This is a genomic window from Streptomyces sp. RPA4-2, assembly GCF_012273515.2.
GTDB classification, from domain to species: domain Bacteria; phylum Actinomycetota; class Actinomycetes; order Streptomycetales; family Streptomycetaceae; genus Streptomyces; species Streptomyces kaempferi.
Genome location: NZ_CP050975.2, coordinates 3,499,316 through 3,729,214, shown reverse-complemented (window position 1 = coordinate 3,729,214; position 229,899 = coordinate 3,499,316). Strand labels below are relative to the sequence as shown.

The following is a 229,899-nucleotide window of genomic DNA, read 5'->3' as shown; positions in this document are numbered from 1 at the left end:
CGGGAACTCCAGCACCATCGCCCGCATCATCGGCACCCCCTCGGCGTGCGCGGCGCGGGCGGCCTCGTACAGATAGGGCATGAGGCGGAGCTTCAGCCGGGTGAACAGCCGCAGCACGTCCACGGCCTCCTCGTCGAACAGCCACGGCACCCGGTAGGAGGACGAGCCGTGCAGCCGGCTGTGGGAGGAGAGGAGACCGAAGGCGATCCACCGCTTGAAGAGGGCCGGTGGAGGCGTTCCCTCGAAGCCGCCGATGTCGTGGCTCCAGAAACCGAACCCCGACATGCCGAGGCTCAGCCCACCGCGCAGCGACTCGGCCATCGACGCGTACGTCGCCTCGCAGTCGCCGCCCCAGTGCACCGGGAACTGCTGGCTCCCGGCCGTCGCCGAGCGGGCGAAGACGACGGCCTCCGCCTCGCCCCGGTGCTTGCGCAGCACCTCGAAGACGGTGCGGTTGTAGAGGTAGGTGTAGTAGTTGTGCATGCGTTCCGGGTCGGCGCCGTCGGCGTACGCCACGTCGACCGGGACCCGCTCGCCGAAGTCGGTCTTGAAGCAGTCGACGCCCTGGTCGAGCAGCGCCTCCAGTTTGGCGGCGTACCAGTCACGGGCGGCGGGGCTGGTGAAGTCGACCAGCGCCATGCCCGGCTGCCACAGGTCCCACTGCCACACACTGCCGTCGGGCCTCTTGAGCAGATGCCCCAGGGCCTTGCCCTCCGCGAAGAGCGGGGAGCGCTGCGCGATGTACGGGTTGATCCATACGCAGATGTGCAGGCCCTTGTCCTTCAGCCGGGTCAGCATGGCCGCCGGGTCGGGGAACACGCGCGGGTCCCACTCGAAGTCGCACCAGTTGAACTCGCGCATCCAGAAGCAGTCGAAGTGGAAGACGGAGAGGGGGAGTTCACGTTCCCGCATGCCGTCGATGAAGGAGGTGACGGTGGCCTCGTCGTAGGAGGTGGTGAAGGACGTCGACAGCCACAGGCCGAAGGACCAGGCGGGCGGGAGGGCCGGACGGCCGGTGAGCCGCGTGTACTTGCGCAGGATGTCCTTCGGACTCGGCCCGTGGATCACGTAGTACGTCAACTGCTGTGTCTCGGCGCTGAACTGGACCCTCGACACCGCCTCCGAGCCGACCTCGAAGGAGACCCGGCCCGGGTGGTCGACGAAGACGCCGTAGCCCGCGTCCGTCAGATAGAACGGCACGTTCTTGTAGGCCTGTTCGGTGGCGGTGCCGCCGTCGGCGTTCCACATGTCCACCACCTGGCCGTTCTTGACGAGCGGGCCGAAGCGCTCGCCGAGGCCGTAGACCTGGGTGCCGACCCCGAGGTTCAGCTGCTCGCGCAGATAGTGGGCGCCGGCCGCGTCCCGCATGATGCCCATGCCCTTGGGGCCGCTGGTGGTGAGGACGCGGCCGTCGGCGAGGAAGTCGACGTGCCAGGGGGCGGTGCGGGCGACCCGGACGGACAGGGCGCCCGCGGTGAGCGTCGCGTGCTCGTCGTCCTGTTCCACGACGGGGGAGAAACCGCTCCGGTGGAGTTCGAAGCGGGGACCGCGCGGTTCCTCGCCCTGGAAGTGCGTGAACGTGACGCCGATGACGTCCGGCATCGGCGCGTGCGCGCTGATCGTCACGACCGGTCCCTTCAGCAGGTCGCCGCGGTGGCGGATGGGCTGGGTCGGCGCGTGGATCTCCAGGGTCTGGTCGGACACGCTCACGTCGAGGACCTCGACCGGGTGGGCCGCGGTGACGCCTTCGCGCAGCAGCCAGTAGCCGTCGGTGAACTTCACGCCCACACCCCTTACTTGACCGCGCCCACGGCGATGCCGCGGGTCAGCGTGCGCTGGAAGACGAGGAAGAAGACGATCGCGGGGAGCACGCCGAGGAGGGCCGCCGCGTTGGTCATGGTCGCGTCCATCAGGCGCTGGCCCTGGAGGACACCGAGCGCCACCGACACCGTCTGGTTGTCGTTGGAGATCAGCATGACCAGCGGCAGCAGGAACTCGTTCCAGGTCCAGATGAAGAAGAAGACCAGGAGGACGCCGATGGTGGGGCGGCTGACGGGGACCACGATCCGCCACAGCACCTGCCACCTGTTCGCCCCGTCGATCCGGGCGGCCTCGATGATCTCGCGCGGGAACTGCCCGAGGACGGAGGACAGGAGATACGTGCCGAAGGCCGCCTGGACGACGGTGAACACGATGATCACGCTGAGCCGGGTGTCGTAGAGGCCCGCCTGCTTGCTCAGGTAGTAGACCGGGTAGACCAGCGCCTCCTGCGGCAGCATGTTCGCCAGCACGAAGAAGGCGAGGACCCAGGTGCGGCCCCTGATGCGGCCGATGCCGATCGCGTACGCGTTCAGGACGGACAGCACGGCGGCGCCGATCGCCACCGAGCCCGAGATCAGGACCGAGTTGACCAGCTTCTGGCCGTAGTCGACGCGCTGCCAGAAGTCCTTGAGGCCGTCGAGGTAGAGGCCGTGGGGCAGGCTGAGGGGTCCGTTCGACGAGTACTCGGTGGGGGACTTGACCGCGTTGACCGCGACGATGCCGAACGGCAGCACCATGAAGAGGGCCGCGATGATCAGGGCCACGAGGACGGGATAGCGGCGTAGGGCGGTCATGCGCGAAGTCCTTCCTCGGCGTCCTCGGCGCGGGTCTGGAGCTTCAGACCGATCAGGGCGAGTACGAGGATGATCACGGTCAGCACGGTGGAGATCGCGGCGCCGTAACCGACCTGGGTCTTCTCGAAGAACGTGGTGAAGGAGAAGTAGGACGGCACGTCGGTCGCGCCGCCGGGGCCGCCCTTGGTGAGGACGTACACCGCGCCGAACACCTTCAGCGCGGCGATCGTGCACCAGAGGAGGACGACGTAGATCTCCGGGCGGATCTGCGGCAGCGTGATGTGCCCGAAACGGCGCCACCAGCCCGCGCCGTCGAGCTCCGCCGCCTCGTACAGCTGCGGGTCGACGCGTTGCAGTCCCGCCATGAAGACGACCAGCGGGAAGCCGATCTGGACCCACACCATCACGCCCATGACGCTGTAGAGCGCGAGGTCGGGGTCGCCGAGCCAGTCCCGCTGGAGCGAGCCGAGACCCACCGCCTTCAGCAGCGCGTTCAGGGAGCCGTTGTCGGGGGCGAGGATCCAGCTCCAGACGATGCCGGCGACGGCGATGGGCAGGACCTGGGGGAGGTAGAAGCAGGCGCGCAGGACGGCGGCGGTCTTCGTGCCGAAGTGCTTGCCGACGAAGTCGAAGAGGGCGGCGGCCAGCACGAGCCCGAGGACCGTCGGTACGGCGGCCATCGCGACGACCATGAAGAGGCTGTGCCGGAAGGACGCCCAGAACTCGGAGTCGTCCAACAGCTCACGGTAGTTGGCGAGCCCCGACCACTTCGGCGAGCCGACGCCCTGCCAGTCGGTGAAGCTCACACCGGTGTTCATCAGGAACGGGACGACGATCACCACGAGGAAGGCGAGGACGCCGGGGAGCAGGAAGAGGGCGTAGGAGGAGCGGGGGCGGCGCGGGCGGCCCGTACGGCCGCGGTGCCGCCGGACCACCTGGCCGCCCCGTTCGGCGGTGGCCGTCATGTCTTCGGCGCGCCCTTGTCGTACGCCGTCTGCAGCGCGCTCAGATAGGCGTCCGGTTTCTCGCTCCCCGTGATCAGCTTCTGGGTCTCGGAGACGAGGACGTCGTAGAAGCCGGCGACGGGCCAGTCCGGGTAGAAGGCCAGACCGTCCTTGCCGGAGAGGGTGTTGAAGTCGGCGATCAGGGTCTTCGCCTTCGGGTCGGTGATGGCGGCGGTGTCGGCGCCCACCGGGACCCCGCCCTTGTTGCCGAGCAGGTTCTGGATCTTCTTCGACATGGTGATGTCGATGAAGTCGTAGGCGAGGTCCTTGTTCCTGGCGCCCTTGGGGACGACCCAGAGGTTGCCGCCGGAGCCGAGGGTGAGGCCGCTGCCCGGCCAGAGGAAGGTGCCCCAGTCGAACTTGCTCTCCGCCTGGAAGCGCCCGTACCACCAGCTGCCGCTGAACAGGATCGGGCTCTTGCCCTGGATGAAGGAGACGCCCGCGTCCTCGGCCTTGAGCGAGGTGGACTTCTTGCCGATGTAACCCTTCTTCACCCAGTCGGCGAAGGTGGTGGCGGCGTACGTCCAGGCGGTGTCGTGGAAGTCCGTCTTCCCCTTGTAGAGCTCGTACTTGTCGACCCACGAGCGGTCGGCCTTGGAGAGGGCGAGCTGGTACAGGTACTGCTGGGCCACGTACTCGGCGCCCGCGTTGGCCAGCGGGGTGATGCCCTTCGACACGAACGTGTCCATGGCGGCGGTGAGCTGGTCGAGGCTGGTGGGCTCCGCGATGCCGTACTTCTTGAAGAGGTCCTTGTTGTAGAACACCATCGTGTACTCGGCGTAGTTGGGCACCCCGTACCACTTGCCGGAGCCCATGACCCCGTTGGCGTCGTACTGGCTGGTGGTGCGCACCCCCGCGCTGAGCTTCTTGTCCCAGCCGCGCTTGGCCGCCTCGGCGGTCAGGTCGGTGAGGAGCCCCTGCTTGGAGAGCAGTCCGGCTGTCGCGTTGCCCTTGTTGTACTCCATGAGGTCGGGCGCGTCGTTCGAGTTCAGGACCATCGGCGCGGTCTTCTGGATCTGTTCGAAGCCCTTCTCCTCGAACTTCACCTTGACGCCCGGGTGGGTCCTCTCGAACTCCTTGATGGCCTCGTTCCAGGCCACGCCCATCGCGCTGTCCGGCCCTTCGTAGTGCCACAGTTTCAGCGTCTTGCCGTCCGGCGAACCGCTGTCCGAGCTGCCGCAGGAGGCCAGCAGCAGGGCGCCCGTCAGGGTCACCGCCGCCGTCGCCACCACACGCCTTCGTGTCGTCGACATCCATTGCCTCCAGGGGTCGGATGGGGATCGGAGCCGTCACGCAACGGACGTCGAATCGTTTCGATGCGCGACGTCGAAGCGCTTCGACGGGGGAAGGTATGTGGGGGCTCTGGGCGCGTCAATGGGGTGCGTCGGAATTGGCGCACGGGTTCGACCCACCGGACGGCGCACTCCCTCGAAAAGACGGTGAACTCCCTCGAAAACGCCCTGATATCAGGACCGAGAGCGTGAACGCGGTCGCCGCAGCCGCGACGGGCACGACATACCCGGCCGTCGAGGAGAAGCGCTCCACCACCCACCCCCCGGCCGCCGAGCCGCAGGCGATCCCGCCGAGCAGACCGGTCACCGCGAGCGTCATGCCCTCGTTCAGGCGGCCCTCGGGCGTGCGCCGCTGGACGAGCGCCATACCGGTGACCATGGTCGGCGCGGTGGCGGTCCCGGCGAGGAGCAGCGCGCCCGCCAGCACCGGGAGTGAACCGGTGAGCGAGGCCGCGAGCAGCGGCAGGGACATCGTGACCGTCATGGCGGCGAGGCCGAGCCGGTGGCGCCGTTCGGCGGGGCCGGCCGGCTTCAGGGCTCCGTACAGCAGCCCTGCCGCGCACGAGCCGGCCGCTTGCAGGGCGAGCACCGCGCCCGCGGCCGACCGGTGTCCCTGCGCGTCCGCGAACGCGATCGTGACGACCTCCATCGAACCGAACACCGCGCCGGTGGCGAGGAAGCCGAGCAGGAGCGGAGGCATTCCGGGGGCCAGGACGGGGGACTTGGACCGCGGGTGCCGCTGGGGCGGCGGTTCCGTGGAGCGCTGGGCCGCGAAGACCAGGACGCCGGTCATCAGCAGGACCCCGGCCACCAGCGTCCCCGCTTCCGGGAAGAGCGTGGTGCACAGGAACGCCGCGCACACCGGGCCCAGCATGAAACACAGCTCGTCCGCGGCCTGTTCGAAGGAGTTCGCGGTGTGCGCGGCGTCGGGGTCGGCCCGGAAGAGGTGGGCCCAGCGGGCGCGTGACATGCCGCCCGTGTTGGGTGTGGTGGCGGTGGCGGCGTACGCCGCGAACAGGGTCCAGTCGGGCGCCCCGAAGCGCACGCACAGCAGCAGCGCCAGACTTCCCAGCACGGCGAAGGCCGTGGCGGGCACGGCGATCCGGGCCTGGCCGTGGCGGTCGACGAGCCGCGCGGTCCAGGGGGCGACCAGCGCGGTCGCCGCGAGGCCCGTCGCCGTCACGGCACCGGCGAGGGCGTAGGAGCCGCGCGATCCGGCGATCATGATGACCGCGCTGACACTGAACATGCCCATGGGCAGCCGCGCGAGCAGGTTCCCGAGGGTGAAGGCACGGGCGCCGGGGACGGCGAAGAGGCGGTGGTACGGGGTGCGGGGAGGGCGAGGGACGCGGGGGGTGTGGTTGGTTCGGGTTGCTTGAGTTGCTGGAGTTGCTTGAGTTGCTTGAGTTGCTCTGGTGGTTCGGGTTGGCTTCGAGAGGCGTGGGCGGAGGTCCGGGTAGAGCGGGCGCCGGGCTGTCGCCCGTGACGGTGAGCGGTGGCGTGCGTGTCTGCTCGGAGGGCTGTTGCGGCATGGGCCCACCGTCGCCGGGGGGCGGGACGAACGGTCCAACACCTGTTCGGCGGCGATTGACGCATCCGCATTGTAAATTCGCTCGATGCCTGGTCAACGGCCCCTGCCGCATCCCGCACCGTGCCTCCCGCCCGCCGTCGCCACCCTCGTCCCACCGCCCGGCTCGACCCCCGTCTCCTGCGCGCCTTTCTCGCCGTCGCCGAGGAGTTGCACTTCACCCGGGCCGCCGCCCGGCTGTACGTCGCCCAGCAGGCCCTGAGCCGCGACGTCCGACGGCTGGAGCGGGAGCTCGGGGCGGAGCTGTTCGTGCGGACGACCCGGCAGGTGACGCTGACGGCGGACGGTGAGCGCCTGCTGCCGCACGCCCGGCGGGTGCTGGAGGCGAACGAGGCCCTGCTGTCCGCGTTCGCGGGGAACGGGCCGGACCGGCCGCTGCTGGTCGACGTCAACTCGCCGGGGCTCGCCTGCGGGCGCGTCCTCGACCGGGCCCGCGCGCTCGCCCCGGACTGCGAGTTGCTCGCCCGCTTCGAGAGCGGGCTCACCGGCGCGGCCGAGGAGATCCTCGCCGGGCGCCTGGACGCCTCGTTCGGACGGTTCGCGGGCCTCGCTCCGGCGGTCCGGGCCGGGCTCGCGCAGCAGCCCGTGCGGTACGAGCCGATGGCCGTCGTCCTGCCCGAGGACCATCCCCTGGCCGCCCTGGACGCGGTGCCGCTGGACGCGCTGGCGGGCGAGACCGTGTACGCCGGCGCGGGGAATCCCCGGACGCTGGAGTGGACCGACTTGGCGCGTCACCTCTTCGAGGGACGTGGGATCGTGCTGGCGCCCCCCGCGCCGGTGGCCCTCGGAGTCGAGGAGTTCCAGCGGATCATGGCGAAGAAGCGGAACCCGGTGCTGGCCGTCGTGGACTTTCCGACGATGTCCGAAACTGTACGCAGACCTCTGATCGACCCCGTTCCTCTGTCGCCGGTGTCCTTGGTGTGGCGGAAGGGGCTGGAGCATCCAGGCATCGATGCCCTGCGGCGGGCGGCGGTCGAATTCGCGGCCGCGGAAGGCTGGCTGCGACGCCCGGTCGACGGTTGGATTCCGGCCAGCGATGCGGGCATCATGACGGGGCAGGATTGACACATAAGCACACGGGTCCTCCACGTGCGCTACATTCATCTTCCGGGTTCAGTGTGGTAAAGGGGGCGCTCGGAACGGGTGGGGGCCCGTTCCGGACGGCGAGTCAGTAGCGCCCGGAGTCGTGCGCGCACCCGAAATCCGTCCCTGGGGGGATGTACGTGCACGTGGAGAAGTGGCGAGAAGAAGCCCAACCTGATCACCGGACCGGTGATCAGGTGGAGGGGACCGGTCCTGATCCGTCGGAACGGCGACAAGCCGGAGACGTGACGCCGGACGGCCCCGAAGAGCCCTTTGTCTGGCCCGACGCGGCCCAGGCGACATCGACCTGGCCGCAGGCCGGAATCGACTCCGAGACCTCGCGCGCCGCAGAAGCGGAATGTGAGACAGGGGTCGAACACGATGCCGAAACAGCTCGTGGAGCTGCGGCGGAGCGGGGTGTGCCGATGCCGCCCCGAACCGGGACGGAACCCCGAATCGGGGTAGAACGCCGAATAGGTACGGACCGCGGATTCGGTGCGGACCGCCGATTCGGCGTAGACCGGCCGAGTTGGGCGGACCGTGCGATGCCGGCCGACGGCTCGACGTCGGCGGACCTTGCGATGCCGGCGGGCAGCGCAACGCCGACGGACCGCCTGACGACGGCGGGCAGCGCAACGCCGACGGACCGCCTGACGACGGCGGGCAGCCCAACGCCGACGGACCGTTCGACGTCGGCCGACCATTCCGTGTCGGCCGACCATTCGGCGTCGGCGGATCGGTCGGCGCCGGTGGACCGGCCGGGGTCGGCGGTGAGCCCGGTTGACGCGGACCGTCCGGCCGGCGCGGGGCACCGGAGCGTGGCCGGCGGCCCGCCGCGGAGCCCCCGTGCCGCCTTCGCCACCGTCCCCTGGGAGCGGCCCGAGGAGCCGGACCACACCCACGATCCCCATGAGGTGACCGTCCAACTCGACGGAGCCGGACGCCGGCTGGAGGACCGGCTCGTCGCGCAGACCAAGGACACCCCCGGTGTTCCGGACAGTTCGGACGGTCCGGTCTTCGTCGACGAGTCGGGGCGCCGCAGCCGCAGATTCCGCCGCCTCGGCGTCCTGATCGGCATCGCCTGCGCCGCGTACGCCGTGGTCATCGTCGCCACGCTGCTGTCCGGCAGCTCCGACGCGCCCTGGCTGCCGGTGCCGGGCCAGGAGGACGACACACCGGCCGGCCAGGTCCACACCTCACCTCTGCCCACCGATTCGGTGAAGCCCTCCGACGCGAGCGGCGGCGCCCCACCCGGCGCGGGTGCGGCGGTCGGCGACACCACCACGCCGGCCGCGGGCGTCGCCCCGACGCCCGACGCCTCGGGCAGCACCCCGCCGCCGGGCACCTCCGCTGACCCCAAGCCCTCGGCGTCCACGACCACCAAGCCGAAGCCGAGCGCCAGCACCACCAAGTCACCGGTCGTCGAACCGTCCCTGCCGGTGTCCAGCTCTCCCGACCCCACCCCCTCGGTGGACCCCTCCGCGGGCACCTCGCAGAGCCCGCTCGGCGGCGACAGCGGGACCGTCGCCGACGGTCCCGTCGAGCCGCGGCCCCTCGACCCCGTACCCGGCGCCACCGGCACCCCGTTCTCGGAGAACCTCGTCTGATGGCTTCCCGTACCAGCGCGCACGGGCCCGCTCCCCGTGCGCGGCGCCCGGTTCCCAACGCCCGGCGCCGACGGCTGCCGATGCGTTTCCTGCTTCCTTCGCTGCTCCTCGTCGCCCTGCTCGCGATGCTGATGCTGCGCGGCTACGTCCACAGCGAGATCCTCGCCGACCACCGGATCCAGCCCGAGGCGGCCACCGACAAGGTGCCCGAGAAGATCCTCGACGGCGGCCCGGTCATCGACACCCGCGGTGGCCGCACGAGCAGCCTGAGCGTCCCCGACCACCGGCTCGTCCTCACCTTCGACGACGGCCCGGACCCTAAGTGGACGCCCCAGGTCCTCGACGTCCTCAAGAAGCACCACGCGCACGCCGTCTTCTTCGTCACCGGCACCATGGCCTCGCGCTATCCGGAGCTGGTGCGGCGCATGGTCGACGAGGGGAACGAGGTCGGACTGCACACCTTCAACCACCCCGACCTCTCGTACCAGTCGAAGGGGCGCATCGACTGGGAGCTGTCCCAGAGCCAGTTGGCCCTTGAGGGCGCGGCGGGCATCCGGACCTCGCTCTTCCGCCCCCCGTACTCCTCCTTCGCCGACGCCATGGACAACAAGTCCTGGCCGGTGACGAAGTACATCGGCAGCCGCGGCTACATCACCGTCGTCAACAACACCGACAGTGAGGACTGGCAGAAGCCCGGCGTCGACGAGATCATCCGCCGCGCCACGCCCGAGGGCGGCAAGGGCGCGATCGTCCTCATGCACGACTCCGGCGGTGACCGGCACCAGACCGTGGAGGCGCTCGACAGGTTTCTGCCCGGACTCCAGCGGCAGGGCTACGAGTTCCAGAACCTCACCGAGGCGCTGGACGCCCCCAGCGCGCACACCCCGGTCACCGGCCTCGACCTGTGGAAGGGCAAGGTCTGGATCTACCTGGTCGGGGCCTCCGACGGCGTCACCGACGTCCTGGTCGCCGGTATCGCCGTCATCGGCGTGCTGGTCTTCACCCGCTTCGGCATGATGCTCGTGCTCTCCGCCGCGCACGCCCGCCGGGTGCGCCGCGACGGCTTCCGCTGGGGCCCGGTCCCGGTCACCGAACCGGTGTCGGTGCTCGTGCCGGCGTACAACGAGGCCAAGTGCATCGAGAACACGGTCCGTTCCCTCATGGCGAGCGAACACCCCGTCGAGGTCGTGGTCGTCGACGACGGTTCGAGCGACGGCACGGCCCGGATCGTCGAGGAGCTGCGGCTGCCGAACGTCCGTGTCGTGCGCCAGCTCAACGCGGGCAAGCCCGCGGCCCTCAACCGGGGTGTGGCCAACGCCCGGCACGACATCGTCGTGATGATGGACGGTGACACCGTCTTCGAACCGGCCACCGTCGGTGAACTGGTGCAGCCCTTCGCCGACCCGAGCGTCGGCGCGGTCGCCGGCAACGCGAAGGTCGGCAACCGCGACTCCCTCATCGGGGCCTGGCAGCACATCGAGTACGTGATGGGCTTCAACCTCGACCGGCGGATGTACGACATCCTGCGCTGCATGCCGACCATCCCCGGCGCGGTCGGTGCCTTCCGCCGTTCCGCCCTGGACCGGGTCGGCGGCATGAGCGACGACACGCTCGCCGAGGACACCGACATCACGATGGCCCTGCACCGCGACGGCTGGCGGGTGGTGTACGCGGAGAAGGCGCGCGCGTGGACCGAGGCACCGGAGTCCGTGCAGCAGCTCTGGTCCCAGCGCTACCGCTGGTCGTACGGCACGATGCAGGCGATCTGGAAACACCGCAGGGCCGTCGTGGAGAAGGGCCCCTCGGGCCGCTTCGGGCGGGTCGGCCTGCCGCTGGTGGCACTGTTCATGGTGCTGGCCCCGCTGCTGGCCCCGCTGATCGACGTCTTCCTGCTCTACGGAGTGGTGTTCGGACCCACCCAGAAGACGATCATCGCCTGGCTCGGTGTCCTCGCCGTCCAGGCGGTCTGCGCGGCGTACGCCTTCCGTCTGGACCGCGAGCGCATGACCCACCTCATATCGCTCCCGCTCCAGCAGATCCTCTACCGGCAGTTGATGTACATGGTCCTGATCCAGTCCTGGATCACCGCTCTCACCGGAGGCCGGCTGCGCTGGCAGAAGCTCCGGCGCACGGGTGTGGTGGAGGCGCCGGGGGGGATCCCGCGGCAGCGGACGGCACAGAGCGAGAGCGGGAAGGACCGGAGGCCGGTCGCATGACGACGCACGAGTACACGGCCGGTGCGACCCCGCCCCTGGGTGCCCCCCGCGTCCGCACCGAACCGGCGGCGGTGCCCGCGCAGGCGCCCGCGGCGGCGGCCACGAAGCCGGGCCGTGACCGCTACCTCGACCTGCTGCGCTCGATCGCCCTGGTCCGGGTGGTCGTCTATCACCTCTTCGGCTGGGCGTGGCTGTCCATCCTGTTCCCCTCCATGGGCGTGATGTTCGCGCTGGCGGGCTCGCTGATGGCACGCTCCCTGAGCCGTCCCGCGTGGAGTGTGATCCGAGGGCGCGTGCGGCGTCTGCTGCCCCCGCTCTGGGCCTTCAGCGCGGTCGTGCTCGCCCTGATGTTCGCGGGCGGCTGGAACCCCGCGCACGACCCGGACACCGGCGGCGGTGTCTGGGGCGTCGCCGACGTCCTCAACTACATCGTCCCGGTCGGCGCCCCGCCGTACCCCGCGCACGCCGGCTCCGAGTCGGGCCTGCTGGAATCCAGTTGGGCGGAACAGGGCGCGGGTCCGCTCTGGTACCTGCGCGCCTACCTGTGGTTCGTGGTCGCGTCCCCGCTCCTGCTGTGGGCGTTCCGCCGAGTTCCCTGGGCGACCCTGCTGGCTCCGCTCGCGCTGACGGCGGTGATCGGCACCGGGCTCGTCACCATCCCCGGCGAGACGGGCAACGCCGTCACCGACTTCGCGGTCTACGGCGGCTGCTGGGTCCTGGGCTTCGCCCACCACGAGGGGATGCTGGTGAAGGTCCCCCGCTACCTCGCGATCTCGGGCTCGGCGCTGGTGATGGCCTTCGCCCTGTGGTGGGCCTCGGGTCATCTCGGCTCCGAGGGCTGGGACCTGAACGACATCCCGCTGGCCGACGCGCTGTGGTCCTTCGGCTTCGTGGTGATCCTGCTCCAGTACAGCCCGTCCTGGAAGGAACTGCCGGGCCGCCTGGCCAGGTGGGACAAGCTCGTGACGCTGTCCAACAACCGCGCGGTCACGATCTACCTGTGGCACAACATGGTGATCATGGCCACGGTCCCGATCCTGGACCGGATGTACGGCCTTCCGTTCATGGACAGCGACCGCGCGGCGGCGGCGCTGGACGCGACGTACACGCTGTGGACGTTCGTCCTGGTGTGGCCCCTCATCGGCCTGGCCATCCTGGCCTTCGGCTGGATCGAGGACATCGCGGCGAAGCGCGGCCCGCGGCTGTGGCCGAACGGAGCGAAGCCGAAGGGCGGCGCCCCACGGGGCAGCCACCGGGCCGGGACCGAGGCACCCTCAGGAGACGGCCACCGGGTCTGAACCCGGGCGGGAGGCGACGGCACGCCGCGCGTTCCTCACCGTCGCCCCCGCTCTCCGGTGAGAGCAACGTTCCGCTCCGGTCACTCGAGGCCACAACGCGGAAACGCGTCCTCCCTACCTTCGGGACCCAGCAGGTCGTCGGCCGACGCCTGGGCACCGCACCGGAGATCCGTGGAGGCGTCATGACAGCCCCGAGCACAGCCCCCGCACGCAGCAGGAAAGGACGCTGGATCGAGCGGTGGGATCCGGAGGACGAGACCTTCTGGCACGAGACGGGGGCGAAGGTCGCCCGGCGCAACCTGCTCCTGTCCGTCCTCTCCGAGCACATCGGCTTCTCGGTCTGGACCCTGTGGTCGGTCATGGTGCTCTTCATGGGGCCCGAGTACGGACTCACCCCCGCCGACAAGTTCCTGCTCACGTCGATGGTGACGCTGGTCGGGGCCGTGGTGCGGGTGCCGTACACCTTCGCGGTGGCGGTCTTCGGCGGCAGGAACTGGACGATCGTCTCGGCGGCCCTGCTGCTCGTCCCGACCGTCGCCGCGTTCGTGGTGATGGAGCCGGGGACCTCGTTCTCCACCTTCCTGCTGGTCGGTCTGCTCGCCGGCGTCGGCGGCGGCAACTTCGCCTCCAGCATGACCAACATCAACGCGTTCTTCCCGCTGCGCCGCAAGGGCTGGGCGCTCGGCCTCAACGCCGGCGGCGGCAACATCGGCGTGCCCGTCATCCAGCTCGTGGCGCTCGCGATCATCGGCGCGCACGGCGGGCCCCGCGTGCTGCTGGGCATCTACATCCCGCTCGTCCTCGTCGCCGCCGCGCTCGCCGCGGTCTTCATGGACAACATCGCGTCCGTGCGCAACGACACCGGCGCCGTCAAGGACGCCGCGAAGGACGCGCACACCTGGATCATGTCCCTCCTCTACACCGGCACCTTCGGGTCGTTCATCGGCTACGGCTTCGCCTTCGGACAGGTGCTGCAGAACCAGTTCGGGCGCACGCCCCTGCAGGCGGCGTACGTCACCTTCGTCGGCCCGCTGCTCGGCTCGCTGATCCGGCCCGTCGGCGGACGGCTCGCCGACCGGTACGGCGGGGCGCGGATCACGCTGTGGAACTTCGTCGCCATGGCCGGGGCGACCGGTGTCGTCGTGGTCGCCTCCGTCCAGAGGTCGTTGCCGCTGTTCACCGTCGCGTTCATCGCGCTGTTCGTGCTCACCGGGCTCGGCAACGGCTCGACGTACAAGATGATCCCCGGGATCTTCCAGGCCGAGGCGGTCGCCGAGGGGCTGCGGGGCGAGGCGGCCACCTCCTACGGGCGGCGGCTGTCCGGGGCCTCCATGGGACTCATCGGCGCGGTGGGCGCGCTCGGCGGCGTCGGCATCAACCTCGCCCTGCGGCAGTCCTTCCTCTCCTACGGCTCCGGCACCGGGGCCTTCGTGGCTTTCCTCGCCTTCTACGGGCTCTGCTTCGCGGTCACTTGGGCCGTATACCTTCGCGGGCCCGCACCCCGGACCCGGACCGTCGCGGTCGCGGAGGCGAAGCCGCGGCCCGACCACGCCGAGGTCTGACGTAACACGGGTGACATCACGGGGAACCGGGCCTGTCACGGGCCGTTGACAGGCTCGGTCGGCAGCAAGCGCACGACGACTCCCGCGTGAGACGAGACCCATGTACGAGGAACCGCAGCGACCCGCCCCGCAGGATCACGGCCCCCTCTCCGGGTTCACCGTCGGAGTGACGGCCGCGCGCCGGGCCGACGAGCTCGGCGCGCTGCTCCAGCGGCGCGGCGCCTGTGTCCAGCACGCCCCCGCCCTGCGCATCGTGCCGCTCGCCGACGACGGCGAACTGCTCGCCGCCACCAAGGAACTGATCGACCGGGCCCCGGACATCGCGGTGGCCACGACCGCCATCGGCTTCCGCGGCTGGATCGAGGCCGCCGACGGATGGGGACTCGGCGAGGCCCTGCTCGCAACGCTGCGCGGGGTCGAGGTCCTCGCCCGCGGGCCCAAGGTCAAGGGCGCGATACGGGCCCAGGGGCTGACCGAGGAGTGGTCGCCGTCCTCCGAGTCCATGGCCGAGGTGCTCGAACGGCTCCTGGAGGAAGGCGTGGAGGGCCGCCGGATCGCCGTACAGCTGCACGGTGAACCGCTGCCCGGGTTCGTGGAGTCGCTGCGGGCGGCGGGCGCCGAGGTGGTGCCCGTGCCGGTGTACCGGTGGATGCCGCCCGAGGACATCGGACCGGTCGACCGGCTGCTGGACGCCACCGTCGCCCGGGGCCTGGACGCGCTCACCTTCACCAGCGCGCCCGCCGCCGCCTCCCTGCTGTCCCGCGCCGAGGGACGCGGCCTGCTCCCCGAACTGCTCGCCGCCCTCCACCACGACGTGCTGGCCGCCTGCGTCGGCCCGGTCACCGCGCTGCCGCTCCAGGCCCACGGCGTCACCACGGTCCAGCCGGAGCGCTTCCGGCTCGGCCCCCTCGTCCAACTGCTCTGCCAGGAACTCCCGGGCCGTGCCCGCACGCTGCCGGTCGCCGGCCACCGGGTGGAGATCCGCGGGCACGCGGTGCTGGTCGGCGGCGCGCTGCGTCCCGTGCCGCCCGCCGGGATGTCGCTGCTGCGGGCCCTGTCGAGGCGGCCGGGCTGGGTGGTGGCGCGGGCCGAACTGCTGAGGGCGCTGCCGGGCGCCGGACGCGACGAGCACGCCGTCGAGACGGCCATGGCCCGGCTGCGCACCGCGCTGGGCGCCCCCGGACTCATCCAGACCGTCGTCAAGCGCGGCTACCGGCTGGCCCTCGACCCGGCCGCCGACGCCAAGTACGCGGACGGGTAGGCCCCGCGGTGCAGGAACAGGGCGCGGGCGAGGCAGGCCAGGGCGGCCGTCGACAGCAGGGCCCGTACGACGTTCCAGGCGACCCAGGTGTCCTCGAAGCGCTCGCGCACGGCGGCCGGGTCGGCGATCCGCGCCGGGTCGCCCGCGTCCGCCAGCCGGTCGTTGAGCGGGACGTTCACGACCATGGTGACCAGGAAGGCGAGCACGTACGCGGCCAGGGCCGCCCACACCCACCTGCGGTGGGGGGACCTGCGCGACTGCCAGGCGGAGACGGCCGTGAGGACCAGCGCGCCCAGGAAGCTCAGGAAGAACACCGGGTTCTGGATCACGTCGTTGACGTTCCCCATGACCTCGATGAAGACGCGGTCGTCGCTGCGCGCCAGCGACGGCATGACGTCGCAGGCGAAGATGTAGAAGACGCCCGCGATCAGACCCATCGCGACCGTGGCCGCGCCCAGGACACCTGCGGCGGCCGACGGCCGCCCCGTGCTGTTCTCTGTCATGACACCGAGTCAACCGGCGTGAGCGGAAAGGGCACATGGCCGAGGCGCGCGGCCCCATAAGCGGACGTCCACGCGACTGTCCGCGCCGCTGTTCGCACGGCCGTCCACGGCCTGTGCGGTACCGGGTCTTCCGGCGGCGCGCGCGGGCATGCACTGTAGGAGGTACCTCCCTCACGGCGGTAACCCCAAGGCGGTGACAGGCACATGGCATCGGGCATGGCCACGGCCCCGTACGAGTTGCGGTTCGACTCCGGGCGGATCTGCCTGGATCTCCTGGCGACCACCCACCCGGAGGAACGGCTCGACGCGGTGGACCGGCTGCGTGTCTGGATCACCCGGTCCGGCCTCGTCCCGGCCGGCACACCCCTGGCGGCGGCCGATCCCTCCTGGCTCGTGGACTTTCGCGAACTACGCGGTCAAGTGGCCCAGTTGGTCCGCGCGGAACTGGACGGCCGGCCCGCGGAGACGGCGCTCGCCCGGGTCAACGCGCTCGCCCTCGCCGCCCCGCCCGCCCCCTCGGCCGTACGGGCCGAGGACGGCTCCCTGCGGCGCGGACTGCACACCCCGCCCGGATGTCCCGGGCTGCTCGCGGTGATCGCCCGCGACGCCCTCGAACTGCTCACCGATCCGGCGGCGCGCGCGAGCCTGCGACAATGCGCCGGTGACAACTGCCCGATCGTGTATCTCGACACCTCCCGCGGCAGGCGCCGGCGATGGTGCTCCAGCGAGGTGTGCGGCAACCGCGAGCGAGTGGCCCGGCACCGGCGGCGGGCTGCCCTCGCCCGGGCGTGAACCAGCCCTCCGGAGACCTCTTTCCCACCCCTACGTGATCTTCCGATCGCGCCGAGTGGTCATGAAGAGATCTTCACAACTCCCCCAGGAAATATGTACTGCCTCTTTGAACACGGGCCCGACCCCGCACGTACCCCGTCATGAGCGACCGACTGGGGGAACCCCCGGACACCGGAGGTAGGCGTGCGCAAGGATTCGGCCGTGGCTGATGATGAACGAAGGTCAAGGGCCCGACATCGCATGAATCCGTCCGCGTCGGCTTCGTCGAACAACGAACCCGACGAGGAGCTGATGCGTGCGCTCTACCGGGAGCACGCGGGTCCCTTGCTCGCATACGTGCTGCGCCTGGTCGCCGGCGACCGGCAGCGCGCCGAGGACGTCGTACAGGAAACACTCATCCGTGCCTGGAAGAACGCCGGTCAGCTCAATCGGGCGACCGGTTCGGTACGACCCTGGCTGGTGACGGTCGCCCGGCGCATCGTCATCGACGGACACCGCAGCCGGCAGGCCCGGCCGCAGGAGGTGGACCCGGCACCGCTGGAGGTCATCCCCGCGGAGGACGAGATCGACAAGGCGTTGTGGCTGATGACACTGTCGGACGCGCTGGACGACCTGACCCCTGCCCACAGGGAGGTTCTGGTCGAAACGTACTTCAAAGGGCGTACGGTCAATGAAGCGGCCGAAACGCTCGGCATACCCAGTGGCACCGTGCGCTCCCGGGTGTTCTACGCCCTGCGCTCGATGAAGCTGGCGCTGGAGGAGCGGGGGGTGACGGCATGAACGCGTACGGGGGATACGGAACGGGCGGTCCAGGAGCCATGCAGGGACCACGGGGACAGCAGAACCCCGGCGACAACATCCACGAAACCGTCGGCGCCTACGCCCTCGGCATCCTCGACGACGCGGAGGCCACGGCCTTCGAGGCCCACCTCGCCACCTGCGAGTGGTGCGGCCAGCAGCTCGACGAGCTCGCCGGGATGGAACCGATGCTCGCCGCGCTCGCGGATCTGCCCGCCGCGCAGGGCACCCCGGCCATCGGCGAGTCGCTGTCCGCCCGCCCGAGCCCACGGCTCGCGGAACGGCTGGTCGACGAGGTCTCGCAGCGGCGCGCCGTCAAGCGCCGGCGCGGGATGTACCTGGTGGCCGCGGCGGCCGCGCTGATCATCGGCGGTCCGCTGACCGTGATGGCGGTCGGCGGCGGCGACGGCGGTACCAAGACGCCCGCCGCGATGGCCACCAGTCCGGCCAAGGCGGCGTTCCAGACGATGACCGACAAGGTCACGGCCACGGACCCGAAGACCAAGACCACGGCGACCGTCGCGGTGGAGTCGAAGGACTGGGGCACCCACGCGGTCCTCCAGCTCTCGAACGTCAAGGGCCCGCTGAAGTGCTCCCTGATCGCCGTGGGCAAGAACGGCGAGCGTGAGACCGTCACCTCCTGGGCGGTCCCCGAGTGGGGCTACGGCATCCCGGGCGCCACGACCGAACAGGCGAAGAACCCGCTCTACGTACACGGCGGAGCGGCCTTCAAGCCCAACCAGATCGACCACTTCGAGGTCATGACCTTCGACGGCAAGCGGCTCGTACAGGTGAAGGCGTGAGCGAGGCCAGGGCGCGCACGTAGCCTCCCGGGGTCCCCTTCGCGTACGGTTGACGGCTGCCCAGCACGTCAGAAGGGGGCCCGGTGGCCGCTCAGGCTCAGCAGGAAACCGCGCTCGGCCCGGTCCACGGTTCCGTACCGGAGAAGTCCGTCAAGGACGACTCCGTACGGGAGCGGGAGATCGGGGTCGAGCAGCAACATCTGGACCGGGTGTACCGGCGCCTCGAGGAGAAGATCCACGAGGCGGAGTTCCTCATGAACGACGCCGCCCAGCGCGGCCAGGTCGGTACGCCGGGAGCGCTCGCGGAGCGTGACGCCCAGGTGTTCCGGGCGGGAATCCACCTCAACCGCCTCAACAACGAGTTCGAGGACTTCCTCTTCGGCCGGATCGACCTCCTGCCGGGGAAGGACGGCAAGAAGGGGCCGGACGGCGCGTACACGGCCGTCGAACCGGCCGAGGGCGCGGTCCGCGCCGACGAGACCGGTCAGTACGCCTCCATCGCCGAGACGCTCCACATCGGCCGTATCGGGGTGCTGGACGCGGACTACGCACCGCTCGTCATCGACTGGCGGGCGCCCGCCGCGGCCCCGTTCTACCGCTCGACGCCGGTCGACCCGGGACGGGTGGTCCGCCGTCGGGTGATCCGTTCCAAGGGCCGCAGGGTCCTCGGGGTCGAGGACGACCTGATGCGCCCGGAGCTCAAGGCCACCCTGGACGGCGAGGCGCTCCCGGTGATCGGCGACGGCGCCCTCATGGCCGCCCTCGGCCAGGCCCGCAGCCACACCATGCGGGACATCGTGGCGTCGATCCAGGCCGAACAAGACCTGGTGATCCGGGCCCCCGCCGCCTCCGTGACGTACGTGGAGGGCGGACCGGGCACCGGCAAGACCGCCGTCGCCCTGCACCGCGCCGCCTACCTCCTCTACCAGGACCGCCGCCGGTACGCGGGCGGCATCCTGATCGTCTCCCCGACCCCGCTCCTGGTCGCCTACACCGAGGGCGTGCTGCCCTCCCTCGGTGAGGAGGGCCAGGTCGCCATCCGCGCCATCGGCTCCCTCGTCGACGACGCGGAGGCCACCCTGTACGACTCCCCGGCCGTCGCCCGCGCCAAGGGCTCCTACCGCATGCTCAAGGTGCTCCGGAAGGCGGCGCGCGGGGCGCTGGAGGCGCCGGGAGGCTCGCGGCAGGGCTCACAGGGCTCGGGCTCGCGGCGGGGCGACAGGGGCTCCGGGCGGAGCTCCGCGGGCTCCGGTAGCTCCGGGGAGCAGCTCGCCTTCGGCGCTGACACCCCCGAGGCCCCCGCCGGGCCGCCCGTCCGGCTGCGGGTCGTCGCCTTCGGACGGCGCCTGGAGCTGGAGGCCGCCGAGCTGGACCGCGTCAAGGAGAACGCGCTGAGCGGGACCGCCCCGGTGAACCTGCTGCGCCCGCGCGCCCGCAAGCTGCTGCTGGACGCGCTGTGGGCGCACTCCGGCGCCGGCACCCGGCACGCGGACCCGGAGCTGGCCGCGGAGCTGCGCTCGTCGTTCGACGAGGACGTCGCCTCCGAGGACAGTTTCATCGCGTTCCTGGACGCGTGGTGGCCGGAGCTGACCCCGCGCGGCGTGCTGGAGGCGATGGCCGACGAGCGGCGGCTCGGGCGGTGGGCGCGGCGGATCCTGAACCCGGGCGAGGTCCGCCGGGTGGCGCGCTCGCTCAAGCGGGACGGTTTCTCCGTGCACGACGTGGCGATGCTGGACGAGCTCCAGGCGATCCTCGGCACTCCCGCCCGGCCCAGGAAGCGGCGTGATCTGGACCCGCTGGACCAGCTCACCGGTCTCGAGGAGCTGATGCCCGTACGCGAGGAGACGCAGCGAGAGCGGGCCGAGCGGCTGGCCCAGGAGCGGACCGAGTACGCGCACGTCATCCTCGACGAGGCGCAGGACATCACGCCCATGCAGTGGCGGATGGTGGGCAGACGCGGGCGGCACGCCACCTGGACCGTCGTCGGCGACCCCGCGCAGTCCTCCTGGTCCGACCCGGACGAGGCCGCGCAGGCCCGTGACGAGGCGCTGGGCAGCCGTCCCAGGCGCCGCTTCACCCTGACCGTGAACTACCGCAACCCGGCCGAGATCGCCGAGCTCGCCGCCAAGGTCCTCGCCCTCGCCATGCCGGGGTCCGAGTCCCCGTCGGCGGTCCGTTCCACCGGCGTGGCGCCGCGCTTCGCCGTCGTGGCGGACTCGCTCGCGCAGACCGTGCGCGCCGAGGCCGCGCATCTCCTGGAGCGGGTGGACGGCACCGTGGGCGTCGTCGTGGCCATGAACCGGCGCGAGGAGGCCGCCCGCTGGCTCGCGGGCCTGGGCGACCGTGTGGTGGCGCTCGGCAGCCTGGAGGCGAAGGGGCTGGAGTACGACGCGACGGTGGTCGTCTCGCCGGCGGAGATCGCCGACGAGTCGCCCGCGGGGCTGCGTGTCCTGTACGTCGCGCTGACCCGGGCCACGCAGCAGCTGACCATCGTCTCCGGTGAGCGGGACGAGCCGGACGGGAACGGGGTGCCGGACCTGCTGCGGGACTGAGGCGCACCCTCCGCTCGGGCGCTCGGGCGCTCGGGCGGAGGGGAGGCTACGGCGAGAGGCCCACGTCACGGGGTGACGTGGGCCTCTCGTTCGTTCACGACACCGACCCGCCATGCTCGCCTCGCGGCAAGTGGTCGCTCGTAGCGACGAAGGTTGGGCCCGGGGGCTTGGATCGGGCCGGTGTCACGTCCACGGTAACAAAGGATCCCCGCTAGGCAATTCCCGTCCCGAAAGTTCATTTTCGCGGCGCGGGCTCCTTACCGGTCCGCCCTTCCACCGGCAGGCGGCTTCTCGTATGGTGGAATCAGGTTTCCGAAAAGATTTCCCGCGCCGCGAACAAAACGTTCGCAACCCGGGGCGGCTACCACGTACTCCGCGGTAGGTGCGACGATCGGACGGCATACCCGCGACACGCAGTACACGGTGAAAAGCAGAGGAAGTCGGCCATGGCAACGGCGCCCAGCGTCTCCTACTCGATGACGGTCCGGCTGGAGGTGCCCGCGAGCGGAACCGCGGTCTCCCAGCTCACCACGGCCGTCGAGTCCCACGGAGGCTCGGTGACCGGCCTCGACGTGACCGCCTCCGGTCACGAGAAGCTCCGGATCGACGTCACCATCGCGGCGACCTCCACGTCGCACGCCGACGAGATCGTCGAGCAGCTGCGCCACATCGAGGGCGTCACCCTCGGCAAGGTCTCCGACCGTACGTTCCTGATGCACCTCGGCGGCAAGATCGAGATGCAGTCCAAGCACCCCATCCGCAACCGTGACGACCTCTCGATGATCTACACCCCGGGCGTGGCCCGGGTGTGCATGGCGATCGCCGAGAACCCCGAGGACGCCCGCCGCCTCACCATCAAGCGCAACTCCGTTGCGGTCGTGACGGACGGCTCGGCCGTGCTGGGCCTGGGCAACATCGGCCCGAAGGCCGCGCTGCCGGTCATGGAGGGCAAGGCGGCCCTCTTCAAGCGCTTCGCCGGTATCGACGCCTGGCCGCTGTGCCTGGACACCCAGGACACCGACGCGATCGTCGAGATCGTCAAGGCCATCGCCCCCGGATTCGCGGGGATCAACCTGGAGGACATCTCCGCGCCGCGCTGCTTCGAGATCGAGGCCCGGCTGCGTGAGGCCCTCGACATCCCCGTCTTCCACGACGACCAGCACGGCACCGCGATCGTCGTCCTGGCCGCTCTCACCAACGCGCTGCGGGTGGCGGGCAAGGCGATCGGTGACATCCGGGTCGTCATGTCCGGCGCGGGCGCGGCCGGTACGGCCATCCTCAAGCTGCTGATCGCCGCGGGCGTCAAGAACGCGGTCGTCGCCGACATCCACGGTGTCGTGCACGCCGACCGCGCGGACCTGGTCGACGCGGCCCCCGGTTCGGCCCTGCGCTGGATCGCCGACAACACCAACCCCGAGAGCCTCACGGGCACGTTGAAGGAGGCCGTGCGCGGCGCCGACGTCTTCATCGGCGTCTCCGCCCCGAACGTGCTGGACGGCGACGACGTGGCCGCCATGGCCGAGAGGGCGATCGTGTTCGCGCTCGCGAACCCCGACCCCGAGGTCGACCCGGCAATCGCCCGCCAGACGGCGGCAGTTGTCGCCACCGGCCGCTCCGACTTCCCCAACCAGATCAACAACGTGCTGGTCTTCCCGGGCGTCTTCCGCGGCCTGCTGGACGCTCAGTCGCGCACGGTCAACACGGAGATGATGCTGGCCGCCGCGGCCGCGCTCGCGGACGTGGTGACCGAGGACGAGCTGAACCCGAACTACATCATCCCCAGCGTCTTCAACGACAAGGTCGCGGGCGCGGTCGCCGGAGCGGTGCGCAACGCCGCGAAGGCGGCGGGGGCGTCGGCGGCCGAGTAGACCCCGGCGCGCCGGTCCGGGGGCGCACCGGACGCGTGGACCGCCGGCGCGGGACACGCCCGGGCGCGCACCGGCTGTGACGATCGCCACGGCCGGTCCGGCACCGGCGCGTCGTGGAACGCGGGGCCCGCGGGCGCCCTCTAGGGTGGCGGCCAGGCTCAGGCCTTCGCAGGCCCTGCGATCCGCTGCCGGGAGCGGACGGAGCGTCACCACATTGAGGCAGTGGCGCTTTTCGTGTGACTCCCAAGGGTGTTCGTGTGACTCCCAGGGGTGCCGGATTGGCTTTCCCGCCGCAGGTGGGGGCAGGATGCGTCTTCGGGCGCGAGGGTCTGGCTACGGACCCGGGTCCGGGGACCGACCGAGGACCCTGGCAGCATCGGCTTCGCCGCATCCGACATGCGGCTCCGCCGCGTGGCACGCCTCAACGGCAAGAAGAACACGGGAGTAAGAACATGAACCGCAGTGAGCTGGTGGCCGCGCTGGCCGACCGCGCCGAGGTGACCCGCAAGGACGCCGACGCCGTTCTGGCCGCGTTCGCCGAGACCGTCGGCGAGATCGTCTCCAAGGGCGACGAGAAGGTCACCATCCCCGGCTTCCTGACCTTCGAGCGCACCCACCGTGCCGCTCGCACCGCGCGCAACCCGCAGACCGGCGACCCGATCCAGATCCCGGCCGGCTACAGCGTGAAGGTCTCCGCGGGCAGCAAGCTCAAGGAAGCGGCCAAGGGCAAGTAGGTTCCTGCGTGTGCCACGAGACGGCGCACGAGGTCCGGTAACGCCAATGGGGCGGCCCCCTTCACCGGGGGGCCGCCCCATCGTCGTACCCGCGACCGTGACGAGCCGGGCGCGTCCGGCCGTGTCTAGCCGAGCGCCTTGCCCGGCAGTTCCACCTTCGCGCCGAGCTCCACGAGCTTGTCCATGAAGTTCTCGTAGCCGCGGTTGATGAGCTCGATGCCGTGGACCCGGGAGGTGCCCTGGGCCGCGAGAGCGGCGATCAGGTACGAGAAGCCGCCGCGCAGGTCGGGGATGACCAGGTCGGCGCCCTGGAGCTTGGTCGGGCCCGAAACGACCGCGGAGTGCAGGAAGTTGCGCTGGCCGAAGCGGCAGTTCGAGCCGCCCAGGCACTCGCGGTAGAGCTGGATGTGCGCGCCCATCTGGTTGAGCGCGGACGTGAAGCCGAGCCGGGACTCGTAGACCGTCTCGTGGATGATCGACAGGCCGGTGGCCTGCGTCAGGGCGACGACCAGCGGCTGCTGCCAGTCGGTCTGGAAGCCCGGGTGGACGTCCGTCTCCAGCGCGATCGCGTTGAGCTGGCTGCCGGGGTGCCAGAAGCGGATGCCCTCGTCGTCGATCTCGAACGCGCCGCCCACCTTGCGGTAGGTGTTCAGGAACGTCATCATCGAGCGCTGCTGGGCGCCCCGGACGTAGATGTTGCCTTCCGTCGCCAGCGCCGCGGACGCCCAGGAGGCGGCCTCCAGACGGTCCGGCAGGGCCGCGTGGGTGTAGCCGCCGAGCGAGTCCACGCCGGTGATGCGGATCGTCCGGTCGGTGTCCATGGCGATGATCGCGCCCATCTTCTGCAGTACGCAGATGAGGTCCTCGATCTCCGGCTCCACGGCCGCGTTCGCGAGCTCCGTGACGCCCTCCGCCAGGACGGCGGTCAGCAGCACCTGCTCGGTGGCGCCCACGGACGGGTACGGCAGCTTGATCTTGGTGCCGCGCAGCCGCTGCGGGGCCTCCAGGTACTGTCCGTCCGCCCGCTTCTCGATCTTCGCGCCGAACTGCCGCAGCACCTCGAAGTGGAAGTCGATGGGACGGCCGCCGATGTCGCAGCCGCCGAGGCCCGGGATGAAGGCGTGGCCCAGGCGGTGCAGCAGCGGACCGCAGAACAGGATCGGGATCCGGGACGAGCCCGCGTGCGCGTCGATGTCCGCGACGTTCGCGCTCTCGACGTGCGAGGGGTCGAGCACCAGTTCGCCCGGCTCCTCGCCCGGGCGCACCGTCACCCCGTGCAGCTGCAGCAGTCCGCGCACGACACGCACGTCGCGGATGTCGGGGACGTTCCGCAGCCGGCTCGGCTCGCTGCCCAGCAGGGCGGCGACCATGGCCTTCGGTACGAGGTTCTTCGCACCGCGGACACGGATCTCGCCCTCGAGCGGGGTTCCGCCGTGGACAATCAGTACATCGTCAGAGCCGTTGACGGTCATGTGTCTCGCGATCCGAAGAGTTGGGCAGGGGTACGCATCGGCGGGCCTGTTGGGCGGGAGCCGAACAGCAAGGGTAATCGCCGCCCACCCCCCTTCCGTAAGCCCGAGGACCACCCGGCAACGTCCCAGCTTTGCCACAACACGAACCGTTCCGTATCGGGCACACCGGGTCACCGGAGCCCTTGTGCGCGGGGGGCGCTTCTCTGCGCCCTGAGCTGCATTCACTCGGTTACGGGTATTGGGTCCCCCTACGGGGGGAAGATGCGGGATCATGTCTGGCATGACCGAGGTGTCCTCGCTCACAGGGCGGCTGCTCGTGGCCACGCCCGCCCTGGCGGACCCGAACTTCGATCGCGCGGTGGTGCTGCTCCTCGACCACGACGAGGAGGGCTCGCTCGGTGTCGTCCTCAACCGTCCGACCCCGGTGGGTGTCAGCGACATCCTGGAGGCCTGGGCGGACCTGGCCGGTGAGCCCGGTGTCGTCTTCCAGGGCGGCCCGGTGTCGTTGGATTCGGCACTGGGCGTCGCGGTGATCCCGGGCGGCATGGCGTCCGGGGAGCGCGCGCCGCTCGGCTGGCGGCGTGTGCACGGCGCGATCGGCCTGGTCGACCTGGAGGCACCGCCCGAACTGCTCGCCTCGGCCCTCGGCTCCCTGAGGATCTTCGCCGGGTACGCGGGCTGGGGCCCCGGCCAGCTGGAGGACGAGCTGGTCGAGGGCGCCTGGTACGTGGTCGAGTCCGAACCCGGGGACGTCTCGTCCCCCGCACCGGAACGCCTGTGGCGCGAGGTGCTGCGCCGCCAGCGCAACGAACTGGCGATGGTGGCGACGTATCCGGACGACCCTTCCCTCAACTGACCGGCGGGTTCCGGCCCGGCCGCCGCCCCCGCGCCCTGCCCCGGCCGGGGTTCCTCGACGGGGCGGACGACCACGAACGCGCGGTCGCTCCTCGTACGGCTGTCCATCTGTGACGCGGGCCCGTCGCTGTAGCGGCGCGTCGTTGATTACCCTTGCTCCCATGAGCACTCTTGAGCCTGAGACCCAGCCCCAGCGCGGCACTGGGACGGGGACCCTCGTGGAGCCGACGCCGCAGGTGTCGCACGGCGACGGGGACCACGAGCGCTTCGCCCACTATGTCCAGAAGGACAAGATCATGGCGAGCGCCCTCGACGGCACGCCCGTCGTGGCCCTCTGCGGCAAGGTGTGGGTCCCGGGGCGCGACCCGAAGAAGTACCCCGTGTGTCCCATGTGCAAGGAGATCTACGAGTCCATGGGCGCCGGTGGCGACAAGGACAAGGGCGGCGACAAGAAGTAGCCGCCCCCGCGCCCTCGCGGCGCGGCTCGCCGCGAGGAGCGAGCAGACCGCGGCATCCCTGTGCGGGGTGCCGCGGTTTTGTCGTGCGCGCGTTGCACGGGTTGCGTCCTGTGGTCACAGAGTGGTGGAGACCTCTTGTGGGCATGTTCATGTACTCCATAGCCTCCGGTGTGTTGTGCAGAGCAAAACCCCCATTGCGCATGTTGCAACGCACCCCCACCGGAGGACGCTCGATGAAGCTCCCGCTGAACCTCTCCGTCCGAACGGCCGCCGCCGCGACGGCACTCGCCGTCGGCGCTCTCGCCGCCACCGCCTGCGCCCCCCAGAGCTCCGGCAACTCCGCCTCAGGGAAGGACGAGAAGACCGGCACCCTGCGCGTCTGGCTCTTCCAGGAGGTCAGCAACGCGCCGAAGGAGAAGGTCGTGGACGCCGCCGTCGGCACCTTCGAGAAGGCCCACAAAGGCACCAAGGTCACCATCGAGTACATCCCCGTGGAGACCCGGGCCCAGCGCATGAAGGCCGCCTTCAACGACCCGAAGAGCGCCCCGGACGTCATCGAGTACGGCAACACGGACACCGCCGGATACGTCAAGGACGGCGGACTCGCCGACGTCTCCGGGGAGTTCGCGCACTGGAGCGAGTCCAAGGACACCGACCCGACGGCCAGGCAGTCGGTGACGGTGGATGGGAAGATCTACGGCGCCCCCTTCTTCGTCGGCGTCCGCGCCCTTTACTACCGCACCGACATCTTCAAGGACCTCGGCATCGAAGTCCCGAAGACCCAGGACCAGTTGGTCGCCGCCGCCCGGCAGGTCAGGGCGGCGAAACCGGACCTGTACGGGCTCGCGGTCGGCGGCGCCTACACGTACGGCGCGATGCCGTTCATCTGGTCCCGCGGCGGTGAACTCGCCGAGGGCAAGGGCGGTTCGTACGCGGCGACCATCGACAGCGCCGCCGCCCAGAAGGGCATCAAGACGTACACCTCGCTCTTCGGCGACGACAACTGTCCGGCCGCCAAGTGCGCGGGCATGACCGGCAACGACACGGTCACCGCGTTCTCCTCCGGCAAGGCGGCCATGGCGATAGGCGGCGACTTCAGCCACGCGGCGATCGAGGCCGGGAAGATCAAGGGCAAGTACGCCGTCGTGCCGCTGCCGGGCCTGAAGGCGGGCGGGATCGCCCCGGCGTTCGCGGGTGGCAACAACCTCGGCGTCCTGAAGAGCACCTCGCACCGCACCCTCGCGGTCGGCCTGATGGAGGAGCTGGCGGGCAAGAAGACCCAGGCCGCGCTCTTCGACGCCATGGGGTTCCTGCCCACGTACACCGACGTGCGGGACGACGTGGCCAGGAAGCAGCCGTTCGTCGCGCCCTTCGTGAAGACGCTCGCCTCGGGCGCCAGGTTCGTGCCCGCGTCGCCGGCCTGGTCGCAGATCGACGCCTCGCTCGTCCTGCCGACCATGTTCCAGGAGGTCATCAGCGGCAAGAAGGACGTGGCGGCGGCCTCGAAGGACGCGGCGAAGAAGATGAACGACGCGTTCAGCTCCGCGGGCTGAGCCGATGACCACGCAAGAGGCCGTGGCCGGGCGGACCCCGGTGGGCGAGGCGGCGCCGGCCCGGCCCCGGCGCCGCGGGGCGGGCCCGGCCCCCTGGCTCTACCTCGCCCCCGCCCTCGTCGTGCTCGGCGGGCTGCTCGTCTACCCCGTCTACCAGCTCGGCCTGATCTCGCTCCTGAACTACACACAGGCGCAGGTCAGCGGCGGCGAGCCGACCACCTTCGAGGGGTTCGGCAACTACACGGCGCTCTTCGCCGACGACCAGTTCTGGCAGGTGCTGGCCGCCACCGTGCTGTTCGCGGGGGCCTGCGTGCTCTCCACGCTGGCCGTCGGCTGCGCGCTGGCGGTGCTCCTCACCCGGGTGCGGGCCCTGCCGCGGCTGGCGCTGATGCTGGCCGCGCTCGGCGCCTGGGCGACCCCGGCCGTCACCGGGTCCACCGTGTGGCTGTTCCTCTTCGACCCCGACTTCGGTCCCGTCGACCGGATGCTCGGCATCGGGGACCACTCCTGGACGTACGGCCGCTACAGCGCCTTCGCGCTCGTCCTGCTCGAAGTGGTGTGGTGCTCCTTCCCGTTCGTGATGGTGACGGTGTACGCGGGGATCCGCGCCGTACCGGCCGAGGTGCTGGAGGCGGCCGCGCTGGACGGCGCCTCGCAGTGGCGGATCTGGCGCTCGGTGCTCGCGCCGATGCTCCGGCCGATCCTGGTGGTCGTCACCATCCAGTCGGTCATCTGGGACTTCAAGGTCTTCACACAGATCTACGTGATGACGAACGGGGGCGGCATCGCCGGACAGAACCTCGTGCTGAACGTCTACGCGTACCAGAAGGCGTTCGCCTCCTCGCAGTACGGCCTCGGCTCCGCGATCGGTGTGGTGATGCTGGTGATCCTGCTGGCGGTCACGCTCGGGTACCTGAGACTGCTGCGCGGACAGGGAGAGGAACTGTGAGCTTTCCGGGAATCGCCGTGCGCCGGCCGTGGCGGCTCGCCGCGGAGGCGTCCGCGCTGCTGATCGCGGTGGTCGTCGCCTTCCCCCTCTACTGGATGGTGCTCAGCGCCTTCAGACCGGCCGGTGAGATCGAGTCCACCGAGCCCCGGCCCTGGACGCTTTCTCCCTCCCTGGATTCCTTCCGGCGCGTCTTCGGGCAGCAGGAATTCGGCCGCTACTTCCTCAACAGTCTTGTGGTGGCGGGCTCGGTGGTCGTCGTCTCGGCACTGATCGCGTTTCTCGCGGCGACGGCGGTGACGCGATTCCGCTTCCGTTTCCGGACCACCCTGTTGATCATGTTCCTGGTCGCGCAGATGGTGCCCGTGGAGGCGCTGACGATCCCCCTCTTCTTCCTCATGCGGGACTTCGGTCAGCTGAACACACTGGGCTCGCTGATCCTGCCCCACATCGCGTTCTCGCTGCCCTTCGCGATCTGGATGCTGCGGGGTTTCGTGAAGGCCGTACCGGACGCGCTGGAGGAGGCCGCGTACATCGACGGGGCGAGCCGTGCGCGATTCCTCTGGCAGATCCTTTTCCCGCTGGTCTTCCCGGGACTGGTGGCCACGAGCGTCTTTTCCTTCATCTCGGCCTGGAACGACTTCCTGTTCGCCAAGTCCTTCATCATCAGCGACACCTCGCAGTCCACCCTGCCGATGGCCCTGCTCGTCTTCTACAAGCCCGACGAGCCGGACTGGGGCGGCGTGATGGCGGCGTCCACGGTGATGACGATTCCCGTGCTGATCTTCTTCGTACTCGTACAACGACGACTGGTCTCCGGCCTCGGCGGAGCGGTGAAGGACTGATGGACTCATGGACATGACGGATTCCGCGCTCATTCCCGCGCCGGGTGCCGTGCGGCGCGTTCCCGGTGCCGACGGCTTCGTCATCGGCGAGAGCACCGTGATCGACGCCGGGCCCGGCACCGAGGCGACCGCGTGCTGGCTGCGGACCACGCTCGGCGCCGTGACAGGGTGCGCGCTGGCGCCCGGGGCCGAGGGCGACGGCGGGACGATCCGCCTGCGTATCGACCCGCCGGACGCGGGCCACCCCGGCCCCGAGGGCTACCGGCTGCACATCGGCGCGGACGCCGTCGCCCTCCACGGTGATGGCCCGGCCGGTGTCTTCTGGGGAGCGCAGACACTGCGTCAACTGCTCGGCCCCGACGCCTTCCGGCGCGCGGCCCTCGCGCCCGGCAGGCGATGGACCGTGCCCGCCGGCTCCGTCGAGGACGCCCCCCGATTCCCCTGGCGCGGTCTCATGCTCGACGTGTCCCGGCACTTCATGCCGAAGGAAGGCGTCCTGCGCTACCTCGACCTGCTGGCCGCGCACAAACTCAACGTCTTCCACTTCCACCTCACCGACGACCAAGGGTGGCGTGTTCAGATCAAACGCTTCCCGAGGCTGACCGAGGTCGGATCCTGGCGGGCGCGCACGAAATTCGGCCACCGCGCCTCGCCGCTGTGGGAGGAGAAGCCGCACGGGGGCTTCTACACCCAGGACGACATCCGCGAGATCGTCGCGTACGCGGCCGAGCGGCATATCAGTGTCGTGCCGGAGATAGACATCCCGGGGCACTCGCAGGCCGCCATCGCCGCGTATCCGGAACTGGGCAACTCCGACGTCGTCGACACCGCCTCCCTGACCGTCTGGGACTCCTGGGGCGTCTCCAAGAACGTACTCGCCCCCACTGACAACACCCTGCGCTTCTACGAGGGGGTGTTCGAGGAACTCCTCGGCCTGTTCCCGGCGGACGCCGGGCCGTTCTCGCACTTCTTCCACATCGGCGGCGACGAGTGCGCCAAGGACCAGTGGGAGCGGTCGCCGGCCGCGCAGGCGCGTATCGAGGAGCTGGGTCTCGCGGACGAGGACGAGTTGCAGTCCTGGTTCGTCCGGCATTTCGACAACTGGCTCTCGGCACGCGGCCGTCGGCTGATCGGCTGGGACGAGATCCTGGAGGGCGGGCTCGCGGACGGCGCGGCGGTGTCCTCGTGGCGCGGTTACCAGGGCGGCATCACGGCCGCCCGCGCGGGCCACGACGTCGTCATGTGCCCCGAGCAGCAGGTGTACTTGGACTACCGCCAGGACGCCGGGGAGGACGAGCCGGTGCCCATCGCCTACGTCCGCACCCTGGAGGACGTCTACCGCTTCGAGCCCGTTCCGTCCGAGCTCACCGAGGCGGAGGCGCGGCATGTGCTGGGCACTCAGGCCAACGTGTGGACCGAGGTGATGGAGGACCCCGCGCGCGTGGACTACCAGGTCTTCCCCCGGCTCGCGGCCTTCGCCGAGGTCGCCTGGAGCGCGCTTCCCGCCCCCGCGGAGCGTGACTTCGCAGGCTTCGAGCGGCGGATGGCCGTCCACTACCGGCGACTTGACGCCCTTGGAGTGGCCTGTCGTCCGCCCGCGGGGCCGCTTCCGTGGCAGAAGCGCCCGGGGGTGCTCGGACGCCCGATCGAGGGGGCGCCCCCAAACGTGTGAGGCGGCTCCCGGGCGGCGTGTCCCGGGCCGCAGGGTCCGTCACCGCGGCCCGACGAGGAAAAAGGCCCCCAAGAGTCTCCGAAGAGTGGCAATTCGCACTGACCGGCGATGCCGTACGAAAACGGACCATCTCCCTGGTGAGGGGGGCGAATGCCTCCTAGCGGACCCCCGCGTCGGGGGCCGGGGAAGATGTGCCAGAGTTGCCACGTCCGCCCTGTCAGCACGTACCGTACGCGCAACACAGGTGGGACCAGGTGGGGCAGCGGGAAGGGGCAGCCGGTTTGACCACGCACGCACCGCAGGCGGCGCAGGCCGTGACGCTGCCCGCCTCGCTGGACGAGGCAGTGGCGGCGCTGGCCGCCATGCCCGCCGCCGTTCCGGTGGCCGGCGGCACCGACCTCATGGCCGCGGTCAACTCCGGACAACTGCGGCCCGCCGCGCTCGTCGGCCTCGGCCGGATCAGCGAGATCCGCGGCTGGCAGTACCAGGACGGCCACGCGCTGCTCGGCGCCGGCCTCACCCACGCCCGCATGGGGCGCCCCGACTTCGCCGCCCTCATCCCCGCGCTGGCCGCCGCCGCGCGCGCCGCGGGGCCACCGCAGATCCGCAACGCGGGCACCCTGGGCGGCAACATCGCCTCGGCCGCCCCCACCGGGGACGCGCTGCCCGTACTGGCCGCCCTGGAGGCCACGCTGGTCATCGCCGGCCAGGGCGGGTCCCGCCGGGAGATCCCGGTGTCGCACCTGCTCGCGGGCATGGAGATGCTCCGCGGCGGTGAACTCATCGGCTACGTGCGCGTTCCGCTGCTGCACGCCCCGCAGGTCTTCCTGAAGGCGACGGGGCGCACCGGTCCCGGCCGGGCGATCGCGTCCGTGGCGCTGGTCCTCGACCCGGCCCGGCGCGGCGTGCGGTGCGCCGTCGGGGCCATAGCGCCGATGCCTCTGCGGCCCCTGGACGCGGAGGCATGGGTCGCCCAGCTGATCGACTGGGACAACAGCCGCGCGATCGTCCCGGAGGCGCTCACCGCGTTCGGCGAGTACGTCGCCGCCGCCTGCATTCCCGACCCGGTCCCGGCCGAGGACGGCTCCGTACAACCGCTTCCGCCCGCCGTACTGCATCTGCGCCGCACCGTCGCCGCGCTGGCCCGACGAGCACTGGGGAGGGCACTGTCGTGACCGACGACCAGCACGAAGAGGGCGCTCCGCAGGGCAGGGGCCGCTGGGATCCCCTCCCGCAGGGCGACTACGACGACGGCGCCACCGCCTTCGTCAAGCTTCCGGAGGGAGGCATCGAAGCCCTCCTCGCGGAACGGGACCGCAACAGCAACAGCCCGCTCGCGGCGCCCGGACACGGCTACGTGCCCCCGGAGATCACCACGGCGCCCCCGGCGCAGGACCAGGGCGGCACGGACGCGTGGGGCGCGCCGGCCGAGCCCCGATGGCCCGAGCAGAGCACCGGGCACCAGGACGCCGGGCATCACCGGACCACGCACGACGGCTTCTCGTACCACCCCGGCGCCACCGGGCAGTGGGACTTCGGGGAGGCCGCCCGGGAGGGCGCCCCCGGCGGTCACCACCCCGGCGGCACACCCGGGCACGACGTCACCGGGCAGTGGTCGATCCCGGTCGCCGGAGGTGATCTTCCGGACGAATCGGGCGAGTTCACCACTTCGGCACTCGTCGAGCAGTGGGGCGGCACCCCGCCCGCCACGCTCCCCGGCGGCGCGTCCGCGCCCTGGGCGACGACGGAGGCCATCGGGGAACCCTGGTCCGCCGCACCGCCGACGGGCGCTCCTGAGGCCGCTGAGGCCCCCGTGGCACCCTCGCGGCCGACACATGCCGAACCGGCCGCCGAGGCCGCCCAGCAGGCCGCCGAACGCGCTCACGAGGCCTCCGGACCGACCGCCGGACCCCTGTCCGCCGAGGGCGACCGCTCCGCACCGCTCGAAGCGCGCGCACCGGACCCCGCCCGGCCGCCCGGCCCGCCTCCGGCGACGACGACTCCACGGCCCCCGACGCCGAAGCCGCCGCCCAGGACGGCCCCGACGCCCCGGACGAGCCCTCCGACACGCCGCCCGCGCACAACGAACACCCCCTCGCCTCGTACGTCCTGCGCGTCAACGGCGCCGACCGCCCGGTGACCGACGCCTGGATCGGCGAGTCGCTGCTCTACGTCCTGCGGGAGCGGCTCGGCCTCGCGGGCGCCAAGGACGGCTGCTCGCAGGGCGAGTGCGGCGCCTGCAACGTGCAGGTGGACGGACGGCTCGTGGCGTCCTGCCTGGTGCCCGGCGTCACCGCCGCGGGCAGCGAGGTGCGCACCGTGGAGGGCCTGGCCGCCGACGGCCAGCCCTCGGACGTGCAGCGCGCGCTGGCCAAGTGCGGTGCGGTGCAGTGCGGTTTCTGCGTACCGGGCATGGCCATGACCGTGCACGACCTCCTGGAGGGCAATCCCGCCCCCACCGAACTGGAGGCCCGGCAGGCGCTCTGCGGCAACCTGTGCCGCTGCTCCGGCTACCGGGGGGTCCTGGACGCCGTGCGCGAGGTCGTCGCCGAACGCGAGGCGCACAGCGCGGCCGCCGCCGAGTCCGTGCCCGACGCGGACGAACCACGCATCCCGCACCAGGCGGGCCCCGGCGCCGGCGGAGTCAACCCGTCGGCATACGAGGACCCCTCTCCGTACGACGCCCAGGCGCCGTACGAGCAGCCGTACGGCCAGGACGGAGGCCAGGCGTGAGCAACGAGACCGTGACCGCGGCTGCCGCGGCGACCGAGACCGGACCGGAGCCGCTGCCGCACGGGCTCGGCGTGTCGCTGCCCGCCGCGGAGGCCCGCGCCAAGACGGAGGGCACCTTCCCGTACGCGGCCGACCTGTGGGCCGAGGGCCTGCTCTGGGCGGCCGTCCTCAGGTCGCCCCACCCGCACGCGCGCATCGTGTCGATCGACACCAGCCACGCGCGTGAGATGCCCGGCGTACGCGCGGTCATCACCCACGAGGACGTGCCCGGCGCCGCCTTCCACGGCCGCGGCAGGGCGGACCGCCCCGTCTTCGCCTCCGAGGTCGTGCGCCACCACGGCGAGCCCATCGCCGCCGTCGCCGCCGACCACCCCGATACCGCGCGGATGGCCGCGGCCGCCGTCATCGTCGAGTACGAGGTGCTCGACCCGGTCACCGACCCCGAGCAGGCCTTCGAGGCCGAACCGCTGCACCCCGACGGCAACCTGATCCGGCACATCCCGCTGCGCCACGGCGACCCCGACGCGGCGGGCGAGGTCGTCGTCGAGGGCCTGTACCGCATCGGCCGCCAGGACCCGGCCCCGATCGGCGCGGAGGCCGGCCTCGCCGTGCCCCGCCCCGACGGCGGGGTGGAGCTCTACATCGCCTCCACCGACCCGCACACCGACCGCGACACGGCCGCCGCCTGCTACGGCCTGGAGCCCGAGCGCGTGAAGGTCGTCGTCACCGGCGTGCCCGGCGCCACCGCGGACCGCGAGGACCAGGGCTTCCAGCTCCCGCTCGGACTGCTGGCCCTGAAGACCGGCTGCCCGGTGAAACTCACCGCTACGCGCGAGGAGTCCTTCCTCGGCCACGCCCACCGCCACCCCACGCTGCTGCGCTACCGCCACCACGCGGACGGCGACGGCAAGCTGGTGAAGGTCGAGGCACAGATCCTGCTCGACGCGGGCGCGTACGCCGACACGTCCTCGGAGTCCCTGGCCGCGGCGGTCTCCTTCGCCTGCGGCCCCTACGTCGTCCCGAACGCCTTCATCGAGGGCTGGGCCGTACGCACCAACAACCCGCCCTCCGGCCATGTGCGCGGCGAGGGCGCCATGCAGGTCTGCGCCGCCTACGAGGCGCAGATGGACAAGCTGGCGAAGAAACTCGGCGTCGACCCGGCGGAGCTGCGCCTGCGCAACGCGATGGCCACCGGTGACGTGCTGCCGACCGGCCAGACGGTGACCTGCCCCGCGCCGGTCGCGGAACTCCTCCAGGCCGTACGCGACTTCCCGCTCCCCGCGCTCCCCAAGGACACACCCGAGGACGAGTGGCTGCTCCCGGGCGGCCCCGAGGGCGCGGGCGAGCCCGGCGCCGTGCGCCGCGGCGTCGGCTACGGCCTCGGCATGGTCCACATGCTCGGCGCGGAGGGCACGGACGAGGTCTCCACGGCCACGGTCAAGGTGCACGACGGCGTCGCCACGGTGCTCTGCGCGGCCGTCGAGACCGGTCAGGGCTTCACCACGCTGGCCCGGCAGATCGTCCAGGAGACGCTCGGCATCGACGAGGTGCACGTGGCACCGGTCGACACCGACCAGCCGCCCGCCGGACCGAGCTGCCGGGGCCGCCACACCTGGGTGTCGGGCGGAGCGGTCGAACGCGCGGCGAAGATGGTCCGTACGCAGCTGCTGCAGCCCCTGGCGCACAAGTTCGGGATGTCCACCGAGCTGCTCCAGATCACCGACGGCAAGATCACGTCGTACGACGGTGTGCTCTCCACGACCGTCACCGAGGCGATGGACGGCAAGGAACTGTGGGCCACCGCGCAGTGCCGCCCGCACCCGACCGAGCCGCTGGACGCCGCGGGACAGGGCGACGCCTTCGTGGGCCTCGCCTTCTGCGCGATCCGCGCGGTGGTGGACGTGGACATCGAGCTGGGCTCGGTACGCGTCGTCGAACTCGCCCTCGCCCAGGACGTCGGCCGGATCCTCAACCCGGCGCAGCTCACGGCCCGGATCGAGGCGGGCGTCACCCAGGGCGTCGGCGCGGCGCTCACCGAGAACCTGCGCACCGCGCGCGGCCTGGTCCGCCACCCCGACCTGACCGGCTACGCCCTCCCGACCGCCCTGGACGCGCCCGACATCCGCATCGTCAAGCTCGTCGAGGAGCGGGACGTCGTCGCGCCCTTCGGCGCGAAGGCGGCCAGCGCGGTGCCGGTCGTGACGTCCCCGGCCGCCGTCGCGTCCGCCGTGCGGGCGGCGACCGGGCGCCCGGTCAACCGGCTCCCGATCCGTCCGCAGGCCGCGGTGGTGACGACCGCATGACCACGTCAGAGCCCCCGGGGGAGGAGCCCCGGCTGCCGCGGGACGGCGACGGGGACCTGCCGCGGTACGAACCCCCGCCCAGTGTCGGCAAGCTGATGATCTGGGTCCTGCTGTTCTTCGTGGCGGCCCTGGCGGTCGTGCTGGGCGGCGTGTACTTCACCTGAGGGCGAAGGCGCCGAGTCCTGCCGAGGATGGCTTGAACCGGCGTGTTTCCCGGCTGTGCCCCCTGGGTGCCTGCGTGTTTCCGGCGTTGTCAGCGGGGCGGCGTATGGTTCTCGGTCAGTGGGGAACAGCCGCTGGGCGGCGGGGTGTTCCCCGGGGGAAGCACACAAGCGTTCACATGTGCGGGGGAGCCATGAGTACGACTGACACCGATGTCGTCGGCGCGATCACGCTGACCGAGGGCGAGCTGGATCCGTACATCACGCACGCGGACACACGGCACCGGCTGACGGGTCCGGGACTGCCGTCCGACGGCACACTGCTGGAATTCGGCAGCCTGCGGGAGCACGGTCTGCGCAGGGTGACGGACCTGGCCTCGGACGCCGACAAGCTCGCCGAGGAGCTCCGTGACCAGCTGGTCATCGGGGCGCTGCGAACCTTCGACCGGGACCTGGAGTCGATCGTGCTGGACGGGTCGACCGGGAAGGTGGCCACGACGCGGCTCTCCGCCCACCCCGTCCTGATGGACCTCGCTCCGCTGGCCCCGTCCCTGGAGGCGCTGGTGCGCTTCGCGGCGGCGACGGAGGAACTGACCGTGTCCCAGGAGCGGTTCGCGTCCCACGGAGGCCGGTTCGGCCCGAAGGCGGTCACGGAGGTCTCCGAGTCGCTGACCGAGGTCTTCGAGACGGCCACGGGCGGCGAGGTGGCGGCGTACTGGCGGATGGCCGCGCTGATCCGCCCCCTCGCGCGGATCGCGGGCCCCGGCGAGGGGCTCCTGCTCGATCTGCCGCAGCGGCTGCTGGACGAGGAGTTCGGTCCGGGCGCGATCATGCGTTTCGAGGACGTCGACTTCCCGCCCGCGCTCGTGCACGAGCCGACGCGCCGCTTCCTGCGCGGGACGGGCCTGCCGGAGGACGGCCTGCTCTTCCAGCTGGACACGGAGGTGCCGCTGCCGGCCCTCACCGAGTACTACGCGGACGAGCGTCCGGAGGAGTTCACCGCCGAGGAGCTGCCCGCGACGGCGGACCGGCTCATACGCCTCGGCTATCTCCTGGAGGACACCAGCCTCGTCGTGGACGGCACGACGGGCGCGGTCCTCGCCTGGAGCGAGCCGGACGCCACCCTGCGCCCGCTCAACGCGGACATCTCCACGCTCGCCTTCACCCTCTGGCTGCTGCACCGCGAGAAGTCGATCGACGCGGCGTACGACCTCACCGACTCCTACGAGCAGCTCGCCGCGACCATGGCCCAGACCCTCGCCGCGGTCGACCCGGTCGCCTGCGACCCGACCCCGAAACTGGACGGCGACGACGGCCGGCGCTACTGGCCGGAGATATTCGAGGACCAGGCGGGTGGCTCGCTGTACGCGTAGGCGGGCCGCGTCCCGTCGGGACGTCCGGTTCGTGAGGGCTTTTGCGGGTATTTGACTGATATGAGTACCGCATCCGCATCGATACAGATGGCAGCGCCCAGCGGCCTGCTCAGCCTCGGGCTGTTCCTGGTCGCCGTGGCCCTCGTGACGCTATTGGGCGGCAGCCTCTGGCTGGGCTGCCGCATCCGAGCCCACGAACAGCTGCCGCGCCCCGAGGAGCAGCCGCAGCTGCCACCGGGCGGCGCGGTCCACGAGGTCCGAGAGGTCCGCGAGTCCGCCGAGATCCCCAAGGTGGACAAGAGCGGGCACGCCCTCACTCCGTACGAGCTGGCCCACTCGTCCCGACCGAGCGCGTCGCAGGAGCGGCGACGCTGGGACGAGGGCGGAAGCGGCTCGTTCGGCAGCGGCGGCCTGGGGCCCCACTGAGACGGCCCCCGACTGAGGCACCCCCACGGAGACCGCCCCCCCGGGAGGACGGCCCACCGGCACCGGGGCCCACGCGGACGCACCACGCGCGAGCCCCGTTCGCCTGCCCCGGGGCGGGGCAGGCGGACTTCTTGAGGCCGTGGCGGGAATCGAACCCGCGTAACTCGCTTTGCAGGCGAGTCCCTGAACCACTCGGGCACACGGCCGTGTCAGGTGCGGCACGGCTCACTCGTTCCGAACCTGATGGGTCGACCGTAGGCGGCGGTACGGGCGCGGCTCAAGAGGTCCGGGCCCGCCGCAACGGGACTGCCACACGCCGTTCACGAAGCGCCCCGCGGGTGGCGCGCGCGGGTGGTCGTACGACCAAAGAACCAGCTGATCACGGTCTTCGGACAGGAGCCAGTGCGGGTTAAGCCCCTTACGCTGACGGCCATGACCGCACTGGAACCACGGGACGCCGCAACCGCCCGGCCGCCGACGGAGGCCCAGGCCGGGGAAGGGGTGCTGAGCCGGCCGTACCGGGCGCTCAGTGTCGGGATCGTCTCCGTGGTGCTGCTGATCGCGTTCGAGGCGACGGCGGTCGGCACGGCCATGCCGGTGGCGGCCAGGGAGCTCGACGGGGTCGCGCTGTACGCCTTCGCGTTCTCGGGCTACTTCACGACGAGCCTGTTCGGGATGGTGCTCGCCGGCCAGTGGTCGGACCGGGACGGCCCCCTGGGCTCGCTGACCGCGGGAATCGGGGCCTTCGCGGCGGGGCTGATCCTGTCCGGTACGGCCGGCGGCATGTGGCTGTTCGTGCTCGGACGGGCGGTGCAGGGGCTCGGCGGCGGTCTGGTGATCGTCGCGCTGTACGTGGTCGTGGGGCAGGCCTACCCGGAGCGGCTGCGGCCGTCGATCATGGCGGGCTTCGCGGCGGCCTGGGTGGTGCCGTCCGTGGTCGGACCGCTCGCGGCGGGCGCCGTCACCGAACACCTCGGCTGGCGCTGGGTCTTCGTCGGCATACCGGTTCTGGTCGTCCTCCCGCTCGCCCTCGCCCTGCCGCAGATACGGCGGCGCACCCGCGGACGGACGGCGGACCCCGCCCCCGTACCCGCGGGCCGGCGGCGCATCCGTTCGGCGCTCGCGGTCGCCCTCGGCGCGGGGCTGCTCCAGTACGCCGCCCAGGATCTGCGGTGGCTGTCGCTCGTCCCCGCCGCGGCGGGGGCCGCGCTGCTCGTCCCGGCCGTCCTCCGGCTGCTCCCGGCCGGTACCTACCGGGCCGCGCGCGGTCTGCCCTCCGTGGTGCTGCTGCGCGGGGTCGCGGCCGGCTCCTTCGTCGCCGCCGAGTCCTTCGTGCCGCTCATGCTGGTCACCCAGCGTGGACTGTCGCCGACGCTCGCCGGGTTCTCGCTCGCGGCGGGCGGCGGGACCTGGGCGCTGGGTTCGTACGTCCAGTCGAGGCCGCGCGTGGAGCCGTACCGGGAGCGGCTGATGTTCTTCGGGATGGTGCTGGTCGCGGCCGCGATAGCCGCCGTGCCCGCTGTGCTCGTGCACGCCGTGCCGGTGTGGACCGTCGCCGTCGCCTGGGGGTTCGGCTGCTTCGGGATGGGGCTGGTGATCGCCTCGACCAGTGTGCTGCTGCTCCATCTCTCCGCACCCGAGGAGGCCGGCGCGAACTCCGCCTCGCTGCAGATCTCCGACGCCCTCTCCAACATCGTCCTGCTCGCGGCGGGCGGTGCGGCCTTCGCCTCCCTGGGCGGCGGCACGGTCACGGACACGGCCACCTCGGCGGCCGGCTCCCACCCCGCCGCCTTCGCCGCCGTGTTCCTGCCGATGGCCGGGGTGGCGCTGGCGGGCGCCTGGGTGACGACCCGGCTGCGGGAACGGTGACCGTGAACCGGCCGACCGTGAACCGGCCGACCGTGAACCGGCCGACCGTGAACCGGCCGACCGTGAACCGGTCGACCGCGGCGGCCGGGTGGCTCTACCGTGACGCCGTGGAAGAACTGCCGCTCCGTCTCGCCCCGGGCCTCGCGCGCGACCTCGCCGACCTCGCGGACGCGCGGGACCAACTGCCCGAGGAGGTCGCAGTGGACGCCGTACGCCGGTATCTGCGCGACGAGGGCGAGCACGTCCGCTCGCTCGCCACCCGGCTCGCGGAAGACCACGCCGGACTGCTGAGAAGGCTCGGCGAATGAGCGCTGTCGACCCCGGTGACCCCGTGAACCCCGCGGGCCCGACCCGGCACCTCACCGTCGCCGAGGTGACGGACATCGCCCGGATCGCCTTCGGCGGCACCGCCCCCGAGACACGGGAGCCGGGACTGCTGGCCTCCGCCGTGCACCGCCCGCGCGCCCGCATGCTCGGCGTCGCCGCCTACACCGACCTCTACGAACAGGCCGCGGCCCTGCTGCACGCGCTCGCCGCCAACCACCCCTTCGTCGACGGCAACAAGCGCACGGCCTGGCTGTCCGCCGCCACCTTCCTCGCCGTCAACGGCGTCGACCTCGGCGGCTGCGACCAGGCGGCGGCGTACGACCTGGTCATCGACGTGGCGTCCGGCGAGGAGAGCGGGCTCGGGGTGATCGCGGCCCGGCTGCGCGCGCTGTGAGGTGGGTCGCATCCACGGGTGCCCCGGCGTCGTCCGCGCGGTGACACATCCGGGTCGCCGGTAGGGTGGCCCGGTTGTCATACGTAGCCGAGCCGCTCGACCACCCCACGGAGACCGTGACTACCACCGCCGCCACCGCTTCCTCCTCGCACCACCTCTCACCCGCCTTTCCCGGGCGCGCCCCCTGGGGCACCGCGGGCAAGCTGCGCGCCTGGCAGCAGGGGGCGATGGAGAGGTACATCCAGGAGCAGCCGCGCGATTTCCTCGCCGTCGCCACCCCAGGCGCCGGCAAGACGACGTTCGCGCTGACCCTCGCGTCCTGGCTGCTGCATCATCACGTGGTGCAGCAGGTGACCGTGGTCGCGCCGACCGAGCACCTGAAGAAGCAGTGGGCGGAGGCCGCGGCGCGGATAGGGATCAAGCTGGACCCCGAGTACAGCGCGGGCCCGCTCAGCAAGGAGTACCAGGGTGTCGCCGTGACGTACGCCGGGGTCGGCGTCCGGCCGATGCTGCACCGCAACCGCTCCGAGCAGCGCAAGACCCTCGTCATCCTCGACGAGATCCACCACGCCGGTGACTCCAAGTCCTGGGGCGAGGCCTGTCTCGAAGCGTTCGAGCCGGCCACCCGGCGGCTCGCGCTCACCGGTACGCCGTTCCGGTCCGACACCAACCCGATCCCCTTCGTCACCTACGAGGAGGGGAACGACGGGATCCGGCGGTCCTCCGCCGATTACACCTACGGGTACGGGTCCGCCCTCGGCGACGGGGTCGTGCGGCCCGTCATCTTCCTCTCCTACAGCGGCAACATGCGGTGGCGCACGAAGGCGGGCGACGAGATCGCGGCGCGGCTCGGGGAGCCGATGACCAAGGACGCCATCAGCCAGGCCTGGCGCACCGCGCTCGACCCGCGCGGCGAGTGGATGCCCAGCGTGCTGCGCGCCGCCGACCAGCGGCTGACCGAGGTGCGCAAGGGCATCCCGGACGCCGGTGCCCTCGTCATCGCCTCCGACCAGGACTCCGCCCGTGCCTACGCCAAGCTGATCCGCGAGATCACCGGGACGAAGGCGACCCTCGTCCTGTCCGACGACACCGGCGCCTCGAACCGCATCGACGAGTTCAGCCACGGCGACGACCGGTGGATGGTCGCGGTGCGCATGGTGTCCGAAGGCGTCGACGTTCCACGGCTCGCCGTCGGTGTGTACGCGACCACCATCTCGACCCCCCTGTTCTTCGCGCAGGCCGTGGGCCGTTTCGTCCGCTCCCGGCGGCGCGGCGAGACCGCTTCCGTCTTCCTTCCGACCGTCCCCGACCTTCTCGGCTTCGCCAACGAGATGGAGGTCGAGCGCGACCACGTCCTCGACAAGCCCAAGAAGGAGGGCGAGGAGGACCCGTACGCCGAGTCCGAGAAGGAGATGGACGAGGCGAACAAGGAGCAGGACGAGGACACCGGCGAGCAGGAGCAGTTCTCCTTCGAGGCGCTGGAGTCCGAGGCCGTCTTCGACCGGGTGCTGTACGACGGCGCCGAGTTCGGGATGCAGGCCCACCCGGGGAGCGCGGAGGAGCAGGACTACCTCGGCATTCCCGGGCTGCTGGAGCCCGACCAGGTGCAGATGCTGCTGCAGAAGCGGCAGGCCCGGCAGATCGCGCACAGCCGCAAGAAGCCCGACGAGGAGGCCGATCTCCTCGAACTCCCCGCCGAGCGGCGTCCGGTGGTCTCGCACAAGGAGATGCTGGAACTGCGCAAGCAGCTCAACACCATGGTCGGCGCGTACGTCCACCAGAGCGGCAAGCCGCACGGGGTGATCCACACCGAACTGCGGAGGGTGTGCGGCGGCCCGCCGAGCGCGGAGGCCACCGCGGGGCAGCTGCGGCAGCGGATCGCCAAGGTGCAGGAGTGGGCCACCCGGATGCGGTGACGCCCCGTACACAGGGTCCGCCCGACACCGCGCGCGCCGATCGGGGTCGGCGCGCGCTTCGTGCGTGCCACGACGTGCGCCACCGCAGGGGAACCGGGGCGTGCGCGCTGTGTGCGGGGGTGGTGCGCGCCGTGTGGCGGGCGCCGCGTGTAACGGGACAAAGGGAGGGAGTCCGTACCGGCCCCTGCCCGGATTCTGGACGGAGACTTCCGCTGAGCGGACCGGCTCGCTACTGTCACGCTACGCACACGCCCCGTGGCAGCGCCGCCGCGGAGCGCAGCCGTGTAGCGACTCCGCCCGGGAAGAGCCCGGGTCGTCAGCCGACGGCGGCCTCTGAAGCGCGTCGCCGACGGGACTCGGTGCCGCGACCGCCCGGAGGGGGCCGCCGACCTCACCACTAAGGAGTGGGCGTCGTGACCGCGGAGACCTCTCAGACGCTCGACCGGGGACTGCGTGTCCTCAAGCTGCTCGCCGACACGGATCACGGGCTGACGGTCACCGAGCTCTCGAACAAACTGGGTGTCAACCGGACCGTCGTGTACCGGTTGCTCGCCACCCTGGAGCAGCACGCGCTGGTACGCCGTGATCTGGGCGGCCGCGCCCGGGTCGGGCTCGGGGTGCTGCGCCTGGGCAGCCAGGTGCATCCGCTGGTACGGGAGGCCGCGCTGCCCGCGCTGCGCGCACTGGCCGAGGACATAGGGGCCACCGCCCACCTCACCCTCGTCGACGGGACCGAGGCCCTCGCCGTCGCCGTCGTCGAACCCACCTGGACCGATTACCACGTCGCCTATCGCGCCGGGTTCCGCCACCCGCTGGACCGGGGTGCGGCGGGCCGCGCGATCCTCTCCGCCCGGCAGGCACCCGTGGGCGAGCCCGGATACACGCTCACGCACGGGGAGCTGGAGGCGGGTGCGAGCGGCGCCGCGGCACCGCTCCTCGGCGTGACCGGTGTCGAGGGCAGCGTGGGCGTCGTCATGCTCGCGGACTCCGTGCCGGAGCGGGTCGGGCCGCGGGTCATGGACGCGGCCCGTGAGGTCGCGGACGCGCTGCGCTGAAGCCGGCCCGGCGGCCCGGCGGACGACGCCCTGAAGATCCGGGAGGGCACTGCCGTTAGATTGATCCCGTGCTCTCTCGCCTCACACGCCCCAAGGCCGTCGCCGTCTGCGCCGTTCCCGTCGTGGCCCTGCTCGCCACGGCGGTGTTCGCGCCGCTGCCGTTCTCCCTCGCGCAGCCCGGCCTGACGGCGAACGTCCTCGGCGAGAACAGGGGTGACCCGGTCATCACGATCAGCGGGTCGCCCGTCCGCCGGACCCGCGGACAGCTGCGGATGACGACGATCGAGGCGACCGGGCCGGACGCGCGCGTCTCGCTCGGTGACGTGATCAGCGGCTGGTTCGCCACGGACCGGGCGGTGATGCCCCGCGACTCGGTCTACCCGAGCGGGAACAGCGTCAAGGAGATCGAGCAGCACAACGCCGACGAGATGAAGCAGTCGCAGGACACGGCCACCGAGGCGGCGCTGTCCTATCTGCACGAGAAGAACGACGTGAAGGTCACGCTCAAGCTGGCCGACGTGGGCGGCCCCAGTGCCGGACTCCTCTTCACGCTCGGCATCATCGACAAATTGGACGGCGACGGCAGCGGCGGCGACCTCACGGGCGGTCGCACCGTCGCGGGTACGGGGACGATCGACGCGGACGGCAAGGTCGGCGCGGTCGGTGGCGTGGCGCTGAAGACGCAGGCCGCGCGGCGGGACGGCGCGACGGTCTTCCTGGTTCCGAAGGCCGAGTGCTCGGACGCCGAGGCCGAGCTCCCGAAGGGGCTGCGGCTGGTGGCGGTGACCACGCTCAAGGGGGCGGTCGACGCGCTGGTGTCCCTGGAGAAGGGGAAGGGCTCGGTGCCCGGCTGCTAGGGCGGGGCTACCAGCCGCGTCCCCAGCCTCACATTGCGATACACCTAGGCGGCGATGGCGGGCCTGGGTCCGGAGGCGAGGCGCAGGCCCACCTCCACCAGGGTCCAGCCGAGGCGGGTGCGCAGTTCGCCCGGTGCCCGGGCGGCGACGGCGAGCCGGTGGGCGTCGGCCTGGGCGCGGAGGTCGGCGGCGCGGACGTGGTGCAGGGCGAGGTGCGTCTGGGCGTCGAGCATCGGAGTACCTCTCAGGTCTGTTTGAAGGGGAAGAGGTGCGTGTGGATACGTACCTGCTCCGCGCCGGGGGTGTCCTCTTCGGCTTCCAGCGGGCGGTAGCTGCTCAGCAGTTCGTGCATCTTCGTGACCAGCTCGGCCGCCTGGCCGGGTGTCAGGCGTACCGTCATGTCGCTCATGTCGGTGGCCCCGGACCAGGCGTCGGGCCAGTCGCTCCGGGTGGCGATCCAGGTCGACAGCTCACGGGTGTGGCTGTTCGCGACCTCGTGCAGGAACAGGTCGGCGGCTCCGCGGACCGCGGGGTCCGCGTCGTTCAGCTGGGCGCTGTCGTAGATCAGAGCCTGGTGGGACGCCCTCCACCAGCGCTCCCGCCCCTTGCCGTGCTCCGGGGCGTCCTCGACGAAGCCGTGTGCGGCGAGCTGGCGCAGGTGGTAGCTGGTGGCGCCGCTGGACTCGCCGAGCCGCTCCGCCAGTTGCGATGCGGTCGCGGGTCCACCGCGGCGCAGGGCGGTCAGCAACTGCATGCGCAGAGGGTGCGCGAGTCCGCGCAGCGAGCGGGCGTCGAGCGTGTGGTGCTGCGGTTCCCGGGGCTCCGTCATGAGTACAAAGATAGCATTGCAAAGAAATGCTTGCAACCACTTCTTTGCAACTAGGGTCTCCGGAAGGGTCGCGTCAGGGCCTCAGCCCTGTTTCACGAACCCCTCCGCCGTCATCCAGTCCAGTGCCACCTCGTGCGGATCCTGCCCCTGCACGTCCACCTTGGCGTTCAACTCCTGCGCCACCGTGTTGTCCAGCTTCCTCGTCACCGGGTCGAGGACCCGGGCGATCGCCGGATATCGCTTCAGCGCCCGGGAGTTGATCGCGGGCGCCGCGTTGTAGTTGGGGAAGAACTTCTTGTCGTCCGCCATCACGGCCAGGTGCATCGAGCGGATGCGCCCGTCCGTGGTGAACACCTCCCCGTACGTGCAACTCCCCTTCGCCACCTGGGTGTAGATGATCCCGGTGTCCATCTGTGTGATGTTCTTCGCGGGCACGCTCATCCCGTACGCCTTCTCCATGCCCGGCAGCCCGTCGGCCCGGTTGGCGAACTCGCTCTCCACGCAGAGCGTGACCGCGCCGGGGTCTTTCCTGGACAGCGCGGCCACGTCGGAGAGCGTCTTCGTGCCGTACTTCCGGAAGTTGGCCTGGTTCATGGCCAGCGCGTAGGTGTTGTTGAGGGCGGACGGCGGCAGCCAGGTGATCCCGTTCCTCAGGTCGGCGTCGCGCACCGCCTGCCACTGCTTCCGCGGGTCGGGGATGGGCTTGCTGTTGCCGAGGTACGTGATCCAGGCGGTGCCCGTGTACTCGTACATGCCGTCCGCGTCGCCGCTCTTGACGGCCTCCCGGGCACCGATCGACCCCTGGATCCCGGTCCGGTCGAGGACCTCCGCACCGGCCGCCTGGAAGGCGATACCCATGATCGCGCCGAGGATCAGCTGCTCGGTGAACTCCTTCGACGTCACCGTGAGATGCGCGCCCTTGAGCGGCAGCCCCTGCCCGATGGAGCCGGGCCCGACGTCGTCGACCATGGGGGAACCGCTGGTCAGACCGCAGCCGGAGAGAAGCACCAGCGCACCGGCCAGCAGCGCGCGCGGACCCGTCCGCCTCATGAGCCCGCCTCCAGCCCCCGCGGCCGCAGCAGCAGTTCGGCCAGCGAGGCCAGCCAGTCCACGAGCAGCGCGAGCGTCACGGTGAGGACCGAACCGAGCACCAGGACCGGCATCCGCTGGTTGGTGATGCCGGTGGTGATCAGGACGCCGAGGCCGCCGCCCCCGCCGAAGGTGGCCAGCGTGGCCGTACCCACGTTCAGGACCAGGGCCGTGCGGACACCGGCCAGGATCAGCGGGACGGCCAGCGGGAGTTCGACGCGGGACAGGACACCCATCGGGGACATGCCGATACCGCGCGCGGCCTCCAGGAGCGTCGGGTCGTTGGCCTTCAGACCCGCGATCGTGTTGGAGAGGACCGGCAGGATGGCGTAGACGGTGATGCCGATCAGGGCCGCCTTCTGCCCGGTGCCGAGCCAGATGACCAGCAGCGCCAGCAGACCGATGGCCGGGGTGGCCTGCCCCATGTTGGCGAAGGCCATCGCGACCGGGCTCGCCTTCCGGAACATCCCGCGGGTGAGCAGGACACCCAGCGGGATCGCGATGATCAGCACGAAGAACGTCGAGATCACGGTCAGTTCGATCTGCTGCCACAGGGCCTTCGACACCTGCCCGTTCGACAGCGCGTTCCTGGAGATGGGGTCGAGGGCGGCCTGCTGGAACCACAGCCAGGTGGCCAGCAGCACGGCCGCCAGCACCGCCGGCAGGACGGTCAGCTTCTGCCAGGTGATCCGGCGCCGCGGCGCGGCGGGCGGTGGCACGGGCTCCCGCTCGTCCGGGAGGCCGGCGTCCCCGGGGAGGACCTCGTCGTCGGGGAACGCGCCGTCGTCCCGGAACGCGAGCCCTTTGACCTCGTGCTCGCCCTCGGGCCTGCGGCCGGGCGGGGGAGTCCTCATGCCTTCGCCTCCCCGCCCGGACCCTCCTGCTCGAAGTGGGTCTGCTGGGCGCGCGCGTCCTCCAGTTCGTGCTGGTGCTCCATCGCCTCGAGCCGGTCCTCCTCCAGCAGCTCGTGCACGGAGTTCATCAGCGTCTCCATGTCGACGACACCGATGTACTCGCCGCGCCGCCCCGTCACCGCGACCCGGCCGGTGTTGTCGGTGAGCACGGCCTCCAGCGCGTCCCGCAGCGTGGCGTCCCGGGTCACCGTGTCGTGGACCAGCGTGCCCGCCCGCGCCAGCGAACCCTTGGCCCGCATCAGGTCGCCGCGCCGCAGCCACTTGTAGGGACGGCGCCGCTTGTCGAGGAGCAGGATCTCGTTCGTCCCGCTGCTCCGGAGCTTGTTGAAGATCTCCTGGAGCCGGTCGTTGACGGTGACCGTCGGATAGTCGGTGATCTCCACGTCCCGCACCCGGGTGAGGTTGAGCCGCTTCAGCGCCGCGCCGGCTCCCACGAACCCCGACACGAAGTCGTCGGCGGGGTTGGTGAGGATCGCCTCAGGGGTGTCGAACTGCGCGATGTGCGAGCGCTCGCGCAGGACGGCGATCCGGTCGCCCAGCTTGATCGCCTCGTCGAAGTCGTGCGTGACGAAGACGATCGTCTTGTGCAGCTCGCGCTGGAGCCGGATCAGCTCGTCCTGGAGATGGTCGCGGGTGATCGGGTCCACGGCGCCGAAGGGCTCGTCCATGAGCAGGACGGGCGGGTCGGCGGCCAGCGCCCGCGCCACGCCCACCCGCTGCTGCTGGCCGCCGGAGAGCTGACGCGGATAGCGGCCCTGGAACTCGCCCGGGTCGAGGCCGACCAGGTCCAGCATCTCCTCGACCCGCGCCCGGATCCGCGACTTCGGCCAGCCGACCATCTTCGGTACGAGGGCGATGTTCTGGGCGACCGTCATGTGCGGGAAGAGCCCGGACGACTGGATCGCGTACCCGATCCTGCGGCGCAGCTTCACCGGGTCCATGTCGGTGACGTCCTCGCCGCCGATGCGGATGCGGCCGCCGGTCGGTTCGATCAGCCGGTTGATCATCTTGAGTGTGGTGGACTTGCCGCACCCGGACGGGCCGACGAAGACGACGAGTTCGCCCGCCTTGATCTCCATGTTGACGCTGTCCACGGCGGGGTCACTGCTGCCCGGATAGCGCTTGGTGAGGTGCTCCAGTTCGATGGTGGCGCCGGTCGTGGACGTGTGCGCGACAGCGGCGGCGTGCCCGTCCCGCCCGGCCTCGGTCGTCTCAGCCACGGATCCCCCTCGGGATGGTCAGCCGCCCGACGAGCACGTACGCGGCGTCGAACAGCAGCGCCAGGATGATGATCCCGACCGTGCCCGCGAGTACCTGGTTGAGCGCGTTCTTGCTGCCCAGGGACCCGATGCCACGGAAGATCTCGTTGCCGAGGCCGGGCCCGGAGGCGTAGGCCGCGATGGCCGCGATGCCCATCAGCATCTGTGTGGAGACCCGGATGCCGGTGAGGATCGGCGGCCAGGCGAGCGGCAGCTCGACCTTCAGCAGCCGCGCCACCCGTGACATGCCGATGCCCTTCGCGGCGTCCACCAGCGCGGGGTCGACCCCGCGCAGGCCCACGATCGAGTTGCGTACGACCGGCAGCAGTCCGTACAGCGTCAGCGCGATCACGGTGGGCGGGACACCCAGACCCACGATCGGGATCAGCAGGCCGATCATGGCGAGCGACGGGACGGTCAGGATGGAGGAGGTGGTGACCGTGGCGAGGCCGCCCGCCCAGTCGCTGCGGTAGGTGACCACACCGAGCACCACGCCGATGAGGGTCGCGACGACCATGCACTGGAAGACCACGCTGGCGTGCTGGTACGCGTCCATGAGCAACTGCTGATGGCGGTTGCTCAGGTACTCCCAGAAGTTCACGCCGCCTCACCCTGTCGTCGGTCAGTGCTCGGCCGCCGCCTGTTCCACCAGCGGGATGATCCGCAGCGGCACGGCGTTCTCCATGACGATCGCCGTGGAGGCCCGGACGATGCCATCAAAACCGACGACCCGGTCGATCACCCGCTGGAGATCGGCGTTCGAGCGGGCCACCAGCCGGCACAGCATGTCCCCGCTGCCGGTGGTCGTGTGCAGCTCCAGCACCTCCGGGACGGTCGCCAAGTGCGCCCGTACGTCGGGGCCTTGCCCCTGCCGGATCTCCAGCGTCGCGAAGGCCGTCACGGGGTACCCGAGCGCCGCCGGATCCACCTGCGGGCCGAATCCCCGGATGACTCCATTCGACTGAAGACGGTCCAGCCGGGCCTGCACCGTGCCGCGCGCGACCCCCAGCCGCCGGGACATCTCCAGGACGCCGATCCGCGGCTCCCGCGCCAGCAGCACGATGAGCCGGCCGTCCAGATGATCGATCGCCATGGGTGCCTCCGGAGTGGTCATCCTGTACAGACCGCCCGCCGTTCGCGGCAGGCCGCTGAACACATTGCCCAGCCGATACGCAAACTATTGCGCACCTTGTGGAAGGGCGAGAGCCTGCGGCCATGTCCCTCATCGACGCGAACCCAGAACAGACTCCCGACACCGCCCGGCAGGCCGATCCCTTCCCGGTCAAGGGAATGGACGCCGTCGTCTTCGCCGTGGGCAACGCCAAGCAGGCCGCGCACTACTACTCCACCGCGTTCGGCATGCGGCTGGTCGCCTACTCCGGGCCGGAGAACGGCAGCCGCGAGACGGCGTCGTACGTCCTGGAGAACGGCTCCGCGCGCTTCGTCCTCACCTCGGTGATCAGGCCCTCCACCCCCTGGGGCCACTTCCTGGCCGAGCACGTGGCGGCGCACGGCGACGGGGTCGTCGACCTCGCCATCGAGGTCCCGGACGCGCGCGCCGCGTTCGCGTACGCCGTCGAGCACGGCGCACGCCCGCTCACCGAGCCGTACGAGCTGAAGGACGAGAACGGCACCGTCGTGCTGGCCGCGATCGCCACGTACGGCGAGACCCGGCACACGCTCGTCGAGCGGACCGGGTACGACGGTCCCTACCTGCCCGGGTACACGGCCGCCGCCCCGATCGTCGAGCCGCCCGCCCGGCGCACCTTCCAGGCCGTCGACCACTGTGTCGGCAACGTCGAGCTCGGCCGCATGAACGAGTGGGTCGGCTTCTACAACAAGGTCATGGGCTTCACGAACATGAAGGAGTTCGTGGGCGACGACATCGCGACCGAGTACAGCGCCCTGATGTCGAAGGTCGTCGCCGACGGCACGCTCAAGGTCAAGTTCCCGATCAACGAGCCGGCCATCGCCAAGAAGAAGTCCCAGATCGACGAGTACCTGGAGTTCTACGGCGGCGCGGGCGTCCAGCACATCGCGCTAAACACCAACGACATCGTCGAGACCGTACGGACCATGAGCGCGGCCGGGGTCCAGTTCCTCGACACGCCCGACTCGTACTACGACACCCTCGGCGAGTGGGCCGGCGACACCCGCGTGCCCGTCGACACCCTGCGCGAACTGAAGATCCTCGTCGACCGCGACGAGGACGGCTATCTGCTCCAGATCTTCACCAAGCCGGTCCAGGACCGTCCGACCGTCTTCTTCGAGATGATCGAGCGGCACGGCTCGATGGGCTTCGGCAAGGGCAACTTCAAGGCCCTGTTCGAGGCGATCGAGCGCGAGCAGGAGAAGCGCGGCAACCTGTAGCGACGCCTTGCGGCGGCGCCGCCCGCCCGCCGTACCACCCGCCCGGTCAGTGCGGGGCGGTGCGGCGGGGCGCGGGCGCGGGTTCCGGTCCCCGGCCGTCGCCGGCCGGGTCGGCCGCCGACTCCGACGGCACCGGAGCCGGTGCCTCGTACGACCCGGCAGGGGCCGGGACGGACGGGGTGGACTCGGCCGGCGCGGAACCGGCCGGTGAGGTGCGGTCGGGTTCCGGGACCTCTGGTTCCGGGAACGCCGGGTCCTCCTCCAGCTCGCTCGGGAGCGACGTGGACGACGTGGACGGCTCGCCCAGCGTGTCCAGCGTCCGCCGGGCCAGGGGAGCGAGAACGGGGGAGAAGTACGGATTGATCTGGAGGGCCTCGGCGATATGCCGGCGGGCGGACCCGGTCAGGTCCAGGCCGCGTTCGATCTGCCCCCGGTGATAGACGTACAGCGCGCTGCGCACCCCGCCGCCGTGCTCCTTGTCCGTCGCCCGCTCCGCGAACTTCAGCGCCTCCTTGTTCTTCCCGTCCCGGTGCAGGGCCCACCCCAGCGCGTCCGCGACGCCGATACCCGGCTGCCGTTTCCACTCCGCGCGCAGCCGCTTCACCGCCTCCGACGCATCCCCGTGGTCCGCCTCGAACAGCCCGAGGACCAGCGTGTCGTCGACACCGCCCGCGGTCTCCGTCCGTACCCGCGTCTGCACCAGGCCGTACTGCGCCCGCGCCGCCGAGTCGAGCCCCCGCGACTGGTACAGCTCGCCCAGCTCCAGCGCGTACCCCGGCGCGGGCCTCCCGGCGAACGCCGCCTGATACGCGCGGAGCGCCTCCGGTACGCGCCCGAGTGACGCCAGCGCACGCCCCCGCCCGGCGAGCGCGGCCGGTTCGGCCCGGTCGATGCGCAGCGCGCCCTCGTAGGAGTGCAGCGACACCTCACGGTCCCCGCGCTCCCACGCCAGCCGGCCGGCCTCCGTCAGCCAGACCGCCCGCTCGGTCGGCGTCCGCGCGCCCGCCGCCGCGTCCGAGAGCGCCGCCACCGCGTCCTCGCGCCAGCCCCGGTCCCAGTACACCTGGGCGGCCCGGGCCAGCACCGGTGGCCCGGAGTGCAGCGCCTGCAGCTTCTCCAGCGCCTTGCGGCTCGCCTTGTAGTCGCCGAGACCCCGGCACGAGTCGATCAGCAGCGGATACGTCGTCCACTCCTTGGGCGCCAGCTTGCGCGCCGTCTCCCCCCACTCGCGGCCCTTGCGGAAGTCGCCGCGGGCGTTGGCGAGCGCGGCCAGCCCCCGCAGCGCGGCCAGGTTCCGCGTCGGCCCCGCCGTCAGCGACGTACGCAGCGCCCGCTCGGCCTTCGGGAAGTAGCCGGGCGTGGCGGTGCGCCGCCCCTGCTCCACGTACGCCGTCCCGAGGACCGCCCAGGACTCCGCGTCCCGCGGATGGGTGCGCAGATACGCCTCGCGGTCGCCGACGAGCGCCGCCAGATCCCGCAGCGACACCGGCACCCCGGCCGTCACCGCCGTCATCGCCCCGGCCACCGGCCCCGGGGCGGCCGGCGTCGGAGTGAACCCGCCGGAGGGCAGCATCACCATCGCCCCGCCGAAGACGGCACAGCCCGCGACCACGCCGATCAGCGCGCGCCGGGCGGCACGGGAGCGGCGCCGTCCGGAGCGTACGCGGGGTCCCGGCGGCGCGGTGAGGATCCGCTGTCGCTGTTCGATCTCCATGCCGCTCACCATGCGCCAGTACGACGACCACATCCCGGCACGCGAAGGGTGCGGCAGACGGGGTTCACACCGATGGCCCCGAGTGCGACGCTGTGATCATGAGCCGTATCGAAGCCCCGCGCGACGACGTCACCGGCACCCTCGTCGACCGCCTCCTGGCGGGCCTGCCGAGCGAGGCGGTCCTCACGGACCCGGACGTCACGGTCTCGTACGCCAACGACATGGCGAGCTTCTGCGAGGCCGGCACACCGGCCGTCGTCGTCCTGCCGCGCACCGTCGAACAGGTCCAGCACGTCATGCGCACCGCGACCGCCCTGCGGATCCCGGTCGTCCCGCAGGGCGCCCGCACCGGGCTGTCCGGCGCCGCGAACGCCTCGGACGGCTGCATCGTGCTCTCCCTGGTGAAGATGGACCGGATCCTCGAGATCAGTCCCGTCGACCGCATCGCCGTCGTCGAACCCGGCGTCGTCAACGCCACGCTCTCGCGCGCGGTCGACGAACACGGCCTGTACTATCCGCCGGACCCCTCCAGCTGGGAGATGTGCACGATCGGCGGCAACATCGGCACCGCCTCCGGCGGCCTGTGCTGCGTGAAGTACGGGGTGACCGCCGAGTACGTCCTCGGCCTGGACGTCGTGCTCGCCGACGGACGGCTGATGAGCACCGGCCGCCGTACCGCGAAGGGCGTCGCCGGCTACGACCTCACCCGGCTCCTCGTCGGATCCGAGGGCTCGCTCGGCATCGTCGTACGGGCGGTGCTGGCCCTGAAACCGCGGCCGCCCCAACAGCTCGTGCTGGCCGCCGAGTTCGGGTCCGCGCGGGCCGCCTGCGACGCCGTCTGCCGGATCATGGAGGGCGGCCACGTGCCCTCCCTCCTCGAACTGATGGACCGTACGACGGTGAAGGCGGTCAACGCCCTGGCCCACATGGGCCTCCCGGAGACCACCGAGGCGCTTCTCCTCGCCGCCTTCGACACCCACGACCCGGCGGCCGACCTCGCCGCCGTGGGCGCGCTGTGCGAGGCCGCGGGCGCCACCCAGGTGGTACCGGCGGAGGACGCGGCGGAATCCGAACTCCTCCTCCAGGCCCGGCGGTTGTCCCTCACCGCACTCGAAGCGGTCAAGGGCACCACGATGATCGACGACGTGTGCGTGCCGCGTTCCCGGCTCGGCGACATGCTCGACGGCATCGAGCGCGTCGCGGAGAAGTACGCCCTGACCATCGGCGTCTGCGCGCACGCCGGCGACGGCAACACCCACCCCACCGTCTGCTTCGACGCCACCGACCCCGACGAGTCCCGGCGCGCCCGCGAGTCCTTCGACGAGATCATGGCCCTCGGACTGGAACTCGGCGGCACGATCACCGGCGAACACGGGGTCGGCGTCCTGAAGAAGGAGTGGCTGGCCCGCGAGATCGGGCCGGTCGGGGTGGAGATGCAGCGCGCCGTCAAGGCCGCGTTCGACCCGCTCGGGATCCTCAACCCGGGCAAGGTGTTCTAGGGCTGTCCCGTAATCCCCGGTGGGTCAACGCGCGGCGTCGGATGCGGTCATCGCAAGGCGGAGGGTCGTCCTCATGATGGGTGTATTCGGGCGATCCGACAACGCGGCGTGGGGGTCCCCCCTGCTCGAAGAGCTCGGGGGAGTGCCGTAGCTGTCGTCGTGCGCCCGCCGGGGATTACGGGACAGCCCTTAGGGCGTCGTGCGGCGGGCGGGACTCTCGCGACACGCCCTGGCGCCGCGGCACCGGAGCCCGTCAGGGCACCGGATCCGGCCGGGCGCGGGGGCGCCGCCGTGCCCACGCCGGTTCACTCCCCGTCCTCCGACTCGTCCGACGGCCACGGGTCGCGCAGCCACAACTCGTCGGCCGACGGGGATCCCGGCTGGTCATGGAGGTCCCCGCGCTCACGCGAGGCCGAACACGGGGGAGAGGCCGAGAGCCTGGGGGAGGGCGCGAGCAGTTCGGCGAGACCGTCGTCGATGCCGAGCTGCTCGCCCTCGGACCCCGGCAGAACCGCCCGCAGGGTGCGCTCCAGCCAGGCGGACACCTGTGCGGCCGGCGCCTCCAGCAGCGCGTCGCCGTCGGGTGAGGTGAGCGCCATCAGTACGACGCCGCGTCCCCCGACCTTCGTCGGCCACACGCGCACATCGCCGTGCCCGCACGGCCGGAACACCCCCTCGACGAGCAGTTCGCGGGCGAAGGTCCAGCTGACCGGATGGTCCGAGCCGATGTGGAAGGTGATGTGGACGGCGTACGGGTCGTCGGAGCGGTAGCTGAGCCGGGCCGGTACGGGGATGCTGCGCTCGGGGGACAGGACGAGGCGCAGTTCGAGTTCGCGTTCCACCACGGTGTGCATGTCGGTGCGCTTCCCTTCGTCTACGGGCCTCCGGGGCGGGTCCGTACGAGTGGAGAGCGCGGTGGCGCGGAACCATTACGCGGGTTCGGAGAAATCTTTTGGCGGGCGTACCGGGGCCGACCGTGCGGGCGGTGATCGGAAGTGGCGGATCCTTGCCCGAAAGAGGTGGGTACCGCGGGAGCGCCGCTGACGAGGGCGTGGGTCTGATAGATGTGGAGCCCCCAAAAGACCCCCGAGCAGATACGGGACGACGGACATGAGCGCCCCAACCCCGGCACCCGGTGACGACAGGCCCCGCGAAGGGTATTACCCGGACCCCTCCATTCCTGGATATGTCCGGTACTGGAACGGTGCCGCCTGGGTACCGGGCACGAGCCGTCCCGCGCCGTCCGACGGCGTGCCGCTCGCGCCGCCGCCCGGCACGCGCCCGGTGGCTCCCGTACCCGCTCCGGCACCGGCGCCCACCGAGGAGACGGGACCGCACTTCTTCGACGAGGACCCCGGGCCGGCAGCCGAGCCGCGGCGGGTGACCCCGGCCGAGGCGCAGCACGGCAGCAGACCCGAGCCCGCGACCGCGTGGGGCGCCGACCGCTCGCGGCAGTCCGGTTTCGGCGGCGAGCAGGACCGGCGGGTGTCCTGGGGGGCGCCCCAGGGTGCCGACCCGCGTCTGTCGCGCGCGGCGGAGCCCGCCGAAGCGGTCCGGCCGCCCGGCGGCGAGACCCCGCACACGGACGGCACGGCGACGATCGAGCCCACGGACCAGGCGGCCGGCTCGGAGCCCCCGGCGCCCGACGGCACCTTCGTCTTCCGCCGCCGGCCCGCGACGGCGGGCCCCGGCGCGGCGACCGGCCCCGCGGGGGCCGCGGACCCCGGCACGGCCGCGGCGAGCGGCGCGCAGTTCGGCCGTACCCCGGGGCGGCAGGCGGCCCCGGGACCGTCCGCGGCCACCGGTACCCCGGGCACCCAGGACCCCGTCCCCACCGAGGGCACCATGACCTTCCGCGCGCGCTCCCCGCGCACGGAGCAGCAGGGCGGGGCGCGGGAGGGGAGCACGGCCCCGGCGGGCGGCGCGCCGGGGGCGGCCACGCCCGAGACGGCCCCACCGGCGCCGGGGGCGGCTTCGGCGCCGGGCAGGCCGCCGCCCAAGCGGCCAGAGCCGCTGCCGCCCAGCAGCCGGCCCCCGGCCGTCCCCCAGCAGTCCACCGGCCCCGCCGCCACGCCGCTGTCGAGCGGCACCGGTGGCGGACAGCCCTCCTGGGCCCAGCAGGTGCACCGGCTCGCGGGCGACGAGGGGCCCGTCGCCCCTGGAAGCCGCCGGTCGACGACGTGTTCCAGGCCGCCGCCCGCCGCCACTCCGCGGCACGGCCCGCGGCCCTGGGCAGACGGCTGGCGGCCCGGATCGTGGACACCGCGGTGCTGGCCACCGTCACCGCCGTGGCCGCCGTACCGCTGGGCACCAAGGCGATCGACCACGTCAACGAGAAGATCGACGCCGCCAAGCGGTCCGGGCAGACCGTGACGGTCTGGCTGCTGGACGGCACGACCGCGGGCTACCTGGGCGTCTGCCTCGCCGTCCTGCTCCTGTTCGGCGTGGTCTACGACGCGTTGCCCACCGCCCGGTGGGGCCGCACCCTCGGCAAGAAGCTGTGCGGCATCGAGGTCCGGGACATCGAGGGCCATGAACCCCCGTCCTTCGGTCCGGCGCTGCGCCGCTGGCTCGTCTACAGCGTTCCCGGCGTCCTGGTCATCGGTGTCGTGGGCGTGCTGTGGTGCCTGTTCGACAAGCCCTGGAGGCAGTGCTGGCACGACAAGGCGGCCCACACCTTCGTGGCCGCCCGGCCGCCCTCCGCCTAGGCGTCGACGCGGCCGTCCGGCCGCCGGGCTCCGCGGTCCCCCGGACGGCCGCTCGCGGGATGCGGAGCCGGAGGGTTCGCGGTCGACTCGGGCCATGAGCAGCGAACCGCCGCCCCCCGGCTCCGGGCAGCCACCGGAGGAAGACCCGTTCAAGAAGCAGCCCCCGCCGGCTGAGGGCGGCGGCTCCCCGTACGACGGCACCTCGTCCCCGCCGCCGTCGGGGTCGCCGTACGACTCCCCGCACGACAACCGGACGCCGCCGTACGGGAGTCAGCCCCCGCCGTACGGCGGTCAGCAGCCCCCGCCCCCCGGCGGGGGTCCCTACGGTCCGGGCGGCGGCGGTCCGTACGGCTCCGGGGGCGGCGGCTCCTACGGCTCCGGTGGCGGCGATCCCTACGGCTCCGGCGGCCCCTACGGCGGCGATCCGCTGGAGGGCATGCCGCCGCTCGCCGACAGTGGTAAACGCGTGCTGGCGAGGATCCTCGACATGATCATCGTGGGCATCGTGGTGTGGCTGCTGTCCTGGGCGTTCGGGGTCACCGAGTACAACGTGAACGCGGACCGGGTCGAGTACGGCAAGGGTCTCGGGCAGTCCGTGATCGCCGCGGTGCTCTACACCGGCTACGACACCTTCCTGATCCGCAAGTCGGGGCAGACCCTCGGCATGAAGCTGTTCCACATGCGGGTGGCCGACCTGGAAAACGGCGCCACACCCTCCACGCAGACCTCGCTGATCCGCGCCCTGGTGCTGTGGATCCCGTTCGCGTTCTGCTGCGCGTGCATCTGGACCGCGATCGCGGGCGGCTGGAGTTTCTTCGACAAGCCCTACAAGCAGGGTCTGCACGACAAGGCGGCCAAGACGGTGGTGGTGGCCACCGGCTGACACACGCGATCAGCCGCACTCCACGAGGAGACGGCTGACCGGGACGGCGGGTCCGCGCTTCGTGGGCCCGCCGGACGTGCGTGGGGTCACGGACCCGCCGGTTCGTGAACGGGCTCGGACGACACGGAGACGGACGCGGCGACGGACGCGGTCTCGCGCCGCACCGGAACCCGCGTCCGAACGGCGGGGGCCGCGACGGCCGACGGTGCGCGCTTCGGCAGCGGAACCGTTACGGCGACGAGCAGTCCGAGAGCGAGTGCCGAGAGGGTGATCACCGCGATCCCCAGGCCCGAACTCGTCTGAGACAGCAGCAGCATGGCGAGCGTGGAGAAGATCACGGTGCAGGAACCGTAGGCGAGCTGTGCGGCGGTCGGACGAGGCATGGCGATTCCTCGGGGTGGGGGTACTCCCCCCGTGCCTCTCGAGATGGGGGAGGATGCGGACAACAACGGGGGTGGAGCTGCGAACTCGGGTGGAGCCGCGAGCTCGGACGGAACGGTGAATCGCGGGACGACAACGCTGTCGACCTGTCGATCCGTTGACATTCCAACGGTGCGCCAATCGACTCTATTCGCCTGCATGCCCGACTGGAACGCCCGGTAAGCGTGACCTAACCCACGGTGCCGGTGCACAGGGGGCGCACGGAGTCACCGCGTCCATCAAGTGGACGTGTGGACGCGCCCGTTGGGTGCGCTCAGGGCGGTTCGGATACCGAACGGGCGCTCCTACATAGTGCAGTTGACTTGTGCAAGTCAAGATCTGTCTTTTCTTTGGTAACTCCGGTCAAATGTCGTCACTTGACACGCGTATACGCGCGCGGAGCTCCATGACACCGGGATCCCCCCATCCGCGCGGACGGACGCGGGGGAGGATTTCAAGTGACCAGCAGACCATGGACGTTCAGAGCGGCCGCGGTGGGCGTCGCCCTCGCGGCGGCCACCGCCACGTTCTCGACGTTCGCCGTCGCGCAGGCCGACGGTGCGCCGTCGGCGGCGGCCGTGGAGCGCCACGACCCGCAGCCGGCCCGGAACAAGGTCGACCACGACCTCGACGGCCCGCTCAGCAAGACCCAGGACGCACAGCGCAAAGAAGCCCTGGACCAGGTCATATCCGGCGACGCCAAGGTCCAGGACCGCAACGGCTCGCACGTCGTCCAGCTCAAGGGCAAGAACAAGGGCAAGAGCAAGTACGTCGAGCTCGGCCGTGAGAAGACCGACCGGATCTTCACGATCCTCGTCGAGTTCGGCGACCAGGTCGACAGCCGCTACGGCGGCACCGCCGGCCCGCTGCACAACCAGATAGCCGCGCCGGACCGCGCCAAGGACAACAGCACGGCGTGGCAGGCGGACTACAACCAGAAGCACTTCCAGGACCTCTACTTCGGCACCGGCAAGAACGCCGAGTCGCTGAAGAAGTACTACGAGAAGCAGTCCTCGGGCCGCTACTCGGTCGACGGCGAGGTCACCGACTGGGTCAAGGTCCCCTACAACGAGGCCCGTTACGGCTCCAACAAGGCGTCCACCGGGGCTTGGTACGCGGTCCAGGACGGCGTCACCGCCTGGGTCGCCGACCAGAAGGCGGCCGGCAAGTCCGACGCCGCCATCAAGGCGGACCTCGCCCAGTACGACCAGTGGGACCGCTACGACTACGACGGCGACGGCAACTTCAACGAGCCCGACGGCTACATCGACCACTTCCAGATCGTGCACGCCGGTGAGGACGAGTCCGCGGGCGGCGGCGCGCAGGGCGAGGACGCGATCTGGGCCCACCGCTGGTACGCGTTCGGCACCGACGCCGGCGCGACCGGCCCGGTCGGCAACAAGCTCGGCGGCGCCGCGATCGGCGACACCGGCATCTGGGTCGGCGACTACACCATCCAGCCGGAGAACGGCGGACTCGGCGTCTACGCCCACGAGTACGGTCACGACCTCGGCCTTCCGGACGAGTACGACACCTCCGGCGGCGGCGAGAACGGCACCGGATTCTGGACGCTGATGTCGGCCGGTTCCTGGCTCGGCACCGGCAAGAACGCCATCGGCGACCTGCCCGGCGACATGAACGCCTGGGACAAGCTGCAGCTCGGCTGGCTCGACTACGACCGGGCCAAGGCCGGCGTGACGTCGGAGCACAAGCTGGGCGTCGCCGAGTACAACACCAAGAACAGGCAGGCCCTCGTGGTCTCGCTGCCCGACAAGAAGGTCACCACCACCGTCGTCACCCCGGCACAGGGCGCCACCCAGTGGTGGAGCGGCAGCGGCAACGACCTCAAGAACACGCTGACCCGATCGGTCGACCTCACCGGCAAGGCCGCGGCCACGCTGACGCTCGACGGCTGGTACGACATCGAGCAGGACTACGACTACCTCTACACCGAGGTGTCCACCGACGGCGGCGCCAACTGGACCGCCCTCGACGGCACGGTGGACGGCGCCGCGATCCCGCGTGACGGCAGCGGCAAGCCCGCGCTGACCGGCTCCGTGGACGCGTACAAGAAGCTGTCGTTCCCGCTCGACGCCTACGCGGGCAAGAAGATCGACCTGCGCTTCCGCTACCAGAGCGACGGTGGCGTGGCGTTGAAGGGCTTCACGGCCGACGAGATCACCGTCACCGCCGACGGCACGCCGCTCTTCTCCGACAACGCGGAGAGCGCGGACGCCGCGTGGACCGCCGCCGGGTTCTCCCGGATCGGCGCGTCCTTCTCCGACGACTACGCGCAGTACTACATCGCCGAGAACCGCCAGTACGTCTCGTACGACAAGACCCTCAAGGTCGGCCCGTACAACTTCGGCTTCTCGACGACGCGTCCGGACTGGGTCGAGCACTACCCGTACCAGAACGGCCTGCTGATCTGGAAGTGGGACACCTCCCAGGCGGACGACAACACCAGCGCCCACCCGGGCGTGGGTCTGATCCTGCCGGTGGACGCGCACCCGACGGCCCTGAAGTGGACCGACGGAACGATCCTCCGCAACAAGATCCAGACCTTCGACTCGACCTTCAGCACCTATCCGACGGACGCGCTCAAGCTCCACAACGCCGACGTCGCGCTGAAGATCAAGTCGCAGAAGGGGGTCTCCGTCTTCGACGACGGCAGGAACTCTTATTACGACCCGGCGAACCCCACGGGTGGTGTCAAGGTCACTGACACCAACACCAAGATCAGGATCGTGAAGGAGCCCAAGGATGGCTCGACGATCACGCTCCTGGTGGGCCGGTCGGCGAAGTAAGTGACGTTTTAGCAGGTCAGAGCATGATCGGCCGTGACCCCCTGGCGGGTTGCGGCCGATCGTGTTTAGGTGCGTCCTGTGGATTTCTTATTGACACCGGGACGCACGGGGGTGTGACTGCATGGCCGCAGGAGGTTTCTGCAAGCTGCCGAACGGCAGTGTGGTGGTGGCGCTGAACCTGCCCAGCCCGCCGGGCTCGGCGCTGGGCTGTGTGCGCTTCCTGGTGCTCGCCCAGAACCGGGCCCGCGCCCTGACCCGCCTGCGCAACCTGGGCCTGCGCGCCGTCTACCTCCGCGGCAACGGGGCTCCGCCCACGCCCGACGAGATCACGGCCGTACTGCACCATCCCGACGGCCTGATATGGCGCACGGCCCCTGACAACGGTGTCGCGTGCCCGGTCCCGTCCCAGGAGCTCTGGCACCCGATCAGAGCCCTCCTGAGACGCCCGGCCCCTCAGCCGTGAGACGCCCGACTCTCAGATGTGAGACGTCCGGCCCTCGGCCGTGAGCCCCCGCCCTCGGCCGTGGGACGGGTGGCCCCTCAGCCGTGCGGCGGGCGGGTCGCGGGGAACCGGGAGGGGGCGGCCCTCAGACGACCGGCTTGCCGGTCAGCTCGACGCCCGCTTCCCGCAGCTCCTCCAGCGCCCGCTCCGTGGTCGCCTCGGACACCCCGGCCGTGAGGTCGAGCAGCACCTGCGTACGGAACCCGTCCCGCACCGCGTCCAGCGCGGTCGCCCGCACGCAGTGGTCGGTCGCGATGCCCACCACGTCCACCTCGTCGATCTCGCGGGCCCGCAGCCAGTCGCCCAGCGAGACCCCGTTCTCGTCGGCGCCCTCGAATCCGCTGTAGGCCGCCGCGTACGCGCCCTTGTCGAAGACGGCGTCGATCGCGCCGGAGGCGACCACCGGGGCGAAGTTCGGGTGGAACCCCACCCCCTCGGTGCCGGCCACGCAGTGCGCGGGCCAGGAGTGGACGTAGTCGGGGTTGTCGGCGAAGTGGCCGCCGGGGGCGATGTGGAGGTCACGGGTGGCGACGACATGCCGGTAGCCGGCGGGCGCCTGCCCGATCAGCTCCGTGACGGCGGCGGCCACGTCGGCGCCCCCGGCCACCGCGAGGCTGCCTCCCTCGCAGAAGTCGTTCTGCACGTCTACGACGATCAAGGCGCGGCGCATGGTCGGTGTCCTTCGACTATGGGGTCGGTGTGGGGATAGGGGCCCGGCCTGTCGGGCCGGCCTGGAGGCTTCACGTGCGGCGCGGGAGGGGTTGGATCACTGCTGTCGGCCCCGACGGCTGTACTCGTGCGTGCTGCCGTTGCATTCCCGCTGACCGCCCGTTCATTCGTGTTTGCCCGGGGGCGGCCGAAGAAGCCGGGTACCGCCAGGGCGTTGCCCGCGCACACCCCGGCGCACCCTGGGCGTATCGGACGGGTCCGGGGCGGCGGAGCGGGGCGCCGCCCCGGACGCGCCGCCGCGCAGACGTCTTCTCGACGGACGCGTAGTCCAGCTCGGACGTACTCCGTGTGCTGCTCGGACGTACTCCGTGGAAATCCTCAGACGTACTCCGTGGGAATCACCGCTTCCCCGCGCGACAGCTGGGTCGCCGACAGCGGCAGACGGGCACGGGCGGCCGCGTGCCGGTCGCGGGCCATGTCGAGCGGCTCCCGGGAGACGACCTGGCCGCCCTTGACCATCTCGACCAGGAGCTGCTGGTCGGCGAGGTCGCCGGGCACCGGCCCGGTCCCGATCACCTCGGCCTCGGCGAACCCGCGCTCGTCACGCCGCCGCGCCGCCCACTTGCGCCCGCCGATGGAGGTCTTGCCGCCGGTCGACTTCTTGGCCACGGGCACCAGCGGAGCCTTCGGGTCCGCCGACTCGGCACGGGCGACCAGCTTGTAGACCATCGAGCAGGTGGGATGGCCGGACCCCGTCACCAGCTGGGTGCCGACGCCGTACGCGTCCACCGGCGCCGCCGCCAGGGAGGCGATCGCGTACTCGTCCAGGTCCGAGGTCACGACGATCCTCGTCCCGGTCGCCCCCAGCTCGTCCAGCTGCTGCCGCACCCGGTGCGCGACCAGCAGCAGGTCCCCGGAGTCGATCCGGACCGCCCCGAGCTCGGGCCCGGCGATGTCGACGGCCGTCCGTACGGCCTCGGCGACGTCGTACGTGTCGACGAGCAGGGTGGTGCCCCGGCCTAGCGAGTTCACCTGGGCCTGGAAGGCGTCCCGCTCGTGGTCGTGCAGCAGCGTGAAGGCGTGCGCGGAGGTTCCCACGGTCGGGATGCCGTAGCGGAAGCCGGCCGCCAGGTCGGAGGTGGTCGTGAAACCGCCCACGTACGCGGCCCGCGCGGCGGCGACCGCGGCCAGCTCGTGGGTGCGCCGGGCGCCCATCTCGATCAGCGGGCGATCGCCGGCGGCGGAGGACATCCGGGAGGCGGCGGCCGCGATCGCCGAGTCGTGGTTGAGGATCGAGAGGACCACGGTCTCCAGGAGCACGCACTCCGCGAAGGACCCCTCGACCCGCAGGACGGGCGAGCCCGGGAAGTACATCTCGCCCTCGGGATAGCCCCAGACGTCCCCGCGGAAGCGGTACGAGGCGAGCCACTCCAGGGTCGGCTCGTCCACGATGGCCCGCTCGCGCAGGAATCCGAGGACGTCGGCGTCGAAGCGGAAGTTCTCGACGGCGTCGAGGACCCGCCCGGTGCCCGCCACGACGCCGTAGCGACGTCCCTCGGGAAGCCTCCGGGTGAAGACCTCGAAGACCGAGCGCCGCTCGGCGGTCCCGGCGGCCAGCGCGGCCTGCAACATCGTCAGCTCGTACTGGTCGGTGAAGAGCGCCGTCGAGGGCACGTCCACCGGCAGTCCGAGGTCCGCTGGATTCACTGCGCTCTCCTCGCACTCATCGCTGCGGGTCGCCGGCAGGGCGCCGGGGGACCGGGGGCCGTCCCCCGCAATCGCCGCACAGCACGGGATCGTACCCCCATCTCGTCACTCTGACGATTTCTGGGTCCGGTTTGTCGGGCCCGTTTGTGCGGGCACCCCCTTGTGGTGGCAGCATGGGCCGTGTGACGGCTCCCGCACCCCTAGAGACCGAAAAGACCGAGTCGGCGGAGGAGGTCTTCGCCGTGCCCGAGCCGGACGTTCCCTGGGTCACGATCGTGCACAACGACCCGGTCAACCTCATGAGCTACGTGACGTATGTCTTCCAGACGTACTTCGGGTACACCAAGGACAAGGCGACCAAGCTCATGATGGACGTCCACCACAAGGGCCGGGCGGTCGTGTCCAGCGGCACGCGCGAGGAGATGGAACGCGACGTGCAGGCGATGCACGGCTACGGTCTGTGGGCCACCCTCCAGCAGGACCGGAAGTAACCGGACCACCGAAAAGCCCCGAAACCGCGAGCAGGACCGGAAGTAGCGACTCACTCCATGCCAGGACACTTCGAACCGCTCCCCGACGGCGGCGCGGCCGTCGCGCTCGACGAGGTCGAGATCTCCATCATCCGCTCCCTCGCCGTGCAGCTCCTGGAGCTCATCGGTCCCGGCCCCGCGGCGGACGCCCCCGACGACCCGCTCGCGGAGCTGTTCGCGGAGGGCCCCAGCGAACCGCCCTCCGACCCGGTGCTCCAGCGCCTCTTCCCGGACGCCTACAGCGGCCCCGACGTCGAGGCCTCCTCGCCGGAGCAGGCCGAGGAACAGCGGGCGTACTCCTCCGAGTTCCGCCGCTTCACCGAGAACGACCTGCGCGCGGGCAAGCGCGAGAACGCCCTCGTGGTGATCCGCTGCCTCGACGCGCTCACCACGGCGGGCGACGGCGGCGCGGTCCTCAAGCTCTCCGTCCCGGAGTCCGAGTCGTGGCTGCGCGCGCTCAACGACCTGCGGCTGGCGATCGGTGCCCGGCTCGACGTCGTCGACGAGGAGGACACCGACCTCCTCTACCGCCTGCCCGACGAGGACCCGCGCAAGCCGATGGTGATGGCGTACCTCTGGCTGGGCGGTCTCCAGGAGACGCTCGTCGAGACCCTTCTGCCCTGATCCCTCCCCATTTCGGCGTTCGCTCAGGGGACGCTCAAATCCGGATAACGATCCCGTCACCGTTGCGGCCTGCTATCTAGCACTGTGGTCTCTTTGTCCGCTTCTCCCTGTGGTGTGCACAACACGAGCCGCCCGCCCCGTCCGTTGCGGTCGTGATAAATCTTCACGACCGCCCGACAGGACACCACCCACGTCCGGTCGGGTGCGCCACCGAGCCGGCGGATCGCCGGCCAGGCACACGCTCCATCAATCCGGGGGGATCGGAACCCGATCCGAAGCCAGGGGGACTGGCTCGGAACGGCATGGAGAAAGGCGCACCACGCATGACCTCATCGCAGGTCGACCAGACCGACGAGCCGCGCGCAGGCAGTGAGGCCGTGGGCGGCGACACCCTCGAAGAGGGGTACGAGCGCGGGCTCGGAAGCCGTCAGGTCCAGATGATCGCGATCGGCGGCGCCATCGGCGTCGGTCTCTTCCTGGGTGCCGGGGCGAACATCGCCAAGGCCGGACCCAGCCTCATCCTCATGTACGCCCTGGCCGGCGTGATCATCTTCTTCATCATGCGGGCACTCGGCGAACTGCTGCTGTACCGCCCGGTCTCGGGGTCCTTCGCGGAGTACTCCCGCGAGTTCCTCGGCCCGTTCTTCGGCTACTTCACCGGCTGGACGTACTGGCTGATGTGGGTGGTCACCGGCATGGCCGAGCTGACCGCCGCCGCGATCTACGTCCACTACTGGTTCCCGGCCGTCCCCCAATGGGTGACCGCACTGGTGTTCCTCGTGGTCCTCTTCGTGGCGAACCTGATCTCGGTCAAGCTCTTCGGCGAGATCGAGTTCTGGTTCTCGATGGTCAAGGTCACCGCGCTGATCGGCATGATCGTGATCGGCCTCGGCGTGCTCACCTTCGGCTTCAGCTCCGCCGGTGACACCGCCTCCGTCGCCAACCTCTGGCAGTTCGACGGCTTCTTCCCCAAGGGCATCGGCTCGTCCCTGATGACCCTCCAGGGCGTCATGTTCGCCTACCTCGCCGTCGAGCTCGTCGGCGTCACCGCGGGCGAGTCCGAGAACCCCGAGAAGACGCTCCCCAAGGCCATCAACACCCTCCCGTGGCGCATCGCCCTCTTCTACGTCGGCGCGCTCACGGTCATCCTCTGCGTCGTGAAGTGGACGGAGTTCGCCCCCGGGGTGAGCCCCTTCGTGGAAGCCTTCGCGAAGATCGGCATCCCGGCCGGCGCCGGCATCGTCAACTTCGTCGTGCTCACCGCCGCCCTGTCCTCCTGCAACTCCGGCATGTACTCCACGGGCCGCATGCTGCGCACCCTCGCCGACAACGGCGAGGCGCCGAAGGTCTTCAACAAGCTCTCCTCGACCAAGACCCCGGCCTTCGGCATCACGGTCTCCGTGCTCTTCATGGGCATCGGCGTGATCCTGAACTACATCGTCCCGGAGAAGGCCTTCGGCTACGTCACCTCGGTGGCCACCGCGGCCGGCATCTGGACCTGGCTGATGATCCTGGTCAGCCACATTCTCTACCGCCGCGCGGTCGACGCCGGACGCCTGCCGGCCTCGTCCTTCCCGGCGCCGGGCGGCGCGAAGTGCAGCTGGGTCGCGGTCGCGTTCCTGCTCTTCGTCACGGGCCTGATCGCCTACGACGCCGACTCCCGCATCTGCCTCTACGTGATGGCCGTCTGGGCCGCCGCGCTGGCCGTGGGCTGGGCCGTCCTCAAGGCACGCAACCCGCAGGTCGCCGAGCGCCGCGAGCCCACCTTCGAGAAGACCGGCTGACCGGCCGCGGACGTCCGGCCCGCACGGGCCGCCGCTCGGACGTCCGGCATACGGGCCGCCCCGTACCACTCTTCGGTACGGGGCGGCCCGTCTGCTTATCCTGGCCGACATGCTGACCATCACTCAGGCCCTCGTCGACCAGATCGTCGCGCACGCGCGCCAGGACCACCCCGACGAGGCGTGCGGCGTCGTCGCCGGCCCGGCGGGCACGGGCCGCCCCGAGCGCTTCATCCCGATGCTCAACGCCGCCCGCTCGCCCACCTTCTACGAGTTCGACTCGGGCGATCTGCTGAAGCTGTACCGCGAGATGGACGACCGCGACGAGGAGCCGGTGATCATCTACCACTCCCACACGGCGACCGAGGCGTACCCCTCCCGCACGGACATCTCCTACGCCAACGAGCCCGGCGCGCACTACGTCCTCGTCTCGACCGCGGACGCCGACGACGCCGGACCCTTCCAGTTCCGTTCGTACCGGATCCTGGAGGGCGAGGTGACGGAGGAGGAGCTCAAGATCGTAGAGGCCTACTGATCTCACCCCCCGGCCCAGAAGTATCCGGAATGCGAGATCACACTCGGGGATCCCGGGCGGGAATCGATACGATGAGCCCATGGTTTCCCAGGACGTGAGCGAGAAGACGCCGGGCGTGCTGCTCGTGGCGCGGCTGCACGTCGATCTGTGCAGGCTGCAGAGCGCCATCTGTACGCGCTGATCCGGCCGCCGCCGTACGGCCGTGAGCCATCGGGGTACCCCGGGTGAAGCCGCCGCTTCGGGGATCCGCAACCGGCGTACCCCATGCTTTCCCGCGCTGCCGCGCGCCCACCGACCGACTTCCTTCCGACAGGAGCCCGAACCCATGGCCATCGAGGTCCGCATCCCCACCATCCTGCGCACCTACACCGGCGGCGAGAAGGCCGTCGAGGGCGGCGGGGAGACCCTCGCCGAGCTCTTCGCCGACCTCGAGACCCGGCACGCGGGCATCCAGGCACGCATCGTCGACGACGGCCAGCTGCGCCGCTTCGTCAACGTCTACCTGAACGACGAGGACGTCCGCTTCCTCGACGGCATCAACACCAAGCTCGCCGACGGCGACAACGTGACGATCCTGCCGGCCGTGGCCGGCGGCATGGCCTGATCGGCCGCTGGTCACCGATGCGCTACGACTCCCCGCTCGCCGCGGTGGGCAACACCCCTCTGGTGCGCCTGCCGCGGCTCTCGCCGTCCGCGGACGTCCGTGTCTGGGCGAAGCTGGAGGACCGCAATCCCACCGGCTCGGTCAAGGACCGGCCCGCGCTGCACATGATCGAACAGGCGGAGAAGGACGGCCGTCTGACACCCGGCTGCACCATCCTGGAACCGACGTCGGGCAACACGGGCATCTCGCTGGCGATGGCGGCGAAGCTCAAGGGCTACCGCATGGTGTGCGTGATGCCCGAGAACACCTCGCAGGAACGGCGTGAGCTGCTCGGCATGTGGGGCGCGGAGATCATCCCCAGCCCGGCCGCCGGCGGCTCCAACACCGCCGTGCGCGTCGCGAAGGAACTGTCGGCCGAGCACCCCGACTGGGTGATGCTGTACCAGTACGGGAACCCCGACAACGCGGGGGCGCACTACGCGACGACAGGGCCGGAGATCCTCGCCGACCTGCCTTCCATCACCCACTTCGTGGCGGGCCTCGGCACCACCGGCACCCTGATGGGCGTCGGGCGCTTCCTCCGGGAGAACAAGCCGGACGTGAAGATCGTCGCGGCGGAGCCGCGCTACGACGACCTGGTGTACGGGCTGCGCAACCTGGACGAGGGCTTCGTACCCGAGCTGTACGACGCGTCCGTCCTGACCACCCGGTTCTCGGTCGGCTCCGCCGACGCGGTGACCCGCACCCGGGAGCTGCTCCAGCAGGAGGGCATCTTCGCGGGGGTCTCCACCGGGGCCGCGCTGCATGCCGCGCTCGGGGTCGGCCGCAAGGCGCTCGCCGCGGGGGAGAGCGCGGACATCGTCTTCGTGGTGGCCGACGGGGGCTGGAAGTACCTGTCGACGGGGGTCTACACCGCCGCGACGACGGAGGAGGCCATCGCCACGCTCCAGGGGCAGCTCTGGGCGTAGGGGTGCGCTCCGCCCCCACACCCCCGTTCGGCCTTAAGGGCCTTGTCCTCGATCGCCGGACGGGGCCCGCATCTCCGGCCCGTCCGGCGATCGAGGACGAGCCCTTCGGGCGATGCGGGGGTCCAGGGGCGCAGCCCCTCGGCGGGGTCCGGGGCGGAGCCCCGGGGGCGAGGACGTCAGTCGGCCAGGTGGCGGACCTGGTCCCACAGCACCGGATCGACCACCCCGACCCGCCGCCGGAACTCCCCGACGGACACCTCGCGCAGCTCATCCGTCTCCAGGAAACTCGCCCGCCCGTCCCCGACCGCCCCGGGCGGCAGCGGAATCACCCCGGCCCGCTCGTCGTGGTACTTGCTCGTGATCTTCGCGACGGTCGCCCGTTCCCCCCGCACCACCAGGACCAGACACGGCCGGTCCTTGCCTCCGGCCATGTCCTCGTAGGGAACGTTCGCCCACCAGATCTCCGCCGGCCGGGGCCGCGTCCCCCGCCGCACCCCGACGGACCGTCGCGCGGGCCGCCGGCCGGGGCGACCGGGCCGGCCGGGCGGCCGGGTGCGGGCGGAGGGCCGGCGCCCACGGCGTCCCCAGCCGTCCACCAGCGTCGCGACGAGCGCGAGCAGCACCACGGCCGCCAACGCGAGCCACCAGGACGTGTCCATACCAAAGAAGGTACCGGCGCGCACCGCGACGCGCCCCCCGCCCGCACGACGCGCCCGTGCCACCTTCGTCCGAGCGTCCATCCGAACCGGTGACAGCACAGGTGAGTTCGCCCACAACAGCCCCTGGCGGAGGAGCGACCCGCCCTTTTGCGCCTTACGCTCGACGGACCGCACGACCCCCGTTTCCGTATCTGCTCCGAGTAGTTGCCTACCGCACTTACTCCCTGCACTTCCTGTCAGCGCGGAGGTTCCAGCTCTTATGAAGCTCACCGTCGTCGGCTGCTCGGGGTCGTTCCCGTCCGCGGAATCGGCCTGCTCGAGCTACCTCGTAGAGGCCGACGGCTTCCGGCTGCTTCTCGACATGGGCAACGGTGCCCTTGGCGAGCTGCAGCGCCACTGCGGTCTTTACGACCTCGACGCGATCTTCCTCAGCCATCTGCACGCCGACCACTGCATCGACATGTGCGCGTACTTCGTCGCGCGCTACTACCGCCATGAGGGCGGCCGCTGCGACCCGATCCCCGTCTACGGACCCGAGGGCACGGAGCAGCGCCTGACCACCGCGTACGCGGACACCCCCACCGCCTCCTCGATGAGCGAGGTCTTCGACTTCCACACGGTCAAGCCGGGGTCGTTCGAGATCGGCCCGTTCACCGTCCACACGGAACGGGTCCGCCACCCCGTGGAGGCGTACGCCATCCGTGTCGAGCACGGTGGGAAGTCGCTGACGTACTCCGGGGACACGGGTGTCACCGTGACCCTGGACGAACTCGCCCGGGACACCGACCTGTTCCTCTGCGAGGCCGCGTTCACGCACGGCAAGGAGAACATCCCCGACCTGCATCTCAACGGCCGTGAGGCGGGTGAGACGGCGGGCCGTGCCGGAGCCCGCCGTCTCCTGCTCACCCACATCCCGCCGTGGACGGACCCCCGGATCAACCTGGCCGACGCCCGCACGGCGTACTCGGGCCCGGCGGATCTGGCGGTGCCTGGGATGTCGTACGAGATCTAGGGCCTGTCGTCCGCCTCATGTGCGGGACGCGCGGCCGTAGAGACGAGTGAGGGCCCCCGGAGTGATCTCCGGGGGCCCTCACTCGTCGTGGGCGGGTCTACTTGGCCTCGGCCTTCAGCAGCTCCGCGAGTTCCTCGTCGGACTCGCGGCCCGGCGTCGGCAGGTTCCACTTCGTGATCGCGAAGCGGAAGACGACGTAGTAGACGACCGCGAAGCAGAGTCCGACCAGGACCAGGCCCCATGGGTTGCTCGCGATGCCGATGTTCAGGCCGAAGTCGACCGCGCCGGCGGAGAAGCCGAAGCCGTCCTTCATGCCGAGCGCCCAGGTCAGCGCCAGGGACGCGCCGGTGAGCAGGGCGTGGATGGCGTACAGGGCCGGTGCGATGAACATGAAGGTGAACTCGATCGGCTCGGTGACACCCGTGACGAACGAGGTCAGAGCGATGGAGAACATCATGCCGCCGACGACCTTGCGGCGCTCGGGGCGGGCGCAGTGCACGATCGCCAGGCACGCGGCCGGCAGGCCGAACATCATGATCGGGAAGAAGCCGGTCATGAACTGGCCCGCGGTCGGGTCGCCGGCCAGGAAGCGCCCGATGTCACCGCTCTTGCCGTGGTACTCGCCCGCCTGGAACCAGGGGAAGGAGTTCAGCAGGTGGTGCATGCCGATCGGGATCAGCGCACGGTTGGCGACACCGAAGATGCCGGCGCCGACGGCGCCCGAACCGACCAGCCACTCACCGAAGTTGTGCAGACCGGTGCCGAGCACCGGCCAGATGTATCCGAACACGATGCCGATCAGCAGGCCCGCGAAGGCGGACAGGATCGGGACGAGGCGGCGGCCGCCGAAGAAGCCGGCCCAGTCGGGCAGCTTGGTCCGGTGGAACTTCTGGTAGAGCAGGGCGACGACTATGCCCATCACCACGCCGCCCAGGACCTTGGCGTCCACCGGTGCGTCGACCATGACGACCTTGCCGTCGACGGCCGTGGCCACCTTCGGCAGGTTCTTGTCGGTGAAGGTCGCCAGCACGTTCTTGAAGACCAGGTAGCCGACCACCGCAGCGAGCGCCGTGGAGCCGTCCGACTTCTTCGCGAAGCCGATCGCGATGCCCACGGCGAACAGCAGCGCCATGTTGTCGAGGATCGCGTTGCCGCCGGCCGCCATGAAGCCGGCGATCTTGGTGAAGAACGTGGGGAAGGACGGACGGCCGAGCATGTCGGTGTTGCCCAGTCGCACCAGGAGCGCGGCGGCGGGCAGTACGGCGACCGGCAACATCAGGCTGCGGCCGATGCGCTGCAGAACAGCCATCACGCCGGAGCCCTTCTTCTTGTCGGCCGCGGGAGCGGCGCTGGCCGTGGTCACAACTTCCTCCAGTGGGCAAGGCGCCGCCCGGGGGACAATGAAGGGGGTGGGGACGGCGTGGTCTACACCACTCAGTGGTGTAGACCTGTTGTAGCACGGTGAAGGCTGGATAAGGAACCCACGAATTTTGTGGCCTCGGCCATACCGGGAATACCCCCTGCATTCATGCCGAAAGGCCCCCGGACCTGCGGGTCCGGGGGCCTTTCGAGTGGGGAGGACTACGCCTTGGTGAGGTCCTCGACCTCTTCCTCCGGCTCCCGTCCGGGCGTTCTGAGATCGAACCTGGTGATCGCGAACCGGAAGATCACGTAGTACAGGACGGCGAAGCACAGCCCGATCGGGATGATCGCCCACGGTCTCGTCGCCAGGTTCCAGTTGATGACGTAGTCGATGAGACCGGCCGAGAAACTGAAGCCGTCGTGCACGCCGAGCCCCCAGGTCACCGCCATGGAGACACCGGTGAGCACCGCGTGGACGGCGTACAGCACCGGCGCGATGAACACGAAGGAGTACTCGATCGGTTCCGTGATGCCGGTGACGAACGACGTCAGCGCGAGCGAGAGCATCATGCCGCCGATCTCCTTGCGGCGATGCGGCCTCGCGCAGTGGGTCATGGCCAGACAGGCGGCCGGCAGCGCGAACATCATGATGGGGAAGAAGCCCGACGTGAACTGACCCGCGTTCGGGTCGCCCTGCAGGAACATGTTGATGTCACCGTGCACCACCGTCCCGTCCGGTGTGGTGTAGCTGCCGAACTGGAACCAGATGGGCACGTTCAGGAACTGGTGCAGGCCGATCACCAGCAGGGCCCGGTTGGCCAGGCCGAACACGCCCGCGCCCCACGCGCCCAGACTGACCAGCCAGTCGCTGAAGGTCTGCAGGCCGTCGCCGACCGGCGGCCAGATCCACAGGCACAGCGCGGCGAACACGATGGCGACGAACGACATGATGATCGGCACGAGCCGGCGCCCGTTGAAGAAGCCGAGCCAGTCCACCAGCCTGGTGCGGTGGAACCGCTGCCAGAAGTAGGCGGTCAGCAGCCCCATGACGATGCCGCCGAAGACCCCCGGATTCTGGTACGTGAACGCCGTCACGGAGGTGTCGGGCAACTGGCAGCCGATGTTCTGGATGACCTTCGCCTGCTGCGCACAGCTCTCCGGGAACTGGTGCAGCACGCCGAAGTACACGAGAAACCCCGCGACCGCCGCGAGCGCGGTGGAGCCGTCCGCCTTCTTCGCCATACCGATGGACACGCCGACGCAGAACAGCAGCGGCAACCCGAGCGAGCCGTCGAGCAGCGCGCCGCCGGCACCCTTCATGACCTTGGAGACGCTGTCCCAGCCGAGTCCGTCCGAACCGAACATGTCCGGCTGGCCGAAGCGGTTGAGAATGCCCGCGGCAGGCAGTACCGCGATGGGGAGCTGGAGGCTGCGGCCCATCTTCTGCAGGCCCTGGAACAGGTTGTTCCAGCGGGCGTGCGCGGGTACGGCGGCGCTGTCGGCACTCATGGGCGTCCTTCGTGCGGAGCCGGTTTGGCGACCGTCCGTCAGCTGGTGTAGACCAGTCGGGTGTGGGCTGGTCGGTGAAGACCGGTCGGCGAACGGCCGCACTGTCGTGAACGCCATCATTCGGTACACACCGCATGAATGCTCGCGAAGATGGGCCAACTGTGGGTTACTGCGACAAAGCGGTTCGGATCAGGGAGTAGGACATGGCCACCAAGGCTGAGAAGATCGTCGCCGGGCTCGGCGGCATCGACAACATCGAAGAGGTCGAAGGCTGCATCACCCGCCTGCGCACCGAGGTCGTCGACCCGAGCAAGGTCGACGAGGCCGCCCTGAAGGCAGCCGGAGCCCACGGCGTCGTCAAGATGGGCACCGCCATCCAGGTCGTCATCGGCACCGACGCCGACCCGATCGCCGCGGACATCGAAGACATGATGTGAGCCACGCTCCCTGAGCCCGGCTCACCCCTGAGGGGCTGCTTCCGCCATCGGAGGCAGCCCCTCACCCGCATGCGGCTAGGCTCATCGCCATGTCTCGAATCGACGGCCGCACCCCTGAGCAACTGCGCCCCATCACCATCCAGCGCGGCTGGAGCAAGCACGCCGAAGGCTCCGTCCTCGTCTCCTTCGGCGACACCAAGGTGTTCTGCACCGCCTCCGTCACGGAGGGCGTCCCGCGCTGGCGCAAGGGCAGCGGCGAAGGCTGGGTCACCGCCGAGTACTCCATGCTCCCGCGCGCCACCAACACCCGCGGCGACCGCGAATCCGTCCGCGGCAAGATCGGCGGCCGCACCCACGAGATCAGCCGACTGATCGGCCGCTCCCTGCGCGCCGTCATCGACTACAAGGCCCTCGGCGAGAACACCATCGTCCTGGACTGCGACGTCCTGCAGGCCGACGGCGGCACGCGCACGGCGGCCATCACCGGCGCCTACGTCGCACTGGCCGACGCCGTCACCTGGGCGCAGAACAAGAAGCTGGTCAAGCCCGGCCGCAAGCCCCTCACCGGCACGGTCTCCGCCGTCTCCGTCGGCATCGTCGGCGGCGTCCCCCTCCTCGACCTCTGCTACGAGGAGGACGTCAAGGCCGACACCGACATGAACGTGGTCTGCACCGGCGACGGCCGCTTCGTCGAGGTCCAGGGCACCGCCGAGGCCGAGCCCTTCGACCGCAAGGAGCTCAACGCGCTGCTCGACCTGGCCGTCTCGGGCTGCGACGAACTCGCGGCGATCCAGCGGGCGGCGCTCGAGGCAACCGTGGGTTAACCCTTCGCGTTCTTAGGGGTACGGGCGTACGGTCCAGCCGTGCGCCCCGCCGGCCCCCATGGGGCGGGCCGACCGCACCACCGGTCGACCACATCCTGTCCACGGGGAGGGACCGTTCCATGGCCGCGCGCCACCGTCGCCGCACCGCCGCAATCGCCGTCACCGCCGCACTCGTCGCCCTGCCCGCGGCGGTCGGCTGCGATGCCGTCAACAAGGCCCTGGACTGCGTCCAGACCGCCGACGCCATCGCCGACAGCGTCACCGACCTCCAGCAGGCCGTGGAGAACGCGGCGAACGACCCGACGCAGACCGATCAGTCCCTCAACGCGATAGAGCGGAACCTCGGCAAGATCGGCGACAAGACCGACAACGCGGATGTCAACAAGGCCGTCGACGACCTGGGCAAGGCCGTCGACAACGTCCGTACCGCCGTCAGGAACGGGGACAACACCCCCGACATCAGCCCCGTCACCGACGCCGCGGGAGAACTGACGAAGGTCTGCACCCCGTAGGAGCCACTCCCCGGGGTTGGGGATACTGAGGGCCATGACCCGCCTGATCCTCGCCACCCGCAACGCCGGAAAGATCACCGAGCTGAAGGCGATCCTCGCCGACGCCGGTCTCACCCACGACCTCGTCGGCGCGGAGGCCTTCCCGGAGATCCCCGACGTCCGGGAGACCGGCGTCACCTTCGCCGAGAACGCCCTCCTCAAGGCCCACGCCCTGGCCCGGGCCACCGGCCTGCCCGCCGTCGCCGACGACTCCGGCCTCTGCGTCGACGTCCTGAACGGCGCGCCCGGCATCTTCTCCGCCCGCTGGGCCGGCCGGCACGGCGACGACCAGGCCAACCTGGACCTCCTGCTGGCCCAGCTCTCCGACATCGACGAGCCGCACCGGGGCGCCCACTTCGCCTGCGCGGCGGCCCTCGCCCTGCCCGACGGCACGGAGCGGGTGGTGGAGGGCCAGCTGAGGGGCACCCTCCGGCACACCCCCGCGGGCACGAACGGCTTCGGCTACGACCCGGTCCTCCAGCCGGACGGAGAGACGCGCACCTGCGCGGAACTCTCCCCCGACGAGAAGAACGCGATCAGCCACCGGGGGAAGGCGTTCCGGGGGCTGGTGCCGGTGGTTCGGGAGTTGTTGGGCTGAGGGTGTGCAGGCCGAAGGCCCTGCTCACGACGCGCGTGTGCAGGGCCCTCGTTTTCGGTGCGCCCGGTCGGATTCGAACCGACAGACACGACCACCTAAAGATCGCCGCTCAGCCGTTGGCGCACGGGCGCGTGAACCACGGATCAGTTTAACTGGACGGAGCCGGTTACAGGCGGGGAGAGTCCTGCTGCGCGGGGAGCTGCCTGCCCCCTCGGCACCATGTGCTGGTGATCGCGTGGCAGTTCGGGCACAGCAACCGCAGGTTCTCGCGCCGGTCGTCACTCCAGTCGCCGTTGATGTGATCGACCTCCAACGTCATGGGCTTCCCGGTCCACTCGGGACCGGTCCCGCACTCGGCGCACCTTTCGGGTACACCGACCTCGCGAAGTGCCCGCCGCAGTTGGCTGGTCTTCGTCCGCCGCTCGCCCTTGTGCTTGACCAGCACGTCCTCAGCTTGCTTCAAGGGTGTCGGACCACGCTTCCCGCGCAGGTGACCTTGGCCCAGGAAGTGTGAGGTGTCGATGCCGTACGCCGCAGTCATCCGGTGGAACAGTGCGCGAAGGTGGGTTTTGTCGGGGCAGTCCACCCTGCGAAGGGCTTCGGCGATCGAAGCGGACTGAGCGACGGCTTGGCGCAACTCGCTCTCGCCGGGGATCTCCCCGTGTCTGCCAGACGCTTGGGGAAAGTGGGTGATGTCGATACCGAAGTGCTCGAATCGCCGGTACAAGTAGCGCCTGAGGTTCGCGTACGGCCGAGTGCCGAAGAACGCGATCACCTCGTCGATGCTTGAGCACTGCCCGGCGGCCCGAATGAGGAGCGGTCGCGTGTATCGGACACCGCTGCTCACGAGGCGTCGTCCTTGCCACGCCCCTTGCCTCGGCCCCTGTAACTTGCCGTTGTCGAGTGGCAGTTGGGGCAGAGGAACCGAAGGTTCCCGATGCGGTTGTCACGCCAGTTGCCGTTGATGTGATCGATCTCCAACGGGAGCGGGTGCCCTAGCCAGACGGCTTCCATGCCGCAGAAGGCGCAGAGCTCCGGCACCCCCGACGTCGTCAGTGCCCACCTGAGGCGGTCGCTCGGGATGCGCCGGGCATGACCGACAGCCTGCTCGACGAGCAGACCCTCCGGAGTCCGCGGACGGCGCGCCATTCCCCGTTGTGACGGCATCCGGAAGTGCGAGGTGTCGATGCCGTACGCCTTGACCCGACGGCTGATGTACGTGTGGTGCCCACCGACGACCTCGAGCCCGAGGTGCCGGAGCACCTCGCACATGTTGGTCGAGGCCGAAACGGCCGCCTGAAGGATCTCCCTGGTCCACCGCACGCCTTCTCGCTCGAAGTGAGAAACGTCCACCCCCAACTTCTTCATCCGGGTCAGGACGTATTGCCGCGTCGAACTCCGCGGATCCACTCCCAGCCGCGCCAGCGCCTCGGACAGCGTCCGGGACGCCCCGGCCGCTTCCGCCAAACGAGCCCGGGTGTATGCGCTGCTCCCCACCGCTTTCCTCCGTTCCGGCCGCACGTTCGCAGCCTCGTACGGAGTAACGAATCGTTTATCGGACAGTCACGCCCGTGTTCTCGCATGCCGTGGAGCGGCATCGGATGATGCTGCGCCACGGCGACTGCGAGTTTGCCGACGCTGGGGGGCTCGCGGTCTCAGATCCCCAGATCCTTGATGATCTTCGCCACGTGGCCCGTCGCCTTCACGTTGTACAGCGCGTGCTCGACCTTGCCCTCCTCGTCCACCACGACCGTGGAGCGGATGACGCCGACGACCGTCTTGCCGTACAGCTTCTTCTCGCCGAAGGCGCCGTACGCCTCCAGGACGGTCTTGTCGGGGTCGCCGACCAGGGTGACCTTCAGGGACTCCTGCTCGCGGAACTTGGCGAGCTTCTCGGGCTTGTCGGGGGAGACGCCGATGACGTCGTAGCCCGCGCCCGCCAGCAGGTCGAGGTTGTCCGTGAAGTCGCAGGCCTGCTTCGTGCAGCCGGGGGTCAGGGCGGCCGGGTAGAAGTAGACGATGACCTTGCGGCCCTTGTGGTCGGCGAGGGAGACCTCGTTGCCGTCGGCATCGGGCAGGGTGAAGGCGGGGGCGGTGTCGCCGGGCTGGAGTCGCTCGCTCATCGGTACCTCACGTGGCCGGGGGATGGTTACGGAACTACGGAGTGAGCGTAATGGGGGTGCCGAGGGGTGCGTCGCAGCGTGAGCTGACAGACTGTCGACTGCACAGAGTTCCAAAATCGACCACGGAGGCAGCGCGGTGTCGGATACGTCGAGAACGTCGGATACCAGGACTCCGGCGCAGATCGAGGCGGACATCAAGCGCCGCCGTGAAATCCTGGCGGAGACGCTGGACGAGATCGGTGTTCGGGTGCACCCGAAGACGATCGTCGGGGACGCGAAGGCCAAGGTCGCCGCGAACATCGATCACACCGTCGGGCGGGCGTACGTGGGTGTCCACCGCGTCGTCGGCGAGGTGAAGGGCCGGTTCGTCACCGAGGAGGGCGCGCCGAGGCTGGAGCGGATCGTGCCCGTGGCGCTCGTGGCGGTGGGCGTGGTGGGGCTGCTCGCGGTGGGCTCGCGGCGCCGCAAGCGCTGACCCGGCTGCGTACCGACGGCTCAAAGGCAGGTAGGTTCGGGGCGTGAGCGCCAATCAGGACAAGCAGAACACCCACCAGGACAAGTTGCCCATCCGCATGCTGCACGACCGCGTGCTGGTGCGGCAGGACGCCGCCGAGGGCGAGCGGCGTTCGGGCGGCGGCATCCTGATCCCCGCGACGGCGGCCGTCGGCCGGCGGCTCGCCTGGGCCGACGTCGTCGCGGTCGGGCAGAACGTGCGGACGGTGGAGCCGGGCGACCGTGTGCTCTACGACCCGGAGGACCGGGCCGAGGTCGAGGTGCGCGGGATCGCGTACGTGCTGATGCGCGAGCGGGATCTGCACGCCGTGGCCGCCGACCGGTTCGAGGGTTCCGAGGACTCGACCGGCCTCTACCTGTAGTCCGCTCCCCGCAGTCCGCGGTCCGAAAGGGGCTGGTGACCATGGTCACCAGCCCCTTTTGCCTGTGCTTTGCTACCGTGGAAGCACCCGACGAGACGCGCCGTACCGGGACTCCGCAAAGACGACGCACCCCTGTTGCCCCATGCACGGAGGTGCCTGTCATGGCCTGGGTTCTGCTGCTCGTCGCCGGCCTGCTGGAGGTCGGCTGGTCGATCGGGATGAAGTACACGGACGGTTTCACGCGGCTGGTGCCGAGCGTGCTCACGGGCGCGGGCGTCGTCGCGAGCATGGTGCTGCTGTCGTACGCGGCGAAGTCACTGCCCATCGGTACGGCGTACGGCGTGTGGGTGGGGATCGGCGCGGCCGGTGCGGCGGTGCTCGGCATGGTCGTGCTCGGTGAGCCGGCGACCGCCGCCCGGATCTTCTTCGTCTGTCTGCTGCTGGTGGCCGTGGTCGGCCTGAAGGTCACCTCCGGCCACTGACCCGTCACGATCCCCGCCCGCGGCTACTGCCTTCTCTGGGTGAGCCCGGTCAGCGGTCCCACCCCGGTGGTGGTGCCCGTCGTCCCGCCGTCGGTGGCGCCGCCGTTGCCCGGGGTGCCTCCGTCGGTGGCGCCCCCGTCGGTCGTGGTGCCGCCGTCGGTGGTGGTGCCGGTGGTCGACCCGTCGGTGGTGCCGCCGTCGGTGGTGGTGCCGGTGGTCGATCCGTCCGTGGTGGTGCCGCCGTCGGTGGTGCCGCCGTCCGTCTGGCCCTGGGTCTGGCCGCCGTTGTCGCCGGGCGGCGGGCTCTGGGTGTCCTGGCCGCCGGTCGCGGCGCCGCCGTCCTGGCCGCCGGTGCCGGGGGACTGGTCGGTGGGTCCGGTGCTCGGGAGCTGCTGCTGTTCCTCGGCGCCCGGCTGGAGTCGCAGGTCGAAGTCGCTCGAACTGGTGCCCTTGAGCGCGGACTTCGTGTACTGCGCCCAGATCTGTGCCGGGTAGCCGCCGCCGTTGAGCCGGGCCTGGCCGAGCGCGCCGTACAGCGACTTGTGGACGCCGGTGTCGGGGTCCTGGCCCATGACGGCGACGACGGTGGCGAGGTTCGGGGTGTAGCCGGCGAACCAGGCCGCCTGGTCCTCCTCCGCCGTGCCGGTCTTGCCCGCGGCCGGCCGGGCGGCGGCCTGCGCGGCCGTGCCGGTGCCGCCCTCGACGACGCTCTGCAGGACGGAGGTGGTGGTGTCGGCGGCCTGCCGGGTCACCGCCTGCCTCGTGGCCTGCTTGGGCAGGTGCACGTCCTCCGCGCCCCCCTTGGTGATCTTGTCGACGAGCGTGTACGTGCCGTGCTTGCCGTGGTTGGCGAGTGTCGCGTAGGCCTGCGCCATGTCGAGGACGCTGGCGGTGGACGGGCCGAGCGCGATGGAGGGGGTGGCGGTGAGGTCCGGGGTGTCGGCGGGGACGCCGAGGTCGACGGCGGTGTCCTTGACCTTGGACGGGCCGACGTCGACGGCCATCTGCGCGTACACGGCGTTGACCGACTTGTCGGTGGCGGTGCGCACGGTGATGGGCCCGTACGAGACGTTGTCCTCGTTCTCGGGCGCGTAGGTACCGCCGTTCCAGCCCTGCACGGGACGCTTGTCCGTGCCGTCGTAGAAGGTGTTCGGGGTGATCGTGCGGCCGTCCTCGGTGCGTGAGTCGTTCTGCACGGCCGAGGTGAACACGAACGGCTTGAAGGTCGAACCGACCTGGTAGTCGCGGCGCGTGGCGTTGTTCACGTACTGCTTGGTGTAGTCGATGCCGCCGTACATGGCGACGACCTTCCCGGTGGACGGGTCGATGGAGACGCCGCCGGCGCGGACGTAGCGGTCGACCTTGCGGGCCTTCTTGTCGAGGTGGCTCATCACCTGGTCGTCGACGGCCTTGACGAAGGCGTCCTGCTTGGGCCTCTGGAGGGTGGTCGTGATGCGGTAACCGCCGGTCTGCAGGGTGTCCTCGTCGATGATCTTGTGTTCGGCGAGGTAGTCGTTCACGGCCTTGACGAGGTAGCCGCGCTGGCCCGACATGCCGGTGGCGACCACCGACTGCTTGGGCTCGGGGAAGGTGACCTTGCCGCGTGCCGCCGGGGTCAGCCACTGCTTCTTGACCATGCCGTCGAGGACGTAGTTCCAGCGGGCCAGGGCCGCGGCCTTGTTCTCGGGGTGCGCGATCACGTCGTACTCGCTCGGCGCGTTCAGGAGCGCGGCGAGGTAGGCGCCCTGGCCGACCGTCAGGTCCTGGGCGTCGACGCCGTAGTACGCCTGGGCGGCGGCCTGGATGCCGTACGCGTTGCGGCCGTAGTAGCTGGTGTTGAGATAGCCCTCGAGGATGTCGGACTTGCTCTTCTGGCGGTCGAGCTTGATGGAGATGAAGAACTCCTTCACCTTCCGGGTGGCGGTCTGCTCCTGGCCCAGGTAGTAGTTCTTCACGTACTGCTGGGTGATCGTCGAGCCGGACTGCCTGCCCTTGCCGGTGGCGGTGTTCCAGCCGGCGCGGATCATCGCCTTGGGGTCGATGGCGGACTCGGTGTAGAAGTCCCGGTCCTCGGCGGCGAGCGCCGCGTGCTGGGCGTCCTTCGAGATCTGGGCGAGGGACACGTTCTCGCGGTTGACCTCACCGTCGCGGGCGAGCTGGCTGCCGTCCGCGTAGAGGTAGACGTTGCTCTGCTTGGTCGCGGCGGCGTTCGCGGACGGGATCTTGACCAGGTAGTAGCCGAGCGCGAAGAGACCGATCACGAGCAGGACGAGGCCGAGGAAGGTGCCGAGGACCATCCGCCAGGTGGGGATGAGCCGCCCCCAGCCGGTGCGCTTCCGCCTCGGTTTCTTCCCCGGCTTCCCGGGTCCGTCCGGCGTCGTGTGTTCCTGCGGTTGCCCGGGTCCGGGTCCGCCTGGTGTCGTGTGTTCCTGCGGTTGCCCGGGTCCGGGTCCGCCCGGTGTCGCGTGTTCCTGCGGCTTCCCCGGTCCGCCCGGCTTCCGAGGTTCCCCCGGTTCCTCCGGCGTCGCGCGTCCCTGCGGCTTCCTGGGTCCTTCCGGTCTTCCGGGTTGTTCCGGCCTTCCGGGTTGTTCCGGCGTCGCGCGGTCTTCCCGTTTCCCGGTCTCCTCCGGCGTCGCGCGTTCTTCCGGCCGTCCGGACTGCTCGGGACTTCCCTTCGTCTCCGGCCTTCCGGACTCCTCCGGCTTCCCCGGCGCTCCCGGCTTCTCCTGATCTCCCGGCTTCCCCGGCCCACCGGGTCCGCCCGGTGCCGCCTGGGCAGCCGGCTCGGGCCCCCTGGGTGCCCAGCCCTGGTTGTCCTGCTGCGGCTGCGGCTTGTCGCTCATCTGTTTGCCGGACTCCTGTTTCACGTCGTACGCACCCGTACGACCTCATACGCCTTGTGCGCCCCCTCTTGAAGACTGTCGCACCAAGCGTTCCGTTCCCGGATTCCGGCACGCGTCGCGCCGGAAAATGCCTGGCAGCGAGGATCGCCGTGGGACTAGGCTCCTGCGCTTCGGCCGAAAACGGCTTTCCCGGTGCAAGGAGGACTTCCTCGTGGGGACAGGGCGGTTGTACACGGCCGTCGCCCTGGGCGGGTTCCGGCGCTACGCCACCTACCGGACGGCGACGGCGGCTGGTGTGTTCACGAACACCGTCTTCGGGCTCATCCTGGCGTACATCATGACCGCGCTGTGGGACGAGAAACCGCACCTCGGCGGCTACGACCAGGCACAGGCGCTCTCCTATGTGTGGCTGTCCCAGGCGCTGCTCATGGTGGTCGCCACCATGGGCGGCGGCTTCGAGGACGAGCTCCTGGAGCGTATCCGTACGGGTGACATCGCGATCGATCTCTACCGTCCCGCCGACCTCCAGCTGTGGTGGCTGGCCCAGGACGCGGGCCGGGCGCTGTTCCATCTGCTGGGGCGCGGCGTGGTCCCGCTCGCGTTCGGCGCGCTCTGCTTCGACCTCGCGCTGCCCGCCGATCCGCTGACCTGGCTGGCGTTCCTGGTCGCGGTCGCCCTCGGGGTGCTCGTCAGCTTCTCCCTCCGCTATCTCGTCGCCCTGTCCGCCTTCTGGCTCCTGGACGGGGCGGGCACGGCGCAGATGGCCATGATCGCGGGCGTCTTCTGCTCGGGGATGCTGCTGCCGCTGAACGTCTTCCCGGGCGTGCTCGGCGAGGTGGTGCGCGCCCTGCCCTGGTCGTCCCTGATCCAGGCGCCCGTCGACGTGCTGCTGGGCACGGCGGACCCACTCGGCACGTACGCCTTCCAGGCGGCCTGGGCGGTCGGGCTGCTGGCGCTCGGCCGGCTCCTCCAGTCGGTGGCGACGCGAAGGGTGGTGGTGCAGGGTGGCTAGCCCGGCGGACAGCCCGGTGGACGAGCGGTCCCGGACGGCCGCGGCCGAGGCCGAGGACCCGTGGGCCCGGCAGGGGACGTACGCCCGGATGCGCGACGGACTGAGCGCGTACCGCATGATCGCCGCCATGTGGATCCGATCCACGATGGCCTACCGCGCGTCCTTCGCGATGACCACCTTCGGCAACTTCGCGGCGACCGGCCTCGACTTCGTCGCGATCCTGCTGATGTACTCGCAGATCGACCGGCTCGGCGGTTACAGCCTGCCCGAGGTGGCTTTCCTGTACGGGGTCTCGGCCATCGCGTTCGGGCTCACGGATCTCGTGCTCGGCTCGATGGACCGGCTCGGGCGCCGGGTGCGCGACGGCACGTTCGACACGCTGCTCGTGCGGCCCGTGCCCGTGCTCGCGCAGGTCGCCGCGGACCGTTTCGCCCTGCGCCGGCTGGGCCGGGTCACCCAGGGGCTGCTGGTCTTCGGGTACGCGGTCACCGCACTCGACATCACCTGGACGCCGTTGAAGGTGCTGCTGGTGCCGCTGATGGTGCTGAGCGGCGCCGCGATCTTCTCGGCCGTCTTCGTGGCCGGCGCGGCCTTCCAGTTCGTCGCGCAGGACGCCTCCGAGGTGCAGAACTCCTTCACGTACGGCGGCAGTACGCTCCTTCAGTACCCGCCGACCGTCTTCGCCAAGGACCTGGTGCGCGGGGTCACCTTCGTGCTTCCGCTCGCCTTCGTGAACTGGCTGCCCGCGCTCTACGTCCTGGGGCGGCCCTATCCGCTCGACCTGCCGGTCTGGGTCGCCTTCGCACCGCCACTCGTCGCGGCGGGCTGCTGCGTGCTGGCAGGAGCCGCCTGGCGGGCGGGACTTCGTTCCTATCGCAGCACGGGGAGCTGAACCGACATGACAACAGACCTTTCCGCGGGTCCGGTTGACGCCTTCATCGAGCTCGACCGCGTCGAGAAGGTGTTCGACGTGCGCAAGAAGACGGGCTTCCTGCGCAGCGAGCGCCGTCAGGTGCGGGCGGTGGACTCCCTCTCCTTCACCGTGCCGCGCGGGGAGATGGTCGGCTACATCGGACCGAACGGGGCCGGGAAGTCCACCACCATCAAGATGCTGACCGGGATCCTCACGCCGAGCGGTGGCCGGCTGCGGGTCGCGGGCATCGATCCGTCACGGGAGCGGACCCGGCTCGCGCGGCGCATCGGGGTCGTCTTCGGGCAGCGCACGACGCTGTGGTGGGACCTCCCGCTGATCGACTCCTACCGGCTGATGCACCGCATGTACCGCATCCCGGACGCCCGTTACCGCGAGAACCTCGATCGCTGCGTCGAACTCCTCGAACTGGGCGAGCTGTTGGACGTACCGGTCCGGCAGCTGTCCCTCGGCCAGCGGATGCGCGGGGACATCGCGGCGGCGCTGCTGCACGACCCCGAGGTCCTGTATCTCGACGAGCCGACGATCGGTCTGGACGTGATCAGCAAGGCCAGGGTCCGCTCGTTCCTGCGCGACCTGAACGCCGAGCGCGGCACGACGGTGCTGCTCACCACGCACGACCTCACCGACATCGAGCAGCTGTGCCGGCGGGTGATGGTCATCGATCACGGGCGGCTGATGTACGACGGTCCGCTGACCGGGCTGCACGAGGTGGGGGAGAGCGAGCGGACCCTCGTGGTGGACCTGGAGCGGGAACTGCCGCCCGTCGAGGTGGCGTCGGCGCGGGTCGTGAAGGTGGAGGGGCCCCGGCAGTGGCTCGCCTTCCCCGCGTCGGCGTCGGCGGCCGAACTGGTGGCGCGGATCGCGGCCCAGTACCCCCTGGTTGACCTCTCGGTGCGGGAGCCGGACATCGAGACGGTCATCAGCCGCATGTACGAGGAGAAGGCTCTCTCGTAGGCTGGTCCCATGACCGAGGATGTGCCTTCCCGGGGAAGCGACGACCAGCGCCCGGTGCCGCGGGCTCCCGAACCCGCGGGCCCGGAGTTGCGAGCCTCCGACGCCGATCGTGAACGGGTCGCCGAACAGCTCAGGGACGCCCTCGCGGAGGGGCGCCTCGACATGGAGGAGTTCGAGGAGCGGCTGGAGGCGACGTTCAGTGCCCGTACGTACCGGGACCTGGCGCCGCTCACCCGCGATCTGCCGGGCTCGGCCGCCGCGACTCCGGTGAACATGATCAAAGAGCCTGCTGAGAGCGGGAGTTGGGCCGCGCGGATCGTCGGCGGGGAGGGATCGTCCGGGTGGGGGGTCGCGATCCTGTCCGGGTTCGAGCGCAAGGGCCGCTGGACCGTGCCGCGGCGCTTCAGCTCCTTCGCCTTCTTGGGCGGCGGTGAGATCGATCTGCGCGAGGCGAACTTCGCCGACCGTGAGGTCGTCATCAACTGCGTCGCGGTCATGGGCGGTGTGAACGTCGTGGTGCCGCCCGGCGTGGAGGTCGTCGTCCGCGGCATCGGCATCATGGGCGGCTTCGACCACCGTGAGGAGGGGCGGCCGGGCGATCCCGGGGCCCCGCGCGTGATCGTCACGGGCTTCGCGTTCTGGGGCGGGGTCGGCGTGGAGCGGAAGGTCACCCGCGCCGAGCGGCTGCGGCTGAGGGAGGAGCGCCGCCAGGAGAAGCTGGATCGCAAGGCCGGCCGCGGGGCGCTGGGGGCCGGCTCACGGGGCCGCCTCGACGAGTACGACGCCCACCTCGAGGCGCTCGAAGAGGCCCGCGACCTGATCCGCGAGCGTCACGAGGATCGCCGGGAGAGGCACGCCGAGCGCCGCGAACGCCACGAGGCCCGCCGCCAGGAGCGCCACCGCCGCCACCGCGACTTCTGAACCGAGCACCGCCCCCGCCCCCGCGATTTCTGACCGGATCGGCACCGCCGCCCCCGCGACTTCTGGACCCGGTCGGCCCCCGCTACAGCTCCGCCGGGGCCGACCCCTTCAGGTCGTCCAGGTCGAAGACCTCCGCCATCCGCTCGTACCCCTTGTCGCTGGGGTGGAGATGGTCGCCCGAGTCGTAGTCGGAGCGGAGCCTGCGCGGGTCGTACGGGTCGCGCAGCGCCTTGTCGAAGTCGACGACGGCGTCGTACACCAGGCCCGCGCGGATCTCCTCGTTGACGGCCCGGCGCACCGCGTCGCGGCCGCTCGTGTAGCCGCGGTGGCCCCCGAAGGGCATCAGGGTCGCGCCGACGACGCGCAGCCCCCGGGCGTGCGCCTGCTGGACCAGCCGGCGCAGTCCGTCGGTGATCGCGCGCGGGTCGGCCTGGTACGGGTTGCGCAGGATGTCGTTGACGCCGAGGTCGATGACGACGGCCTTGACGTTCGTGCGGTCGAGCACGTCGCGGCGGAAGCGGTTGAGGCCGCTCGGGTTGTCGGCGGGCCGCCCGAGACCATCGGCCAGGACGCGGTTGCCGCTGATGCCCTGGTTGACGACGCTGTAGCGCGGCACGTCCCCGGAACCGGCCGCGGCGCGCAGCCGCTCCGAAAGGACGTCCGTCCAGCGGTGGTTGGCGCCCGTCGTGGAGGTGATGCCGTCGGTGAGCGAGTCGCCCAGGGCGACGACGGTGCCCGCCGACTCGTTGCTCAGCACGTCGAGGGCGGTCAGATAGCGCCAGTGCGGGGTCTGTTCGGTGTACGCGGCGCCGGTCGGGTCCTCGGTGCGGTCGCCCTCGGCGACGTACGAGATCTGCCGCGCGTGCTGGTGATAGGTGACCGGGCCGGACGGGGTGGGCGAGTACGTGGTCACGAGGACGTCGGTGTCGCGCGGGATCGGGATCCGCACGCCGTCGCTCATCACCTGCTGTCCCGCCGGGACGACCACCGCGGTGCTGCCGGCGAAGGTGAGGCGGCTCATGGTCCCGGCCGCGGCCGCCGCGTCGTTCTCGCCCGCGGCGACCGCGATCGAGGCGTGCGTGATGCGCAGCGGCTGCTGTCCGTAGAGGTTGGAGAGGGTGATGCGGGCGTCGGTGCCGCCGACGTCGACGTGCACGACGTTGCGCACGGAGCGGCCCGCCAGGCCGCCCGCCTCGGTGCCGGGTTCGGCTCCGCCGGGTGAGGCGGACCAGGCGGCGACCCAGGTGCCCACGGACGCGGGGGCCGCGGAGTTGTGGAGTCCGGGGGCGCCGGCGAGGGCGTTGCGGGTGCCGCTTCCGTCGTCGGCCGCGGCTCCGACGTATATGGCTGCGGATATGACCACGATCACGGCGACGATCGCGGCCAGCAGGGCATAACCGTGACGCTTGGTCATGCGGTGCGTGTCTCCTCGGGCGATGGGAGCCCGAGGCTCCGATGTGATGAACCCATGATGCGTCATGGGGTAGAGGGAGAAGGACAGGGCCCCTTCCGGGGACGACCCTGAGGCGTCCCGGAGATCCCCCTGAGTTCTCCCCGTCCGAACAGACGCCGGGAACTCCTGTTCCGTTCCAGGAGTCGGTCAGGAAGGGACAATGGGTACGAGGCCTCGGACGGGGTCGGTGAACGGGTGGAGCGAATGGAACGCACAGAACCGGAAGCAGCGGATACCGAAGGGCGGCGTGCCCGGCCGGGCGGCGCCGCGAACCGCGCGACGACGGCGCCCGGCCCGGTGAACCGCACGATGTCCTCGTTCAGCCCCGCCGACGAGGAGAAGCAGCGCGGCGTCCGCCGGATGAAGGCGACGGCGACCGGCCTGCTGCTCCTGGTCGCCCTGGTGTACGTCCTCGCCAAGTGGGCCTCGCACGAGGGCGCGGGCTCCTGGGCCGGATATGTCGCCGCGGCCGCCGAGGCCGGCATGGTCGGCGCGCTCGCCGACTGGTTCGCGGTCACGGCCCTCTTCCGCCATCCGCTCGGCCTGCCCATCCCGCACACCGCGATCATCCCCACCAAGAAGGACCAGCTGGGCGTGTCGCTCGGCGAGTTCGTCGGCGAGAACTTCCTCTCCGAGGAGGTCGTACGCCAGCGCCTGCGCGCCGTCGGCATCGGCGGCAGGCTGGGGGCCTGGCTCGCCGAACCGGAGCACGCGGACCGGGTCACGGCCGAGCTGGCCACCGCCCTCAGGGGAGCACTGACCGTGCTGCGCGACTCGGACGTGCAGGCGGTGGTCGGCGAGGCCATCACGCGCCGCGCCGACGCCCAGGAGATCGCGCCCGGCATAGGGAAGATGCTGGAGAAGATCGTCGCGGACGGCGGTCACAAGCGGGTCGTGGACCTGATCTGCGCCCGCGCCCACGACTGGCTGGTGCTCCACGACGAGCAGGTCATGGACGCCGTGCAGGGCGGCGCGCCCGGCTGGACCCCGCGTTTCGTCGACAAGAAGGTCGGTGAGCGGGTCTACAAGGAGCTGCTGCGTTTCGTCACCGAGATGCGCGACGCCCCGTCTCACCCGGCGCGCGGCGCCCTCGACCGCTTCCTCGGCGACTTCGCCTCCGACCTCCAGTCCGACACCGACACCCGTGCCCGGGTGGAGCGGCTCAAGGGCGAGGTGCTCGGCCGCGGTGAGGTCCAGGACCTGATCGCCTCCGCCTGGACGGCCGTACGATCCATGATCGTTTCCGCCGCCGAGGACGAGCGCAGTGAGCTGCGTCTGCGGGTGCGGGCCTCGCTGCTCTCGCTGGGCACCCGCATGGCCACCGAGCCCAAGCTCCAGGCCAAGGTCGACCGGTGGGTCGAGGGCGCCGCGGTGTACGTCGTGACGACCTACCGCAAGGAGATCACCTCACTGATCACCGACACCGTCGCCGGCTGGGACGCCGAGCACACGACCCGGAAGATCGAGGCGCACATCGGCCGTGACCTGCAGTTCATTCGGATCAATGGCACGGTGGTGGGATCACTGGCCGGACTGCTGATCTACGTGGTGTCGCGAGCGCTGGGGGCGTAACCACCCCGCGGCGGGGAATCCGGTCAGGGTTCGTCGAACGGAGAGGGAGCCATGACCCCACCAGCCGCGCCGGCCCCCGTGCCCGCTTCCATGGGCACCATCACCACGAGTGTCCCCTCCCGCCTCGACCGGCTTCCCTGGTCCCGGTGGCACTGGATGATCGTGATCGGCCTGGGAACCGTCTGGATCCTGGACGGCCTGGAAGTCACCACGGTCGGCAACATCGCGAGCCGGCTCTCCGAGGACGGCAGCGGTCTGTCCATCTCCTCGGCCCAGGTCACCGGCGTCGCGGCGGCGCTCTATGTCGCGGGAGCCTGCGTCGGAGCCCTCTTCTTCGGCTGGCTGACCGACCGTTACGGCCGCAAGAAGCTCTTCATGGTGACGCTCGTCGTCTACCTCGGCGCGACCGCGATGACCGCGCTCTCCTTCGACGCCTGGTGGTTCTTCACCTTCCGCTTCCTCACCGGCTTCGGTATCGGCGGCGAGTACGCGGCCATCAACTCGGCGATCGACGAGCTCATCCCCGCGAAGTTCCGGGGCCGCGTCGACCTGATCATCAACGGCAGCTACTGGCTCGGCGCGGTCGGCGGCGCGCTGCTGTCCGTCGTCATGCTGAACACGGACATCTTCCCCAAGGACGTCGGCTGGCGGCTCACGTTCGCCCTCGGAGTGGTCCTCGGGCTGGTGGTCCTGCTGGTCAGGCGGCATGTGCCGGAGAGCCCGCGGTGGCAGTTCATCCACGGCCGCGGCGAGGACGCGGACGAGCTGGTCACGTCCGTCGAGCGGGACATCGAGCGGGAGAAGGGCAGGCCGCTGCCGCGCGCCGAGGGCGAGATCACCATCGAGCAGCGCAAGAGCATCGGCTTCGGGCTCATCGCGCGGACCGTCTTCCGCCGCTATCCGAAACGCGCCGTGCTCGGCCTCTCCCTCTTCATCGGCCAGGCCTTCCTCTACAACGCGATCACCTTCGGTTTCGGCGCCATCCTCACCACGTTCTACGACGTCCCCTCCGGCGGCACCGGCTACTACTTCGCCGTCATCGCGGCCGGCAACTTCATCGGCCCGCTGCTGCTCGGCAAGCTCTTCGACACGGTCGGCCGCAAGGTGATGATCTCCTCCACGTACCTGCTGTCGGGCCTGCTGCTCTTCGGCACGGCCTGGCTCTTCGGCCAGGGCTCGCTGAACGCGGCGACGCTCACCGCGTGCTGGTGCGTCGTACTGTTCTTCGCCTCCGCGGGCGCGTCCAGCGCGTACCTGACGGTCTCGGAGATCTTCCCGATGGAGACCCGCGCGATGGCCATCGCCTTCTTCTACGCCCTCGGAACGGCCGCCGGTGGTATCAGCGGACCGCTGGTCTTCGCCGACCTCACGAAGTCCGGTGTCGTCGGCGACACGGTGCTCGCCTTCCAGATCGGCGCGGCCCTGATGTGCGCGGCGGGCCTGGTGGCCGCGTTCCTTGCGGTGAAGGCCGAGGGGCGCTCCCTGGAGGACATCGCCGCCCCGCTGTCGACGGCATCGTCCGGCACGTCCCACGAGCCGGCCTGACCCGGTCCGCCGACGACGAGCCGTCCCGGTTCCGACCGCCGTCCCGGTTCCGTCCGCCGCCCAGGTTCCGTCCGTCTAGCCGGTTCGAGCCACCGGGCCGGTTCCGTCCGACCGGGCGGTTCGGTCGGACTCGGTGGACCGGTCCGCCGAGGACGAGGATCTGAGTACGCATACTCTGTCGGGCCGACGCCCGGACAGGAACCCTCGTACGCATGACCGAGAAGCTGTTAAGCCCTCTGCGCACGCGCCCCTGGCCGGAACGCTGGCTGACGCGCGTGCTCGGCGCCGCCCTCTCCGGCGCGGCGTATCTCCTCTGCCTGCCCTGGGACCTGCGCAACCGCGCCGAGACGTCCGGGTCGCTCACCGAGACGACCCCGGTGACCGTCCTCGGCGTCGTGCTCCTCGGCGGGGCCCTGCTGCTCCTGGCGGCCTACTTCGGCCACCGGGACGCGCTGGCCTGGCCGTTGCTGCTGCTCGCGGTCCCGCCGGCCGCCCTGATGTACGTCTCCTTCCACGCCCACCCGGAGCCTCCGGACGCCGCGGTCTGGCCACTGGCGTGGGCGTCCTTCACGCTGGTCGTCGCGGCGGGGGTGCTGGTCGCGACGGCGGTGGCCCGGCAGTTCAGGGCGGACCTGGAGGAACAGGCCGACACACCGCTCCTCACCGGCCGTCGGGCCGGATCCTGCGGCTAAGGGCTGTCCCGTAATCCCCGGCGGGCGCACGACGACAGCTACGGCACTCCCCCGAGCTCTTCGAGCAGGGGGGACCCCCACGCCGCGTTGTCGGATCGCCCTGATACGTCCAGTATGAGGACGACCCTCCGCCTTGCGATGCACCGCATCTGACGCCGCGCGCTGATCCACCGGGGATTACGGGACAGCCCTTAGGCACCCGTGGTGGACCCCGGACGGATGATCATCAGTATCGTCACGGTGGCCCAGAGCAGGTTGAAGACGCCGGTGAACATGGCGAGCCGGACCGTCGCCCGGGGGTCCAGTACGCCGCTGTCGTGCCAGATGCCCTCCACGATCGCGGTCTGCCGGGGCAGCACCAGCGCCGCGAGCACGACCGCGGCCAGCGCCGTCAGGGCGATCGAGACGACCAGCCAGGTGTCGCCCAGGACACCCATGGCACTGGCGGTGGCGAACCCGAACACGGGGACCACGACGCCGACCGTCGCGTACACCCGGCAGATGCGGTGCAGCAGTTGGACGGTGGAGCGGGCCTGACCGTCCCGCGGCTCGGCGAGCGCCTTGCGGGCGGCGGGCGGGAACATGCTGGCGGCGACGGTGACGGGCCCGATCGCGACGATCGCGGCGAGGACGTGCACGGCAAGAAGGAACTTGGTCACGGGGTGACGCTATGGGCGGTCCGGATCTTGCAGAAGTGGCACTTTTGCCAGGGCCCGACGGATTCCCGCCAGCCGCGGCCCCGTCCCGTCGGTACGGGCCGTACGAGGCGCTGGGCGGGGGTCCCGCGAGACCAGCGGCCCGCTGCGGCGGAGGCGGGTCGCCCCGGGCCGCTGTTGGCCACAACCCGCCGTATGCCTACGCTCTGGCCATGCACACCGTTGCCGTACTGGCGCTCGACCAGGTCATCCCGTTCGACCTCTCCGCCCCGATCGACGCCTTCGGGCGGGCGCGCCTGCCGGACGGCCGGGCGGCCTACCGGATCCGGGTCTGTTCGGTCGAGGCGGGCCAGGAGGTCGGCGCGGGCCCGTTCACGCTGCGCGCCCCCTACGGCCTGGAGGCGCTGGCCGAGGCGGACACGATCATCCTGCCCGGGACCGAGAACCCCACCGCCCCGCTCCCGCCGGGGGTGGCCGAGGCGCTGCGCGCGGCCGCCGCGAACGGCACCCGGATCGCCTCGATCTGTGTCGGAGCCTTCGTCCTCGCCGCCACCGGCCTGCTGGACGGGCTGCGCGCGACCACCCACTGGATCGCGGCCGGGGACCTGGCGGCCCTGCACCCCGCCGTGACGGTCGACCCGAACGTGCTCTACGTCGACAACGGCCAGTTCCTCACCTCGGCGGGCGCGGCCGCGGCCCTCGACATGTGCCTGCACATGATCCGCCGGGACCATGGCTCGGCCGTCGCGGCGCACGCGGCCCGGCTGTCGGTGATGCCGCTCGAACGGGAGGGCGGCCAGGCCCAGTTCATCGTCCACGCCCAGCCACCGGCACCGGCCGGCGCGACCATGGAACCGCTGCTCGGCTGGCTGGAGGAGAACGCGGACCGGGACCTGACCCTGGAGGACATCGCCGTCCGGGCCGGCACGAGCACCCGCACCCTCAACCGCCGCTTCCGGGAACAGACCGGCACCACACCACTGCAGTGGGTGCACCGTGCCCGGGTCCGCCGTGCCCAGTACCTCCTGGAGACGACCACGTACCCGGTCGAACGCATCGCGACCCAGGCGGGCTTCGGTTCCCCGACGGCGTTCCGCGAACGCTTCAAAAGGGTGGTGGGGACGAGCCCGTACGCGTACCGGCGGGCGTTTCAGGGGGCGGAGGAGCGGGTCTCCTGACGCGGAGGCGCGGTCGCGCTGCGCGCCGCCCTCCGTGCTCTGCGCTCGGTGCGGTGCTCGGTGCAGTGCTCAGGCACGCCGGTCGGCCACGGCCCAGGAGGCGAGGGCGACGGCCCCGGCGACCCCGAACACCGCGGGCCAGGCGCCCACCTTCTTGGCCAGCGGGTGCGACCCGGCGAAGGCGGCGACGTACGCGACGGTCAGCGCCCCGGCGGCCTTCCCGCCGGCCTGCCGCCGCCACTGCCGCGCGGCCGCGGCCCCCGCGGCGGCCAGCACGACCCCGCCGAGCTGCCGCTTCTTCGTCCACCTGGCCACGCCGTACCCACCGACAAGCCCACCGGCGGCCACCACCGCGGCCGGAACCTTCGCCATTGCTGCCTCCTGCGCCTACCTGTGCCTTCTGAACAAACCGAGGCTAACGCGCCGGTGCCAGTTCAGAGCACGGCTGGATATGGGGGGGGAGGAGCGACTCGGTGCCTGGGGCCTTGCGGCGCCACGTCGACGGGCCCGCCTGAACGCCAGTGGTGGTGCGAGGCGGGTGCACCACGCTGGCCAGCCGGGGGTCAGAGCAGCCCCATGCCTGGAGTTCCGTTCCATAGGGAGTGACTAGGAGACCGTTGCCAAATGCCGTCTCGCAGAGCGGCAGCCGCTATGAACGTCGCCCACGCCTCTGCGGCCACCGGAAGCTGTGGGCCTTCCGGGTGCTTCGAGTCCCGTATGCACACGCCGGACGGTACGAACGCGGCTTCCACGCACTCAGTTGTGTTGCCTCCGCTGTATGACGACTTGAACCAGGCCAGGTCGGGACCGGAGGAAGAGGACACGGGCATTCATAGCTCCTTGCGCATGCGGTGGATCAGAGACGAGGAAGCCTCCATGTCCAACGCTTGTGCGCGGAGATACTCGAAGGCAAGCCGGTATCGCTCCAGTTCTTCCTCCTTCTCCAGGAAGAGCGACCCCGTGTGGAAGTCGACGTACACGACATCAAGGGCGGCCTCCGTGCCGCCGAGGATCACGAAGCTCCCGAGAGCCGCGGAGTGAGCACCCTTCGAGAACGGCAGCACCTGCAAAGTGATGTGAGGGGAATCGTTCGCTTCGAGCAGGCGGTCCAGCTGGCTCGCCATGATCTCTGGTGAGCCGACGACCCGGTGGATCACGGACTCGTCGAGGATGGCCCATAGGTGTGGGGGAGCCGGGCGAGTCAGGATCTCCTGCCGCTTCATGCGGATGTCCACTAGCCTCGGGCTTTCACGAGGTGGGCTGTCCAAGAGTTGATCAGAAACACGGAAAGTGCCCTTGACCTGCAACGATGGGACTTGCTGAGGGTCCTGTTGGCTGCAAGGAAAAGAGCACTTTCCAGGTGAGAGAGCCTATCTCGTCGTACCCACGTGTCCGTGTCCAGGCAGACGGTCGGCAGGTGCTCTCGCAGGCCGGTGCGGTCCTGCTGCTGGAGACGGTCCGCAAGACGGGCCTTGACCAGGCGATATCCGCAGCTCTGGCTCCGTGGCGCAAACCGCGGGCCGTCCACGATCCCGGCAAGATCCTCCTGGACGTCGCCCTGGCGGTCGCACTGGGCGGGGACTGCCTCGCGGACGTCTCCATGCTGCGGTGTGAGCCGGCCGTCTTCGGCCCGGTCGCCTCGGACCCGACCGTCTCCCGCCTGATCGACACCCTCGCCGCATCCGGCGACAAAGCCCTGCAGGCCGTCCGGTCCGCACGCTCCGAAGTCCGTCATCGTGCCTGGTCGTTGGCCGGCGAGAACGCCCCGGACGCCGACGGCCAGGTCACTGTCGACCTCGATGGCGTCCTCGTGATCGCCCACTCCGACAAGCAGGACGCGGCCGCGACCTGGAAGAAGACCTACGGCCATCACCCGCTGACGGCTTTCGTCGACCACGGACCGGGCGGAACCGGTGAACCCGTCGCCGCCCTCCTCCGACCGGGAAACGCGGGCTCCAACACCGCCGCCGACCACATCACCACCGCCCAACTCGCCCTGGCCCAACTGCCCAAGCACTACCGGCGAGGACGGCAGACGCTGATCCGCACGGACTCCGTAAGCGGCACCCACGACTTCGTGTCCTGGCTCGCGAAGCGGGGCCGATGGCTGTCCTACTCGGTCGGCATGACGGTCACCGAAGCGATCCACGAACACGTGCTGAAGGTCCCCGCCTCGGCCTGGACCCCGGCCGTCGAGGCCGACGGTGAGGCCCGGGACGGGGCCTGGGTCGCCGAGCTCACCGGCAAGCTCCTGGACGACTGGCCCAAGGGCATGCGGCTCATCGTCCGCAAGGAACGGCCCCATCCCGGCGCCCAGTTGAGGATCACGGACGCGGACGGCATGCGGATCACGTGCTTCGCGACCAACACCACCGGCCGGCCGATCGCCGAGCTCGAGCTGCGTCACCGGCTCCGGGCACGGGCCGAGGACCGGATCCGGGCCGCCCGGGCCACCGGCCTGCGCAACCTGCCCCTGCACGACACCGCCCAGAACCGGGTCTGGATGGAGATCGTCCAGATCGCGCTCGACCTGCTGGCCTGGATGCCCATGCTCGCGCTGACCGGCCGGGCGAGGCTCTGGGAACCGCGTCGATTGCGGTTCCGCCTGTTCTCCGCAGCCGGCCAGCTCGTCACCACCGGTCGGCGCAGGATTCTCCGCCTCGCCCGGCACTGGCCCTGGACCGGCGAGATCACCGCCGCCCTTGAACGGCTCGCGCTCCTGCCTGACCCCGGCTGACTGGCAACCCATCGTCCCTGCGGCAGCATCACCCGCCCGGGCAGTGGAACCCGGCGCCCACCCGACGCGACAGCCGGGCCACCGGCCTGCCCGGCATCAGCTCCGGAAAGCAAAAGGGTCCGCCGACTCCGTCGGCGGACCCTCAAGAAAGATCGAGGCTAGCCGTTCGATCTCCGCCGGCTCCAGCCGCACTTCGTTGGCTTGCTGGAGAGCGGTGCTGTAACCGCGGGTCTGCAAGAGCCCTGGCACGTAGACACAGGAGAAGTGATCCTCCCGTACGGCCTCGTCCTCAAGCGTGAGCAGAAGGTTCATGCTCTCCGGAATCGAGTCGGCAAAGGAACTCCACCAGCCCTGCTGCCTGGCGTTCTTGGCGATCGCGACAACGGCTCTGCGCTCGGCGTCAGTTGTCGCGTACTCGCGGCACAACGCGTCAATGACGAGCCACTTGACCGGCCCCGCCTGGGTCTCGTACCGGCTCACCGTTGCCTTGGAAACGCCGACGAGCTGCCCGGCTTCCTCAAGGGTCAGCCCTTTGCGGGCGCGCAACTTGCGCATCAACGCGCCGAGTTGACGGCGGCGGGTTGTGGTCCGTTCGGACATGAGGCTCCTTCGCCATGAGCAGGGCAGCCAGCCCGCAGATCCTCAACAGGCTAGGCAGCTGAGAAGCAGCCCCACCATCAGATTCACTCGATCGATTCCCATGAGAAGTTACACAGCGAGAATTCTCCGTGCCATGCTCATTCGGAGATCGCTACGCAGTGCAGTCGTGCAGATACGGCAGCCGCAGCATCTGCGTGGCCTGGGAGGGAGGAGCCGGCCATGCCCGGCTACGAAGTCATCGAACCGCGACTCCGCTGTGTGCTGCCCTTCGAGGCACTCCCGGCGGAAGTGAGTCTGCTCCGGAGAGCCGCCGTGAAGCAGCTGAACCGGTGGGGGGTGCCTGTGGCTGCGGATGAAGCAGCTTTGCTGGTTACGGAGTTGGCGACGAATGTCGTCAAACATGTGGGCGAGGGGGTATCGGCGACCTTGATCCTTGAATGGAGGGCTGAGCGGCTCCGGCTTGAAGTCCACGACAAGAGCCGGTCGGTGCCGTCACTCAAAGCGGCCGTCTGCGACGAAGAGTGTGGCCGCGGGCTGCACCTGCTTACGGCGCTGGCAGTGGACTGGGGCACTCTCCTGACCGTGGCGGGTAAGGCGGTCTGGTGCGAGATCGCGATGAGCTCCGGCCAGGCGTACCGACGCATCGAGCGTGCCGTCGAGGCGCTTGAGAGCTATCAGAGGCCCTCCCGTGGCGCTCCGCCTCGGGGGAGCGGGCGGGACATTGGTCTCGAGGAGTCAGCGGTGGAGCTGATCGCGGATCTGCTGCACTGGACTGCCGCTCGCGGACTCGACCCGGACGACGTCCTCGAGCGTGCTCAGATGCATTACGAAGCTGAAGCGGATGCGGCCTAATGGGGCAGCGCTTGAACGGGCTTGTGCATCTGCCTCCGGAGGGCGGCCGGGGTACGCCAGGATTCTCCGCGGAAACTCCTGCGGCACATGCGGTGGCAGTTCGCGCGCAGGAGGGCCAGATCTGCTATCTGGGTCTCGGTCACCCCCGAATATGGAGAGGCAGGCTGTGGTGGACTTCGATGTAGCCGTCTCCGAGTCCGCCGTAGGCGGCGGAGAGCACCTCGTCGGTGCGTTCTGTGACGTCGGCCACCACCTCGCGGGTCAGCCGCCGCCCTTCGAGGTGGCTCCGTGGGACCCGGCATGGACTGTCACGATGTCGCCGGTCTCGCGGCTAACGTTGCCAGAGGAGCGGAACTTCGGATCTGCCGCCGTGGCATCGTGCAATGGGAGCTTCCTGAGGATCTTGGACAGGCTCCGCACCCGCTTGTCGGCTGGCTGCAGCTCACGCCAGCCGTTCTCGGCAACGAGCATGCAGGCCAGCAACAGCCCGTCACGCGGCCAGTTGATTCTCGCCACAGCGGTATCGTACGAGCATTCGAAATAGCCGTGCTGTTGGGGACCAAGGCGTCCCAGGGGATGCCGCACACTGGTGTATGCCGCCGTGCCGAGTCGCAATGTCAGTGGGTCGTGTCACCCTCTGTGATGGCTGCTGTGTGAGGCGTCACTGGAATTCGTGCAAGAGGAGAGGTCATGACCGAGACTGACCGGGGCTACACGTCGATCGAGATCTGTGCTGGCGCTGGCGGACAGGCGATCGGACTGCACTTGGCCGGTTTCAGGCATCTTGCCCTCGTCGAGATCGACAAGTATGCGGCGGCGACCCTGCGTGAAAACATCGAGGTGCACCCGAAGTGGGAATGGGAGCGCGGCAACTGCGATGTTCTCTGCAAAGACGTACTTGAGTTCGACCCCGGGCGTGACCTGAAGAAGAGTGCTGGCCTTTATCGGCGGGGAGAGGTTGACCTGCTCGCCGGCGGCGTTCCGTGCCCGCCTTTCTCTCACGCTGGTAAGCAGCTTGGCGAGGACGATGAGCGTGATCTCTTCCCGCGCATCCTGGAGCTGGCCGAACTCATCCGCCCCCGGGCCGTGATGATCGAGAACGTCCGTGGCCTCATGGACGCCAAGTTCGACGACTACAGGTCACGGATCCAGGCCAGCCTTGAGGGCATGGAGCCCGATGGCGACGGGCTGTCCGGCTATGAGGTTGTGGGGTGGGAGGTCTACAAGGCGGAGGAGTTCGGGGTTCCGCAGCTCCGGCCCCGTTCCATCCTCGTCGCCTTCCGGAAGGACGTGCTCAAGGACCTGAAGTACGAAGCCCCCACGCCCAGTGCCGAGAGGGTCAACGTCTTCGATGCGCTTGAGGAAACGATGGAAGAGCGCATCAAGCCGTTTAGGGGAGGGCCTCGGGAGGCTCAAGCGGACCGGGTGTTCGAAAAATGGATGGATGCGGCAAAAAAGGGCGTGGCTCCCACGCTTGTGGGCGGTTCTAAGAAGCACGGGGGCGCCGATCTTGGCCCCAGCCGGGCTAAGAAGGCATGGGGAGTGCTGGGGGTCTCGGGCATGGGCGTGGCCAACGCGCCAGTGAACGGTGAGGAGACCGGCACTGAGAATCGCGATCTGTTCGGTACCGAAGGCCCCATGCTCACGGTTCGCCAGGCCGCGATCATTCAGGGGTTTCCGACGTATTGGGAATTCACGGGAGGCAAGACGGCCCAGTACCGGCAGGTCGGGAACGCGTTTCCGCCGCCTGTCGCGCAGGCTGTCGGTGAGTCGATCATCGAGGTACTCAAGGCTGACCGCAAGCGTGGTACCAGTCAGTGAATGAGGGTGGCTGAGGAAAGTGGGCGCGCCGGGGCGGCCTCACACGTCAGCCACCCTTCATGGGAACCGGCTGTCCAAGTGCGCGAGGAGGGCATGGATGTCATCGGCGTCCATGCCCAGGCCCGTGGTCTCCTCCTCTTGGAGATCGCCGAGCTGGCGCACCGCAGGGTCGTCGAGCACGCTGCCCAGAAAATGCAGCTTCTTTTCGAGACGCATGGCGACGATTTCATCGATCGTGCCCCGGGCCGCCAGGACGGTCACGCGTGTCTCGGTGCCTGGAGGCAGCCCCAGCCGGTGAATGCGGTCAAGGCTCTGGAGGAATCGGCCAGCCATGAAGTCGCGGTCCACGTATACGGCGTCATGACAGACCTGGTGAAGGCTGATGCCTTCACCAAGGGTCGCGGGATTGGAGATCAGGACCATGCATGACGGGTCCTCACGGAAGCGGCTGAGCTCAGCTACCCGGTCCTGGTTCGGGGTGGCACCGTAAATGGAAGCCGGGGCATGCGGTGCCAGTAGGTCCTCTAGGGTTTTCTGACTTCGGATGAACCCAGTCCAGACCAGTGTCTTGCGACCGGCCCGCGCGTTCCTTGCGACGATTCGAACGGTTTCCGCGTACTTGGGTGAGAGCTCATGCTGAGGAAGCCGCTGGAGCAGCGTATGCAATGAGTCGCTATCCGAGACGTCAAGCGCTGGCAGCTGAAAGACAAGCGGGCCGTACCGGTTGTCGCTCGGAGCCAGCAAAGCCGGGCTGATGGCAGCCATCAGTACGCGCATTGCTGCCTTGCCGAGAGAAGCCAGGTCACCTCGGCGAGTGGACGGGTCCCCCTTGAGTGCGTCGTACAACTCACGGTGCAGCGGGGGAAGTTCGACGTAGCGGACTAGGGGTTCAAATGGAGGAAGGCCCAGCTCCTTCTTCGTTGTCCGAGTGAACAGCGGACGCAGAGCCTGGCTCGCGTAAGCGAGATCACCACCGCTGACAGCTTCGACGACGAGCTGCTTGCCCCGTCCTGGCCATACGAATGAGAGCAGGCTTTCCAAATCACGGGCGCCGTTGGGAGCTGGCGTCCCGGTGAGAATGAGACGCCGTCGAGCCAGCGGCCCAAGAGACAGACAGGCAGCACCGTATGCGCCGCGGGCTCCGAGTTTCATGCGGTGCGCTTCGTCGAGCACCAACATCGCCGGTGTCGTGCGCAGCCACTCTGCAAGACGGCTGACGGAGCCGGACAGCCTCTCGTAGTTGACCAGGACGACTTCAGCTTCGGGGCCGAGGGATCCGTTGTCCATCACGGAAGTCGGCAGGGGTTCCTTGAAGCAGGCGTTCCCCTCGAATTGCCAGGATTCGTATGCTGATTTGGGACAGACGACGAGAAGACGCCGGACTTCGCCTCGCTCACGGAGGGCGCTGAACACTGCCAGTGCCGTGCGAGTCTTGCCGGCCCCTGGAACACTGAAGTTCGCACCGTGGCCCAGGGACAACAGCTCCCCGGTATCCCGGAGCTGGAATGAAGTGAGGTCTGCCTGCCACCCTGTGCCTAGCAGGGTAGGGACGTCCTCTGGCGCGAGCGGCGCCTGCCGGCCGTCGGCAGGCGGTGAGCTGAGCCGGGCTTGCACGGTTTCGGAGTCGTCGAGAACACCCGTGACGAGACTGGCCAGCTCAGGTTCCCACTCGACATCCGCGTGGGGCCAGTCCGCCAGCTCACCAATGGAGGACAGGAAACTGTCCAGATCGGCCTCGGACGTCAGTGGGCCCCGTTGGCCACCCGGAGTCACCCGCGTGGCCAGCATTCCGAAGTCTCCTTCCAGCCCTGGGCGCGCGCGGAGTACCGCACGCGTGCGCGTGACGTTGAAGGTGATGCGGAGAGAGGGAAGACCAGAGTGGGTCATCGCTGGATTCCCAGGGCTTCACGCAGCCACGACAGGCCCTCGCCCGGGAGTTGGATGCTCTTTGAGGCCTCGGCTGACACCTTGGTCAGTGCCTGCCTGAGCGCGACCAGCGTGTCGTCGAATGCACCCTCGTCCAGGCTGTTGTTGCCTCGCGCTAGTACCAGGTCAGTGGCGCACTGCTGAAGTTCCTCAACTGCTGCATTGACACGGTCGGGGGCCGCTAGCCGCTTCTTCCGGTCGCGGATCGCCTTGTGAGCGGAATGGATCGACTCCTCGAAGGCGCCTTTCAGTACGGACACAGAACGGTTGGCTTCAGTGAGCTCTTCAACGGTTGCTGTGGTCGCGGACTTCTGTGTCGCTTTTGCCCTGAGGAGCATGTCAGTGAGGGCGCGGGCAACGGCCGTTTCGGAACTTGGTGCCGGTAGGGAACGATTAAGGCCAGGGATGGAGACGGCCTTCGGCGGCTCCGGGACCGCGGTGTGGGGACCTTCGGGCAAGCGGCGTTCCAGGTGTTTTTCCCGGAAGTCGGTGCGGATGCTGCGGATGTCGGTCTTGGCGAAATCGAGGGCAATGGCTGCCAGCCGGTATTCAAGAAGGGTGTCGGCCTTCTGTTTATCTTTGGCTTTCTCCTTGATGTACGTCCGGTACAGCTCGGCGAAGCTCTCCTTAGCGTCCTCGAAGTCCATGAGGCGCAGTTTGATCCGGCCGTGCTCGCTGCGCTTGACCAGGTCGCGCAACTGCCCGAGAACCCATGTATCCCGGTCCAGTGCCGGCGTTGACGTGTGAAACAGCTTGGCGATGGCGGCTAGGGGCAGTCCGAGGCGGATCTGCTCCTCAATGGCCATCAGTTGGTTGATGTAGGAGTACTCGCGCCGTCGGTCCGGCCTGAGCTGCAAGGATAGTTCGACTGAACGGATATCGTCCCAGGTACAGCTGGCCGGCAGCACACCCACGCGGATGGATTGGACACCCAGTTCCTTCAGAGCGGCTCGGCGGGTGTTGCCGTTGACGAGAACACCTTCACGGGAGATGAGTCCCGGCTCGTTCTGGCGGTGTTCGCGAAGGCTCTCCTGCAGCTTGTCGAAGTCCGGGTCGCGCTGGTGCGGGTCAGACGGCGTTGCTGTCAGCAGGTGATGCAGATAGCTCTGACCTGCGTCCGACCAGGGATCTTTCGTCAGTTCCTCTTCCTGCACCGGGTCATAAGCACGTTGCGCACTGATCCTGTGCGTTGCGGGGTTGTAGGAGAGCTGGTCGACCGGCATGTCGATGACTTCGACGTGGATAGGGCGGCCCCGGAACTCCACCCGGAGTGTTTCGGGTACTGCGTCGCCGGTGCGCGCGTCCTGGAGCCGCTGTTCGACCAGGGTGCGGTTCTCATCCGCGAGCGGGGGGACGCCGAAGTCCGTCGGCATTGGTACCTCTCATAGCTGGAGTGAGCTGTGGGGACTGATGGGTGGCCCGAGGCCGGCAAGGGACCCGAAGAGGCCTAGTTCAGGCCGTCACGGAAGGCTTCGCGTGCCTCAACCGGCAGTGCGCGGTACTTCGCCCAGATGTCTTCGACAGAGCTGAACGCCCGGGCGTCCCGCTTGAGCCAGGTCTTCAGGATGTCGAGTTCGAATGAGGGCAGCGACGTGGCCTCGGAGAGCAACGCCGAAACGTCGTACGTGGCACCGATGCCGCCGACACGGCAGCGGTTGCACTCGACGACGTACTGGAGTGCCTTCGTACCGTCCGGCAACAGCACTTCGCGCTTGGCCACGTCGAGCTGAGCTGTGACCTCCGAGTCGGCGTAGGCGTCTCCGGGGGTAGCACCACACGAACTGCACTTGTGGTTGTAGATGGCCAGCAGCTCGCGGCGTTGGTTCACCGTTATCGCGCTCTTGGGCCGGGTCCCGCGGCCGGGCTCCCAGACGGGCTCGCCGCGCTGCACATAGCGCTGTTCGTTGGCGTCGAGGTCGATGTCCTCGCGCTTGGTGTCGATCTTCCATCCGAAATCGCGGAGATCTCGCATGCGGCGGTCGATCTGTGCCACATCTGGAAAGGCTTCGCGGAGCTCCGCCTTGGTAAAGACGTTCTCTTCACCGACCACTTGGACGAGCCAGAGTGCAGCGCGCTTCATCGTGCCCAGTTTGCTGTCCTGCCATGAAGGCAAGGCCGTGCTCATCTGCCACCTCGCAGAGCCTGAGTGGGCCAGCCCGACTGCATGTCAGGACGGTTGATGCCTGACGGTGGCCCGTTGGACACAACAGAACTCCATGTCTGCCCGAAACGGAAGTGATGGAGTGTCCAGATGAGTATCCGGACATAGATGAGGCGCCTGTTGGGGATGGGTGGCGGGACACTGTTGTCAAAGACTGTTGTCTTCCGTGCGGTGAGGACAGAAGGAGCTGGCGTGCCGCGACCGGGTCGCTTCAGGGAACTGGATCCGGAAATTCCGGATGAGAGAAGGGCCCTCGCCGGGGCCTTGCGCGGTCTGATGGCTGTGGTCGGACTGTCGCTGAGGCAGACGCATGAGGCCCTGGAGAAGCGCAATTGTGGCTGTGACGCTTCAGCGAGTGCACTCTCCGATCTGCTCAATGCACGTATACGCAGGCCTAAGCGGGCGGTGGTCCGCGCGCTCTACGACCTGGCGGAAGCCGTCGCGCGGGCGAAGGAGACCTCTATGCCGGTCGCCTGGGCCGAAGTTGAGGGCCTATGGCGGAAGGCGTGTGAACCGCCGGCGCCTCTGTGCGTGAGCTGCCAGGCGCTTGTGTTGCCGGTCCCCTCAGTAGAGGGGGACCGGCAACACGGGCGAGGGCATTGGCCCACGGCAGTGGCCCTGCTGGACATGAAACAAACCAGAAGGGCCGAGGATATCGCCGGCATCCTGCGGCATGTCGGCTTGGCGGGTGACCCAGCAGAAGTGGCTCATGCGGTAGCCGCGTGCAGGGCGCGCGGGCTGCGTTCCGAGGCCGACGTGATCCTCCGGTATGTGCAGACCGGGCGTGATGGGCGGCAACTGGCGGAGATTGCCTATGAGTTTATGAAGATCGAGGACAACGCCATGGCCCGGCGAGTGCTCAAGATGTCCCTTGCTCAGTAGGGATGTCCGGCGTGCTGCCGGGCGAAGCGTGACGTCTGGATGTCACTGCGTGACAGATCATCTCGCTGCATTCTTCCGCTGATTCGTGCTCCCAGAAGCGCAAGACGAGCCAGCCAGCTGCCTGTAGGCGCTCATCCGTATCGCGGTCGCGGGCCATATTCCGGGCCACTTTGTCGGACCAGTAGCCAGGGTTGGTCTTCGGGGGGACGTAATGGTCAGGGCAGCCGTGCCAGTAGCAGCCGTCGATGAAGACGGCCACCTTCGCCGGCCGAAAGACCATGTCGGCGGTGCGGCGAAGGTCGGGGAGCGGGCGGGTTGCTACTCGGTACCGCAGGCCCTGAGCGTGTACTAGCCGACGGACAAGGCGCTCCGGAGTGGTGTCCCGGCTTCGGATCGCCTGCATGTTGCGGCGGCGTGCGGCGGACGATGCCCATGAGCCCTCGGGCGGCACCCAGGGGGTCTGTGACGGATCTGGTTCTGGGGTGGGAGCAGTCATCTGAGGTGAATTACCAGCCGGACAGAGTTGGCGGCAGTGTTCCATAGGGGAGAAGGCGGCCCTGTTCGATGATCTCGCTGAGATCGTCCCTTTGCTGGCGGCTGCCAACGGCAGCTACCGCGGCCTTCAGAGCGTCGAAGGCGATGTGATAGATGGCGTCGGCTTCTCCCGTTCCCCGCGCGATTGAGGCGATGCGGCTGGGCATGGGCTCCGCGGTCACCACCACCAGATGGGGGAGCCGGCCACGTCGATGCCTGATCATCTGCAGGAATTCGTGGCGCACATTTTGTACGCGATCTGACCTTATTGTCCACTTGCATGATACTGCCGCATGCAGGCGCGGGCGGGTCGTGGCCTCCGCTGTGGGACGCGTGACCCCTACGGTGACATCGGGCTTGATGAGGTAATCGCGACCCAGATCAACACGGAGGGTGGCGTTCTTGCGTACGGCCTCGGCAACTCTGTCCAAGTGCTCGTACTGCGTGAAGTCGGCCACGGTCTTCTTGTGGTCAACGTGCCACACCCGTTCGGGAGACAGGTCAGGCAGCACGGCTCCCAGGTGATCGCAGACGGCGTGTTCCAGTGCGGGGCCAAGGCTGTCGGGGGTGCCGGGAAGTACGACATCGGACTCCACCCCCAATGCCTCAAGAACATGCCTCGCGAGCAGCTTTGACGTATTGCTGTCGGAGTCCGCGCTGTTTGGGACGAGATTCCCGGTCTTCTCCAGCCTTTTCCACCCGAGAAGGCCCGTGGCGAACGGTGCGTTCATCGTCAGTCCTGTCCGGTGTGCGAAGGCAGGGCCGGGGCGGCCTCAACCGGGTCGTCTGGCTGGGCCAGGACCCATGGGTTCCCGCCTAGAGAGACTTGTAGGGCCTTCCCGTGATGAGGTCTTGCGGTGACCACCCGGGCGCTGACGAATTCGCCTTCCTCCGGGAGGGGGAGACCGAGTCGGCCGGCGATCACTCGATGGCTGGCGGAGTCACCCATGATGAGGATGCCTTCTGCCCTCAGTGCTGACCGACTGCCGCTGTTGCCGCGGACCCGCTTCATGTAGTCCTTCTGCTGGGCAACCGTGCGCACCACGTTGCGGCCGATGCGTCGTTTCTGGACGCGCCGGAAGAGTTCGTTCAAGCGGCGCTGGCCCGAGTTCGATGTGAAGACCGCCTCACGGTCCGCAGCATCCATGTGGAGGAGCACGTTCTCGGGGAGGTCCTCGTCGCGCCACAACCACCGAATCTTGTCCCGGTGGTCCGCCTTGATCGTGAGCTTGAGATCACGGTTGTTTCCGGTGTTCAGCCACTCATTGCGTATACGGACGAGGCCGATACTCCAGACGGACTTGTAGTCATTCGCCCAGGCCAGGAGGCAGAGGCGGTCCACCGCTTCCGGTGGAATCATCCAGCCGCCGAACTGCTGGGAGTACTTGCAGTCCACGTCGACGCCGGCGATCTGGTAGTCCATAGCGTCGCCGTCCGCGAACTTGAACTCACGCTGCAAGTTGATCTCTACCAGCGTTCCCGCGTGAGTCTTCTCGGTCTTGAAGAGCGTCTTCCAGTCGTAGCGTCCGGTCACCTCGCCGTTGAGCAGCTGGTCGATGGTCTCACGAAGGACCCTGGAGAACCGGCAGCCCGTAGGGTCGAGTGCCTTGATGTGCTCGTAGACCTTGTCGAGTTCTGGGTCCGCCCCGGCCGCCGCATGCTGCAGGGCCACCGACGCGGCGGCCCTGATGTCGGCCTCTTCGAAAGGAAGCATGCTCTCCTCATCGGTGGGTCATTCGGTACGCACAGAGCCAAGGCGTCTTAGATCGCGTTGACGATAACCGCGTCCGGCCGAGTGGAGTCCCTGGTCTGGAAGCGTACGAGTCGCTGCTTCGTGTCGAGGGCCGCTTTCGGCGGAATCACGGTGAACGCCATGATGACCCGGTCACTTGTCGCGGTACCCGTTGCGGCCACGGCCTTCACCTCATCGTCATGGGAGGCTTCGACAACGGGATACAGGAGGACTACGCCTCGGGTCGATCCGAGTGCGGGGGAACTGCCTCCAGCGGAGACTGAGCCCGACTGGTCAATCAACTGCTGTGCAAACAGGCGATGTTCCAGGCCCGAGATGCGGCCGAAGGACGCCTTTCCGGACTGGCGGCTCCGGCGGAACAGAGAGAAGGGACCTTGGCCCAGCACGGACGCCTCGATCCGATTGCGCGGTGTCCGCTGCGGAACGATGACCAGCCAGTCGTCGACCTTGGACAGGCGTCCGTCGAGTTGCGACAGGTAGGCCAGGTGCGGGGCGAGCACGTTGCCGTCCTCCCATTCCAGGGAGCTGAGGATGGAAAGCAGCTGAGTGTGCGATACCACCGTGGTACCTGCCTGGAAGCTGCGAGACAGTGGTGAAGTGGTATCCGGCAGCAGACGGCATGTCGTTGGAGTGCCGCTGACTGCCGCGAGGACGGGCTTCCAGCGCTCAGTGTTCCGCGCTGTCATCTTGGCGTCCTGCGGGTACGCCGCCGGCTCGATCGGCGTGCCCGGCGACCGTACCTCCACCAGCTCCGCGTTGAACATCTTGTTCCGGGCCGACGGCTTCACCCACGGCAGGTGCTGGGCCACCAGCGGCGGGATCTGGGCAGGGGTGACCTGGGGTCGGCCGTCCACCAGGGGTGCGTAACGGGCCAGCTCGGCGCGGAAGAGTTCCTCGTCGCGGCAGATCGCCTCGAAGGCCTCGTACAGGTCGACCGTCTTGGCGTTGCGGCCGCGGCCCAGAGACTCCTCACGGCCGATGTAGAGGCGCACGAGGTCGCGATAGCCGGGCCGGAAGCCGAACCAGCGGCCCATCTGCATCAGGGTGTCGGCCTGCTGCGTCGTGCGGCGGTAGTACGTGATCGTCAGGCCCGCGACAGTGAACCCCCGGGACAGCTTCGTGCCGCCGACGAGGATCTTCCAGACGTTCGGGGTGCGGTCGAAGTCGAGGTGGGGCTGGGCGTAGTCGCGTTCGCTCTCGCCGTTGACGACTATGACGGGGGTACCGCCCCTGTTGATGAGTCGGCGGGCATCACTGACGTGCGGCTTGAGGTCCGCGTACGTCGGGGGAGTGGGCAGGGAGCTGTCCGCGTAGGTGTGGAAGTCCTTGTCGAAGAGGGACGCCAGACGAGCGTGGCCCTCCGGGCCCGTGTACGCGGCGTTGTCCCACAGGGTGTTGATGCGCAGAGCGAGTGCGGCGTGCTCGGCCATGCGTACCGATTCGTGCACGAGCATGGTGTGGTGCCGGAACTCGTCGGAAGGGACGCCCTGGGCTTCGCGGTAGAGCTTCAGAGCGCCTGTGAGCATGAAGGCGTCCAGGGCCTCCTGGAGCCGGTCGCCCGTGGAGTCGTAGATGCCTCGGACGTGCCGCCGCTCCGCCTCGCCCTCGCCCTCGCCGTCGTCGACGGGGTCCAGGTCATGGAAGTCCTGGACCCCCATGTAACCGGTCGGGCGGGGCAGGGAGATGAGGAAGTCGCGCGGGAAGAGGTCCTCCTCGTCGCCCGGGTCGATGAACACGTTGGCGAAGGGAGTCGCGGTGTAGCCGACGTACTGGGCGCGGGGCAGCAGCGTGAGGAGCTTGCTGATCTGGCCGTTGATCGCGGTGCGGGTGACCTTGCCGTCCTCCCACTTCTTCGGGTCCGTCGTGTTCACCGAAGCCTGGTCGGACTCGTCGTCGATGATCAGGGCCGGTATCTCGCCGAGGATCGGACCCATTTTCTTGAGGTCCTTGACCAGCTTCTCCAGCACCGACTTGTTCTTCTTCACGACCATGACGCGTGCGCGGGCCACGTGCAGGTTCGCCGGGTCGTGCAGGGGACGGGTACGGTCCGGCTTGTCGAACTCCAGCGCGCTGATGCCGCGTTCCAGGGACATGTAGTCGTGGTCGCGAGAGGTCAGACGCTCGATGTCGAAGGCGCCGAGCACGGAGGGGCGGGCACCGAACGAGACGAACTTCGCGGGCCAGTCCTCGTCGTCCTGGTAGTCGATGCCGACCAGGGCATCGGCGTCGTTCGGGTCGGCGGCGCCCAGGATGTTCTCCTGGCCGATCAGTTCCATGTCGAGACGTCGCTGGGTCTGGCCGCGCAACAGGTTCAGGGTGCCGCCGAGGACGATCACCAGACGGTAGCCCGCGTCGATCGCCTTGGCCGTGACACCGGTGAAGTTGGCGGTCTTGCCGGACTGCACGTAGCCGACGACCAGCCCGCGCGCGCCGTAGGGGTCGTCACGGGTGGGGTCGGCGAGCCGCTCCACGACCGCGTGCGCGGCCTCGTCCAGACCGGAGACGGCCGCGTCGTTCCAGCCCTTGCGCCGCAGCAGACGCTCGTACGACGCCCAGTAGAAGGAGCGGTTCGCCGCCGTCTCCCGGGTGTACCAGGGCTGGAACTCACGGCTGATGGTGACAGGACCGGGTTCCGTGTGGACAGGAACGACGGCGTCGAACGCCTTGCGCAGATCCGCATCCAACGCGAGCTTCCCGTAGACCTCGGCGCGACGCTCCGGGGTTCGGGGTGCGGTGGCCGACCACATGGGGGACTGTTCGAAGTCCCATGCGATGAGCTTGCGGCGCCAGAGGTCGAGCAGCTCGTCGCCGGGGACCGCGGCCAGGATGCGATCGTGGAAGCCGGTCACGTACGTGTCCGCAGGTTCGTCGGTGTCGGCGAGCACGAAGGCGAGCTTGGCGAAGTGCCTGGGGCCGCGCCGGCTCATCGCGTCGAGGACCTCGCCGTGGAGGTCGGTGAGGCGGTCGGGAGCGGGCGTGTTCTCGGCGGTCACGGCGGCTGGGTGGCCTCTCTGATATGCGGGGAGATGTGGGGCGGGGAGGTGGACTAACCGTCGGTGCGGGCGAGTTCGGCTCGTACCGCGGTGACGAGGACGCTGTTCCACAGGGCGACCTTGTCGGTCTGGTTGGCCCAGACCCGCTCCTTCTGGAAGATCTCGTTGAGCATCAGATAGAGCAGGCTCTTGAGGACCGGGGCGTCGTTGGAGCCCCCGCGCCTGCCGCAGTTGAAGACGTGCCGGTAGTCCTTGTTGAGGACGACCAGGCGCTCCTTGTGGTCGATGGTGAAGAGGAGTTCGGCGGAGTCGGCGCCGGGCGGCACGTCGAGCCTGGCCCAGGTGAAGGTGATGGGGTCGTCGCCCTCCAGCTGGGGCAGTTCGTCCCGCAGCGTCCGCTTCAGCTTCGGGTCGATGCCTTTGCCGGGCGGGATGACGGCCGTGCGCTTGACCTCGGTGCGTCGCTTGGCGGCCTCGCGATAGGTCGTCTCGGCCTCACGGATGTATTCGGTGAAGGTGTGGCCAGTGGTGGGGGTTACTGCCCTTTCCAGGCCCCGGGCGAACGCGGGGGTGACCTGGACACCGTCCTTCTTGACGGTCAGGGAGAACACGTCGTTGGGCTCGGGCGGCAGATCCACGGCGATCCTGGCGAGGGCGAGGTGGCCCTCCGGGCTGCGTGTGTCGTTCCAGCCGCCGGCCTGGACGAGCCGGTCGTTGCGGTAGAGGTAGAAGCCCTGGCGCTCGGCGAGCGGGCCGATGCCTCGGTAGGCGACCAGCGGGGACTTGGGCGGCCATATGTGCGCGGTGAGAGCGACGTCGCCGGCGCCCTCGACGGGCGCGACGTACGTACGGGGATAGCCCGGGCGGCCCGGGACCCGGTAGCCGAAGGGGTCGATGTGCTCCACGCTCCGGTGGTCGAGTTCCTCCCGGGTATGGACGTCCTCGACGACGATGTCTATGTGGAAGCCGTCGCGGGCGAGGAAGCGGTGGAGGAAGAGACCGAGGTGGGTCTCGAGCCGTTCGATCGCGTCATTGAGGTAGCGGTCGGTCTGGCCCGTGGTGATGGTCTCGAACGCGCGGACCTCGTCCCAGCGCACGATCGTGCCGTGCCAGTCGATGATCCCGTCGTAGCGGTCGACCAGGCTCTGGCAGTACGCCGCATCGACGATGTCGCAGGTGAAGTCGGCCTGCGCGCGAGTGGTGAGCCAGCGACGGCCGGCCGACGGGCTGCGCTTGGTCCGGCTGATCACGGTGAGCGCATCGGCGTGCGACAGAGAGGCGGCCTTCAGTCCGGCACCGAAGTGCCCGAGGGACCCGGCTGCGTACTTCTCGCGCCCGCCGACGGTCATCGCCGTGTCCAGGCTCGCCTCGTCCATGCCATGGCCGTCGTCGATGACGAGCAGGCCCACGAGGCGATCCCGTCCGCCGTGTTCACCTGTGTCGCGCAGGAAGCTCACGACGACGTTGTGGGCTCCCGCGTCGATCGAGTTGTCGATCAGGTCGGCGACGGCCGCCTCGAAGCCGTAGCCCTGGTGCGTGAGCGATTCGAACGACCTGGCAGCCGGGGGGAGCCGCTTGCTTCCGCTGGTGGGTACGTCGAACTGCCAGTCCGAAGACGGCTGGTAGGGCGGCATACGGGTTCCTCGCGGGCAGAGCCGTGCCCGGAATGTGTGCGGGCAGGTCAGTTCAGCTGGTCACATGTGACGTTAGCGTGCGCGAGTTGTGAAGGAACAGTGGGATCGGAAGAAATGTGCTCGATGCCCCTGGACGTGTTCCAGGGGCGGACCTCGACAGGCGGGACGTCGCTGGCCTCAAGCGCCCGGGGTGCCGTGACACTCCCCATACCCCCGCCCCGACCCGCACCAGCAGACAACCCCCCGCTGAGGCGGCCAGGACGTTGCGCGGCCTCGGGCCGCCAGGGTCGTCGCGTACTGGGGGAGCAGCGTCGTGTCGGACGGGGACGACGCCTCCGAGGCGGAGAAGGCCTCGTAGGACGGGACCGTGCCGGTGACGATGCCCAGGTTGGGGGTGCCGGAGGCGGACAGTTCGCGCAGGGACGCCTCTATCGTCGCCAGGTGTTCCTCGTGGGACGGGTACTCCGTGGCGAGGGAGGGATACGCGGCCAGGAGTTCCGCCAGTTCGTCGGCGGGCCAGTGCAGGACCGCGACCGGGAACGGGCGGGAGAGGGCCTCCCGGTGGGCGCCCAGTTCGGCGCGGAGGCGGCTGATCTCCGCCTGGAGCTCCGCGGGGTTCTCCGAGCCGAGTGACCACACCCGCTTGGGGTCGTGGAGTTCGTCGAGGGAGACGGGGGACGAGTGGAGGGTGTCGGCGAGGGCGTCCCAGTCGTCGTGGGCGACGCCCAGCATGCGGCGGACGCGGTGGCGGCCGAAGAGGATGGGGCGGGTGGCGTACGGGGGGTCCGTCACGTCCGTCAGGAGCAGCGTCGCGCCCTCCGTGAACGTCTCCTGCGCCGCCTCCAGCTCGTCGTGCGACTCCAGTGCCTCCGCCACGATCACCCAGGGCGCGGGGTCGCGCGGGGACGCGGCGCGTACTCCGTCGATGATCGCGCGCGCTTCCGCCTCGTGGCCGTACTCCCACAGGTTCGACGCCTTCAGGGCGCGGACCAGGTGGGGGCGCTCCAGGGGCGTCGAGGACGACAGGAGGCGGTCGTAGAGTGCGCTGGCGCCGGGGCGGTCGCCGGCCAGTTCGAGGTGGGCCGCGGCCTGCAGGAGCAGGTGTTCGGCGTCCTCGGGGTAGAGGCCGGCGGTCCGCTCCAGGCGTGCGGCTTCGGCGGTGTGGTCGACGTTCTCGGCAGGCGTGTCGGGGCGCATGGGTGACACCGTACTGCCGTCGCCTTACGAAATGGAGAGATCCGCTGGCCAGAGGGTGAGCGCGGGCGGCCGATACCCGATCCGGGGGGGATGAGGAGAGGGAGGGGGAGGGGTATGGGGGTGGCACGGGTGGCGGGTGCCCGGTCGTGGATCGGGCTCAGGCCACCACGCCCTCGACCTGCAGCGTCTGGACCGCCCCCGCCGCGAACGGCACGCTCAGTGACTTCCCGTTCAGACGCGTGTCCGAGTGCGCGGTGTAGAGGTCACCTCCACCGGCGGTGAGGGTGTTCCAGCGGGGGACCAGGCCGCCGGTGGAGCCGGTCACGGTGGTGAAGCGGGAGAGGTCGAAGGTCAGGGTCTGGGCGGACGTGGACTTGTTCGCCGCGACGATCACCAGGCGCTTCGCTGTCGCGTCGTACGCCGCCACCGCGTAGTCCACGCCCGTGTCGACGATCGTCATTCCGGGGCGGATGTGGCGGCTGAACTGGGCCATCACATAGAGCTTCGTCTCGACCGCGCCGGCCGTCAGGGTGCTCTCGTCGTACTTGATCATGCCCCAGCCCGCTGTCGGGTCCATGACCTGCCAGTAGACCCAGGCGGTCGGGTGCAGCCAGCGGAAGTCCAGGAGGAGGTTGCTCGCCAGGCTGAGGCCGGTGCCGTCGCCGTCGCCGTACTCGGAGTTCCACAGGGCCTTGCCGCCGGTGGTCACGGCGTCCGTGTAGAGGAGGTCACGGCGGCCGCCCGACCCCTGGTAGCCGTGCACGTTGACCCGGTCGACCAGCGCCCTCGTCGTCGATCCGAAGGAGTTCCAGGTCGTACGCGCCACGTCGTAGTTCGTCTCGTCGGACGCCGAGATCCTGGTGCCCGTGAGGCCACGCCGGTCGAGTTCGTCGCGCAGGTGGGGCAGGACGGCGGACTGGACGGAGGCGTCCACGTGGCAGCCCTCCTGGGTGCCGGTGGCCGTCCACCAGTTGGAGGACGGCTCGTTGAAGGCCTCCACCGTCGAGAAGTTCACGCCCCAGTTGTTCTTGGCGTACAGGGCCACCGCGGCCAGGTGGGAGGCGTGCTGGCGGTAGTTCCAGGACTGGAGGTTGTTGCCGCCGCCGGACGCGCCCGACGGGTTGTGGTTCAGGCACATCCACCACATCGGGGAGTTGGCGAACAGCTCGCTCGCCGCGCCGCGCGCGGTCGCCTTCGTGAGGGCGGCGCGCTGGGTGGCGTCCGCCGTCCACTTCCAGGCCGACGAGGTGGGGTCCTCGTTGTTCCAGTCCTGCCAGTAGCCCTCGATCTGCTTGTACCCGGGGATGTCGGGCGAGGCGGCCATGCTCTCGCCGCCCACGCTGTTCGCGCTGCAGGCACCGAGGTTGTAGCGGGCGATGTTCAGACCGAGGCCGGGCAGCGCGGTGCCGTTGTAGGTGACGGACCTGGTGGTGAAGAAGAGGTCCGCAAAGTCGTCCCGGGCCCCGAACACATTGGCCCACCACGCGAGCGAGGTGCCCCAGCCGTCCCATTTCCCGTACGTGGTGCCGGGGTTCACGGCGATGGTCGCGTCGGCGCGCGCGGTTCCTGTCGCCAGGGCGCCACCGAGGACCGTACCGCCGGCTGCGGCCAGCAGTGTTCTGCGTCGGATCACGGCTCTCCACCTTTCCGTACCGCTCAACTGCCGTGTGTCCGCACGGCGTTGGCCTGTCCGGCTGAGGGCATCGGTCCCGCCGACGCCCTCAGGAAGCATCGGGTGTGGCGCGTGGGGTTGTCGAGGGTTGCGACAGCCCTTTCCAAAACCGCTGTACGAAGCGGCTCGGGCCTGAAGAGGCCCGCAGGGCTGGTGACTTGAGCGGGCGCGCCCTATCGTGCGGGCCCCCGGCGCGGCCAGCGGGCGTGCCGGGCCGAGGTGTACGGGCCGGGGTGAAGAGGGATGCGCGTGCGGGTTCCCGTGGTGCGGCACAGCACTCTGCGCCGGCGCGCCCTGCGCAGGCGCGTCCTGTGGACCGGCGGCGAACTTCTCGTCACCGTCGGCGTCGTCCTCCTGCTCCTCGTCGTCCACCAGTTGTGGTGGACCAACTGGCAGGCCCAGCACAACGCCGATCGCGAGGTGCGGGCGTTGGAACGGGAGTGGGGCGCACCCGGGACGCCGGGACCGGCCGGCCCCTCCGAGGGAGCAGAGGGAGCCGAGGGAACTGAGCGGGCGGAGACGGAGGCCGGAGACGGGGACGGGAGCGCCGGGTCCCGGGAGCGCGAACGGCGGGCCGGGTCCACCGACACCCCCGCCGCACCCCGCTGGTCCCGGGCGTACGCCGTCCTCACCATCCCCCGTCTCGGCCTCCGTGTCCCCGTCGCCGAGGGCGTCGGCAAACGGGACGTCCTCAACAAGGGGTACGTCGGCCACTACAAGGGCTCCCAACAGCCGGGCCAGGCCGGGAACTTCGCGGTCGCCGGGCACCGCAACACCCACGGGGAGCCGTTCCGGTACATCAACCGGCTGCGGCCCGGGGACACCGTGCGCGTCGAGACGGCGTCCGCCGTCTTCACGTACGCCGTCGACAGGACGCTGCCGCGGACCTCCGCGCGGGACGGCGGTGTCATCGACCCGGTGCCGCGCAGTACCGTCCGGCCGTCCTACGGCTACAGCCAGCCGGGCTACTACATCACCCTCACCACCTGCACCCCCGAGTACACCTCCACGTACCGCCTGGTGGTGTGGGGGAAGCTGCGGTCCATGAAACCCCGGTGAGCCCCGGTGAGCCTCGTCGAGTCCCCGCAGGACCCGGGCGTCCTGGAGAAGCGCCGCTGCCAGTAGCCGTGAACGCCCCGCCCGGGGAACCATCGTGCCCCTCCCGGACGTCGAAAGGGTGCCGGGCCCCGGGCTCGATCCCGACCCGGCGGGATCTGGGGACGTGCGAGAGCCGGGCGGGACCTGGGGATGTGCGAGAGGGGGAGTGGCCGATGATCCGTCGCCGGGCGACAATGCGCTCCGCCGTCGCGCCGTTCCCTCGTCCCCTGCCCCTCGTCCTCCTCCTCCTCTTCCTCGCCGAGGTCGTCCTGCTCGACGCCGGTGGCCTCTCGGCCGCCGTCGCCGTCGCCTTCGCCGCCACCACGGCGGTCGGCTCCGCCATCGCGGTCTGCGCCGTCCTCGCCGCGCGGTGCGCCCCCGTCGTCCCGCGTACGAGGGTCCGTACGGCCCTCCGTGACCGCGAGCACCGTACGGCCTTCCTGCCGCAGCGCGATCCGGACGCGGCGGGGCGCAGACGTCCCCGGGCACCGGGGTCCGCCCTCCCGGCGACCACCGCGTAGGCCACGGCACCCCCTTCCGTACGCTCCCTGTCTTCCGTACGACCGACGTGGCTCACGCGGGTCGTCATGCCGACATCTGCTTCGACTCCGGCACGACGAGACCCTCGGAGGGCTCATCCATGTCCACACTCATGTCCGCTTTCGGCACTCTGGTCGAGCAGGTCGCCGACCTGCTGCAGCCGCTGTTCCACGCCTCCGCGGCCGCCGCCGCGATCGTTCTCATCACCGCGCTCGTACGGCTGCTCGTGCACCCCCTGTCCCGGGCGTCGGCACGGGGGCAGCGGGCGCGTACCGCGCTGCGCCCACGGGTCGCCGAGCTGCGCGAGAAGCACGGCGGCAATCCGGAGAAGTACCAGAAGGCGCTGCTGGAACTGCACGCACGGGAGAAGGTGTCGCCGCTGGCCGGCTGCCTGCCCGGTCTTCTGCAGATACCTGCCTTCGTCCTCCTCTACCACCTGTTCTCCGGCACGACGCTCGGCGACGGCCCCAACGGGCTGCTGAACCACCGGCTGTTCGGCGCCCCGCTCGGCCACCGGTACGCGGACGCGCTCGGGGACGGCGGGGTGTTCGGGGCCCAAGGGCTGGTCTATCTGGGTCTGTTCGCGGTGGTCGCCCTGGTCGCGACGTTCAACTACCGGCGTACGAAGCGGACGACGGCCGCCGCGGCGCCGGAGGCCGGCGGCGAGCAGCGGGTCCCCGGACTCGGCGCGGTCAGCGCGTTCATGCCGTTCCTCTCCTATTTCACTCTCCTCACCGTGGCGTTGGTGCCGCTGGCGGCCGCGCTGTACGTCGTGACCACTACGACGTGGAGCGCGGTGGAGCGGGCGGTGCTGTACCCCTGAGGGCGCGGGCCGGGGGCCGGGGTGACGGTGGTGGGCGGTCCAGTCCGTGAACTGGGTCTTGCGGACTGGACGCGCACCTTGGAGGATCGACCAGTCCTCCGATGGCTGCACCCATCGGCGGCTGCCCGCGATCGAGGGAGATTGTGACCATGAAGCTGCTGCGAGTCGGTACGGCGGGATCGGAGCGGCCCGCGCTGCTCGACACCGAGGGAACCCTCCGGGACCTGTCGGGTGTCGTCCCGGACATCGACGGGCCGCTGCTCGCCGACGACGCGGCGCTCGGCCGGATCCGTACGGCGGCCGAGTCGGGGGAGCTGCCCGCGCTGGACGCGGCGGGGCTGCGGGTCGGGCCGCCGCTCGCCCGTATCGGCAAGGTCGTCTGCATCGGCCTGAACTACCACGACCACGCCCGGGAGACCGGGGCCGAGCCGCCCGCCGAGCCGGTGATCTTCTTCAAGGCGGCGGACACGGTGGTCGGGCCGCACGACACCGTGCTCGTGCCGCGCGGGTCGGTCAAGACCGACTGGGAGGTGGAGCTGGCGGTGGTGATCGGACGTACCGCCCGCTATCTGCCGTCCCATGAGGAGGCGCTCGCGCACGTCGCCGGGTACGCGGTCGCGCACGACGTCTCCGAGCGCGAGTTCCAGATCGAGCGCGGGGGCACCTGGGACAAGGGCAAGAACTGCGAGACGTTCAATCCGCTGGGGCCGTGGCTGGTGACCGCGGACGAGGTCCCGGATCCGCAGAACCTGGCGTTGAGGCTGTGGGTCAACGGCGAGCTCAAGCAGGACGGCACGACGGCCGAGCAGATCTTTCCGGTCGCCGAAGTGGTCCGCTACGTGAGTCAGTTCATGACGCTCTACCCGGGTGACGTCATCAACACCGGTACGCCGGCGGGGGTGGCGCTGGGACAGCCGGAGCCCAAGCCGTATCTGCGGGCGGGGGATGTCGTGGAGCTGGAGATCGAGGGGCTGGGGCGACAGCGGCAAGCCTTCGGCGATGCGTAGGGGCTCCGCCGGGTGAGGTGAGGGGGTGCGGGGAGCTGCGGGTGGTGGGTGAGCTGCGGGTGGGTGGGGGCTGGGCGCGCAGTTCCCCGCGCCCCTGACAGGCATAGGGCTGCGCCCCCGGCCTTTCCCGGTCGGTGTTTCGGGTGCGGGTCGGTGGGGGTTGGGCGCGCAGTTCCCCGCGCCCCTCGCAGGGCCCCCGTGCCCCTGGCGGGGCGCGGGGGCCCTGCGGTTCAGAGGGCCAGGAAGTGGGTCAGGGCCTCGATCACCATCGCGTGGTCGTCCAGTTGGGGCAGGCCCGAGACCACCACGGTGCCGATCACGCCCGCGCCCTCGACCGTGACCGGGAACGCGCCGCCGTGGGCCGCGTACGTGTCGGGGTCGAGGCGTGAGGATTCCTCGAAGGTCGTGCCCTTGGCGCGGAAGCGGGTGCCGACCAGGAGCGACGAGCAGCCGTAGCGCTCGACGACCCGGCGCTTGCGGTCGATCCAGGCGTCGTTGTCCGGGGTCGAGCCGGGCAGTGCCGCGTGGAAGAGCTGCTGGCCGCCCCGCCGGATGTCGACGGCTACGGGGGCGCGGCGCTCACGGGCGAGCTCGACGAGCAGCGTGCCCAGCGTCCATGCGTCGTCGTGGGTGAACCGGGGAAGCACCAACCGGCGCTCCTGCTCCTCCAGTTCCGCGATGTCCGGGGCGCTCACAGGGCCACCACCGTGTTCTCGCGGGCGGAGCGGTGCGCCGCCTCCAGCACGTCGAGCGCTGCCGCCGCCTCGTGCGCGGTGACCGGGTTCGGTCCGCCGTCGCGCAGGGCGGCCGCCACCGCCGCGTAGTACGCGGGGTACGCGCCCGGGAGCGTGGGCTCGGGCCGGCCGCCTCCGGAGAGCGGGGACTCGCCGGAACCCACCCGGCCCCACAGGGACTCGGGCTCGACACCCCACTCGGCCGTCACGCCGGGGCGGCCGCCCTCGCGCAGCTGCGCCTCCTGCGGGTCGAGGCCGTGCTTCACGTAACCGGCCCGCGAGCCGAGGACGCGGAAGCGCGGGCCGAGCTGCGCGGTGGTCGCGGAGACGTAGAGGTGGGAGCGGACGCCGCTCGTGTGCGTGATCGCGATGAAGGTGTCGTCGTCCGTCACGGCGCCGTCACGACGGACGACCGCCTCGGCGTACACCGAGGCCGCGGGGCCGAAGAGGACGAGCGCCTGGTCGACGACGTGGCTGCCGAGGTCGTAGAGGAGACCTCCGATCTCTGCCGGGTCGCCGGACTCGCGCCAGCCGCCCTTGAGCTGTGGACGCCAGCGCTCGAAACGGGACTCGAAGCGCCATACGTCGCCGAGCTCGCCCTCGTCGAGCAGCTTGCGGAGGGTCAGGAAGTCGTTGTCCCAGCGGCGGTTCTGGAAGACCGAGAGGAGGAGGCCGCGCTCGTCGGCCAGGGCGGCGAGCTCCCGGGCCTCGGCCGCCGTGCCGGCGAGCGGCTTGTCGACGACGACCGGGAGGTCCGCCTTGAGGGCGGCTGTCGCGAGCGGGACGTGGGTCTTGTTCGGAGAGGCGATGACGACCAGGTCCAGCTCGTCGGCGCGTGCCCAGAGGTCGTCGGGGGTGGCGGCGAAGCGCACCTGGGGGAACTCGGCGCGGGCCTGCTCCTGCCGCTCCGGGTTCGAGGTGACGATCGTGTCCAGGGCCAGGCCCTCGGTCGCGGCGATCAGCGGGGCGTGGAAGACGGAGCCCGCGAGCCCGTAGCCGATGAGGGCCACGCGGAGGGGGGCGCCGGGGGCGGAACCTGCTTCAGGACCTGTGTCAGTCGTGCTTCCTGTCATGGCTCCACTTTCGCAACGCTGTTGCCAAAGTGCAAGCGCGGGGACAATGGCGTACGTGAACAGGACCAGCGGGGAGTCGGGAGCGAGCCTGGCGGGGCGGCTCGAGGGGGCGGGGGCGAATCTGCTCGCCCTGCGCAGCCACAACGGGGCGCTCGTGCTCGACCTGCTGCGGACGGCGGGCACGACGGGCATCAGCCGTCTCGAACTCGCCGAGCGCACCGGGCTGACCCCGCAGGCGGTCAGTAAGATCACCGCCCGGCTGCGGGCGGAGGGGCTGGCGGCGGAGGCGGGACAGCTGGCCTCGACGGGCGGCAAGCCGCGTACCGTGCTGCGGCTCGTCCCCGAGGCCGGGTACGCGGTCGGGCTCCACCTCGACCGGGACGAGCTGACGGCGGTGCTCTGCGATCTCGCGGGCGCGGTGGTCGCCGAGCGGAGGGTGCCGCTCGGCCTGGGGGGCCGGGGCGGGGCCGTCGTCGAAGGGGCGGCTCGGGAGGTCGAGGCGCTGATCGAGGGAGCCGGCGTGTCCGTCCTGGGGGTGGGCGTCGCGCTGCCCGGACCGCTCGACCACGCGCGGGGGACGCTGCACCGGGTCACGGGGTTTCCGGAGTGGGACGGGTTCCCGCTGCGGGACACGCTGGCGGGGCGGCTCGGGGTGCCGGTGGTGGTGGACAAGGACACCAACGCGGCGGCACTGGGGCTGGCGGTGGGCGGCTGTGGACCGGTGCGTGAACCGGGGGCCGGGCGCGGCGACGGCGACAGCTACGGCGACGGCAGTGACGGAACCGGCGACCGCGCCGGGGACCGTGGCGGCGGCAGTGACGGAACCGGCGACCGTCCCGGGGACCGCGTCGGCGGCCGTGACCGGGTGGGGGATGGCGGAGTCGACGGCGGCCGGAGCGGCGGCGGCGTTCGCGCGGGCGCGGAGGCGGCGTTCGCCTATCTGCATCTCGGTACCGGGCTCGGGGCCGGGCTCGTGTTCGGCGGGGCCGTGCACCGGGGCGCCCGTACCGGAGCGGGGGAGTTCGGGCACCAGGTCATCCAGCTGGACGGCCCCCTGTGCGACTGCGGCAACCGTGGCTGCGTCGAGGCGCTGTGCCTTGCCGCGGTGGGACGCGGGGCCGTGGACGAGGCGGCTCGCGTGCTGGGCGCGGGGGCCGCGAATCTGGTCGGGCTGCTGGACATCGACCTGGTGCTGCTCGGCGGCCGTACGGTCGCGGCTCATCAGGAGGCCTTCGTACGGGGTGTCGGCGCGGTGCTGGGGGAGCGGGCCCGGCGGGAGGGCACGGACACGGTTCCGGTGCGGATCGCTCGGCGGGGCGCGCGGGGTGGCGGAGGGGCGGCGCAGTTGTTGCTGGCCCCGCTGTTCGGGCGGGGAGAGGCTGAGGCGTAAAGGCGGCCAGCGAGGGTGACGAGGGCGCCGAGGACCGCGGAACCGGAGCCCCGCCCCGAGCGGGAGGCGCGGGCACGGGTTCGCTCGCTCGTCCTCCGCGCTTCCCCGGTCCGCTGTTCGAGGGGATTTCCGCGGCCGATCGGGGCCACCGGCGGGCGTGGCGACGCGGGGCCGCCGGGTGGGAGTGGCAGGGTCTCGCGTGCCGTTGCCCGTTACCGCCTGACGCTCCTGGTCCCCACCGTCCTCGATCGGCAAAGGCCCTTCATGCGACCGCGCCCGTCCCTCCCGCCTGTCCTGAACCGCCTCCCGCTCGCCCCGGCCGCCGCCGCGCTCCGCCCTGGGTCTCGCCCTCGCCCTCGCCCTCGCGCCCACTCCCGCGCACGCGCGCGTCGCCCCCGCGGTCCCCGGTCCCACCTGTGCCGCCCCCGACACCCGTGCCTTCCCGGTCAAGACCCGGATCCACGGGGGCCCGGCACCTTCGAGGCCGGTGGTGGCTTCGGGACCTGGTACATCGACCTGACCAACACCACGGCGCACACCTGCGGCGACATCCATCCGGTCGTCGTGCTGGTGGACGGCAAGCGGGCGCTGCGGCCGAAGCAGACGCGGATGGAGTTCTTCGAGGGCGAGAAGCCGCATCCGGTCACGTTCGAGACGAGCGACGAGGACGAGAACGTCGGGGCGTTCGACGACGGGTTCCCGGGGTTCACGGTGGGGCCTGGCCGGACGGTCACCGTGAAGGTCCGGTTGTCCGTGACCTCGGACGCCGTGCCGAACGACGTCGTCGCCAACGCGGCGGTCGTCCAGCGGCGCGGCGACGACGGGAACTGGGTGGGGGAGTCGAACGACTACCGGTTCCGGATCGACGGCGGTGACGGCGACGTCCCCGGGACCGCGGAGAACCACGGCCGCACCGACGGCGGCGGCACCGGTGGGGGGAACGGCGGGGGCGGCAGCGGCGGTGGCGACGGAGGGGGAAGCGGCGGGGGCAACGGTGGCGACGGAGGGGGGAGTGGCGGTGGCGACGGAGGAGGCAGTGCCACCCCCGACCAGGGCGGTGGCAGCGGCGGGACCGGCGATGCCGGTACCGGCGCGGGTGCCGCGACCGGCGGGGGCGGGTCCAGCGCCTTAAGCACGGGCGGTGGTGGCAGCGACGGGGGGACGGGCGGCGACGGAAGTACGGGCGACGGAGGTGCGGGCGGGGGTACGGACGGCGACGGGGGCACCGGCCCAGGCTCCGCCGCGGACGAGCTCGCCGAGACCGGTCCCGGCGCCCCGCACGGATTCGGCGTGGCGGGCGTGATCGGCGTGTTCGCGACCGGCGTCGCCCTGTTCGTGGTGGCCCGCCGGGCCCGGTCCGGTCGTCGCTGAGTCTTCGGTCGGGGCCTGGTCCGTACGTCGCTGAGTCTTCGGTCGGGGCCTGGCCCGTACGTCGCTGAGTCTTCGGTCCGGGCCCGGTCCGAACCCCGCTGAACCCTCCCGCGAGCGCGGCCGCGCGTTCCGTCTGCGACCATCCCACCCGTGGACTACCCGAACGACCAGGCCCCCGGCGCCCCCGTCCGCTCCGGCATCCCGGAGCACGGCCGCATCCCCAAGTACTACGCGGTGAAGGCGCACATCGCCCTGCTGATCGAGGAGTTGGGCGAAGGCGGCCTCCTGCCGACCGAGCGGGACCTCGCCGAGCAGTACGGGGTCGCCCGCGAGACCGTACGCCAGGCCCTGCGCGAGCTGCTGCTCGAAGGGAAGCTGCGGCGGCAGGGGCGCGGGACGGTCGTCGCGGGGCCGAAACTGGAGCAGCCGCTCTCCCTCGCGAGCTACACCGAGGGCGTCCGGCGGCAGGGGCGCACCCCCGGCCGTACGCTGATCAGTCTCGATCGTTTCCCCTGTTCCGAGACGCTCGCGGCGGAGGCGGGGCTCACGCGCGGCGAGCCCGTCTGGCACATGGAGCGTGTGCTGCTGGCGGACGACGAGCGGGTCGGGCTGGAGAGCACGTATGTCGCCGTGGCGCGCGTACCGCACCTCGACCGCGACTTCACGCCGGACTCGTCCTTCTACGCGTACCTCCACGACCGGCTCGGTATCGCGTTCGGCGACGCGGACGAACGCATCGAGACCGTGCTGGCCACCCCGCGCGAGGCGCTGCTCATCGGTACGCCGCCGGCCCTGCCGATGATCCTGATCCACCGTGTCTCGCGGGACACGGAGCGGCGGCCGCTGGAGCGGGTGCGGACGCTGTACCGGGGGGACCGCTTCTCCTTCACGGCCCACCTGGGAGGATGATCGGAGCCATGTTCGGGCGGGCTCCGGCCCGCCCCTTTTTATAACGACAAGATAACGGGTCTAGCCCAAACGTGATGGGCAGTTCACCATCTGGTTGCAGTCCGGACCCTTCCGATTCCCCCGTACCGAGGAGCGTTGCCGTCGTGAGAGTGATAGTTGTCGGAGCCGGAGTGGTGGGCACCCTGCATGCCTGGCACGCAGTGGAGCGCGGCCACGAGGTCGTCCAGATCGAGCGCGAGGCGGAGGCCCGTGGGGCCTCGCTGCGCAACTTCGGGCAGATCTGGGTGAGCGGCCGTGCCGGAGGAGAGGAACTCGAGACCGCCCTGCGGGCGCGGGAGCTGTGGGAGTCGATCGGGGCGCGCGTGCCCGGCCTCGGCTTCCGGGCCAACGGATCGCTGACCCCGCTGCGGGGGGAGCGCGAGCTCGCAGTCGCCGAGGCCGCCCTGACCCGTACGGACGCCGCCGCCCGCGGCTACAAGCTGTTCACGCCCGACGAGGCGCGCGCGGTGAACCCGGCGCTGCGGGGGACGTTCGACGCCGCCCTGTACTGCGAGCGCGACGCCGCCGTCGAGCCCCGCACCGCCCAGCTCGCCCTGCGCGAACAGCTGCTGCGGTCCCCGGGCTACACCTTCCTGCCGGGGCGCGAGGTCCGGGACGTGATCGGTGAGCACGCCGTGCGCGACGACCACGGGGACGTGCACACCGGTGACGTCGTCGTGCTGTGCACGGGAGCCTGGCTCGGCGGTCTCGTACGGGAGCTGGCCGGTCCCGAGCTGCCCGTGCGGCGCGTACGGCTGCAGATGATGCAGACCGACCCCCTCGGCGAGCCGCTCACGACCTCGGTCGCCGACGCCGACAGCTTCCGGTACTACCCCGCCTACCGCGGCCCCGCCCTGGACGAGCTCAACACGCTCCAGCCGCAGGCCCCGACCGCCGCCGAGCACCGGATGCAGCTGCTCATGGTGCAGCGCGCGGACGGCGGACTGACCATCGGCGACACCCACGAGTACGAACACCCCTTCGCCTTCGACACCCTCGAAGACCCCTACGACCACCTCACCGAGGTCGTCGAGTCCTTCCTCGGGCGCCCGCTGCCGAAGATCCGGCGTCGCTGGGCCGGGGTGTACGCGCAGTGCACGGACACCAGCCGGGTCGTGCACCGGCAGCGTGTGCGGGACGGGGTGTGGCTCGTCACCGGGCCCGGCGGGCGCGGAATGACCTGTTCACCGGCGATCGCCGAGACCACAGCCAACGAACTGGGATGGTGAAAGAGAGGGTGAAGGAAATGACCAGGGACACACGGCTCGTCGTCCTCGACATGGCCGGCACCACCGTCGCCGACGGCGGCCTGGTGGAGCGGGCGTTCGCGGTGGCCGCCGGGGAACTGGGCGTCGAGCCCGGATCCGCGGACCACGCCGAGAAGCTGGACTACGTCCGGGCCACCATGGGCGAGTCCAAGATCTCCGTCTTCCGGCACCTGTTCGGCGAGGAACCCCTCGCCCAGCGGGCCAACTCCGCCTTCGAGAAGGCCTACGGGGAACTCGTCGACGGCGGGCACATCGCGCCGGTCGCCGGAGCGCGCGAGGCGATCGAGGCACTCACCGGGGCCGGGCGGACCGTCGTGCTGAGCACCGGGTTCGCCCGTGTCACCCAGGACGCGATCCTCGACGCCCTGGGCTGGCAGGACCTGGTGCCGCTCACCCTGTGCCCGGCGGACGCGGGGGGCCGGGGACGCCCGTACCCCGACATGGTCCTGGAGGCCTTCCTGCGGACGGGGGCCGCCGACGGCGTCCAGCAGATCGCGGTCGTGGGCGACACCTCGTACGACATGCTCAGCGGGGTGCGCGCCGGGGCCGGCCTGGTCGCCGGCGTGCTGACCGGCGCGCACGACGACGCGGCACTGCGCGCCGCCGGAGCCGGGCACGTGCTCGGCTCCGTTGCCGAACTGCCCGCCCTGCTCCTCGGATCGGACCGGCCCGGCGGGGACGGGCGATGACCAGCGGAATCCGCTTCGACCGGGTGTCCGTCGCCTACGACGGCACCACGGTCCTCGACGCCCTCGACCTGACCGTCGAACCCGGCGAGGTCATGGCGCTGCTCGGGCCCTCCGGATCCGGGAAGACCACCGCGCTGCGGGCCGTCGCCGGGTTCGTACGGCCCGCCTCCGGGCGGGTGTTCATCGGCGACCGGGACGTGACCGACCTGCCGCCCCACCGGCGTGGCATCGGCATGGTGGTGCAGCAGTACGCGCTCTTCCCGCACCTGCGCGTCGAGGACAACGTCGCCTTCGGGCTCAAGGCGCGGAAGGTCGCCAGGAGCGAGATCCGCGGGCGGGTCGCCGAGGCGCTGGAGATGACCGGGATGGCGGCCTACGCCCGGCGCCGTCCCCGGGAGCTGTCCGGCGGACAGCAGCAGCGCGTCGCCATCGCGCGGGCGCTCGCCATCCGGCCCGGCGTGCTCCTCCTCGACGAGCCGCTGTCCGCCCTCGACGCGCAGCTGCGCTCCGGAATGCTCGCCGAACTCGCCCGACTGCACCGCGAGTTGCCGGACGTGTCGATCCTGTACGTCACCCACGACCAGGTCGAGGCACTCACCCTGGCCGACCGGATCGCGGTCATGGACCGGGCGCGGCTGCGGGACTGCGGGACACCGCAGGAGCTGTACCGGGCGCCGCGGACCGAGTTCACGGCGTCCTTCGTGGGCAACGCCAACCTGCTGCCCGTGACCGTCGGATCCGGGACCGTCTCCCTCGCCGGGACCGAGCTGAAGGCCGACACCGCGGACGCCGCGCCCGGCGCCTCGGCGACCCTGTGCGTACGGCCCCACCTCGTCGGCCTCGGCCCCGGACCCAACCAGGTCACCGGGACCGTCAGCGAGGTGCAGTGGCGCGGCTCCACCCACCGGCTGTACGTCGACGTGGCGGGCCACCGGGTGATGGCGGACCTCCGCGAGCTGCGCGAACCCCCCGTCCACGGCGACCCGGTGACGCTGCACTTCGCGCCCGACGACGCCGTACTGCTGTCGGCGGGGGTGACCGCGGATGGCTAGCGCCGTGGCCACCGCCCCCGTGCCGGCGCCCGCCGGGTCCCGCCGGCGGATACCGCCGTGGGCCTGGGCCCTGCCGCCCGTCGCCGTCCTCGGCCTCGTCTTCCTCTACCCCCTCGCCCTCGTCGTCCAGCAGTCCTTCCGGCCGGACACGGGAGGCACCTCGGCGCAGGCGTACGGCGACGTGTTCGCCTCCACCGCCTTCCGGGAGGCGCTCGGCACCACCGTGTGGCTGGCGGTCGGCTCGACGGCCGGATGTCTCGTCCTCGGGTTCGCGCTCGCCCTGGTCATCGCGTTCGTGCCGTTCCCCGGCGGAAAGGCCGTCGCGCGGTTCATCGACGTCTTCCTGTCCTTCCCGTCCTTCCTCATCACCCTCGCCCTGCTCTTCCTCTACGGCAGCGTGGGCATCGCCAACGGACTGTGGACGGACGCGACCGGCACCGCCGAGGGGCCGTTCCGGTTCCTCACCACACCGTGGGGCGTCCTGCTCGCCGAGATCACGTACTTCACCCCGTTCGTGATGCGCCCCCTGCTCGCCGCGTTCTCGAACATCGAGACCGCCCAGCTGGAGGTGGCGTCGTCGCTGGGGGCGCGGCCCGCGCGGATCGTGCGGCAGGTGATCCTGCCCGAGGCGCTGCCCGCGCTCGCGGCCGGCGGCAGCCTCGTCCTGGTGCTGTGTCTCAACGAGTTCGGGATCGTCCTGTTCACCGGCGCGAAGGGGGTCACGACCCTGCCGATGCTCGTCTACAGCAAGGCGATCCTGGAGTCCGACTACCCGGGCGCCTGTGTCGTCGCCGTCGTCAACGTCCTGATCTCCGTGGGCCTCTACGGCCTGTACCGGGTGGTGAGCCGTCGTGCTGGTGCATAGCCGCAAGGGGAAGTGGGCCACCTGGGCCGTGTTCTTCCTGCTCTTCCTGCCCCTGTTCGCGCTGCCGCTCCTCGTCGTCCTGGCTGCCTCGTTCGCCACCAATTGGTCGAGCGCCTTCCCGTCCGGCTTCACGACCGGGCACTACACGGCCGCCACCCGCGGCGAGTCGCTCCAGGCCCTGACCACCAGCCTGGTCACGGCGCTCACCGCGAGCGTCCTCGCGCTGGTCGTCGGCACCTGGGCGGCGCTCGCCGCGCACGCCCTCAGGAAACGGGGCGCCCGCGTCCTCGACGCGCTGTTCATGCTGCCGGTCGCCGTGCCCTCGGTCGTCGTCGGCCTGGCGGTCCTCGTCGCCTTCTCCAAGCCGCCGGTGCTGCTCAACGGCACCCGGTGGATCGTCATCCTCGCGCATGCCGTCCTTGTCACGGCGTTCGCCCACCAGTCGGTGTCGGCCGCCGTCGTGCGTCTCGACCCGGCGTACGAACAGGCCGCCGCCTCGCTCGGCGCCCGGCCCTCGTACGTGCTGTGGCGGGTGCGGCTGCCGCTGCTGCTGCCCTCGCTGACCGCCGCGGCCGGCCTTTGCTTCGCCCTGTCCATGGGCGAGTTGAGCGCCACCATGATGCTCTACCCGCCCGACTGGACACCGCTCCCCGTCCAGATCTACGCCGCCACGGACCGTGGCGCCCTCTTCACCGGTTCCGCGCTCGCCGTGGTCCTCATGACCGCCACCGTGCTCGTCCTGTTCGCCGTCTCCCGGATCCGCACCAGGGCGACCTACCGCTGACCTCCCGCTGACCGACCGATCCACCGATCCCGTTCGTCACCGCCCCGTCCCGCCCCGCCGCGCAAGGAGTTCATCTCGCCATGCCCACAAACACGCACCTCAAGTCGATCGCCGCCGTCGTCGGCGGCCTCGCCCTCGCCTCCACCCTCACCGCCTGCGGTGGCGACTCCGCGGCCGCGGACGCCAAGGTCGTCACCGTCTACAGCGCCGACGGCCTCAAGGGCGAGAACGGCGACGGCTGGTACGACCAGGTCTTCAAGGACTTCGAGAAGCAGACCGGGATCAAGGTCAAGTACGTGGAGGGCGGTTCGGGCGAGGTGGTCCAGCGCGCCGTGCGTGAGAAGACCAACCCGCAGGCCGACGTCCTCGTCACCCTCCCGCCGTTCATCCAGCAGGCCGACGGCAAGGGACTGCTGCAGAAGTACACCCCGAAGGGCTCCGACCAGGTCGACGGCGCCGACAAGGCCACCGACGGCACCTGGACCTCCGTCGTCAACAACTACTTCGGCTTCGTCTACAACAAGAAGGAGCTGAAGCAGGCGCCCACCAACTGGGACCAGTTGCTCGACGCGTCGTACAAGAACAAGCTCCAGTACTCCACCCCGGGTGTCGCCGGTGACGGAACCGCCGTCCTCATCAAGGCGATCCACGACTTCGGCGGCAAGGGAGCGGCGCTCGCCTACCTGAAGAAGCTCCAGGCCAACAACGTCGGCCCGTCCGCCTCCACCGGCAAGCTCGCCCCCAAGGTCGACAAGGGCGAACTGCTGGTCGCCAACGGCGACGTCCAGATGAACTACGCGCAGTCCAAGGACATGCCGAACCTCGGCATCTGGTTCCCGCAGGCCACCGACAAGGCCGCCGACGCCGCAGGTAAGCCCACCACCTTCGCGCTCCCCTACGCCGGAGGCCTCGTCACCAAGGCGCCGCACAGCGAGAACGGCAAGAAGCTCCTCGACTTCATGCTCTCCGCCAAGGCGCAGCAGCAGGTCAGTGAGATCGGCGGCGGCTTCTCCGCGCGGGGGGACGTCAAGGCCACCGACGCCAACGCCATCGCCCTGACCAAGCTCATGGACGGGGTCGAGGTCTTCGCGCCGGACTGGGCCGACATCGACAAGAACCTCACGTCGTACGTCGACGACTGGAAGTCGGCCACGGGCAGCTGACGCCCCCGGCCCCACGCCCCACCCCGCGACGCCCCTGGAACCACCGGGGGCGTCGCCATGCCCGAAGCGCCGCCCGAACCGTCGGCCGCGCTTACCGTTCGCCTTCGCCCCACCCCCCTCATCCGTGCCCCACAGCCCTCACCGGAGGACCACGTGTCGTCACGCATGTCCCGTCGCTCGCTGCTCGTCTCGGTGGCCGCCCTCGCGGCCTCCGCCGGACCGCTCTCCGCCGTCGCCCGCGCCGCCGCCAGGACGCCCAAGGTCCTGGTCATCGGTCTGGACGGCACCCTGCTGAACCGGATCAAGGACGCCGACGCCCCGAACCTCGACGCCCTGATGGCCGCGGGCCTCACCGCGCCCAGCAGCATCTACGCCAGCCCCTTCGCACCCACCCTGTCCGGCCCCGGCTGGTCCACGATCATCACCGGCGTCTGGCCCGACAAGCACAACGTCAAGGACAACAACTTCACCGGCCAGAAGTTCGCCCAGTACCCGGACTTCCTCACCCGGATCGAGACAGCGAAGCCGTCCCTGAGCACGTACGCCGTCTCGTCCTGGGCGCCGCTCACCGACACGGTCTTCTCGTCGAAGGTCGACACCCGGGTGTCCACGCCCAGCGCCGAGTACGACACCGGCACGACCTCGCGCGCGGTGGCACGGCTGCGGGACGCCAACCCGGACGCGGTCTTCGTCCAGCTCGACAACGTCGACCACGCCGGCCACAGCTACGGCGCGGCCGGCCAGCAGTACCTGGACGCCATCCACGGCGTCGACACCCAGGTCGGACAGCTGGTCGCCGCGGTCAAGGGCCGTGCCTCGTACCCGAACGAGGACTGGCTGATCATGATCACCGCCGACCACGGACACACCGACGCGGGCGGCCACGGCGGCTCCAGCCGGCCCGAGCGGCAGACCTTCATGATCGCGACCGGGGCCGGGACAGCGCCCGGATCGGTGCGCCACGACATCAAGATGCCCGACGTCGCGGCCTCCGCGCTCGCCCACCTCGGCATCGCGATCGACCCGGCCTGGGGCCTGGACGGACGGCCTCTCCAGCAGCCGGTGGCCGACGACTTCGACACGCTGCGCCCCCGGTTGGGGACGCGCGTCGACGAGACCGGCATCGACGCCGGCATCCTGGGCTTCACCCACACCCCGCCCGCCGGCTGGTCGGTCGACAACTCCGCGATGGGCACGGGCGGCGTCACGGAGTGGCGCGGCTGGTCCTTCACCACGGACGAGTTCTGGACCGCGGCCCAGGCCGACCAGCAGCGCGAGTCCAACGTCCGGGCCCGCAACGTCTTCGCGGTGGCCGACGGCGACGAGTGGAACGACAAGAGCGTGACGGGCACCTTCGACTCGACCCTGGTCAGCCCCGCCCACCCGGTCACCGGCGGCACCACGGCCACGCTCACCTACACCACGTACTACCGCCAGGAGGCCCCGCAGAAGGGCGAGGTGCTCGTCTCCTACGACGGCGCCGCGCCGGTCGCGGTGAGGACGTACACGGCCGATGTGCCCTCCCGCACCGAGACCGTCGCCCTCCAGGTGCCGGCCGGAGCGAAGACGGCCCGCGTCCGGTTCCGCTACACCGGCGGCAACAACTGGTACTGGGTGATCGACGGGGTGCGGATCGAACAGGCCTGACCAGCTCGGGACCGTACGGCCCTGACTAGGCTGGGGGGCGTCGGCACAGCGTCGTTCCGGCGCCCCCGGATCCAGTGCGTACGAACGCCAGGACGGCAGGAGACCCAGCAGATGTCAGAGCGCAAGCCCATCGAGTCGTGGCTCACCGACATGGACGGTGTGCTCATCCACGAGGGTGTGCCGATCCCCGGCGCCGACGCCTTCATCAAAAGGCTGCGGGAGTCCGGGAAGCCGTTCCTGGTGCTCACGAACAACTCCATCTACACCGCCCGTGACCTGCACGCCCGGCTCCGCCGCATGGGCCTGGACGTCCCGGTGGAGAACATCTGGACCTCCGCCCTCGCCACCGCCAAGTTCCTGGACGCCCAGCGCCCCGGCGGCACCGCCTACGTCATCGGCGAGGCGGGTCTGACCACCGCGCTGCACGACATCGGGTACGTCCTGACCGACCACGAGCCGGACTACGTGGTCCTCGGCGAGACCCGCACCTACTCCTTCGAGGCCATGACCCAGGCGGTCCGGCTGATCAAGGGCGGCGCCCGGTTCATCGCGACCAACCCCGACGAGACCGGCCCGTCCACCGAGGGCCCGCTGCCCGCCACCGGCGCCGTCGCCGCGCTGATCACCAAGGCGACCGGAAAGCAGCCGTACTTCGCGGGCAAGCCGAACCCGCTGATGATGCGGACGGGCCTGAACGCCATCGGGGCGCACTCCGAGACCAGCGCGATGATCGGCGACCGCATGGACACCGACGTGCTGGCCGGACTGGAGGCGGGGATGGAGACCTACCTGGTACTGACCGGTCTCACCACGCGCGAGGAGATCGAGAAGTACCCGTTCCGGCCCTCGAGGATCGTCGACTCGATCGCGGACCTCGTCGACCGGGTCTAAACCATTTGTGACCCGTCCGGAGTAGTCGTCGGCGTCAGCGGATGCGTCGTGCGGCCCGCGGGGGGAGTCTCCAGATATCTGGAGGTTCACGATGGGTTCACGGAAACTCACTCTCTGCACCGGTGCGGTCGTCGCGGCCGTGCTGACTCCCACCGCCTACCTGGCCGCGCCGGCCCCCGCCGCGTACGCGACCGCTCCCCGAAGTGACACGGCGGGCGTCTCGGTGACACCCGCGGTCCCCGCGCCCGGCAGCGACATCCGGCTGCGGGCACAGGGCTGCACGGGAAGCACGGGCACCGCCGCGTCCACCGCGTTCGTGTCGGACGCGCGGCTCACGGGTTCGGACGGCGTGCTCACCGGCGAGACCCGGGTCCGCACCTCGCTGTCGCCCGGCAGCTACGACGTGACGGTCGGCTGCGAGGGCGGGCAGGGCCCGCGGCAGGTCACGGGCACCGTGACCGTCACCGGGCAGGCGGAACCGCTCTCCACGCGCTCCGCCCCCGCGTCGCTCCCGGTCCCCGCCTCGCCCATCGCCCCGGTGCACGCGGGCGGTGGCGGCACCGCGCGCGCCGACGGAAACGGCACGCACACCGTGGCCGTGGACGCGCGGGCGACCGGACCCGGGACCCGCCAGGCGGTGATCGGTCTCGTCCTCGCGGGCGTCGCCGCGGTGGCCGTGGCGCTGCGCAGCGCCCGCCGCGGCCGGGACACCTCGGAGTGACATGCCGGACAGGGAGCGTTTCTCAGGTGCGGGGCGGCTGCTGACGGGCTTCGCCTGGGTGCTGCTGCTGATCGGACTGTGGCTGTGGGGCCGGGAGGTGACCGACGTACGGCTGGGGATGTCGGCACCGACCACGGGAGACATCGCGGCGGTGGGACGGCCGCCGGAGGTGCGGATGCCTCCCCCGCTGAAGCCGCTCGGCGGGGCGCGGCCCCAGCGCGTCGACATTCCGTCGATGGGGGTGCGGGCGCCGGTCGTGGCCCGCGGCCTCGACACACAGGGCGCCATCGATCCGCCGCCCTACGAGCAGCCGGGCGTCGTCGGCTGGTACGCCGCCGGAGTGCAGCCGGGGTCGGCCGGGACCGCGCTGTTCGTGGGGCACGTCGACACCGAGACCCGGCCCGCGGTCTTCTACAAGCTCAGCGCGATGCGGCCGGGCCAGACGGTCCGGGTCATGCGCGACGACGGGACCGTCGCCGAGTTCACCGTGGACGACGTCGCGGTCTTCCCGCGCGATCATTTCGACGCCCAACAGGCCTACGGGCCACGGCAGTCGGGGCGGGCCGAGCTGAGGCTCGTCACCTGCGGCGGCACCTTCGACCGGACCCGCCGTACGTACACCGCGAACGTGGTCGTGTCCGCGTACCTCACCGGCAAGGGGTTCTGAACCCGGGGCGGCCCGCGTAAGGCCCGGTCCCCCGGACCCGGCACACCTGGCCCGGCCGGCGGCCCGCTCCCCCCGGGGCCACCGACCGGACTGGTCCTCGACCGCGCACGCACGGGCTGCGGGAGTAACCCGGCGACGGCGCGGGAGGTTCTGAGACCATTCCGGACATCGCGAACCACGGGGAGGAGCTCGGTGATCCGGATGACCGGTATGGCGCGACTGGCCGGGGGCCTGGGCCGTTCGGGCCAACTCTAGAGCGGATGAGCGTTCCGGCCTAGAGGCTGTCGGACGTCAGTCGACACCTGGTGGCGCTGTGTGATCCGCCCAGGTGACGGCCGCTTCCGGGCTGGTTGGTGAACTCCTCATACGGGCCGGGGTCGTTCGGCGTCCAGGCCGTCCCGGTCCAGCGAGCCCTCCACCGCCCGCGCCGCGGCCTCGTCGAGCGGCATCCGGTGCCGGCGCGCGTACCGGCGCAGTGCCGCGAAGGCCTGGTCCACCCCCGTGCTCCAGCGCTCGGCGAGCATGCCCTTCGCCTGCTCCATGCGGACGCGGTGGGTGAGCGCCGACTGCAACTGCCCCGCCAGCGCGCGGTATTCCGCGTGCAACCGCTGGTTGTGCAGTCCGGCGGCCGCCGCTTCGGCGAGCAGTTGCGCCAGCCGCACGCTCTCCTCTTCGCCGGGTGACTCCGGCCGGCCGGGCGGCTCCGGAGGGCCGGGCGGCGGGGCTACGAACACGTTGAGCGCGCCGAGCAGGGTCTCACGGCGGCGCAGCGGGACCGCGAAGGTCGCGGCGATGCCGTGGCGCAGCGCCCGCCGGGTGAAGTCGGGCCAGCGGGCGGCGGTCCGGGCGGCGCCGATCGGGACGTGCGGTACGGGCCTTCCCGTGCCGTAACTGTCCCAGCAGGGGCCGCCGTGGTCCGGGGCCGCCTGGACGGTCAGCAGGTCCAGCGCGATGGCCTGGCGGCGGCTGCTTCCGACGAACGAGACCCTCTCGCCGCCCGCGACCAGCATGATCCCGGCGGAGTGCGCGCCGACGATCTCCACGCAGTGGTCGGACAGGCGCTGCAGATGGTGCGCGGTGTCGAAGCTGTCGGAGAGGGTGTCCGTGGCTTCCAGCAGCGCGGCCGCGAGCCCTGTCTCCCGGGTGCTCAGATGCATCTCCCGTACCCCGATTCCGTTGTCGTCCCCCCGTTTCCCTGTCGTCTCCGTCGGTGTCGTCCCGCTGTGCCGGGTCCCGTTCGGCGGCGCCTACCCAGCGCGTGCGGGCCTGTAACAGCTCTCCGACAGGGCTCGGGCGTTCTCGTGGGCGAGGAGACACCTATGTCACGATTGACCCTTAACGCAGTGCACCCGAGGGGGAGTTGCATGTACGGCGGCAAGGAGGCCGGGGTACGGGCGTCCCTGGCGGTGGTGGGGGCGGTCCTGCTGTTGGCGGGGTGTTCGTCCGCGGGGGGCGGCGGGGGCGAGAGCGAGGGTGCCGGATCCGGGGTCACCCGAGGGCCCGGGAATCCCGACCCGTTCTGGGTCAACCCGGCGGGCAGCGCGGCCGAGCAGGTCGCCACGTACGTCAAGGCGGGCAGGAAGGACGACGCCGAGCAGATCCGCAAGATCGCCGAGCGGCCGACCGGCGAGTGGATCGGGCCGGAGAACCCGGAGCGGGAGGCGCGCGGTTTCACGCAGGCCGCCCAGCGGGCCGACCGGTCCGCCGTACTGGTCCTCTACAACATCCCGCACCGCGACTGCGGCCAGTTCTCGCAGGGCGGCGCCGCCGACGGCGACAGCTACCGGACCTGGATCGACGGGGTCGCCCGGGGAATCGGTGACCGGCCCGCCACGGTGGTCCTGGAGCCGGACGCGATCCTGCACCTGGTCGACCAGTGCACTCCGGCCGCGCTGCGGGAGGAGCGCTACTTCCTTCTGAAGGAGGCCGTCACCAAGCTCAAGTCCCTGAAGAACACGAAGGTGTACCTGGACGCGGGCAACGCGGGCTGGGGTCACCCCGACCAGATCTTCCAGCCGCTCGAACGGGCGGGCGTCGATCTCGCCGACGGCTTCGCGGTGAACGTCTCCAACTTCTACTCGACCCGGGACTCGCTCGCGTACGGCAAGCGGCTGTCCGCGAAGGTCGGCGGCAAGCACTTCGTCATCGACACCAGCCGCAACGGCAACGGGCCGTACACGGCCGGCGAGGCCGACGAGAACTGGTGCAATCCGCCGGGACGCGCGCTGGGTGAGAGCCCGACGACGAAGACCGCCGATCCGCTCGTCGACGCCTATCTGTGGGTGAAGCGGCCGGGCGAGTCGGACGGCACCTGCAAGGGCGGTCCGAAGGCGGGCGACTGGTGGCCCGAGTACGCGCTCGAGCTGGCGAAGGCCTCCGAGTGAAGGCCTCCGAGTGAAGGCTTCCGCGGGAAGACCTCCGAGTGAGGGCCTCCGAGCAGCGGCCGGTACGTGACCGGGGGCGCCCTCCGCCGTCGCGCGGAGGGCGCCCCCGGTCATACAGGCAGGCCCCGGTGGATCAGGGAACCCTGACCCACCGGGCCTCGGACGGCGTTCCCTGGTCGTCCGTCACGAACAGCATGTACCAGCCGGACTCCACCAGGTTCCGGTTCTTCGGCACGGTCACCGTGATCCCCTTCGCCGTCTTCCTGAAGTCCAGCGCGATGGAGCGCTGGTCGACGTCGGTGACATGGGTGGACGCGCTCGGCCGGATCAGGCGGGCCGTCCTGATGGACGAGGCGTGCGCCGTGGCGAAGGTCGCCGAGCCGCCGCGCGCGACGGTCTTCGGGCCGCCGGCCAGGCCGGGCCGGGAGTCGCGGTAGAGATACGGCGGCGTGTAGATCTCGATGCGCTGCTCGAACGTGGCGGGCTTGGTGTCGGCCTTGTCCGCGTAGAGCGGGTTGGAGCCGAAGAACATCACGCGGCCGTCGGGCAGCAGGATCGAGCCCGAGTGGTAGTTGCGGCCGACCAGGGGGTCGGCGACCCGGTCGAAGGTGTGGGCGTGGGGGTCGTAGATCCGTGCCTGGAGGATGTCGGAGGCGCCGCGCCCGCGGTAGTCCTCGGAGCCGCCGGACACCAGGACGGTGTCGTCGGGCAGGATCGAGGACTGCGGATAGCGGGTCCCCTTCTCCAGCTCGGGGCCGTCCACGAACCTCGGGTTCCTGTCCTTGAGGTCGATGAGCCGGGTCTTCCTGCTGGAGAGCCTGGACTCGCCGACTCCGCCACCGCCGATCACCAGGTACTTCTCGTCCTGCGCGGGCGGCAGCAGCACCGTGCCGGAGGTCTCCATCATGGTGGGATCGCTCAGGCCGGGCAGTCTGGTGAACCTGTTCGCCGCCACGTCCCAGACGCCGGGGTCGCGGCCCACGTCGTCCGGTCCGTAACCGGCGTTCGAGCCCGAGTAGAACATCTTGCCGTTCTGCATCAGGCTGATCGCCGGATAGGTCGGGAACTGACGGATGCCCTTGGTGTACGTCCACTTCCTGGTCTTCGGGTCGAAGACCTCGTTCTTGCCGGGGACCAGCTGGCCGATCTCGTCCAGGCCGGAGAGGCTGAGGATCCTGCCGTCGCTCATGGTGGTCAGGGTCGGGTACCAGCGGGCCTCGTTCATCGGATCGACCTTGATGTACCGCTCGGCGACCGGATCGAACTCGAACGCGTCCCTGATGCCCTGGAAGTCCTTCTTGTCCAGGGCGAGTTTCTGGGCGATGCCGTACGTGTTGCGCGCGTCCGGGCCCGTCAGGCCCCGCACGCGGTAGTTGTCCTGGGTGCCCGTCTCGTACCGCCGGCCGCTTCGCTGCGCCTCGACGTAGATCCGGCCCAGGCCGGGGTCGTTGCGCAGGAACGCGCCGGTCGCCCGGTCGAAGACCTTCTTCGCGCGCGGGACGAGCACCGGGTCCTTGGAGACGAACGTCCTGCCGTTCTCCTTGCCGGTGAACCGGGTGCCCGCGGGCAGCGTGACCGGCTTGTCGGGGTTCTCGTTGTGGACGACCATCAGGCCGCCGGCCTTGGTGACGTCGCCCTTCAGCGTCTCGTAGCGCTTGGTGCCGCCGGCGATCAGGAGATTGCCGTCGGTGAGCTGGGTGTGGCCCGTGCAGAACAGGTCGGCCGGCGTCGGGACCGCCTTGACGGTCCCCTTGACCGGATCCCAGAGCCGCGTGTCGAACTTCTTCGCGTCGAAGTTGTCCTGGTTGTTGCCCGAACCCGCGACCAGCAGGACCTTGCCGGTGTGCAGCAGGGCCGCGTGGATGGTGTTCAGGCGGTACCGCCTGGGGAACCGGACGACGTCCCAGTGACCGTTCTCGGCTTTGTACTCGGGCTTGTTGATCGTGTACTGGTGGTATCTCTCCGTGCTGAAGCGATAGACCCACGGGCCGTTCATCCCGGCCAGGGCGAGGACCACCGCCCCGCCCATCGCGAGACGGCGAGCGCGGCGGATGCGGGCACCGTCCTTCATTTCTCGCGTCCCCCAGGGGAAATCCGCACGGTCTGTCCGGTGTCCTCCCGCGCCGCCGCCCAGCCGGGCGTGTGCTGAGGCGCGTGCGGGGCGTGCTGCTCCTGCCGCGGCACGGAGGACCGCGTGGGCAGGGGAGCGGGCTCCTCGGACGGGACCGGGGGCTTCCTCCTGGCCTGGCGCAGAGTCCACTGCCAGGCCAGGATCGGCGAGGCCGTGATCAGCAGGGCGAAGCAGGCCCAGGTGATCATCGCGGGGTGGGAGTGCCCGAGCAGGAGTCCGGCGACGATCGAGCCGGCGAAGACCAGGATGAAGAACAGGTGGATCCGGAAGGTCCCGAACAGTGTGTCCGGGCTCGCCGAATCCCCCTTGGGGGTCACCACGAACCTGCTCCCGCGGCGCAGCACGGCGTCCATCAGCGAGCGGGCGTAGACCGGCGCGGAGAGCGCCGACATGATCATGCCCGCGACGCCGCCGGAGCCCTCGGGCTCGTGCGGGGAGACGTTGTGGCGGCGGTTCCACACGTACAGACCGATCTGCAGCGCGGAGGCGTTGCCGTACAGCATCAGCCAGACCGTCGGGTCGATGTTCACGCCCGAGGCGCCCAGGCCCAGGAACAGCGCGCAACTCAGCGCCGCGAGGATCCAGTTGAGGGCCGACATCGGATAGAAGATGATCATCATGGTGTAGTTGAAGAGCTTGCTCGGCGGCAGCGAGAAGAAGCCCTTCCAGTACTGCTTCAGGATCGTCTCGTACGTGCCCCGTGACCAGCGCAGCTGCTGGGTGAAGAAGTCCGTCCAGGCGTTCGGGCCCTCGCCGACCGCGAGCACGTCCGGGGTGTAGACCGAGCGCCACTTGCGCCCCGTGGCCGGATTCCGGTGGCGGTGCATCTCGAAGCCGGTCGCCATGTCCTCGGTGATCGAGTCGTACAGACCGCCGATCTGCTTCAGCGCTTCGATGCGTACGGCGTTGGAGGTGCCCACGAACATCGGCGCGCCGTAGCGGTTGCCGGCCCGCTGGATCAGCGCGTGGAAGAGGAACTGCTGGGACTCGGCGGCCTTGGTGATGGGGTTGTCGTAGTTGCCGTACACCTGCGGGCCGATCACGAAACCGATGTCCGGGTCGCGGAAGAAGCCGAGCATCCGCTCCAGGTAGTTCGGCAGCGGCACGTGGTCGGTGTCGACGGAGGCGAAGAAGTCGTACGCGTCGCCGTGCGCCTCCAGCCAGGCGTTGTAGTTGCCGTGCTTGGTCCTGGCGCGGTGCGGACCCTTGGCCCGGTTCCACTTCGCGACGCCCTTGCGGGAGAAGTGGTGCACGCCGAGGCGCTCGCAGACCTCCTTCACCTCGGGGTCGTCGCCCTCGTCGAGGAGCCAGATGTGCAGAAGGCCCCGGTGGCGCAGCCTGACGGCCGCCTCCAGGGTCTTCGTCACCATCGCCAGTGGCTCCTTGCCGGGCACGAAGGAGGTGAGGAAGGCCACTCTGGTGCCGGTCTCGGGCACCACCGGGATCGGGTCGCGGGCGACCAGGGTCGCGTGTGCGTTCGAGAGCACGTTCATGCAGCGGAAGAACTCGATCAGACCGATCGAGACGAGCATCACGGTGTCGAGCACCGGCAGGAAGTCGTGGGCCGGGTAGTCGCGTTCGGTCCAGTGCTCCGGCTGGAGCAGCCAGCCGAGCAGGACCAGCGAGAGCAGCGGCGCCGCGCCCAGCATGAGGGCGGCCCGTACGCGGTGCGGCTCCTGGGACAGCAGGGAGCGGTACTGCACCGTGTACCGCTTGCCTGGATCGGGCTGTGTGAGGGGCCCGGCGAGCCTGCTGTAGTGCTCGTAGTCGTATCTCGGCAGGGTCTTCTCGATCCTGCCGGGGCCACCGGTCCGTTGTGGCGGCACCCGGAGCCGGGCCGTCCCGGACGCGTCGAAGTCCTGTCGGGCGCCTGTCGGCGTCGACGTCATGAGTCATTCCCCCCACACGCACGGTCGCGTGCGTGTCCGTCGGTTCTTGTCGCCCGCTCGGATCCCCCTCGACCGTCACGGACGCATGCTGGCAGGCGGCGTCACCGCTTCGTCCACACTCAGGAAGACCACGGAAACGCGACCATCCGGTTGCACGGCGCCCCCTCGGCACCCGTTCGTGAGCGGGGCCCCCAGCCCCCCACGGACGCAACCGGCCGAACCCCCAACTGCCGTATAACGGCAGTCCCTTGCCGCCCAGGGTTCTACGGCGCCCGCCATGATCGCAAGGTGTGAAACGCGGTGTTAACCGGTCATACGATCTAATTGGGACGTCTGTACGAAGAGGGGACGTCTCCGTACGACGAAGGGCCCCTCGCCTGTGGCGAGGGGCCCTTCTGTCGGTGCGCCGCCAGGGACTCGAACCCCGGACCCGCTGATTAAGAGTCAGCTGCTCTAACCAACTGAGCTAGCGGCGCCTGCTGACCCGAGAACCCTACCCGATGCGAACGGGTGCTCCCGACCGCGGTGCGGCCCCGGCCGCCCATGGGTGGCCCCGTACATCATTCGGACCGTCAACATGCGACACCGGATGACAGTTGAGAAACTGACGACTGTGCAGAAAAGCGGAGATTTCTATCTGGAGTGTGAGGGGCGACGCATGGAGACTCCGGTATTCGAGGAATTCGAACCCGCGAGTGACTGCGATTGCCCCGGATGCGTGCGCGGGCGGCGTTTCCCGGCCCCTTCCGTGCTCCCGGGACCGCTCGGCCGCCCGGTGTCGCACAGGGCCTTCGTGATCGCTGCGGCGGCGGGCGCGGCCCTCGTCGCGGTCCCGTCGGTGCCGGCCGTCGCCGTCGCGCACGGACCCGCCCGGCCGGGCGACCCCGCAGGTGACGAGCCCGACACGCCGCAGGGCGGCGAAGCTCCGCTGCATGGGCCGGCCGGCAGTCCCGCGAAGCCGGGGACCGGGGTCGAGGTGCCCGCCACCACCCGGGCGGCGATCATCAACCGGGCCAAGAAGTGGATCACCGCGCAGGTGCCGTACAGCATGAGCGCGTACTGGTCGGACGGATACCGGCAGGACTGCTCCGGATTCGTCTCGATGGCCTGGAATCTGCCGGGAAACGAATGGACGGGCAGTCTCCACTCGTTCGGCGTACGCATTTCCCGCGATCAGCTGCAACCCGGCGACATTCTTCTCTTCCATAATCCGGCGGACCCCCAGAACGGTTCGCACGTCGTGCTTTTCGGCGGCTGGACGGACTACACGCACACGTATTACATCGCCTACGAACAGACCCGCCCGCGCACCCGCAGGCAGTCCACGCCGTACGCGTACTGGAGCAACTCGACCCACTATCTGCCCTACCGTCACAAGGGGCTGGCTGACGGCGCGAGCGGCGCGCAGTCCTCGGTACCGGGTACCAAGGCCGCCCCCTACCCGGGCCCGTCCGCCTTCGGCCCCGGTACGAACAACGCGTACGTCACCCAGCTGGGCCGGCTCCTGGTGGAGCGGGGCGGGCGCCGCTTCTACACCTCGGGACCGGGGCCGCGCTGGTCGAACGCGGACCGGCGGGCCACCCGGGCCTTCCAGCTCGCCCAGGGCTGGAAGGGGACCGGCGCGGACGGACTGCCGGGGCCGCGGACCTGGTCGTACCTGGTGGAGAAGAAGGGCAGGGACATCCCGCCCGCGGCGGGCGCGACGGGCACGACGGGCACGACGGGCACTGCGAGTACGACGGGCACTGCGAGCACGACGGGCACGACGGGCACGACGGGCACGACGGGCACGACGGGCACGACGGGCACCGCGAGCACCGCGGGGGCGGGCGGGGCGCCGTCCGTCGCCGTTCCCGCCTTTCCCGGGCGCGGGACGTTCCGGCCGGGTGCGCGCAACGCGTTCGTCACCCTGCTCGGAAAGCAGCTGGTCAAGAAGGGTTTCGGCGCCTACTACGCGCACGGACCAGGGCCGGACTGGGGCGAGTCGGACCGGCGCGCCGTCGAGGCCTTCCAGCGGGCGCAGGGCTGGCGGGGCGGTGCGGTGGACGGCCGTCCGGGTCCGGAGACCTGGCGGCGGATCTTCTCGTGACCGGGTCCCCGAAGCGGCACGGAACCCGGGCGCGGCGCAGGTCCCCGAGTCGTCACGGGGGTCCCTGACGGGGCCGCACGGCCCACGGTCCCGACGCGGTCCGTGATCGTACTTCCACGCGCGGAGGCATGGAGGCAGGTATGACTTCGACCACTTCACCCACTCCGGAGCCCGAGGGGACTCCGGAGAGCGGTGCCATCCGGTCCGCCCGGCTCATCCACAACGAGGCGACCACCGAGATCCCCGTCCACCTGCTCTTCCGGGACGAGCCCGAGCCGGTGCCGGTCCCGCTCGCGTCCGATGCCGTGGAGCGCCGGCCGGACACCACCGTCCCCCTGCGGGCGCAGGTGCGAAAGGGGGAGCGCGAGCAGCCACGGGTGCGCCGGCCCGCGTCGGGCCGGGCCGCGCGCCCGGTGCCGGAGGTCGATCCCGATCTGGTGGAGCGGCCCGCGCGGGTGCTGCCCGCGGTGGCGGGTGTGCTGGCCGGGGCCTGCGGGGTGGCCGGGTGTGTCCTCACCGCCTGGTGGGCGGGGTCGCTGCCGTCGGCCGCGGGGCACGCGTTCGGGCTGCCCGGGCACGCGGGTGCCGGGCTCGGGCCCACGCAGTTGGGCGCCTACGCCGGAGCGGGCGCGCTCGGCCTGTTCGGCTTCGGCGGTCTGGCCCGCGGCCGGACCGGCCGGGCCTGGGTGCTAGGTCTCTTCGGGGGTTACCGCGGCACGGTCCGGCGCACCGGCCTGATGTGGATCAACCCGCTGGTGATCCGGCGCCGGGCCGACGTACGGCTGCGGCACTGGCGCAGCGAGCCGATGCCGGTGGCCGACGGGAACGGCGTGGCGCTGCGGGTGGTGGTGCTCGTCGTGTGGCGGATCAAGGACACCGCGCGGGCCGTGCTCGGGGTCGAGGACCATGAGACGTATCTGCGCGAGTGTGTGGAGGCGGCGCTGTCGCGGGTGCTCACGCGGCTGCCGGCGGATCTGCCCTCGTCGGTGGTCAAGGACCTGACCCTGCGCAACACCGACGCCGTCGGCGAGGCGCTGACCGGGCTGGTGGCCGAGGAGGCGGCGCCGGTCGGTCTGGAGGTGTTCTCGGCGCAGCCGACCCGGATCGAGTACGCGCCCGAGATCGCCGCCGTGATGCAGCGTCACCGGATCGCCGCCCTGGACGCCCGGCACCGCGACTCCGTGCTCGACTCGGTCGTCGACTCCGTCGAGGACACGGTGACCCGGCTGACCCTGCGCGGGCTGGTCGAACTGGACGACTACGAACGCAAGGCGCTGGTGAAGGACCTGACGGTGGCGTTCTGCACCGGGCGCCAGGAGGGCTCCTAGGGCGTGCAGGCGTCGCGAGGCAGGCGGGGCTTTCGCAACATGCCCTAGTAGGGGCCGCCGTTCGGATCACGCGGCGGGACGCGGGGCGGCTGACCAGGCACCGCGCTCCGGCACCGCCTGGTCCGGACGACGACGGGCTCCGGCCGGTGTGTGATTGGTCTGGACATGTTCAAGAAGGCGCAATAATCTGGGACTTGGTCTAGACCTGAAAACGCGCGCACGGCTCACGAGAACCTCCCCCACGTCCTCCAGGAGCGGCAGCATGCGCATACGGACGACCAGGAACAACGCCAAGTGGTACGCGGCCGTCGTCGGCCTCGCCACCGCGGGCACCTTCGCGCTCTCCACCGGCAGCGCCGGCGCCCACGGCTACACCGACCAGCCCCTCAGCCGGCAGAAGATGTGCGCCAGTGGCGGCACCGTCGCCAACTGCGGTGACATCCAGTGGGAACCTCAGAGCGTCGAGGGTCCCAAGGGCTTCCCGGCGGCGGGCCCCGCGGACGGCCGGATCTGTTCCGCGAACCACACCAACTTCGGCCAGCTCGACCAGCCCAAGACCCCCTCGGGCGGCGCCTGGCCCACCACCAGGGTCACCGGCGGCCAGAGCTACAGCTTCCGCTGGCAGTTCACGGCCGTGCACGCCACGACCGACTTCAAGTACTTCGTCACCAAGCCCGGCTGGAACCAGAACCACGCGCTGACCCGGGCCGACCTGAACACCACACCGTTCCTGACGGTCCCCTACAACGGCCAGCGCCCACCGTCCACCCTCTCCCACTCCGGCACCCTGCCCACCGGTCTGAGCGGACACCACGTCATCCTCGGCGTGTGGACGATCGCCGACACCGCGAACGCGTTCTACTCGTGCGCGGACGTCACGTTCTGAAGGTGCCGAGCCCGGATGTTCTGAGCCTCCCTTGAGGCGCCGGTCCACCCCCCACGGGTAGGTTCCACGCACATCGCCATGACCATGACGATGTGCGTGGAGCTGAACCGACAAACGGGGGAATGTCATGGAGTTCGTTTTCTACGCCGTACCCGCGCTGATCATGACCGGGGCGGTCCTCATGGCGGTCACCGTGATCCGCCGCTCGCTGGACGTGCGGCGCGCCTGGAACAGCGGACTGACCGCGGAGGCGCGCTGTCTGCGCTCGTACACGACGATCGGTGGCGGCGGTGGCGACACCTCCGTGTCCACGACGCTGCACCACGTGTACGAGTTCATGACGCGCGACGGCCGCACGATCCGCTTCGAGGAGCCGAACGGCCCGGCGACGGTCGTCGAGGGCGACATCGTCACCGTCCACTACACCGCCGACCGCCCGGAGAAGGCGACGGCCCACGCGCCGCGCCGGGGAGTGCTGGTGGCGGGCACGGTCTTCGTCCTGGCCTTCTGCTCGGTGGTCATCGTCTTCTGCGTCGGCTTCATGGTGGGCTTCCACGCGTTCTCCTCGGAGTGGGACTCGGTCTGGACGGGAGGGGACGAGTTCGAGGGCGCGGGGCTCCCTTTCTGACGACACGTCAATTATGGTGCGCCTCCATGGGGTTCATGAGGCGAACCGTCGCGGAGCTCGTACTGGAGCGGTGGGGCGACCACCGGCCGGGGCTGTGGTTCGAGGGGCGGGTTCTGAGCCATCACATGGTGACGGCGGCCGCGGCGGCACGGGCCGCGCTCCTCGCCGACCTGCTGCCCGCGGGCGCCGAGCCGCACCTCGGTGTCCTGCTCGACAACACCCCCGAGTATCCGATGTGGTTGAGCGCCGCCGCCCTCGGGGGCGCCGCCGTCGCCGGGATCAATCCGACCCGCCGCGGCCCCGAACTGGCCCGCGACATCCTGCACACCGAATGCCGCGTCCTGATCACCGAGCGGACCCATCTGCCCCTCCTCGACGGCCTCGAACTCCCCGGCGTCCGCGTCCTGGTGACCGGCACCGAGGCGTACGAGGACCTCCTCGCGCCGTACGACGGGGTGCGGCCCGAGGCGTCGTCCGCGTCGCCGGACGACCGCCTCCTCCTCTATTTCACCTCCGGCTCGACCGGTGCCCCCAAGGCCGCGATCTGCACGCAGGGCAGGCTGGCCGCCGCCGGACACTCGCTGGTCGACCACTTCGGGGTGCGCCCGCAGGACACGCACTACATCTGCATGCCGATGTTCCACGGCAACGCGGTGATCGCCGACTGGGCGCCCGCACTGGCGGCGGGCGCGCGCGTCGCGCTCCGGCGCCGCTTCTCCGCGTCGGGCTTCCTGCCGGACGTACGGGCCTGCGGAGCCACGTACTTCACCTACGTGGGCCGTGCCGTCCAGTACCTGCTGGCCACGCCCGCCCGTCCCGACGACCGGGACAACCCCTTGCGGACGGGATTCGGGACGGAGGCCGGAGCGGTCGACGCGGCCGCCTTCGAACAGCGCTTCGGAGTGCGGCTGGTGGAGGGATACGGCTCCTCGGAGGGCGGGGCCGCCATCCAGCGCACGCCCGGCACTCCGGCGGGCGCGATCGGGCGGGCGGCATCCGGCGACGACCTGGCCGTGATCGACCCGGAGACCCGCGCCGAATGCCCGGCGGCCGTCTTCGGCCCGGACGGCCGGCTGCTCAACGGGAGTGCGGCGATAGGGGAACTGGTGAACCGCGGAGCCAGCCCCTTCGAGGGGTACTGGCGCAACCCGGCCGCCGACCTGGCCCGGCGGCGCGACGGCTGGTACTGGACGGGCGATCTCTTCTACCGGGACTCCGACGGCTTCCTCTACTTCGCCGGCCGCACGGACGACCGGCTGCGCGTCGACAGCGAGAACCTCGCCGCCGCGATGATCGAGAACATCCTCGCCCGGTACCGGGGCGCGGCGGCCGTCGCGGTGTACGCGGTGCCGGACCCGGTGGCGGGGGACCAGGTGATGGCGACGGTGGCGCCGCGCGACGGTGTCCCCTTCGACCCGCACGCCTTCGCCGCCTTCCTGGCCGGGCAGCCCGACCTGGGGACCAAGATGGCGCCCCGCTTCGTGCGGATCGTGGAGCGGATGCCGGTCACCGCCACCAACAAGATCCACCGGGCGGCGCTGCGGCGCGCGGGCTTTCGCTGCGCCGACCCGGTGTGGTGGCGGCCGTCCGGCGCGCCCGCCTACCGCAGGCTCGGGCAGGCGGACGTGCGGGGCCTGCTGGCCGAGTACCGGGCGCGGGGGCGCGAGGACCTGCTGCCGGCGGCGCAGGGCTGACGCCACCCCGGATCCCCCCTCGTTCGGACGGTGTGTACCGGTCTGTCCGCACGACCGGCGGAGGCCGTGGTGAGGTCTCGGCCGGCGGAGGAATCCCGGCCGCCCGACAGGGGGAGGATGCACCCGGACACCCGTGTCGCGCGTGCCGAGGACGGTGCCGCGCCGAGGAAAGAGGGATCATGCGTCACCTGATCCGGATCCGGGTCACGGAGGCCGTCGGCGCCGCACCGCCCCACGCGGGCGCGACCGGCCGTCCGCGCGCGCCCCGGAGGGCCCGGTGGGTCCGGACGGTCGGGGCCATGCGGGCCAAGCAGGCCACTCGGACGGCGTGGACGGCGTGGACGGCGCGGACGGTTCATGGCGGCGCACCCGTGACGGCCTACGGGCGTGACGCCGCGGGCGGACCTCGGTCACGTTCTTGTCATGCTCCTGCTGATCGAGGTGCCGGGCTTCGGCGGCTGACGCCGGGACCGGCGGCACACCCCGCCCGTGTCCCGCGGTGACCCCTCCGTCGGTCCCTCCCCGTGCGGCGGTCCGGCCCGGGCCGCCGCGCCCCCTCCCCAGGTGTCCGCCGGACCGTGGTACCCCGCCAAGGCCCGCGAGTTCCCCGGCGACCCGTCCTCCGTCCCCCGAACCGTGCACTCGGCCGGACGGCCCGTCGACCCGCTCCTCGACCCTCGTCAGTCCTTCCCGAAAGGCGTGAGCGCCCATGTCCCCCACGCATGACCGCAGTCACAGCGACGATCTGCTGTCCTTCGTACGCTCCAGCCCCTCGCCGTACCACGTGGTCGCGAACGCGGCCCAGCGCCTGGAGAAGGCGGGTTTCCTGGAGCTGCGCGAGACGGACGACTGGGCGGCCGGCGCCGAGGGCGGCCGGTACGTGGTCCGCGCGGGAGCGCTGCTCGCCTGGTACGTCCCCGAAGGCGCTCCGGCCCGTACGCCGTTCCGGATCGTCGGCGCCCACACCGACTCCCCGAACCTGCGGATCAAACCCGAACCGGACACCGGCACGGCGGGCTGGCGTCAGATCGCCGTGGAGGTCTACGGCGGTGTGCCCTTCAACACCTGGCTGGACCGGGACCTCGGCATCTCGGGACGGCTGATGATGCGGGACGGCTCCAGCCGCCTCGTCCGCGTCGACCGGCCGCTGCTGCGGGTGCCGCAGCTCGCCATCCACCTCGACGGCGGCGTCAACGAAGGGGTCGCGCTGGACCCACAGCGGCACCTCACCCCCTTGTGGGGGCTCGGCGCCACCCGGCCCGGCGCCCTGCTCGGCCGGATCGCCGACGAGGCGGACGCCCGTGTCGCCGACATCCTGGGCTGGGACCTGATGCTGCACGACATCCAGCCGCCCGGCTACCTGGGCGCGGACGAGGAGTTCCTCGTCTCCTCCCGACTCGACAACCAGATCTCCGTGCACGCGGGCATCACCGCGCTGGTCGCCGCCGCGACCGCCGCACGGCCGCCCGCGTACGTCCCCGTGCTCGCCGCCTTCGACCACGAGGAGGTCGGCAGCGGCTCCTGGTCGGGGGCCCAGGGGCCGCTGCTGGAGCGGGTGCTGAGCCGGTCCGTCGGCGCGCGGGGCGGCAGCGCCGAGGACTTCCACCGCGCCCTCGCCGGCGGCTTCTGCGTCTCCGCCGACATGTCGCACGCCGTGCACCCCAACTACGCCGAGCGCCACGACCCGGATCACCACCCGCTGCCCAACGGCGGCCCCGTCGTCAAGGTCAACGTCAACCAGCGGTACGCCACCGACGGCACCGGGGTCGCCGTCTTCGCCGCGGCCTGCGAGCGGGCGTCGGTGCCCTGGCAGCCGTTCGTCTCCCACAACGCCATACCGTGCGGGACCTCGATCGGACCGATCACCTCGGCCCGGCTGGGGGTCCCCACCGTCGACGTGGGCGTACCGGGGCTGTCGATGCACTCCGCCCGCGAACTGTGCGGGGCAAGGGACCCCGGTCTGCTGGCGCGGGTGCTGACCGAGTTCGTCACGGCGGGCTGAGCCGGACCCCGGACATGCGTGAAGGCCCCCCACGGTCGTGGAGGGCCTTCATTCTGTGCGCCGCCAGGGACTCGAACCCCGGACCCGCTGATTAAGAGTCAGCTGCTCTAACCAACTGAGCTAGCGGCGCATGACTCCCGCCTTCCGCTTCCGCGGTCGGCGACGAAAGAAATACTACCTGGTCCGACGGGGTGCTCCGGACCACCCGCGTCGGGTCCGCCTTCCGGTCGGGCGGCCGACGAAGGGCAGGCTCTAGAGGGCGAGCGACACGAGCACCGGGGTCGCCTCGCGGTTCAGGGTGTCCGCGGCCCGGCGCAGCCGGTGGGCGTGTTCGACCGGGAGGGACAGGGCGAGGCAGCCGACCGAGGAGCCCGCGGTGATGGGGACGGCCGCGCAGACCGTGCCGATCGCGTACTCCTGGAGGTCGAGCACCGGCACCGTCGGCGGCTGGGCGTCCAGCCGGGACAGCAGCAGCCGCTCGTCGGTGATGGTGCGCGAGGTGAGGCGGGCCATCCTGTGCCGGGAGAGGTGGTCGCGGCGGGCGTCGAGGTCGAGTTGGCCGAGCAGGCTCTTGCCCACGGCGCTGGCGTGGGCGGAGGAACGGAAATCGACCCATTCGTTGACCGCGGGGGTCGCCGGGCCCTCGGCGCACTGGGTGACCTGCACCTCGCCGTCGATGTAGCGGCTGATGTAGATCGCGGCGCCCACCGAGTCGCGCAGCCGGTCGATGGTCTGCTGGAGCTTCTCGCGCAGCGCCAGGTCACGGCCGTGAGCGGAGTCCAGCCGGCCGAGGGCGGCACCGGCGACGAACACGCCGTCGGTGACCTGCTCGACGTATCCCTCGCGGCGCAGCATCCGCACCAGCGCGGGCAGTCGGTCAGGCCCGAGGCGCGTCCTGCGGGCGAGTTCGGCGTCGGTGATACCGCCGGAGTGCCGGGCCACCGCCTCCAGGACGCGCAGGGCGTCCTGGGCCGAGTGGTACGGCGCGGTCGGCTCGTTCATCAGCGCCACGGTTTCCCCCTGCGCTTCCTGGGTCCTCGGTCCGGACAGCTGAGCTCCTCCACGATAACTGTCAAACGGTGGACGAGGAGGGGCTGTTGACCAGAATGTTCGTCGCCCGCGGTGCTCTCAGCAGCGGCGTGACACCCTGGCATATGCCAGGGTCATGGCCCGTCGGGCATGCGCCGAGGGTCGGACCTCGGGCCTTCCCGCGTTCACTCCTTGTAGTCACAGGACCGCGCTGAGAAATTCCCGGGTCCGTTCGTGCTCCGGATCGCCGAACATCCGCTCCGGCGGACCGGCCTCGATGACACGGCCGGAATCGAACATCAGCACCTGGTCCGAGATGTCACGGGCGAAATTCATCTCGTGGGTCACACAGAGCATGGTGATGTCGGTGGTGCGGGCGATGTCACGGAGGACGTCGAGGACCCCCGCGACCAGCTCGGGGTCGAGCGCGGACGTCACCTCGTCCAGCAACAGCACCTGCGGCCGCATCGCCAGCGCCCGCGCGATCGCGACCCGCTGCTGCTGCCCGCCGGACAACTGGCTCGGGTAGGCGTCGCATTTGTCCGCGAGGCCCACCAGGTCGAGCAGCTCACGGGCCCGCTCCTCGGCCTCGTCCCTGGACAGGCCGAGGACGGTGACCGGCGCCTCGGTGATGTTGCGGAGCACCTTCATGTTCGGGAACAGGTTGAACTGCTGGAAGACCATCCCGATCTTCTTGCGGACCTCACGGATCTGCTTCTCCTCCGCCGGGAAGAGCCGTTCCCCGGCCACCGTGATCGTCCCCTCGTCGGGCTCGGCCAGGGTCATCAGCAGCCGCAGGATCGTCGTCTTGCCGGAGCCCGAGGGGCCGATCAGCGTGACGTGCTTGCCGGGCTCGACACGGAAGTCGAGCCCGTCCAGGACGGTGTTGTCCCCGAAGCGCTTGGTGACCTTGTCGAACCGGATCAGTTCCTGGGTCCGCTGGTGACGGGTGTCGGGGGTCTGATTGTCGATGTCAACGGACAAGACGTCGCTCCAGGGCTCGCAGAAGAAGGGAGGCCGGATAGGAAATGAGGATGAAGGCCACGCCGATGACCGTGAGGGGCTCGGTGAACTGGAAGTGCTCCTGCGAGTACAGCCGTGCCTCGCCGAGCATCTCCAGGACCGTGATCGCCATCAGCATCGGGGTGTCCTTGAGCATGGATATGACGTAGTTGCCCAGCGCGGGCACCACGCGGCGGATCGCCTGCGGCAGGATCACCGCGGTCCAGGTGCGCCGCAGAGGCAGGTTGAGCGCCGTGGCCGCTTCCCACTGACCGGCCGGCACGCCCTCGATGCCGGCCCGGTAGACCTGCATCGTGTACGTCGAGTAGTGCAGCCCGATCGCGACGACCCCGGTGGTCAGCGCGGAGAACGTGATGTTCCACTCGGGCAGCACGTAGAACAGGAAGAACAGCTGCACCAGCAGCGGGGTGTTGCGCACGAACTCCGTGACGGCCCCCACCGGCCAGCGCACCCAGCGGGTCGGCGCCCGCATCAGCAGCGCCCACACCAGCCCGAGGGCGAAGGAGATCAACGAGCCGAGGGCCAGCGCCTTCAGGGTGACCAGCAGGCCGTCCCGGAAGAGCGGCATGAAGTCACCGACCGCGCTCCAGTCCCACGTCATGCGACACCTCCCACGTCGGCCGTCCTGTACCGGGTCATGAGGTACCTCCGCTCGCCGCGCCGACTCCGCTCGCTGAGGCGCGGCGCGTCTCCCGCGCGGCGGCGGGGCGCTCGGGCGCCCTGCCGAGCCCGGCCTTCAGCCGCCGCTCCAGGACGCGCATCAGCCGGGTGATCACGAAGGCGATCACGAAGTAGATCAGCAGGATGTACGCGTAGATCTCCGCGCTCTCCTGGAGCGCGAGCCGCACCAGGTTGCCGCTGAAGGCCAGATCGCCCATGCCCATGATCGAGACCAGGGCCGTGCCCTTGAGCAGCTCGACCAGCAGGTTGCAGAAGGAGGGGATCATCTCGGGCACCGCCTGCGGCAGCAGGATCAGCCGCATCCGCTGCCAGGGCGTGAAGCTGAGCGCGATGCCGCCCTCGCGCTGGGCGGGGTCGACGGCGTTCAGGGCGCCGCGCACGATCTCGCTGCCGTACGCCCCGTAGGTCAGCCCCAGCGCCAGCGTGCCCGCCCACAGCGGGACGAGCTGCCAGCCGAAGGCCAGCGGCAGCACGAAGTACACCCAGAAGATCATGATCAGCGCGGAGGTCCCGCGGAACACCTCGGTGTAGAGGCCCGCGAGGAAGCGGACGATCCACCGCCGGGAGGTGCGTGCGACGCCCACCACGAAGGAGACGGCTCCGGCCACCAGCGAGCCGAGGAACAGCAGCTGGAGGGTGACCCAGATCCCCTTGAGTACGAGTTCCCAGAGTCCCGGGGTCATCCGCGGCAGAGCTCCTTCGCGGTCATGTCGGTCATCTCGGCCCTGGTGAAGCCGAACGGCCGCAGGATGCGGAACAGCTCGCCGCTCTTCTTCATCTTCCGCAGCTCCCCGTTGAAGGCGTCCCGCAGCCGCGTCTCGGCCGAACGGAACGCGAAGCCGCCGCCGTCGACGTGCGGCTTGCCCTTGACCAGGGGCGCGAACGGTTTGGTGCTCTCGGCCTTGCGGGACTTCCCGACCACCTCGCGGACGGTCAGCGCGGTCCCGGCGAAGACGTCGACGCGCCCCGCCTCGACGGCGTTCAGCCCGGCGACCTGGTCGGGCACGATCAGGATGTCGCTCTCCTTGTACCCGGCCTCGACGGCGTACTGGATCTCGGCGTACCCGGTGCCGGTCGCGAACCTGGCCTTCTTCGCCACGACGTCCTTGTAGTCGTGCAGGTCCTTCGGATTGCCCTTGCGCACGATGAAGGCGTCGAGCATCTGGTAATCGGGGTCGGCGAAGATGACCTGCTCGCACCGCTCGGCGTTGATGTACATCCCGGCGGACACGACGTCGAACTGCTGCGAGTTGAGCCCGGGGATGAGCGAGCCGAACTCGGTCGGGACCGGCTGGACGCGGTCGACCCCCAGGCGCTTGAAGACCGCCTTCGCGAGTTCGGGCGCCTCTCCGGTCAGTTCACCGTTCCGGCCGATGTAGCCGAACGGGATCTCGCCCGCGATGCCCAGTCGCACGACACCCTGCGCCCTCAGCCGGCCGAGGAGATCGCCGCCGTCCGTCCCGGCGGCCGTGGCCACCCGGCTGCAGCCCGCGGCGCCCAGCGCGCCGGCCGCCCCGAGCGCCGAGACACCCGTGAGCAGCGCCCGCCGGCTCGGTCCTCGTGTCCGCGCACCGGGCCCGTCTCTTCCGTCATTGCGTAGTGGTGGAGCCATGGCGGCGCGGCTACCCGGGACCACACGATCCATTCACGACCCATTCCGGCCACCGTGCGCCCCGTCCGTCGACGAGGCGCCCTTGACCCCGGCGGGACCATGGAACGCATGACCGAGCGCATGACCGACCGGTACATCGAAGTCTCCCTGGTCAAGCGGGGAGTCCACTGCACGGCCAGACTGCTCGACGACCGGGCACCCCTCACCTGCGCGGCGGTGTGGGACGCCCTCCCCCTGGCCGGTGACGTCTATCACGCCAAGTACGCGCGCAACGAGATCTACGCCCTGTTCCCGCCCTTCGCGGCCACCGAACCCCCGCTGGAGAACCCCACGGTGACCCCCGTCCCCGGCGACCTCTGCTACTTCGCCTTCGCGGGCACCGAGCTGGGCACCAAGGCCTACGGCTACGACACCGACGTGCGCCCCGGCACCACGGTCGTCGACCTCGCCGTCTTCTACGAACGCAACAACCTGCTGCTCAACGGTGACGTGGGCTGGGTGCCGGGCATCGTCTGGGGCCGGATCGTCGAGGGCCTCGACACCATGGCCGAGGCCTGCAACGACCTGTGGCGCTCCGGCGCGCTGGGGGAGACCCTCAGCTTCCGGCGGACGTAGCGAAGCCGGGCGGCGGAGCGACCCCGGCCGCCCCCGCCTCGTACAGCGCGTGCGCCGTCCGCAGGACCAGGTCGTCACGGTGACGGGCGGCGACGATCTGCAGGCCGACGGGCAGCCCCGCGGCGTCGGTACCCACCGGGACCGACGCCGCCGGCTGCTGCGTCATGTTGAAGGGATAGGTGAACGGGGTCCAGCCCGTCCAGCGCCGGTGCCCGGAGCCCTTCGGGACCTCGGCGCCCGCCTCGAACGCGGTGATCGGCAGCGTCGGCGTCACCAGTACGTCGTACGACTCGTGGAAACGGCCCGTGCGGCGGCCCAGGTCCATCCGGACGTCCACGGCGGCCAGATGGTCCAGGCCGCTGAGCCGTGCGCCCTCCCGGCAGATCTCCCGGAGCCCGGGGTCCAGCAACTCCCGCTGCCGCGGCCCGAGTCGCTGCACCACCCGGGCCGCTCCGCCGAACCACAGGGCGTGGAAGGCGTCCACCGGGTCCCTGACGTCGGGGTCGGCCTCCACGACGTACGCGCCCAGGGCCGCCAGCCGCTCCACCGCCCGCCGCACGGCCGCCGCGACGTCCGGGCGGACCGCGACCTGCCCGCCGAGGGACGGCGAGTAGGCGACCCGCAGCCCGCGCACCCCGCCCTCCAGCGCGTCCACGAAGGAACCGCCGACCGGCCCGAGCGCCGACCAGTCACGGGCGTCGGGCCCGCTGATCACGTCCATCATCAGCGCCGCGTCGGCCGCGTCCCGGGTCATCGGCCCCACGTGCGAGAGCGTCCCGAAGGGGCTCGCCGGATACAGCGGCACCCTCCCGTACGTCGGCTTCAGCGCGAAGATCCCGCAGAACGAGGCCGGGATGCGCACACTGCCGCCCCCGTCCGTGCCCAGCGCCAGCGGTCCCGCGCCCAGGGCGACGGCCGCCGCGCTGCCGCCGCTGGAGCCGCCCGCCGTGCGCGAGACGTCGTACGGATTGCGCGTGACCCCCGACAGCGGTGAGTCGGTGACGCCCTTCCAGCCGAACTCGGGTGTCGTCGTCTTGCCGAGGAAGACGGCGCCGTGCTCGCGCAGCCGGGCGACGGACGGCGCGTCCTCGACCCAACCACCCTCCGGGGAAACGGTCTTCGAGCCCCGCAGAGTCGGGCCGCCACGCAGCAGCAGGATGTCCTTGACCCAGACCGGAACGCCGTCCAGCAGCCCCGCGGGCTCGCCCCGCCGCCAGCGGTCCGCGGACTCCGCCGCCCCCGCGAGCGCCGCGTCCGTGTCGAGCCGGACGAACGCGTTCACGGCCGGCTGGACCTCCTCGGCCCTGCGCAGCGCGGCCCGCACCGCGTCCACCGGGCCGAACTCGCCCTTGCGGTAGCCGTCGACGAGTTGGACCGCGGTCAGCTCGGTGAGTTCGGTCATCGGCCTGCCCCTCCAGGAAGTTCGGCGGTTCAGTGTCCGGGCACGTACCCGCGCTTCTTGTCCACCACGTTCGGCAGCGGTCGGCCCGCCTCCCAGCGCTCGTACATCTCCACGAACTGCGCGCCGAGTTCGTCCCGCCAGCCGACCGTGTCCCCGCTCATGTGCGGTGACACGATCAGTCCGGGAACGTCCCACAACGGGCTCGTCGGACCGAGCGGCTCGTGCTGGAAGACATCGAGGGCCGCGCCCGCGATCCACCGCTTCGACAGGGCCTCGGCGAGCGCGTCCTCGACGACGAGCGGCCCGCGCCCCACGTTGATGAAGCGGGCCGACGGCTGCATCATCCCGAAGCGCCGGGCGTCGAACATGCCGTACGTGGCCTCGGTGAGCGGCGCCGCCGAGATCACCCAGTCGGCGCGTGCCATCAGCCGGTCGAGCTCCCCGGGCCCGTGGATCCCGGTCCTCGGGGTGCGTCCCACCAGCGCCGTCGTCACCTCAAGTGCCTTGAGCGACTTGACGATCGCGCGTCCGATCGGCCCGGAGCCGACCACGCAGGCGCGGGTGCCCGCCACCCGCTGCGACTCCCGGTGCCGCCACTCCCGCCGCCCCTGGAGCTCCCAGGTCCGCGGCAGATCCTTCGCCATCGCCAGCACCAGCGCGGTGACGTACTCGGCGATCGGCCGGTCGAAGATGCCCCGCGCGTTGGTCACCACCGTGTCGGACGAGGCGAGTTCGGGACACAGCAGATGGTCGACACCCGCGCTCGCCGTGTGCACCCAGCGCGGCCGCCGGCCCTCGCCCGGCCAGGCGCGCCGCACCGCCCGCGAGGTGAAGTCCCAGACCAGCAGCACGTCCGCGCGTGGCAGCCGTTCGGCGAGCGTCGACTCGTCGGCGTGCTCGATCCGCACCCGGCCGGTGAGCCTGCCGAGGCGGGGGAGCGGTTCGGCGTCCAGGACGAGCAGCGTGGTGCGGTCCCCGGACGCGGCGGCGGACAACGGCGTGGACGCGGTCGCGGACACGGGGCGGGGCGTTCGGGGGAAACCGTTTCGCAATGCGAGTCCGCTTTCCTGAGAGGACGAACCTGCCGGAGGAACCTGCGGGGCGAGCGTACGGGGACGGGAGTGCGGGGCGTGCGTGAGGCGCGGCCGAGGGGGCGAAGCCGGGGGAGCGGGGCGGGGCCGGAGCCGTCTGAGATGCGCGGATTGACCACGCTCGCACCCGAACCTACCTTCGTCAACACGGTGGCGCGCACGGCCTGTTGTCCGTCGGTGCCGCCGCGTGGGTCCCACCTTCCGCCTTCGTGAGGCCGGTGCTGCCATGGACGTCTCCCTGGACATCTCGTTTCTGGGCGGTCCCCGCCCGCAGCGCGGGGTGGGTGTCGTCGCGCCCTTCGACTTCGCCCTCGACCGGGAGCTGTGGCGCTGGGTCCCGGACGAGGTCTCCCTGCACGTCACCCGCACCCCGTTCGTGCCGGTCGAGGTCAGCCTGGACCTGGCACGCCTGGTCTCCGAGCACGAGACGCTCGGCGACGCGGTCCGGGCGCTGAACGCCGTCGCGCCCGAGGTCGTGGCGTACGCGTGCGCCTCGGGCAGTTTCGTGGGCGGGGTCGCGGGCGAGCGGGCGATGTGCGAGGCCATGCGGCGGGCGGGCGAGGTGGCCTCCCTGACCACGTCCGGGGCGCTGCTGGAGGCCCTGGCCGAGCTGGGCGCGCGCCGGATCGCCCTGGTGACGCCGTACACGGTCTCGGTCACCCAGTCCTTGGAGGAGTACCTCGCCGAGGCGGGCACGGAGGTCACCGGGCGTGCCTTCATGGGTCTGACCAGGCATATTTGGAAGGTGCCCTACCGCGACGTGGTGGACATGGCCCGCCGCGCCGTCCGGAACGGCCCGGCGGACGCGCTCTTCATCAGCTGCACCAATCTGCCGACGTACGACGTCATCGCCCAGCTGGAGACGGAACTGAACATTCCGGTCATCTCGGCCAACCAGGTGACGATGTGGGCGGCGCTGCGTCATCTGGGTACCCGGGCAGTGGGCCCGCGCCAGCGGCTGGTCCGGGGACACCTTCCCCGCCCCTCAGGCTCTGGGGGACAGCCCGCGCACGGGGCTCCCGTACTGCCGGAAGAACAGGAAGGCTGGACATGACCGCACTCGGATTCCTCTACCCGGGCCACTCGGCCGAGGACGACTACCCGCGTATGGAGCAGCTCCTGGGCAGCGACATCCGGCTGCCGTTGATCCACACGGACATCGGCGAGGACGCGCACCGGGTGGACGCCCTGCTCGAGATGGGCTCCCTGGCGCGGCTCTCGCCGGGCGTCGAGGAGCTGCGGCTGTCCGGGGCCGAGGCGGTGGTCTGGGCGTGCACCAGCGGCAGTTTCGTGTACGGCTGGGAGGGTGCCCACGAGCAGGTGCGCTCCCTGGCCCGTGCGGCGGGCCTGCCGGCTTCCTCGACGTCCTTCGGCTTCGCGCACGCCGTACGGGAGATCGGGGCGCGGCGGGTCGCTGTCGCCGCGACGTATCCGGACGACGTGGCGGAACTGTTCGCGGACTTTCTCCGGAAGGCCGGGGCGGAGGTGGTCTCGGTGCGGGCGTCCGGGATCGTGACGGGGGCGGAGGTCGGGACGTGGGGTGAGGCGGAGGTGTTCGCGCTGGCGCGGGGTGGGGATCACGCCGACGCCGACGCGGTGCTTCTGCCGGACACGGCTCTGCACACGGTGGCTCATCTGACGGCGCTGGAGAAGGAGCTGGGGAAGCCGGTGCTCACCGCGAACCAGGTCAGTGTGTGGGAGGCGCTGCGGCTGGCGGACCGCCGCGTCAACGCGCCCGCCCTCGGCGCCCTCTTCACCCGGGAGCCGCTGGTCCAGTCCTGAACCTGGGTTGTCTCATCCGTTGCTGGGGGCTCCGCCCCAGACGGGCTGGTGGTGCGGGCCTGGGCTGGAGATCTTCAGCCCGTCCGGCGTTTGAGGACGAGCCCTTCGGGCGATGCGGGGGTCCAGGGGGCGCAGCCCCTTGAGGGCTGGGGGCGGAGCCCCCAGGGATGCCACGAACGCCGGCGGGCGGGAATAAGCGGGGACTGTCTCCTGTTCCGTGAGGAAGGACCGCACCACGTACGCAATCAGGAGGCCCCCCGGTGGACGCGACGGACAACACGGACGAGATCCGAGGCACCGCCCAGGGCACCGCCCCCGTACCCCTCTCCGTGCTGGACCTGGTCACCGTGGGCGCCGGCCGCACCGCCACCGACGCCCTGCGCACCAGCGTCGCCATCTCCCGCCTCGCGGAGTCCCGCGGCTTCCACCGCTACTGGGTGGCCGAGCACCACTCCATGCCGGGCGTGGCCTCGTCCTCACCGGCGGTGATCCTCGCCCACCTGGCCGCCCACACCACCCGCATCCGCCTCGGCTCCGGCGGCGTGATGCTCCCGAACCACGCCCCCCTGGTCATCGCGGAGCAGTTCGGAACCCTGGAGGCCATGGCCCCAGGCCGGGTGGACCTCGGTCTCGGCCGCGCCCCCGGCACGGACGGCGCCACCGCGGCGGCCCTGCGCCGCACCGACCACCTGGGCGAAGGTGCCGACGACTTCCCCGAGCAGCTCGCGGAGCTGACCCGTTTCCTGGACGACGACTTCCCCGAAGGTCACCCCTACGGCCGTATCCACGCCGTGCCCGGCCCGGTCCAGGCCACCTCGCCCGGCGGCGTCCAGTCCCCGCACCGCCCCCCGGTCTGGCTCCTCGGCTCCTCCGGCTTCAGCGCCCGCCTGGCCGGTGTCCTCGGCCTCCCCTTCGCCTTCGCGCACCACTTCTCGGCGCAGAACACGATCCCGGCCCTGGACCTGTACCGCGAGTCCTTCCGGCCGAGTGAGGTACTGGACTCCCCGTACGCCCTGATCGGCGTCTCCGCGCTCGCCACGGACGACGAGAAGGAGGCCCGCCGCCAGGTCATGGCCGCCGCGCTGAACATGGTCCGTCTGCGCACCGGCCGCCCCGGCCTGGTCCCGACACCGGAGGAGGCGGAGGCGTACACCTTCTCGCCGATGGAGCGGGAGTTCATCACCTCCTGGAACGCCAACGTCATCCACGGCACCGCCGACGAGGTCCGCGCAGGTCTCGACGACCTCCACAAGCGCACCGGCGCCGACGAGCTGATGATCACGGGCAACGCCCACAGCGGCGACGTACGCCTGCGCTCGTACGAACTGATCGCGGACGCCTACGGGCTGCCGAAGGCCCGGCCGGGCCAGGGGGCCGCGGCGGACCCGAGCGCTCAGGCCTGAGCGCAGGCCGCGGTCAGCAGCGCGGAGATACGGTCCGGCGCCACCGGGCGGGAGTACAGCCACCCCTGTCCGGTGTCGCAGCCGATCCCGCGCAGCCGGGACGCCTGGGAGGCGGTCTCCACGCACTCGGCGGTCACCGTCAGGCCCAGCCGGTGCGCGAGCTGGATGAGCGCCTCGACGATGACCTCGTCGGCGGGGCTGGGCCGGGCGGAGCCGCCGTCATGGGCGTCGTACTGGAAGCCGCGGACGAAGGAACCGTCCAGCTTCAGGACGGAGACCGGCAGCCGGCTGAGGTAGGCGAGGTTCGAGTAGCCGGTGCCGAAGTCGTCGATGGCGATACGGACGCCCATGTCGCTGAGGGCCTGCAGGGCCTGCAGCGGCCGGCCCGCCGATCCCATCACCGCCGACTCGGTCAGCTCCAACTGGAGCAGATGCGGGGCGAGGCCGGTCTCCGCGAGGATCTCCCCGACGTCCGCTACCAGGTCGGAGTCCCACACCTGCCGGACGGCGACATTGACGCTGACGAAGATCGGGGGCGCGTCCGGGTGGTCCAGCTGCCAGCGGCGTGCCTGCCGGCAGGCGGTGGCCAGCACCCAGCGGCCGAGCTGCACGATCGAACCGTCCTCCTCGGCCAGTCCGATGAACCGATTCGGCGTCAGCATGCCGAACTGCGGGTGGTTCCAGCGCACGAGCGCCTCGACGCCGCGTACGCCGCCGTCCTCCATGCCCACCAACGGCTGGTACTCCAGGGCGAATTCATTCCGCTCGACGGCCGCCCGGAGGGTGGAGGCGAGTGCCTGACGGGTCATGCGGTGGGCGTTGCGCTCCGGGTCGAAGAGCGTCCAGCGGCCCTTGCCGTCCGCCTTCGCCCAGTACAGCGTCGTGTCCGCGGCCTGCATCAGACCGGTCGCGGTCGTCCCGGCGGCGCGGCGCTCGACGACCCCGATCGACGCGGAGAGCGACAGCTGCCGGCCGGAGAGGTCGAACGGCGCCTGAAGTGACGTCAGGACCGACTCGGCGAGGTCCGCCACCTGGTCGGTGCCCGTGGAGTCCTCGACGAGCAGCGCGAACTCGTCGCCGCCCAGCCGGGCCACCAGCGGAGTGGCCGCTCGCCCGGAGCCGGCCGCGTCGGCGCACCGCGTCAGCCGCTCGGCGACGGCCGCGAGCAGCCGGTCGCCCACCCGGTGGCCGAGCGTGTCGTTGACCGCCTTGAACCCGTCCAGGTCCAGATAGCAGAGCCCGATCCGGCCGGTGCCGCCGTCCTCGTACGCCCCCGCCTCCAGCGCGGACGTCAGACGTTCGAAGAACAGGGAGCGGTTGGGGAGCCGGGTCACCGGGTCGTGCATCTGCAAGTGCCGCAGCCGCGCCTGGAGTTCACGGCGGGGGCTGAGGTCCGTGACGGACAGCAGCACCGCCTCCTCGTCCGGGGGCAGCGGCGCGACCGTCACCTGAACCCACAGCGCGTGCCCGTCGGGGTGTTTGAGCCGCCGGGTGCAGCGCAGCCGGGCCTGCCGGCCGCGCAGTACCTCCCGATAGGCGTGCCAGGTGCGGGCGTCGGAGGCCAGGTCCACCAGATCGGCGGCGATCCGTCCGGCGAGCGCGCCGGATCCGAAGCCGAGCAGTGCGCTCAGCGACTCGTTGGCGGTGACGACCAGGCCCTCGCGGTCCACGACGGCCATCGGGAGCGGCGCCGCGGCGAAGGCGGCGCGAAACGTGCGCGGTGACGTCCCGGGAGGTCCGGCCGGGTCGGGGAGCTGTTCCACCGGGTCGTATGGGCCGGACGCGGAGGCGGACGGGGAGACGGGTGGTGCGGATGCGCCGGAGGGCGATCCGGTGGACGTACGAGGAGATGTAGTGGTGTGACGTTCTGTGACGGCCGGCCGGTCGAGGTCTGCCGCGGGCGCCGGCCCTTCGGACGTTCCGCTCACCGCTCGCTCCCGCAGTGCACTCGTTCTTCGTATGGGTCGCTCGGAGTGGTCGGCCGGTGCTGAACGGCCGAACAAGCCGTGTCCGTGCAGGAAAGTGTGCCGATCATAGAGGCTGCTCTCGGGCCTTGCAGCCACTCTCCAGTGTCCCTGAACAACCACCCGTTCTGACAGATCGTTTCTGCCTGCATCTGGACCGGATCCTTTGCCCGGCGATCATATGTGACGTTCCGTGAGTGTTCGGGGTGTCGGCCGGGAGGCCCGTGGCGCGCGACCCCTCACTCTTCTGGGGCAGACAAACAGGGCGAAGTAGTACGAAGTAACACAAGCTGGGTGCGGTGTCCCGAAATCCGCGCCCGGAGGTCGACGTGCCGCGTCAGCTCCCCTTGAGGAGTCTCGCCCGTGAGGTCCTGCTGGGTCTCGCTCCCCATGGGGCGTCCCGCTGGCGCAGTACCGCGGCCGCGTTCACCTCGATGGCGGCGGTGGTCGCGACCTCCCTGGTGACGGGCCCCGCCCTCGCCGAACCCCTCTTCGCCCCCTGCGCCCTGAAACGGACCGACGCCCACCACTCGGAGGGCCTGGACGTCTGGAACGCCGCCTATCCGCGCCCCACCCGTCCCCTCGACGCGGTACTGGTCTTCCTCTCGTTCCCCGACTCCCGCCCGCGCACCACGCCGGCCGAACTGACGGCCGATTACTTCCCGTCCACCAGCCGCTTCTTCGAGCGCGCCTCCTACGGCAGGTTCACGCTGCGCCCGCATGCCCAGCGCGACTGGATCCGGATGCCGCACGCCTCCACCTCGTACGCCATGCGGCGCGACTGGAACTCCGCGCGGCGCGCCGCCTATCTGCGCGACGCGATCGGCGTGGCCGACCGGCAGGTCGACTTCTCGCGCTACGACATCGTCTACTTCGTCGCCGATCCGGACGCGCCGGGCGTCGACTCCGACGCGACGAAGGTCGTCAACCTCGAGACCCCTCTGCGGGCCGACGGCAAGGACATCAGCCGCGTCGTCACGGTCTTCGAGAAGCACCCGCCGGACCGGCTCGTCCTCGCCCATGAGACGGGGCACGTCTTCGACCTGCCGGACCTCTACCACCGGCCTTCCGACGGCAAGGGCGACTGGGACACATACGTCGGCGACTGGGACCTCATGGGCAGCCAGTTCGGCCTCGCGCCGGATCTGTTCGGCTGGCACAAGTGGAAGCTGGGGTGGCTGGAGCCGCGGCAGGTCGTGTGTGTGGGCGCCCACGGGAGTACACGGCTGACGCTGGAGCCGCTGGGCGCCGGGCCGCCGGCGGCCGGTGTGGGCGCGGCGGGGGCACCGGCCGCCGGGGCCCCTCCGGCGGCGGACCCCTACGGCGCTTCCGGCGGCGCTCCAGGTCCCGTGCCCGTCGGCTCCGGCGTACCGGTCTTCGGCTCCGGGCGCGGTACCAAGCTGGCGGTCGTCCGTACGGGGCCCGACAGCGCCCTCGCCTTCGAGGCGCGCGGCTCGGCGGGGAATGACGGGACGACCTGTACGCAGGGCATCCTCGTCTACCGGGTCCGCAGCGAGGCCGCCTCCGGTGACGGCCCGATCCAGGTCGTCGACGCCCACCCGCACTCGGAGTCCTGCTGGGGCGAGTCGGTCTACCCGCCGCTCGCGGACGCGCCGGTGGGGCTCGGCGAGAGCTTCACGGTCCCCGGCGAGAAGGTGCGCGTCGAGGTGGAGGACTGGACGGCCGCGGGGGAGTGGACGGTGAAGATCACGACGGGCTGAGCGGCCTTGGACATGACGATGGCGAGGCCCGTTCACGTTTCCGCGAACAAACCTCGCCATCGCTAGCGTGCGCCGCCAGGGACTCGAACCCCGGACCCGCTGATTAAGAGTCAGCTGCTCTAACCAACTGAGCTAGCGGCGCCTGCTGACGTCGTAGACCTTAGCATCCTGATCGGCGGGAGGAAAAATCGATATCCGCACCGCGGCGGAGGCCGCCGCGCGGGCCGCACGGATGGCCGCCCAGACCAGGATCTCGGCGCCGGGCAGCCAGGGATGCCGGGTGTCGGGGGCCACCAGCCAGCGGGATTCGGGACGGCCGGCCGGGTCCGGGCCGGTACCGCCGGTGCGGTCGCCGGGGGTGCGGACGCGGGTCGTACGGCCGTCTCCCGGAGCGGGGACGGTCACCGCGTCGCCGGTGCCGTGACAGAGCAGGGGAGGGATCGCGCCGACGCGTCCCAGGCCGCCCGGACAGACCGGATCGCCGGTGACGCCGTGCCGTCCGGTGACGCCGGCGACACCTGACGGCCCGGCGTCACCCGGACGGCCGCGCCACCCCATGGGCTCGCGCGGGTCCTGGAAGCCGTCGTCGATGCCCTTGACGCCATTGGTGCCCTTGTTGCTGTCGATGTCGCCGATGCAGTCGTCGAAGCCGTCGCCGTCCCCGTCGTCGAAGGTGCTGAGAGCGCCGGCGTCCCAGGCGTCCCACGAGCCCTCGGCGCCGCGGGAACCCCACTCCTCCCACTCCAGGAGCGACGGGAGTCGCTGAGCCGTGCCCGGCGCGCTGAACAGCAGCATCCGCCCGCGGAACACGGCCACCGGGCCGGAGCCCGGCCCCTCGTCCCACAGGCGGTCCAGCATCCGCCGACCGAAGATCGCGGGCGCGTTGACGACGTCGAAAGCGGTGCCGCAGGGCAGCACGACCGGCGCGGTCGGCCGGTCCTCCCAGAGGGCGAGGGTGCTGCGCGGATACGTTCCTGCCGAGGCGAGCCAGGCGGCTCCCTCCGCGGTGACGCCCGCGGCGTCGAACCGGTCGGACAGCGGGGCGCCGGTGCCGTGGGGGGAGGTGCCGACGGTGTTCCGTGTGCTGCTCATGACGACAAGGTCTACCGTCGGTGAGCATCCCGTCTCCGAGGGTTGTGGGAAATCGGGACAGGGAGGTCGGGAATGGGGTATGTCACCCGCCGCCGGCGTATGCCAGGAGATCCTGCGGGCGCCGTCCACCTGGCAGGAGGAGGCCGCCTGGGGCCGGGGATGCCAGGAGCCGGAGATGCCGGGGGGATGCCGGGGGCGGGCCCCCGGCGGTCACACCGTGCCGCTCAGGCGTGGTCGCCCACGCCGTGCCCGTGTCCGTTCCCGTCCGCCCCCCGGAGCAGATCACGGCCGAACTCGACCATCTTCTTCGCGTAGTCCTCGGTCCACTCGGCGCGCTCGGCGATGTCCGCCGTCGTGAGCCGGTCGAAGCGGCGGGGATCGGCGAGCTGTGCCGCGGCGATGGCCTGGAACTCCAGCGCCCGGTCGGCCGCCGCCCGGAAGGCGAGCGTCAGCTCCGTGGCCCGCGCCAGCAGCGCCCGCGGATCGTCTATCGACTCGAGATCGAAGAAGTGCTCCGGGTCACCGGCCGCCTCCGCGGGCTCGAAGAGCAGGGGCGCGGGGCGTAGCCGCGGTTCGTTCCGACGCGGCGTGGGCTCCGCCATGTCTTCTCCTCCTCGTACGGTTCAGGGGCCCGCTTCGTGGGTGGGCCACCGTCCATTGTCCCCCGCTCGCGCAAGGGGGCCCGTGGAACGGGGCGGACCGGGGTTCAGGGCCGCCATCTCACCCGGTGCTCCGCCAGATGCGACAACACCGCGTGGCTCGCCTCCCAGCCGTCCGGGAACTTCACCGTGACACCCAGCTGCACGGGCTCGGTGGAGGGGTGGTCGTCCAGCAGCTCGGTCACCCCCGCCCGGCAGACCACGATGCACGCGTGCCGGTGCCGGGAGGCGAGGACGCACAGCCGTCCCGTCTCCAGGTGGAACGCCGTCGCGTCCGGCCGCCCGGAGAGCGGGTGGAGCACCACCGTCACGTCGAACTCGCGGCCCTGGAGCCGGTTCGCCGTGTCGACGGTGACGTCCGTGACACCGAGATCCGCCAGCGCCGCCCGCACCACCGCCGCCTGGTCCCGGTGCGCCGTGCCGACGGCGATCCGGTCGGCCGTCAGCGGTGCCGGATCGGGCGACCGCTCCGAGGTCGCCGCGCCGCCGCGCTCCAGCAGCCGCCGTACGACCTGGGCCACCGCCCGTACCGCCTCGGGGTCGGTGCGCGGCGTGTGCCGGGCCGGCAGCTCCAGGAGCCCCCAACCCGTCTCCGCGGCCTCGTCGATGACCAGGTCGGGGCCGGAACCGTCCGACGGCACACCGAAGTTCAGCAGCCGGTCACCGTGTCCCGTGCCGCTGCGGAACGGCGTGTACGGGTAGAACGCGTCCGAGACCAGCGGGGCCGCGGACGCCGGGAGCCGCCACGACACCGGCAGCCGGTGCTGCGGCAGTTCGGGGTTGTGCGCGAGCAGGGTCGTGACGGCGGACGCCGAGGGGTCGTACGACAGTCCCGCCCACTGCTCCGCGCCCACGATGGCGAACGGGTCCAGCTGGCCCGGATCGCCCACGAACAGCGCCCGCTCGAAGAGGCCGGCCACGGCCAGCAGCGCGTCGGAGCGCATCTGGTACGCCTCGTCGACGATCGCGTGCCGCCAGGGCTCGACGTTCTTGACGTGGGCCCACTTCGCGGCGGTCGAGATGACGACCGGGAGGCCCGCCAGGTCGGTGGCCTTCGCCGACTTGCGGACGTTCCCCAGGTCGTCGAGTGCCTTGTCGTACGGGTCGGCGTCACTGCTGTGCAGGCGCCCCACCGGCAGCTCGGGGTCCTTCTCGGCGAGCCGTGCGACCAGGTCGTCGACCTGGGAGTTCGTCTGCGCGATGACCATCAGGGGGCGTCCGGCGGAGGCGAGTTCGAGTGCCGCGCGCACCACGAGGGTCGACTTCCCGGCGCCGGGCGGGGAGTCGACGACGACTCCGCGGTGCGTGCCGTGCAGGGTGTCGCGCAGGATCGCGTCGGTGGCGCGGGCGGCCGCGGCCCCGGGATCGAAGACCGTGGTCACAGGATGTCCTCCTCCGTCACCGGATCCGGCCGCGGTACGGCGTCGGGGTCGCCCGGCGGGCCGCCGTGCGTCCACGGTGTGTTCTCCGGGTCGGGCAGCTTCGCGCCGCCGCGCTGCTCGTGCTCGAAGAGCGTGAAGCAGACGAGGTCCCCCTTCTCCGGCACGGAACCGGGCTCGGGCTCCTTGCCGCGGCCCATCTTGTCGACGATCCGCAGCACGAGCAGACCGCCCTCCTCCTCCGGCTCCTGCGGTCCGGTGGACTGCGCGGGTCCGACGAATTCCGCCGCCTGCGGCTTGCCGTCCAGCGACCGGTACACCTTCGCGCGCTCACCGAGATGCGGCCGGTCGTCCGTGCGGACGGTCACCAGGGGGCGGGGGCTCGGGCGTCTGCTCTCGCTGTACGCCATGACGACGTCGACGACCTCGCCCGTGAAGGCCTCGCCGACCAGGCGCCGGCCGGCCATGACGAGCGGATCGTCGAGAGCCTCCTGCGCGTCCAGGCGGGCCTGTTCGCGCTCGCGCGTGGCCAGCTTGTTCGCAGCCGTGACCGCGTCGTCGCGGCGCGGCTGCGGCGGCTCACCCGCGACGACCCGGTCGCGGTGACCGGTGAACGACCAGCGGTCGCGGGTCCACCGGCCGGCCGCGTGCACCCCCTCGGGCAGGGTCCGCAGCAGGTCGAGGCCCTGCCACACCGCGTCCCAGGTGGGCTTGGCGACGCGCTCCACCAGGGCGCGGATCTCCCGCTCCGCCGCGGTGAGTTCACCGAGCCGGTCGTCCGCCTCCAGACCGTCCTCGGCGGCGGCGAGTGCCGTCCGCGCGCGGTCGTAGCGCTCGATGGCGGGAGCCAGCAGCTTGTTGTCGAGGGCGGGATCGGTGGCCGGTCCCGCGGGCGGCCGGACGAGCTGGCCGCCGGGGTCCCGCCGGAGCTCCGCCTCCAGGGCCGCCCGCGCGCCCGACTCGCCCGCCGGGGGATCGATCCAGGCGAGCAGCGCTCCGAGGTGCTGGTCCTCCAGGCTGCTCTGGCCGGTGGCCCAGTGCCGGGACAGCACGTCGCCGAGGGCGAGCAGCAGAGCGGAACCGGGCACCCGGGCCCGCTCCCCGAAGTGCGTCAGCCACCGCCCGAGCAGCGGCACCCGGGGCGGCGCCGGATGAGGTGCCTCCGGCTCCTGCTCCGCGGTGCGCCGGAATCGCATGGAGCGCCCGAGGAGTCGTACGAACTCCGCACCGGCCCGGCTCGGCACGATCAGCTGGGGCGCGTCCGCGCACAGCTCGACCTCGACCTTGACCCGCTTCCCGGTCTCCGGATCGGTCTCGTTGCGCTCGGCCGCCTCGACGACGTCCGCGTAGGAGTCGACGTACGGCAGGACGACGTCCGCGAGCTCGGCGAGGAACGCGAACCGCAGATCGCGGTCCCGGGGCTGCGGCACGACCAGCAGCCGCGGCGCGTCCCGGTCCGTACCGACCAGGGCCCCGAGGGGGGCCCCGGCCTCACCGGCGGTGATCAGGGGCACGAGGACGAGCGGCCGGTCGGAGAGATGCCGGTGGCGGACGGTGGCGAGGGGCTGCGCCCGCCCGCTCTCGACGGCTTCCAGCCGGGCGAGGGTGGCGATCAGCGACAAGGGGCCACCTCCGCAAGCGCGGCCCGGCCGGTGGGGTGCGCCGGCTCGTGTCCCCGCAGGGCCTCCGCCCGCAGCCGGGCCGCTGCGCGCAAGGCGGCGACCGCCGGATCCTGCGGGTCCCCGGCGTCTCCGCGAGCCGCCGCCAGGACGTCGTCCACGGTGGTCAGACCGCCCAGCTCCGCGCGCAGTGACCGTCCCAGCGCGGTCACCGCGCCCGCTTCCCGGGAGCGGGCGCGGCAGTGGAAGGCGAGCTCGCAGGCGGCCAGGCACTCGGGGGCGTAGGCCGCGGGGACGGCCTCGACCGCCGCCGTCAGCCGCCCGGCCGGCAGACCGGGAGCGAAGCAGGTGTCCTCGGGGAGGGCGGCCGCGATGTCCTCGACGCGGGTGAGCCGGTCCAGCTGGCGGCGGGTGACCGCGCGCTGCTTGCGGACGTCGACGGCGGACGCGGTCGGGAGGTTGGAGAAGTCCTTGGGGCAGACCAGCAGGACGCGGTGGCGGACGTCGGGGGCCGGGTCCAGGCGCGCGGCGACCTCCTCCAGCGCGAGGACGTACACCGCCGACTGACGGGCGGCCGCGCCCACCTTCGCCGGGTCGGCCGAGCCGTCCAGCATGGGGAAGGACTTGATCTCGACGACCGTCCAGGTCCCGTCGGGGTGCACGACGACGGCGTCCGGTTCGAGGAAGGCGGGGGAGCCCGCGACGTCGAGGGCGAGCATGGGGTGGTCGAGCAGGGTCCAGACGCCGGCGGCGGTGGCGTCGCGCAGCGCCAGTGCGGTACGGGCCGTGCGGCCCTCGGGGCCGGCGGCGGTCAGGTCGGGGACCGTCCCGGCCCGGGGCGGCTCGGCGCCGGGGTCCAGCCTCTCGTGCACGAGGCGCAGCAGCTCCGCGCCGCCGTCCGCCTTGACCCGGGCCTCGAACGCGTTGCCCCGCATGAACGCGAACTGGGACTGGCCGAAGGCGGACGGTGAGCCCAGCCCTTCCGCCAGCTTCGCCTTGTCGACGCCCGCGCCGTCGAGCAGGGCGCGCCGCTCGCATCCGGGGTTCGCGGCGAGCGCCGCGAGCGCGCGCGCGTCCAGGGCCTTGGGCGGTACCGCCTGGCCGCGCAGCTCAGCGAGTCTTCCCCAGACTCCCGGCTTCGCTGGAGGAGGGGAGATCCCAGTCCGCAGCTCCGTCCCCCGCATCCTTGGGAGGGACACCGGGGTCGGCTCCCGGTCCGGTGCGGGACTCGCGCTGTCGGGGAATGCGTTCACCCGTGGAAGTCTGGCATCCGGCACTGACAATGTGGGAACCCGCGTCGTGGGAGGCGCCCGCGATCCACGGGATCCGGGTAGCCAGGAGTGTCTTCACACGGTCCGCGAGCCGTGTCACCTGCGGGGCGAGCAGCAGCCCCGTTCCCATCACCGCGACGCCGGCGACCGCGTCGAGGAAGTAGTGGTTGGCCGTGCCCATCACGACGATCGTGGTGAGCAGCGGGTACGCGATGCCCGCGAGCCGGACGACGCGTGTGCGGCCGTAGCGCCACAGCATCACTCCGCACCACAGCGACCAGCCCACGTGCAGGCTCGGCATCGCCGCGTACTGGTTCGTCATGCCGCCGAGACCCCGTGGAGCGCTCGCCTCGCCGCCCCACCAGCCGTACGAGCTGTACTGGGCCATCGTGTCGACGAAGCCGTGGCCCGCCGAGAGCAGCCGGGGCGGGCAGGTCGGCATCAGGGTGAAGCCGATCAGACCGATGAGGGTGGACGTCATGAGCCAGGTGCGGGCCGCGCGGTACAGGACGGCGCGGGAGCGGAAGAGCCAGATCAGGATGGCGGGCGTCACCAGGTAGTGCAGTGACGCGTACCAGAAGTCGGCGGGCACGCCGAGCCAGGCCTCGCGGGTGAACAGCCGGTTGAGCGGGTGCTCGGCGTTGAGGTGGAGGGCCTTCTCGATGCGCAGGATCTCCAGGCCGTGACCGACGGCGCTGTCCGTGTCGCCCCGGGCGAGCAGCCGGCCCGCCGAGTACGACGCGTACACGAGGACTATCAGCGGCAGCTCGGTCCACCAGCGCAGCCGGAGGTGAGGTGCCGACGGGCGCAGCTCGGTCCACCGGCCGAGCCGGGCGCGCGGTGCCGTCCCGGTCCGCCGTGCATCGGTCTGCGGCATCCGATCGCCCTCCCCCATCTGCTCGTCGTGCCCCGGCGGCCCCGCCGGCGGCCGCACCGGCCCCGCGCGAGCGACCGCTCGCGGTGTGACGGTGCGCAAGTCTGTCCGTGACGATGCGTGGCCGCACCGGATTTTACGGCGTATGTGAACGGCCCCTGGAAGCGCCCCCGGTCGTCAAGGACGCTGAGATCGCCCTGCGGGTTGCCCCTCGCGGGGGTGCGCGATGATGGACTGACCCATTTATCCGGCGAATCGGGAAGGCTTCTCCTCATGGCACCGCGCATCCTGCTGGCCCGGCATGGACAGACGGAGTGGTCGCTGTCCGGCAAGCACACCGGCAGGACCGACGTACCGCTGCTGGACGAGGGCCGGCGCGGTGCCAAGACGCTGGGCGAGCGACTGCACCGGGCGCCCTTCGACGGGCTCCCCGGGGCGGAGGTGTTCACCAGCCCGCTGGCCCGCGCGCGTGAGACGTGCGAGCTGGCCGGCTTCGGTGAGCGCGCCACCTCCTGGGACACGCTGATGGAGTGGGACTACGGCGCGTACGAGGGGATGACCCCGGCCGAGATCCAGGCCGTACGTCCGGGCTGGTTCATCTGGCGCGACGGGGTGCCCGGGGGCGAGACCCTGGAGCAGGTCACCGCGCGCGCGGACGAGGTCGTCGGCCGGGCCCGCGCCGCCGACCGCGACGTGCTGGTCTTCGCGCACGGGCACATCCTGCGCTCCATCGGTGCGCGCTGGCTGGGCCTCCCGCTCGACTTCGCCGCCCGGATCCGTCTCCACCCGACCTCGCTGTCGGTGCTCGGCTGGGCCTACGGGGAGCCCGCGATCGAGACCTGGAACGACCTCGGACATCTGACCGCGTAGAGCGCGTGGACCGGGTCCGGCCCTTCACCAGGCCCTTCACGCCGGGGCGGGCTCACGCGGTCCGCGGCAGATTCGCGTGGCGCTCCAGGAACGCGGAGACGCCCGACGCCCTGCGGTGCGGCAGCAGCACCCGCGCGGTGGCCGCCAGCATGGTCTGGATGCGGGACGACTGGACCTCGCCCAGCAGGTCGAGGACGCGCAGACCCGCGACCGCGGCCTCGTCGGGGCGGCCGCCGAGGGCGAGGTCGTCGGCGAGTTCCGCGGTGTAGAGGGCGATGTTGCGGGTGAAGTGCGGATCCTGCAGGTGTGCCGCGCGACGGGCGTGACGGGCCGCGCGCGGCCAGTCGCCCAGCGTGGACCAGCACTGCGCCTCCAGGCCCTCCAGTTCGGCCTCTCCGTAGAAGGTCATCCACTCGGGGTCGGTCTCCGAGGGGCCGCGCTCGAAGAGGGCCTGGGCGCGGACGAGGGCCCGTTCGCACTCCGCGCGGTCGGCGAGCCCCGCCCAGCCGCCCGCCTCGCGCAGCGCGAGCAGCGAGAGCAGTCGCGAGGAGCCGAGCGGGCGCGCCGCCCGCTGCGCCGCCTGTGCCGCGCGCACCGCCTCACGTGGGCGGCCCGCGTCGCGGGCGAGGAAGGCCGTGTTGCAGAAGGCGTGCGCCTCCAGGCCGGGGTCGCCGGACATCCGTGCGGTCGCCAGTGCCTCGGCGTAGTGCGAGCGCGCGTCGTCGAAGCGCCCGGAGTCGTGTGCCAACCAGCCGACCGAGATGGCCAGTTCGCCCGCCCCCGCGTACAGCCGGTCGGCGGTCCGCTGACGGGTGGTGCCCGCGTCGAGCAGTTCGTACGCGGTGCGCAGGGGGGCGGCGGCCCGCCGGTAGAGGCCGTCGGCCCCGTGCCGGTCGTCGAGCAGCCGGATCCTTCGTACGGCCTCTTCGAGGGCGCCCGCCTCGGACGTCCCCACCCGGTGGGTGCGGCGGACACGGTGGTCCGCGGCCTCGGCCTCGGCCGTAGCGCCGAACGTGCCCGCGAAGGGGCCCAGTGTGGCTGCCGCCATGGTGGCGGTGCCGCCGGTCATGAATGCGCGACGCTGCACGTCGCTCTCCTCGTGGTTCTGTTCATGGTGCTCGTGCGGGTCATGCGGTTCATGCGGGTTCTGCGGGTCGTACGGGTCGTGAGGGTTCTGCGGGTCGTACGGGTTCAGCGTGGTCTCATACGTCTCGCACGCTCCTTCCGTCTCACCCGTGGTGCACGAAAGGCTTGTGGTGTGCGCGGGGGGCTCTTCGTCCGTGCCGCGCGCCCCTCGTCCGCGCACGGACGAGCGGGGCGAGAAGCCCAGGTCGGTCAGCGTGCGGCCGGGGAACATGTGCAGGAACACCCGCTCGTACGCGTAGTTGGGACAGCGGATCTCGCCGGCCTCCACCCGCCCGACATAGCGCGCGTCGCAGCTGACCCGCTCGCCGATCTCGCGCGCGGCCCGCCGGACCGCCGCGGCGAACTCGCCGGGCGAGCGCTGTCCGCGCAGCCGCCGGAAGGCGAGGTTCGGCCGCGGTGGCCGGGGGGACTGGGACGAGGTCACCGTTGACGACGCCATGGCCGGGCCCTCTCTTGCGAACCGTCGAACCATGCCGGAATCAGGGCGAAGTGTCTGTGTCGTGCCGTGTGGTGCCCTGCTCCGGCGGAGCAAGAACGTACCTGCTGTGACGACGTCGCCACGCTGGGTTTGGCTACAAAACGGATATCTCATGCATGATCTGCCATGAACTGCCATCCTTTGCGGCGGTGTTCCGCCGTAGCCGTTGACGTTCTGACGCGTTGAACCCGATGGACCGGGAGCGCACCCGAACTCCCGACCCGCTCGAGCAGGAGGAGGGGTTCCGTGTTGGAGGCCGGGTTGGAGAGCACCGAGTTCCGTAGACCGCTGTCGACCGCCGGGTACGGGCCGTCCCCGGAGTACGGCGCCCCACCGCAGCCGGTCGCCGGCTGCGACCTGGTGACCGTTCCGGCGCGCCAGGGCCTGGAGGCGGTCGACATCCTCCGCCGCGGCGCCTGCGAATCCGTCGGGCCCGTCCTGCTCGACGGCGGCTGCGACACCCTCGGCTTCCTGGTGCCGCGCGGCACCGCCGACGCCTGGGACGTGCCGGGCAGCACCTGTACGCAGACCGTCGGCCGCGGCCTGCGGCCGGCCCCCGAGCCGCCGGTCGAGGGCTCGGACTGGCTGCTGCCGCCGGGGGAGGCGGACCTCGCGACTGACCCGGCCGTCCTGCGGGCGGCGCTGGGTGAGGCGGCACGGCTCATCGAGGCCGCGGACAACTGTCGCTGACCGCCCGAAGCGGCCGCTGGGCCGACCGTCCCGGAGCCCCTGATAATGGCGGAATGGGAAGGTCGAAGAACGCGCGGCGCGGCCAGGCGCCCACCGAGCCCCTCGTCGAGACGGTCGACGGCGGGCTCGCCGAGCTGATACCCGACCGGGACCGTCCGCGCGCCTGGACCCTGCTGATCGACGGCGCCCCGCAGTCCCACGTCGACCTCGACGACCCCGCCCACCTGAGCTTCGAGTACCAGCGCCGGCTCGGCCACGTCATCGACCTGGTCGCCCCGCCCGGCAAGCCCGTGCACGCCGTGCATCTCGGCGGGGGCGCCTTCACCCTGGCCCGCTACACCGCCGCGACCCGCCCCCGCTCCACCCAGCAGGTCGTCGAACGCGACGGTCTCCTCGTCCAACTCGTCCGGCGTGAACTCCCGCTGGACCCCAACGCCCGTGTCCGGGTGCGTTCCGTGGACGCCCGTGAGGGGCTGGCCAAGGTGCCGGACGGCTGGGCGGACCTCGTCATCGCCGATGTGTTCAGCGGCGCGCGGACCCCGGCCCACCTGACCTCCGTGGAATTCCTCGACGACGTCCGCAGGGTCGTCAAGCCCGGTGGCGTGTACGCCGCCAATCTCGCCGACGGGCCCCCGCTGGCCCATCTGCGCGGCCAGATCGCCACCGCCGCGGCGGTCTTCCCCGAACTGGCCCTCGTCGCCGACCCGACGGTGCTGCGCGGCAAGCGCTTCGGCAACGCCGTCCTCGTCGCCTGCGACCGGCCGCTGCCGCTGGCCGAACTGACCCGCCGCGCGGCCTCGGACCCGCACCCCGGACGGGTCGAACACGGCAGGCAGCTCGCCGACTTCACCGGGGGAGCGGCACCGGTCCTGGACGCGGCGGCGGTGGCGTCACCGGCCCCGCCCCCCTCGGTGTTCCGCTGACGGCACGGCCCCCACCGCGTACGACCCGAGGCCACCCGCCCTAGTAGGTGCCGATCTCCACATGCGGCGGCCCGTCGTGCCACGTGCAGAACACCGACACCCGATCCGCACCCGAGGTGAACTCCACCCGGATCCACGACTCGGTCTTCCACAGCTGCATCGACCAGCCCGAGCCGGGCGTCGCGGAGACGAGCGTCGCGGAGGCCGTGCCCAGGTCGAAGACCGCCCGCCCGCCGTCGGTGTCGTAACTCCTGACCTGGCCCGCCGGTCCGTTCTGCGCGGAGGCGCTCGTACTCGGCGCGGAGGAGGGCGACTTCGAGGGCGAGGGAGTGGCGGCCGGCCGTCGGCTCCGCTCCGGCTCCGGGGTCGCCGAGGTGGTCGGCGTCCCGGTCCGGGCGGTCGGGGTTGGAAGCGGCTTCGCCTTCTGCGTGACGGAGTCGCCCACCGTGACGGGCAGCGCCCGCGGCGGGTCGTACGCCGTCCCCGTCATGACCGTGTGGACACCCCACCACGACAGCGTGACCGCCGCGCCCGTGGCGAGCGTCCAAGCCAGTACGTGTACGAGTCCTCTGCGCATCGCGGCCATACTGCCCCACGCGCCCCACGGGTGTCTCCTTCCGGTCGTGCGGCGGGAGTTGTCCACAGGCGCCGGACCGGCATCGCACGGATGGCGTACGGTGCCGCCCATGGCAAGTGTGCTCGTGGTCGAGGACGACCAGTTCGTACGCTCGGCCCTCATCCGGCATCTGACCGACGCTTCGCACACGGTGCGCAGCGTCGGCACCGCGCTGGAGGCGCTGCGCGAGGTCGCCCATTTCCCCTTCGACGTCGTCATCCTGGACCTCGGTCTGCCTGATCTGGACGGGGCCGAGGCCCTGAAGATGCTGCGCGGCATCACCGACGTCCCCGTGATCATCGCCACCGCCCGGGACGACGAGACGGAGATCGTCCGCCTGCTGAACGACGGCGCGGACGACTACCTGACCAAGCCGTTCTCGGTCGAGCACCTGTCCGCGCGGATGGCGGCAGTCCTGCGCCGTTCGCGGTCGGTGGGGGAGGCGCCCGCGTCGCCGGTCATCCGGGTCGGCGGCCTGGCCATCGACCCGTTGCGCCGCCGGGCCGAGCTGGACGGCGTCCGACTCGACCTCACCCGGCGCGAGTTCGACCTGCTCGCCTTCCTCGCCGGCCGGCCCGGTGTCGTCGTGGCCCGCAAGGAGCTGCTCGCCGAGGTGTGGCAGCAGTCGTACGGGGACGACCAGACCATCGACGTCCATCTGTCCTGGCTGCGGCGGAAACTGGGCGAGACGGCGGCGAGGCCGCGCTATCTGCACACCCTGCGCGGTGTCGGCGTGAAGCTGGAGCCACCGCGGACGGAGTTCCCGCGAGCGGAGCCGCCGCTGTGAGGTGGGCACTGGTCAAGGTGTGCGTGGCGGTGACCACGATGGTGGTGGTGGCCTTCGCGGTGCCGCTCGGGCTCGTCATCAAGGAGATGGCCCGCGACCGCGCGTTCTCGAACGCCGAGCGGGAGGCCGCGGCCGTCGCGCCCGCGCTCTCCATCACCACCGACCGGGATCAGCTGGAGCGGGTCGTCGCCTCCGCCGGTTCCGACGACGGCATGGCCGTGCACATACCGGCGGGCGACGGCGCCAGGGCGGTCGACATCGGCCGGCAGCGCGCCGCCGCCAAGGACATCGCGGCCACCCGCGCACTGGGCCGGGCCTCCACCTCCGAGGTCCCGGGCGGCTCCACCCTGCTCCAGCCCACCGCACTGAGCTCGGGCGAGATCGCGGTCGTCGAGGTGTACGTCCCCGAGTCCGAGGTCAGCAACGGCGTGGGGACGGCCTGGGCGGTGCTCGCCGCGGTCGGCGTCGCGCTCATCGTCGGCTCGGTCGCGGTCGCCGACCGGCTGGGCGTACGCATGGTGCAGCCGGCCCAGCGGCTGGTCGAGGGCGCGCACGAACTGGGGGAGGGCAAGCTCGGAGCGCGGGTCCCCGAGGAGGGCCCCACCGAACTGCGGCTGGCGGCGGTCGCGTTCAACTCGATGGCCGACCAGGTCGTCCAACTCCTGGCGAACGAGCGGGAGCTGGCGGCGGACCTCTCGCACCGCCTGCGCACCCCGCTGACCGTATTGCGGCTGAACACGGCCTCGCTCGGCGACGGTCCGGCCGCCGAGCAGACCCGGGCGGCCGTGGCACAGCTGGAGCGGGAGGTCGACACGATCATCCGGACGGCGCGCGAGGCCAAGCCGCGGACGGTGGCGCTCGGTGTCGGGGCCGGGTGCGACGCGTCCGAGGTGGTCCGCGAGCGGATGGACTTCTGGTCGGCGCTCGCCGAGGACGAGGGCCGCGAGGTGCGGGTCGCGGGCGTGGACCGTCCGGTCCGCATACCGGTCGCGCGGGCCGACCTGGTGGCCGCGCTCGACGCGCTCCTCGGCAACGTCTTCCGGCACACCCCGGAGGGCACGGCCTTCGCGGTCGACGTGCACAACGGCGACGACGCCGTGATCGTGCTGGTGTCGGACGCGGGACCGGGGATCGTGGACCCGGAGTCGGCGATCACCCGGGGGCGGGGCTCGGGCAGCGACGGCTCGACCGGTCTCGGGCTGGACATCGTGCGGCGCCTGGCGGAGTCGACGGGCGGGGACGTACGGCTGGGGTCGTCGGTGCTGGGGGGCACCGAGGTGCGGATATGGATCCAGCTGGACGGGCGAGCGCCGGTGCGACGCGGGCACCGGGGGGCGGTACGGCGACGCAGACGCGGCGTCGGCGTGAGCTGAGCCGGGGCCGGTCCCGGCCGGTCCACGGCCCTGAACCGGTCCGGACAGGTCTCGACCTTTAACCGTCCCCGATGCCTTCCTTAAGCGCACCCTAAGATCGCCGGCCTCCGTCCGGATGAAGCGGTTTGCCCGATTCCGGATCGCTAGCGTGCTGCCCGCACCCCCTGGGGATCCCCAGCGAACTCCCGTGAAACCGCGAAGGCAGGCACGCGATGAGCAGTACGCACCGGCGCAAGGTCAGTGGCAGGAACAAGGCGATAGGCGGCGTCGTGGCGGCTGCCGTGGTCGGCGGCGGCGCCTTCCTGTTCTCCGGCACCGCGCTCGCCGCCGGTGTCGGCGCCGCGTACACCAAGACCAGTGACTGGTCCACGGGTTACACCGCTCAGTACGTCATCACGAACGACACCGGCCGGACGAAGAGCGACTGGACGCTGGAGTTCGACCTGCCCTCCGGCGCCCGGCTCGGCTCGCTGTGGAACGGCGAGGCCGGCGTGAGCGGAAGCCACGTCACGGTGAAGCCGCCGTCCTGGGACAAGGACGGCCTGGCGGCCGGCGAGTCGGTCACCGTCGGCTTCGTCGTGAACGGCACCGCGGACCCGAAGGGCTGTGTCATCGACGGCGCCAAGTGTTCCGTGGACGACGGCGCGACCCCGGAACCGAGCGGCCGCCCCACGCAGTCGGCCACCCCCACGGCCACGCCGAAGCCCACCCCGACCGCCTCCCACAGCAGCACCCCGACCACTCCCGCCTCCACCCCGGCTTAAGCACCCCGACCCCCTCCGCCCCGGCGAGCACCGGCAGCGGCACCACCACCGGCGCCGGCTTCGCGCCCTACGTCGACACCTCCCTCTACCCGGCCTTCGACCTGGTCGGCAGCGCGACGGCCACCGGGGTCAAGAACTACAACCTCGCCTTCATCACCGACGGCGGCGGCTGCACGCCCAAGTGGGGCGGGGTGAGCGACCTCGCCAGTGACGCGGTGGCCGCGCAGATCGGCGCACTGCGGGCGAAGGGCGGCGACGTCCGCGTCTCCTTCGGCGGCGCCTCCGGTGCGGAGCTGGCGACGACCTGCTCGTCGGCGGACGCGCTGGCGACGGCGTACGGGAAGGCCGTGGACGCGTACCGGCTGACGAAGGTCGACTTCGACGTCGAGGGCGGCGCGCTGCCCAACACCACCGCGAACACCAACCGCGCGAAGGCCATCGCGAAGCTCCAGCAGCAGCACCCGGGCCTGGACGTGTCCTTCACGCTCCCCGTCATGCCCGAGGGCCTCACCCAGGACGGCGTGAACCTCCTGTCCGACGCCAGGTCGAACGGCGTGAAGATCTCCGCCGTCAACATCATGGCGATGGACTACGGCCCCTCGTACAGCGGTGACATGGGCAGCTACGCCGAGCAGGCCGCCACCGCCACGCAGGCCCAGGTCAAGAGCGTCCTCGGACTCTCCGACAGCGCGGCCTGGAAGGCCGTGGCGGTCACCCCGATGATCGGCGTCAACGACGTGGCGTCCGAGATCTTCAAGGTCGACGACGCCGCCCAGCTGGTGGCGTTCGCCAAGTCCAAGGGTCTCGGCTGGCTGTCGATGTGGTCCGCGAGCCGCGACAAGCAGTGCGCGGGCGGCGCGAAGAACTCCGCGGACGCGACCTGCAGCTCGGTCGTCCAGGACGCGGGGGCGTTCTCGAAGGCGTTCGGCGCCTACAAGTAGGCCCAAGCCACCGAATCCTCCCCCACGGGAAGAGCGTCCCGGCCGGGACCACCCCCATCCGGCCGGGGCGCGGCCCCCTTTCCGGACGCCGCGCCCCGCCCCCCGATCCCCCGCCCCGTCTCCGCGGGCGACAGGCCCTTGCCCTCCCGGACAAAGGGCCCGTCGCCGTCCAGGGCCGAGCCCCTCCGCCCCCTGGGCCGTGACCCGGCCTACTCGGCCGCGGACGTCACCGGCGGCAGCGTCCCCGTCCGGGCCGCGCGGCTGTACCAGTGGGCGCTCGACTTCGGCGTACGGGCCAGGGTCGCGTAGTCGACGTACACCGCGCCGAAGCGCTTGTCGTAGCCGTACGCCCACTCGAAGTTGTCCATCAGCGACCAGAGGTAGTACCCGCGGACGTCCGCGCCGTCGGCGATGGCGCGGCGGACCGCCGACAGGTGGCCGTGCAGATAGGCGATGCGCTCGGGGTCGTGGACGCGGCCCTCCGGGTCCGGCTTGTCGTCGTACGCGGCGCCGTTCTCCGTGATGTACAGCGGCAGGCCGGGCGCCTCCCGCGTGTAGCGCGTGATCAGGTCGTGCAGGCCCGTCGGGTCGATCGTCCAGCCCATCTCCGTCCGCTCGCCCGGAGTCTGGTGGAACATCACGTCGTCGGCGCCCGGCCACGGCGTGTACGCGCTCGCCCCGTGGCCGTCCGCACGGGGACCGGACGCGGTCGCCTCCGCCGCCGACACCAGCGTCGGGGTGTAGTAGTTCAGGCCCAGCGCGTCGAGCGGCTGCTTGATCACCGCCAGGTCGCCGTCCAGGACGTACGACCAGTCCGTGATCGCGGACGTCTCCTCGAACAGGCCCTCCGGGTAGGCACCGTGCAGCATCGGGCCGTGGAAGACACCGTTGGCCAGGTTGTCGATGCGCCGGACCGCCGCGAGATCCGCCGGACTCTGCGAAAGCGGCCTGACGACCGAGGAGTTGAGGCTCACCGCGACCGAGTTGCGGGCCGGCATCACGGACCTCAGCGCCTTCGCGCCCAGGCCGTGCGCCAGGTTCAGATGGTGGGCGGCCTTCAGCGACGCCGCCGCGTCCGTACGGCCCGGCGCGTGCACCCCGGAGCCGTAGCCCAGGAACGCGCTGCACCACGGCTCGTTCAGGGTGATCCACTGCTCCACCCGGTCGCCCAGCGCCTCGCCCACGATCTGGGCGTAGTCGGCGAACCGCAGCGCCGTGTCGCGCGCGGGCCAGCCGCCCGCGTCCTCCAGTTCCTGGGGGAGGTCCCAGTGGTAGAGGGTGATGGCCGGCTTGATGTCGTGGGCCAGCAGTTCGTCGACCAGGTTGCGGTAGAAGTCCAGACCCCGCTGGACCGCCGGTCCGCGGCCCGTCGGCTGCACCCGGGACCAGGAGACCGAGAAGCGGTACGCGGACAGGCCCAGCTCCGCCATCAGGGCCACGTCGTCACGGAAGCGGTGGTAGTGGTCGACAGCGATGTCACCGGTCTCGCCGCCGGCCGTCTTTCCGGGCGTGTGGCTGAAGGTGTCCCAGATGGAGGGCGTGCGGCCGTCCTCCCGTACCGCCCCCTCGATCTGGTACGCGGAGGTCGCCGCGCCCCAGAGGAACGCGGGGGGAAAGGTCACGGGCGATGCGGGTTCAGGCATGGAAGCGCTCCCATGGAAGGTCGTGGAGAACGACGGTAAGGAGGAGAAAGGGGGAGGAGACGGGGAGGTGAAGGGGACGATGGGGCCGGGGCGGCGGTGACCCGGCCCCCACGGGCGGCGGTACGGCGGGTCAGCCCTTGATCGCGCCCTGCATGATGCCGCCCACGATCTGCTTTCCGAACAGCAGGAAGGCGATGAGCAGGGGCAGCGTGCCGAGCAGCGCGCCCGCCATGATCACGGCCTGGTCGGGGACGTAACCGGTGCCCAGCGAGTTGAGGGCCACCTGCACGGTGGGGTTCTGCTGGTTGAGGGCGATGATCGGCCACAGGAAGTCGTTCCAGGCCATCACGAAGGTCAGCAGACCGAGGACCGCCATCGCCGGCCGCGCCGCCGGGAAGACGACGTGCCACACGACGCGCAGGCTGCTCGCGCCGTCCACCCGCGCCGCCTCGATCAGCTCGGTGGGCAGCGCCTGGACCAGGTACTGCCGCATGAAGAACGTACCGAAGGCGCTCACCAGGGTGGGCAGGATGACCGTCTGCAACTGGTTGGACCAGCCCAGGTCGCTCATCCACAGGTACAGCGGTACGACGGCCAGCTGCGGCGGGATCATCATCGTGCCGATGGTCAGCAGCAGCAGGGTGCTGGAGAACCTGAACCGCAGCTTGGCGAAGGCGAACCCGGCGAGCGTGGAGAAGACGACCGTACCGAGGGTGATGGTCCCGGCGACGATCGTGGAGTTGAGCATCGCGGTGCCGAGCCCGGCCTGTTCCCACGCGGCCTGGAGGTTCTTGAACAGGTTCCCGCCGAACCACAGCGGCGGCGGTGTCTGCGCCAGCCGCTCGTTGTTGCGGGAGGCCGCGATGGCCGTCCAGACCAGCGGAGCGAGCGAGACCAGCGCGAAGACGGCCAGCACGACATAGGTGACCGGACCCGCGTGCAGCTGCTTGCCCGCGCCGAGCACCCGGCGCCGTCCGGGGCGCCGGTCGTCCCGGGTTCCCTTCGCCGCCGCCTGAGGAACAGTCAGTTCTGTGGTGGTCATTGGGATTTCCTCAGCCGTCGGGTGACCAGCAGGTTGATCGCGGCGACGATCAGCAGGATCAGGAACATCGTCCATGCGATCGCTGACGCCTTGCCGAGGTTGCCGATGCCCCAGCCCTGGTCGTACATGTACAGGCCGAGCGTCTGGTACTGGTGCGCGGAGCCGCCCTTCGAGCCGCTGACCCCGCCGAACAGGAGCGGCTCACCGAACAGCTGCGTCGCGCCGATCGTGGACACGACCACCGTGAACAGGATCGTCGGCCGCAGCATCGGGACCGTCACATGGCGGAACTGCTGCCAGCGGCCCGCGCCGTCGAGAGCCGCCGACTCGTACAGGTCGGTGGGGATCGCCTGCATCGCCGCGAGGTAGATCAGCGCGTTGTAGCCGGTCCATCGCCAGATCACGATCGAGGAGACGGCGAACTGCGAACCCCAGTCCGACTCACGCCAGTTGATCGGGTGCACCCCGACGAAGTGCAGCAGCCAGTTGATCATGCCGCCGTCCCACGAGTACAGCAGCGTGAAGACCAGCGTCGCCGCCGCCACCGAGGTGGCGTACGGGGTGAGCATCACGACCCGCCACACGGTCGAGCCGCGCAGCCGGTAGTTGAGCAGGTGGGCGATTCCGAGCGCCATGAGCAACTGCGGCACCGTGGAGATCACGCCGATGGTGAAGGTGTTCTCCAGGGCGTTCCAGAAGAACTCCGAGGACAACAGGTTCTTGTAGTTGTCCAGCCCGGCCCAGGTCTGGTGGTCCAGGCCCGACAACTGCACGTTGTGCAGCGAGTACCAGGCCGTGTAGAGCAGCGGCACGAGCCCGAAGGCACCGAAGATGACGAAGAAGGGGGCGATGAACGCGTACGGCGACGCCTTCATGTCCCAGCGGTACAGCCGGCTGCGCCAGGAATCCGGGCCGGGCGGCGGCGTACCGCGACCCTGAGCGCCCCGGGCCGCGCCCGGCTGGGAGCCGGGCGCGGCGTCGGCGCTCGTCGCGGTGTGCGCGAGAGCCTCGTTGGAGCTGGTCACTGGCCGAGCACGTCCTTGATCTCCGCCTTGGCCGCGTTCCAGCCCTGGTCGGGGGACTTGCCCTTCTGCTCGACCTGGAGGATGCCGACGTCGGTGATCGCGGTGCCGATCGGCTGGTCCTTGGTGCCGAAGTTCTGCACGGGGATGGTCTTCGCCGAGTCGGCGAAGATCTGCGTGATCGGCGCGTCCGAGAAGTACGACGTCGTCGCGGCCGCCGGCTTCAGGGTGTCGTACGCCGCGGGCGTCGACGGGAAGCTGGCCTGCTTGGCGAAGACCTTCGCCTGCTGTTCGGGCGCGGTCAGCCACTTGGCCAGGGCGATGGCCTCCTTCTGGTGCTTGCCCGCCGTCGGCACGCCGATGAACGAACCGCCCCAGTTGGCCGCGGTCGGCGCGGCAGCCACGTCCCACTTGCCGTTCCCGGCGTCACCGGACTTCTCCTGGATGTAGCCCATCATCCAAGCGGGGCAGGCCACCGTCGCGAACGAACCCTTGGCGAAGCCCTGGTCCCACGTCGGGTCGAACTGCTTCAGCTTCGCCGACATGTTGCTGGTCGCCACCGTCATCGCGGCGTTCCAGGACTTCTTCACGCCCGTGGACTTGTCCCAGATGACGTTGCCGTCCTTGTCGTAGTACCGCTCGCTCTCGCCCCCGAGCGCCGCGTTGTAGACCGAGGAGGCGGAGTCCACGAACTTGGTGCCGCTCGGCGCCTTCTTCATGTACTGCTTGCCGAGGTCGACGTACTTGGCCCAGTCGCCCTTCCACTGCGCGGCGAGCTTGGTGCGGTCGGTCTCCAGACCGGCCTTCTCGAAGAGGTCCTTGCGGTAGCAGATCGCCATCGGGCCGATGTCCGTACCGAGCCCGATGGTCTTGCCGTCCTTGGTGGTGGCCTGGGCGGTCTTCCAGTCCAGCCACTGCGACTTGTCGACCTCCTTGCCGAGGTCGACGAACTTGTCGGCCTGGGTCTGGACGGCCTCGGTGATGTTGCCGACCTCGATCGCCTGGATGTCGTCGGTACCGGAGCCGGCCTGCAGACGGGTGAGCGTCTTGGGCCAGTACACGTCGGTACGGGTGGTGACGTTCTCCTTGATGGTGATGTCCGGGTGCAGCTTCATGTACTCGTCGTAGAGACCGGCCTGCTTGTAGCCGAAGACGCCGAAGGTGCCGATCGTCAGAGTGGTCTTGCCCTTGCCGCCCCCACCGCCGTCGCCCGAGTTCGACGATCCGTCGTTCGAGTCGTTGGCGCAGCCGGCCAGCAGCCCTGTGGTCAGCGCGGCGACGGCCGCGAGGGCCCCCAGCCTGCGGGACCGGCGGGTACTCGTGCGCATTGCGTCCTCCTGTTGCCTGACGTGCCGACCCCCCGGCCAACTGCATTGTTGGGCCCGTTTTTCTCGCTGCGGCTCGGGCGGGGAACGTGCGGGATGTTTAGGTGTCAGGTACCGTGGGAGCGCTCCCACAGGTGATGTGTTGAAGAGTCGTCGGTTCGCGCGGGGGTGTCAAGGGAGTGGACACGGAGAGACGCGTTCAGTTATCGGCCTGTTAACTAACTCCGGGGGGCAGGGCGAAAAAGGGTGGGGGGACGGGTGGAGCCGCTCGTACCGAGGTGACTTCACGGGGCCGGCCGGCGGTGTCGGCGAGGCCGGCACCAGCAGCCTCGGTGAGGTTGCCACCGCGGCCGGGCCCCTGTCCATGAACGGGACTGTTAGATTCCAGGCCAGCCGCTCAGAAGCGCGGCGTCGACGGGAGGCGGACCATGGCAGGCCACGGAGCGCGGGGCCGGAGCGGCGGGCGGCCGACCCTCGAGGAGGTCGCCGCGCGCGCCGGTGTGGGCCGCGGCACGGTGTCCCGGGTGATCAACGGTTCCCCGCGGGTCAGCGACGCGACCCGCGCCGCGGTCGAGGCGGCGGTGGCGGAGCTCGGTTATGTTCCGAACACGGCGGCGCGCGCGCTCGCCGCCAACCGCACGGACGCGATCGCGCTCGTCGTCCCCGAGCCGGAGACCCGGTTCTTCGCGGAACCGTACTTCTCGGACATGCTCCGGGGTGTCGGCGCGGAGCTCTCCGACACCGAGATGCAGCTGCTGCTGATCTTCGCGGGCAGCGACCGGGAGCGGCAGCGCCTGGCCCAGTATCTGGCGGCGCACCGCGTGGACGGCGTCCTGCTCGTCTCGGTGCACGCGGACGACCCGCTGCCCGACCTGCTCTCCCAGCTGGAGATCCCGGCGGTGATCAGCGGCCGGCGCTCGGCGGACGAGACGCTGCCGTCCGTGGACTCCGACAACTACGGCGGGGGGCGCCTCGCCGTCGAGCATCTGGTCGCCCGGGGGCGCCGCAGGATCGCCCACCTCGCGGGCCGCCTCGACGTCTTCGGCGCCCAGCGCCGTGTCGACGGCTACCGCGAGGGTCTGCGTGCCGCGGGCCACCCGGTGGACGACGGCCTCATCGCCGCCGGCGACTTCACGGAGGAGGGCGGGCGCCGTGCGATGACCGAGCTGCTGGCCCGCTGCCCCGATCTGGACGCCGTCTTCGCGGGCTCGGACGTGATGGCGGCCGGCGCCCGCCAGGTCCTGCGCGAGGCGGGCCGCCGTATACCGGACGACGTGGCCCTGGTCGGCTACGACGACTCCGCCATCGCCCGCCACATGGATCCACCCCTGACCAGTGTGCGCCAGCCGATAGAGGAGATGGGCCGGGCGATGATCGACCTGCTGCTCGGGGAGATCGCCGACCGCCGCCCGGCGGTGTCGCGGGAGCTGGAGAAGCGTCAGGTCGTGCTGCCCACCGAGCTGGTGGCGCGGGCGTCGTCCTGACGCCGCACGCCACCGCCCCGCCGCCACGGTCCCGTCGCAGTCACCGTCTCCGTCACTGGCATCGTCATCCGTCACCGCCGCTGTCCTGCACCGCTCTGTACCGCTGACGGCGGAGCCGCCCCGCCGCTGTTGCCGCTGTTGCCGCACGGGAAGAGCTCCGTAGGGCAGTCTGGCGGGTATGGTCCTGCATCCCTTGCTGGGAGTCGATGAAGTGCCCGCCGTGGAGCCCTATCTGGGCCGGGTGGGCGAGGTGTTCCGGGCGTTCCGCGAGCAGGACTCGGGGTGCGTGTCGTACGGGGTGAGACTGCTCGACGGCGGCCGGTGGTTCCTCAAGGAGGCGGTCACCGATCACGGCCGGCGCTCGCTGGAGCGCGGCTGGGCCTTCCACCGGTCGGTACGGCACCGGGCGATCGTCCCGCAGGTGCACCGCATCGCCGTGCAGGACGGCGGCTGGGCGGTGGTGATGCCCTGGCGGGAGGGCGAGGTGCTGTACCCCGCGGAGGTGGACGGGGCGCGCGACCGTACGGACCCGGCCAGTGCGATGGCACGCTTCCGCGCGCTGCCGGCCGACGCGGTCCTGCGCGCCTTCGACCGGGTCCTGGACGCCCACCTCGCGGTGGAGGCCGCCGGCCAGGTCGCCGTCGACTTCTACGACGGGGCGCTGCTGTACGACTTCGACCGTGACGTCGCCCATCTGGTCGACCTCGACGAGTACCGGCCGGGTCCGTTCGTGGTCGAGGAGGAACGCCTGCCGGGCTCCCGGCGGTTCATGGCTCCCGAGGAATGGGTGCGCGGGGCCGTGATCGACACCCGGACGACCGTGTTCACACTGGGCCGTGCCGCCCGGCTCCTGCTGGACGCGGGTGACGAGGAGCGCGCCTGGCGGGGCACCGCGGCCCAGCAGACGGTGATCGTCCGTGCCACCCGGACCGATCCCGGGGAGCGCTTCGAGAACGTCCACCGTTTCGCCGAGGCGTGGCGGGCGGCCAACACCGCGCCGGGCGCCTGAGGTCGGGTGCCCGAGGCGGGCTGTCCGAGGCCGGGTGGCTGAGGCCGGCTGTCCGACGCCGGGCGCGCGGATTCAGGCGCCCGGCGTCAGACGTCCCGCGCCCGGCGTCAGGCATCCGACGTTCTGCATCAAGCGTCAGGCATCCGGGGTCCGGCGCCTCGCGGACGGTGCGCCGGCCTCGGCCTCGGCCCCGACCCTGGCCGCGGTCCGCGAGGCCCGCGCCGATCGCTGCCGGCGGACTTCGCCCGGCAGACCTTCCCGCGTACGACCGCGCACCGGACATGACCAGGATCCGCACATGACCGAGGCCCGGTCCGCTTGCGCGGACCGGGCCTCGGTCTGTCAGGGTGAGTGACGGGACTTGAACCCGCGGCATCCTGGACCACAACCAGGTGCTCTACCAGCTGAGCTACACCCACCATGTCCGGTCCTGGTTTCCCTGACCGGCCGAGAAAAAGTGTACAGGGTCCGGAGGGGTGCTCGCGCCCGGCTTTTGTCCGGGGTCCCCCGGGACCCCGGACACGCGTCATTCCACGGGCAGTACGTGCTTCGCCGCGATGGTGCGGGCGGTCTCCGAGTCGGGGCCGGGCTGCGGGACGAAGATCGCCTCGCGGTAGTAGCGGAGTTCGGCGATGGACTCGCGGATGTCGGCGAGGGCGCGGTGGTTGCCGTTCTTGTCCGGGCTGTTGAAGTACGCCCGCGGGTACCAGCGGCGGGCCAGCTCCTTGACGGAGGAGACGTCCACGATGCGGTAGTGGAGATAGTCCTCCAGTGTGGGCATGTCGCGGAGCAGGAAACCCCGGTCCGTGCCGACCGAGTTCCCGCACAGCGGGGCCTTGCCCGGCTCCTTGACGTGCTCACGCACGTAGGAGAGGACCTGTTCCTCGGCGTCGGCCAGGGTGGTGCCCGCGGCGAGTTCGGAGAGGAGGCCGGAGGCCGTGTGCATCTGGCGCACCACGTCCGGCATCGTCTCCAGGGCCGCGTCCGGCGGGCGGATCACGATGTCCACCCCTTCGCCGAGCACGTTCAGCTCCGAGTCGGTGACCAGCGCGGCCACCTCGATGAGTGCGTCCTCCGACAGCGAGAGCCCGGTCATCTCGCAGTCGATCCACACCATGCGATCGTTCATGGCCCCAACCCTACGGCGCGCCCCGGCGCACGGGCAGGTCCGGGACGGCAACGGCCCGGGACCCGCGGGCCGTGGGCGCCCGCACACGGCGACGGCCCGGGACCCGAGGGCCCCGGGCCGTTCACGGCCGGGCGGTGTGACGGCGCCAGGGCGCCCGAGCGCTAGGGAGCGCTGCGCTGCCCCGGCAGGCTCGGCCGGCCCGCCGCGTACAGCTCGGCGCCCGGCTTGCCCGGATCCGTCGCGGTCGACAGCGCCGAGGCCGGGCTCAGAGCACCGGCGGCCGCCGTACGACGGGTCTGCGACGGGACCGCACTCTCCTGGCTCAGGACCGGTGACTGCCCGGCCGAGCCCACGGAACCGTCCGGGTCCGACGGCCGCTCGGACTGCGGCCTACGCGCCCGGTACGCCGCCCGGTAGGCGGCCGGGGACGAGCCGAGCTGGCGCCGGAAGTGCCCGCGCAGCGCGACCGGCGAGCGGAAGCCGCAGCGTCCGGCGACCTCGTCGACCGAGTAGTCGGACGTCTCCAGCAGCCGCTGCGCCTGCAGCACACGCTGGGTGATCAGCCACTGCAGCGGCGCGCTCCCCGTCAGCGAGCGGAAGCGGCGGTCGAACGTGCGGCGGCTCATGTACGCGCGCGCCGCCAGCGTCTCGACGTCGAACTGCTCGTGAAGGTGTTCCAGCGCCCAGGCGACGACCTCCGCGAGGGGGTCGGCGCCGATCTCCTCTGGTAAAGACCGGTCGAGATAGCGCTCCTGTCCGCCGCTCCGGCGCGGTGGGACCACCAGACGACGGGCCAGCGCGCCGGCCGCCTCGTTGCCGTGGTCCGTCCGCACGATGTGCAGACAGAGATCGATTCCGGCCGCGGTGCCCGCCGACGTCAGTACGTCACCGTCGTCGACGAACAGCTCGCGCGGATCGACGTGTACGGACGGATAGCGCTTGGCCAGCGTCGGCGCGTACATCCAGTGTGTCGTCGCCGGGCGGCCGTCCAGCAGTCCGGCGGCGGCCAGTACGAACGCACCGGTGCACAGTCCGACTATGCGGGCCCCTTCTTCGTGCGCCCGGCGCAGCGCGTCGAGCGCTTCCTCCGGTGGCGGTGAGGTGATCGAGCGCCAGGCGGGCACCACGACGGTGCCCGCTCGCGAGATCGCCTCCAGGCCATGCGGCGCGGTGAGTTCCAGGCCCCCTGTGGTCCGCAGCGGGCCGTCCTCGCCGGCGCACACCAGAAGTCGGTAGCGCGGCACGCCGGCGTCCTGGCGGTCAATCCCGAACACCGACAGCGGTATGGAACTCTCGAAGATGGGGCCGCCGCTGAACAGCAGCACCGCGACGATCTCCTTGCGGCGTCGCCCGGAGAGTTTCCGGGCCGCGGCTTCCGGCGCGGCAGTGGAGTCGTGGCTCATACTGCTAAGCCCCCCTCGGTGGTCGCGGCTCCTCGGTTGTGTCGCTCCTGCACGTTTCCCCTCGGTCCTGCACGAGTCCCCCGCCGTAAGACAGTCAAGATCGAATCTACTGTGTCCCGTCGCGCCTGGGTGACCACTTCGACACTCGACAGAATGTCGACATGGCAACTTGGCGTGAAGCATTCGATCACGAAGCGTTGCACTCGCGGGCCGTGCAGGGAAGTGCGCCTCGTGTCAGTGGCCAATCCACATAGGGTGCACGAGGCCTCCAGGGGCCTTTAGGCGCAGGTCGAACGCGGGTTGGGGGGTCGTTCGGGCAAGGGATGCCCGGGAGACCGAAGTTGGCTGAAAAGAAGCGGGGGCGTGCGCGCAAACCGGTCAGTCAACCGGCTTCTTTCCCGCACCGCGGCGCCCGCCCCTGTGCGCCCCCGAGCCACTCCTGCCCGGCAAGCCATTCATGATGTGCGTGTCGGCCACATCCTGCGCGCCGGGAGCCGGCACCGGAGCGCCCCCCGAGCCGCTGCCGGGCCCGGGAACTCCCATGACACGACCTCCCCCGTGACGATCTCCCCCGCGATGATCTCCGCCGTCACGATTCCGCACGCCGGGATCCCGCACGCCGGCGACAGGATTCCGGGCGGCAGGATCCCGTTCGTCCCGGTCCCGTCCGCCCCGGTCCCGATGCGTGCGCTCCCGGGGTCCGCGTTCCCGCGGTCCGGTCCTGCCGTGGCGTGCGCGGTGCGGGGCCCGCTCCGCGGCGCGCATGCGCGCCGCGCCCCGTTCCGACTGGCGCAGCAGCACCAGGCACGCCGCGGTCACGGCCGCCAGGCCCAGTGCCGTGCCGGCCGCCCCGGCGAGCGAGGTGCCGAACCAGACGAGGACGACCGGGACGAGGACACAGCTGAAGGCCGCCCAGCGTGCCACCTCGCTCGCCGTGTCCGGCGCGGGGGGCGGTCCGGGGCGCGCTCCGGAGGAGGGGCGGGACACGGTGTCTGGTCCGGGCACGGTCTGCTCCCTGGTTCCCTGGTACTCCATTGCTCTCCATGGCGGTGGCTCACCTGTTCAACGCGTGTTCGACCGGCCGGTCACTGCCCGGCCTGCGGTGTACCGGTCCGCGGAGGCACATCCCTGGGTGAACCCTGCGCAAACCGCCTGTACGGGGCAGCAACCATTGCGTTACGGGCGCCTCTCATGCATGCTCCGGGGAGCGCCGCACAGCGCACGCGGTATCTGGGCAGAGGAGGAGTGCCGCCGTACCCTTGGGGGTATGGGGTTGGGAAGATGATTCCCGGACACAGCTCTGCCGATCGTTGTCGTCCCCACCACGAGGATCCAAACGCCGAGATACCCATGGCCGGTCACGAATTCTTCGATCCCGCGGACCGCAAGCGCCCGCTCGCCGATCCCACGGCGGCCGAGCCCCTGGCGGCGGAAGAAACCCGCCAGTCCTGCGATCCCGCCTTCAAACACGGCGTCGTCGTCGGTTTCGACGGTTCGACGTCCAGTGAACGTGCCCTCGCGTACGCGATCGGCATGGCCCATCGCTCGGGCTCGGGCCTGATCATCGTGCATGTCGCGAACCGGCTGCCCACCACGGTGTGGGCGGGCTGTGAACCACCGGTCTTCGTCGACGTGCCCGACCACCGCACCGAGGTGCTCGGACTCGAGCTCGCCTGCGCCGAGTACCTGGCCGAGGTGCCGTGGATCCTCGTCGAGCGCGGCGGAGACATCTGCCACGAACTCGAGGAGGTGGGGCGCGAGTACGAGGCGGACGCGATCGTCGTCGGCTCCACGCACGGCCTCGTCGGGCGTATCTTCGGCTCGGTGGCCGGGCGGCTGGCGAAGCGCGCGCGGCGCCCGGTGATCGTCATTCCCTGACCGGCCGTCAACTCGCCGTTGTTCCAGGCGGGGTGATCCGGTCGATGTCCCGACGGATCGTCAACTCCCTTTGACGCGCGCCCGAAAACGCGCGAATCCACTCGTGCGACGAGGTGGATTGTGCCTTTGTGAAGGGTACATACCGGTCACCGGCCCCATCCCTCGGCCGGCACCGCGCAGCACGACTGCACCCGCATGAAGGGACCCCGCCGTGGACAATGACGTCTCCTCGGGAAGCACCACCTCGACTCTCGGCCAACTCGCCCTCGGTCTCACCCTGTTGCTCTTCGGTCTCGGGAACACCCGGGTGATCGACGGAGTGACGGCGGCCGACTCCGTCTCCCTCGCCACGTACGTCGGCGGGATCGCGCTCTTCGTCGCGGGCCTGTTCGCCTTCCGCGACCGCGACGCCTTCACGGGTACGGCGTTCACGGCACTCGGCGCGTTCTGGTTCACCTGGGGCGTCACCTCCGACGGGCGGATGTCCGCCAACGCCACCGGCCTCTTCCTGCTCCTGTTCGCGCTCGTCGCGCTGAGCCTGACCGCCGGCGCGAGCGGTGCCCCGCTGCTCGCCCGGGGGACGTACGCGCTGCTGTTCGTGGCCCTGCTCCTGCTGGCCGTCAGCCAGTTCGGCGACAGCGCCGCCCTCGCCAAGGCCGGCGGCTGGTTCGCCGCGGCCGGCGGACTGCTGGCCTGGTACGCGGCCACGGCGGCGCTCGCCCACTGGCCCACCGCGCTTCCCGGACGCGCCGCCGGCCGGGGGGTGACGGCCACCGGCTGAGCCCGGCGCGGGCCGGGGTACAGGCGGCTCCGGCCTGGAAGGAACGGCCCCCTGTGCGAAGGTGGCGCGCACAGGGGGCCGTTCATGTCCGGGGAGCCGCGGGCGGCCCGTCCTACTCGACCGTCACCGACTTCGCGAGGTTCCGCGGCTTGTCGATGTCCCGGCCCAGCGCGAGCGCCGTGTGGTACGCGAGGAGCTGCAGCGGGATGCCCAGCAGGATCGGGTCCAGCTCGTCCTCGTTCTTCGGGACGACGATCGTCTGGTCGGCCTTCTCCTGCTCCCGGTGCGCGACCGCGAGGATCTTGCCGCTGCGCGCCTTGATCTCCTCCAGGGCGGCGCGGTTCTTCTCCAGCAGGTCGTCGTCGGGGACGATCGCGACCGTCGGCAGCGCGGGCTCGATGAGCGCCAGGGGGCCGTGCTTGAGCTCGGAGGCCGGGTAGGCCTCGGCGTGGATGTACGAGACCTCCTTGAGCTTCAGCGAGGCCTCGCGGGCCACCGGGTAGCCGCGGACCCGGCCGATGAAGAGCATCGAGCGGGCCTCGGCGTACTGCTCGGCCAGCTTCTTGATCTCGTCCTCCTGCGCCAGGATCTCGGAGATCTGCCCGGGCAGCCTGCGCAGCCCCTCGATGATCCGCTTGCCGTCGCGGACCGACAGGTCACGGGTGCGGCCGAGGTGCAGCGCGAGCAGCGCGAAGGCGACGGTGGTGTTGGTGAAGCACTTCGTCGAGACGACGCAGACCTCGGGACCCGCGTGCACGTACATGCCGCCGTCCGCCTCGCGCGCGATCGCCGAGCCGACGACGTTGACCACGCCCAGGACCCGCGCGCCCTTGCGCTTCAGCTCCTGGACGGCGGCGAGGACGTCGTACGTCTCGCCGGACTGGGAGACCGCGACGTACAGCGTGTCGGGGTCGACCACGGCGTTGCGGTAGCGGAACTCGGAGGCCGGCTCGGCGTCCGCGGGGATGCGCGCCAGCTCCTCGATCATCTGGGCGCCGATCATGCCCGCGTGGTACGAGGTGCCGCAGCCGAGGATCTTCACCCGGCGGATCTGACGCGCCTCGCGGGCGTCCAGGTTCAGGCCGCCGAGGTGCACGGTGGAGAAGCGGTCGTCGATGCGGCCGCGCAGCACGCGGTCCACGGCGTCGGCCTGTTCGTGGATCTCCTTGTGCATGTACGTGTCGTGGCCGCCCATGTCGTACGACGCGGCCTCCCACTCGACGGTGGTCGGCTCGGCCGTGGTCCGGGTGCCCTCGGTGGTGTACGTGCGGAAGTCGTCGGCCTTGAGGGTCGCCATCTCGCCGTCGTCCAGCGTCACTATCTGCCGGGTGTGGGTGACCAGGGCGGCGATGTCCGAGGCGACGAACATCTCCTTCTCGCCGATGCCGAGGACGACCGGGGAGCCGTTGCGGGCCACCACGATGCGGTCGGGGAAGTCGGCGTGCATCACGGCGATGCCGTAGGTGCCCTCGATCACGCGCAGTGCCTGGCGGACCTTCTCCTCCAGGGTCTCGGCCTGGGAGCGGGCGATGAGGTGGGTGAGGACCTCGGTGTCGGTCTCGGAGAGGAACTCGACGCCGTCGGCCTCGAGCTTCTTCCGCAGGTCGGAGGCGTTGTCGATGATGCCGTTGTGGACGATCGCGACCTTGTTGTCGGCCGACATGTGCGGGTGCGCGTTGACGTCGGAGGGGGCGCCGTGGGTGGCCCAGCGGGTGTGGGCGATGCCGGTGGTGCCCTTGAAGCGCGCGGGGACCTTGGCCTCCAGGTCGCGGACCCGGCCCTTGGCCTTGACCATCTTCAGACCGGCCGACTTCGGCGTGGTGACCACGATGCCCGCCGAGTCGTAGCCGCGGTACTCCAGCCGCTGCAGACCTTCGAGCAGCAGCGGAGCCACGTCACGCCTGCCGATGTATCCGACGATTCCGCACATATATACGTATTCCTCAGCCGTAGACAATGCGGCGCAGCTGCCGGAGCGTGAGCTCCGGCGGTGCGACCGCCCGGTACTTCAGGTCCGCCTCGATCCGTTCGAAGATCGCCGTGTTGACCCAGCCCTGGGCCTGGAGCTCGCGGTGGCGGCGGCGGACGTACTCCTCGGTCGGCTCGTCGAAATAGGCGAGCACGTCCTGGATCACCCGTAGCGCCTCGCCCCGGTTCAGGGGTGTGGAGCGCGTCAGATGATCCGCAAGTTCGTCGTGCACCCGTTGATCCTGGAGTACGAAGAGTCGATTCGCAAGAATCCTGCCCGATATCGGGCAAGGGGCTGTTGAATCTCTTATGGGCCGCTGTTTGCGATCTGTCCATACTCCGTCTTGCGCCGCGTCGATTGCCGGGAGCAACTTCTGAGCCCATGGACACTCCACGCATGGGCGTACCGGAGAAGCTCGCCGAGAACATGAGCATGGCCGAGCAGCACGAGTATCTCCGCGCCAAGTTCTCGCGGCGCAACATGATCAGAGGCGGTGCCGTGACCCTCGGCGCCGTCGCGGGCGGTGCCTTCGTACCGGGCGCCGTCGCGCAGGCCGCGGTCCCGACCCGGTCCACCGCGCCCCAGGCCGAGAAGGTCGACGGCGCTCTCGTCGCCCCCTTCGGCCGCCACCTCGCCTTCGGCAACGACCCGCGCACGGAGATCACGGTCTCCTGGCAGGTCCCGACCGCGGTGAAGAAGCCGTACATCCGTATCGGCGCCCACCCCTGGGACCTCTCCCGCAAGATCGAGGCCGAGGTGCGCACGCTCTACACCCCCGCCGGCGTCGGCGTGAGCGGCGACCACACCCAGTACTACCTGCACGCCAAGCTCACCCACCTGCGCCCCGGCAAGACGTACTACTACGGAGTCGGCCACGCGGGCTTCGACCCGGCGGCGTCCCACCTGCTGGGCACCCTCGGCACCTTCACCACCGCGCCCGACCGCTCCGAGCCGTTCACCTTCACGGCCTTCGGCGACGAGGGTGTCGGCTACCACGGCCTCGCCAACGACGCCCTGCTCCTCGGCCAGAACCCGGCCTTCCACCTGCACGCCGGCGACATCGCGTACGCGGACCCGTCCGGCGCGGGCAAGACGGAGGACACCGGCTTCGACTCGCGCGTATGGGACCAGTTCCTCGCCCAGACCGAGACGGTCGCCAAGCAGGTCCCGTGGATGCCGGCGTACGGCAACCACGACATGGAGGCCTGGTACTCGCCCAACGGCTACGGCGGCGAAGAGGCCCGCTGGAGCCTCCCGGACAACGGCCCGGACGCGAAGAACCTCCCGGGTGTGTACTCCTTCGTCTACGGCAACACGGCGGTCATCTCGCTGGACGCCAACGACATCTCGTTCGAGATCCCGGCCAACCTCGGCATCTCCGGCGGCACCCAGACCAAGTGGCTGGAGGGGCAGCTCAAGAAGTTCCGGGCCTCCAGGGACGTCGACTTCGTGGTCGTCTTCTTCCACCACTGCGCCTACTGCACCTCCACGGCGCACGCCTCGGAGGGGGGCGTGCGACAGGAGTGGGTGCCGCTGTTCGAGAAGTACACGGTGGACCTGGTGATCAACGGCCACAACCACCAGTACGAGCGCACGGACGTCATCAAGGGCAACAAGGTCACCAAGAAGCTGCCGATCGGCGGCACCGCGTACCCGGAGACCGACGGTGTCGTGTACGTGACGGCGGGCGCGGCCGGGCGCAGCCTGTACGCGTTCAGCGCGGCGGAGTCGTACGAGGGTCACGAGAACGAGGTCGACTCGGTCGCCTCCTTCATCAACCTGAAGGACGGCAAGCAGAACGAGACGGTCGCCTGGTCGCGGGTGCGCTACCTCAACTACTCGTTCCTGCGCGTGGACGTCACCCCCGCGTCGAGGGGCCGCCTGACCACGCTGACGGTGCGCGGCATCGCCGAGACCGGTGCCGAGGTCGACCACTTCACGGTGGCCCGCCGGGCCAAGTAGGCCACCCCGTACGCCCGTACGCCCGTACGCCCGTACGCCCGTACGCCCGTACGCCCGTACGCCCGTACGCCCGTACGCCCGCACGCCGGGGCGTAGGCGCCGCAGGCGGTCCTCGGGCGCTCACATGCGCCTGAGGACCGCCTGCTTGGCGAGGGCGAACTCGTCGTCCGTCAGGACGCCGGACCTGTGGAGGTCGCCCAGTTCGCGCAGACGCCGCAGCAGGGCGTCGTGGTCGGCCTCCGGGGCCGGGTGCGGGACCGCCGGAGTTCCCTTCACCGGCGGCCGCTCGGGAGGCGCCGTCGGATGGTCGAGTCGCGCCTGCACCGCCGCCGCGACCAGCGCCATCAGCGGATCCTTCTTGAAGCCCCACAGCTCCACCGCGTGCGGGTCGTACTTCGGCGGAGCCTTGGTGCCGGCACCGCGCACGGTGAAGCGGAGGCAGCCGTTCTCCAGGCCGACCGCGGGGTGCCACTCGACGCCCGTGATGTCGCGGAGCGCGAGGCGGCGGGTGCCGGCGGACGCCTTCGCGTCCTCGGTCTTCCAGTTCCACTCCAGGCGCACCTGCTCCCCGTCGAAGCTCGCCGTGCCGTCGCCCGCGGAGGCGGACAGCGGTACGGCGGGACCGGGGAGCAGATAGCCGTCGACCGGACCGGCCGGGACCTGGTCCAGGAGCAGCGCGTTGCGGACCTCGTCCACGACGTACTCGGCGACGCCGTAGCGCTCGGACTCGACGGTCAGCTGATAGGGGTCGTTGGGCTCGGCGAGCCTGCCGCCGGTGGCCTGCAGCAGCGGGTCGGCGCCGTCCCGCAGCCGGAGCCGCAACCGCCCGCTGCGCTTGCCCTGTTCGAAGGATATTCCGGCCAACGCCCCCAGCGGGACGGTCAGTTCACCCAAGGCCCGGCGGAGCAGGCTCACGTTCCTGTCGCGCCCGGGAGTCAGCCGCAGCGCGTCGCCGTCGAAGATCCAGGTCCCGTCCTTCTGGATGATTTCCGCCATGAGGGGGATTGTTTCACCGGCTCTGCGGCAGAGTGGTCTATACCCATCGGAGCCCAGGGAAGCCAAGGGGCTCATGACAGCTCGTGGGACCTGAAGGGAGCGCATGTGAGACTGCACAGAACGCCCCGCCTTCTCGGTACGCTGCTGCTCGTGGCGGCCGCAAGCATCTCCGTCGCCGGCGGGACATCCTCCGCGGCCGGCCGAACAGCCGTACCGCTGGGCCGGGTTGTTCCGGCGCCCGCCTCGGTCGACGCGGGCGGGTCACCGTACGGCATCACCCGGGACACCCGCATCCGGGTCGACGACTCGCGTGAGGTCCGCCGGGTCGGCGCCTACCTGGCCGGCGTCCTGCGGCCCTCCACCGGCTACCGGCTGCCGGTCACCGACCGGGGCACCGGCGGCATCCGGCTGCGGCTCGGCGACCGGACCCTCGGTGCCGAGGGGTACCGGCTGGCCAGTGGCAGAAGCGGCATCACCATCACCGCCGGCAAACCGGCCGGCCTCTTCCACGGCGTGCAGACCCTGCGCCAGCTCCTCCCGGCCGCCGTGGAGAGCGACTCCGTGCAGCCGGGCCCCTGGCTGGTCGCGGGCGGCACCATCGAGGACACCCCGCGCTACGGCTACCGCGGCGCGATGCTGGACGTCTCCCGGCACTTCTTCACCGTCGCCCAGGTCGAGCGGTACATCGACGAGCTGGCCCTGTACAAGATCAACAAGCTGCATCTGCACCTGAGCGACGACCAGGGCTGGCGCATCGCCGTCGACTCCTGGCCGCGCCTCGCCGCGTACGGAGGCTCCACCCAGGTCGGCGGCGGACCCGCGGGCTCCTACACCAAGGCCCAGTACCGGGAGATCGTGCGGTACGCCGCCGAGCGCTATCTGGACGTCGTCCCGGAGATCGACATGCCGGGGCACACCAACGCCGCGCTCGCCTCGTACGCCCGGCTGAACTGCGACGGGACCGCGCCTCCGCTCTACACCGGTACCGACGTCGGCTTCAGCTCCCTGTGCGTGGGCAAGCCGGCGACGTACGACTTCGTGGACGACGTGATCCGGGAGCTGGCCGCGCTCACGCCCGGCACGTACCTCCACATCGGCGGGGACGAGGCCCACTCCACCAGCCACGCCGACTACGTGACCTTCATGAACAAGGTGCAGCCCCTCGTCGCCAAGTACGGCAAGAAGGTGATGGGCTGGCACCAGCTGACCGGGGCGACCCCGGCGAAGGGCGCGCTCGCGCAGTACTGGGGGCTCGACGACACCAGTGCCACGGAGAAGGAGCAGGTCGCGCAGGCCGCGCGGAACGGGACGGGGCTCGTGCTGTCGCCGGCCGACCGGATCTACCTCGACATGAAGTACACCGAGGACACCCCGCTCGGGCAGGACTGGGCGGGTCTGGTCGAGGTGAAGCGCGCGTACGACTGGGATCCCGGCACCTACCTTCCCGGCGCGCCCGCGTCGGCGATCCGGGGCGTCGAGGCGCCGCTGTGGTCGGAGACCCTCGTCACCGGAGCGGACATCGACTACATGGCCTTCCCACGGCTGCCCGGAGTGGCCGAACTCGGCTGGTCGCCCGCCTCGACGCACGACTGGGACACCTACAAGGTGCGGCTCGCCGCCCAGGCGCCGCGCTGGGACGCGCTGGGCATCGGTTACTACAAGTCGCCCCAGGTTCCCTGGCCCGGCGTCTGATCCCCTGCGGGACGGAGGTGGGGCTCAGGGGGACCGTCCCCTGAGCCCCACCCGGCTCAGCGGCCCGCGATCGGGTTCCTCAGCGTGCCGACCAGCTGCAGCGCTCCGGACGGATCCGTCAGATCCACCATCTGCCGGTTGTCGCGCAACTGGAGCCGGTTGAGGCAGGACAGCGCGAACTCGGGTGCGAACAGGTCGTACTGCGCGAACTTCTCCGCGAGTTCGGGCGTCGCCTTCTGGTACGCGCGCACCGACTCCGCCACCGTCCGCCAGAACACGTCCTCGTCGAGGACGCCCTCGGCCGCGAGGTTCGCCGCCAGGAAGCGGAAGAAGCAGTCGAAGACGTCCGTGAAGATCGACAGGAGCTTCGTGTCCTCGGGGACCTCGACGCGGATCCGCTCGACCGCGGGCGGCAGCACCGCCTGCGCGTCCATGACGGCGATCTCCTCCGCGATGTCCTTGTAGATCGCGCGCCGCACGGCACCGTCCTCGAGGACCAGGATGACGTTCTCGCCGTGCGGCATGTAGACGAGGTCGTAGGCGTAGAAGCTGTGCAGCAGCGGGGTGAGGTAGGCCCGCAGATAGCCGCGCAGCCACTCCACCGGCGTCAGCCCCGACCGCTCGATGAGCGCGCCCGCGAACGAGACGCCCTCGTGGTCGACATGGACCAGGGAGGCCATCGTCGCCAGGGTCTCGCCCTCCCGGAGCGAGGCCACGGGGCTCTCCCGCCACAGGGCGGCGAGCATCTTGCGGTACGGGGAGTAGCGGTCGGTGGCGGCCTCGTACTCCAGGTGGCGGTAACCGACGGCGGCACGTTCGCGGATGATCGACAGGCCGGTGGACCTGAGCACCGGGTCGTTCTCGACGAGCTGGGCCAGCCAGTCGTTGATCGCCGGCGTCGCCTCCATGTACGCGGCCGAGAGCCCCCGCATGAAGCCCATGTTGAGGACCGACAGAGCGGTCTTCACATAGTGCTTCTCGGGACTCGACGTGTTGAAGAACGTCCGGATCGACTGCTGGGCCAGGTACTCGTCGTCCCCCTCGCCCAGGCACACCAGGTGACGCCGGGCGACCTCGGCCGCGAACGTCACCGAGAGCTTGTTCCACCACTGCCAGGGGTGGACGGGGATCAGGAGGTAGTCCTCCGGGTCCAGCCCCTGGCCGGTGAGCGTGGCGGCGAACCGTGCCAGTGTCGGCCCGCCGAGTTCCGCGCGTACGAAGGACTCGTACTCGATGCCCACACCGGCGGTGAACGCGGCCCGGGAGCGGTGCGCGGCCAGCCACACCAGCCGGACCGGGCTCGCGGTCTCCGGCGCGTAGGACAGGTACTCGTGGACACCGAAGCCGAGCCGCCCGTTGTTGGCGACGAAGCAGGGGTGGCCCTCGGTCATGCCCGTCTCGATCGCCTGGAACCCCGCCCCGGCGAGCTCGGCGGAGGTGATCCGCGGCTTGGTGAGCTTGAAGCAGGTGCCCGAGAGAGTGGAGGAGATCTCCTCCAGATAGACCGGCAGGACCTCGTCGCTCAGACCGAGCGACTTCCTCAGCTCGATGAAGAAGTCCAGCGCGGCGAGCGGGAGTTCGGTCTCGTCCCGGTGGCGGGTGACCGACTCGGCGTCGATCTGCCAGTGGTCGAGGGAGCGGACGGTCGCGGTGAACCCGTAGCGGGTCAGGCCGTCGTCGCTGCGGACGACGTAACGGTCGTCCCCGGCGGTCTCCGGCGTGATCAGCCGCTCGTGGGCGAACTCGGCGAGCGCCTTGCGGACGAGGAGGCGGTTGGCGCGCTCCCAGCGTTCGGGGGAGAGGTGGGACACGGCGTCGGACAGGGTCATGCGGCTGCTCCTACCGCTGCCTCGAACCGCTCCCGCGTGCAGAAGCTCAGCAGCGCGCGCTTCTCGGGCTTCTGGATCTCCCGCTCGGCCACGAAGCCGACGGCCTCGTTGAGGGCGTGCACGGCCGTGTTGTTCACGTCGGGTTCGACGACGACACGCCGGGTCGCCGGGTCGGCGAACAAGTGCCTCATCACCGTGGTGATCACGGCCCGGGTGAAACCGTGCACGGGCGTGTCGGTCGGCGCGACCAGGAAGTGCATGCCGACGTCGCCGGGCTGGGGCTCGTACAGGCCGACCAGCTCGACATGGCGCGGGTCGTACCTCTCCATCAGGAACGCGGGCTCGCCGTCGCGCAGCCCGAGATACGCGTGGTGGTGCTCGGCGGCCGCGATGGCCATGTACTCGCGCTCCACGTCGTGCAGTTTCGCGCCCTGCATCATCCAGAACGCGGACTTGGGGTGCGTCACCCACCCGTGCAGCAGCCCGGCGTCCTGGACCGGATCGAGCGGGCGGACGGTGAGGACACCTATGCCGGTGCGGCTCATACGCTGAACTCCTGGAACGCGATCGACTTCTCGACCGGGTAGTACTCGGTGCCGAGCAGCTCACGGATGATGGACGCGTTGCGGTAGGCGCCCATGCCGAGGTCGGGGCTGGTGATGCTGTGCGTGTGCACGCCGGCGTTCTGCAGGAAGACGCCGCGCCCGGTGGTGTCGACGGCGTAGTTGCGGGCCACGTCGAAGTTGCCGCGGCTGTCGTAGCGCAGCCGGTCGCGGACCGGTGCCAGGAACGCGGGCTCGGCGTACTTGTAGCCGGTGGCCAGGATCAGGCCTTCCGACCGCAGCTCGTAGTCCTTGCCCTGCTCCTCCTGGCGCAGGCCGAGGGTGTAGCCGCCGTCCTCGTGACGCACGCTGTTCAGAGCCGAGTTGGTGAGCAGCCGGGTGGGGACGGGGCCGCCGAGGTTCTTCTGGTAGAGCAGGTCGAAGATGGCGTCGATCAGCTCGCCGTCGATGCCCTTGAACAGGCCCTTCTGCTCCGTCTGGAGGCGGTAGCGGGTCTGCTCGGGCAGCGCGTGGAAGTAGTCGATGTACTCCGGGGAGGTCATCTCCAGCGTGAGCTTGGTGTATTCGAGCGGGAAGAAGCGCGGGGAGCGTGTGACCCAGTTGAGCCGGTAGCCGTGGACGTCGATCTCGCTGAGCAGGTCGTAGTAGATCTCGGCGGCGGACTGCCCGCTGCCGACCAGCGTGATCGACTCCTTCGCCTGCAGCTCCTTCTTGTGCCGCAGATAGCGGGAGTTGTGGATGAAGTCGCCGCCGAGGTCCGCGCAGGCCTCGGGGAGGTACGGCGGGGTGCCCGTGCCGAGGACCAGGTGCCGGGCGCGGTAGGTGTCACCGGCCTCGGTCCGTACGGCGTAGACCCCGGCCGCGTCCTCGTACGTCACCTCGGCGACCGTGGTGGAGAAGCGGACGCTGGAGAGTTTCGACGAGGCCCAGCGGCAGTAGTCGTCGTACTCGACCCGCAGCGGGTAGAAGTTCTCGCGGATGTAGAACGCGTACAGACGACCCGATTCCTTCAGGTAGTTGAGGAAGGAGTACGGGGAGGTCGGGTCGGCGAGGGTCACCAGGTCCGACATGAACGGGGTCTGCAGGTGCGCGCCCTCCAGGAACATCCCGGAGTGCCACTCGAAGTCCGGCTTGGACTCGAGGAAGACGCCGTCCAGTTCGGCGATCGGCTCGGCGAGACAGGCGAGACCGAGGTTGAAGGGGCCGAGACCGATCCCTACGAAGTCGTACGTCTTTCCGGTGCCTTCGGCGGATTCAGGAAGCGCGGTCAAGGGACTCTCCCAGGTACTGCTCGGCGTGGCCGGCGATCAGATCGAGGACGGCGGCGATGTCGTCGGCCGTCGTCTCGGGGTTGAGCAGGGTGAACTTCAGGTAGTGGCGTCCGCCGACCTTGGTGCCCGCCACGACGGCGTCACCGGAGGCGAACAGGGCCTTGCGGGCGTAGAGGTTGGCGCGGTCGATCTCGGCCGGGGCGGTGACGGCGGCCGGGATGAACCGGAAGACCAGGGTGGACAGCGAGGGTTCGACCACCACGTCGTAGCGCGGGTCGGCGGCCAGCAGCCGCCAGCCCTCCTGCGCCAGGTCGCAGACCTCGTCGAAGAGTTCGCCGATGCCGTCGGCGCCCATCACGCGCAGCGTCATCCACAGCTTGAGCGCGTCGAAGCGGCGGGTGGTCTGCAGGGACTTGTCGACCTGGTTGGGGATGCGCTCCTCGACCATGCGGCGCGGGTTCAGATATTCCGCGTGGTAGGTGGCGTGGCGCAGGGTCGCGGCGTCGCGCACCAGCACGGCGGACGAACTCACCGGCTGGAAGAAGGACTTGTGGTAGTCGACGGCGACGGAGTCGGCGCGCTCGATGCCGTCGATGCGGTCCCGGTTCTTCAGCGAGGCGAGCAGGCCGCAGCCGTAGGCGGCGTCGACGTGCATCCAGGCCCCGTTGCGGGCGCACAGCTCGCCGATCTCGGGCAGCGGGTCGATCGAACCGAAGTCGGTGGTGCCCGCGGTCGCGACGACCGCCATCGGGACCAGGCCCTCGCTCTTGCAGCGCTCCAGTTCTCGGGCGAGCGCGAGTGTCTGCATGCGCTTGTCGTGGTCGACGGGGATCGACACGACGGCGTCGGCGCCCAGGCCGAGGAGTTTCGCCGACTTCTTGACGCTGAAGTGGCTGACCTCGGAGGCGAGGACGCGCAGTCGGGTGAGGTCGTCGGTCTTGGCCTCCTCGCGGGCCAGCAGCAGCGCCTGCAGGTTGGACTGGCTGCCGCCGCTGGTGAACACGCCGTCGGCGGCGGGTCCGAAGCCGATGCGCTCGTTGGTCCAGTCGATGAGTCTGCGCTCGATGAGGGTGCCGCCGGCCGACTGGTCCCAGGTGTCGAGGGAGGAGTTGACGGCGGACAGCACGGCCTCGCCGAGCACGGCCGGTATGACGACCGGGCAGTTGAGGTGCGCGAGGTAGCGGGGGTGGTGGAAGTAGATCGCGTCCCGGAGGTAGACCTCCTCCAGTTCGTCGAGGACCGCGCTGGTGTCGTGCAGCGGACGGTCCAGGTCGATCTGTTCGATGCGGGGCGCGAGGGCGTCGACCGAGACGCCCGTGAACGGACGGTCGGTGGTGGCGAGTTTGGCCGCCACCCGCTCTATTCCTTCGGTCACGGAGCGGCGGTACCGCTCCGCGGTCGTGTCATTGAGCAGGTGCGAGCGCATGTGGGGGTCCTCCGTGCGGGGAAGAGGGAGCGTCCGGGCGGGGTGGCAGAGGGGGACGGCTCGGGTGAGGGCGAGGAGACGAGAAGCCGAGAAGCCGAGAAGACGGAAGGGACGAGGCCGCGTCGTTCAACTAAGGTTAGCCTAACCTAAGTTCGCTACGCGACCCCGTCCCACGGGTTCCGGCAGTGACGTACGCCTCTGTTTGAGGGGCCGTCACCGGTGTGAGCCGCTACTCCTCCTCGCGCAGCTGCTCCTCCGTCAGCCCGCGCCGCCAGTAGCCCACGAACGTGACGCGCCTGCGGTCGATCCCGCGCTCGCGCACGAGGTGACGGCGCATCTCCTTCACGCACCCGGACTCGCCCGCGATCCAGGCGTACGGCCGCTCGGCGGACGGCAGCCGGGAGGCCCGTACGGCGTCGGCGGCCATGGGGGAGCCGCTGTCGCGCACGAGGCAGGTGATCTCCGCGTCGGCCGCCACGGACAGGTCCTGGACGTCCTCGCGGTGCTCGACCTCCAGCCAGGCCCGGACCCGGGTGCCGGCCGGCAGCGACTCCAGGATGGCGGAGGCGGCCGGCAGGGCGGTCTCGTCCGCCCACAGCACGATCAGGTCGGTGTCGGCGGGCGGCCGGAAGCGGATCGCCCGGTTGTCCTCGACCGCCGGGCCGAGCAGGACGACGCGGTCACCCGCCGCCGCGCGCGAGGCCCACCGGGACGCCGGACCCGCGGGGGCCCCGGCGCCCGGCTCCACTCCGTGCAGCACGAAGTCGATGTCGATCCCGGTGGTGCGGCCCCGGGCGTCGCGGCGCAGCGCCCGCAGGGTGTACGAGCGCATCACCGCCCGTACGTCCTCGGGTAGTTCGCGCCAGCCCTGCCACCAGTGGTCGCCCAGTTCGAAGGGGACGGCGGGCTCGGTCTGGCCGGGGTGCGGCAGGAACAGCGAGAGGCTCTGGTCCCGGCCGTCGGAGGCGAAGGCGTCCAGGTCGGAGCCCGCGAACGAGACCCGGACCAGCGACGGGCCGAGCCGCCTCGTCCGTACGACCTGGAGGGAGAAGAAACGGAACGGGGCGGCAACGACCGTCGTCATCAGGGCTCCTGAGTGGTGGTCAGGGTGTCGCGGCGGGGTGTCAGGCGACCTTCTTGGCCTTCTCGATGGCCTCGGCGAGGTTGTCGAGCAGCGGGGTGCACTTGTCGTACGAGATGATCGGCTCGGGGGAGCGGGCGATGACCTGGCCGGCCTTGACGGCGGGCAGCTTCTTCCAGGTGGCCTCGGTGATGTCGGCCGGCTGGATGGTCGAGCTGCGGTCGTCCATGATGATGACGTCCGCCGGGTACTTGTCGACGTTCTCCCAGCTCAGGTTCTCGAACCAGCCGCCGCTGGCCTTCAGGGCCTTGGCGGAGGGCTCGACGATGTTCACGCCGAGCGCCTTGAAGTACTCCAGGTCGATGGAGAGGTTCGAGCCGGAGACGTAGAAGATGTCCTGGCTCGCGGAGCCGGCCAGGACCTTGATCTCCGGGCGGGCCTTGGCGGCCTTGCGCAGGCGCTCGGCGGCCGTCTCGAACTTCTTCTTCGCCTCGACGATCCGCGCGGACTTCACGTCGGCGCCGAGCGACTCGGCCAGCGCGTACATGCGCTCCAGGGACTGCGGCATCTGGCGGTCGTAGACGGAGATGCCGACGCTCGGCGCGAGCTTGAGGATCTTGTCCTTGGACTCCTCGGGGACGTACCAGAGGGTGCCCGCGGCGTCGAACATCGTCGAGATCAGCACGTCGGGCGCGAGAGTCGCGTACTTCTCGATGTTGAACTGGCCCCACTCGTTGCCGAGCACGGTCAGCTTGGTGACGTCCATGTCGCCGGCCTGGACATCGGCCTTGCCGTCCTTGGTCGTGGTCGGGCCGAAGACGCCCTTGACCTCGATGCCGTAGTCGTGGAGCGCGGCGGCGACACCGGTGAAGGCGACGATGTTCGCCGGTGTCTTGTCCAGCTTCACGGTGGTGCCGCGGTCGTCCTTGAACGTCCAGGGGCCGGACTTGGACCCGGCGTCGGCGGCCTTCGTCGAGTCCGAGCCACCGCTTTTCGCGTCGTCGTCGCCGCAGGCGGCGAGGACGGCACCGAGGCCGAGGGCGCCGCCGGCGGCGAGGATGCCGCGGCGGGAGAGGTGGGTGGCATGGGCGTTGGACATGAGAGTGGCTGCTTTCGGCACGGGGCGGAGCGCCCGCCGGACAAGTTCGAAGGTAGGTTAGCCTAACCTCAGTTCTTGTTCCAGGGGCGGGTGCCGGCCACTCGCCGGTGCTGCCGGTCAGGTCTGTACGGCGGCCCGGGAAGCACGCGCGTCGGGTGGGGTCGCGAGGACGGCTTCCGGTGGCGCCGGACAGCCCCCCGACCGGCGCGGACGCGTCCTGGTCGGGAGGCTGTTCACGGGACCTCGGTACGGGCGGGCGCTCAGCCCGTGAGCCCCAACTCCCGCGCGATCAGCATCCGCTGCACCTCGCTCGTGCCCTCGCCGATCTCCAGGATCTTGGAGTCGCGCCACATGCGGGCCACCGGGTACTCGTTCATGAAGCCGTAGCCGCCGTGGATCTGGGTGGCGTCGCGGGCGTTGTCCACGGCGATCGTGGAGGAGTAGAGCTTGGCGATCGCCGCCTCCTTCTTGAAGGGCTCACCCGCGACCAGCCGGGAGGCGGCGTCGCGCCAGCCGACGCGGGCCATGTGGGCCTTCGTCTCCATGTCCGCGATCTTGAACTGGATGGCCTGGTACGCGCCGATGTTCCGGCCGAACGCGTGCCGCTCCTTGGCGTACTTCACGGACTCGTCCACGCAGCCCTGGGCCAGTCCCGTCGCCAGGGCCGAGATGGCGACGCGGCCCTCGTCCAGGATGCGCAGGAACTGCGCGTACCCGCGGCCCTCCTCGCCCAGCAGGTTGGCGGCCGGGACGCGGACATCGGCGAAGGACAGCTCACGGGTGTCCGAGGCGTTCCAGCCGACCTTCGAGTAGGGCGCGGCGACCGTGAAGCCGGGGGTGCCGGAGGGGACGATGATCGCGGAGATCAGCGGCTTGCCGTCGGGCTTGCGGCCCGTGACCGCGGTGACCGTCACCAGGCCCGTGATGTCCGTGCCCGAGTTGGTGATGAAGCACTTGCTGCCGTTGATCACCCACTCGTCCGTGTCCGGGTCGAGCCGGGCCGTCGTGCGGGTCGCGCCCGCGTCCGAGCCGCCGTCCGGCTCGGTCAGGCCGAAGGCGCCCAGGATCTCTCCCGAGCACAGGCGGGGGAGCCATTCGGCCTTCTGCGCGTCGGTGCCGAAGAGGTGGATCGGCATCGCGCCGAGCGAGACGCCGGCCTCCAGGGTGATGGCCACCGAGGAGTCCACGCGCGCGAGTTCCTCCAGGGCGATGCCGAGGGCGAGGTAGTCGCCGCCCATGCCGCCGTACTCCTCGGGGAAGGGCAGGCCGAACAGGCCCATGCGGCCCATCTCCCGCACGATCTCGTACGGGAACTCGTGCCGCTCGTAGAAGTCGCCGATCTTCGGAGCCACGACGTCGTGCGCGAACTCCTCGACCGTGCGGCGCAGTTCCTCGAGTTCGGGAGAGAGGCGGTGGTCCAGGGACATGGGGTTCACTCCTGGTGGGAGAGGGCTTTGACGGTGCGGGACGGGCTGGGTCGGCCCAGTTGTCCGGCCATCCACACGCTGGTGGCGGTGAGGCGGCCGAGGTCGACCCCGGTGTCGACACCGAGGCCCTGGAGCATCCATACGAGGTCTTCGGTGGCGAGGTTGCCGGTCGCGGACTTCGCGTACGGACAGCCGCCGAGGCCGCCCGCGGACGCGTCGACGGTCGTCACCCCGTGCTGCAGGCTCGCCAGGGTGTTGGCGAGCGCCTGGCCGTACGTGTCGTGGAAGTGCACACCGAGCACGCTGGTCGGCACACCTTCCTCGTTGAGCTCCGCCAGCAGGTTCTGGACGTGGCCCGGCGTCGCCACGCCGATCGTGTCGCCCAGGCTCAGCTCGTCGCAGCCCATGTCCAGCAGGGCCCTGCACACACGCACGACCTGGTGGATGGGGACGGCGCCCTCCCAGGGGTCGCCGAAGCACATCGAGACATAGCCGCGGACGTGCGCCCTCTCCGCCTTGGCCCGGGACACCACCGGCTCGAACATGGCCAGCGACTCGTCCACGGTGCGGTTGAGGTTGGCCTTCGCGAAGGACTCCGTCGCACTGGCGAAGACGGCGACATGGCGGGCGCCGAGGGCCAGGGCCCGGTCCAGACCGCGTTCGTTCGGTACGAGGACCGGGAGACGGACCCCAGGCGCGCCGCCGGTCCCGCCGAGGTCGCTCACCAGCGGGAACAGCTGCTCCGAGTCCGCCAGTTGGGGCACCCACTTGGGGTGGACGAAGCTGGTGGCCTCGATGGTGGTCAGGCCCGCGTCGGCGAGGCGCCGGATGAACTCGGCCTTGACCTCGGTCGGTACGGTCGCCTTCTCGTTCTGCAGTCCGTCGCGCGCGCCGACCTCGTGGATCCGCACCCGCGCGGGCAGGTCCTGGGCCGGTACGACCATCGGGAGGCCGAGTTCCGGGGTGCTCATGTCGTCTCCTCGTACGGGGTGATCACGGCCAGGATCTGGTCCATGGCGACCGTGGTGCCCGGGGTGACGTCCAGTTCGCTGACGGTCCCCGCGTGCGGGGCGGAGATGACGTGCTCCATCTTCATCGCCTCGACCACCAGCAGACTCTGTCCCGCGGTCACCTCGTCCCCGACCGCGACCTTGACGACGGTCACCGTGCCGGGCATGGGCGCGGTCAGTGAGTCGGCGCCGGCGTGCGCCGCGCCGGTCAGGGATGCGGCCACCGGGTCGTGATCGCGCACGTGCCAGGCGTCGCCGTCGCGGCCGAGCCAGTCGCCGGCGCGGTGGAAGGTGTGGCGTACGCCGTCGAGGGTCACGGAGACCCGGCCGGCGGTGACCGTGTGGGCGCCGCGCGGGACGTGGACCACGGGGTCGTGCACCCGCAGGTCGAAGCCCACGGGCGCGGGCGTGCCGCCCAGCCGCCAGCCGTTCGGCACCGAGAAGGGATCGCTCCAGCCCTCGCCCCGGGGCTCCAGCGCGTCGAGCCGTACGGCCGCGGCCGCCTCGTACACCTCCTCCGGTACGTCACCGGAGACCAGTCCGTCGGCCTCCCGCTCCACCAGGCCGGTGTCCAACTCGCCCGCGACGACCGCCGGATGGGCCAGCAGCCGGCGCAGGAAACCCGCGTTGGTCTGGACGCCGAGCGTGACCGTCTCCGCGAGGGCGGCGCGCAGCTTGCGCAGCGCGGTCGCGCGGTCCGGGCCGTACGCGATGACCTTGGACAGCATCGGGTCGTACAGGCTGCCGACCTCCGTGCCCTCGCTCAGCCCCGAGTCGGTGCGCACCCCGTCGCCCTGCGGCTCGCGCAGGGAGAGCACCGTGCCGCCGGACGGGAGGAAGCCGCGGGAGGGGTCCTCCGCGCAGACGCGCGCCTCGACGGCGTGTCCGGTGAGCGTGATGTCCTTCTGCTCGTAGGGCAGCCGCTCGCCCGCGGCCACCCGGAGCTGCCACTCCACCAGGTCGAGTCCCGTGACCAGTTCGGTGACCGGGTGTTCCACCTGGAGGCGGGTGTTCATCTCCATGAAGTAGTACGAGGACGGGTCGGAGCCGGGGACGATGAACTCCACGGTGCCCGCGCCCTCGTACCCGCAGGAGCGGGCCGCGTGGACCGCCGCCTCGCCCATGGAGGCCCGGGTCGCGGCGTCGAGGAACACGCTGGGCGCCTCCTCGATGATCTTCTGGTGGCGGCGCTGCAGGGAGCACTCGCGCTCGCCCAGGTGCACGACGTTGCCGTGCCCGTCCGCCAGGACCTGGATCTCGATGTGGCGGGGGCGGTCGACCCAGCGCTCGACGAGGAGGGTGTCGTCGCCGAAGGAGGCGCGGGCCTCACGCCGGGCGGCGGCGATCTCGTCCGCCAGGTCCGCGGCGTCCCGCACCAGCCGCATGCCCTTGCCGCCGCCGCCCGCGCTCGGCTTCAGGAGGACCGGCATGCCGATCTCCCGTGCCGACTCGGCCAGCAGGGCGTCGGTGAGACCGCTGCCGGACGAGCCGGGGACGACGGGGACGCCCGCCGCCCGGACCGTCTCCTTGGCGCGGATCTTGTCGCCCATGAGCGCGATCGCGTCGGCGGGCGGACCGATGAAGACGAGGCCGGCCTCGGCGCAGGCGCGCGCGAACGAGGCGTTCTCCGCGAGGAAGCCGTACCCCGGGTGCACGGCTCGGGCCCCCGTCCGCGCCGCCGCCTCCAGGAGGGCGGGCACCGACAGATAACTCTCGGCGGCCGGCGCCGGACCGATCCGTACCGCCGTGTCCGCCTCACGCACGTGCCGGGCGTCGGCGTCCGCGTCGGAGAAGACGGCGACCGAGCGCACGCCCAGCGACCGCAGGGTGCGGATGACCCGGACGGCGATCTCGCCGCGGTTGGCCACAAGAACGGTGTCGAACATGATCAGAGGTCCCTCACATCCGGAAGACGCCGAACTGGGGATCACCCAGGGGCGCGTTGGCGCACGCGGTCAGGGCGAGGCCCAGCACCTGCCGGGTCTCCAGCGGGTCGATCACGCCGTCGTCCCAGAGGCGGGCCGTCGCGTAGTAGGCGCTGCCCTGCTGCTCGTACTGGGCGCGGATCGGGGCCTTGAAGGCGTCCTCGTCCTCGGCGGGCCAGGACTCACCGCGCGCCTCCAGCTGGTCGCGCTTGACGGTCGCGAGGACGGAGGCGGCCTGCTCGCCGCCCATCACGGAGATCTTGGCGCCGGGCCACATCCACAGGAAGCGCGGCGAGTAGGCCCGGCCGCACATCGAGTAGTTGCCCGCGCCGTACGATCCGCCGATCACGACGGTCAGCTTCGGCACGCGGGTGCAGGCGACCGCCGTCACCATCTTGGCGCCGTGCTTGGCGATGCCCCCCGCCTCGTACTGGCGCCCGACCATGAAGCCCGAGATGTTCTGCAGGAACACCAGCGGGATGCCGCGCTGGTCGCACAGCTCGATGAAGTGGGCGCCCTTCTGGGCGGACTCCGAGAACAGGATGCCGTTGTTGGCGACGATCCCGACCGGATGCCCGTGGATGCGGGCGAAACCGGTGACCAGGGTCTGCCCGAACTCCGCCTTGAACTCGGCGAAGCGCGAACCGTCGACCACGCGCGCGATGACCTCGCGCACGTCGTAGGGGGTGCGGGAGTCGACCGGCACGGCGCCGTAGATGCCGTACGGGTCGACCTTGGGCTCCGTGGCCGGCGTGACCTCCCAGGGCAGCGCCCCGCGCGCGGGGAGGGTGGCCGCGATGTTCCGGACGATCCGCAGTGCGTGCGCGTCGTCCTCCGCGAGGTGGTCCGTGACGCCCGACACGCGGGCGTGGACCTCGCCGCCGCCCAGCTCCTCGGCCGTGACGACCTCGCCGGTGGCGGCCTTCACCAGGGGCGGGCCGCCCAGGAAGATCGTGCCCTGATTGCGCACGATCACGGCCTCGTCGCTCATCGCCGGGACGTACGCGCCGCCGGCCGTGCACGATCCGAGGACGGCGGCGATCTGCGGGATTCCCGCTCCCGACATCCGCGCCTGGTTGTAGAAGATCCGCCCGAAGTGCTCGCGGTCGGGGAACACCTCGTCCTGCATCGGCAGGAAGGCTCCGCCGGAGTCGACGAGATAGACGCAGGGGAGGCGGTTCTCCAGCGCGACCTCCTGGGCCCGCAGGTGCTTCTTCACGGTCATCGGGTAGTACGTGCCGCCCTTGACCGTGGCGTCGTTGGCGACGATCACGCATTCGCGGCCGCTGACCCGGCCGATTCCGGCGATCACGCCGGCCGCGGCTGCCTGCCCGTCGTACATCCCGTGCGCCGCCAGGGGGGCCAGCTCGAGGAACGGTGATCCCGGGTCCAGCAGCTGGTCCACCCGCTCGCGCGGCAGCAGTTTGCCGCGCGCGGTGTGGCGCTGCCGGGCCCGCTCGCCGCCGCCGAGCCGCGCCTCGGCGAGCTTGGCGCGCAGCTCCTCCCCGAGGGCGTGATGAGCCGCCTCGTTGGCCCGCCAGGCCTCCGACGCGGGATCGGCCGCGCTCGTCAGCTCCGGTGCTTCGTGCATGTCCTGCGGTCCCCTCGCCCAGCGGTCCACCAGTTAGTGAGCGTTAACGCATGTCGTCCAGGTTAACGACCGCTAACCTCCCTGTCTAGAATTGCTTCCATGGCCACGAGAACCGACGCCCCCACCCGACGCGAGCAGATCCTCAAGGAGGCCGCCCGCCTCTTCGCCGAGCGTGGTTTCCACGGCGTCGGCGTGGACGAGATAGGGGCGGCCGTCGGTATCAGCGGCCCCGGTCTCTACCGGCACTTCCCGGGCAAGGACGCGATGCTCGCCGAGCTGCTGGTCGGGATCAGCGGACAGCTGCTCACGGGAGGGAAGCGGCGGGTCGCGGAGGCCGGTGGCGGCCCGGAGGCGCTGCTCGACTCGCTCATCGAGGGGCACATCGACTTCGCTCTCGACGACCGGCCGCTGATCACCCTGCACGACCGCGAACTGGACCGCCTGCGGGACAGCGACCGCAAGCTCGTGCGGCAGCTCCAGCGGCAGTACGTCGAGCTGTGGGTGGAGGTCGTGCGGGAGGTGTATCCGGCCCTCACCGAACCCACCACCCGCTCGGCGGTGCACTCGGTGTTCGGGCTGCTGAACTCGACGCCCCACCTGGGACGGCCGGGCGCGCTGCCGGGGCGCGGGGTGACGGCGGCCCTGCTGCACCGGATGGCGCGGGGCGCCTTCGCGGCGGCCGGGGACGCCGTTCTCTGACTCGGATCAATCGCGAGCGGCGGCTCTGTCCCCCGCGCCATGATGGCGGCCATGGACGGACACACGGCCATGGACGGACCCGCTTCCGACTGGGTGACCCTCTTCTGCTTCGAGAACGTCCCCGGCCGCCCGCGGCCGGGGCGGCTGGTGGCGGATTGACTGCGTGACCGGGGCATCGACTGGGACCCCTTCGCCGCGCGCGATGTCCGGATCGACCTCATGTGCGGGGTCCGGCCGGACGGCCACTGGCACGGCACCGTCGTCGTGTGCGTGCGCGCCGACACCCTGCGCCGACTCGGCCTCCATCCCGATCAGCCGACTTCGGCACCGGCCGACCCGCTGCCGCCCAAGTGGTGGGGTCCATGGGCGCGTTGATCCCCGATGAGTGATCCGCGCCCCGTCATCCGTGATCCGCGCCCCGTGATCAGCGCCACGTGACCGCGACCCGCGCCCCGTGCTCGGACCTACCGGTCGCGGGCCGGTCCGGGCGGGTGCCCCCGCGGCGCGTTCCCGCCCGCCCGGCCGAGCTGGAGCGGGCGTGACGAGCGTCATGGGGGAGGGCGGCCGATGGCTCTGGACGGTCGTCGTGACCGACGGGTAACCTGACTGCTGAGCAAGCGCTTAGCCAAGGGTCGCGGCCATCCATTGAGCAACCCCGACGGCGAGCAGCCACATCCGCGAGAGCGGCGCCGGTTCAGGCGCAGAGAGGGGCCGACGGTGCGCCGTACGGTGTTCAACGAGGACCACGAGGCGTTCCGGGAGACCCTGCGGGCCTTCATCGAGGCCGAGGTCGTTCCCGTCTACGACGAGTGGTTCGCCGCGGGCCAGGCGCCGCGCGACTTCTACCACAAGCTCGCCGAGCTCGGCATCTTCGGCATCCGTGTCGACGAGGAGTTCGGCGGCGCCGGCATCGACTCGTACAAGTTCGAGGCCGTGATGTACGAGGAGACGGCCCGCGCGGGCGTCCAGTTCGGCGGCTCCGGCGTGCACGTGCTGCTCGGCCTGCCCTACATCAAGATGCTCGCCACCGACGAGCAGAAGAAGCGGTTCCTGCCGAAGTTCGTCACCGGCGAGGAGATGTGGGCCCTCGCGATGACCGAGCCGGGCACCGGCTCCGACCTCGCGGGCATGAAGACCACGGCCAAGCTCTCCGAGGACGGCACGCACTACGTCCTCAACGGCTCCAAGACCTTCATCACCGGCGGCGTCCACGCCGACCGCGTGATCGTCTGCGCCCGCACCTCCGCGCCCACCGCCGAGGACCGCCGCTTCGGCATCTCCCTCTTCGCCGTCGACACCAAGTCCGAGGGCTACTCCATCGGCCGCAAGCTCGACAAGCTCGGCCTGAAGACCTCCGACACCGCCGAGCTCGCGTTCGTCGACGTCAAGGTGCCCGTCGAGGACCTCCTCGGCGAGGAGAACAAGGGCTTCTACTACCTCGGCCACAACCTCGCCTCCGAGCGCTGGGGCATCGCGTTCGGCGCGTACGCCCAGGCCAAGGCGGCCGTCCGGTTCGCCAAGGAGTACGTCCAGGAGCGCACCGTCTTCGGCAAGCCCGTCGCGTCCTTCCAGAACACCAAGTTCGAGCTGGCCGCCTGCCAGGCCGAGGTGGACGCGGCCGAGGCCGTCGCCGACCGCGCCCTGGAGGCCCTCGACAAGGGCGAGCTGACGCCGGCCGAGGCCGCCAGCGCCAAGCTGTTCTGCACCGAGGTCGCGCACCGCGTCATCGACCGCTGCCTCCAGCTGCACGGCGGCTACGGCTTCATGAACGAGTACCCGATAGCCCGCCTGTACGCGGACAACCGCGTCAACCGCATCTACGGCGGCACCAGCGAGATCATGAAGTCGATCATCGCGAAGGACATGGGCCTGTAAGGCCCGCGAAGGATCACGGGAAACAACTGCGCGGTACAACTGACACCATGAGTCAGGCACTGCAGTCGCTGCTCGATCTGCTCGATCTGGAGCGGATCGAGCAGGACATCTTCCGCGGCCAGTCCCGCTCCGCCGTCGTCCCCCGGGTCTTCGGCGGGCAGGTCGCCGCGCAGGCGCTGGTCGCGGCGGGGCGCACGGTCCCGGAGGACCGGTTCGCCCACTCCCTGCACGCCTATTTCCTGCGTGCGGGGGACCCCGGCGCGCCCATCGTGTACTCGGTGGACCGCATCCGCGACGGCCGCTCCTTCACCACCCGGCGGGTGGTCGCCGTCCAGCACGGGCAGCCGATCTTCCACCTCTCCGCGTCCTTCCAGGCGCACGAGGAGGGCATGGAGCACCAGGCCGCGATGCCGCCCGCGCCCGACCCCGAGACGCTGCCCACGGCCGCCGAGCTGCTGCCGCGGTACGCCGACGTCCTGGGGGACCCCGTCGTCGTGGAGCGCCTCCTGGAGGCGCGCGAGTCCGTCGACCTGCGCTATGTCGACCCGCCGCCCTACGGCACCGTGGGCGAGATCCGTGAACCGCACTCCCAGGTGTGGTTCCGCACCAACGGCAAACTCGACGGCGCCGTCGACGAACCGCTGCTGCACGTCGTCCTCGCCACGTACGTCTCCGACATGACGCTCCTCGACTCCATCCTGCTCGCGCACGGGCGCGGCGGGTGGGTGACCGGTGACGTCGTCGGGGCCTCGCTGGACCACGCGATGTGGTTCCACCGGCCCTTCCGCGCCGACGAATGGCTGCTGTACGACCAGGAGTCCCCCTCGGCGTCCGGGGGCCGCGGGCTCGGCCAGGCCCGGATCTACACGCAGGACGGCCGGCTGGCCATCTCGGTGATCCAGGAGGGCGTGGTCCGGATCCCCCGCGAGTTGTCCTGATCCCCGGGATCCCCGGGTAGGACTGGGGCATGACTGAAGCTGCACAGGACGACGTCGGCGCGGGCGAGAGTACGGTCACGGTAATCGTCGCCGCCCTCGCCAATCTGGGGATCGCGGTGGCCAAGGCGGTGGCGGGCGTCATCAGCGGATCGAGCGCGATGCTGTCCGAGGCCGCGCACTCGGTGGCCGACACGGTCACCGAGGTGCTGCTGCTCACCGCGCTCAAGCGCAGCGAGAAACCGGCCGACGAGGACCACCCCCTCGGCTACGGGCCCGAACGCTATATCTGGGCGATGCTCGCGGCGGTCGCGACCTTCGTCGGCGGCGCGGTGTTCTCGATCTACGACGGGGTGCACACCCTCGTCGCGGGCGAGGAACTGGGCAACCCTGTCGTCTCCTACGTCGTGCTCGCTGTCGCCTTCCTGCTGGAGGGCTACTCCCTGCGCACCGGCGTGCGCCAGGCACGCGGTGAGGCGGCGCGGATCGGGGCGCCCTTCAAGCGCTACCTCCGCCACACCCCGGACACCGCGGTGAAGGCCGTGGTCCTGGAGGACTCGGCCGCGCTGATCGGCCTCGTCCTCGCCGCGGGCGGTCTGCTCGGCGGGCAGCTCACCGGCTCCGGCGTCTGGGACGCCGTCGCGTCCCTCTGCATCGGTCTCCTGCTGCTGTACGTCGCCTGGGTCCTCGGCCGCTCCAACGCGGAGCTGCTCATCGGGCGTCCGCTGCCGAAGGCCGTCCGGGAGGGCATCCGGGCCGAACTGCTCGCGGTGGAGCACGTGGAGGCCGTGCTGGAGCTGACGACCCTGGTCCAGGGACCGCGCGAGGCGCTCGTCGCGGCCAAGGTCGACTTCCGCGACGTGTCGACCGCCGCCCAGATCGAGTGGGCCTGCGAACAGGCCGAACAGCGACTGCGGGAGGCGTTCCCGGCGGTGAGCCGGGTGTACCTGGACCCGACCCCGGGCCACGCCCAGCGCCGGGCCGAGGGGCTGAACCCCTGGCCCTGAGGGCTGTCCCCCGATCCCCCCTGGACCGGCGCGCGCGTCGGACACGGTGCGTCCGGCTCGGCGCGGTGGTGTCAGGCGAGGCCCGCCGCGTTGAGCAGGTACGCCGTCATCAGGTCGTAGTGCCGGGGACTCGTCACATGGTCGTCGAGCGGGATCGTCACCTGGACGGTGCCCTCGGACTCGGCGAGGAAGAGGGCCGGGTCGTTGCAGTCGGCGTAGCCCATGGAGTCGATGCCGAACTGGCCCGCGCAGCCGGCCCAGCCGTGGTCGGCGACGACCAGACCGGGCAGCGGGCGGCCCTCGCGCTCCAGCCCGGTGAGGATCGCCCGCATCGGCTCGCCCGAGTGGGTGTGCCAGAGCGTCGCACCGTGTTCGAGCACCGCGACGTCCGCGAACTGGAAGACGTACCCCTCGTCGGTCTGCAGCCCGTCGGGAATGACGACGATCTCGCAGCCCGCGGCACGCAGCGCGGCGGCGGTCGCGCGGTGCACGTCGAGGAGCCCGCCCGGGTGCCCGGTCGCGAACAGCACACGCTCCTTCGCGGCCGCCGACTTGCGCAGCCGCGCCGCCATCCGGTCCAGGGCGTCGACCGTCAGCTCCGGGTCGATGGTGTCCTGCCCGTACCGGAACTCCGGGTCGTCGTTCACGCCGCACCGCTCCGCCATCACCGCGAGGACGTCCTGCTCGTCGGTCCAGCGGTCACCGAGCTCCAGGCCGAGCCAGAAGTTGCGGTCGCCGTTCGCGAGCTTGCGGTAGTGGGAGAGGTTGTTCTCGCGGGGCGTGGCGACGTCGCCCGCGATACGCGTCCGTACGAGGTGGTCGACGAGCTCGCTGCGGTTGGGGGTCCCGGATATTGGCATGCCCCCATTGTGCCGGGGCGTCCCGCCCGGGGAACGGCTGTCCCGCGCCCTGGGACGCGCGTCACTCGGGACGGGGGAGCGCGGGCGCGGAGGGGGCGTGCCGCCCGGTCACCGCGCCGCACCGTCCCCGGGCGCCCGCTCACCGCTCCGCAGCGCGAACCACAACTCCATGCGCACATCGGCGTCGTCGAGATCGGCCCCCAGCAACGCCGCGCAGCGCGCCACACGTTGGCGCACGGTGTTGCGGTGGACGGCGAGGGCCACCGCGGTGCGGTCCCAACTACCGTGCAGGGAGAGCCAGGTGCGCAGGGTCTCGGTGAGGGCCGGGGTTGCGGCGATGGGTGCGAGCAGGGCGCGGGCATGGGCCTCCGCGTCGGCCGCGGGAACGAGGTCGGCGAGCGCGGGACGCTCCGCGTGGCGCACCAGCGCCGTACGGGTCGCCCGCGCGCGGGCCAGTGCCCGGGCTGCCTGGGTGTCGGCGAGCGCCCACTCGTGCGGGCCGACAGGCGCGCTGACCCCGCATGTCCAGCCCCGCTGGGCGGCCGGCTCGCCGTCACCGGGTACGAGGACGCGTACCACGTCGCCGCCCGCGTCGATGAGCGCGGAGCCCAGCGCCGTCCCCAGCGCGGAGGCGGCGACGGCGTCCGGAGCGGGACCGTCCGCCGTGGGCCGCGCGTGCACGACGATCCACCGTTCCCCGCCCAGCAGGGGTGCGACCGTTTCCGGCGCGGCCCCGAGCAGCAGCCGGACGAGCGCCGCCGACCGTGCCGCGCCGCTCCCGCTCTGCTGTTCCCCGGTGAGCAGGGAGAGCAGCACGGCCGCGACGGAGGCGATGGTGTGGTCCCCGGGGTCGCGGCGCGGCGCCGCCACGCCGAGGACGAAGCCCTGCCCGCCGCCGAGGGCGTAGGCGGCCAGGTGGGTGCCCTGGACGGTGTCGCTGGCGGAGGAGGGAGCCGGGCCCTGGGTCTCGCCGGGGCGCACCACGGCCGCCAGTCCCGCGAGGGCCCGCGCGACAGGTGCCTCCTGGGCCCGTCCGGCGCCCGCCAGCTCCGCCCCCTCCGGCCCGTACAGCACGGCCCGGCCGGACACCCGCTGCGCCAGCTGGCGCAGCACCGAGGGCACCGGGTCGGGGCGGGCCGCCGCCGCGGCGAGACTCTGCTGGCCCTCCGTGACGCGGCGCAGCTCCGCCAGGCGGGCCTGGGCCATCAGCTGCCAGACCGCGCGGGCCACCCCCGAGAAGGTCGTCTGGGGCGGGACCTCGATCAGCGGGAGGCCCTGGGCGTCGCAGGCCTCGACCAGCGCGCGCGGAACCGTGTCGTGCACCGGCGCCACGCCGAAGCCCAGCGCCGCACCGCCCGCCGCGACGATGCGCGAGACGTAGCCGTCGAAGTACTCCCGAAGCCGCGACCGGGCCCGGCCGGGGGCGTCCCCGGCCGGGCCCGCCGCCTCCGGGACGTGCACGCCCGCGGTCAGCAGCAGCTCGCCGCCCTGCAGATAGGGGTACGGGTCCGCCATCTCCGAGGTGTGCGCCCAGTGGATCACCGTGTCCGGGTCGGCGGGGCCCGCGATACGGCGCAGGGCCAGGTCCTCCCGGGCCAGCAGCGCGCTCAGCGGCACCGGCGGAGTGGGCGGGACCGGCGGTGCCGGGGGACCGGCGGAGCCGATGGGGCGGACGAGATCGGTGGGCCTGGCGAGGCGGACGGTTCCGGCATGGCGTCCGGCATGGTGGTCATTCCCTCCATCCGGTTCAGCGACAGTGGATGAAAAGTACACTTCAGAGTCGCCTCCCGGCCACCTAGGGTCGTGCCGTCGGCAGCCGCGGGTACGGGCGTATGTCCCCGCGATCCGCTGCCGCACCGACCGGGCGGGAACCGCTCGCGGATCCGCCACCGGTCCTCCCGGCCGGACCGCGCTCGCCCCGGCCGCGTCCCCATCCGTATCTGCACGACACGCCACCGAGAGTGAGCGAAGGAGGGCCCCGCATGGCCGTCGACTACACAGTGATCGTCGTCTATCTGGCCGGCATGCTGGCCATGGGCTGGTGGGGCATGCGCCGCGCCAAGTCCAAGAGCGACTTCCTCGTCGCGGGACGCCGGCTCGGGCCCGCGATGTACTCCGGGACCATGGCCGCGATCGTGCTGGGAGGCGCCTCCACCATCGGCGGCGTCGGGCTCGGATACCAGTACGGGCTCTCCGGGGCCTGGATGGTGTTCACCATCGGGCTCGGCCTGCTCGCCCTCTCCGTCTTCTTCTCCGCCCGCATCGCCCGGCTGAAGGTCTACACCGTCTCCGAGATGCTGGACCTGCGCTACGGCGGCCGGGCCGGTGTCATCTCCGGCGTCGTCATGTGGGCGTACACCCTGATGCTCGCGGTGACCTCGACCATCGCGTACGCCACGATCTTCGACGTCCTCTTCGACATGAACCGGACGCTCGCGATCGTCATCGGCGGCTCGATCGTCGTCGCGTACTCGACGCTCGGCGGCATGTGGTCGATCACCCTCACCGACATGGTGCAGTTCGTGGTCAAGACCATCGGTGTGCTGCTCCTGCTCCTGCCCATCGCGGTCGTCAAGGCCGGCGGGTTCAGCGAGATGAAGGCCAAGCTGCCCACCGAGTACTTCGATCCGCTGGGCATCGGCGGCGAGACGATCTTCACCTACGTGCTCATCTACACGTTCGGCATGCTCATCGGCCAGGACATCTGGCAGCGCGTGTTCACCGCCCGCAGCGACACCACGGCGCGGTGGGGCGGCACGGTCGCCGGCACCTACTGTCTGGTGTACGCCGTCGCGGGCGCCGTCATCGGCACGGCGGCCAAGGTCCTCTACCCGACGCTGCCCAGCGCCGACGCCGCCTTCGCGACCATCGTCAAGGACGAACTCCCCGTCGGCGTGCGCGGGCTGGTGCTGGCCGCGGCGCTCGCGGCCGTCATGTCGACGTCCTCCGGCGCGCTGATCGCCTGCGCCACCGTCGCCAACAACGACATCTGGTCCCGGCTGCGGGGCGCCGTACGGCCCACGGGCGAGGAGCACGACGGCGACCACGACGAGGTCAAGGGCAACCGGGTCTTCATCCTCGTCATGGGTGTCGCGGTGATCTGCACCGCCATCGCCCTCAACAACGTCGTCGAGGCGCTGACCGTCGCGTACAACCTGCTCGTCGGCGGGCTGCTCGTGCCGATCCTCGGCGGACTGCTGTGGAAGCGCGGGACCGCGCAGGGTGCGCTCGCCTCCGTCGTGGTCGGCGGGCTCGCGGTCGTCGGGCTGATGGCGGTGTACGGCATCCTCGCCAACGAGCCGGTCTACTACGGGCTGCTGTCCTCGCTGGTCGTGTACGTGATCGTGTCCCTGGTCACCCCCGCGACCGATCCGGCGGTGCTGGTCGCTTGGCGCGAGCGGCTGGCCGGGCGTGGGGTGCCTTCGGCGGAGGCGGCGGAGGTACCGGCGTGAGCGGGTCCCGGACCCCGGGTCCCATGGGGTGGGGAGTGCGTATGGCCGCGGGTCGGTCGTGGCCGGTCGCGCAGTTCCCCGCGCCCCTGAGGGCGCTGCCCGCCCCGGGGCCGTGAAGGGGCGGCCTCCCTGGCCCACTGGGGTCGTGAAGGGGCGCTGCCCCCTCGGGACGCTGGAGGGGGCGCCGTCGCCTCCCGGGGCCGACGGCCTGGGCGCCGGGGAGGGCTGAAGAGTTTCGGGCCGGTCGCCGTGGGGCGGCCGGGCCGGGCGGACTCCGGTGGCCGGGGTCCGCGACACTGGAAGACGTATCACCCGTACCACGCATCACCGGTATCACCAGGAGGAGTCCGACGATGAGCAGCACCGACAACCCGGCAGCAGGCGGCAGCCAGCCGCGCGGCCCCGTCGACTCGTCCCGCGTCCCGCGGTACGCCGGCCCCGCGACCTTCGCCCGGCTGCCCCGCCTCGACGAGGTCGGCACCGCCGACGTCGCCGTGGTCGGCGTGCCGTTCGACTCCGGGGTCTCCTACCGGCCCGGCGCCCGCTTCGGCGGCAACGCGATCCGCGAGGCCTCCCGCCTGCTGCGCCCGTACAACCCGGCGCAGGACGCCTCCCCCTTCGCCCTCGCCCAGGTCGCCGACGCCGGTGACATCGCGGCGAACCCGTTCAACATCAACGAGGCCGTGGAGACGGTCGAGGCGGCGGCCGACGAACTGCTCGGCACGGGCGCCCGCCTGATGACCCTCGGCGGCGACCACACCATCGCGCTGCCCCTGCTGCGCTCCGTGGCGAAGAAGCACGGCCCGGTCGCCCTGCTCCACTTCGACGCGCACCTCGACACCTGGGACACGTACTTCGGCGCCGAGTACACCCACGGCACCCCGTTCCGCCGCGCCGTCGAGGAGGGCATCCTCGACACCTCCGCCCTCTCCCACGTCGGCACCCGCGGCCCGCTGTACGGCAAGCAGGACCTCACCGACGACGAGAAGATGGGCTTCGGCATCGTCACCTCGGCGGACATCTACCGCCGCGGCGCCGACGAGGTCGCCGACCAGCTGCGCCAGCGCATCGGAGACCGCCCGCTCTACATCTCCATCGACATCGACTGCCTCGACCCGGCGCACGCGCCCGGCACCGGGACCCCGGAGGCGGGCGGCATGACCTCCCGCGAGCTCCTGGAGATCCTGCGCGGCCTGTCCTCCTGCCACCTGGTCTCCGCGGACGTGGTCGAGGTCGCGCCCGCCTACGACCACGCCGAGATCACCGCCGTCGCCGCGTCCCACACGGCGTACGAACTGACCACGATCATGTCCCGCCAGATCGCCCAGGAGAAGGCAGCGAAGTGACCCACGACCACGACCTGGTACTCCGTCCGTCGGCGGCGCAGACGGAGGCCGCGCTGAACCCGCCCCCCGGCCGCAACGGCGGGGACCTGGTCGTGGAGACCCTCTCCGGGCTCGGCGCGACCACCGTCTTCGGTCTGCCCGGCCAGCACGCGCTGGGCATGTTCGACGCGCTGCGCCGCTCGTCGCTCCAGTACGTGGGGCTGCGGGTCGAGAACAACGCCGGGTTCGCGGCGGACGCGTACGGCCGGATCACGGGGGAGGCCGCGCCGCTGCTGCTCTCCACCGGCCCGGGAGCGCTGACGTCGCTCGCCGCGCTCCAGGAGGCGGCCGCCGCCTCGGCCCCCGTCCTCGCGATCAGCAGCCAGATCCCGACCGCCGGACTGGGCGGCGGACGCCACGGCTATCTGCACGAACTCCCGGACCAGCAGGCCTCGTTCAGGGGCGTCGTGAAGTCCGTGCACACCGTCCGCACGCAGTCGCAGATCCCCTCCGCCCTCGCGGCGGCCTGGGAGTCGGCGCTGACGGCCCCGCACGGCCCGGTCTGGGTGGAGATCCCGCAGGACGTCCTCCTCGCGGAGACGAGCCTGCCGATGGTGACGCCGATGGACGCGACCCCCGAGGACGTCGTCCCGCGCCCCGAACTGACCGCGCTGGCAGCCCACTTGCTGTCCTCGGCGGCCCGCCCCGCGATCATCGCGGGCGGCGGTGTCGTACGGGCGGACGCCTCCGGCAAGCTGCGCCGGCTCGCCGAGCGGCTGAACGCCCCCGTCGTCACCACCTTCGGCGGCAAGGGCGCCTTCCCCTGGAACCACCCGCTGTCCCTCCAGTCCTGGCTGGAGGACCGGCACACCACCGACCTCCTGGAGGACGCCGACGTCCTGCTCGTGGTGGGCTCCGGCCTCGGTGAACTGTCCTCGAACTACCACACGTTCAAGCCCCGCGGCCGGGTGATCCAGATCGAGGCCGACGTCGGCAAGCTGGAGTCCAACCACCCGGCACTGGGCATCCACGCCGACGCCAGGCTCGCGCTCTCCGCGCTCCTGGAGACGGTCGACGAGCGCCCCGACCCGACGGCGCCGGAGCGTGTGCGCACGCTGCTCGCTCGGGTCGGCGAGCGCATCGCCGCGCAGGAACTCACCCTGGAGCAGGACGTGCTGGCGTCCGTGCGCCGCGCCCTGCCGGACGGCTCCCCGTCCTTCTGGGACATGACCATCCTGGCGTACTGGGCGTGGTCCGCCTTCGACCCCCGCCGGCCCAACACCATGCACTCCGCCCAGGGCGCCGGCGGCCTCGGCTACGGCTTCCCGGCGGCCCTCGGAGCGGCGGCCGCCGACCCCACCCGCCCGGTCCTCGCGGTCTCCGGCGACGGCGGAGCGCTGTACTCGATCGCCGAGCTGGCCACGGCGAAGCAGTACGGCCTCGACGTCACCTGGCTGATCGTCGACGACGGCGGCTACGGCATCCTGCGCGAGTACATGACCGACGCCTTCGGCCAGGCGACGGCGACGGAGCTGGCGCGCCCGGACTACGTGGCCCTCGCCGAGTCCTTCGGTGTCCCGGGGATCCGTACGAGCCCCGGGACCCTCGAAGCGGACCTGTCGAAGGCGCTGGCCACCCCCGGACCGACGGTGGTGCTGCTCCCGGCGGTCCTGCGGATGTTCGCGCCCACGCACCTCGACGGCTGACCGGCTGCCGGACGCACCGGCCACCGCACCGGGCGGTGGCCGGTCCGAGCCGCTACCAGATCGCCTCGACCCACTCCGGGTGGTCGATGAACGGGTTGCGGTTGTGCTGGTAGCTGTCGTAGATGACCTGGTTGCGCTTCTCCTCGAAGGCGCTCGGCGGGTCCTGCTCGTTCCACTGCTTCAGCACGGACAGCTTGCCGATGTACGGGGCGCTGCCGTTGTTGACCTTCTCGTCGGGCTCCAGGTCGGCGAACCCGTCGCCCCCCTCGTACCGCACGGCCATGTAGAGGATCATCCGGGCCACGTCCCCCTTGTCCGCGTCGCGCGGCTCGAAGGAGTCGGAGTCGACGCGGCTGCCGCCGCCGCCCGTGACCGCGCTGCCGCCGTTGTCGAAGTCCAGGTTGCCGCGGATGCCGTTGACCTGGACGTCCGCGGGACGCAGATGGTGCAGGTCGGTGCCGGGGCCGGTCACCTCGCCGAAGTCGCCGTGCGACTTGGCCCAGGTGTGCTCACGGTTCCAGTCGCCGACGTCGCCGCCGTTGAGGGACTTGCTGCGGGAGACGCCGCTGTACAGCAGGATGACGTTGTTGCTGTTGTTCGGGTCCTGGTCGGTGACCTTCAGCGCGTTCCAGACCGCCGCGTACGAGATCTTGCTCTGGCTGCTGATGATGGTGTGCAGCGAGGACTTCAGGCTCGCGCCGGTCTTGCCGACCGCGTTCTTGTAGTACGTGCTGTCGTACACGGTCGTCGTGGCGCTCGCGGGAGTCGCGGTGACCGTCGGCAGGGTGAGGCCCACCAGTACGGCGGATGTGGTCAGCGCCAGCGTCTTCCAGCGGCGTATGTGCGTTGTCGCGGGCATCGTGGGGAGTCCGTTCTACGCGTGTTGATTGAGCAGGCAACCGGAGCGTGGCATGGACATGCGGTGGGGGCAATGAACGGGCGGTGTCGGTTCCGTGTCGGAATCCGGCAAGTCGCCTTCCGGTAAGTCGCCTTCAGGGCACGCGACATGGCGTGCCGAGCGGCCACGGCGGGGGTGAACGCCGCGTGGTGCTGCGGTGGTCGGCTCGATGGGGCGGCGGCCGCCGCCGCTCGGCGGGCGGCGCGGCCCGCGCTCCACGCGGGGGTGGGCCGCGGAGCCCCACGAACACACGTACAACCCTCGGTCGCCTCTGCGAGTCATGAGAGTCGGGTGCGCCGCAGGCGCGCTCGTACTGGTCGAAGGGGATGGGGAACCTCCATATGACTCACCGGATATCCCGGCGCGCCCGGATGCTCGCAGCGAGCCTCGGCGCCGGGGTGCTCGTGCCGTTCGCGGCGGCCGCGGCACCGGCCTCCGCCGCCGCGGCGCCGCAGGTCAGCTGTACGTCCGCCAAGGCGGGCCTGGCCGCCAAACTGCAGAAGGACATCACCGCGGCCCTGAAGAGCCGTGCCGGCACCGTCGCCGTCGGGCTCTACGACCGGACGACGAAGACGACCTGCACCCTGCGTGCCACCTCCGCCTACGACTCCGCCAGCGTGGTCAAGGTCACCGTGCTGGCCACGCTGCTGTGGGACGCGAAGAAGCACAACCGGTATCTGACCAGTCGTGAGCAGACGCTCGCCACGGCCATGATCACCAAGTCGGACAACACCGCGACCAGCACGCTGTGGAAGCAGCTCGGCGTGACCAAGGTGAAAGGTTTCCTCACCGCCGCCGGGATGACCGAGACCAAGCCGGGCGCGAACGGCTACTGGGGTCTCACCCAGATCACCGTGCGCGACGAGCAGAAACTGCTCGGGCTGCTCACCGCCAAGAACTCCGTGCTGAGCGACAACTCCCGCGCGTACGAGCTGAAGCTGATGGGCAAGGTCATCTCCTCGCAGCGCTGGGGCACCCCGGCCGGCGCGCCCTCGTCGGTCGCCGTGCACGTCAAGAACGGCTGGCTGTCGCGCTCCACGCACGGCTGGCGCGTGCACAGTGTCGGCACCTTCAACGGCGCCGGTCACGACTACATGATCACCGTGCTCACTCACGGGAACAGCACCATGAGTTACGGCGTCAGCACCATCCAGGGCGTCGCCAAGGCGATTCACAAGGACCTCGTGCCGGCCACCTCCAAGAGCAGCGCGAGCGTGCTGCGGTACGTGCCCACCGGCACCCCGCAGGAGGCGTCCGTGCCCGCGCCCGCGAGCTGACGGCGCGGCGGGGCTCTCCCCGCTCCAGGCGCGTCCGCTCCCGGGCCGCTCGCGCGTCCTGCCGTGTCCGGCCCGCGCCCGTCGTGACCGGACGCGCCCGAGAACCCTGCACGCCACGTCACCGCCACCGGCGCGGTGACGTCGCGCCGGGTCGGGTCGGGGCCGGGCGCGCCCCGGCCGAGTCGGCTGTACGGCCCGGGACGGCTGCCCCGCCCGGGTCCGCCGCACCGCCCGAACCGGTCGGCCTGCCTCCGGCTTCTCCGCGAGGCCCGTCGGCCGGCCTGGTGGACCGCCCCTCACCCGAGGGCCCTGGGCCGAGCAGGCCGGCCCGGTCCGCCCCTCGACGACATCGAGGGGCTCACCGTCACCGGCCGCACCCGGGACGGCTGCCCCGGCCCGTACCCGGACGGCCGCCCCGGCCCGCATCAGGGACGGCTGCCCCGGCCCGTACCAGGGACGGCGGCGACCGCCGGAGTGCCGCGCGGACCACCCCTCCGTACTCCCCGCGCGTGCGCCTGCCACGGACGGTGAGGGAATGATTGTTGCGGAGGGATGAAATCCGCTTCGTTCGGCGTTGGTGACTTCCGGCGGAGTGAGATCTACGGAAGGCACCGGCGTGGCAGGTCAGCGGGGATGGGCACGGCGACTGGCCGGGTACGCGTGGCGGTACCCGAAGGACGTGCTGCTCGCGCTCGGGTCCGCGCTCGGCGGCATGGCCGTGCTGGCGGTGGTCCCGCTGATCACGAAGGTGATCATCGACGACGTCGTCGGGAACCACACCCGCTCCATGGCCCCCTGGGCGGGCGCGCTGATAGCGGCCGCCGTCGTCGTCTACGTCCTCACCTACATCCGCCGCTACTACGGCGGCCGTCTCGCCCTCGACGTCCAGCACGACCTGCGGACCGAGATGTACGACACGATCACCCGGCTCGACGGACGCCGGCAGGACGAGCTGTCCACCGGACAGGTCGTCGGCCGGGCCACCAGTGACCTCCAGCTGATCCAGGGCCTGCTCTTCATGCTCCCGATGACCATCGGGAACGTGCTCCTCTTCGTGATCTCGCTCGGGATCATGGCCTGGCTCTCCCTGCCGCTCACCCTGGTCGCGCTGGCCGTCGCTCCCGCACTGTGGTTCGTCGCCAAGCGCAGCCGCTCCCGGCTGCACCCCGCCACCTGGTACGCGCAGGCCCAGGCCGCCGCCGTGGCGGGCGTCGTGGACGGCGCCGTCAGCGGTGTCCGTGTGGTCAAGGGCTTCGGCCAGGAGGACCAGGAGACCGGAAAGCTCCGGGAGGTCGGCCGACGGCTCTTCGCCGGACGGATGCGGACCATCCGGTTCAACGCCCGGTACACCCCCGCCCTCCAGGCCGTGCCCGCCCTCGGCCAGGTCGCGATGCTCGCGCTGGGCGGCTGGCTCGCCGTACGGGGGCAGATCACGCTCGGTACGTTCGTGGCGTTCTCCTCGTACCTCTCCCAGCTCGTCGGGCCCGTCCGGATGCTCGCGGTGGTCCTCACCGTCGGACAGCAGGCCCGGGCCGGCGCCGAGCGCGTGCTCGAACTGATCGACACCGAACCGGCCATCCAGGACGGCACCAAGACCCTCCCGGCCGACGCGCCCGCGACCGTCGAGTTCGACGACGTGTCCTTCGCCTACGAAGACGGCCGGCCGGTCCTGAACGGGCTGAGCTTCGAGATCCGGCCCGGCGAGACCCTCGCCGTCGTCGGCTCCTCGGGGTCCGGCAAGTCGACGGTGTCGCTGCTGATGCCCCGCTTCTACGACGTCACGCACGGCGCCGTCCTCGTCGGCGGCCACGACGTCCGCGAGCTCACGCAGGAGTCGCTGCGCGCCGCGATCGGCCTGGTCCCCGAGGACTCCTTCCTCTTCTCCGACACCGTGCGCGCCAACATCGCCTACGGCCGCCCCGACGCCACGCAGGAGGAGATCGAGGAGGCCGCACGGGCCGCGCAGGCCGACCGCTTCATCACCGAGCTGCCCGCCGGCTACGACACCAAGGTCGGCGAGCACGGCCTGACGCTCTCCGGCGGCCAGCGCCAGCGGGTCGCCCTCGCCCGCGCCATCCTCACCGACCCGCGCCTGCTGGTCCTCGACGACGCCACCTCCGCCGTGGACGCCCGCGTCGAGCACGAGATCCACGAGGCGCTGAAGCAGGTCATGGAGGGCCGCACGACCCTGCTGATCGCGCACCGCCGCTCCACCCTCAACCTCGCCGACCGCATCGCCGTCCTCGACGGCGGCCGGCTCGCCGACATCGGCACCCACGAGGAGCTCCAGGACCGCTCCCCGCTGTACCGGCGGCTGCTCACCGACCCGGACGAACTGGGCGGGGTCTCCCCGGGACACGCCCAGCCCGTGGCGGCGGCGGAGGACACCTCGGTACGGGAGGAACTGGACGCCGAGTTCGACGCCGAGCGCGGTGTCACCCCGCATCTGTGGACCGGCGACCGCGAGCCCAGGGACAACGCGCTGGCGGGCATGCCGGCCACACCCGAACTCCTCGCCCAGGTCGAGGCGCTGCCCCCGGCCACCGACACCCCGGCCATCGACGAGGCACGCGCGGTCACGCCCGAGGAGTCGTACGGACTGCGCCGGCTGCTGCGCGGCTTCGGGCCCCCGCTCCTGGTGAGCCTCGGCCTGGTCGCCGTCGACGCCGGTATGAGCCTGCTGCTGCCCGTGCTGATCCGGCACGGCATCGACCAGGGCGTCTCCAGGATGGCCCTCGGCGCGGTCTGGGCCGCGGCGGCCCTGGCGCTGGTCACCGTGCTCGCCCAGTGGTCGGCGCAGATCGGTGAGACACGGATGACGGGACGGACCGGCGAGCGGGTCCTGTACTCGCTCCGCCTGAAGATCTTCGCGCAGCTCCAGCGCCTCGGGCTCGACTACTACGAGCGGGAGCTGACCGGGCGGATCATGACCCGGATGACGACCGACGTCGACGCGCTGTCCACGTTCCTGCAGACCGGCCTGGTCACCGCGTTCGTCTCCGTCGTCACCTTCTTCGGCATCATGGGCGCGCTGCTGGTGATCGACGTCCAGCTCGCGCTGGTCGTGTTCGTGACGCTGCCGCCGCTGGTCGTCGGCACGTTCTTCTTCCGCCGGGCGAGCGTGAAGGCGTACGAACTCGCCCGCGAGCGCGTCTCGGCGGTCAACGCCGACCTCCAGGAGTCGGTCTCGGGGCTGCTGATCCTGCAGGCCTTCCGGCGCGAGCGTTCGGGCAGCCGGCGGTTCGCGGAGGGCAGCGCCGGCTACCGCGCGGCGCGCATCCGCGGACAGTGGCTGATCTCCGTCTACTTCCCCTTCGTGCAGCTGCTGTCGTCGGTCGCGGCGGCCGCGGTGCTGATGGTGGGCGCGCACCGGGTCGACGCCGGGACGCTGACGACCGGCGCGCTGGTCGCCTACCTCCTCTACATCGACCTGTTCTTCGCGCCCGTGCAGCAGCTCTCCCAGGTCTTCGACGGCTACCAGCAGGCGACGGTGTCGCTGGGCCGCATCCAGGAGCTGCTCCAGGAACCGACGTCGACACAGGCCGCCGCCGAGCCGCTGGAGGTGCTCTCACTGCGCGGCGACATCGCCTTCGAGGACGTCGGCTTCGCGTACGGCGACGACGAGGAGGCCCTCAGCGGTGTCTCCCTGAGCATCCCGGCCGGACAGACCGTCGCCTTCGTCGGTGAGACCGGCGCGGGCAAGTCGACGCTGGTGAAGCTGGTCGCCCGCTTCTACGATCCGACGGGCGGGCGGGTCACCGTCGACGGCACCGATCTGCGCGCCCTCGACATCACCTCGTACCGCCACCGGCTCGGGGTGGTCCCGCAGGAGGCGTACCTCTTCCAGGGGACGGTCCGCGACGCCATCGCCTACGGCCGGCCCGGCGCGACCGACGCCCAGGTGGAGGCCGCCGCCCGCGCGGTCGGCGCGCACGACATGATCGCCACGCTGGACGGCGGCTACCTCCACGAGGTCGCCGAGCGCGGCCGCAACCTCTCCGCGGGCCAGCGCCAGCTGATCGCGCTGGCCCGAGCCGAACTCGTCGACCCCGACGTCCTGCTCCTCGACGAGGCCACGGCCGCGCTCGACCTCGCCACGGAGAGCCTGGTCAACCAGGCCACCGACCGGCTCGCGGGCCGTCGTACGACCCTGGTCGTCGCCCACCGGCTGACCACGGCCGCCCGCGCGGACCGGGTCGTGGTCATGGACCACGGCCGGGTCACGGAGGACGGCACGCACGACGAACTGCTCCTGCTCGACGGCCGGTACGCGGAGCTGTGGCGGACCTTCGTGGGGGCGTCGGAGCCGGAGGAGCCGGTCGGCTCCACCGCCTGACGCCCGCCCGCTCAGCCCTTCTGCCTGATGTCGGAGATCTTCTTCGTCGACAGATCCGACTGGACGGCCAGATAGCTGTACGTCGGGTGTTGGGCGGAACCCCAGGTCAGGCGGACGGTCGACCAGGTGTGGCCCGCGCCGCTGTCGCCCGCCGTCACCTTCCAGGCGCGCGGCACGTCCTGGGCGCGCAGGACGCCGTCGGCGTGCTCACGGCCCTCCCACCTGGCCAGCCGGGTGCGCAGGTCCGAGGTCAGGTAGAACGAGCGCAGCTGCGGGCCGAGACGGCCGGCGCCCTGGTCGGTCACGGCGTCGATGTAGGCGCCGTAGAAGTCGGCCACCCGGTCGTACGCCGGGCCGTTGGCGCCGGCGCGTGGGGGCGGGGGAGTGGGGGAACCGGCGAACGCGGGCACGGAGGCACCGGCCGCGGCGAGGACCGCGGCGCCGGCGAACGCGCCGACGGCGGCGCGGGACCGGGACGTGCGGGACCGGGGCGAGTGGGAACGGGACGTGCGGGACATCGGGTACCACCTTTCGCTTTTCTGACCAGTTGGACACCGGTCAAAGCGGCGTGGTTGCCCCGAAAGCGGAAAAAAACCCGTCCGGGTCACAGGGTGGAGGCGCGCGGCCGGGCGCACGCAACCGTCAGATGTATGTTCTGCGTCCGTACACCAGTACGCTCAATGGTCGGGGAGGGGCGATTGTGGACAGTGGTGCGATCCGTCGGCGCATGGCGCTCGGTCTGGCTGTGCTGACCGCCTCCGGGCTGCTCGCGTTGGTGTGCCCGGGGAGCGCGCAGGCCGCCTCGTACTGCTCGGGACACAAGGTGCGCACGGTCCCCTTCGCGACGGGCTCCGTGCAGCTCTACCGGAGCGGCGGTTACGTCTGCGCCGTGACGGTCCCCAAGAAGCAGCAGTCGCAGAAACGGCCGATGTCGGTCAGCGTGCAGGCGCGCGGCAACCGGCCGGTGACCGACGCGGGCCGCTTCTCGCACCACGCGGGCCCGGTCACCGTCCACGCGGGCCACCGCTGCGTCCGTATCAGGGGCTCGGTCGGCTCGGGCTCCGTGAGCTCGGGCTGGATCCTGTGCTGAGCCGGGCGGTCCCGGCCGGAGCCCCCGCCAGTCCCGGCCGAAATCACAGCTAAGTCACAGAATTCCCTCAAGTCCCTCTGGTGTCACGCCAGTTGCTCCGCTAGGTTCCGGCGGACAGCTGTGTAACTCCAGGGGAGGGTGCATGCGCAAGGCGCTCA

General features: G+C 70.9%; 194 protein-coding genes, 6 tRNA genes, 10 pseudogenes and 1 riboswitch (2 of these 211 only partly in view). Of the genes and pseudogenes, 115 read left to right on the top strand and 95 right to left on the bottom strand.

All coding sequences use genetic code 11. From position 1 onward, the window contains the following. From yicI to HEP85_RS16190, 5 genes and pseudogenes are all read right to left on the bottom strand, one after another. Positions 1-1,782, bottom strand: the 5' portion of a protein-coding gene (gene yicI / locus HEP85_RS16210; protein WP_168528385.1) for an alpha-xylosidase. The gene continues 504 nt to the left of window position 1, outside the view; 1,782 of the gene's 2,286 nt are visible here — the first part of the coding sequence; it begins with the start codon at positions 1,780-1,782; the stop codon falls past the left edge of the window. An 11-nt stretch (positions 1,783-1,793) separates the two neighbouring features. Then, the gene (locus HEP85_RS16205) at positions 1,794-2,615 is read right to left on the bottom strand and encodes a carbohydrate ABC transporter permease (RefSeq protein WP_168528384.1); all 822 of its coding nucleotides are present in this window, start codon (positions 2,613-2,615) and stop codon (positions 1,794-1,796) included. Beyond that, on the bottom strand, positions 2,612-3,580 hold the full coding sequence (locus tag HEP85_RS16200; protein WP_168528383.1) for a carbohydrate ABC transporter permease: 969 nt from the start codon (positions 3,578-3,580) through the stop codon (positions 2,612-2,614). The genes HEP85_RS16205 and HEP85_RS16200 overlap by 4 nt, the downstream gene beginning before the upstream one ends. Beyond that, positions 3,577-4,872 (bottom strand): ABC transporter substrate-binding protein, encoded by a 1,296-nt coding sequence (locus HEP85_RS16195; protein WP_168528382.1) that lies wholly within the window; start codon positions 4,870-4,872, stop codon positions 3,577-3,579. The genes HEP85_RS16200 and HEP85_RS16195 overlap by 4 nt, the downstream gene beginning before the upstream one ends. A gap of 118 nt (positions 4,873-4,990) precedes the next feature. Beyond that, positions 4,991-6,241, bottom strand: a pseudogene (locus tag HEP85_RS16190) (MFS transporter); the annotation flags it as partial. A 321-nt stretch (positions 6,242-6,562) separates the two neighbouring features. Here HEP85_RS16190 and HEP85_RS16185 point away from each other — a divergent pair. From HEP85_RS16185 to HEP85_RS16160, 6 genes are all read left to right on the top strand, one after another. Beyond that, on the top strand, positions 6,563-7,564 hold the full coding sequence (locus HEP85_RS16185) for a LysR family transcriptional regulator (RefSeq protein WP_369657736.1): 1,002 nt from the start codon (positions 6,563-6,565) through the stop codon (positions 7,562-7,564). Between the two features lie 788 nt (positions 7,565-8,352). Continuing rightward, a complete protein-coding gene (locus HEP85_RS16180) occupies positions 8,353-9,189 on the top strand; it encodes a hypothetical protein (protein WP_369657735.1) in 837 nt (278 codons plus the stop codon). After that, positions 9,189-11,405 carry a glycosyltransferase gene (locus tag HEP85_RS16175; protein WP_168528377.1) on the top strand — a complete coding sequence of 739 codons (2,217 nt, stop codon included), beginning with the start codon at positions 9,189-9,191 and terminating at the stop codon, positions 11,403-11,405. Before HEP85_RS16180 ends, HEP85_RS16175 begins: the two co-directional genes overlap by 1 nt. Next, a complete protein-coding gene (locus HEP85_RS16170) occupies positions 11,402-12,703 on the top strand; it encodes an acyltransferase (RefSeq protein ID WP_168528376.1) in 1,302 nt (433 codons plus the stop codon). Before HEP85_RS16175 ends, HEP85_RS16170 begins: the two co-directional genes overlap by 4 nt. A 182-nt stretch (positions 12,704-12,885) precedes the next feature. Further along, the gene (locus tag HEP85_RS16165) at positions 12,886-14,265 is read left to right on the top strand and encodes a NarK/NasA family nitrate transporter (protein ID WP_168528375.1); all 1,380 of its coding nucleotides are present in this window, start codon (positions 12,886-12,888) and stop codon (positions 14,263-14,265) included. A 100-nt stretch (positions 14,266-14,365) separates the two neighbouring features. Beyond that, positions 14,366-15,526 carry a uroporphyrinogen-III synthase gene (locus tag HEP85_RS16160; RefSeq protein WP_329288103.1) on the top strand — a complete coding sequence of 387 codons (1,161 nt, stop codon included), beginning with the start codon at positions 14,366-14,368 and terminating at the stop codon, positions 15,524-15,526. Here HEP85_RS16160 and HEP85_RS16155 read toward each other — a convergent pair. Continuing rightward, a complete protein-coding gene (locus HEP85_RS16155) occupies positions 15,475-16,029 on the bottom strand; it encodes a DUF1772 domain-containing protein (protein ID WP_168528374.1) in 555 nt (184 codons plus the stop codon). The genes HEP85_RS16160 and HEP85_RS16155 overlap by 52 nt on opposite strands. 204 nt (positions 16,030-16,233) lie before the next feature. On the opposite strand from HEP85_RS16155, the gene HEP85_RS16150 reads away from it, so the two are divergent. The 6 genes from HEP85_RS16150 to HEP85_RS16125 all read left to right on the top strand — a co-directional run bounded on the left by HEP85_RS16150 (position 16,234) and on the right by HEP85_RS16125 (position 23,576). Continuing rightward, a complete protein-coding gene (locus tag HEP85_RS16150; protein WP_168528373.1) occupies positions 16,234-16,821 on the top strand; it encodes an ABATE domain-containing protein in 588 nt (195 codons plus the stop codon). Positions 16,822-17,004: 183 nt separating this feature from the next. After that, a complete protein-coding gene (locus tag HEP85_RS16145; RefSeq protein WP_168528372.1) occupies positions 17,005-17,601 on the top strand; it encodes a sigma-70 family RNA polymerase sigma factor in 597 nt (198 codons plus the stop codon). A 38-nt stretch (positions 17,602-17,639) separates the two neighbouring features. Next, positions 17,640-18,422, top strand: a complete 783-nt coding sequence (locus HEP85_RS16140) for a zf-HC2 domain-containing protein (protein ID WP_168528371.1) — start codon at positions 17,640-17,642, stop codon at positions 18,420-18,422. 83 nt (positions 18,423-18,505) lie between these two features. Then, a complete protein-coding gene (locus tag HEP85_RS16135; RefSeq protein WP_168528370.1) occupies positions 18,506-20,974 on the top strand; it encodes a UvrD-helicase domain-containing protein in 2,469 nt (822 codons plus the stop codon). Between the two features lie 446 nt (positions 20,975-21,420). Continuing rightward, entirely contained in the window at positions 21,421-22,842 is a 1,422-nt protein-coding gene (locus HEP85_RS16130; RefSeq protein WP_168528369.1) for an NAD-dependent malic enzyme, read from the top strand. A 452-nt stretch (positions 22,843-23,294) separates the two neighbouring features. Continuing rightward, the gene (locus HEP85_RS16125; protein ID WP_148008648.1) at positions 23,295-23,576 is read left to right on the top strand and encodes an HU family DNA-binding protein; all 282 of its coding nucleotides are present in this window, start codon (positions 23,295-23,297) and stop codon (positions 23,574-23,576) included. Positions 23,577-23,701: 125 nt separating this feature from the next. Here HEP85_RS16125 and murA read toward each other — a convergent pair whose 3' ends face one another. Continuing rightward, entirely contained in the window at positions 23,702-25,048 is a 1,347-nt protein-coding gene (gene murA / locus HEP85_RS16120; protein WP_168528368.1) for a UDP-N-acetylglucosamine 1-carboxyvinyltransferase, read from the bottom strand. Positions 25,049-25,328: 280 nt separating this feature from the next. On the opposite strand from murA, the gene HEP85_RS16115 reads away from it, so the two are divergent. The 12 genes and pseudogenes from HEP85_RS16115 (at position 25,329) to HEP85_RS16060 (ending at position 38,373) form a co-directional block, all read left to right on the top strand. Continuing rightward, positions 25,329-25,904, top strand: a complete 576-nt coding sequence (locus HEP85_RS16115; protein WP_168528367.1) for a YqgE/AlgH family protein — start codon at positions 25,329-25,331, stop codon at positions 25,902-25,904. A gap of 160 nt (positions 25,905-26,064) precedes the next feature. Further along, positions 26,065-26,361, top strand: a complete 297-nt coding sequence (locus HEP85_RS16110) for a DUF3039 domain-containing protein (protein WP_010986534.1) — start codon at positions 26,065-26,067, stop codon at positions 26,359-26,361. 233 nt (positions 26,362-26,594) lie between these two features. Next, entirely contained in the window at positions 26,595-27,914 is a 1,320-nt protein-coding gene (locus HEP85_RS16105) for an extracellular solute-binding protein (RefSeq protein WP_168528366.1), read from the top strand. 4 nt (positions 27,915-27,918) lie between these two features. Next, positions 27,919-28,863 (top strand): carbohydrate ABC transporter permease, encoded by a 945-nt coding sequence (locus tag HEP85_RS16100; protein ID WP_168528365.1) that lies wholly within the window; start codon positions 27,919-27,921, stop codon positions 28,861-28,863. Continuing rightward, on the top strand, positions 28,860-29,705 hold the full coding sequence (locus tag HEP85_RS16095) for a carbohydrate ABC transporter permease (protein ID WP_168528364.1): 846 nt from the start codon (positions 28,860-28,862) through the stop codon (positions 29,703-29,705). The genes HEP85_RS16100 and HEP85_RS16095 overlap by 4 nt, the downstream gene beginning before the upstream one ends. Before the next feature lie 13 nt (positions 29,706-29,718). Then, positions 29,719-31,377, top strand: a complete 1,659-nt coding sequence (locus HEP85_RS16090; protein ID WP_369658121.1) for a beta-N-acetylhexosaminidase — start codon at positions 29,719-29,721, stop codon at positions 31,375-31,377. A 281-nt stretch (positions 31,378-31,658) separates the two neighbouring features. After that, positions 31,659-32,552: a xanthine dehydrogenase family protein subunit M gene (locus HEP85_RS16085; protein WP_369657734.1), complete on the top strand. Its 894-nt coding sequence runs from the start codon at positions 31,659-31,661 to the stop codon at positions 32,550-32,552. After that, positions 32,549-34,110, top strand: a pseudogene (locus HEP85_RS16080) (2Fe-2S iron-sulfur cluster-binding protein). Before HEP85_RS16085 ends, HEP85_RS16080 begins: the two are co-directional and overlap by 4 nt. Then, positions 34,107-36,413 (top strand): xanthine dehydrogenase family protein molybdopterin-binding subunit, encoded by a 2,307-nt coding sequence (locus HEP85_RS16075; protein WP_168528363.1) that lies wholly within the window; start codon positions 34,107-34,109, stop codon positions 36,411-36,413. The pseudogene HEP85_RS16080 and the gene HEP85_RS16075 overlap by 4 nt, the downstream one beginning before the upstream one ends. After that, positions 36,410-36,577, top strand: a complete 168-nt coding sequence (locus HEP85_RS16070) for a hypothetical protein (protein WP_168524948.1) — start codon at positions 36,410-36,412, stop codon at positions 36,575-36,577. Before HEP85_RS16075 ends, HEP85_RS16070 begins: the two co-directional genes overlap by 4 nt. A 191-nt stretch (positions 36,578-36,768) precedes the next feature. Beyond that, positions 36,769-37,947, top strand: coding sequence for an SUKH-4 family immunity protein (locus HEP85_RS16065; RefSeq protein ID WP_168528362.1), 1,179 nt, complete (start codon positions 36,769-36,771; stop codon positions 37,945-37,947). Positions 37,948-38,007: 60 nt separating this feature from the next. Next, positions 38,008-38,373, top strand: coding sequence for a DUF6479 family protein (locus tag HEP85_RS16060; protein WP_211117986.1), 366 nt, complete (start codon positions 38,008-38,010; stop codon positions 38,371-38,373). Positions 38,374-38,507: 134 nt separating this feature from the next. Here the strand turns inward: HEP85_RS16060 and HEP85_RS16055 are convergent. Continuing rightward, positions 38,508-38,579, bottom strand: a tRNA-Cys gene (locus tag HEP85_RS16055). A 226-nt stretch (positions 38,580-38,805) separates the two neighbouring features. Between HEP85_RS16055 and HEP85_RS16050 the strand changes: the two genes are divergently transcribed. From HEP85_RS16050 to HEP85_RS16025, 6 genes are all read left to right on the top strand, one after another. Continuing rightward, positions 38,806-40,242: an MFS transporter gene (locus HEP85_RS16050; RefSeq protein ID WP_356011724.1), complete on the top strand. Its 1,437-nt coding sequence runs from the start codon at positions 38,806-38,808 to the stop codon at positions 40,240-40,242. A gap of 62 nt (positions 40,243-40,304) precedes the next feature. Next, positions 40,305-40,550 carry a hypothetical protein gene (locus HEP85_RS16045; RefSeq protein ID WP_248001950.1) on the top strand — a complete coding sequence of 82 codons (246 nt, stop codon included), beginning with the start codon at positions 40,305-40,307 and terminating at the stop codon, positions 40,548-40,550. Further along, a complete protein-coding gene (locus HEP85_RS16040) occupies positions 40,547-40,963 on the top strand; it encodes a type II toxin-antitoxin system death-on-curing family toxin (protein WP_168528361.1) in 417 nt (138 codons plus the stop codon). Before HEP85_RS16045 ends, HEP85_RS16040 begins: the two co-directional genes overlap by 4 nt. A gap of 116 nt (positions 40,964-41,079) precedes the next feature. Continuing rightward, positions 41,080-42,879: a DEAD/DEAH box helicase gene (locus tag HEP85_RS16035; protein WP_168528360.1), complete on the top strand. Its 1,800-nt coding sequence runs from the start codon at positions 41,080-41,082 to the stop codon at positions 42,877-42,879. Between the two features lie 413 nt (positions 42,880-43,292). After that, a complete protein-coding gene (locus HEP85_RS16030) occupies positions 43,293-43,934 on the top strand; it encodes an IclR family transcriptional regulator (protein ID WP_168528359.1) in 642 nt (213 codons plus the stop codon). A gap of 68 nt (positions 43,935-44,002) precedes the next feature. Beyond that, positions 44,003-44,791: a S16 family serine protease gene (locus HEP85_RS16025; RefSeq protein ID WP_168528358.1), complete on the top strand. Its 789-nt coding sequence runs from the start codon at positions 44,003-44,005 to the stop codon at positions 44,789-44,791. A gap of 44 nt (positions 44,792-44,835) precedes the next feature. Here the strand turns inward: HEP85_RS16025 and HEP85_RS16020 are convergent, their stop codons facing one another. The 7 genes from HEP85_RS16020 to HEP85_RS15990 form a co-directional block, all read right to left on the bottom strand. After that, positions 44,836-45,024 (bottom strand): hypothetical protein, encoded by a 189-nt coding sequence (locus HEP85_RS16020; RefSeq protein ID WP_168528357.1) that lies wholly within the window; start codon positions 45,022-45,024, stop codon positions 44,836-44,838. An 11-nt stretch (positions 45,025-45,035) separates the two neighbouring features. Continuing rightward, positions 45,036-45,620, bottom strand: coding sequence for a transcriptional regulator (locus HEP85_RS16015; protein WP_168528356.1), 585 nt, complete (start codon positions 45,618-45,620; stop codon positions 45,036-45,038). An 81-nt stretch (positions 45,621-45,701) separates the two neighbouring features. Then, positions 45,702-46,670, bottom strand: coding sequence for a glycine betaine ABC transporter substrate-binding protein (locus HEP85_RS16010; RefSeq protein ID WP_168528355.1), 969 nt, complete (start codon positions 46,668-46,670; stop codon positions 45,702-45,704). Beyond that, positions 46,667-47,563 (bottom strand): ABC transporter permease, encoded by an 897-nt coding sequence (locus HEP85_RS16005; protein WP_168528354.1) that lies wholly within the window; start codon positions 47,561-47,563, stop codon positions 46,667-46,669. The genes HEP85_RS16010 and HEP85_RS16005 overlap by 4 nt, the downstream gene beginning before the upstream one ends. After that, positions 47,560-48,768, bottom strand: coding sequence for a betaine/proline/choline family ABC transporter ATP-binding protein (locus tag HEP85_RS16000; protein WP_168533673.1), 1,209 nt, complete (start codon positions 48,766-48,768; stop codon positions 47,560-47,562). The genes HEP85_RS16005 and HEP85_RS16000 overlap by 4 nt, the downstream gene beginning before the upstream one ends. A gap of 67 nt (positions 48,769-48,835) precedes the next feature. Beyond that, entirely contained in the window at positions 48,836-49,483 is a 648-nt protein-coding gene (locus HEP85_RS15995; RefSeq protein WP_168528353.1) for an ABC transporter permease, read from the bottom strand. A gap of 21 nt (positions 49,484-49,504) precedes the next feature. Further along, positions 49,505-49,975, bottom strand: a complete 471-nt coding sequence (locus HEP85_RS15990) for an Lrp/AsnC family transcriptional regulator (RefSeq protein ID WP_187285622.1) — start codon at positions 49,973-49,975, stop codon at positions 49,505-49,507. A gap of 122 nt (positions 49,976-50,097) precedes the next feature. On the opposite strand from HEP85_RS15990, the gene hppD reads away from it, so the two are divergent. Then, complete coding sequence (hppD, locus tag HEP85_RS15985; RefSeq protein ID WP_168528352.1) at positions 50,098-51,252, top strand: 4-hydroxyphenylpyruvate dioxygenase; 1,155 nt, start codon at positions 50,098-50,100, stop codon at positions 51,250-51,252. Positions 51,253-51,298: 46 nt separating this feature from the next. Here hppD and HEP85_RS15980 read toward each other — a convergent pair whose 3' ends face one another. After that, a complete protein-coding gene (locus tag HEP85_RS15980; RefSeq protein WP_369657733.1) occupies positions 51,299-52,966 on the bottom strand; it encodes a tetratricopeptide repeat protein in 1,668 nt (555 codons plus the stop codon). Between the two features lie 92 nt (positions 52,967-53,058). Between HEP85_RS15980 and HEP85_RS15975 the strand changes: the two genes are divergently transcribed. Further along, positions 53,059-54,465, top strand: a complete 1,407-nt coding sequence (locus tag HEP85_RS15975; RefSeq protein WP_168528351.1) for an FAD-binding oxidoreductase — start codon at positions 53,059-53,061, stop codon at positions 54,463-54,465. 305 nt (positions 54,466-54,770) lie between these two features. Here HEP85_RS15975 and HEP85_RS15970 read toward each other — a convergent pair whose 3' ends face one another. Continuing rightward, positions 54,771-55,319 (bottom strand): SsgA family sporulation/cell division regulator, encoded by a 549-nt coding sequence (locus HEP85_RS15970; protein ID WP_168528350.1) that lies wholly within the window; start codon positions 55,317-55,319, stop codon positions 54,771-54,773. Positions 55,320-55,575: 256 nt separating this feature from the next. Here HEP85_RS15970 and HEP85_RS15965 point away from each other — a divergent pair. Then, positions 55,576-57,173 (top strand): annotated as a pseudogene (locus tag HEP85_RS15965) (RDD family protein). 94 nt (positions 57,174-57,267) lie between these two features. Further along, positions 57,268-58,056, top strand: coding sequence for an RDD family protein (locus HEP85_RS15960; protein ID WP_369657732.1), 789 nt, complete (start codon positions 57,268-57,270; stop codon positions 58,054-58,056). A gap of 86 nt (positions 58,057-58,142) precedes the next feature. Here HEP85_RS15960 and HEP85_RS15955 read toward each other — a convergent pair whose 3' ends face one another. After that, positions 58,143-58,439: a hypothetical protein gene (locus HEP85_RS15955; RefSeq protein ID WP_168528349.1), complete on the bottom strand. Its 297-nt coding sequence runs from the start codon at positions 58,437-58,439 to the stop codon at positions 58,143-58,145. Between the two features lie 495 nt (positions 58,440-58,934). Between HEP85_RS15955 and HEP85_RS15950 the strand changes: the two genes are divergently transcribed. Both HEP85_RS15950 and HEP85_RS15945 read left to right on the top strand, forming a co-directional pair. After that, positions 58,935-61,283, top strand: coding sequence for an immune inhibitor A domain-containing protein (locus tag HEP85_RS15950; protein WP_168528348.1), 2,349 nt, complete (start codon positions 58,935-58,937; stop codon positions 61,281-61,283). 121 nt (positions 61,284-61,404) lie between these two features. Next, on the top strand, positions 61,405-61,746 hold the full coding sequence (locus HEP85_RS15945; RefSeq protein ID WP_168528347.1) for a hypothetical protein: 342 nt from the start codon (positions 61,405-61,407) through the stop codon (positions 61,744-61,746). Positions 61,747-61,870: 124 nt separating this feature from the next. Here the strand turns inward: HEP85_RS15945 and HEP85_RS15940 are convergent, their stop codons facing one another. Both HEP85_RS15940 and HEP85_RS15935 read right to left on the bottom strand, forming a co-directional pair. Next, entirely contained in the window at positions 61,871-62,455 is a 585-nt protein-coding gene (locus HEP85_RS15940) for an isochorismatase family protein (RefSeq protein WP_168528346.1), read from the bottom strand. Positions 62,456-62,832: 377 nt separating this feature from the next. Continuing rightward, entirely contained in the window at positions 62,833-64,161 is a 1,329-nt protein-coding gene (locus HEP85_RS15935) for a nicotinate phosphoribosyltransferase (RefSeq protein ID WP_168528345.1), read from the bottom strand. A gap of 173 nt (positions 64,162-64,334) precedes the next feature. Here HEP85_RS15935 and clpS point away from each other — a divergent pair, with 173 nt between their 5' ends. From clpS to HEP85_RS15900, 7 genes are all read left to right on the top strand, one after another. Beyond that, positions 64,335-64,652, top strand: coding sequence for an ATP-dependent Clp protease adapter ClpS (clpS, locus tag HEP85_RS15930; RefSeq protein ID WP_168528344.1), 318 nt, complete (start codon positions 64,335-64,337; stop codon positions 64,650-64,652). A gap of 57 nt (positions 64,653-64,709) precedes the next feature. After that, a complete protein-coding gene (locus tag HEP85_RS15925) occupies positions 64,710-65,315 on the top strand; it encodes a DUF2017 domain-containing protein (RefSeq protein WP_168528343.1) in 606 nt (201 codons plus the stop codon). 323 nt (positions 65,316-65,638) lie between these two features. Continuing rightward, complete coding sequence (locus tag HEP85_RS15920) at positions 65,639-67,099, top strand: amino acid permease (protein WP_168528342.1); 1,461 nt, start codon at positions 65,639-65,641, stop codon at positions 67,097-67,099. 109 nt (positions 67,100-67,208) lie between these two features. After that, the gene (locus HEP85_RS15915; RefSeq protein WP_168528341.1) at positions 67,209-67,631 is read left to right on the top strand and encodes a Mov34/MPN/PAD-1 family protein; all 423 of its coding nucleotides are present in this window, start codon (positions 67,209-67,211) and stop codon (positions 67,629-67,631) included. A gap of 79 nt (positions 67,632-67,710) precedes the next feature. Next, positions 67,711-67,812, top strand: a complete 102-nt coding sequence (locus HEP85_RS15910) for a putative leader peptide (RefSeq protein WP_329288077.1) — start codon at positions 67,711-67,713, stop codon at positions 67,810-67,812. Positions 67,813-67,956: 144 nt separating this feature from the next. Continuing rightward, on the top strand, positions 67,957-68,235 hold the full coding sequence (locus tag HEP85_RS15905) for a MoaD/ThiS family protein (protein ID WP_148008611.1): 279 nt from the start codon (positions 67,957-67,959) through the stop codon (positions 68,233-68,235). Positions 68,236-68,252: 17 nt separating this feature from the next. Then, positions 68,253-69,203 carry a PLP-dependent cysteine synthase family protein gene (locus HEP85_RS15900; RefSeq protein ID WP_168528339.1) on the top strand — a complete coding sequence of 317 codons (951 nt, stop codon included), beginning with the start codon at positions 68,253-68,255 and terminating at the stop codon, positions 69,201-69,203. A 176-nt stretch (positions 69,204-69,379) separates the two neighbouring features. Here the strand turns inward: HEP85_RS15900 and HEP85_RS15895 are convergent, their stop codons facing one another. Next, positions 69,380-69,862, bottom strand: coding sequence for a type II toxin-antitoxin system PemK/MazF family toxin (locus HEP85_RS15895; protein ID WP_329288075.1), 483 nt, complete (start codon positions 69,860-69,862; stop codon positions 69,380-69,382). Between the two features lie 259 nt (positions 69,863-70,121). Between HEP85_RS15895 and HEP85_RS15890 the strand changes: the two genes are divergently transcribed. After that, positions 70,122-70,874, top strand: a complete 753-nt coding sequence (locus HEP85_RS15890; protein ID WP_168528338.1) for an MBL fold metallo-hydrolase — start codon at positions 70,122-70,124, stop codon at positions 70,872-70,874. 97 nt (positions 70,875-70,971) lie between these two features. On the opposite strand, the gene HEP85_RS15885 is transcribed toward HEP85_RS15890, so the two are convergent. Beyond that, positions 70,972-72,237: a PTS transporter subunit EIIC gene (locus HEP85_RS15885; RefSeq protein WP_168528337.1), complete on the bottom strand. Its 1,266-nt coding sequence runs from the start codon at positions 72,235-72,237 to the stop codon at positions 70,972-70,974. 218 nt (positions 72,238-72,455) lie between these two features. After that, positions 72,456-73,745, bottom strand: a complete 1,290-nt coding sequence (locus HEP85_RS15880; RefSeq protein WP_168528336.1) for a PTS transporter subunit EIIC — start codon at positions 73,743-73,745, stop codon at positions 72,456-72,458. Between the two features lie 203 nt (positions 73,746-73,948). Between HEP85_RS15880 and HEP85_RS15875 the strand changes: the two genes are divergently transcribed. From HEP85_RS15875 to rdgB, 4 genes are all read left to right on the top strand, one after another. Continuing rightward, positions 73,949-74,182, top strand: coding sequence for a glucose PTS transporter subunit EIIB (locus tag HEP85_RS15875; protein WP_030569190.1), 234 nt, complete (start codon positions 73,949-73,951; stop codon positions 74,180-74,182). Between the two features lie 89 nt (positions 74,183-74,271). Further along, the gene (rph, locus tag HEP85_RS15870; RefSeq protein ID WP_168528335.1) at positions 74,272-75,006 is read left to right on the top strand and encodes a ribonuclease PH; all 735 of its coding nucleotides are present in this window, start codon (positions 74,272-74,274) and stop codon (positions 75,004-75,006) included. Between the two features lie 119 nt (positions 75,007-75,125). Next, complete coding sequence (locus HEP85_RS15865; RefSeq protein WP_168528334.1) at positions 75,126-75,518, top strand: hypothetical protein; 393 nt, start codon at positions 75,126-75,128, stop codon at positions 75,516-75,518. Positions 75,519-75,552: 34 nt separating this feature from the next. Then, positions 75,553-76,155: an RdgB/HAM1 family non-canonical purine NTP pyrophosphatase gene (gene rdgB / locus HEP85_RS15860; RefSeq protein ID WP_329288071.1), complete on the top strand. Its 603-nt coding sequence runs from the start codon at positions 75,553-75,555 to the stop codon at positions 76,153-76,155. A 58-nt stretch (positions 76,156-76,213) separates the two neighbouring features. On the opposite strand, the gene HEP85_RS15855 is transcribed toward rdgB, so the two are convergent. From HEP85_RS15855 to bcp, 4 genes are all read right to left on the bottom strand, one after another. Beyond that, positions 76,214-76,286: transfer RNA gene (locus HEP85_RS15855), tRNA-Leu, on the bottom strand. A 35-nt stretch (positions 76,287-76,321) separates the two neighbouring features. Continuing rightward, a complete protein-coding gene (locus HEP85_RS15850) occupies positions 76,322-77,002 on the bottom strand; it encodes an HNH endonuclease (RefSeq protein ID WP_168528332.1) in 681 nt (226 codons plus the stop codon). Beyond that, the gene (locus HEP85_RS15845; protein ID WP_168528331.1) at positions 76,999-77,652 is read right to left on the bottom strand and encodes an HNH endonuclease; all 654 of its coding nucleotides are present in this window, start codon (positions 77,650-77,652) and stop codon (positions 76,999-77,001) included. The genes HEP85_RS15850 and HEP85_RS15845 overlap by 4 nt, the downstream gene beginning before the upstream one ends. Before the next feature lie 158 nt (positions 77,653-77,810). Further along, positions 77,811-78,278, bottom strand: coding sequence for a thioredoxin-dependent thiol peroxidase (gene bcp, locus HEP85_RS15840; protein ID WP_168528330.1), 468 nt, complete (start codon positions 78,276-78,278; stop codon positions 77,811-77,813). A 136-nt stretch (positions 78,279-78,414) separates the two neighbouring features. On the opposite strand from bcp, the gene HEP85_RS15835 reads away from it, so the two are divergent. From HEP85_RS15835 to sugE, 3 genes are all read left to right on the top strand, one after another. Further along, positions 78,415-78,753, top strand: coding sequence for a DUF3618 domain-containing protein (locus tag HEP85_RS15835; RefSeq protein WP_168528329.1), 339 nt, complete (start codon positions 78,415-78,417; stop codon positions 78,751-78,753). A 97-nt stretch (positions 78,754-78,850) separates the two neighbouring features. Next, positions 78,851-79,153: a co-chaperone GroES gene (locus tag HEP85_RS15830; protein WP_103554526.1), complete on the top strand. Its 303-nt coding sequence runs from the start codon at positions 78,851-78,853 to the stop codon at positions 79,151-79,153. A 66-nt stretch (positions 79,154-79,219) separates the two neighbouring features. Next, a riboswitch (guanidine-III (ykkC-III) riboswitch) is annotated at positions 79,220-79,284 on the top strand. Positions 79,285-79,314: 30 nt separating this feature from the next. Next, complete coding sequence (gene sugE, locus HEP85_RS15825) at positions 79,315-79,635, top strand: quaternary ammonium compound efflux SMR transporter SugE (protein ID WP_168528328.1); 321 nt, start codon at positions 79,315-79,317, stop codon at positions 79,633-79,635. A gap of 23 nt (positions 79,636-79,658) precedes the next feature. Here sugE and HEP85_RS15820 read toward each other — a convergent pair whose 3' ends face one another. Then, on the bottom strand, positions 79,659-81,932 hold the full coding sequence (locus HEP85_RS15820; RefSeq protein WP_168528327.1) for a transglycosylase domain-containing protein: 2,274 nt from the start codon (positions 81,930-81,932) through the stop codon (positions 79,659-79,661). Between the two features lie 757 nt (positions 81,933-82,689). Here HEP85_RS15820 and HEP85_RS15815 point away from each other — a divergent pair. From HEP85_RS15815 to HEP85_RS15800, 4 genes are read left to right on the top strand one after another with little or no spacing between them, the layout of a single operon-like run. Continuing rightward, entirely contained in the window at positions 82,690-83,490 is an 801-nt protein-coding gene (locus HEP85_RS15815) for an ABC-2 family transporter protein (protein WP_168528326.1), read from the top strand. Further along, on the top strand, positions 83,483-84,382 hold the full coding sequence (locus tag HEP85_RS15810) for an ABC transporter permease (protein ID WP_248001948.1): 900 nt from the start codon (positions 83,483-83,485) through the stop codon (positions 84,380-84,382). Before HEP85_RS15815 ends, HEP85_RS15810 begins: the two co-directional genes overlap by 8 nt. 6 nt (positions 84,383-84,388) lie before the next feature. After that, on the top strand, positions 84,389-85,378 hold the full coding sequence (locus tag HEP85_RS15805) for an ATP-binding cassette domain-containing protein (protein ID WP_168528325.1): 990 nt from the start codon (positions 84,389-84,391) through the stop codon (positions 85,376-85,378). Positions 85,379-85,387: 9 nt separating this feature from the next. After that, a complete protein-coding gene (locus tag HEP85_RS15800) occupies positions 85,388-86,299 on the top strand; it encodes a DUF1707 domain-containing protein (RefSeq protein ID WP_369657731.1) in 912 nt (303 codons plus the stop codon). 82 nt (positions 86,300-86,381) lie between these two features. Here HEP85_RS15800 and HEP85_RS15795 read toward each other — a convergent pair whose 3' ends face one another. After that, entirely contained in the window at positions 86,382-87,713 is a 1,332-nt protein-coding gene (locus tag HEP85_RS15795) for an SGNH/GDSL hydrolase family protein (RefSeq protein WP_168528323.1), read from the bottom strand. A gap of 243 nt (positions 87,714-87,956) precedes the next feature. On the opposite strand from HEP85_RS15795, the gene HEP85_RS15790 reads away from it, so the two are divergent. The 3 genes from HEP85_RS15790 (at position 87,957) to HEP85_RS15780 (ending at position 91,561) form a co-directional block, all read left to right on the top strand. Beyond that, on the top strand, positions 87,957-89,324 hold the full coding sequence (locus tag HEP85_RS15790; RefSeq protein WP_168528322.1) for a DUF445 domain-containing protein: 1,368 nt from the start codon (positions 87,957-87,959) through the stop codon (positions 89,322-89,324). Between the two features lie 51 nt (positions 89,325-89,375). Continuing rightward, a complete protein-coding gene (locus tag HEP85_RS15785; RefSeq protein WP_168528321.1) occupies positions 89,376-90,869 on the top strand; it encodes an MFS transporter in 1,494 nt (497 codons plus the stop codon). 212 nt (positions 90,870-91,081) lie between these two features. Beyond that, positions 91,082-91,561 (top strand): hypothetical protein, encoded by a 480-nt coding sequence (locus HEP85_RS15780; RefSeq protein WP_168528320.1) that lies wholly within the window; start codon positions 91,082-91,084, stop codon positions 91,559-91,561. Positions 91,562-91,752: 191 nt separating this feature from the next. On the opposite strand, the gene HEP85_RS15775 is transcribed toward HEP85_RS15780, so the two are convergent. Then, positions 91,753-92,220: a hypothetical protein gene (locus HEP85_RS15775; protein WP_168528319.1), complete on the bottom strand. Its 468-nt coding sequence runs from the start codon at positions 92,218-92,220 to the stop codon at positions 91,753-91,755. 209 nt (positions 92,221-92,429) lie between these two features. On the opposite strand from HEP85_RS15775, the gene HEP85_RS15770 reads away from it, so the two are divergent. Beyond that, positions 92,430-93,395 (top strand): GlxA family transcriptional regulator, encoded by a 966-nt coding sequence (locus tag HEP85_RS15770; protein ID WP_168528318.1) that lies wholly within the window; start codon positions 92,430-92,432, stop codon positions 93,393-93,395. Between the two features lie 69 nt (positions 93,396-93,464). Here HEP85_RS15770 and HEP85_RS15765 read toward each other — a convergent pair whose 3' ends face one another. From HEP85_RS15765 to HEP85_RS15755, 3 genes and pseudogenes are all read right to left on the bottom strand, one after another. Next, a complete protein-coding gene (locus tag HEP85_RS15765) occupies positions 93,465-93,767 on the bottom strand; it encodes a hypothetical protein (RefSeq protein WP_369657730.1) in 303 nt (100 codons plus the stop codon). 191 nt (positions 93,768-93,958) lie between these two features. Continuing rightward, entirely contained in the window at positions 93,959-94,225 is a 267-nt protein-coding gene (locus HEP85_RS15760; protein WP_168528316.1) for a DUF397 domain-containing protein, read from the bottom strand. Beyond that, a pseudogene (locus HEP85_RS15755) lies at positions 94,226-94,648 on the bottom strand (DUF5753 domain-containing protein); the annotation flags it as partial. Between the two features lie 107 nt (positions 94,649-94,755). On the opposite strand from HEP85_RS15755, the gene HEP85_RS15750 reads away from it, so the two are divergent. Next, entirely contained in the window at positions 94,756-96,132 is a 1,377-nt protein-coding gene (locus HEP85_RS15750; RefSeq protein WP_369657729.1) for an IS1380 family transposase, read from the top strand. Positions 96,133-96,291: 159 nt separating this feature from the next. Here HEP85_RS15750 and HEP85_RS15745 read toward each other — a convergent pair. Further along, positions 96,292-96,732: pseudogene (locus tag HEP85_RS15745) on the bottom strand (Scr1 family TA system antitoxin-like transcriptional regulator); the annotation flags it as partial. A gap of 219 nt (positions 96,733-96,951) precedes the next feature. Here HEP85_RS15745 and HEP85_RS15740 point away from each other — a divergent pair. Further along, positions 96,952-97,584, top strand: a complete 633-nt coding sequence (locus HEP85_RS15740) for an ATP-binding protein (protein ID WP_168528314.1) — start codon at positions 96,952-96,954, stop codon at positions 97,582-97,584. Between the two features lie 261 nt (positions 97,585-97,845). Here the strand turns inward: HEP85_RS15740 and HEP85_RS15735 are convergent, their stop codons facing one another. Continuing rightward, positions 97,846-98,100 (bottom strand): hypothetical protein, encoded by a 255-nt coding sequence (locus HEP85_RS15735; RefSeq protein WP_248001947.1) that lies wholly within the window; start codon positions 98,098-98,100, stop codon positions 97,846-97,848. Positions 98,101-98,274: 174 nt separating this feature from the next. Between HEP85_RS15735 and HEP85_RS15730 the strand changes: the two genes are divergently transcribed. Then, positions 98,275-99,405, top strand: a complete 1,131-nt coding sequence (locus HEP85_RS15730; RefSeq protein ID WP_168528313.1) for a DNA cytosine methyltransferase — start codon at positions 98,275-98,277, stop codon at positions 99,403-99,405. 57 nt (positions 99,406-99,462) lie between these two features. Here the strand turns inward: HEP85_RS15730 and HEP85_RS15725 are convergent, their stop codons facing one another. The 3 genes from HEP85_RS15725 to HEP85_RS15715 form a co-directional block, all read right to left on the bottom strand. Further along, positions 99,463-101,292 carry a DEAD/DEAH box helicase gene (locus HEP85_RS15725; protein WP_168528312.1) on the bottom strand — a complete coding sequence of 610 codons (1,830 nt, stop codon included), beginning with the start codon at positions 101,290-101,292 and terminating at the stop codon, positions 99,463-99,465. Continuing rightward, entirely contained in the window at positions 101,289-102,704 is a 1,416-nt protein-coding gene (locus HEP85_RS15720) for a ParB/RepB/Spo0J family partition protein (protein ID WP_168528311.1), read from the bottom strand. The genes HEP85_RS15725 and HEP85_RS15720 overlap by 4 nt, the downstream gene beginning before the upstream one ends. A gap of 74 nt (positions 102,705-102,778) precedes the next feature. Then, complete coding sequence (locus HEP85_RS15715; RefSeq protein ID WP_168528310.1) at positions 102,779-103,456, bottom strand: hypothetical protein; 678 nt, start codon at positions 103,454-103,456, stop codon at positions 102,779-102,781. Between the two features lie 648 nt (positions 103,457-104,104). Between HEP85_RS15715 and HEP85_RS15710 the strand changes: the two genes are divergently transcribed. Further along, positions 104,105-104,374 carry a hypothetical protein gene (locus HEP85_RS15710; RefSeq protein ID WP_168528309.1) on the top strand — a complete coding sequence of 90 codons (270 nt, stop codon included), beginning with the start codon at positions 104,105-104,107 and terminating at the stop codon, positions 104,372-104,374. Here the strand turns inward: HEP85_RS15710 and HEP85_RS15705 are convergent. The 7 genes from HEP85_RS15705 to HEP85_RS15675 form a co-directional block, all read right to left on the bottom strand. After that, positions 104,352-104,870: a very short patch repair endonuclease gene (locus tag HEP85_RS15705; protein ID WP_168528308.1), complete on the bottom strand. Its 519-nt coding sequence runs from the start codon at positions 104,868-104,870 to the stop codon at positions 104,352-104,354. The two genes, HEP85_RS15710 and HEP85_RS15705, sit on opposite strands and share 23 nt — an antisense overlap. 10 nt (positions 104,871-104,880) lie before the next feature. Then, positions 104,881-105,639, bottom strand: coding sequence for an NgoMIV family type II restriction endonuclease (locus tag HEP85_RS15700; protein ID WP_168528307.1), 759 nt, complete (start codon positions 105,637-105,639; stop codon positions 104,881-104,883). Positions 105,640-105,641: 2 nt separating this feature from the next. Further along, on the bottom strand, positions 105,642-106,622 hold the full coding sequence (locus HEP85_RS15695; protein ID WP_168528306.1) for a NaeI family type II restriction endonuclease: 981 nt from the start codon (positions 106,620-106,622) through the stop codon (positions 105,642-105,644). Positions 106,623-106,669: 47 nt separating this feature from the next. Further along, complete coding sequence (locus HEP85_RS15690; protein ID WP_168533667.1) at positions 106,670-109,588, bottom strand: Z1 domain-containing protein; 2,919 nt, start codon at positions 109,586-109,588, stop codon at positions 106,670-106,672. Positions 109,589-109,707: 119 nt separating this feature from the next. Then, positions 109,708-111,288 (bottom strand): ATP-binding protein, encoded by a 1,581-nt coding sequence (locus HEP85_RS15685; protein ID WP_168528305.1) that lies wholly within the window; start codon positions 111,286-111,288, stop codon positions 109,708-109,710. A 177-nt stretch (positions 111,289-111,465) separates the two neighbouring features. Then, positions 111,466-112,485: an SEC-C domain-containing protein gene (locus HEP85_RS15680; RefSeq protein ID WP_168528304.1), complete on the bottom strand. Its 1,020-nt coding sequence runs from the start codon at positions 112,483-112,485 to the stop codon at positions 111,466-111,468. Positions 112,486-112,642: 157 nt separating this feature from the next. Beyond that, on the bottom strand, positions 112,643-114,118 hold the full coding sequence (locus HEP85_RS15675) for a glycoside hydrolase (protein ID WP_168528303.1): 1,476 nt from the start codon (positions 114,116-114,118) through the stop codon (positions 112,643-112,645). Positions 114,119-114,400: 282 nt separating this feature from the next. Here HEP85_RS15675 and HEP85_RS15670 point away from each other — a divergent pair, with 282 nt between their 5' ends. The 4 genes from HEP85_RS15670 to HEP85_RS15655 all read left to right on the top strand — a co-directional run bounded on the left by HEP85_RS15670 (position 114,401) and on the right by HEP85_RS15655 (position 117,625). Further along, positions 114,401-115,216: a class E sortase gene (locus tag HEP85_RS15670; protein WP_168528302.1), complete on the top strand. Its 816-nt coding sequence runs from the start codon at positions 114,401-114,403 to the stop codon at positions 115,214-115,216. A gap of 233 nt (positions 115,217-115,449) precedes the next feature. Beyond that, entirely contained in the window at positions 115,450-115,776 is a 327-nt protein-coding gene (locus tag HEP85_RS15665) for a DUF6412 domain-containing protein (RefSeq protein ID WP_168533666.1), read from the top strand. Positions 115,777-115,907: 131 nt separating this feature from the next. Beyond that, positions 115,908-116,618, top strand: a complete 711-nt coding sequence (locus tag HEP85_RS15660; RefSeq protein WP_168533664.1) for a membrane protein insertase YidC — start codon at positions 115,908-115,910, stop codon at positions 116,616-116,618. Between the two features lie 149 nt (positions 116,619-116,767). Beyond that, positions 116,768-117,625 carry a fumarylacetoacetate hydrolase family protein gene (locus HEP85_RS15655; RefSeq protein ID WP_168528301.1) on the top strand — a complete coding sequence of 286 codons (858 nt, stop codon included), beginning with the start codon at positions 116,768-116,770 and terminating at the stop codon, positions 117,623-117,625. 230 nt (positions 117,626-117,855) lie between these two features. On the opposite strand, the gene HEP85_RS15650 is transcribed toward HEP85_RS15655, so the two are convergent. Together HEP85_RS15650 and HEP85_RS15645 are read right to left on the bottom strand one after the other, a co-directional pair. Further along, positions 117,856-118,320 carry a heme-degrading domain-containing protein gene (locus HEP85_RS15650; RefSeq protein ID WP_168528300.1) on the bottom strand — a complete coding sequence of 155 codons (465 nt, stop codon included), beginning with the start codon at positions 118,318-118,320 and terminating at the stop codon, positions 117,856-117,858. After that, a complete protein-coding gene (locus tag HEP85_RS15645; RefSeq protein ID WP_329288043.1) occupies positions 118,317-119,432 on the bottom strand; it encodes a Gfo/Idh/MocA family oxidoreductase in 1,116 nt (371 codons plus the stop codon). Before HEP85_RS15645 ends, HEP85_RS15650 begins: the two co-directional genes overlap by 4 nt. A 46-nt stretch (positions 119,433-119,478) precedes the next feature. On the opposite strand from HEP85_RS15645, the gene HEP85_RS15640 reads away from it, so the two are divergent. The 13 genes and pseudogenes from HEP85_RS15640 (at position 119,479) to HEP85_RS15580 (ending at position 132,888) form a co-directional block, all read left to right on the top strand. Further along, positions 119,479-120,822 (top strand): ROK family protein, encoded by a 1,344-nt coding sequence (locus HEP85_RS15640; protein ID WP_369657728.1) that lies wholly within the window; start codon positions 119,479-119,481, stop codon positions 120,820-120,822. A gap of 337 nt (positions 120,823-121,159) precedes the next feature. Next, positions 121,160-121,686: pseudogene (locus HEP85_RS15635) on the top strand (hypothetical protein); the annotation flags it as partial. Positions 121,687-122,343: 657 nt separating this feature from the next. Further along, positions 122,344-123,102, top strand: a complete 759-nt coding sequence (locus HEP85_RS15630; protein ID WP_168528297.1) for a GntR family transcriptional regulator — start codon at positions 122,344-122,346, stop codon at positions 123,100-123,102. A gap of 143 nt (positions 123,103-123,245) precedes the next feature. Next, complete coding sequence (locus tag HEP85_RS15625) at positions 123,246-124,370, top strand: TIGR03364 family FAD-dependent oxidoreductase (protein WP_168528296.1); 1,125 nt, start codon at positions 123,246-123,248, stop codon at positions 124,368-124,370. 17 nt (positions 124,371-124,387) lie between these two features. After that, on the top strand, positions 124,388-125,098 hold the full coding sequence (locus HEP85_RS15620) for an HAD family hydrolase (protein WP_329288041.1): 711 nt from the start codon (positions 124,388-124,390) through the stop codon (positions 125,096-125,098). Next, complete coding sequence (locus HEP85_RS15615) at positions 125,095-126,150, top strand: ABC transporter ATP-binding protein (protein WP_168528294.1); 1,056 nt, start codon at positions 125,095-125,097, stop codon at positions 126,148-126,150. Before HEP85_RS15620 ends, HEP85_RS15615 begins: the two co-directional genes overlap by 4 nt. Then, positions 126,143-127,015, top strand: a complete 873-nt coding sequence (locus tag HEP85_RS15610) for a 2-aminoethylphosphonate ABC transporter permease subunit (protein WP_168528293.1) — start codon at positions 126,143-126,145, stop codon at positions 127,013-127,015. Before HEP85_RS15615 ends, HEP85_RS15610 begins: the two co-directional genes overlap by 8 nt. Further along, positions 127,002-127,799 carry an ABC transporter permease gene (locus HEP85_RS15605; RefSeq protein WP_168528292.1) on the top strand — a complete coding sequence of 266 codons (798 nt, stop codon included), beginning with the start codon at positions 127,002-127,004 and terminating at the stop codon, positions 127,797-127,799. The genes HEP85_RS15610 and HEP85_RS15605 overlap by 14 nt, the downstream gene beginning before the upstream one ends. Before the next feature lie 80 nt (positions 127,800-127,879). Beyond that, a complete protein-coding gene (locus HEP85_RS15600; protein ID WP_168528291.1) occupies positions 127,880-128,962 on the top strand; it encodes a 2-aminoethylphosphonate ABC transporter substrate-binding protein in 1,083 nt (360 codons plus the stop codon). A gap of 165 nt (positions 128,963-129,127) precedes the next feature. After that, complete coding sequence (locus HEP85_RS15595) at positions 129,128-130,609, top strand: alkaline phosphatase family protein (protein WP_369658120.1); 1,482 nt, start codon at positions 129,128-129,130, stop codon at positions 130,607-130,609. A gap of 111 nt (positions 130,610-130,720) precedes the next feature. Beyond that, positions 130,721-131,500 carry an HAD-IIA family hydrolase gene (locus HEP85_RS15590; RefSeq protein WP_168528290.1) on the top strand — a complete coding sequence of 260 codons (780 nt, stop codon included), beginning with the start codon at positions 130,721-130,723 and terminating at the stop codon, positions 131,498-131,500. A 91-nt stretch (positions 131,501-131,591) separates the two neighbouring features. Beyond that, positions 131,592-132,221 (top strand): hypothetical protein, encoded by a 630-nt coding sequence (locus HEP85_RS15585; protein ID WP_168528289.1) that lies wholly within the window; start codon positions 131,592-131,594, stop codon positions 132,219-132,221. A gap of 1 nt (position 132,222) precedes the next feature. Beyond that, on the top strand, positions 132,223-132,888 hold the full coding sequence (locus HEP85_RS15580) for a class F sortase (RefSeq protein WP_168528288.1): 666 nt from the start codon (positions 132,223-132,225) through the stop codon (positions 132,886-132,888). Between the two features lie 362 nt (positions 132,889-133,250). Here HEP85_RS15580 and HEP85_RS15575 read toward each other — a convergent pair whose 3' ends face one another. Next, positions 133,251-134,045, bottom strand: coding sequence for an ANTAR domain-containing protein (locus HEP85_RS15575; RefSeq protein WP_168528287.1), 795 nt, complete (start codon positions 134,043-134,045; stop codon positions 133,251-133,253). Positions 134,046-134,252: 207 nt separating this feature from the next. On the opposite strand from HEP85_RS15575, the gene HEP85_RS15570 reads away from it, so the two are divergent. Further along, positions 134,253-135,272: a glycoside hydrolase family 6 protein gene (locus tag HEP85_RS15570; RefSeq protein ID WP_168528286.1), complete on the top strand. Its 1,020-nt coding sequence runs from the start codon at positions 134,253-134,255 to the stop codon at positions 135,270-135,272. A gap of 133 nt (positions 135,273-135,405) precedes the next feature. Here HEP85_RS15570 and HEP85_RS15565 read toward each other — a convergent pair whose 3' ends face one another. From HEP85_RS15565 to HEP85_RS15555, 3 genes are all read right to left on the bottom strand, one after another. Next, complete coding sequence (locus HEP85_RS15565) at positions 135,406-137,343, bottom strand: kelch motif-containing protein (RefSeq protein ID WP_329526481.1); 1,938 nt, start codon at positions 137,341-137,343, stop codon at positions 135,406-135,408. Then, positions 137,340-139,292, bottom strand: a complete 1,953-nt coding sequence (locus tag HEP85_RS15560; protein WP_168528285.1) for a glycosyltransferase family 2 protein — start codon at positions 139,290-139,292, stop codon at positions 137,340-137,342. Before HEP85_RS15560 ends, HEP85_RS15565 begins: the two co-directional genes overlap by 4 nt. 402 nt (positions 139,293-139,694) lie before the next feature. Then, positions 139,695-139,768: transfer RNA gene (locus HEP85_RS15555), tRNA-Lys, on the bottom strand. A 182-nt stretch (positions 139,769-139,950) separates the two neighbouring features. Here HEP85_RS15555 and HEP85_RS15550 point away from each other — a divergent pair. From HEP85_RS15550 to HEP85_RS15525, 6 genes are all read left to right on the top strand, one after another. After that, the gene (locus tag HEP85_RS15550; RefSeq protein WP_369657727.1) at positions 139,951-141,381 is read left to right on the top strand and encodes a peptidoglycan-binding protein; all 1,431 of its coding nucleotides are present in this window, start codon (positions 139,951-139,953) and stop codon (positions 141,379-141,381) included. Between the two features lie 140 nt (positions 141,382-141,521). Beyond that, positions 141,522-142,709 (top strand): SPFH domain-containing protein, encoded by a 1,188-nt coding sequence (locus HEP85_RS15545; RefSeq protein WP_369657726.1) that lies wholly within the window; start codon positions 141,522-141,524, stop codon positions 142,707-142,709. 262 nt (positions 142,710-142,971) lie between these two features. Next, the gene (locus HEP85_RS15540; protein ID WP_329288029.1) at positions 142,972-143,595 is read left to right on the top strand and encodes a lytic polysaccharide monooxygenase; all 624 of its coding nucleotides are present in this window, start codon (positions 142,972-142,974) and stop codon (positions 143,593-143,595) included. Between the two features lie 127 nt (positions 143,596-143,722). Then, positions 143,723-144,223, top strand: coding sequence for a DUF3592 domain-containing protein (locus HEP85_RS15535; protein ID WP_168528283.1), 501 nt, complete (start codon positions 143,723-143,725; stop codon positions 144,221-144,223). Positions 144,224-144,249: 26 nt separating this feature from the next. Continuing rightward, on the top strand, positions 144,250-145,917 hold the full coding sequence (locus HEP85_RS15530; protein ID WP_168528282.1) for a long-chain-fatty-acid--CoA ligase: 1,668 nt from the start codon (positions 144,250-144,252) through the stop codon (positions 145,915-145,917). A 709-nt stretch (positions 145,918-146,626) separates the two neighbouring features. Continuing rightward, on the top strand, positions 146,627-147,919 hold the full coding sequence (locus tag HEP85_RS15525) for a M18 family aminopeptidase (RefSeq protein WP_168528281.1): 1,293 nt from the start codon (positions 146,627-146,629) through the stop codon (positions 147,917-147,919). 56 nt (positions 147,920-147,975) lie between these two features. Here the strand turns inward: HEP85_RS15525 and HEP85_RS15520 are convergent. The 6 genes from HEP85_RS15520 to ehuB form a co-directional block, all read right to left on the bottom strand. After that, a tRNA-Lys gene (locus tag HEP85_RS15520) sits at positions 147,976-148,049 on the bottom strand. A 122-nt stretch (positions 148,050-148,171) separates the two neighbouring features. Next, a complete protein-coding gene (locus HEP85_RS15515; protein ID WP_168528280.1) occupies positions 148,172-148,930 on the bottom strand; it encodes an IclR family transcriptional regulator in 759 nt (252 codons plus the stop codon). 216 nt (positions 148,931-149,146) lie between these two features. Further along, positions 149,147-149,932, bottom strand: a complete 786-nt coding sequence (gene ehuA, locus HEP85_RS15510; protein WP_248001944.1) for an ectoine/hydroxyectoine ABC transporter ATP-binding protein EhuA — start codon at positions 149,930-149,932, stop codon at positions 149,147-149,149. Continuing rightward, positions 149,922-150,572 (bottom strand): ectoine/hydroxyectoine ABC transporter permease subunit EhuD, encoded by a 651-nt coding sequence (ehuD, locus tag HEP85_RS15505; RefSeq protein WP_168528279.1) that lies wholly within the window; start codon positions 150,570-150,572, stop codon positions 149,922-149,924. The genes ehuA and ehuD overlap by 11 nt, the downstream gene beginning before the upstream one ends. Positions 150,573-150,606: 34 nt before the next feature. Then, entirely contained in the window at positions 150,607-151,335 is a 729-nt protein-coding gene (gene ehuC, locus HEP85_RS15500) for an ectoine/hydroxyectoine ABC transporter permease subunit EhuC (protein WP_168528278.1), read from the bottom strand. Beyond that, positions 151,332-152,264 carry an ectoine/hydroxyectoine ABC transporter substrate-binding protein EhuB gene (gene ehuB / locus HEP85_RS15495; protein WP_168528277.1) on the bottom strand — a complete coding sequence of 311 codons (933 nt, stop codon included), beginning with the start codon at positions 152,262-152,264 and terminating at the stop codon, positions 151,332-151,334. The genes ehuC and ehuB overlap by 4 nt, the downstream gene beginning before the upstream one ends. A 120-nt stretch (positions 152,265-152,384) precedes the next feature. On the opposite strand from ehuB, the gene HEP85_RS15490 reads away from it, so the two are divergent. After that, entirely contained in the window at positions 152,385-152,879 is a 495-nt protein-coding gene (locus tag HEP85_RS15490; RefSeq protein WP_168533658.1) for a DUF3830 family protein, read from the top strand. Here the strand turns inward: HEP85_RS15490 and HEP85_RS15485 are convergent. Both HEP85_RS15485 and HEP85_RS15480 read right to left on the bottom strand, forming a co-directional pair. Continuing rightward, complete coding sequence (locus HEP85_RS15485; RefSeq protein WP_168528276.1) at positions 152,860-154,281, bottom strand: amidase; 1,422 nt, start codon at positions 154,279-154,281, stop codon at positions 152,860-152,862. The genes HEP85_RS15490 and HEP85_RS15485 overlap by 20 nt on opposite strands. A gap of 29 nt (positions 154,282-154,310) precedes the next feature. Then, positions 154,311-155,300, bottom strand: coding sequence for a D-2-hydroxyacid dehydrogenase (locus HEP85_RS15480; protein WP_248001943.1), 990 nt, complete (start codon positions 155,298-155,300; stop codon positions 154,311-154,313). A 298-nt stretch (positions 155,301-155,598) separates the two neighbouring features. On the opposite strand from HEP85_RS15480, the gene HEP85_RS15475 reads away from it, so the two are divergent. The 3 genes from HEP85_RS15475 (at position 155,599) to HEP85_RS15465 (ending at position 158,557) form a co-directional block, all read left to right on the top strand. After that, positions 155,599-156,426, top strand: coding sequence for an aspartate/glutamate racemase family protein (locus HEP85_RS15475; RefSeq protein WP_168528275.1), 828 nt, complete (start codon positions 155,599-155,601; stop codon positions 156,424-156,426). Next, positions 156,423-157,154, top strand: a complete 732-nt coding sequence (locus HEP85_RS15470) for a decarboxylase (protein WP_168528274.1) — start codon at positions 156,423-156,425, stop codon at positions 157,152-157,154. The genes HEP85_RS15475 and HEP85_RS15470 overlap by 4 nt, the downstream gene beginning before the upstream one ends. Positions 157,155-157,414: 260 nt before the next feature. Continuing rightward, positions 157,415-158,557, top strand: coding sequence for an LLM class flavin-dependent oxidoreductase (locus HEP85_RS15465; RefSeq protein WP_168528273.1), 1,143 nt, complete (start codon positions 157,415-157,417; stop codon positions 158,555-158,557). On the opposite strand, the gene HEP85_RS15460 is transcribed toward HEP85_RS15465, so the two are convergent. Further along, positions 158,548-160,485, bottom strand: a complete 1,938-nt coding sequence (locus HEP85_RS15460; RefSeq protein WP_168528272.1) for an EAL domain-containing protein — start codon at positions 160,483-160,485, stop codon at positions 158,548-158,550. The genes HEP85_RS15465 and HEP85_RS15460 overlap by 10 nt on opposite strands. Positions 160,486-160,820: 335 nt before the next feature. Between HEP85_RS15460 and HEP85_RS15455 the strand changes: the two genes are divergently transcribed. Next, positions 160,821-162,242 carry a M6 family metalloprotease domain-containing protein gene (locus HEP85_RS15455; protein WP_329526469.1) on the top strand — a complete coding sequence of 474 codons (1,422 nt, stop codon included), beginning with the start codon at positions 160,821-160,823 and terminating at the stop codon, positions 162,240-162,242. Positions 162,243-162,310: 68 nt separating this feature from the next. Here the strand turns inward: HEP85_RS15455 and HEP85_RS15450 are convergent. The 8 genes and pseudogenes from HEP85_RS15450 to HEP85_RS15415 all read right to left on the bottom strand — a co-directional run bounded on the left by HEP85_RS15450 (position 162,311) and on the right by HEP85_RS15415 (position 169,139). Continuing rightward, a tRNA-Lys gene (locus HEP85_RS15450) sits at positions 162,311-162,384 on the bottom strand. Then, a pseudogene (locus tag HEP85_RS15445) lies at positions 162,375-162,686 on the bottom strand (hypothetical protein); the annotation flags it as partial. The pseudogene HEP85_RS15445 and the gene HEP85_RS15450, both read right to left, overlap by 10 nt. Before the next feature lie 276 nt (positions 162,687-162,962). Further along, positions 162,963-163,334, bottom strand: a pseudogene (locus HEP85_RS15440) (bifunctional DNA primase/polymerase); the annotation flags it as partial. Between the two features lie 224 nt (positions 163,335-163,558). Beyond that, a complete protein-coding gene (locus HEP85_RS15435; RefSeq protein WP_148008554.1) occupies positions 163,559-163,936 on the bottom strand; it encodes a hypothetical protein in 378 nt (125 codons plus the stop codon). A 104-nt stretch (positions 163,937-164,040) separates the two neighbouring features. After that, on the bottom strand, positions 164,041-165,375 hold the full coding sequence (locus tag HEP85_RS15430; protein ID WP_168528271.1) for an AAA domain-containing protein: 1,335 nt from the start codon (positions 165,373-165,375) through the stop codon (positions 164,041-164,043). Then, complete coding sequence (locus HEP85_RS15425; protein WP_369657725.1) at positions 165,372-166,994, bottom strand: hypothetical protein; 1,623 nt, start codon at positions 166,992-166,994, stop codon at positions 165,372-165,374. The genes HEP85_RS15430 and HEP85_RS15425 overlap by 4 nt, the downstream gene beginning before the upstream one ends. Continuing rightward, complete coding sequence (locus tag HEP85_RS15420) at positions 166,985-168,175, bottom strand: hypothetical protein (RefSeq protein WP_369657724.1); 1,191 nt, start codon at positions 168,173-168,175, stop codon at positions 166,985-166,987. Before HEP85_RS15420 ends, HEP85_RS15425 begins: the two co-directional genes overlap by 10 nt. Beyond that, on the bottom strand, positions 168,102-169,139 hold the full coding sequence (locus HEP85_RS15415) for a phosphatase PAP2 family protein (protein ID WP_168528270.1): 1,038 nt from the start codon (positions 169,137-169,139) through the stop codon (positions 168,102-168,104). Before HEP85_RS15415 ends, HEP85_RS15420 begins: the two co-directional genes overlap by 74 nt. Before the next feature lie 270 nt (positions 169,140-169,409). On the opposite strand from HEP85_RS15415, the gene HEP85_RS15410 reads away from it, so the two are divergent. Then, complete coding sequence (locus HEP85_RS15410) at positions 169,410-170,006, top strand: histidine phosphatase family protein (RefSeq protein ID WP_168528269.1); 597 nt, start codon at positions 169,410-169,412, stop codon at positions 170,004-170,006. Between the two features lie 52 nt (positions 170,007-170,058). On the opposite strand, the gene HEP85_RS15405 is transcribed toward HEP85_RS15410, so the two are convergent. Then, complete coding sequence (locus HEP85_RS15405; RefSeq protein WP_168528268.1) at positions 170,059-171,591, bottom strand: hypothetical protein; 1,533 nt, start codon at positions 171,589-171,591, stop codon at positions 170,059-170,061. A 396-nt stretch (positions 171,592-171,987) separates the two neighbouring features. On the opposite strand from HEP85_RS15405, the gene HEP85_RS15400 reads away from it, so the two are divergent. Together HEP85_RS15400 and HEP85_RS15395 are read left to right on the top strand one after the other, a co-directional pair. Then, the gene (locus HEP85_RS15400) at positions 171,988-172,320 is read left to right on the top strand and encodes a hypothetical protein (protein ID WP_329294864.1); all 333 of its coding nucleotides are present in this window, start codon (positions 171,988-171,990) and stop codon (positions 172,318-172,320) included. 53 nt (positions 172,321-172,373) lie between these two features. Further along, positions 172,374-173,243, top strand: a complete 870-nt coding sequence (locus HEP85_RS15395; protein ID WP_168528267.1) for a spermidine synthase — start codon at positions 172,374-172,376, stop codon at positions 173,241-173,243. Between the two features lie 40 nt (positions 173,244-173,283). Here HEP85_RS15395 and HEP85_RS15390 read toward each other — a convergent pair whose 3' ends face one another. Then, positions 173,284-173,820, bottom strand: coding sequence for a hypothetical protein (locus HEP85_RS15390; protein WP_168528266.1), 537 nt, complete (start codon positions 173,818-173,820; stop codon positions 173,284-173,286). Between the two features lie 109 nt (positions 173,821-173,929). Here HEP85_RS15390 and HEP85_RS15385 point away from each other — a divergent pair, with 109 nt between their 5' ends. From HEP85_RS15385 to HEP85_RS15375, 3 genes and pseudogenes are all read left to right on the top strand, one after another. Continuing rightward, positions 173,930-174,646, top strand: coding sequence for a response regulator transcription factor (locus tag HEP85_RS15385; RefSeq protein ID WP_329288012.1), 717 nt, complete (start codon positions 173,930-173,932; stop codon positions 174,644-174,646). Continuing rightward, positions 174,643-176,019: a HAMP domain-containing sensor histidine kinase gene (locus HEP85_RS15380; RefSeq protein WP_168528265.1), complete on the top strand. Its 1,377-nt coding sequence runs from the start codon at positions 174,643-174,645 to the stop codon at positions 176,017-176,019. Before HEP85_RS15385 ends, HEP85_RS15380 begins: the two co-directional genes overlap by 4 nt. A gap of 212 nt (positions 176,020-176,231) precedes the next feature. Beyond that, positions 176,232-177,724, top strand: a pseudogene (locus HEP85_RS15375) (cellulose binding domain-containing protein). Positions 177,725-177,933: 209 nt separating this feature from the next. Here HEP85_RS15375 and HEP85_RS15370 read toward each other — a convergent pair. The 4 genes from HEP85_RS15370 to HEP85_RS15355 all read right to left on the bottom strand — a co-directional run bounded on the left by HEP85_RS15370 (position 177,934) and on the right by HEP85_RS15355 (position 182,759). Beyond that, on the bottom strand, positions 177,934-179,367 hold the full coding sequence (locus HEP85_RS15370; RefSeq protein WP_168528263.1) for a GH1 family beta-glucosidase: 1,434 nt from the start codon (positions 179,365-179,367) through the stop codon (positions 177,934-177,936). A 130-nt stretch (positions 179,368-179,497) separates the two neighbouring features. Next, on the bottom strand, positions 179,498-180,409 hold the full coding sequence (locus HEP85_RS15365) for a carbohydrate ABC transporter permease (RefSeq protein WP_168528262.1): 912 nt from the start codon (positions 180,407-180,409) through the stop codon (positions 179,498-179,500). Beyond that, complete coding sequence (locus HEP85_RS15360; protein ID WP_168528261.1) at positions 180,406-181,434, bottom strand: carbohydrate ABC transporter permease; 1,029 nt, start codon at positions 181,432-181,434, stop codon at positions 180,406-180,408. Before HEP85_RS15360 ends, HEP85_RS15365 begins: the two co-directional genes overlap by 4 nt. Then, the gene (locus tag HEP85_RS15355) at positions 181,431-182,759 is read right to left on the bottom strand and encodes an ABC transporter substrate-binding protein (protein ID WP_168528260.1); all 1,329 of its coding nucleotides are present in this window, start codon (positions 182,757-182,759) and stop codon (positions 181,431-181,433) included. Before HEP85_RS15355 ends, HEP85_RS15360 begins: the two co-directional genes overlap by 4 nt. Before the next feature lie 425 nt (positions 182,760-183,184). Between HEP85_RS15355 and HEP85_RS15350 the strand changes: the two genes are divergently transcribed. Together HEP85_RS15350 and HEP85_RS15345 are read left to right on the top strand one after the other, a co-directional pair. Then, positions 183,185-184,240: a LacI family DNA-binding transcriptional regulator gene (locus tag HEP85_RS15350; protein ID WP_168528259.1), complete on the top strand. Its 1,056-nt coding sequence runs from the start codon at positions 183,185-183,187 to the stop codon at positions 184,238-184,240. Positions 184,241-184,418: 178 nt separating this feature from the next. Next, the gene (locus tag HEP85_RS15345; RefSeq protein WP_168528258.1) at positions 184,419-185,249 is read left to right on the top strand and encodes a serine/threonine protein kinase; all 831 of its coding nucleotides are present in this window, start codon (positions 184,419-184,421) and stop codon (positions 185,247-185,249) included. Positions 185,250-185,595: 346 nt separating this feature from the next. On the opposite strand, the gene HEP85_RS15340 is transcribed toward HEP85_RS15345, so the two are convergent. The 4 genes and pseudogenes from HEP85_RS15340 to HEP85_RS15325 form a co-directional block, all read right to left on the bottom strand. After that, positions 185,596-185,668, bottom strand: a tRNA-His gene (locus HEP85_RS15340). Positions 185,669-185,775: 107 nt separating this feature from the next. Continuing rightward, positions 185,776-186,378: an oligoribonuclease gene (gene orn / locus HEP85_RS15335; RefSeq protein WP_168528257.1), complete on the bottom strand. Its 603-nt coding sequence runs from the start codon at positions 186,376-186,378 to the stop codon at positions 185,776-185,778. Between the two features lie 161 nt (positions 186,379-186,539). Next, positions 186,540-187,781 carry a helix-turn-helix domain-containing protein gene (locus HEP85_RS15330; RefSeq protein ID WP_329288007.1) on the bottom strand — a complete coding sequence of 414 codons (1,242 nt, stop codon included), beginning with the start codon at positions 187,779-187,781 and terminating at the stop codon, positions 186,540-186,542. 714 nt (positions 187,782-188,495) lie between these two features. Next, positions 188,496-188,816: pseudogene (locus tag HEP85_RS15325) on the bottom strand (hypothetical protein); the annotation flags it as partial. Positions 188,817-189,131: 315 nt separating this feature from the next. On the opposite strand from HEP85_RS15325, the gene HEP85_RS15320 reads away from it, so the two are divergent. Further along, entirely contained in the window at positions 189,132-189,659 is a 528-nt protein-coding gene (locus HEP85_RS15320) for a universal stress protein (RefSeq protein WP_168528256.1), read from the top strand. A gap of 211 nt (positions 189,660-189,870) precedes the next feature. After that, on the top strand, positions 189,871-190,440 hold the full coding sequence (locus HEP85_RS15315; RefSeq protein ID WP_329288005.1) for a GPR1/FUN34/YaaH family transporter: 570 nt from the start codon (positions 189,871-189,873) through the stop codon (positions 190,438-190,440). A 112-nt stretch (positions 190,441-190,552) separates the two neighbouring features. Here the strand turns inward: HEP85_RS15315 and glmS are convergent, their stop codons facing one another. Both glmS and HEP85_RS15305 read right to left on the bottom strand, forming a co-directional pair. Then, positions 190,553-192,370: a glutamine--fructose-6-phosphate transaminase (isomerizing) gene (gene glmS / locus HEP85_RS15310; RefSeq protein WP_168528255.1), complete on the bottom strand. Its 1,818-nt coding sequence runs from the start codon at positions 192,368-192,370 to the stop codon at positions 190,553-190,555. Between the two features lie 13 nt (positions 192,371-192,383). Then, entirely contained in the window at positions 192,384-192,641 is a 258-nt protein-coding gene (locus HEP85_RS15305; RefSeq protein WP_148008533.1) for a hypothetical protein, read from the bottom strand. A 164-nt stretch (positions 192,642-192,805) separates the two neighbouring features. Between HEP85_RS15305 and HEP85_RS15300 the strand changes: the two genes are divergently transcribed. Continuing rightward, positions 192,806-194,371, top strand: coding sequence for a metallophosphoesterase family protein (locus HEP85_RS15300; protein ID WP_211117977.1), 1,566 nt, complete (start codon positions 192,806-192,808; stop codon positions 194,369-194,371). A 120-nt stretch (positions 194,372-194,491) separates the two neighbouring features. Here the strand turns inward: HEP85_RS15300 and HEP85_RS15295 are convergent, their stop codons facing one another. Further along, positions 194,492-195,367, bottom strand: a complete 876-nt coding sequence (locus HEP85_RS15295; protein ID WP_168533650.1) for a DUF4429 domain-containing protein — start codon at positions 195,365-195,367, stop codon at positions 194,492-194,494. 105 nt (positions 195,368-195,472) lie between these two features. On the opposite strand from HEP85_RS15295, the gene HEP85_RS15290 reads away from it, so the two are divergent. After that, positions 195,473-197,059, top strand: coding sequence for a beta-N-acetylhexosaminidase (locus HEP85_RS15290; protein ID WP_282189845.1), 1,587 nt, complete (start codon positions 195,473-195,475; stop codon positions 197,057-197,059). Between the two features lie 56 nt (positions 197,060-197,115). Here the strand turns inward: HEP85_RS15290 and HEP85_RS15285 are convergent, their stop codons facing one another. The 10 genes from HEP85_RS15285 to HEP85_RS15240 all read right to left on the bottom strand — a co-directional run bounded on the left by HEP85_RS15285 (position 197,116) and on the right by HEP85_RS15240 (position 210,281). Next, positions 197,116-198,888 (bottom strand): IucA/IucC family siderophore biosynthesis protein, encoded by a 1,773-nt coding sequence (locus tag HEP85_RS15285; protein WP_168528253.1) that lies wholly within the window; start codon positions 198,886-198,888, stop codon positions 197,116-197,118. Beyond that, positions 198,885-199,433 carry a GNAT family N-acetyltransferase gene (locus tag HEP85_RS15280; RefSeq protein ID WP_168528252.1) on the bottom strand — a complete coding sequence of 183 codons (549 nt, stop codon included), beginning with the start codon at positions 199,431-199,433 and terminating at the stop codon, positions 198,885-198,887. Before HEP85_RS15280 ends, HEP85_RS15285 begins: the two co-directional genes overlap by 4 nt. After that, the gene (locus tag HEP85_RS15275; RefSeq protein ID WP_168528251.1) at positions 199,430-200,722 is read right to left on the bottom strand and encodes a lysine N(6)-hydroxylase/L-ornithine N(5)-oxygenase family protein; all 1,293 of its coding nucleotides are present in this window, start codon (positions 200,720-200,722) and stop codon (positions 199,430-199,432) included. Before HEP85_RS15275 ends, HEP85_RS15280 begins: the two co-directional genes overlap by 4 nt. Beyond that, positions 200,706-202,148 carry a lysine decarboxylase DesA gene (desA, locus tag HEP85_RS15270; protein ID WP_168528250.1) on the bottom strand — a complete coding sequence of 481 codons (1,443 nt, stop codon included), beginning with the start codon at positions 202,146-202,148 and terminating at the stop codon, positions 200,706-200,708. The genes HEP85_RS15275 and desA overlap by 17 nt, the downstream gene beginning before the upstream one ends. Before the next feature lie 229 nt (positions 202,149-202,377). Further along, positions 202,378-203,232 carry a siderophore-interacting protein gene (locus tag HEP85_RS15265; RefSeq protein ID WP_369657723.1) on the bottom strand — a complete coding sequence of 285 codons (855 nt, stop codon included), beginning with the start codon at positions 203,230-203,232 and terminating at the stop codon, positions 202,378-202,380. 40 nt (positions 203,233-203,272) lie between these two features. Continuing rightward, the gene (locus HEP85_RS15260; RefSeq protein WP_369657722.1) at positions 203,273-204,328 is read right to left on the bottom strand and encodes an ABC transporter substrate-binding protein; all 1,056 of its coding nucleotides are present in this window, start codon (positions 204,326-204,328) and stop codon (positions 203,273-203,275) included. Between the two features lie 260 nt (positions 204,329-204,588). Next, positions 204,589-205,749, bottom strand: a complete 1,161-nt coding sequence (locus tag HEP85_RS15255; RefSeq protein ID WP_168533646.1) for an acyl-CoA dehydrogenase family protein — start codon at positions 205,747-205,749, stop codon at positions 204,589-204,591. Positions 205,750-205,760: 11 nt separating this feature from the next. After that, complete coding sequence (locus HEP85_RS15250) at positions 205,761-206,726, bottom strand: hydroxymethylglutaryl-CoA lyase (protein WP_168528249.1); 966 nt, start codon at positions 206,724-206,726, stop codon at positions 205,761-205,763. After that, entirely contained in the window at positions 206,723-208,651 is a 1,929-nt protein-coding gene (locus tag HEP85_RS15245; RefSeq protein WP_369657721.1) for an acetyl-CoA carboxylase biotin carboxylase subunit, read from the bottom strand. Before HEP85_RS15245 ends, HEP85_RS15250 begins: the two co-directional genes overlap by 4 nt. Before the next feature lie 13 nt (positions 208,652-208,664). Next, positions 208,665-210,281 carry a carboxyl transferase domain-containing protein gene (locus HEP85_RS15240; RefSeq protein WP_168528248.1) on the bottom strand — a complete coding sequence of 539 codons (1,617 nt, stop codon included), beginning with the start codon at positions 210,279-210,281 and terminating at the stop codon, positions 208,665-208,667. Positions 210,282-210,380: 99 nt separating this feature from the next. On the opposite strand from HEP85_RS15240, the gene HEP85_RS15235 reads away from it, so the two are divergent. The 4 genes from HEP85_RS15235 to HEP85_RS15220 all read left to right on the top strand — a co-directional run bounded on the left by HEP85_RS15235 (position 210,381) and on the right by HEP85_RS15220 (position 214,797). Beyond that, positions 210,381-210,980: a TetR/AcrR family transcriptional regulator gene (locus tag HEP85_RS15235; RefSeq protein ID WP_168528247.1), complete on the top strand. Its 600-nt coding sequence runs from the start codon at positions 210,381-210,383 to the stop codon at positions 210,978-210,980. 717 nt (positions 210,981-211,697) lie between these two features. Next, complete coding sequence (locus HEP85_RS15230) at positions 211,698-212,855, top strand: acyl-CoA dehydrogenase family protein (protein ID WP_168528246.1); 1,158 nt, start codon at positions 211,698-211,700, stop codon at positions 212,853-212,855. A gap of 47 nt (positions 212,856-212,902) precedes the next feature. Next, on the top strand, positions 212,903-213,793 hold the full coding sequence (locus HEP85_RS15225; RefSeq protein ID WP_168528245.1) for an acyl-CoA thioesterase II: 891 nt from the start codon (positions 212,903-212,905) through the stop codon (positions 213,791-213,793). 29 nt (positions 213,794-213,822) lie between these two features. Then, on the top strand, positions 213,823-214,797 hold the full coding sequence (locus tag HEP85_RS15220; protein WP_168528244.1) for a cation diffusion facilitator family transporter: 975 nt from the start codon (positions 213,823-213,825) through the stop codon (positions 214,795-214,797). A 71-nt stretch (positions 214,798-214,868) separates the two neighbouring features. Here HEP85_RS15220 and HEP85_RS15215 read toward each other — a convergent pair whose 3' ends face one another. Continuing rightward, on the bottom strand, positions 214,869-215,657 hold the full coding sequence (locus tag HEP85_RS15215; protein WP_168528243.1) for a phosphatase: 789 nt from the start codon (positions 215,655-215,657) through the stop codon (positions 214,869-214,871). A gap of 108 nt (positions 215,658-215,765) precedes the next feature. Then, entirely contained in the window at positions 215,766-217,274 is a 1,509-nt protein-coding gene (locus tag HEP85_RS15210) for a helix-turn-helix domain-containing protein (protein ID WP_369657720.1), read from the bottom strand. A 365-nt stretch (positions 217,275-217,639) separates the two neighbouring features. On the opposite strand from HEP85_RS15210, the gene HEP85_RS15205 reads away from it, so the two are divergent. The 3 genes from HEP85_RS15205 to HEP85_RS15195 all read left to right on the top strand — a co-directional run bounded on the left by HEP85_RS15205 (position 217,640) and on the right by HEP85_RS15195 (position 222,140). After that, a complete protein-coding gene (locus HEP85_RS15205) occupies positions 217,640-219,109 on the top strand; it encodes a sodium:solute symporter (protein ID WP_168528242.1) in 1,470 nt (489 codons plus the stop codon). 353 nt (positions 219,110-219,462) lie between these two features. Continuing rightward, positions 219,463-220,455 carry an agmatinase gene (speB, locus tag HEP85_RS15200; RefSeq protein WP_168528241.1) on the top strand — a complete coding sequence of 331 codons (993 nt, stop codon included), beginning with the start codon at positions 219,463-219,465 and terminating at the stop codon, positions 220,453-220,455. Next, complete coding sequence (locus HEP85_RS15195) at positions 220,452-222,140, top strand: thiamine pyrophosphate-binding protein (protein WP_168528240.1); 1,689 nt, start codon at positions 220,452-220,454, stop codon at positions 222,138-222,140. The genes speB and HEP85_RS15195 overlap by 4 nt, the downstream gene beginning before the upstream one ends. A 52-nt stretch (positions 222,141-222,192) precedes the next feature. Here HEP85_RS15195 and HEP85_RS15190 read toward each other — a convergent pair whose 3' ends face one another. Further along, complete coding sequence (locus HEP85_RS15190) at positions 222,193-222,999, bottom strand: endonuclease I family protein (protein WP_168528239.1); 807 nt, start codon at positions 222,997-222,999, stop codon at positions 222,193-222,195. Positions 223,000-223,379: 380 nt separating this feature from the next. On the opposite strand from HEP85_RS15190, the gene HEP85_RS15185 reads away from it, so the two are divergent. Together HEP85_RS15185 and HEP85_RS15180 are read left to right on the top strand one after the other, a co-directional pair. Further along, positions 223,380-224,315 (top strand): serine hydrolase, encoded by a 936-nt coding sequence (locus tag HEP85_RS15185; RefSeq protein WP_168528238.1) that lies wholly within the window; start codon positions 223,380-223,382, stop codon positions 224,313-224,315. Between the two features lie 616 nt (positions 224,316-224,931). After that, the gene (locus HEP85_RS15180) at positions 224,932-228,651 is read left to right on the top strand and encodes an ABC transporter ATP-binding protein (RefSeq protein ID WP_168528237.1); all 3,720 of its coding nucleotides are present in this window, start codon (positions 224,932-224,934) and stop codon (positions 228,649-228,651) included. 11 nt (positions 228,652-228,662) lie between these two features. On the opposite strand, the gene HEP85_RS15175 is transcribed toward HEP85_RS15180, so the two are convergent. Then, entirely contained in the window at positions 228,663-229,169 is a 507-nt protein-coding gene (locus tag HEP85_RS15175) for a hypothetical protein (protein ID WP_329287988.1), read from the bottom strand. A 182-nt stretch (positions 229,170-229,351) separates the two neighbouring features. Between HEP85_RS15175 and HEP85_RS15170 the strand changes: the two genes are divergently transcribed. Both HEP85_RS15170 and HEP85_RS15165 read left to right on the top strand, forming a co-directional pair. Then, positions 229,352-229,741 (top strand): hypothetical protein, encoded by a 390-nt coding sequence (locus HEP85_RS15170; RefSeq protein ID WP_168528236.1) that lies wholly within the window; start codon positions 229,352-229,354, stop codon positions 229,739-229,741. A 142-nt stretch (positions 229,742-229,883) separates the two neighbouring features. Beyond that, positions 229,884-229,899, top strand: the start of a protein-coding gene (locus HEP85_RS15165; RefSeq protein WP_369657719.1) for a S28 family serine protease. It continues 1,436 nt past the right edge of the window; 16 of the gene's 1,452 nt are visible here — the first part of the coding sequence; the start codon lies at positions 229,884-229,886; its stop codon lies beyond the right edge, outside the window.

Excerpts from the sequence above, each read along its gene's own strand:
- HEP85_RS16205 (WP_168528384.1), bottom strand. The coding sequence starts at position 2,615 with ATGACCGCCCTACGCCGCTATCCCGTCCTCGTGGCCCTGATCATCGCG.
- HEP85_RS16200 (WP_168528383.1), bottom strand. The coding sequence starts at position 3,580 with ATGACGGCCACCGCCGAACGGGGCGGCCAGGTGGTCCGGCGGCACCGC.
- HEP85_RS16195 (WP_168528382.1), bottom strand. The coding sequence starts at position 4,872 with ATGTCGACGACACGAAGGCGTGTGGTGGCGACGGCGGCGGTGACCCTG.
- HEP85_RS16175 (WP_168528377.1), top strand. The coding sequence starts at position 9,189 with ATGGCTTCCCGTACCAGCGCGCACGGGCCCGCTCCCCGTGCGCGGCGC.
- HEP85_RS16170 (WP_168528376.1), top strand. The coding sequence starts at position 11,402 with ATGACGACGCACGAGTACACGGCCGGTGCGACCCCGCCCCTGGGTGCC.
- HEP85_RS16165 (WP_168528375.1), top strand. The coding sequence starts at position 12,886 with ATGACAGCCCCGAGCACAGCCCCCGCACGCAGCAGGAAAGGACGCTGG.
- HEP85_RS16160 (WP_329288103.1), top strand. The coding sequence starts at position 14,366 with ATGTACGAGGAACCGCAGCGACCCGCCCCGCAGGATCACGGCCCCCTC.
- HEP85_RS16155 (WP_168528374.1), bottom strand. The coding sequence starts at position 16,029 with ATGACAGAGAACAGCACGGGGCGGCCGTCGGCCGCCGCAGGTGTCCTG.
- HEP85_RS16150 (WP_168528373.1), top strand. The coding sequence starts at position 16,234 with ATGGCATCGGGCATGGCCACGGCCCCGTACGAGTTGCGGTTCGACTCC.
- HEP85_RS16140 (WP_168528371.1), top strand. The coding sequence starts at position 17,640 with ATGCAGGGACCACGGGGACAGCAGAACCCCGGCGACAACATCCACGAA.
- HEP85_RS16130 (WP_168528369.1), top strand. The coding sequence starts at position 21,421 with ATGGCAACGGCGCCCAGCGTCTCCTACTCGATGACGGTCCGGCTGGAG.
- HEP85_RS16125 (WP_148008648.1), top strand. The coding sequence starts at position 23,295 with ATGAACCGCAGTGAGCTGGTGGCCGCGCTGGCCGACCGCGCCGAGGTG.
- murA (WP_168528368.1), bottom strand. The coding sequence starts at position 25,048 with ATGACCGTCAACGGCTCTGACGATGTACTGATTGTCCACGGCGGAACC.
- HEP85_RS16115 (WP_168528367.1), top strand. The coding sequence starts at position 25,329 with ATGACCGAGGTGTCCTCGCTCACAGGGCGGCTGCTCGTGGCCACGCCC.
- HEP85_RS16110 (WP_010986534.1), top strand. The coding sequence starts at position 26,065 with ATGAGCACTCTTGAGCCTGAGACCCAGCCCCAGCGCGGCACTGGGACG.
- HEP85_RS16105 (WP_168528366.1), top strand. The coding sequence starts at position 26,595 with ATGAAGCTCCCGCTGAACCTCTCCGTCCGAACGGCCGCCGCCGCGACG.
- HEP85_RS16100 (WP_168528365.1), top strand. The coding sequence starts at position 27,919 with ATGACCACGCAAGAGGCCGTGGCCGGGCGGACCCCGGTGGGCGAGGCG.
- HEP85_RS16090 (WP_369658121.1), top strand. The coding sequence starts at position 29,719 with ATGACGGATTCCGCGCTCATTCCCGCGCCGGGTGCCGTGCGGCGCGTT.
- HEP85_RS16070 (WP_168524948.1), top strand. The coding sequence starts at position 36,410 with ATGACCACGTCAGAGCCCCCGGGGGAGGAGCCCCGGCTGCCGCGGGAC.
- HEP85_RS16065 (WP_168528362.1), top strand. The coding sequence starts at position 36,769 with ATGAGTACGACTGACACCGATGTCGTCGGCGCGATCACGCTGACCGAG.
- HEP85_RS16060 (WP_211117986.1), top strand. The coding sequence starts at position 38,008 with ATGAGTACCGCATCCGCATCGATACAGATGGCAGCGCCCAGCGGCCTG.
- HEP85_RS16050 (WP_356011724.1), top strand. The coding sequence starts at position 38,806 with ATGACCGCACTGGAACCACGGGACGCCGCAACCGCCCGGCCGCCGACG.
- HEP85_RS16040 (WP_168528361.1), top strand. The coding sequence starts at position 40,547 with ATGAGCGCTGTCGACCCCGGTGACCCCGTGAACCCCGCGGGCCCGACC.
- HEP85_RS16020 (WP_168528357.1), bottom strand. The coding sequence starts at position 45,024 with ATGCTCGACGCCCAGACGCACCTCGCCCTGCACCACGTCCGCGCCGCC.
- HEP85_RS16015 (WP_168528356.1), bottom strand. The coding sequence starts at position 45,620 with ATGACGGAGCCCCGGGAACCGCAGCACCACACGCTCGACGCCCGCTCG.
- HEP85_RS16010 (WP_168528355.1), bottom strand. The coding sequence starts at position 46,670 with ATGAGGCGGACGGGTCCGCGCGCGCTGCTGGCCGGTGCGCTGGTGCTT.
- HEP85_RS16005 (WP_168528354.1), bottom strand. The coding sequence starts at position 47,563 with ATGAGGACTCCCCCGCCCGGCCGCAGGCCCGAGGGCGAGCACGAGGTC.
- HEP85_RS15990 (WP_187285622.1), bottom strand. The coding sequence starts at position 49,975 with ATGGCGATCGATCATCTGGACGGCCGGCTCATCGTGCTGCTGGCGCGG.
- hppD (WP_168528352.1), top strand. The coding sequence starts at position 50,098 with ATGTCCCTCATCGACGCGAACCCAGAACAGACTCCCGACACCGCCCGG.
- HEP85_RS15980 (WP_369657733.1), bottom strand. The coding sequence starts at position 52,966 with ATGGAGATCGAACAGCGACAGCGGATCCTCACCGCGCCGCCGGGACCC.
- HEP85_RS15970 (WP_168528350.1), bottom strand. The coding sequence starts at position 55,319 with ATGCACACCGTGGTGGAACGCGAACTCGAACTGCGCCTCGTCCTGTCC.
- HEP85_RS15960 (WP_369657732.1), top strand. The coding sequence starts at position 57,268 with ATGAGCAGCGAACCGCCGCCCCCCGGCTCCGGGCAGCCACCGGAGGAA.
- HEP85_RS15955 (WP_168528349.1), bottom strand. The coding sequence starts at position 58,439 with ATGCCTCGTCCGACCGCCGCACAGCTCGCCTACGGTTCCTGCACCGTG.
- HEP85_RS15945 (WP_168528347.1), top strand. The coding sequence starts at position 61,405 with ATGGCCGCAGGAGGTTTCTGCAAGCTGCCGAACGGCAGTGTGGTGGTG.
- HEP85_RS15940 (WP_168528346.1), bottom strand. The coding sequence starts at position 62,455 with ATGCGCCGCGCCTTGATCGTCGTAGACGTGCAGAACGACTTCTGCGAG.
- clpS (WP_168528344.1), top strand. The coding sequence starts at position 64,335 with ATGGGCCGTGTGACGGCTCCCGCACCCCTAGAGACCGAAAAGACCGAG.
- HEP85_RS15925 (WP_168528343.1), top strand. The coding sequence starts at position 64,710 with ATGCCAGGACACTTCGAACCGCTCCCCGACGGCGGCGCGGCCGTCGCG.
- HEP85_RS15920 (WP_168528342.1), top strand. The coding sequence starts at position 65,639 with ATGACCTCATCGCAGGTCGACCAGACCGACGAGCCGCGCGCAGGCAGT.
- HEP85_RS15915 (WP_168528341.1), top strand. The coding sequence starts at position 67,209 with ATGCTGACCATCACTCAGGCCCTCGTCGACCAGATCGTCGCGCACGCG.
- HEP85_RS15910 (WP_329288077.1), top strand. The coding sequence starts at position 67,711 with ATGGTTTCCCAGGACGTGAGCGAGAAGACGCCGGGCGTGCTGCTCGTG.
- HEP85_RS15905 (WP_148008611.1), top strand. The coding sequence starts at position 67,957 with ATGGCCATCGAGGTCCGCATCCCCACCATCCTGCGCACCTACACCGGC.
- HEP85_RS15900 (WP_168528339.1), top strand. The coding sequence starts at position 68,253 with ATGCGCTACGACTCCCCGCTCGCCGCGGTGGGCAACACCCCTCTGGTG.
- HEP85_RS15895 (WP_329288075.1), bottom strand. The coding sequence starts at position 69,862 with ATGGACACGTCCTGGTGGCTCGCGTTGGCGGCCGTGGTGCTGCTCGCG.
- HEP85_RS15890 (WP_168528338.1), top strand. The coding sequence starts at position 70,122 with ATGAAGCTCACCGTCGTCGGCTGCTCGGGGTCGTTCCCGTCCGCGGAA.
- HEP85_RS15880 (WP_168528336.1), bottom strand. The coding sequence starts at position 73,745 with ATGAGTGCCGACAGCGCCGCCGTACCCGCGCACGCCCGCTGGAACAAC.
- HEP85_RS15875 (WP_030569190.1), top strand. The coding sequence starts at position 73,949 with ATGGCCACCAAGGCTGAGAAGATCGTCGCCGGGCTCGGCGGCATCGAC.
- rph (WP_168528335.1), top strand. The coding sequence starts at position 74,272 with ATGTCTCGAATCGACGGCCGCACCCCTGAGCAACTGCGCCCCATCACC.
- HEP85_RS15865 (WP_168528334.1), top strand. The coding sequence starts at position 75,126 with ATGGCCGCGCGCCACCGTCGCCGCACCGCCGCAATCGCCGTCACCGCC.
- rdgB (WP_329288071.1), top strand. The coding sequence starts at position 75,553 with ATGACCCGCCTGATCCTCGCCACCCGCAACGCCGGAAAGATCACCGAG.
- bcp (WP_168528330.1), bottom strand. The coding sequence starts at position 78,278 with ATGAGCGAGCGACTCCAGCCCGGCGACACCGCCCCCGCCTTCACCCTG.
- HEP85_RS15830 (WP_103554526.1), top strand. The coding sequence starts at position 78,851 with ATGCTGCACGACCGCGTGCTGGTGCGGCAGGACGCCGCCGAGGGCGAG.
- sugE (WP_168528328.1), top strand. The coding sequence starts at position 79,315 with ATGGCCTGGGTTCTGCTGCTCGTCGCCGGCCTGCTGGAGGTCGGCTGG.
- HEP85_RS15820 (WP_168528327.1), bottom strand. The coding sequence starts at position 81,932 with ATGGTCCTCGGCACCTTCCTCGGCCTCGTCCTGCTCGTGATCGGTCTC.
- HEP85_RS15805 (WP_168528325.1), top strand. The coding sequence starts at position 84,389 with ATGACAACAGACCTTTCCGCGGGTCCGGTTGACGCCTTCATCGAGCTC.
- HEP85_RS15800 (WP_369657731.1), top strand. The coding sequence starts at position 85,388 with ATGACCGAGGATGTGCCTTCCCGGGGAAGCGACGACCAGCGCCCGGTG.
- HEP85_RS15795 (WP_168528323.1), bottom strand. The coding sequence starts at position 87,713 with ATGACCAAGCGTCACGGTTATGCCCTGCTGGCCGCGATCGTCGCCGTG.
- HEP85_RS15790 (WP_168528322.1), top strand. The coding sequence starts at position 87,957 with ATGGAACGCACAGAACCGGAAGCAGCGGATACCGAAGGGCGGCGTGCC.
- HEP85_RS15785 (WP_168528321.1), top strand. The coding sequence starts at position 89,376 with ATGACCCCACCAGCCGCGCCGGCCCCCGTGCCCGCTTCCATGGGCACC.
- HEP85_RS15780 (WP_168528320.1), top strand. The coding sequence starts at position 91,082 with ATGACCGAGAAGCTGTTAAGCCCTCTGCGCACGCGCCCCTGGCCGGAA.
- HEP85_RS15770 (WP_168528318.1), top strand. The coding sequence starts at position 92,430 with ATGCACACCGTTGCCGTACTGGCGCTCGACCAGGTCATCCCGTTCGAC.
- HEP85_RS15765 (WP_369657730.1), bottom strand. The coding sequence starts at position 93,767 with ATGGCGAAGGTTCCGGCCGCGGTGGTGGCCGCCGGTGGGCTTGTCGGT.
- HEP85_RS15760 (WP_168528316.1), bottom strand. The coding sequence starts at position 94,225 with ATGCCCGTGTCCTCTTCCTCCGGTCCCGACCTGGCCTGGTTCAAGTCG.
- HEP85_RS15740 (WP_168528314.1), top strand. The coding sequence starts at position 96,952 with ATGCCCGGCTACGAAGTCATCGAACCGCGACTCCGCTGTGTGCTGCCC.
- HEP85_RS15730 (WP_168528313.1), top strand. The coding sequence starts at position 98,275 with ATGACCGAGACTGACCGGGGCTACACGTCGATCGAGATCTGTGCTGGC.
- HEP85_RS15725 (WP_168528312.1), bottom strand. The coding sequence starts at position 101,292 with ATGACCCACTCTGGTCTTCCCTCTCTCCGCATCACCTTCAACGTCACG.
- HEP85_RS15720 (WP_168528311.1), bottom strand. The coding sequence starts at position 102,704 with ATGCCGACGGACTTCGGCGTCCCCCCGCTCGCGGATGAGAACCGCACC.
- HEP85_RS15715 (WP_168528310.1), bottom strand. The coding sequence starts at position 103,456 with ATGAGCACGGCCTTGCCTTCATGGCAGGACAGCAAACTGGGCACGATG.
- HEP85_RS15705 (WP_168528308.1), bottom strand. The coding sequence starts at position 104,870 with ATGACTGCTCCCACCCCAGAACCAGATCCGTCACAGACCCCCTGGGTG.
- HEP85_RS15700 (WP_168528307.1), bottom strand. The coding sequence starts at position 105,639 with ATGAACGCACCGTTCGCCACGGGCCTTCTCGGGTGGAAAAGGCTGGAG.
- HEP85_RS15695 (WP_168528306.1), bottom strand. The coding sequence starts at position 106,622 with ATGCTTCCTTTCGAAGAGGCCGACATCAGGGCCGCCGCGTCGGTGGCC.
- HEP85_RS15690 (WP_168533667.1), bottom strand. The coding sequence starts at position 109,588 with ATGAGCCGGCGCGGCCCCAGGCACTTCGCCAAGCTCGCCTTCGTGCTC.
- HEP85_RS15685 (WP_168528305.1), bottom strand. The coding sequence starts at position 111,288 with ATGCCGCCCTACCAGCCGTCTTCGGACTGGCAGTTCGACGTACCCACC.
- HEP85_RS15680 (WP_168528304.1), bottom strand. The coding sequence starts at position 112,485 with ATGCGCCCCGACACGCCTGCCGAGAACGTCGACCACACCGCCGAAGCC.
- HEP85_RS15670 (WP_168528302.1), top strand. The coding sequence starts at position 114,401 with ATGCGCGTGCGGGTTCCCGTGGTGCGGCACAGCACTCTGCGCCGGCGC.
- HEP85_RS15665 (WP_168533666.1), top strand. The coding sequence starts at position 115,450 with ATGCGCTCCGCCGTCGCGCCGTTCCCTCGTCCCCTGCCCCTCGTCCTC.
- HEP85_RS15660 (WP_168533664.1), top strand. The coding sequence starts at position 115,908 with ATGTCCGCTTTCGGCACTCTGGTCGAGCAGGTCGCCGACCTGCTGCAG.
- HEP85_RS15655 (WP_168528301.1), top strand. The coding sequence starts at position 116,768 with ATGAAGCTGCTGCGAGTCGGTACGGCGGGATCGGAGCGGCCCGCGCTG.
- HEP85_RS15645 (WP_329288043.1), bottom strand. The coding sequence starts at position 119,432 with ATGACAGGAAGCACGACTGACACAGGTCCTGAAGCAGGTTCCGCCCCC.
- HEP85_RS15640 (WP_369657728.1), top strand. The coding sequence starts at position 119,479 with ATGGCGTACGTGAACAGGACCAGCGGGGAGTCGGGAGCGAGCCTGGCG.
- HEP85_RS15620 (WP_329288041.1), top strand. The coding sequence starts at position 124,388 with ATGACCAGGGACACACGGCTCGTCGTCCTCGACATGGCCGGCACCACC.
- HEP85_RS15615 (WP_168528294.1), top strand. The coding sequence starts at position 125,095 with ATGACCAGCGGAATCCGCTTCGACCGGGTGTCCGTCGCCTACGACGGC.
- HEP85_RS15610 (WP_168528293.1), top strand. The coding sequence starts at position 126,143 with ATGGCTAGCGCCGTGGCCACCGCCCCCGTGCCGGCGCCCGCCGGGTCC.
- HEP85_RS15600 (WP_168528291.1), top strand. The coding sequence starts at position 127,880 with ATGCCCACAAACACGCACCTCAAGTCGATCGCCGCCGTCGTCGGCGGC.
- HEP85_RS15595 (WP_369658120.1), top strand. The coding sequence starts at position 129,128 with ATGTCCCGTCGCTCGCTGCTCGTCTCGGTGGCCGCCCTCGCGGCCTCC.
- HEP85_RS15590 (WP_168528290.1), top strand. The coding sequence starts at position 130,721 with ATGTCAGAGCGCAAGCCCATCGAGTCGTGGCTCACCGACATGGACGGT.
- HEP85_RS15585 (WP_168528289.1), top strand. The coding sequence starts at position 131,592 with ATGGGTTCACGGAAACTCACTCTCTGCACCGGTGCGGTCGTCGCGGCC.
- HEP85_RS15580 (WP_168528288.1), top strand. The coding sequence starts at position 132,223 with ATGCCGGACAGGGAGCGTTTCTCAGGTGCGGGGCGGCTGCTGACGGGC.
- HEP85_RS15575 (WP_168528287.1), bottom strand. The coding sequence starts at position 134,045 with ATGCATCTGAGCACCCGGGAGACAGGGCTCGCGGCCGCGCTGCTGGAA.
- HEP85_RS15570 (WP_168528286.1), top strand. The coding sequence starts at position 134,253 with ATGTACGGCGGCAAGGAGGCCGGGGTACGGGCGTCCCTGGCGGTGGTG.
- HEP85_RS15565 (WP_329526481.1), bottom strand. The coding sequence starts at position 137,343 with ATGAAGGACGGTGCCCGCATCCGCCGCGCTCGCCGTCTCGCGATGGGC.
- HEP85_RS15560 (WP_168528285.1), bottom strand. The coding sequence starts at position 139,292 with ATGACGTCGACGCCGACAGGCGCCCGACAGGACTTCGACGCGTCCGGG.
- HEP85_RS15550 (WP_369657727.1), top strand. The coding sequence starts at position 139,951 with ATGGAGACTCCGGTATTCGAGGAATTCGAACCCGCGAGTGACTGCGAT.
- HEP85_RS15545 (WP_369657726.1), top strand. The coding sequence starts at position 141,522 with ATGACTTCGACCACTTCACCCACTCCGGAGCCCGAGGGGACTCCGGAG.
- HEP85_RS15540 (WP_329288029.1), top strand. The coding sequence starts at position 142,972 with ATGCGCATACGGACGACCAGGAACAACGCCAAGTGGTACGCGGCCGTC.
- HEP85_RS15535 (WP_168528283.1), top strand. The coding sequence starts at position 143,723 with ATGGAGTTCGTTTTCTACGCCGTACCCGCGCTGATCATGACCGGGGCG.
- HEP85_RS15530 (WP_168528282.1), top strand. The coding sequence starts at position 144,250 with ATGGGGTTCATGAGGCGAACCGTCGCGGAGCTCGTACTGGAGCGGTGG.
- HEP85_RS15525 (WP_168528281.1), top strand. The coding sequence starts at position 146,627 with ATGTCCCCCACGCATGACCGCAGTCACAGCGACGATCTGCTGTCCTTC.
- ehuD (WP_168528279.1), bottom strand. The coding sequence starts at position 150,572 with ATGACGTGGGACTGGAGCGCGGTCGGTGACTTCATGCCGCTCTTCCGG.
- ehuC (WP_168528278.1), bottom strand. The coding sequence starts at position 151,335 with ATGACCCCGGGACTCTGGGAACTCGTACTCAAGGGGATCTGGGTCACC.
- ehuB (WP_168528277.1), bottom strand. The coding sequence starts at position 152,264 with ATGGCTCCACCACTACGCAATGACGGAAGAGACGGGCCCGGTGCGCGG.
- HEP85_RS15490 (WP_168533658.1), top strand. The coding sequence starts at position 152,385 with ATGACCGACCGGTACATCGAAGTCTCCCTGGTCAAGCGGGGAGTCCAC.
- HEP85_RS15485 (WP_168528276.1), bottom strand. The coding sequence starts at position 154,281 with ATGACCGAACTCACCGAGCTGACCGCGGTCCAACTCGTCGACGGCTAC.
- HEP85_RS15475 (WP_168528275.1), top strand. The coding sequence starts at position 155,599 with ATGGACGTCTCCCTGGACATCTCGTTTCTGGGCGGTCCCCGCCCGCAG.
- HEP85_RS15470 (WP_168528274.1), top strand. The coding sequence starts at position 156,423 with ATGACCGCACTCGGATTCCTCTACCCGGGCCACTCGGCCGAGGACGAC.
- HEP85_RS15435 (WP_148008554.1), bottom strand. The coding sequence starts at position 163,936 with ATGGCGGAGCCCACGCCGCGTCGGAACGAACCGCGGCTACGCCCCGCG.
- HEP85_RS15420 (WP_369657724.1), bottom strand. The coding sequence starts at position 168,175 with ATGCGGGGGACGGAGCTGCGGACTGGGATCTCCCCTCCTCCAGCGAAG.
- HEP85_RS15415 (WP_168528270.1), bottom strand. The coding sequence starts at position 169,139 with ATGCCGCAGACCGATGCACGGCGGACCGGGACGGCACCGCGCGCCCGG.
- HEP85_RS15410 (WP_168528269.1), top strand. The coding sequence starts at position 169,410 with ATGGCACCGCGCATCCTGCTGGCCCGGCATGGACAGACGGAGTGGTCG.
- HEP85_RS15405 (WP_168528268.1), bottom strand. The coding sequence starts at position 171,591 with ATGGCGTCGTCAACGGTGACCTCGTCCCAGTCCCCCCGGCCACCGCGG.
- HEP85_RS15395 (WP_168528267.1), top strand. The coding sequence starts at position 172,374 with ATGGGAAGGTCGAAGAACGCGCGGCGCGGCCAGGCGCCCACCGAGCCC.
- HEP85_RS15390 (WP_168528266.1), bottom strand. The coding sequence starts at position 173,820 with ATGCGCAGAGGACTCGTACACGTACTGGCTTGGACGCTCGCCACGGGC.
- HEP85_RS15385 (WP_329288012.1), top strand. The coding sequence starts at position 173,930 with ATGGCAAGTGTGCTCGTGGTCGAGGACGACCAGTTCGTACGCTCGGCC.
- HEP85_RS15370 (WP_168528263.1), bottom strand. The coding sequence starts at position 179,367 with ATGCCTGAACCCGCATCGCCCGTGACCTTTCCCCCCGCGTTCCTCTGG.
- HEP85_RS15365 (WP_168528262.1), bottom strand. The coding sequence starts at position 180,409 with ATGACCACCACAGAACTGACTGTTCCTCAGGCGGCGGCGAAGGGAACC.
- HEP85_RS15355 (WP_168528260.1), bottom strand. The coding sequence starts at position 182,759 with ATGCGCACGAGTACCCGCCGGTCCCGCAGGCTGGGGGCCCTCGCGGCC.
- HEP85_RS15350 (WP_168528259.1), top strand. The coding sequence starts at position 183,185 with ATGGCAGGCCACGGAGCGCGGGGCCGGAGCGGCGGGCGGCCGACCCTC.
- HEP85_RS15345 (WP_168528258.1), top strand. The coding sequence starts at position 184,419 with ATGGTCCTGCATCCCTTGCTGGGAGTCGATGAAGTGCCCGCCGTGGAG.
- orn (WP_168528257.1), bottom strand. The coding sequence starts at position 186,378 with ATGAACGATCGCATGGTGTGGATCGACTGCGAGATGACCGGGCTCTCG.
- HEP85_RS15330 (WP_329288007.1), bottom strand. The coding sequence starts at position 187,781 with ATGAGCCACGACTCCACTGCCGCGCCGGAAGCCGCGGCCCGGAAACTC.
- HEP85_RS15320 (WP_168528256.1), top strand. The coding sequence starts at position 189,132 with ATGGCCGGTCACGAATTCTTCGATCCCGCGGACCGCAAGCGCCCGCTC.
- glmS (WP_168528255.1), bottom strand. The coding sequence starts at position 192,370 with ATGTGCGGAATCGTCGGATACATCGGCAGGCGTGACGTGGCTCCGCTG.
- HEP85_RS15300 (WP_211117977.1), top strand. The coding sequence starts at position 192,806 with ATGGGCGTACCGGAGAAGCTCGCCGAGAACATGAGCATGGCCGAGCAG.
- HEP85_RS15295 (WP_168533650.1), bottom strand. The coding sequence starts at position 195,367 with ATGGCGGAAATCATCCAGAAGGACGGGACCTGGATCTTCGACGGCGAC.
- HEP85_RS15285 (WP_168528253.1), bottom strand. The coding sequence starts at position 198,888 with ATGACCCTGTCCGACGCCGTGTCCCACCTCTCCCCCGAACGCTGGGAG.
- HEP85_RS15280 (WP_168528252.1), bottom strand. The coding sequence starts at position 199,433 with ATGAGCCGCACCGGCATAGGTGTCCTCACCGTCCGCCCGCTCGATCCG.
- desA (WP_168528250.1), bottom strand. The coding sequence starts at position 202,148 with ATGCGCTCGCACCTGCTCAATGACACGACCGCGGAGCGGTACCGCCGC.
- HEP85_RS15265 (WP_369657723.1), bottom strand. The coding sequence starts at position 203,232 with ATGACGACGGTCGTTGCCGCCCCGTTCCGTTTCTTCTCCCTCCAGGTC.
- HEP85_RS15260 (WP_369657722.1), bottom strand. The coding sequence starts at position 204,328 with ATGTCCAACGCCCATGCCACCCACCTCTCCCGCCGCGGCATCCTCGCC.
- HEP85_RS15250 (WP_168528249.1), bottom strand. The coding sequence starts at position 206,726 with ATGAGCACCCCGGAACTCGGCCTCCCGATGGTCGTACCGGCCCAGGAC.
- HEP85_RS15245 (WP_369657721.1), bottom strand. The coding sequence starts at position 208,651 with ATGTTCGACACCGTTCTTGTGGCCAACCGCGGCGAGATCGCCGTCCGG.
- HEP85_RS15240 (WP_168528248.1), bottom strand. The coding sequence starts at position 210,281 with ATGCACGAAGCACCGGAGCTGACGAGCGCGGCCGATCCCGCGTCGGAG.
- HEP85_RS15235 (WP_168528247.1), top strand. The coding sequence starts at position 210,381 with ATGGCCACGAGAACCGACGCCCCCACCCGACGCGAGCAGATCCTCAAG.
- HEP85_RS15225 (WP_168528245.1), top strand. The coding sequence starts at position 212,903 with ATGAGTCAGGCACTGCAGTCGCTGCTCGATCTGCTCGATCTGGAGCGG.
- HEP85_RS15220 (WP_168528244.1), top strand. The coding sequence starts at position 213,823 with ATGACTGAAGCTGCACAGGACGACGTCGGCGCGGGCGAGAGTACGGTC.
- HEP85_RS15215 (WP_168528243.1), bottom strand. The coding sequence starts at position 215,657 with ATGCCAATATCCGGGACCCCCAACCGCAGCGAGCTCGTCGACCACCTC.
- HEP85_RS15205 (WP_168528242.1), top strand. The coding sequence starts at position 217,640 with ATGGCCGTCGACTACACAGTGATCGTCGTCTATCTGGCCGGCATGCTG.
- speB (WP_168528241.1), top strand. The coding sequence starts at position 219,463 with ATGAGCAGCACCGACAACCCGGCAGCAGGCGGCAGCCAGCCGCGCGGC.
- HEP85_RS15190 (WP_168528239.1), bottom strand. The coding sequence starts at position 222,999 with ATGCCCGCGACAACGCACATACGCCGCTGGAAGACGCTGGCGCTGACC.
- HEP85_RS15185 (WP_168528238.1), top strand. The coding sequence starts at position 223,380 with ATGACTCACCGGATATCCCGGCGCGCCCGGATGCTCGCAGCGAGCCTC.
- HEP85_RS15175 (WP_329287988.1), bottom strand. The coding sequence starts at position 229,169 with ATGTCCCGCACGTCCCGTTCCCACTCGCCCCGGTCCCGCACGTCCCGG.